The sequence below is a fragment of the Mesorhizobium sp. M0771 genome, assembly GCF_040320155.1.
GTDB lineage: Bacteria > Pseudomonadota > Alphaproteobacteria > Rhizobiales > Rhizobiaceae > Mesorhizobium.
In genome coordinates this window covers 1-225,373 of sequence record NZ_JAMYPC010000001.1, presented here as the reverse complement: position 1 = coordinate 225,373, position 225,373 = coordinate 1, and the positions used below count along the sequence as shown (strand labels likewise).

General features: G+C 62.3%; 211 protein-coding genes, 1 tRNA gene and 4 pseudogenes (1 of these 216 cut by a window edge). 111 read left to right on the top strand and 105 right to left on the bottom strand.

Annotated elements, in window-relative coordinates:
• A protein-coding gene (locus NKI05_RS01085) for an MFS transporter (protein WP_023670046.1) crosses the window boundary here: on the bottom strand, positions 1–812 show its 5' portion. The gene continues 433 nt to the left of window position 1, outside the view; 812 of the gene's 1,245 nt are visible here — the first part of the coding sequence; its start codon is at positions 810–812; its stop codon lies off the left edge, out of view.
• A 203-nt stretch (positions 813–1,015) separates the two neighbouring features.
• Between NKI05_RS01085 and NKI05_RS01080 the strand changes: the two genes are divergently transcribed.
• The gene (locus NKI05_RS01080) at positions 1,016–1,888 is read left to right on the top strand and encodes an AraC family transcriptional regulator (RefSeq protein WP_023711149.1); all 873 of its coding nucleotides are present in this window, start codon (positions 1,016–1,018) and stop codon (positions 1,886–1,888) included.
• 36 nt (positions 1,889–1,924) lie between these two features.
• Here the strand turns inward: NKI05_RS01080 and NKI05_RS01075 are convergent, their stop codons facing one another.
• The 10 genes from NKI05_RS01075 to NKI05_RS01030 form a co-directional block, all read right to left on the bottom strand.
• Complete coding sequence (locus NKI05_RS01075; protein ID WP_023691573.1) at positions 1,925–2,896, bottom strand: Bug family tripartite tricarboxylate transporter substrate binding protein; 972 nt, start codon at positions 2,894–2,896, stop codon at positions 1,925–1,927.
• A 146-nt stretch (positions 2,897–3,042) separates the two neighbouring features.
• A complete protein-coding gene (locus NKI05_RS01070) occupies positions 3,043–3,558 on the bottom strand; it encodes a hypothetical protein (protein ID WP_023686120.1) in 516 nt (171 codons plus the stop codon).
• 92 nt (positions 3,559–3,650) lie between these two features.
• Positions 3,651–4,586, bottom strand: coding sequence for a ribose-phosphate pyrophosphokinase (locus tag NKI05_RS01065; RefSeq protein WP_023686119.1), 936 nt, complete (start codon positions 4,584–4,586; stop codon positions 3,651–3,653).
• A 141-nt stretch (positions 4,587–4,727) separates the two neighbouring features.
• On the bottom strand, positions 4,728–5,324 hold the full coding sequence (locus NKI05_RS01060; RefSeq protein WP_023686118.1) for a hypothetical protein: 597 nt from the start codon (positions 5,322–5,324) through the stop codon (positions 4,728–4,730).
• 55 nt (positions 5,325–5,379) lie between these two features.
• Entirely contained in the window at positions 5,380–6,531 is a 1,152-nt protein-coding gene (locus NKI05_RS01055) for a M24 family metallopeptidase (protein ID WP_352792143.1), read from the bottom strand.
• Positions 6,531–7,325 (bottom strand): peptidoglycan editing factor PgeF, encoded by a 795-nt coding sequence (pgeF, locus tag NKI05_RS01050; RefSeq protein WP_023695793.1) that lies wholly within the window; start codon positions 7,323–7,325, stop codon positions 6,531–6,533. The genes NKI05_RS01055 and pgeF overlap by 1 nt, the downstream gene beginning before the upstream one ends.
• Before the next feature lie 151 nt (positions 7,326–7,476).
• Positions 7,477–8,541, bottom strand: coding sequence for a class I SAM-dependent methyltransferase (locus NKI05_RS01045; RefSeq protein ID WP_031192989.1), 1,065 nt, complete (start codon positions 8,539–8,541; stop codon positions 7,477–7,479).
• Positions 8,538–9,422: a prolipoprotein diacylglyceryl transferase gene (lgt, locus tag NKI05_RS01040; protein ID WP_023672032.1), complete on the bottom strand. Its 885-nt coding sequence runs from the start codon at positions 9,420–9,422 to the stop codon at positions 8,538–8,540. Before lgt ends, NKI05_RS01045 begins: the two co-directional genes overlap by 4 nt.
• 103 nt (positions 9,423–9,525) lie before the next feature.
• Positions 9,526–9,765 (bottom strand): BrnA antitoxin family protein, encoded by a 240-nt coding sequence (locus tag NKI05_RS01035; protein ID WP_023683720.1) that lies wholly within the window; start codon positions 9,763–9,765, stop codon positions 9,526–9,528.
• Positions 9,766–9,914: 149 nt separating this feature from the next.
• Positions 9,915–10,085: a hypothetical protein gene (locus NKI05_RS01030; protein WP_023683721.1), complete on the bottom strand. Its 171-nt coding sequence runs from the start codon at positions 10,083–10,085 to the stop codon at positions 9,915–9,917.
• 77 nt (positions 10,086–10,162) lie between these two features.
• On the opposite strand from NKI05_RS01030, the gene NKI05_RS01025 reads away from it, so the two are divergent.
• The 3 genes from NKI05_RS01025 to NKI05_RS01015 all read left to right on the top strand — a co-directional run bounded on the left by NKI05_RS01025 (position 10,163) and on the right by NKI05_RS01015 (position 11,648).
• Positions 10,163–10,465, top strand: a complete 303-nt coding sequence (locus NKI05_RS01025) for an accessory factor UbiK family protein (RefSeq protein ID WP_023672029.1) — start codon at positions 10,163–10,165, stop codon at positions 10,463–10,465.
• Positions 10,466–10,781: 316 nt separating this feature from the next.
• Positions 10,782–11,282 (top strand): type III secretion system chaperone family protein, encoded by a 501-nt coding sequence (locus NKI05_RS01020; protein ID WP_023814996.1) that lies wholly within the window; start codon positions 10,782–10,784, stop codon positions 11,280–11,282.
• A 6-nt stretch (positions 11,283–11,288) separates the two neighbouring features.
• The gene (locus NKI05_RS01015; protein WP_023672028.1) at positions 11,289–11,648 is read left to right on the top strand and encodes a tRNA-binding protein; all 360 of its coding nucleotides are present in this window, start codon (positions 11,289–11,291) and stop codon (positions 11,646–11,648) included.
• Positions 11,649–11,658: 10 nt separating this feature from the next.
• On the opposite strand, the gene NKI05_RS01010 is transcribed toward NKI05_RS01015, so the two are convergent.
• From NKI05_RS01010 to NKI05_RS00995, 4 genes are all read right to left on the bottom strand, one after another.
• Entirely contained in the window at positions 11,659–12,681 is a 1,023-nt protein-coding gene (locus tag NKI05_RS01010; RefSeq protein WP_023683722.1) for a glycosyltransferase family 4 protein, read from the bottom strand.
• 222 nt (positions 12,682–12,903) lie between these two features.
• A complete protein-coding gene (locus NKI05_RS01005) occupies positions 12,904–14,319 on the bottom strand; it encodes an ATP-binding protein (protein WP_023672026.1) in 1,416 nt (471 codons plus the stop codon).
• Between the two features lie 75 nt (positions 14,320–14,394).
• Positions 14,395–15,114: a response regulator gene (locus NKI05_RS01000; protein ID WP_023672025.1), complete on the bottom strand. Its 720-nt coding sequence runs from the start codon at positions 15,112–15,114 to the stop codon at positions 14,395–14,397.
• On the bottom strand, positions 15,101–15,634 hold the full coding sequence (locus NKI05_RS00995; protein WP_023683723.1) for a MarR family winged helix-turn-helix transcriptional regulator: 534 nt from the start codon (positions 15,632–15,634) through the stop codon (positions 15,101–15,103). The genes NKI05_RS01000 and NKI05_RS00995 overlap by 14 nt, the downstream gene beginning before the upstream one ends.
• A gap of 244 nt (positions 15,635–15,878) precedes the next feature.
• Here NKI05_RS00995 and NKI05_RS00990 point away from each other — a divergent pair, with 244 nt between their 5' ends.
• The 3 genes from NKI05_RS00990 to NKI05_RS00980 all read left to right on the top strand — a co-directional run bounded on the left by NKI05_RS00990 (position 15,879) and on the right by NKI05_RS00980 (position 18,101).
• Entirely contained in the window at positions 15,879–16,772 is an 894-nt protein-coding gene (locus tag NKI05_RS00990; RefSeq protein ID WP_023672023.1) for a branched-chain amino acid aminotransferase, read from the top strand.
• 145 nt (positions 16,773–16,917) lie between these two features.
• Positions 16,918–17,232 carry a hypothetical protein gene (locus tag NKI05_RS00985; RefSeq protein ID WP_023672022.1) on the top strand — a complete coding sequence of 105 codons (315 nt, stop codon included), beginning with the start codon at positions 16,918–16,920 and terminating at the stop codon, positions 17,230–17,232.
• 230 nt (positions 17,233–17,462) lie between these two features.
• Complete coding sequence (locus tag NKI05_RS00980; protein ID WP_023683724.1) at positions 17,463–18,101, top strand: MBL fold metallo-hydrolase; 639 nt, start codon at positions 17,463–17,465, stop codon at positions 18,099–18,101.
• 66 nt (positions 18,102–18,167) lie between these two features.
• Here the strand turns inward: NKI05_RS00980 and NKI05_RS00975 are convergent, their stop codons facing one another.
• The 3 genes from NKI05_RS00975 to NKI05_RS00965 all read right to left on the bottom strand — a co-directional run bounded on the left by NKI05_RS00975 (position 18,168) and on the right by NKI05_RS00965 (position 19,563).
• Positions 18,168–18,593, bottom strand: a complete 426-nt coding sequence (locus tag NKI05_RS00975) for a BA14K family protein (RefSeq protein WP_023672020.1) — start codon at positions 18,591–18,593, stop codon at positions 18,168–18,170.
• A gap of 192 nt (positions 18,594–18,785) precedes the next feature.
• Entirely contained in the window at positions 18,786–18,998 is a 213-nt protein-coding gene (locus tag NKI05_RS00970; protein ID WP_023672019.1) for a cold-shock protein, read from the bottom strand.
• A 352-nt stretch (positions 18,999–19,350) separates the two neighbouring features.
• Positions 19,351–19,563, bottom strand: a complete 213-nt coding sequence (locus NKI05_RS00965; protein WP_006202520.1) for a cold-shock protein — start codon at positions 19,561–19,563, stop codon at positions 19,351–19,353.
• Between the two features lie 484 nt (positions 19,564–20,047).
• Here NKI05_RS00965 and NKI05_RS00960 point away from each other — a divergent pair, with 484 nt between their 5' ends.
• Complete coding sequence (locus NKI05_RS00960) at positions 20,048–20,461, top strand: Kazal-type serine protease inhibitor domain-containing protein (protein ID WP_023672018.1); 414 nt, start codon at positions 20,048–20,050, stop codon at positions 20,459–20,461.
• Positions 20,462–21,016: 555 nt separating this feature from the next.
• Here NKI05_RS00960 and NKI05_RS00955 read toward each other — a convergent pair.
• Genes NKI05_RS00955 through NKI05_RS00945 form a run of 3 tightly spaced genes read right to left on the bottom strand, consistent with a single transcriptional unit; the run spans position 21,017 to position 21,724 of the window.
• Entirely contained in the window at positions 21,017–21,154 is a 138-nt protein-coding gene (locus NKI05_RS00955) for a hypothetical protein (protein WP_023683725.1), read from the bottom strand.
• 37 nt (positions 21,155–21,191) lie between these two features.
• Entirely contained in the window at positions 21,192–21,458 is a 267-nt protein-coding gene (locus NKI05_RS00950) for a hypothetical protein (protein WP_023814998.1), read from the bottom strand.
• Positions 21,455–21,724 (bottom strand): hypothetical protein, encoded by a 270-nt coding sequence (locus NKI05_RS00945; protein ID WP_023701590.1) that lies wholly within the window; start codon positions 21,722–21,724, stop codon positions 21,455–21,457. The genes NKI05_RS00950 and NKI05_RS00945 overlap by 4 nt, the downstream gene beginning before the upstream one ends.
• Positions 21,725–22,047: 323 nt before the next feature.
• On the opposite strand from NKI05_RS00945, the gene NKI05_RS00940 reads away from it, so the two are divergent.
• Both NKI05_RS00940 and NKI05_RS00935 read left to right on the top strand, forming a co-directional pair.
• Entirely contained in the window at positions 22,048–22,230 is a 183-nt protein-coding gene (locus NKI05_RS00940) for a hypothetical protein (RefSeq protein WP_023728228.1), read from the top strand.
• Between the two features lie 203 nt (positions 22,231–22,433).
• On the top strand, positions 22,434–24,068 hold the full coding sequence (locus tag NKI05_RS00935) for a tetratricopeptide repeat-containing sulfotransferase family protein (RefSeq protein WP_023724948.1): 1,635 nt from the start codon (positions 22,434–22,436) through the stop codon (positions 24,066–24,068).
• Positions 24,069–24,075: 7 nt separating this feature from the next.
• Here the strand turns inward: NKI05_RS00935 and NKI05_RS00930 are convergent, their stop codons facing one another.
• On the bottom strand, positions 24,076–24,429 hold the full coding sequence (locus tag NKI05_RS00930; protein ID WP_023683729.1) for a DUF1428 domain-containing protein: 354 nt from the start codon (positions 24,427–24,429) through the stop codon (positions 24,076–24,078).
• 71 nt (positions 24,430–24,500) lie between these two features.
• Positions 24,501–24,929, bottom strand: coding sequence for a VOC family protein (locus NKI05_RS00925; RefSeq protein ID WP_023724947.1), 429 nt, complete (start codon positions 24,927–24,929; stop codon positions 24,501–24,503).
• Positions 24,930–25,128: 199 nt separating this feature from the next.
• Here NKI05_RS00925 and NKI05_RS00920 point away from each other — a divergent pair, with 199 nt between their 5' ends.
• Positions 25,129–25,743 (top strand): glutathione S-transferase family protein, encoded by a 615-nt coding sequence (locus NKI05_RS00920; RefSeq protein ID WP_023672010.1) that lies wholly within the window; start codon positions 25,129–25,131, stop codon positions 25,741–25,743.
• Between the two features lie 49 nt (positions 25,744–25,792).
• Here NKI05_RS00920 and NKI05_RS00915 read toward each other — a convergent pair whose 3' ends face one another.
• From NKI05_RS00915 to NKI05_RS00900, 4 genes are all read right to left on the bottom strand, one after another.
• Positions 25,793–25,966 (bottom strand): hypothetical protein, encoded by a 174-nt coding sequence (locus NKI05_RS00915; RefSeq protein WP_023672009.1) that lies wholly within the window; start codon positions 25,964–25,966, stop codon positions 25,793–25,795.
• A 147-nt stretch (positions 25,967–26,113) separates the two neighbouring features.
• Positions 26,114–27,640, bottom strand: a complete 1,527-nt coding sequence (locus tag NKI05_RS00910) for an ABC-F family ATP-binding cassette domain-containing protein (protein ID WP_023672008.1) — start codon at positions 27,638–27,640, stop codon at positions 26,114–26,116.
• 341 nt (positions 27,641–27,981) lie between these two features.
• On the bottom strand, positions 27,982–31,140 hold the full coding sequence (gene uvrB / locus NKI05_RS00905; protein ID WP_023814999.1) for an excinuclease ABC subunit UvrB: 3,159 nt from the start codon (positions 31,138–31,140) through the stop codon (positions 27,982–27,984).
• 122 nt (positions 31,141–31,262) lie between these two features.
• Positions 31,263–32,528: a hypothetical protein gene (locus NKI05_RS00900; protein ID WP_352792142.1), complete on the bottom strand. Its 1,266-nt coding sequence runs from the start codon at positions 32,526–32,528 to the stop codon at positions 31,263–31,265.
• A 147-nt stretch (positions 32,529–32,675) separates the two neighbouring features.
• On the opposite strand from NKI05_RS00900, the gene NKI05_RS00895 reads away from it, so the two are divergent.
• Complete coding sequence (locus NKI05_RS00895) at positions 32,676–33,722, top strand: CapA family protein (RefSeq protein WP_023815000.1); 1,047 nt, start codon at positions 32,676–32,678, stop codon at positions 33,720–33,722.
• 46 nt (positions 33,723–33,768) lie between these two features.
• Positions 33,769–34,737: a DUF3137 domain-containing protein gene (locus tag NKI05_RS00890; protein WP_023815001.1), complete on the top strand. Its 969-nt coding sequence runs from the start codon at positions 33,769–33,771 to the stop codon at positions 34,735–34,737.
• 116 nt (positions 34,738–34,853) lie between these two features.
• Here NKI05_RS00890 and NKI05_RS00885 read toward each other — a convergent pair whose 3' ends face one another.
• Both NKI05_RS00885 and NKI05_RS00880 read right to left on the bottom strand, forming a co-directional pair.
• Complete coding sequence (locus NKI05_RS00885; RefSeq protein ID WP_023815002.1) at positions 34,854–35,348, bottom strand: YegJ family protein; 495 nt, start codon at positions 35,346–35,348, stop codon at positions 34,854–34,856.
• A gap of 101 nt (positions 35,349–35,449) precedes the next feature.
• Entirely contained in the window at positions 35,450–35,965 is a 516-nt protein-coding gene (locus NKI05_RS00880; protein WP_023672002.1) for a hypothetical protein, read from the bottom strand.
• Positions 35,966–36,249: 284 nt separating this feature from the next.
• On the opposite strand from NKI05_RS00880, the gene NKI05_RS00875 reads away from it, so the two are divergent.
• Positions 36,250–36,882, top strand: coding sequence for a hypothetical protein (locus NKI05_RS00875; RefSeq protein WP_155929570.1), 633 nt, complete (start codon positions 36,250–36,252; stop codon positions 36,880–36,882).
• A 37-nt stretch (positions 36,883–36,919) separates the two neighbouring features.
• Here NKI05_RS00875 and NKI05_RS00870 read toward each other — a convergent pair whose 3' ends face one another.
• Positions 36,920–37,120, bottom strand: coding sequence for a hypothetical protein (locus tag NKI05_RS00870; RefSeq protein WP_023672000.1), 201 nt, complete (start codon positions 37,118–37,120; stop codon positions 36,920–36,922).
• A 774-nt stretch (positions 37,121–37,894) separates the two neighbouring features.
• On the opposite strand from NKI05_RS00870, the gene NKI05_RS00865 reads away from it, so the two are divergent.
• The gene (locus NKI05_RS00865) at positions 37,895–38,833 is read left to right on the top strand and encodes a diacylglycerol/lipid kinase family protein (RefSeq protein ID WP_023683740.1); all 939 of its coding nucleotides are present in this window, start codon (positions 37,895–37,897) and stop codon (positions 38,831–38,833) included.
• A 92-nt stretch (positions 38,834–38,925) separates the two neighbouring features.
• Here the strand turns inward: NKI05_RS00865 and NKI05_RS00860 are convergent.
• From NKI05_RS00860 to NKI05_RS00850, 3 genes and pseudogenes are all read right to left on the bottom strand, one after another.
• Positions 38,926–39,842: pseudogene (locus NKI05_RS00860) on the bottom strand (NAD(P)-dependent oxidoreductase).
• Positions 39,839–41,053, bottom strand: coding sequence for a mandelate racemase/muconate lactonizing enzyme family protein (locus NKI05_RS00855; RefSeq protein WP_023671997.1), 1,215 nt, complete (start codon positions 41,051–41,053; stop codon positions 39,839–39,841). The pseudogene NKI05_RS00860 and the gene NKI05_RS00855 overlap by 4 nt, the downstream one beginning before the upstream one ends.
• On the bottom strand, positions 41,050–42,666 hold the full coding sequence (locus NKI05_RS00850; RefSeq protein ID WP_023701603.1) for a GMC family oxidoreductase: 1,617 nt from the start codon (positions 42,664–42,666) through the stop codon (positions 41,050–41,052). Before NKI05_RS00850 ends, NKI05_RS00855 begins: the two co-directional genes overlap by 4 nt.
• Before the next feature lie 223 nt (positions 42,667–42,889).
• Here NKI05_RS00850 and NKI05_RS00845 point away from each other — a divergent pair, with 223 nt between their 5' ends.
• Positions 42,890–43,285, top strand: a complete 396-nt coding sequence (locus tag NKI05_RS00845) for an acyl-CoA thioesterase (RefSeq protein WP_023671995.1) — start codon at positions 42,890–42,892, stop codon at positions 43,283–43,285.
• 500 nt (positions 43,286–43,785) lie between these two features.
• Here NKI05_RS00845 and NKI05_RS00840 read toward each other — a convergent pair whose 3' ends face one another.
• Positions 43,786–44,154 carry a winged helix-turn-helix transcriptional regulator gene (locus tag NKI05_RS00840; protein WP_023683744.1) on the bottom strand — a complete coding sequence of 123 codons (369 nt, stop codon included), beginning with the start codon at positions 44,152–44,154 and terminating at the stop codon, positions 43,786–43,788.
• Between the two features lie 89 nt (positions 44,155–44,243).
• On the opposite strand from NKI05_RS00840, the gene NKI05_RS00835 reads away from it, so the two are divergent.
• Entirely contained in the window at positions 44,244–44,849 is a 606-nt protein-coding gene (locus NKI05_RS00835) for an NADPH-dependent FMN reductase (protein ID WP_023671992.1), read from the top strand.
• A gap of 165 nt (positions 44,850–45,014) precedes the next feature.
• Here NKI05_RS00835 and NKI05_RS00830 read toward each other — a convergent pair whose 3' ends face one another.
• Positions 45,015–46,310, bottom strand: a complete 1,296-nt coding sequence (locus tag NKI05_RS00830) for a glucoamylase family protein (protein WP_023733329.1) — start codon at positions 46,308–46,310, stop codon at positions 45,015–45,017.
• Between the two features lie 258 nt (positions 46,311–46,568).
• Here NKI05_RS00830 and NKI05_RS00825 point away from each other — a divergent pair, with 258 nt between their 5' ends.
• Positions 46,569–47,447, top strand: a complete 879-nt coding sequence (locus tag NKI05_RS00825; RefSeq protein WP_050588054.1) for a DMT family transporter — start codon at positions 46,569–46,571, stop codon at positions 47,445–47,447.
• Between the two features lie 28 nt (positions 47,448–47,475).
• On the opposite strand, the gene NKI05_RS00820 is transcribed toward NKI05_RS00825, so the two are convergent.
• Positions 47,476–48,786 carry a hemolysin family protein gene (locus tag NKI05_RS00820; RefSeq protein WP_023683747.1) on the bottom strand — a complete coding sequence of 437 codons (1,311 nt, stop codon included), beginning with the start codon at positions 48,784–48,786 and terminating at the stop codon, positions 47,476–47,478.
• 70 nt (positions 48,787–48,856) lie between these two features.
• The gene (locus tag NKI05_RS00815; RefSeq protein ID WP_023711169.1) at positions 48,857–49,564 is read right to left on the bottom strand and encodes an LssY C-terminal domain-containing protein; all 708 of its coding nucleotides are present in this window, start codon (positions 49,562–49,564) and stop codon (positions 48,857–48,859) included.
• Positions 49,565–49,676: 112 nt separating this feature from the next.
• On the opposite strand from NKI05_RS00815, the gene NKI05_RS00810 reads away from it, so the two are divergent.
• Complete coding sequence (locus tag NKI05_RS00810) at positions 49,677–50,396, top strand: gamma-glutamylcyclotransferase (protein ID WP_023705875.1); 720 nt, start codon at positions 49,677–49,679, stop codon at positions 50,394–50,396.
• A 20-nt stretch (positions 50,397–50,416) separates the two neighbouring features.
• Here NKI05_RS00810 and NKI05_RS00805 read toward each other — a convergent pair whose 3' ends face one another.
• From NKI05_RS00805 to NKI05_RS00795, 3 genes are all read right to left on the bottom strand, one after another.
• The gene (locus NKI05_RS00805) at positions 50,417–51,208 is read right to left on the bottom strand and encodes an extensin-like domain-containing protein (protein ID WP_023701608.1); all 792 of its coding nucleotides are present in this window, start codon (positions 51,206–51,208) and stop codon (positions 50,417–50,419) included.
• A gap of 132 nt (positions 51,209–51,340) precedes the next feature.
• Positions 51,341–52,402 (bottom strand): extensin-like domain-containing protein, encoded by a 1,062-nt coding sequence (locus NKI05_RS00800; RefSeq protein WP_023711170.1) that lies wholly within the window; start codon positions 52,400–52,402, stop codon positions 51,341–51,343.
• Positions 52,403–52,600: 198 nt separating this feature from the next.
• Entirely contained in the window at positions 52,601–53,026 is a 426-nt protein-coding gene (locus tag NKI05_RS00795; protein ID WP_023683751.1) for a DUF3775 domain-containing protein, read from the bottom strand.
• Between the two features lie 229 nt (positions 53,027–53,255).
• On the opposite strand from NKI05_RS00795, the gene NKI05_RS00790 reads away from it, so the two are divergent.
• Both NKI05_RS00790 and greA read left to right on the top strand, forming a co-directional pair.
• Positions 53,256–53,792 (top strand): tetratricopeptide repeat protein, encoded by a 537-nt coding sequence (locus tag NKI05_RS00790; protein WP_023695764.1) that lies wholly within the window; start codon positions 53,256–53,258, stop codon positions 53,790–53,792.
• Between the two features lie 288 nt (positions 53,793–54,080).
• Entirely contained in the window at positions 54,081–54,554 is a 474-nt protein-coding gene (gene greA / locus NKI05_RS00785) for a transcription elongation factor GreA (RefSeq protein WP_023683753.1), read from the top strand.
• A 23-nt stretch (positions 54,555–54,577) separates the two neighbouring features.
• Here greA and waaC read toward each other — a convergent pair whose 3' ends face one another.
• The 3 genes from waaC to rfaD are packed head-to-tail and all read right to left on the bottom strand — an operon-like array spanning position 54,578 to position 57,479.
• Positions 54,578–55,552: a lipopolysaccharide heptosyltransferase I gene (gene waaC, locus NKI05_RS00780; protein WP_023683754.1), complete on the bottom strand. Its 975-nt coding sequence runs from the start codon at positions 55,550–55,552 to the stop codon at positions 54,578–54,580.
• On the bottom strand, positions 55,549–56,556 hold the full coding sequence (gene waaF / locus NKI05_RS00775) for a lipopolysaccharide heptosyltransferase II (RefSeq protein ID WP_023695762.1): 1,008 nt from the start codon (positions 56,554–56,556) through the stop codon (positions 55,549–55,551). Before waaF ends, waaC begins: the two co-directional genes overlap by 4 nt.
• Positions 56,529–57,479 (bottom strand): ADP-glyceromanno-heptose 6-epimerase, encoded by a 951-nt coding sequence (rfaD, locus tag NKI05_RS00770; protein WP_023683756.1) that lies wholly within the window; start codon positions 57,477–57,479, stop codon positions 56,529–56,531. Before rfaD ends, waaF begins: the two co-directional genes overlap by 28 nt.
• A gap of 134 nt (positions 57,480–57,613) precedes the next feature.
• Between rfaD and NKI05_RS00765 the strand changes: the two genes are divergently transcribed.
• From NKI05_RS00765 to NKI05_RS00740, 6 genes are all read left to right on the top strand, one after another.
• Entirely contained in the window at positions 57,614–58,246 is a 633-nt protein-coding gene (locus tag NKI05_RS00765; protein WP_023671977.1) for a LysE family translocator, read from the top strand.
• A 124-nt stretch (positions 58,247–58,370) separates the two neighbouring features.
• Positions 58,371–59,864, top strand: a complete 1,494-nt coding sequence (gene rfaE1, locus NKI05_RS00760; RefSeq protein ID WP_023671976.1) for a D-glycero-beta-D-manno-heptose-7-phosphate kinase — start codon at positions 58,371–58,373, stop codon at positions 59,862–59,864.
• An 8-nt stretch (positions 59,865–59,872) separates the two neighbouring features.
• The gene (locus tag NKI05_RS00755; RefSeq protein WP_023671975.1) at positions 59,873–60,445 is read left to right on the top strand and encodes a D-sedoheptulose-7-phosphate isomerase; all 573 of its coding nucleotides are present in this window, start codon (positions 59,873–59,875) and stop codon (positions 60,443–60,445) included.
• Positions 60,438–61,091 (top strand): D-glycero-alpha-D-manno-heptose-1,7-bisphosphate 7-phosphatase, encoded by a 654-nt coding sequence (locus NKI05_RS00750; RefSeq protein ID WP_023671974.1) that lies wholly within the window; start codon positions 60,438–60,440, stop codon positions 61,089–61,091. The genes NKI05_RS00755 and NKI05_RS00750 overlap by 8 nt, the downstream gene beginning before the upstream one ends.
• Before the next feature lie 206 nt (positions 61,092–61,297).
• Entirely contained in the window at positions 61,298–62,278 is a 981-nt protein-coding gene (locus tag NKI05_RS00745) for a phosphodiester glycosidase family protein (protein ID WP_245260033.1), read from the top strand.
• A gap of 83 nt (positions 62,279–62,361) precedes the next feature.
• Positions 62,362–62,712 carry a hypothetical protein gene (locus NKI05_RS00740; RefSeq protein ID WP_352792141.1) on the top strand — a complete coding sequence of 117 codons (351 nt, stop codon included), beginning with the start codon at positions 62,362–62,364 and terminating at the stop codon, positions 62,710–62,712.
• On the opposite strand, the gene NKI05_RS00735 is transcribed toward NKI05_RS00740, so the two are convergent.
• The gene (locus tag NKI05_RS00735; protein WP_023671972.1) at positions 62,702–63,178 is read right to left on the bottom strand and encodes an Lrp/AsnC family transcriptional regulator; all 477 of its coding nucleotides are present in this window, start codon (positions 63,176–63,178) and stop codon (positions 62,702–62,704) included. The two genes, NKI05_RS00740 and NKI05_RS00735, sit on opposite strands and share 11 nt — an antisense overlap.
• A 255-nt stretch (positions 63,179–63,433) precedes the next feature.
• Between NKI05_RS00735 and trxB the strand changes: the two genes are divergently transcribed.
• Together trxB and NKI05_RS00725 are read left to right on the top strand one after the other, a co-directional pair.
• Positions 63,434–64,408, top strand: coding sequence for a thioredoxin-disulfide reductase (gene trxB, locus NKI05_RS00730; protein WP_023815005.1), 975 nt, complete (start codon positions 63,434–63,436; stop codon positions 64,406–64,408).
• Between the two features lie 80 nt (positions 64,409–64,488).
• Positions 64,489–65,385: a LysR family transcriptional regulator gene (locus tag NKI05_RS00725; protein WP_023671970.1), complete on the top strand. Its 897-nt coding sequence runs from the start codon at positions 64,489–64,491 to the stop codon at positions 65,383–65,385.
• Positions 65,386–65,407: 22 nt separating this feature from the next.
• On the opposite strand, the gene NKI05_RS00720 is transcribed toward NKI05_RS00725, so the two are convergent.
• From NKI05_RS00720 to NKI05_RS00710, 3 genes are all read right to left on the bottom strand, one after another.
• The gene (locus NKI05_RS00720) at positions 65,408–65,905 is read right to left on the bottom strand and encodes a methyltransferase family protein (RefSeq protein ID WP_023711177.1); all 498 of its coding nucleotides are present in this window, start codon (positions 65,903–65,905) and stop codon (positions 65,408–65,410) included.
• A 725-nt stretch (positions 65,906–66,630) separates the two neighbouring features.
• Positions 66,631–68,682 (bottom strand): elongation factor G, encoded by a 2,052-nt coding sequence (locus NKI05_RS00715; protein WP_023683761.1) that lies wholly within the window; start codon positions 68,680–68,682, stop codon positions 66,631–66,633.
• 246 nt (positions 68,683–68,928) lie between these two features.
• Complete coding sequence (locus NKI05_RS00710) at positions 68,929–69,789, bottom strand: alpha/beta fold hydrolase (RefSeq protein WP_023815006.1); 861 nt, start codon at positions 69,787–69,789, stop codon at positions 68,929–68,931.
• A 148-nt stretch (positions 69,790–69,937) separates the two neighbouring features.
• Between NKI05_RS00710 and NKI05_RS00705 the strand changes: the two genes are divergently transcribed.
• Entirely contained in the window at positions 69,938–70,489 is a 552-nt protein-coding gene (locus NKI05_RS00705; protein WP_023724921.1) for a methyltransferase family protein, read from the top strand.
• Positions 70,490–70,537: 48 nt separating this feature from the next.
• Positions 70,538–70,933 carry a (R)-mandelonitrile lyase gene (locus NKI05_RS00700; protein WP_023683764.1) on the top strand — a complete coding sequence of 132 codons (396 nt, stop codon included), beginning with the start codon at positions 70,538–70,540 and terminating at the stop codon, positions 70,931–70,933.
• 59 nt (positions 70,934–70,992) lie between these two features.
• Here the strand turns inward: NKI05_RS00700 and NKI05_RS00695 are convergent, their stop codons facing one another.
• Positions 70,993–72,195 (bottom strand): pyridoxal phosphate-dependent aminotransferase, encoded by a 1,203-nt coding sequence (locus tag NKI05_RS00695; RefSeq protein ID WP_023815007.1) that lies wholly within the window; start codon positions 72,193–72,195, stop codon positions 70,993–70,995.
• Positions 72,196–72,470: 275 nt separating this feature from the next.
• Here NKI05_RS00695 and NKI05_RS00690 point away from each other — a divergent pair, with 275 nt between their 5' ends.
• Positions 72,471–73,370 carry an EAL domain-containing protein gene (locus NKI05_RS00690; RefSeq protein ID WP_023728195.1) on the top strand — a complete coding sequence of 300 codons (900 nt, stop codon included), beginning with the start codon at positions 72,471–72,473 and terminating at the stop codon, positions 73,368–73,370.
• Entirely contained in the window at positions 73,367–74,227 is an 861-nt protein-coding gene (locus NKI05_RS00685; protein ID WP_023815008.1) for an EAL domain-containing protein, read from the top strand. Before NKI05_RS00690 ends, NKI05_RS00685 begins: the two co-directional genes overlap by 4 nt.
• A gap of 530 nt (positions 74,228–74,757) precedes the next feature.
• Here the strand turns inward: NKI05_RS00685 and NKI05_RS00680 are convergent.
• Positions 74,758–74,970, bottom strand: a complete 213-nt coding sequence (locus NKI05_RS00680; RefSeq protein WP_015316174.1) for a cold-shock protein — start codon at positions 74,968–74,970, stop codon at positions 74,758–74,760.
• Positions 74,971–75,268: 298 nt separating this feature from the next.
• Here NKI05_RS00680 and NKI05_RS00675 point away from each other — a divergent pair, with 298 nt between their 5' ends.
• A complete protein-coding gene (locus NKI05_RS00675) occupies positions 75,269–75,595 on the top strand; it encodes a hypothetical protein (RefSeq protein WP_023689728.1) in 327 nt (108 codons plus the stop codon).
• A 161-nt stretch (positions 75,596–75,756) separates the two neighbouring features.
• On the opposite strand, the gene NKI05_RS00670 is transcribed toward NKI05_RS00675, so the two are convergent.
• Positions 75,757–76,338 (bottom strand): methylated-DNA--[protein]-cysteine S-methyltransferase, encoded by a 582-nt coding sequence (locus tag NKI05_RS00670; RefSeq protein WP_023815009.1) that lies wholly within the window; start codon positions 76,336–76,338, stop codon positions 75,757–75,759.
• 177 nt (positions 76,339–76,515) lie between these two features.
• Between NKI05_RS00670 and NKI05_RS00665 the strand changes: the two genes are divergently transcribed.
• A complete protein-coding gene (locus tag NKI05_RS00665) occupies positions 76,516–77,445 on the top strand; it encodes a lytic transglycosylase domain-containing protein (protein WP_023815010.1) in 930 nt (309 codons plus the stop codon).
• Positions 77,446–77,450: 5 nt separating this feature from the next.
• Entirely contained in the window at positions 77,451–77,939 is a 489-nt protein-coding gene (locus NKI05_RS00660; RefSeq protein WP_023724918.1) for a GNAT family N-acetyltransferase, read from the top strand.
• A gap of 287 nt (positions 77,940–78,226) precedes the next feature.
• On the opposite strand, the gene NKI05_RS00655 is transcribed toward NKI05_RS00660, so the two are convergent.
• Positions 78,227–78,565, bottom strand: coding sequence for a hypothetical protein (locus NKI05_RS00655; RefSeq protein WP_023815011.1), 339 nt, complete (start codon positions 78,563–78,565; stop codon positions 78,227–78,229).
• 329 nt (positions 78,566–78,894) lie between these two features.
• On the opposite strand from NKI05_RS00655, the gene NKI05_RS00650 reads away from it, so the two are divergent.
• The 3 genes from NKI05_RS00650 to NKI05_RS00640 all read left to right on the top strand — a co-directional run bounded on the left by NKI05_RS00650 (position 78,895) and on the right by NKI05_RS00640 (position 80,644).
• Positions 78,895–79,446, top strand: a complete 552-nt coding sequence (locus NKI05_RS00650) for a DUF4142 domain-containing protein (RefSeq protein ID WP_023672417.1) — start codon at positions 78,895–78,897, stop codon at positions 79,444–79,446.
• Positions 79,447–79,736: 290 nt separating this feature from the next.
• A complete protein-coding gene (locus NKI05_RS00645) occupies positions 79,737–80,177 on the top strand; it encodes a cupin domain-containing protein (RefSeq protein WP_352792140.1) in 441 nt (146 codons plus the stop codon).
• 74 nt (positions 80,178–80,251) lie between these two features.
• Positions 80,252–80,644 (top strand): RidA family protein, encoded by a 393-nt coding sequence (locus NKI05_RS00640; RefSeq protein WP_023711190.1) that lies wholly within the window; start codon positions 80,252–80,254, stop codon positions 80,642–80,644.
• A gap of 60 nt (positions 80,645–80,704) precedes the next feature.
• On the opposite strand, the gene NKI05_RS00635 is transcribed toward NKI05_RS00640, so the two are convergent.
• The 6 genes from NKI05_RS00635 to NKI05_RS00610 form a co-directional block, all read right to left on the bottom strand.
• A complete protein-coding gene (locus NKI05_RS00635; protein ID WP_023815013.1) occupies positions 80,705–81,244 on the bottom strand; it encodes a hypothetical protein in 540 nt (179 codons plus the stop codon).
• Entirely contained in the window at positions 81,237–81,851 is a 615-nt protein-coding gene (locus tag NKI05_RS00630; RefSeq protein ID WP_196814887.1) for a hypothetical protein, read from the bottom strand. The genes NKI05_RS00635 and NKI05_RS00630 overlap by 8 nt, the downstream gene beginning before the upstream one ends.
• Positions 81,830–82,468 (bottom strand): hypothetical protein, encoded by a 639-nt coding sequence (locus NKI05_RS00625; protein ID WP_023815014.1) that lies wholly within the window; start codon positions 82,466–82,468, stop codon positions 81,830–81,832. Before NKI05_RS00625 ends, NKI05_RS00630 begins: the two co-directional genes overlap by 22 nt.
• Before the next feature lie 290 nt (positions 82,469–82,758).
• The gene (gene carB, locus NKI05_RS00620; protein WP_023815015.1) at positions 82,759–86,262 is read right to left on the bottom strand and encodes a carbamoyl-phosphate synthase large subunit; all 3,504 of its coding nucleotides are present in this window, start codon (positions 86,260–86,262) and stop codon (positions 82,759–82,761) included.
• Positions 86,263–86,496: 234 nt separating this feature from the next.
• Positions 86,497–87,555, bottom strand: coding sequence for an SH3 domain-containing protein (locus NKI05_RS00615; protein WP_245261783.1), 1,059 nt, complete (start codon positions 87,553–87,555; stop codon positions 86,497–86,499).
• A 242-nt stretch (positions 87,556–87,797) separates the two neighbouring features.
• Positions 87,798–88,574 (bottom strand): metallophosphoesterase family protein, encoded by a 777-nt coding sequence (locus NKI05_RS00610; protein ID WP_023701156.1) that lies wholly within the window; start codon positions 88,572–88,574, stop codon positions 87,798–87,800.
• 182 nt (positions 88,575–88,756) lie between these two features.
• Between NKI05_RS00610 and NKI05_RS00605 the strand changes: the two genes are divergently transcribed.
• Positions 88,757–89,227 carry a nucleoside deaminase gene (locus tag NKI05_RS00605; RefSeq protein ID WP_023815016.1) on the top strand — a complete coding sequence of 157 codons (471 nt, stop codon included), beginning with the start codon at positions 88,757–88,759 and terminating at the stop codon, positions 89,225–89,227.
• A 20-nt stretch (positions 89,228–89,247) separates the two neighbouring features.
• Here NKI05_RS00605 and NKI05_RS00600 read toward each other — a convergent pair whose 3' ends face one another.
• Positions 89,248–89,604 carry an ArsR/SmtB family transcription factor gene (locus NKI05_RS00600; protein ID WP_023683780.1) on the bottom strand — a complete coding sequence of 119 codons (357 nt, stop codon included), beginning with the start codon at positions 89,602–89,604 and terminating at the stop codon, positions 89,248–89,250.
• A gap of 199 nt (positions 89,605–89,803) precedes the next feature.
• Here NKI05_RS00600 and NKI05_RS00595 point away from each other — a divergent pair, with 199 nt between their 5' ends.
• Positions 89,804–90,982, top strand: a complete 1,179-nt coding sequence (locus NKI05_RS00595) for an MFS transporter (protein ID WP_023683782.1) — start codon at positions 89,804–89,806, stop codon at positions 90,980–90,982.
• Positions 90,983–91,011: 29 nt separating this feature from the next.
• On the opposite strand, the gene NKI05_RS00590 is transcribed toward NKI05_RS00595, so the two are convergent.
• Entirely contained in the window at positions 91,012–91,476 is a 465-nt protein-coding gene (locus NKI05_RS00590) for a MarR family winged helix-turn-helix transcriptional regulator (protein WP_023815017.1), read from the bottom strand.
• A 179-nt stretch (positions 91,477–91,655) separates the two neighbouring features.
• Here NKI05_RS00590 and NKI05_RS00585 point away from each other — a divergent pair, with 179 nt between their 5' ends.
• The gene (locus tag NKI05_RS00585) at positions 91,656–92,450 is read left to right on the top strand and encodes an SDR family NAD(P)-dependent oxidoreductase (RefSeq protein ID WP_023815018.1); all 795 of its coding nucleotides are present in this window, start codon (positions 91,656–91,658) and stop codon (positions 92,448–92,450) included.
• 160 nt (positions 92,451–92,610) lie between these two features.
• Here NKI05_RS00585 and NKI05_RS00580 read toward each other — a convergent pair whose 3' ends face one another.
• A complete protein-coding gene (locus NKI05_RS00580; RefSeq protein WP_023689744.1) occupies positions 92,611–93,210 on the bottom strand; it encodes a LysE family translocator in 600 nt (199 codons plus the stop codon).
• Positions 93,211–93,297: 87 nt separating this feature from the next.
• On the opposite strand from NKI05_RS00580, the gene NKI05_RS00575 reads away from it, so the two are divergent.
• On the top strand, positions 93,298–94,176 hold the full coding sequence (locus NKI05_RS00575) for a LysR family transcriptional regulator (protein WP_488377103.1): 879 nt from the start codon (positions 93,298–93,300) through the stop codon (positions 94,174–94,176).
• 190 nt (positions 94,177–94,366) lie between these two features.
• Here the strand turns inward: NKI05_RS00575 and NKI05_RS00570 are convergent, their stop codons facing one another.
• From NKI05_RS00570 to NKI05_RS00560, 3 genes are all read right to left on the bottom strand, one after another.
• On the bottom strand, positions 94,367–95,017 hold the full coding sequence (locus NKI05_RS00570; RefSeq protein WP_023731609.1) for a dihydrofolate reductase family protein: 651 nt from the start codon (positions 95,015–95,017) through the stop codon (positions 94,367–94,369).
• Between the two features lie 117 nt (positions 95,018–95,134).
• Positions 95,135–95,992 carry a protein-L-isoaspartate O-methyltransferase family protein gene (locus tag NKI05_RS00565; protein ID WP_023815021.1) on the bottom strand — a complete coding sequence of 286 codons (858 nt, stop codon included), beginning with the start codon at positions 95,990–95,992 and terminating at the stop codon, positions 95,135–95,137.
• 53 nt (positions 95,993–96,045) lie between these two features.
• Positions 96,046–97,404, bottom strand: coding sequence for an Nramp family divalent metal transporter (locus NKI05_RS00560; RefSeq protein ID WP_023672432.1), 1,359 nt, complete (start codon positions 97,402–97,404; stop codon positions 96,046–96,048).
• A gap of 257 nt (positions 97,405–97,661) precedes the next feature.
• Here NKI05_RS00560 and mntR point away from each other — a divergent pair, with 257 nt between their 5' ends.
• On the top strand, positions 97,662–98,117 hold the full coding sequence (mntR, locus tag NKI05_RS00555) for a manganese-binding transcriptional regulator MntR (RefSeq protein ID WP_023672433.1): 456 nt from the start codon (positions 97,662–97,664) through the stop codon (positions 98,115–98,117).
• A gap of 91 nt (positions 98,118–98,208) precedes the next feature.
• Positions 98,209–98,397: a hypothetical protein gene (locus tag NKI05_RS00550; RefSeq protein WP_023672434.1), complete on the top strand. Its 189-nt coding sequence runs from the start codon at positions 98,209–98,211 to the stop codon at positions 98,395–98,397.
• Between the two features lie 28 nt (positions 98,398–98,425).
• Here NKI05_RS00550 and NKI05_RS00545 read toward each other — a convergent pair whose 3' ends face one another.
• Positions 98,426–100,492 carry a hypothetical protein gene (locus NKI05_RS00545; protein WP_031205243.1) on the bottom strand — a complete coding sequence of 689 codons (2,067 nt, stop codon included), beginning with the start codon at positions 100,490–100,492 and terminating at the stop codon, positions 98,426–98,428.
• A 188-nt stretch (positions 100,493–100,680) separates the two neighbouring features.
• On the opposite strand from NKI05_RS00545, the gene ypfJ reads away from it, so the two are divergent.
• The 3 genes from ypfJ (at position 100,681) to NKI05_RS00530 (ending at position 103,975) form a co-directional block, all read left to right on the top strand.
• Positions 100,681–101,616: a KPN_02809 family neutral zinc metallopeptidase gene (ypfJ, locus tag NKI05_RS00540; RefSeq protein WP_023705842.1), complete on the top strand. Its 936-nt coding sequence runs from the start codon at positions 100,681–100,683 to the stop codon at positions 101,614–101,616.
• 176 nt (positions 101,617–101,792) lie between these two features.
• The gene (locus NKI05_RS00535) at positions 101,793–103,058 is read left to right on the top strand and encodes a TCR/Tet family MFS transporter (RefSeq protein ID WP_023733296.1); all 1,266 of its coding nucleotides are present in this window, start codon (positions 101,793–101,795) and stop codon (positions 103,056–103,058) included.
• Positions 103,055–103,975 carry an aldo/keto reductase gene (locus tag NKI05_RS00530; RefSeq protein WP_023815023.1) on the top strand — a complete coding sequence of 307 codons (921 nt, stop codon included), beginning with the start codon at positions 103,055–103,057 and terminating at the stop codon, positions 103,973–103,975. Before NKI05_RS00535 ends, NKI05_RS00530 begins: the two co-directional genes overlap by 4 nt.
• 9 nt (positions 103,976–103,984) lie before the next feature.
• On the opposite strand, the gene NKI05_RS00525 is transcribed toward NKI05_RS00530, so the two are convergent.
• Together NKI05_RS00525 and carA are read right to left on the bottom strand one after the other, a co-directional pair.
• Complete coding sequence (locus NKI05_RS00525) at positions 103,985–104,368, bottom strand: helix-turn-helix transcriptional regulator (RefSeq protein WP_023815024.1); 384 nt, start codon at positions 104,366–104,368, stop codon at positions 103,985–103,987.
• 325 nt (positions 104,369–104,693) lie between these two features.
• Positions 104,694–105,911: a glutamine-hydrolyzing carbamoyl-phosphate synthase small subunit gene (gene carA / locus NKI05_RS00520; protein ID WP_081727309.1), complete on the bottom strand. Its 1,218-nt coding sequence runs from the start codon at positions 105,909–105,911 to the stop codon at positions 104,694–104,696.
• Between the two features lie 260 nt (positions 105,912–106,171).
• Between carA and NKI05_RS00515 the strand changes: the two genes are divergently transcribed.
• Positions 106,172–106,621, top strand: a complete 450-nt coding sequence (locus NKI05_RS00515; RefSeq protein WP_032894020.1) for a GatB/YqeY domain-containing protein — start codon at positions 106,172–106,174, stop codon at positions 106,619–106,621.
• Between the two features lie 116 nt (positions 106,622–106,737).
• Positions 106,738–107,295: pseudogene (locus NKI05_RS00510) on the top strand (GNAT family N-acetyltransferase).
• 7 nt (positions 107,296–107,302) lie between these two features.
• Here the strand turns inward: NKI05_RS00510 and NKI05_RS00505 are convergent.
• Positions 107,303–108,484, bottom strand: a complete 1,182-nt coding sequence (locus tag NKI05_RS00505) for an MFS transporter (RefSeq protein ID WP_023815026.1) — start codon at positions 108,482–108,484, stop codon at positions 107,303–107,305.
• Positions 108,485–108,577: 93 nt separating this feature from the next.
• The gene (locus NKI05_RS00500; RefSeq protein WP_023672443.1) at positions 108,578–110,242 is read right to left on the bottom strand and encodes a Na/Pi cotransporter family protein; all 1,665 of its coding nucleotides are present in this window, start codon (positions 110,240–110,242) and stop codon (positions 108,578–108,580) included.
• A gap of 388 nt (positions 110,243–110,630) precedes the next feature.
• Here NKI05_RS00500 and NKI05_RS00495 point away from each other — a divergent pair, with 388 nt between their 5' ends.
• From NKI05_RS00495 to NKI05_RS00475, 5 genes are all read left to right on the top strand, one after another.
• Positions 110,631–110,999, top strand: coding sequence for an RcnB family protein (locus NKI05_RS00495; protein WP_023815027.1), 369 nt, complete (start codon positions 110,631–110,633; stop codon positions 110,997–110,999).
• Positions 111,000–111,170: 171 nt separating this feature from the next.
• Positions 111,171–113,111: a DNA primase gene (gene dnaG, locus NKI05_RS00490; RefSeq protein ID WP_023815028.1), complete on the top strand. Its 1,941-nt coding sequence runs from the start codon at positions 111,171–111,173 to the stop codon at positions 113,109–113,111.
• 412 nt (positions 113,112–113,523) lie between these two features.
• On the top strand, positions 113,524–115,548 hold the full coding sequence (gene rpoD / locus NKI05_RS00485; protein ID WP_023672446.1) for an RNA polymerase sigma factor RpoD: 2,025 nt from the start codon (positions 113,524–113,526) through the stop codon (positions 115,546–115,548).
• A 190-nt stretch (positions 115,549–115,738) separates the two neighbouring features.
• The gene (locus NKI05_RS00480) at positions 115,739–116,032 is read left to right on the top strand and encodes a GYD domain-containing protein (RefSeq protein WP_023672447.1); all 294 of its coding nucleotides are present in this window, start codon (positions 115,739–115,741) and stop codon (positions 116,030–116,032) included.
• Positions 116,033–116,101: 69 nt separating this feature from the next.
• Positions 116,102–116,482 (top strand): thiol-disulfide oxidoreductase DCC family protein, encoded by a 381-nt coding sequence (locus NKI05_RS00475; RefSeq protein WP_023683796.1) that lies wholly within the window; start codon positions 116,102–116,104, stop codon positions 116,480–116,482.
• Between the two features lie 45 nt (positions 116,483–116,527).
• Here the strand turns inward: NKI05_RS00475 and NKI05_RS00470 are convergent, their stop codons facing one another.
• Entirely contained in the window at positions 116,528–116,785 is a 258-nt protein-coding gene (locus NKI05_RS00470) for a DUF2798 domain-containing protein (RefSeq protein WP_023815029.1), read from the bottom strand.
• A gap of 272 nt (positions 116,786–117,057) precedes the next feature.
• On the opposite strand from NKI05_RS00470, the gene NKI05_RS00465 reads away from it, so the two are divergent.
• On the top strand, positions 117,058–117,735 hold the full coding sequence (locus tag NKI05_RS00465; RefSeq protein ID WP_023815030.1) for a PadR family transcriptional regulator: 678 nt from the start codon (positions 117,058–117,060) through the stop codon (positions 117,733–117,735).
• 101 nt (positions 117,736–117,836) lie between these two features.
• Positions 117,837–118,130 carry an HlyU family transcriptional regulator gene (locus tag NKI05_RS00460; RefSeq protein ID WP_023701148.1) on the top strand — a complete coding sequence of 98 codons (294 nt, stop codon included), beginning with the start codon at positions 117,837–117,839 and terminating at the stop codon, positions 118,128–118,130.
• A 1-nt stretch (position 118,131) separates the two neighbouring features.
• On the opposite strand, the gene NKI05_RS00455 is transcribed toward NKI05_RS00460, so the two are convergent.
• The 3 genes from NKI05_RS00455 to NKI05_RS00445 all read right to left on the bottom strand — a co-directional run bounded on the left by NKI05_RS00455 (position 118,132) and on the right by NKI05_RS00445 (position 122,884).
• Positions 118,132–120,708, bottom strand: a complete 2,577-nt coding sequence (locus NKI05_RS00455) for a polynucleotide kinase-phosphatase (RefSeq protein ID WP_023733291.1) — start codon at positions 120,706–120,708, stop codon at positions 118,132–118,134.
• Complete coding sequence (locus NKI05_RS00450; RefSeq protein ID WP_245260775.1) at positions 120,705–122,138, bottom strand: 3' terminal RNA ribose 2'-O-methyltransferase Hen1; 1,434 nt, start codon at positions 122,136–122,138, stop codon at positions 120,705–120,707. The genes NKI05_RS00455 and NKI05_RS00450 overlap by 4 nt, the downstream gene beginning before the upstream one ends.
• A gap of 110 nt (positions 122,139–122,248) precedes the next feature.
• Positions 122,249–122,884 (bottom strand): FMN-dependent NADH-azoreductase, encoded by a 636-nt coding sequence (locus NKI05_RS00445; RefSeq protein ID WP_023672454.1) that lies wholly within the window; start codon positions 122,882–122,884, stop codon positions 122,249–122,251.
• Positions 122,885–122,993: 109 nt separating this feature from the next.
• On the opposite strand from NKI05_RS00445, the gene NKI05_RS00440 reads away from it, so the two are divergent.
• On the top strand, positions 122,994–123,950 hold the full coding sequence (locus NKI05_RS00440) for a LysR family transcriptional regulator (protein WP_023683802.1): 957 nt from the start codon (positions 122,994–122,996) through the stop codon (positions 123,948–123,950).
• Here NKI05_RS00440 and NKI05_RS00435 read toward each other — a convergent pair.
• Positions 123,883–124,509, bottom strand: coding sequence for a TetR/AcrR family transcriptional regulator (locus NKI05_RS00435; RefSeq protein WP_023672456.1), 627 nt, complete (start codon positions 124,507–124,509; stop codon positions 123,883–123,885). The genes NKI05_RS00440 and NKI05_RS00435 overlap by 68 nt on opposite strands.
• 66 nt (positions 124,510–124,575) lie before the next feature.
• Between NKI05_RS00435 and NKI05_RS00430 the strand changes: the two genes are divergently transcribed.
• The gene (locus tag NKI05_RS00430; RefSeq protein WP_023672457.1) at positions 124,576–125,001 is read left to right on the top strand and encodes a VOC family protein; all 426 of its coding nucleotides are present in this window, start codon (positions 124,576–124,578) and stop codon (positions 124,999–125,001) included.
• Positions 125,002–125,095: 94 nt separating this feature from the next.
• Complete coding sequence (locus tag NKI05_RS00425; protein ID WP_023697088.1) at positions 125,096–125,998, top strand: arginase family protein; 903 nt, start codon at positions 125,096–125,098, stop codon at positions 125,996–125,998.
• Positions 125,999–126,011: 13 nt separating this feature from the next.
• Here the strand turns inward: NKI05_RS00425 and NKI05_RS00420 are convergent, their stop codons facing one another.
• Positions 126,012–126,962, bottom strand: a complete 951-nt coding sequence (locus tag NKI05_RS00420; protein ID WP_023689759.1) for a S1C family serine protease — start codon at positions 126,960–126,962, stop codon at positions 126,012–126,014.
• Positions 126,963–127,131: 169 nt separating this feature from the next.
• Here NKI05_RS00420 and NKI05_RS00415 point away from each other — a divergent pair, with 169 nt between their 5' ends.
• The 3 genes from NKI05_RS00415 to NKI05_RS00405 all read left to right on the top strand — a co-directional run bounded on the left by NKI05_RS00415 (position 127,132) and on the right by NKI05_RS00405 (position 129,706).
• The gene (locus NKI05_RS00415) at positions 127,132–128,004 is read left to right on the top strand and encodes a S1C family serine protease (protein ID WP_023815032.1); all 873 of its coding nucleotides are present in this window, start codon (positions 127,132–127,134) and stop codon (positions 128,002–128,004) included.
• Between the two features lie 8 nt (positions 128,005–128,012).
• Positions 128,013–128,720 carry a helix-turn-helix transcriptional regulator gene (locus tag NKI05_RS00410; RefSeq protein WP_155929572.1) on the top strand — a complete coding sequence of 236 codons (708 nt, stop codon included), beginning with the start codon at positions 128,013–128,015 and terminating at the stop codon, positions 128,718–128,720.
• 119 nt (positions 128,721–128,839) lie between these two features.
• The gene (locus NKI05_RS00405; RefSeq protein WP_023697090.1) at positions 128,840–129,706 is read left to right on the top strand and encodes an SDR family oxidoreductase; all 867 of its coding nucleotides are present in this window, start codon (positions 128,840–128,842) and stop codon (positions 129,704–129,706) included.
• A 130-nt stretch (positions 129,707–129,836) separates the two neighbouring features.
• On the opposite strand, the gene NKI05_RS00400 is transcribed toward NKI05_RS00405, so the two are convergent.
• On the bottom strand, positions 129,837–130,352 hold the full coding sequence (locus NKI05_RS00400) for a TIGR00645 family protein (RefSeq protein ID WP_023672463.1): 516 nt from the start codon (positions 130,350–130,352) through the stop codon (positions 129,837–129,839).
• A 326-nt stretch (positions 130,353–130,678) separates the two neighbouring features.
• Positions 130,679–132,889, bottom strand: coding sequence for an OmpA family protein (locus tag NKI05_RS00395; protein WP_023697091.1), 2,211 nt, complete (start codon positions 132,887–132,889; stop codon positions 130,679–130,681).
• Between the two features lie 202 nt (positions 132,890–133,091).
• On the opposite strand from NKI05_RS00395, the gene NKI05_RS00390 reads away from it, so the two are divergent.
• A complete protein-coding gene (locus tag NKI05_RS00390; RefSeq protein WP_023672465.1) occupies positions 133,092–133,538 on the top strand; it encodes a YcgN family cysteine cluster protein in 447 nt (148 codons plus the stop codon).
• A gap of 220 nt (positions 133,539–133,758) precedes the next feature.
• Positions 133,759–134,103, top strand: a complete 345-nt coding sequence (locus NKI05_RS00385; protein WP_023672466.1) for a hypothetical protein — start codon at positions 133,759–133,761, stop codon at positions 134,101–134,103.
• A gap of 268 nt (positions 134,104–134,371) precedes the next feature.
• Here the strand turns inward: NKI05_RS00385 and NKI05_RS00380 are convergent, their stop codons facing one another.
• Positions 134,372–135,082 (bottom strand): SIMPL domain-containing protein, encoded by a 711-nt coding sequence (locus tag NKI05_RS00380; RefSeq protein ID WP_023672467.1) that lies wholly within the window; start codon positions 135,080–135,082, stop codon positions 134,372–134,374.
• A gap of 134 nt (positions 135,083–135,216) precedes the next feature.
• Here NKI05_RS00380 and NKI05_RS00375 point away from each other — a divergent pair.
• Positions 135,217–135,292, top strand: a tRNA-Ile gene (locus NKI05_RS00375).
• Between the two features lie 210 nt (positions 135,293–135,502).
• On the opposite strand, the gene NKI05_RS00370 is transcribed toward NKI05_RS00375, so the two are convergent.
• Positions 135,503–135,802: a hypothetical protein gene (locus NKI05_RS00370; RefSeq protein ID WP_023670849.1), complete on the bottom strand. Its 300-nt coding sequence runs from the start codon at positions 135,800–135,802 to the stop codon at positions 135,503–135,505.
• 324 nt (positions 135,803–136,126) lie between these two features.
• Between NKI05_RS00370 and NKI05_RS00365 the strand changes: the two genes are divergently transcribed.
• From NKI05_RS00365 to NKI05_RS00330, 8 genes and pseudogenes are all read left to right on the top strand, one after another.
• On the top strand, positions 136,127–137,548 hold the full coding sequence (locus tag NKI05_RS00365; protein WP_023815034.1) for an NAD(P)-binding domain-containing protein: 1,422 nt from the start codon (positions 136,127–136,129) through the stop codon (positions 137,546–137,548).
• 21 nt (positions 137,549–137,569) lie between these two features.
• Positions 137,570–138,745 carry an acyl-CoA dehydrogenase family protein gene (locus NKI05_RS00360; RefSeq protein ID WP_023815035.1) on the top strand — a complete coding sequence of 392 codons (1,176 nt, stop codon included), beginning with the start codon at positions 137,570–137,572 and terminating at the stop codon, positions 138,743–138,745.
• Between the two features lie 13 nt (positions 138,746–138,758).
• A complete protein-coding gene (locus tag NKI05_RS00355) occupies positions 138,759–140,114 on the top strand; it encodes an LLM class flavin-dependent oxidoreductase (protein WP_352792130.1) in 1,356 nt (451 codons plus the stop codon).
• A gap of 10 nt (positions 140,115–140,124) precedes the next feature.
• The gene (locus NKI05_RS00350) at positions 140,125–140,466 is read left to right on the top strand and encodes a DUF3088 domain-containing protein (protein WP_023670853.1); all 342 of its coding nucleotides are present in this window, start codon (positions 140,125–140,127) and stop codon (positions 140,464–140,466) included.
• Between the two features lie 4 nt (positions 140,467–140,470).
• Positions 140,471–141,652: an acyl-CoA dehydrogenase family protein gene (locus NKI05_RS00345; RefSeq protein WP_023701138.1), complete on the top strand. Its 1,182-nt coding sequence runs from the start codon at positions 140,471–140,473 to the stop codon at positions 141,650–141,652.
• A pseudogene (locus NKI05_RS00340) lies at positions 141,649–142,957 on the top strand (LLM class flavin-dependent oxidoreductase); the annotation flags it as partial. The gene NKI05_RS00345 and the pseudogene NKI05_RS00340, both read left to right, overlap by 4 nt.
• Before the next feature lie 118 nt (positions 142,958–143,075).
• On the top strand, positions 143,076–144,170 hold the full coding sequence (locus NKI05_RS00335) for an LLM class flavin-dependent oxidoreductase (protein ID WP_023670857.1): 1,095 nt from the start codon (positions 143,076–143,078) through the stop codon (positions 144,168–144,170).
• Between the two features lie 51 nt (positions 144,171–144,221).
• Positions 144,222–145,082, top strand: coding sequence for an NADPH-dependent oxidoreductase (locus tag NKI05_RS00330; RefSeq protein WP_023727406.1), 861 nt, complete (start codon positions 144,222–144,224; stop codon positions 145,080–145,082).
• A gap of 6 nt (positions 145,083–145,088) precedes the next feature.
• On the opposite strand, the gene gcvA is transcribed toward NKI05_RS00330, so the two are convergent.
• Positions 145,089–146,099 carry a transcriptional regulator GcvA gene (gene gcvA, locus NKI05_RS00325; protein WP_352792126.1) on the bottom strand — a complete coding sequence of 337 codons (1,011 nt, stop codon included), beginning with the start codon at positions 146,097–146,099 and terminating at the stop codon, positions 145,089–145,091.
• A 336-nt stretch (positions 146,100–146,435) separates the two neighbouring features.
• Between gcvA and NKI05_RS00320 the strand changes: the two genes are divergently transcribed.
• Both NKI05_RS00320 and NKI05_RS00315 read left to right on the top strand, forming a co-directional pair.
• Complete coding sequence (locus NKI05_RS00320; protein ID WP_023815037.1) at positions 146,436–148,031, top strand: ABC transporter substrate-binding protein; 1,596 nt, start codon at positions 146,436–146,438, stop codon at positions 148,029–148,031.
• Positions 148,032–148,125: 94 nt separating this feature from the next.
• Positions 148,126–149,721, top strand: a complete 1,596-nt coding sequence (locus NKI05_RS00315; protein ID WP_023815038.1) for an ABC transporter substrate-binding protein — start codon at positions 148,126–148,128, stop codon at positions 149,719–149,721.
• An 80-nt stretch (positions 149,722–149,801) separates the two neighbouring features.
• Here the strand turns inward: NKI05_RS00315 and NKI05_RS00310 are convergent, their stop codons facing one another.
• Complete coding sequence (locus NKI05_RS00310; protein ID WP_050594068.1) at positions 149,802–151,241, bottom strand: FAD/NAD(P)-binding protein; 1,440 nt, start codon at positions 151,239–151,241, stop codon at positions 149,802–149,804.
• Between the two features lie 183 nt (positions 151,242–151,424).
• Here NKI05_RS00310 and NKI05_RS00305 point away from each other — a divergent pair, with 183 nt between their 5' ends.
• Positions 151,425–152,786, top strand: coding sequence for an LLM class flavin-dependent oxidoreductase (locus NKI05_RS00305; protein ID WP_502898750.1), 1,362 nt, complete (start codon positions 151,425–151,427; stop codon positions 152,784–152,786).
• Positions 152,783–153,874 (top strand): rhodanese-like domain-containing protein, encoded by a 1,092-nt coding sequence (locus NKI05_RS00300; protein WP_023815041.1) that lies wholly within the window; start codon positions 152,783–152,785, stop codon positions 153,872–153,874. Before NKI05_RS00305 ends, NKI05_RS00300 begins: the two co-directional genes overlap by 4 nt.
• 23 nt (positions 153,875–153,897) lie before the next feature.
• Here NKI05_RS00300 and NKI05_RS00295 read toward each other — a convergent pair whose 3' ends face one another.
• The 5 genes from NKI05_RS00295 to NKI05_RS00275 form a co-directional block, all read right to left on the bottom strand.
• Positions 153,898–155,160, bottom strand: a complete 1,263-nt coding sequence (locus NKI05_RS00295; RefSeq protein ID WP_023815042.1) for an FAD-dependent oxidoreductase — start codon at positions 155,158–155,160, stop codon at positions 153,898–153,900.
• Positions 155,161–155,168: 8 nt separating this feature from the next.
• Complete coding sequence (locus NKI05_RS00290; protein ID WP_023815043.1) at positions 155,169–156,386, bottom strand: acyl-CoA dehydrogenase family protein; 1,218 nt, start codon at positions 156,384–156,386, stop codon at positions 155,169–155,171.
• Between the two features lie 15 nt (positions 156,387–156,401).
• Positions 156,402–157,439: an ABC transporter substrate-binding protein gene (locus NKI05_RS00285; protein WP_023815044.1), complete on the bottom strand. Its 1,038-nt coding sequence runs from the start codon at positions 157,437–157,439 to the stop codon at positions 156,402–156,404.
• Between the two features lie 9 nt (positions 157,440–157,448).
• Positions 157,449–158,633 carry an LLM class flavin-dependent oxidoreductase gene (locus tag NKI05_RS00280; RefSeq protein WP_023670870.1) on the bottom strand — a complete coding sequence of 395 codons (1,185 nt, stop codon included), beginning with the start codon at positions 158,631–158,633 and terminating at the stop codon, positions 157,449–157,451.
• Positions 158,634–158,696: 63 nt separating this feature from the next.
• Positions 158,697–160,307, bottom strand: a complete 1,611-nt coding sequence (locus NKI05_RS00275; protein ID WP_023815045.1) for an ABC transporter substrate-binding protein — start codon at positions 160,305–160,307, stop codon at positions 158,697–158,699.
• A 312-nt stretch (positions 160,308–160,619) separates the two neighbouring features.
• Here NKI05_RS00275 and NKI05_RS00270 point away from each other — a divergent pair, with 312 nt between their 5' ends.
• The 8 genes from NKI05_RS00270 to NKI05_RS00235 all read left to right on the top strand — a co-directional run bounded on the left by NKI05_RS00270 (position 160,620) and on the right by NKI05_RS00235 (position 167,730).
• Positions 160,620–161,606 (top strand): ABC transporter permease, encoded by a 987-nt coding sequence (locus NKI05_RS00270; protein WP_023815046.1) that lies wholly within the window; start codon positions 160,620–160,622, stop codon positions 161,604–161,606.
• Positions 161,607–162,605, top strand: coding sequence for an ABC transporter permease (locus NKI05_RS00265; protein ID WP_023815047.1), 999 nt, complete (start codon positions 161,607–161,609; stop codon positions 162,603–162,605).
• A gap of 2 nt (positions 162,606–162,607) precedes the next feature.
• A complete protein-coding gene (locus NKI05_RS00260) occupies positions 162,608–163,606 on the top strand; it encodes an ABC transporter ATP-binding protein (protein WP_023670874.1) in 999 nt (332 codons plus the stop codon).
• Entirely contained in the window at positions 163,584–164,531 is a 948-nt protein-coding gene (locus NKI05_RS00255) for an ABC transporter ATP-binding protein (RefSeq protein WP_023670875.1), read from the top strand. Before NKI05_RS00260 ends, NKI05_RS00255 begins: the two co-directional genes overlap by 23 nt.
• Before the next feature lie 20 nt (positions 164,532–164,551).
• Positions 164,552–165,607: an aldo/keto reductase gene (locus NKI05_RS00250; protein ID WP_023670876.1), complete on the top strand. Its 1,056-nt coding sequence runs from the start codon at positions 164,552–164,554 to the stop codon at positions 165,605–165,607.
• Positions 165,608–165,668: 61 nt separating this feature from the next.
• A complete protein-coding gene (locus NKI05_RS00245; RefSeq protein ID WP_023670877.1) occupies positions 165,669–166,307 on the top strand; it encodes an NAD(P)H-dependent oxidoreductase in 639 nt (212 codons plus the stop codon).
• A 299-nt stretch (positions 166,308–166,606) separates the two neighbouring features.
• Positions 166,607–166,906: a hypothetical protein gene (locus NKI05_RS00240; RefSeq protein ID WP_023729588.1), complete on the top strand. Its 300-nt coding sequence runs from the start codon at positions 166,607–166,609 to the stop codon at positions 166,904–166,906.
• A 638-nt stretch (positions 166,907–167,544) separates the two neighbouring features.
• Positions 167,545–167,730 carry a hypothetical protein gene (locus tag NKI05_RS00235; protein ID WP_023681021.1) on the top strand — a complete coding sequence of 62 codons (186 nt, stop codon included), beginning with the start codon at positions 167,545–167,547 and terminating at the stop codon, positions 167,728–167,730.
• Positions 167,731–168,478: 748 nt separating this feature from the next.
• Here NKI05_RS00235 and NKI05_RS00230 read toward each other — a convergent pair.
• A complete protein-coding gene (locus tag NKI05_RS00230) occupies positions 168,479–168,850 on the bottom strand; it encodes a response regulator (RefSeq protein WP_023670881.1) in 372 nt (123 codons plus the stop codon).
• A gap of 486 nt (positions 168,851–169,336) precedes the next feature.
• Between NKI05_RS00230 and NKI05_RS00225 the strand changes: the two genes are divergently transcribed.
• Positions 169,337–170,029 (top strand): N5-glutamine methyltransferase family protein, encoded by a 693-nt coding sequence (locus tag NKI05_RS00225; protein ID WP_023689767.1) that lies wholly within the window; start codon positions 169,337–169,339, stop codon positions 170,027–170,029.
• A 54-nt stretch (positions 170,030–170,083) separates the two neighbouring features.
• On the opposite strand, the gene NKI05_RS00220 is transcribed toward NKI05_RS00225, so the two are convergent.
• The 5 genes from NKI05_RS00220 to NKI05_RS00200 are packed head-to-tail and all read right to left on the bottom strand — an operon-like array spanning position 170,084 to position 177,713.
• Complete coding sequence (locus tag NKI05_RS00220; RefSeq protein WP_023670883.1) at positions 170,084–170,350, bottom strand: acyl carrier protein; 267 nt, start codon at positions 170,348–170,350, stop codon at positions 170,084–170,086.
• Between the two features lie 55 nt (positions 170,351–170,405).
• Positions 170,406–171,962, bottom strand: a complete 1,557-nt coding sequence (locus NKI05_RS00215; protein WP_023830100.1) for a class I adenylate-forming enzyme family protein — start codon at positions 171,960–171,962, stop codon at positions 170,406–170,408.
• A complete protein-coding gene (asnB, locus tag NKI05_RS00210; RefSeq protein ID WP_023815049.1) occupies positions 171,952–173,979 on the bottom strand; it encodes an asparagine synthase (glutamine-hydrolyzing) in 2,028 nt (675 codons plus the stop codon). The genes NKI05_RS00215 and asnB (NKI05_RS00210) overlap by 11 nt, the downstream gene beginning before the upstream one ends.
• Before the next feature lie 6 nt (positions 173,980–173,985).
• Complete coding sequence (nadE, locus tag NKI05_RS00205; protein WP_280940080.1) at positions 173,986–174,966, bottom strand: NAD(+) synthase; 981 nt, start codon at positions 174,964–174,966, stop codon at positions 173,986–173,988.
• Positions 174,963–177,713, bottom strand: coding sequence for a non-ribosomal peptide synthetase (locus tag NKI05_RS00200; protein ID WP_023815051.1), 2,751 nt, complete (start codon positions 177,711–177,713; stop codon positions 174,963–174,965). The genes nadE and NKI05_RS00200 overlap by 4 nt, the downstream gene beginning before the upstream one ends.
• A 341-nt stretch (positions 177,714–178,054) precedes the next feature.
• Between NKI05_RS00200 and NKI05_RS00195 the strand changes: the two genes are divergently transcribed.
• The gene (locus tag NKI05_RS00195; protein ID WP_023670888.1) at positions 178,055–178,780 is read left to right on the top strand and encodes an AAA family ATPase; all 726 of its coding nucleotides are present in this window, start codon (positions 178,055–178,057) and stop codon (positions 178,778–178,780) included.
• Positions 178,781–178,859: 79 nt separating this feature from the next.
• Here NKI05_RS00195 and NKI05_RS00190 read toward each other — a convergent pair whose 3' ends face one another.
• Together NKI05_RS00190 and NKI05_RS00185 are read right to left on the bottom strand one after the other, a co-directional pair.
• On the bottom strand, positions 178,860–179,072 hold the full coding sequence (locus tag NKI05_RS00190; RefSeq protein ID WP_023670889.1) for a DUF768 domain-containing protein: 213 nt from the start codon (positions 179,070–179,072) through the stop codon (positions 178,860–178,862).
• An 87-nt stretch (positions 179,073–179,159) separates the two neighbouring features.
• Entirely contained in the window at positions 179,160–180,638 is a 1,479-nt protein-coding gene (locus NKI05_RS00185) for a M10 family metallopeptidase C-terminal domain-containing protein (RefSeq protein WP_023681029.1), read from the bottom strand.
• A gap of 992 nt (positions 180,639–181,630) precedes the next feature.
• On the opposite strand from NKI05_RS00185, the gene NKI05_RS00180 reads away from it, so the two are divergent.
• The 6 genes from NKI05_RS00180 (at position 181,631) to NKI05_RS00155 (ending at position 191,974) form a co-directional block, all read left to right on the top strand.
• A complete protein-coding gene (locus NKI05_RS00180; RefSeq protein WP_023681030.1) occupies positions 181,631–182,857 on the top strand; it encodes a glycosyltransferase family 4 protein in 1,227 nt (408 codons plus the stop codon).
• Positions 182,854–184,113: an O-antigen ligase family protein gene (locus NKI05_RS00175; protein ID WP_352521939.1), complete on the top strand. Its 1,260-nt coding sequence runs from the start codon at positions 182,854–182,856 to the stop codon at positions 184,111–184,113. The genes NKI05_RS00180 and NKI05_RS00175 overlap by 4 nt, the downstream gene beginning before the upstream one ends.
• Before the next feature lies 1 nt (position 184,114).
• Complete coding sequence (gene asnB, locus NKI05_RS00170; RefSeq protein ID WP_023733256.1) at positions 184,115–186,112, top strand: asparagine synthase (glutamine-hydrolyzing); 1,998 nt, start codon at positions 184,115–184,117, stop codon at positions 186,110–186,112.
• Position 186,113: 1 nt separating this feature from the next.
• Positions 186,114–188,315 (top strand): GumC family protein, encoded by a 2,202-nt coding sequence (locus tag NKI05_RS00165; protein WP_023733255.1) that lies wholly within the window; start codon positions 186,114–186,116, stop codon positions 188,313–188,315.
• Positions 188,316–188,384: 69 nt separating this feature from the next.
• Positions 188,385–190,553: a polysaccharide biosynthesis C-terminal domain-containing protein gene (locus NKI05_RS00160; RefSeq protein ID WP_031205248.1), complete on the top strand. Its 2,169-nt coding sequence runs from the start codon at positions 188,385–188,387 to the stop codon at positions 190,551–190,553.
• Between the two features lie 215 nt (positions 190,554–190,768).
• A complete protein-coding gene (locus tag NKI05_RS00155) occupies positions 190,769–191,974 on the top strand; it encodes an acyltransferase family protein (protein ID WP_081727310.1) in 1,206 nt (401 codons plus the stop codon).
• Between the two features lie 49 nt (positions 191,975–192,023).
• On the opposite strand, the gene NKI05_RS00150 is transcribed toward NKI05_RS00155, so the two are convergent.
• Both NKI05_RS00150 and NKI05_RS00145 read right to left on the bottom strand, forming a co-directional pair.
• Complete coding sequence (locus NKI05_RS00150) at positions 192,024–193,160, bottom strand: NAD-dependent epimerase/dehydratase family protein (protein ID WP_023670899.1); 1,137 nt, start codon at positions 193,158–193,160, stop codon at positions 192,024–192,026.
• A gap of 159 nt (positions 193,161–193,319) precedes the next feature.
• The gene (locus NKI05_RS00145; RefSeq protein ID WP_023689781.1) at positions 193,320–193,997 is read right to left on the bottom strand and encodes a helix-turn-helix transcriptional regulator; all 678 of its coding nucleotides are present in this window, start codon (positions 193,995–193,997) and stop codon (positions 193,320–193,322) included.
• Between the two features lie 254 nt (positions 193,998–194,251).
• On the opposite strand from NKI05_RS00145, the gene NKI05_RS00140 reads away from it, so the two are divergent.
• Positions 194,252–195,970, top strand: a complete 1,719-nt coding sequence (locus tag NKI05_RS00140; RefSeq protein WP_023689782.1) for a sensor histidine kinase — start codon at positions 194,252–194,254, stop codon at positions 195,968–195,970.
• A gap of 96 nt (positions 195,971–196,066) precedes the next feature.
• Here the strand turns inward: NKI05_RS00140 and NKI05_RS00135 are convergent, their stop codons facing one another.
• The gene (locus NKI05_RS00135) at positions 196,067–196,744 is read right to left on the bottom strand and encodes a LuxR C-terminal-related transcriptional regulator (protein WP_023681040.1); all 678 of its coding nucleotides are present in this window, start codon (positions 196,742–196,744) and stop codon (positions 196,067–196,069) included.
• Between the two features lie 633 nt (positions 196,745–197,377).
• Here NKI05_RS00135 and NKI05_RS00130 point away from each other — a divergent pair.
• The 9 genes from NKI05_RS00130 (at position 197,378) to NKI05_RS00090 (ending at position 207,947) form a co-directional block, all read left to right on the top strand.
• A complete protein-coding gene (locus tag NKI05_RS00130) occupies positions 197,378–198,106 on the top strand; it encodes a nucleotidyltransferase family protein (RefSeq protein ID WP_023681041.1) in 729 nt (242 codons plus the stop codon).
• A gap of 49 nt (positions 198,107–198,155) precedes the next feature.
• Positions 198,156–199,307: a DegT/DnrJ/EryC1/StrS family aminotransferase gene (locus NKI05_RS00125; RefSeq protein WP_023681042.1), complete on the top strand. Its 1,152-nt coding sequence runs from the start codon at positions 198,156–198,158 to the stop codon at positions 199,305–199,307.
• Positions 199,304–199,978 (top strand): sugar transferase, encoded by a 675-nt coding sequence (locus NKI05_RS00120; RefSeq protein WP_023681043.1) that lies wholly within the window; start codon positions 199,304–199,306, stop codon positions 199,976–199,978. The genes NKI05_RS00125 and NKI05_RS00120 overlap by 4 nt, the downstream gene beginning before the upstream one ends.
• Positions 199,979–200,022: 44 nt before the next feature.
• Positions 200,023–201,027, top strand: coding sequence for an SDR family NAD(P)-dependent oxidoreductase (locus NKI05_RS00115; protein WP_023681044.1), 1,005 nt, complete (start codon positions 200,023–200,025; stop codon positions 201,025–201,027).
• Positions 201,024–202,301: a hypothetical protein gene (locus NKI05_RS00110; protein WP_023815057.1), complete on the top strand. Its 1,278-nt coding sequence runs from the start codon at positions 201,024–201,026 to the stop codon at positions 202,299–202,301. Before NKI05_RS00115 ends, NKI05_RS00110 begins: the two co-directional genes overlap by 4 nt.
• Complete coding sequence (locus NKI05_RS00105) at positions 202,288–203,547, top strand: polysaccharide biosynthesis/export family protein (RefSeq protein WP_023815058.1); 1,260 nt, start codon at positions 202,288–202,290, stop codon at positions 203,545–203,547. The genes NKI05_RS00110 and NKI05_RS00105 overlap by 14 nt, the downstream gene beginning before the upstream one ends.
• A 71-nt stretch (positions 203,548–203,618) precedes the next feature.
• Positions 203,619–204,533 carry a class I SAM-dependent methyltransferase gene (locus NKI05_RS00100; protein WP_245261791.1) on the top strand — a complete coding sequence of 305 codons (915 nt, stop codon included), beginning with the start codon at positions 203,619–203,621 and terminating at the stop codon, positions 204,531–204,533.
• A gap of 334 nt (positions 204,534–204,867) precedes the next feature.
• The gene (locus tag NKI05_RS00095) at positions 204,868–206,580 is read left to right on the top strand and encodes a type I secretion system permease/ATPase (protein WP_023815059.1); all 1,713 of its coding nucleotides are present in this window, start codon (positions 204,868–204,870) and stop codon (positions 206,578–206,580) included.
• Positions 206,581–206,651: 71 nt separating this feature from the next.
• Positions 206,652–207,947 (top strand): HlyD family type I secretion periplasmic adaptor subunit, encoded by a 1,296-nt coding sequence (locus NKI05_RS00090; protein WP_348626200.1) that lies wholly within the window; start codon positions 206,652–206,654, stop codon positions 207,945–207,947.
• Between the two features lie 289 nt (positions 207,948–208,236).
• On the opposite strand, the gene NKI05_RS00085 is transcribed toward NKI05_RS00090, so the two are convergent.
• Positions 208,237–209,667, bottom strand: coding sequence for a coiled-coil domain-containing protein (locus NKI05_RS00085; protein WP_023815061.1), 1,431 nt, complete (start codon positions 209,665–209,667; stop codon positions 208,237–208,239).
• 481 nt (positions 209,668–210,148) lie between these two features.
• Here NKI05_RS00085 and NKI05_RS00080 point away from each other — a divergent pair, with 481 nt between their 5' ends.
• Positions 210,149–210,619, top strand: coding sequence for a pyridoxal phosphate-dependent aminotransferase (locus tag NKI05_RS00080; protein WP_081726094.1), 471 nt, complete (start codon positions 210,149–210,151; stop codon positions 210,617–210,619).
• A gap of 1,129 nt (positions 210,620–211,748) precedes the next feature.
• Here the strand turns inward: NKI05_RS00080 and NKI05_RS00075 are convergent.
• Positions 211,749–212,312: a response regulator gene (locus tag NKI05_RS00075; protein WP_352558934.1), complete on the bottom strand. Its 564-nt coding sequence runs from the start codon at positions 212,310–212,312 to the stop codon at positions 211,749–211,751.
• A 128-nt stretch (positions 212,313–212,440) separates the two neighbouring features.
• Between NKI05_RS00075 and NKI05_RS00070 the strand changes: the two genes are divergently transcribed.
• The 4 genes from NKI05_RS00070 (at position 212,441) to NKI05_RS00055 (ending at position 214,615) form a co-directional block, all read left to right on the top strand.
• Positions 212,441–212,737, top strand: a complete 297-nt coding sequence (locus tag NKI05_RS00070; protein WP_023701099.1) for an ATP-dependent DNA ligase — start codon at positions 212,441–212,443, stop codon at positions 212,735–212,737.
• Between the two features lie 107 nt (positions 212,738–212,844).
• A complete protein-coding gene (locus NKI05_RS00065; protein WP_023815062.1) occupies positions 212,845–212,994 on the top strand; it encodes a hypothetical protein in 150 nt (49 codons plus the stop codon).
• Positions 212,995–213,031: 37 nt separating this feature from the next.
• The gene (locus NKI05_RS00060; RefSeq protein WP_023714697.1) at positions 213,032–213,277 is read left to right on the top strand and encodes a hypothetical protein; all 246 of its coding nucleotides are present in this window, start codon (positions 213,032–213,034) and stop codon (positions 213,275–213,277) included.
• Between the two features lie 1,161 nt (positions 213,278–214,438).
• Positions 214,439–214,615 carry a hypothetical protein gene (locus NKI05_RS00055; protein ID WP_155929682.1) on the top strand — a complete coding sequence of 59 codons (177 nt, stop codon included), beginning with the start codon at positions 214,439–214,441 and terminating at the stop codon, positions 214,613–214,615.
• Positions 214,616–215,409: 794 nt separating this feature from the next.
• Here the strand turns inward: NKI05_RS00055 and NKI05_RS00045 are convergent.
• Positions 215,410–215,685 carry an SOS response-associated peptidase family protein gene (locus NKI05_RS00045; protein WP_245265753.1) on the bottom strand — a complete coding sequence of 92 codons (276 nt, stop codon included), beginning with the start codon at positions 215,683–215,685 and terminating at the stop codon, positions 215,410–215,412.
• Positions 215,686–215,758: 73 nt separating this feature from the next.
• Here NKI05_RS00045 and NKI05_RS00040 point away from each other — a divergent pair, with 73 nt between their 5' ends.
• On the top strand, positions 215,759–215,980 hold the full coding sequence (locus NKI05_RS00040) for a hypothetical protein (protein WP_023744445.1): 222 nt from the start codon (positions 215,759–215,761) through the stop codon (positions 215,978–215,980).
• 932 nt (positions 215,981–216,912) lie between these two features.
• Positions 216,913–217,661: pseudogene (locus tag NKI05_RS00035) on the top strand (hypothetical protein).
• A gap of 240 nt (positions 217,662–217,901) precedes the next feature.
• Here NKI05_RS00035 and NKI05_RS00030 read toward each other — a convergent pair.
• The 6 genes from NKI05_RS00030 to NKI05_RS00005 all read right to left on the bottom strand — a co-directional run.
• A complete protein-coding gene (locus tag NKI05_RS00030) occupies positions 217,902–218,654 on the bottom strand; it encodes a GGDEF domain-containing protein (protein WP_023687765.1) in 753 nt (250 codons plus the stop codon).
• A 165-nt stretch (positions 218,655–218,819) separates the two neighbouring features.
• Positions 218,820–219,533 (bottom strand): thermonuclease family protein, encoded by a 714-nt coding sequence (locus tag NKI05_RS00025; RefSeq protein ID WP_245261923.1) that lies wholly within the window; start codon positions 219,531–219,533, stop codon positions 218,820–218,822.
• Positions 219,534–219,546: 13 nt separating this feature from the next.
• Positions 219,547–220,746, bottom strand: coding sequence for an ABC transporter substrate-binding protein (locus NKI05_RS00020; protein WP_023736104.1), 1,200 nt, complete (start codon positions 220,744–220,746; stop codon positions 219,547–219,549).
• A 98-nt stretch (positions 220,747–220,844) separates the two neighbouring features.
• Positions 220,845–221,594 (bottom strand): lytic transglycosylase domain-containing protein, encoded by a 750-nt coding sequence (locus NKI05_RS00015; protein WP_023699960.1) that lies wholly within the window; start codon positions 221,592–221,594, stop codon positions 220,845–220,847.
• Between the two features lie 34 nt (positions 221,595–221,628).
• Entirely contained in the window at positions 221,629–222,000 is a 372-nt protein-coding gene (locus tag NKI05_RS00010) for a hypothetical protein (protein WP_023736102.1), read from the bottom strand.
• 67 nt (positions 222,001–222,067) lie between these two features.
• Positions 222,068–225,373, bottom strand: a 3,306-nt coding sequence (locus NKI05_RS00005; RefSeq protein WP_352792104.1) for a beta strand repeat-containing protein, incomplete at its 5' end; no start/stop codon positions are given.

Below are 225,373 nucleotides of genomic sequence, written 5' to 3'. Positions count from 1 at the left end.
AACAGCATGACCTGGCTCATCTGCACCGACACGCCGAACTTATGGATGGAATAAAAGGTGTAGTAGCTGGAGAGCGAGGCGATGTAGGCGTTCTTGGTCAGCACCAGCAGCGTCAGCACCGCCAGCGCTCCCATCACCTTCTTGCGCGGGAAGGGGGAGACGAAGCTTGCCGCCTTGCGATTGCCCTGCGCGGCGCGCATCCGGCTGTACCAGCCGCCGACCCGCGACAAAACGATGATGCCGATCAGAGACCCGACGGCGAACCATGAAATGCTGGTCTGGCCGAAGGGCACAACGATGAAGGCAGCGAGCAGCGGCCCCATCGACTGGCCGAAATTGCCGCCGACCTGGAACAAAGATTGCGCCAGGCCAAAGCGGCCGCCGGAGGCAAAGCGGGCAATGCGCGAGGATTCCGGATGGAAGATCGCCGAGCCGATTCCGATCAGCGAGGCGCCGACCAGAAGCAGCGCATAGTGGCCGGCATAGGCCAGAACGATCAGGCCAATCAGCGAGGACGCCATGCCGTAGGGCAGCGAATAGGGCATTGGCCGCTTGTCGGTGATCATGCCGATGACCGGCTGCAGCAGCGACGCCGTGACCTGGAAGGTGAAGGTCAGAAGACCGATCTGCCAGAAATCGAGACCGTAATTCTCTTTCAGCAGCGGATAGATCGCCGGCAGCAGCGATTGCATGATGTCGTTGATGCCGTGGCAAAAGCTCACCGCCAGAATGACGGTGAAGGCGGTCGCCTGGGCTGAAGGGAGGCTGGCGCTTGGCTGCGGTGCAATGCTGGTGGCTGTCGTATCGGTCAAGGCAGGCTCCGAGGTCTTTTTGGCGGGTGTTTGCCCGCGGGCAGGCTTGGCGGCCGCTCCCGCGGACCGCCTTAAGGACGCTCGTCTGAAGCGCTTGGGCGACGCCCCTGCGGAGCGCCTTGGGGATGGCTGCCTTATAAGCCGCTTGCGAGGCGACTTCTTTCGTGGTTTGGTCCAATAGTTTCGCAAGTGGGCCATAGCCGATGCCACATGGCAGGGACATCTTCCGCGCCGGCAATGCCGATCTCGGCCGATTGCACGAAAGCCGCTGGCAGTGGCTGGAGGAGGTTTCCGGGCCGGCGGTGGCTTTGCCGACCGAATATCCGGACGGTTACCTCGTGCCGCAACACCGCCACAGCCGCAGCCAACTGCTGCATGCGCTGGTCGGTGTCGTGCTGGTGACGACCAGGTACGGGCGCTGGATGGTGCCGCCCGACCACGCAATGTGGATACCGGCCGGCACCGAGCATTCTGTCGAAATGCTGGGCGACGTCTCGATGCGCTCGGTCTATGTCATGCCGGGCGCTATCCCCGGCCTGCCGGAAGGCTTGCGTGTCGTCGGCGTCACCGAGCTGATGCACAGCCTGATCGTAGAATCGGAAAAGCTGCCGCAAGGTGGCGAACTGGAAGGCCGCGGCGGGTTGATCATGAACCTCTTGCTGCACGAGATCCCGACCTTGCCGGAACGGCCGCTCGGCCTGCCGTTCCCGTCTGATCCCAGGCTGGCGGCGCTCTGCCGACGCTTCGTGGCGGCACCGTCGCCGCATGCCACGATCGACGAGTGGGCCGATGCCGCGGGGATGAGCCGGCGCTCCTTCACCCGCGCCTTCCAGCGCCAGACCGGACTGTCCTTGTCGACTTGGCGCCAGCAGGCCTGCCTGTTTGCGGCACTTCCCAGGCTCGCCGATGGCGAGCCGATCACCAGGGTGGCGCTCGACCTCGGTTATGACAGCGTGCCGGCATTCATAACCATGTTCAAGCGCATGCTCGGGGCCTCGCCGCGCGGCTATATGCGCGGCGCCCGCGACGAAGGCATGCGGCGGGCTCAGCCTCGACTTGAGGCCCCGGCGCCGTAGCGCCAGGAAAAAGCCCGCAGCACTTTGTCGTAGGCCCTAGTCCAGCTGAACGCCGCTGGCCTTGACGATCGGTTCCCATTTGGCGAGTTCGGCCTTCACATGCGCTCCAAGCTCTTCCGGGGTGGAGGCCACTATCGAGGCGCTGAACTGGGCCATGCGGGCGATCACATCAGGGTCTTTCAGGGCTTCAACTGCCGCCTTCTGAAGAACGGCGACGACCTCCGGCGGCGTGCCTGCGGGCGCGAACAGAGCGTTCCAGCTGTAGGTTTCATAGCCGGGAATGGTTTCGGCAATGGCCGGTATGTCGGGGAAGGAGGGAACGCGCTCCTTGGTGGTGACGCCAAGCGCTCTCAGCGTCCCGCTCTTGATATGGCCCGATGAAGAGGGGAGGTTGTCGAACATCATCGGCACCTGATTGCCGATAACGTCGTTCAAGGCCGGTCCGGCGCCCTTGTAGGGAATGTGCTGCATACTGACGCCGGCCATCGTCTTGAAAAGCTCGCCGGAGAGATGCAGCGGGGTGCCATTGCCTGATGAGGCGTAGGCATATTTGTCCGGGTCCTTCTTCAGCATCTCGATCAGTTCCTTGACGTCCTTGGCGGGGAATTCAGGGTTTACGACCAGGACGTTTGGCACCAGCACGAGCAACGATATCGGCGCAAAATCCTTCTCCGCATCGTAGGGCTTTGTCTTCAGGATCAGCGGGTTGAGCGCGTGGGTTGCGACCGTGCCCATCAGGATCGTGTAGCCGTCCGGTTCGGCTCGGGCGACCTGGGCAGCGCCGATGCTGCCCCCGGCGCCGCCGACATTTTCGACGACAATCTGCTGGCCCAGCTTTTCGGACATCTTGTTGGCGACCAGGCGCGCGACCAGATCCGTCGAGCCACCGGCGGAAAAGGGGACAACCATGGTGATGGTCCGGTCCGGAAAATCGGCGGCCCAGGCCGCCGGTGCTGAAAGGGTGGCTGCGATGGAAACCGCGAGCCCGAGCAAAGTCCTACGCCGCATCTGCTACTCCTCCGTTGATTGGAGGGGCAGTATGGCCATGGTGAACTCCTCGCACAATGCAACCATGGACTGACTGCCCGCCTCAGGAGATCGGGCTTGACACCGATGCTTCGGTTGGCGTGCGCGAGAACGCCTCACCCCTCAGTTCAATCAGCCTTGGTCCAGCTGAAAACAAGCCATTTGTATCGTGACGTCTCTTCAGGCTCGGCCGTGTAGGTCATCTGCATGTCGCCGCCCTCGGCGTAGATGTCGAGCCTGGGCGCCGTGTCCAGTTCGAGCCACAGGGAATCGTTCTTGAACGACCATGTCCCGCACCAGACGCAAGGCCCCGATGCCGGGTCACCCGGTTGGTGAAAATTGTAGCGGCCGTCCGCCGTGATCTCCAGATAGTCGAAGGCGCCATAAAAGGCGGTCACAGTCTGCTGAAATTCGGTCGCAGACGCTTCCTGGTCGGGCTTCGCCGGCTCTTTCAGATCACGCGGTGGCCGGATTGCGGACCCTGCGATGCTCCATTTGCCGATGAAATCCTTTTCGGTGGGAAGATATTCCGTTTGCGCCTGCGCGGTCGAAACCGGAGCGATTGTCGGCGCATAGGCCGCGCTGGCGATGCCGATTGCGAGAAGCATTCCTGCGATGCCTGCAGCCTTGATTCGATTGCGCATCAGCTGGCTCCTTTCACGACGGTTTGGGGCAGATTCCAAAAAGGAGATTACCCCCGAGCCAGGCCCGTGGGCACGCTTTTGGGCAACATGGATTAATCGAACAGGCTCGACACGGACTCTTCGGTCGCTGTGCGCGAAATCGCCTCGCCCATCAGGTCGGCGATGGAGATGACGCGGATATTCGGGGCGTCGAGCACGCCTTGCGTCGGCTGGATGGAATCGGTGATCACCAGTTCCTGCAGCTTCGAGCCGCTGATCCGGGCGACCGCACCGCCCGACAGCACGCCGTGGGTGATATAGGCGGTGACGCTGGTAGCGCCGTTGGCGAGCAGCGCATCGGCGGCGTTGCACAGCGTGCCGCCGGAATCGACGATGTCGTCGATCAGCAGGCAATCCTTGCCGGCGACCGCGCCGATGATGTTCATCACTTCGGATTCACCGGGACGTTCGCGGCGCTTGTCGACGATGGCCAGTTGTGCGTCGAAGCGTTTGGCGAGCGCGCGGGCGCGCACCACGCCGCCAATATCGGGCGAGACGACGACGACATTGGCAAGCTGTTTGTATTTTGCCTTCACGTCGCGGGCCATCACCGGCACCGAGAACAGATTGTCGGTCGGAATGTCGAAAAAACCCTGGATCTGGCCGGCATGGAGGTCGAGCGTCAAAACGCGGTCGACGCCAGCGCGGGTGATCATGTTGGCGACCAGCTTGGCCGAGATCGGTGTGCGGCCCGAGGCCCGGCGATCCTGCCTGGCGTAACCGAAATAGGGGATGACCGCGGTGATGCGCTTGGCCGAGGAGCGCATGAAGGCATCGATCATGATGAGCAGTTCCATCAGATGATCGTTGGTCGGGAACGAGGTCGACTGCAGGATGAAGACATCCTCGCCGCGCACGTTTTCCTGGATTTCGACGAAGATTTCCTGATCGGCGAAGCGTCTGACGCTGGCCTTGCCCAGCGGGACATTGAGATAGCGGGCGACCGCTTCGGCCAGCACCCGGTTGGAATTGCCCGCGAAAAGCTTCATGCACCGTTCCTGGCGAAGGATGGGGAGGTCCTCTTAATCGGGCTTGTAGCGAGCCGTGCCGGTATTGCAAGCCTCGTTGACGGGAATCCGCCGGCTAATCTCAAAAACGTCAACAGTGAACGGAAGCCGGTAACAGGCGGATCAGCCGGCGCTGCCGCCGAGCCAGGCCGCGAACTGGTCGATCGTCTGGTCGGCGATCGCCTGCATGGTAGCGGGTGCAACCGCGGGCCAGCCTTCGGCGGCATTGACCGAGGGCGCCTTCTGCTGGCCATTGATGCGGTGTAGCCGGTTGCCAGCGGGGTCATAGACGTCCCAGACATAGATAACGGTGGTATCCTTGCCTTCCGTCATGGTCGAGAAGTAGCCCTTCAGCACATGGGTGGCGGCCTGGTCGGCGCTGCCGGCAAGGGTGATGCCGCGCTGCTTGGCGCGTGTCTGCAGTTCGGCCGTCAGCGGCGTTGCCGCTTCCACGGAGGCGCCGACGATCGGCGCGATCTGCAGCCGGGTCTTCGACAAAGCGGCGGCGCTCTGCGCGGGGTTGGCGGGTGTCGTGGCGCCGACGGCCGGCGCTGGTGTGGCGGCGGGCGCGATGCCCGGGGCAGCCAAGGGCTGAGCCGGTTGGGCCGAGGCTGCCGGCGGCGTGATGGCGGACGGCTCAAGGACGTCCTTGGCATTGGTGCAAGCGGCCAGCACAAGCGCTGCGAGCAATGACACGGTCGTCACATGCGATCGTCTCATCTGCCCGAAAACTCCTTAGTCGCGAACGCCCCCGCGTGGACCAACCATTATGGATTCACTGTACGATCAAGTCGAGATCATGGCGCGAAAGCGGCTTCGGCTGGGATTCGGTGGTCAGGTAGGTGCGGCCAAGCGTCATCGCCGTCTCGGTTTCGGAGTCCATGATGATCATGTGCGCGAACAATGTCATGTTGGGCGCGATCGGCTCGGGATTGCCCTGGTAGAACATCGGCATATCCATCCAGGACGGGGTGAAGCGGGCGCCGACGGAATAGCCGCAGGCGTTCAACCGATGCTTGGTCAGGCTGTGCGCCTCCAGCGTGCGGGCATGCGCGTCGAAGACGTCGCCGAAGGTGTTGCCGGGCGTCATCGCCTTCTCGACCGCCAGAAGAGCCGCGCGGGCGGCGTCGAACAGCTCCTGATGGCGCTTCGACGCCTTGCCGGTCAGCACGGTGCGCATCATCGGCGCGTGATAGTGATGGAACACGCCGGCCCATTCGAGCGTCAGCTGATCGTTCTTGGTCAGCTTGCGGCGCCCGGCCTTGTAGCGGCAGAGCAGCGCGTCGATGCCCGAGCCGATGATGAATTCATTGGCCGGATAGTCGCCGCCGCCGGCAAACACCGCGCCCTGCATGGCGGCAAGGACCAGCGCTTCGTCGCCGCCCTGCTTGATCAGCGGCAGGGCTGCGTCGAGCGCGTCGTCGGAAAGGTTGGCGGCCTTTTCGGCCTTGGCGATTTCAGCCGGGCTCTTGAACAGGCGCAGACGGCCGACAATACCGGAGGCGTCGGCGATCTGGCCGAAGGTCTGCAGCTGCTCGTCGACGCGGCGGCCATTGAAGGCGGTCAGGCCATGGGTGTCGTATTCGACGCCGATGCGGGCGCCGAGGAGATTGAGGTCGTTGAGCAGGTTGCGCAGGTCGACCGCCGGGTTGGCGCCGTCGCGGTCGGTCCACAGCACGATGTTGTCGATGATCGATGTGTGGCGCGCCTGGCGCAAATCGGCCGAGCGGGTGAGCAGCACCATCGAGCCGTCAGCCTTCACAACCAGGCACTGGAAGAAACAGAAGCCGAACGTGTCGTAGCCGGTTAGCCAGTACATGCTCTCCTGGGCGAAAAGCAGTACGGCATCGAGCTTCTTTTCCGTCATCTCGATCATCAACCGGTCACGCCGGGCGTCAAATTCCGACCGTTCGAAATGCAGCGCCATTATCCGTTCTCCAAAACAATTGCCGAAACCTGCCGACCGTAGTCCGGTTCCTTGCGATGCGTCGCGCGCCGGTAGGAAAAGAAGAGATCCTCCTCGGCATAGGTGCAGCGGCCAAGCCCCTGCGCGGTCACGCCAGCCTTCTTCAGCCGGTCGACCGTATAGAGGTTGAGATCGAACATTGCATGCGCCGGATTGGCCGAAGGCGCGAAATAGCCGATGTTTTCGGCATCGGCTTCGACGAAACGGGCGACGAATTCCGGCCCGACCTCGTAATTGTCGGGGCCGATCGAAGGACCGAGAACCGCAATGATGCGCTCACGGCGGGCGCCGAGGCTTTCCATCGCGGCAATGGTGTTTTCAAGCACACCGGTGAAAGCGCCCTTCCAGCCGGCGTGTGCAGCGCCAATGATGCGCGCTTGCGCATCGGCGAACAGCACCGGGCCGCAATCGGCCGTCGAGGCCCCGATGGCGATGCCCGGCCGGTCGGTGACGATGGCGTCGGCCTTGGGCCGCGGGCCGGGAAAGGGTTCCCTGGCAATAACGACATCGGGCGAGTGGACCTGATGCGCGGTCAGGAGATGGCTGGCCGGCACACCCATCCAGGCAGCGACGCGGCGGCGGTTCTCGGCGACCAGCATCTGATCGTCATCCGACCCGGTGCCGATGTTAAGTCCCTGATAGATGCCGCCGGAGACGCCGCCGATACGGGTGAAATAGCCATGGCGGATACCTCGCGGCTTGGCCGCTTCCAGCAGCGGCGAGCGAACAGGATCCGGTTTGGTCTGATTCAGCATGGATGGGTTTGTTGTCCGCGCCGGCGTTTTCGTCAAGGCGAAGTTCGGCCGAGTGATTGCGACAGTGCTGCCGCGTCGACTTTGCATTGGCCAAAAGCAGGCATGCGACCATAGGCGGCGTCGCGGGACGGCTTGTAACGATCTCTGAGGGTCAGACTGGCTGATGCGGCAGGATTCTCAGGATTTTGAACAGCGTGCCCATGCCGTCGGGTCCGGCCAGGCGCTCGACGGCATCGGCAATGGTTTGTCGTGCCTCTTGGCTTGCCTGGCTGCCCAACTGGCCAGCTCGCTCAAGCAATCCCATGCCAAGCAGAAAGTCGCCCTGCGTCGCCAATTCCACATCGAGGCCATGCGCCCGCACGACGGCGGCCAGTGCAGCGAAGTCGACATGGGCGGTGAGATCGGCTTCGCCGGGATTGGCCAGCACATCTTCGGGGGCGTGCCTGCGCACGGCCTGCAATGTGTCGCCGAAACCGGGCTGGAGATGGCCGTAATCGGGGAACAGCCCGGCGCCGCCGTGGTCGGCTATGCGTTCGGCAATGGTCGCCATCAGTGCCGCGCGGGCCGGTGCTATTTCGAAAATAGAGCCTTGTGGCGCCTCGGCGGCGTCTTCCGGCAGCAGCGTCGCCTCGACCGAGCCGGCGCCGGCGAAGAAGCTCAACTCGTCTGAGACATCGAGGCCGATCACCCGTTCGCGCCAGCCGGCGCCGGCGCGGATGAACTGGCGGATCGGCACGGCATCGAACAATTCGTTGCCGACGATCAGCAATGGCGCCTGCGGTAGCGTGGCGATGGTTTCGTGCCAGCCGAGCTCAACCGAACTTTCGGCAAGCGTCTGCTTCTGGATTTCGGTTAGCCGCGGGCTGGTCTCGACCAGAGCGAAGGACGCTCCGGCGGCGATAGCCGGATCGAGCCGCGTCAGGGTGCGAAGCATGTCCTTCATCAGCGTGCCGCGGCCAGGCCCGATCTCCGCGATGGTGACCGGCAGCGGTCGGCCGATCGCCAGCCAGGCCTGATAGAGCCAGACGGCGACGAGTTCGCCGAACATCTGGCTGATCTCGGGTGCGGTGACGAAGTCGCCGGCGGCGCCGAACGGCTCGCGCGTGGTGTAGTAGCCGTCGCTGGGATCGAAAAGGCAGAGCGCCATGTACTCGTTGACGGGGAGGGGCCCGAGCGCGCCGATCAGGTCGACGATGCGGGTCTTCAGCCGTGTCATGCCGGCTGTGGTTGCGGCGCCGGTTTGGCTGTGGCCATCGCCCAGATGCCGGCCAGCACCATCGGCAGCGACAGCACCATGCCCATGGTGAGCCAGCCGCCGAGGAGGTAGCCGAGCTGCTGGTCGGGCTCGCGGAAGAACTCGACGAAAATGCGTGACAGGCCGTAGCCGCAAATGAAGGCGCCGCCGACAAAGCGCGGCGTCTTCAGCTTCAGCCGCGAATGGGTGAGGAAGCGCAGGACCAGGAACAGCACCGCGCCCTCGAGCAGCGCTTCGTAGAGCTGGCTCGGATGGCGAGGCTCCAGGCCCGCGACACAACCCGCCACGGTCTGCTGGAGACGCTCGTTGCAGAAGACGACGCCCCACGACACGTCGGTCACGCGACCCCAGAGTTCGGCATTGACGAAGTTCGCGATGCGGACGAGGCCGAGCCCGACCGGCACGCCGGCTGCCACCACGTCGAACAGCGTCCAGGTGCGGATGCCGCGCTTGAGGGAAAACAGCGTCATGGCGAGGATGACGCCAAGCAGGCCGCCATGGAACGACATGCCGCCCTGCCAGACGGCGAAGATGTCGAGCGGGTGGTCGATATAGCGCTTTAAATCGTAGAAAAGCACATAGCCGGTGCGTCCGCCGAGCACGACGCCGACGGCGGCCCAGACGATGAAATCGTCGAGGTCGATCGGCTTCATCGGCAAGACGCCATCAGGCCACAGCCTTGTGTTGGTGACGAGCCGCTTGGCGTACCACCAGGCGAACAGGATGCCGACGATATAGCCGATGCCGTACCAGTGCACAGCCAGCGGGCCGATCTGAACCAGGATCGGGTCGATGTTGGGGAAGGACAGCGACGCCATCGGCAGCGGGAAATAGTCGTTCAACAGGATCTCCTGGGAGGGCTCGCGTTAGGGCGCGGACCATGCGGCAGGGTTTTGGCGGGGTCAAGGCAAGGTGACGACAGCCTGATCGTCAGAGATAATGGGCTCAACCCTGCGGCTTGCCGGCGACCAATTGCCTGAGCGCATCGTTGATCCTGTCTTGCCAGCCGGGGCCATCTTCCTGGAAATGGTCGAGCACGGCGCGATCGATCCTGATCGAGACAAGCTCGCGAACGTTTGGTGCGGCGGAGGGTTCGCGAATGGGAGGCGCGGGTTTCTTGACCGGCTTGAAGGCCGCTTCAGCGGCTTCCATCGGATTGGTCGGTCGGCGCGGGGGCGTTGCCATTGGTTGATCCTGAATGAGAGTGACTCTTGCCTGGAGCAAGTCGTGAGGAAAACTAGGCCGCTGGTCTGTGAAGACCAGTAACTTCACTTGGTTCTCTCTGCCATTGCCCTGTATTTGGCTTCAAGCCTGTCCAGCACCTCGTCGCCAGGCTAGACCCGGCCCGCACTGGCATCCGAAATGCCCTTTGCGAGTGCTGCATCGAGTGCTGCAAAGCGCTTCTCCAAGTCCGCACTGTCCGTCACGGCAACCGTCGTTCCAAGAATCCATTTGCGATAATAGCAATCTGTCGGCCGGACCGTGAGCCAAATCGCGTCCGACATGAAGCCGCACCAGCTTCAACGTTCTTGCATTCCGCAGGCAGTGCCACTACGTCAATTCCAGCAAGCGAGGATTTGCCATGTCGACCGGACCGAACCGCATTCTCGATGAATTCGCCAAGCTGATGACCGATGCCGCGGGTGCCGCACAAGGCGTGCGCCGCGAGGTGGAGACTGCCTTCAAGGGGCAGGCCGAGCGCATCCTCAACACCATGGATGTGGTGCAGCGCGAGGAGTTCGAGGCTGCCCGCGACATGGCTGCCAAGGCCCGCGAAGAAAACACCAGGCTGGCCGCCCGCATCGATGCGCTCGAGGCCAGGCTGGCCGAATTGACCGGACAGGCCGCACCTGTGGCTGCGGCAAAGCCCAAAGCAAAAAAATAAAATTTGAACTTTTCCACAAAGCACAATCCGAAAAAATGCTTTGCCGTGAATCGTTTACCGGCGATGCATGAATCTTTGTGACAGCGCCTTTCCACATGCTGATGACGCAGTGCGAAAAATTAGGCTGTTCACGCGACTCCCGATCAATAGACTGAATTTGTTGCATGATTCGGAGCAGGGTCATGCGGCCGGGCGGTGGGGTCCGGTCCGGGGTCTTTGTGTCGTGAAGTCCTGGCCGTCCGAGTTCAAGACAAGATTGTTCGTCGTGTGTGCCCCGCGGAGCGTGTGGCGCTCCCCTGAACACAGGAAGCATTCCATGGAACTTCTCGAACTCGAATTCTCCCGCGAAATCCATCCGGTGGATGTCATCGAGCAGGTCGCCTATAACAATGACTGGTCCTTCGAACGGGCCGGCGATGACGAAATCTCGATCTCGGTTGCCGGCAGCTGGACCGACTATCACGTCTCCTTCTCATGGATGGAGGATTTCGAGGCGCTGCATCTGGCCTGTGCTTTCGACATCAAGGTGCCGGAAGCCCGCGCGCTGGAAGTGATGCGGCTTTTGTCGCTGATCAACGAGCAGATGCTGTTTGGCCATTTCGATCTCTGGGAGCAGGAGGGCGCGATCATGTTTCGCCAGTCGCTGCTGCTCGCCGGCGGGGTCGAACCGTCGAGCCAGCAGGTCGAGGTGCTTTTGTCGTCGGCGCTTGAAGCCTGCGAGTGCTATTTCCAGGCCTTCCAGTTCGTTGTCTGGTCGGGAACCTCGGCCAAGGATGCGCTGGCCGGCGTCCTGTTCGAGACCTATGGCAACGCTTGAGCTTCCATGAGTTCGAGCAGCGCGCGCAAGCCCGAGATCAGCTTTGCCGATTTTGATCGTGTCGACATCCGTGCCGGCACGATCGTCGAGGCCGAGCCTTTCCCCGAGGCGCGCAAACCCGCCTTCAAGCTGAAGATCGATTTCGGCCCTGAGATCGGCGTGAAGAAATCCTCGGCACAGATCACGAAATACTATGCGCCGGAAACGCTGGTGGGACGGCAGGTGTTTGCGGTGGTGAATTTCCCGCCGCGCCAGATCGGTCCGTTCATGTCGGAAGTGCTCACGCTCGGCTTCCCTGATGAGGAAGGCGCCGTGGTCCTTGGCGCCATCGAGCGCAAGGTGCCGGACGGCGGCAGGTTGTTTTAGGAAGATTGCGTCAGGCGGCCAGCTTGCGCCTTGTGCTCAGCGCCTCTTCGACCGTGTCCATGAACATTTCGGCGCAGGCTTTCCAGCTGTAGCGCATGGCGCGTTCGCGCGCCTCGGCGCGGTCGACATTGAGCGCGGCGAGCGAGGCCTCGCGCAGATCGGTCGACACCGCGCCGCCGATGCCGTCGCCGACAATGTCGATCGGTCCGGTGACCGGATAGGCGGCCACCGGCGTGCCGCTGGCCAGCGCCTCGATGATGACGTTGCCGAACGTGTCGGTGCGGCTGGGGAAAACGAAAACATCAGCCGAGGCGTAGATCTCGGCCAGCTCATCGTTCGGGCGATGGCCGAGGAAGTGCGCCTGCGGGTACTTCGCCCTGAGCCTAGCCAGTTCCGGTCCTTCGCCGACGATCACCTTGCTGCCGGGCAGGTCGAGATCGAGGAAGGCGCTCAGGTTCTTCTCGATGGCGACGCGGCCGACGCACAGGAATACCGGGCCGGGAAAGCCGAGGTCCTTCTTCTTGTCCGGGCGGAAGTGATCGGTGTCGACGCCCCGCGTCCACGGCCTGAGCTTGGTGAAGCCTCGCGACGCAAGGTCCTCCGCCAGCGACTGGGTGGCGACCAGCGTGCCTTGTCCCGAATTGTGGAAATCACGCAGCCAGCGATAGGCCCAGCTCTCCGGCACCGGCAGGCGGGCGCTGAGATATTCGGGAAAGCGGGTGTGATAGCTGGTGGTAAAGGGACGGCCAGCATTGCGGCAATAGCGCCGCGCCATGATGCCGAGCGGGCCTTCGGTGACGATATGGATATGGTCGGCCTTGCGAGCCTCGATCAGCCGCGCGACATGACCGGGCGTGGTCAGCGCCAGCCTGATGTCGGGGTAGGTCGGCAACGGCAAGGTGCGAAAGATATTCGGGGTCAGGAAGTCGACCGCAACGTCGAAGGTTTTCAGCGTTTCGGTGAGCCGCTCCAGCGTGTGGACGACGCCGTTGACTTGCGGCCGCCAGGCGTCGGTGACCATCAGGATGCGCATGGCGGTCCTTTGCTCGGGTCGACGGTTGCCTTGATGCGATAGCGGTACGGGCCGGCTGCCCTCGCTTCGCTCCACCGCACCCGGGCATGCACGAGGTCGAAGTAAGGCGGCTGAGCCGAATCAACTGAGGTCGCGCGCTTCATGCGCGCTCTTGACCATGGTTTCATGACGGGCGGATGAAGGTGGTTTTTGGCCGAGCCCGCCTTCCAGATCATGCTTTGGTCAGGCGGGCACCTTGATCACCGCCCGCAGGCCGCCGAGCGGGCTGTCTTCCAGCATGATGTCGCCGCCATGGCTGCGGGCAATATCGCGGGCGATAGAGAGACCAAGGCCGGTGCCGCTGGCGTCGAGGTTGCGCGCCTCGTCGAGCCGCACGAACGGTTTGAACACGTCCTCGCGCTTTTCCGGCGGGATGCCCGGACCGTCATCGTCGATGGTGACGACGAGTGAGCCGCGGCCGTGATCGGCGCTGATCTCCACCGTCTTGGCATAGCGCAAGGCATTGCCGGCGACATTGGACAACAGCCGGGCGAAAGCGTGCGGGCGCACATGCACGTCCGGATCACCGGCAAGCACGGTCGATAGCTTGCGCTTGTGCAGCGACGCCTCCTCGCCGAGCTTTTGGAAATAGGCCTCGAGATCGAAATGGCCGGCATCTTCCGACGCTTCGCCGCGGGCAAAGGCGATATAGCCTTCCAGCATCGACTGCATGTCGTCGATGTCCTGGTTGAGCGCGGCCTTGGTCTCGGGCTTGCCGCCAGCCAGCGCCAGCTGCAGCTTGAAGCGGGTGAGGATGGTTCTGAGATCGTGGCTGACGCCGGTCAGCATGGCGGTGCGCTGTTCCAGCTGGCGTTCGATGCGCTCGCGCATCTGGATGAAGGCAAAGCCGGCCCGTCGAACCTCCTCGGCGCCGCGTGGGCGGAAATCGCGCGGCATCGGCCGGCCCTTGCCGAAGCTTTCGGCGGCCTCGGCCAGAGACAGGATCGGCCGGATCTGGTTGCGAAGGAAGGGGATGGCAATCGTCAGCAGCACCAGTGACGTCCCGACCATCCAGATCAGGAAGATGTGGGTGTTGGAGGCATAGGCCTGGCTGCGGCGCACGAAGACGCGCAGCACCTTGCCCTCGAGCTGGATGCGGACCTCGACGATGTTGGAATTGCCGACCGTGTCGATCCAGAACGGGCGGTTGATCTGGCGGGTGATCTCGGTGGAAAGGACGTCGTCAAGGATCGAGAAGAAGGGCTTGGGTCCAGGCGCCGGCAACGGGTCGGGCGGCAAGAGGTCGACCTTCAACTGCATGCGGTCTTGGGCGATGCGGATGATGTTGGCGTAGTCGCCATCATGCGGATAGGTCTCGATCATGTCGATGATCGCGGCGATGTCGCGCACGGTGGCCTGCGACAGGCGCTGCGTCACGGTTGCCCAGTGGCGTTCCATGAAGTCGAAGGCGACGACCGACTGCAGAAGGATCATCGGCGCGATGACGATGATCAGCGAGCGGGCATAAAGCCGCTTGGGCATATAGAACGCAACCAGCCGCCAGAACCGCTTCCAGGCACGCGGCATTGCTTTCAGCGCGCGTGATACGCGCGCGCCAAAGCCGCCTTGTTCCGGCCGTTCCAGTTGCGTGGTCGCCATTTATCCTTCCGCTGGGTCAATGGCCGCTGGTCGATGGCCACACATCTATGGCCAAGGGCGGCCGTCAGCGGCATTCTATTCCACGCTGAGCCGATACCCAATACCGCGCACCGTCTGCAGCCAGACCGGATTGGACGGATCGCGCTCGATCTTGCGGCGCAGGCGGTTGATCTGGACGTCGATGGTGCGCTCGCCGACTTCCGAATCGTCGCCGACAAGCTCGTGACGCGGGATCGTTTCGCCGGCCCGCGCGGCAAAGATCGCCAAGATCTCCTGCTCGCGGTCGGTCAGCTTCAGCGCCTCGCCGCCCCGCTTCAGCTCGCGCCTGGCGATCTGGAAGGTGTAGGGGCCGAAGACCAGCTGCTCGACCTTGGGCGTCGTCGCCGGGCCGCCGCGGCGCAGAATGTTATTGATGCGCAGGATCAGTTCGCGCGGGTCGAAGGGCTTGGGCAGATAGTCGTCGGCGCCGGCCTCGAGCCCAGTGATGCGGCTGTCGGTTTCCGATAGCGCGGTGAGCATCAGGATCGGTACGTTCTTCTCCGCCCGCAGCGCCTTGGTGAGGTCGACGCCGGTCTCTCCGGGCATCATGACGTCGAGGACAAGGAGGTCGAAGTCGAGTCCTGCAAGCTTTCGCCTGGCCTCGCCGGCATTTCCGGCGACTGTGACGCGAAAACCATTTTCGGTCAGATACTGCTTGAGCAAATTGCGAATGCGGGTGTCGTCGTCGACCACAAGCAGATGCGGCGCGTCATCGTCCGGCGCCGTCGGCTGGTCCACCCTCTCAATGGTCTCCATGGCTTTTCCCTGACATGTTTGCAGGCACAATGTCGATCTGCGCCCTTAGTTCCGGATTGACCATGGCTTCCAGGAATCGTTCGATCAAGGGACGCTCGCTGGCTCCGGAATCTTCCAATGCAGCACGGATGCGGCGTGACTGTGGCCGCGCCAGGGCCAGCGCCAGGGCGCGCCCCTTGGCTGTCGGATAGAGCTCCCGCTGGCGGCGGTCGCGCGGACCCTGCAATTGCACGATATGGTCGGTGTCGATCAGCTGCTTGAGCACCCGCGCCAGGCTCTGCTTGGTGATCTTGAGCACGTCGAGCAGTTCAGCGACCGTCAGTCCCGGCCGGCGGTTGACGAAATGCAGCACCCGGTGATGGGCGCGGCCAAAGCCGTAATCGGCCAGGATCTGGTCGGGATCGGAAGTGAAATCGCGATAGGCAAAGAAGAACAGTTCGATGATGGCAAAGTCGATGCCGTCTTCGTCGGTGATCGGCGTCTTGATCGGTTTTCCGGCAGCTGGGCTTCGATCCGTCATCATTTCTCCGTCCATAGAGGGAAATTATGTCAGTACTATTGACGTAATTTCCCCGCAATGGTAATTTTTGACAAGCTTTTCGGCTGAATGCGAACGAAAAGGCAAGGGAGTGCGGTTTTTCCGGAACTTCCTGAGTTTGCCAGAGTTCGATTCTCCGCTTACGCTTCAAGGGCCGCCCGACGCGGCTGTCGCGCAACAAGAACAACACCAATGATATGCGGGTCGCCGCCCGCGGGAGGTTTCCATGGCATCCGTTCCCTTCGACCAACTGGACGGCTTCATCTGGATCAACGGCGAGTTCGTCAAATGGGCCGACGCCAAGATCCACGTGCTGACCCACGGCCTGCACTATGCCAGCGCCGTCTTCGAGGGCGAGCGCGCCTATGGCGGCGCCATCTTCAAGCTCAACGAGCACACCGAGCGCCTGCATGAATCGGCGCGCCTGCTCGGCTTCAATATTCCCTATTCCGTGGCCGAGCTCAATGACGCCTCGACCACCCTTCTGAAGAAGCAGGGGTTCCAGGACGCCTATGTCAGGCCGATCGCCTGGCGCGGCAGCGAACAGATGGGCGTGTCGGCGCAGAACAGCCGCATCAACTGCGCCATCGCCATCTGGCAATGGCCGAGCTATTTCGACCCGGCGCAGAAGCTCAAGGGCATCCGTCTCGATCTGGCGGAATGGCGCCGGCCCGATCCGCGCACCGCGCCGTCGAAGTCGAAGGCCGCCGGCCTCTACATGATCTGCACCATGTCCAAGCATGCCGCCGAGGCCAAGGGCTATGCCGATGCCATGATGCTCGACTGGCGCGGCCAGGTCGCCGAAGCAACGGGCGCCAACATCTTCTTCGTCAAGGATGGCAAGATCCACACGCCGAAGCCCGATTGCTTCCTCGACGGCATCACCCGCCGCACCGTCATCGGCCTCGCCAAGGACCGCGGCCTTGAAGTCGTCGAGCGCGCCATCATGCCTGAGGAACTCGAAGGCTTCGAACAGTGCTTCCTCACCGGAACGGCAGCGGAAGTGACGCCGGTCTCCGAGATCGGTCCGTACCGATTCGAGGTCGGCGAGATCGCCAAGACTTTGATGAACGACTATTCTGCTGCGGTGCAACCTAAGCATGCGATAGCCGCAGAATAACGAAAGTCACAGCTTTTTTCGCAAGCAGGGGCGGTTTTGAGGCCGGCCCCTTTATTTCAGCATCTGTGCATTTGACTTTCGTACAATTCAGCGTCTCATGATGGTGTCGGCCCGGGAGGCTGGCAGCTATGGAGGGACTAGGTACATGGATACGAATACGCTCATTGCGCTCGTTGTACAGGTAATTGCAGGTGTTGTCGGTGGTCAGGCGGTCGGCGTTGCGCTGAAGAATGCGGCGATGGGCCAGTTGACCAAAATCCTCGGCGGCGCGGTTGGCGGCGTCGGCGGGGCGGCGATCCTCGGCAGCCTGCTCGGCGGCACGGCCGACCCGGCAGCGGCTGCAACGGCAGCGGGCGGATTGGGCGATACGCTGAACCTCAAAAACCTGCTCGGCGGCGCCGGCGGCGGCGCCATCCTGACCGGCATCATCGGTGCGGTCATGGGCGCGATGAAGAAGTAAGCCTCTAGATCATTCACCGTTTCACGGCGAATGATCTAGTTTGTTGTTTTACCCAATTCCGGACGGAAAACCGCTTTACACTTTTCCTGGAATTGCTCGAGACTCAGGCTTCGTCAAATGGGCGGCCGTTGGGCCGCCCATTTCTGTTTTGGGACGGACTGTTTGCCTTTCAGCAGTGGACGGCCTTCGCCCGCGCCTCTACATCACGCTGGAACAGCGAAAGGACAATCATGGGTCAGCTCAATGCCGGCATCGTGCCGGTCACGCCTTTCCAGCAGAACTGCACCATCCTGTTCGACATGGATGACAAGCATGGCGTCGTCGTCGATCCGGGCGGCGACATCGACAAGGTGCTGGCGGTGCTGAAGGACAATGCGATCACCGCCGCTGCGATCTGGATCACCCATGGCCACATCGATCACGCCGGCGGCGCCATGGAGCTGAAGGAAGCACTCGGCATCGAGATCATCGGCCCGCACGAAGCCGACAAGCTATTGCTCGACAATCTCGAGAACCAGGGCCAGCGCTACGGCATTGCCGGGGCGCGCAACTGCGTGCCCGACCGGTTTCTCGCAGAGGGCGAGACGGTTTCGTTCGGCTCACATATGTTCGAGGTGCTGCACTGCCCCGGCCATGCGCCCGGCCATGTCGTATACTACAATCGCGCGGCGAAGTTCGCTCATGTCGGCGACGTGCTGTTTCGCGGCTCGGTCGGGCGCACCGACCTGCCGGGCGGCGACCATGCGGCGCTGATCGCCTCGATCAAGGACAAGCTTTTGCCGCTCGGTGACGAGATCGGCTTCATCTGCGGCCACGGCCCGGGTGGCCGCTTTGGCGAGGAGAGGCGGACCAATCCCTTCCTGACTTAGCGATGTCTTTCTGCCAAAAAAAAAGCGCTGGCCTTGCGGTCAGCGCTTTTTGTGGGACAGGGAAGCTCAATTCGCGACGCAGAAATGCTGCTCACCGTCATTGCCGGTGAACGTGCCGCTGCGGGCATTGAAGCTCCGGTAGCGGTCCGAGCAGTATTCGTACCAGTCGCGGGTCCACGGCTCGGCATAGCGGTCGGCATAGACGACCCGCGGTTCGGCATAGTAACGGCGCACCGGCGCCGGCCGCACTTCGCGGTAGTCGTAATCGTCATCATAGCTGCTGTAGCGCGGCTGCGGGTTGCTCAGCGCACCGGCGATCAGAGCGCCGGCCGCAAGGCCGACGACACCGGCCGCAAGCGCGTCGCCATTATGATGACGACCATGGCCATGATGCCAGCGGTTCCAGTCCTTGGCATTGGCGGCAGGCAAGGTGGCGAGGGTGGTCGCGGCGAGAGCGGCGCCCAGGATGGCGGTCTTGAAAATGCGATTCATTTTGGTCTCCTTCGTGCCGGCCCGGATAGTTTTCGGGGATGCGGTCCAGCCTAGGGGACGATTAATAGAAGACCGTGGCTGAACGGGGGCTGAACGGAATTGGCTGATACGATCCAGTTCTTGCGGCAAAACCAAGCGCGTACGCAAGGCGCTCCGCCTCGTCAATCTCCGTCCGGACTGTCTTGAGCCAGCTTAGCCGACCGACAGGTTGACGGCCTTCGGACCCTTGCCGCGCTTGTCCGGCTCGGTGTCGAATGTCACTTTCTGTCCATCCTCCAGACCGGAAAGACCCGAAGCCTGCACGGCCGAAATATGAACGAAGACATCCTTCTGCCCGTCGTCGGGCGTAATGAAGCCGAAGCCTTTGGCATGATTGAAGAATTTGACGGTGCCGGTCTGCGGCATGGGAAGCTCCCTTTGATCCCATAAAGTCCAGTTTCGGGCCGGCAAATGCCCGAAGGGAAATTTGTCCTTTATTTTAGCGCTATCGGCAAGAGAAAGTTTTGGCGACGGCGGCAACGCTGAAGGCTGGTCAAATAGATCGTGGCACCGAAGGCAATTCGCGCCAGACGATTGCTCCGGCGATCAGCCACGGCATTGACCGATAAAGCGTCCTTTGCCTCCGGCGACGGCGGTCATGAAAAAGGCGCAACGGGAAACGTCGCGCCTTCGAAACTCTGGACGGCTGACAAAGCCGGTTCAAACACGCTTTAGGTGCTTTTTCGAGCGCCCTGACGGGCGCGCGGGCACCGCCGGTTCAGGCCGCGCGGAGGTTGACCGCCTTCGGACCCTTGCCCATGCGGTCGGGTTCAACGTCGAAGGTGACCTTCTGGCCGTCGACGAGGGTACGCAGGCCCGAGGCCTCGATCGCGGAAATGTGGACGAACACATCCTTGGCGCCGCCGTCGGGCGTGATGAAGCCGAAGCCTTTGGTCGCGTTGAAGAATTTAACGGTGCCGGTCTGGGCCATTGGGGAAACTCCTTCACCCGTGTCAGTCTTATGGTTTGCCCGCCGCCTGGCATCGTGGGCAAGTCCCGGTGGTTGCTTCGGCAGTCCTGCATTTGCGCATGGTAAAACCCCCCGCCGAAAATGGGGCCGTCAGAGATTCACAGTATCGGGGAAAGGTCGTCCAAAACGTTCCGCTCTCCGGGTCGCAAATGCCCGAACACAAAATTTATCGCACGGAAACGTGATCGTTGCAAGATAGCGCCGCGGGCCGCGTCCATCGACGCATCCCAACGAAGGCGCTTCGATAAACCTGGGTTCTTAAGAGTTCATCAGCCAGAGCCCGGCCACGCATGGTCCAGCGGTTTGGTCCAGGGCCAAAGCAATGCGCGGGCCGGGCATCGCATGGCTCCCGCGCCGCAAACGGGGGTTGCATTTGGCAAGGGAATGGCGAGGATCGACAGGCGCGTTTTGCGCCGGGGACGGGGGTCTCGAGGGAGGCATATTCATGAGATTTCTTGCGACGATCTTCTCGCGCCAGGGTTTTACTATTCTCTTCCTGTCGGGTCTTCTTGCGGCCTGCACCGTCGTCGTCGATGACGGGCCGGGACCACGTCCGCGCCCGCCACGGCCGGAACCGGAATTCTGCACCAGGCAATACGAGCCGGTCTGCGCGCGGCGCGGCGGTGACCGCCAGACCTTCGCCAATGCCTGCCTTGCCGAACGGGAAGGCTACCGCATCGTTCGCGACGGCCCTTGCCGCGACGGCGGCGGTGGTGGCGGTGGTGGCGAAGAGCCGACATTCTGCACGCGCGAATACGCCCCGGTCTGCGCCCGCCGCCATGGCGAGCTGCGCACCTTTCCCAACGCCTGCGAGGCCCGTGCCGCCGACTACCGCGTCGTCGAGGACGGCCCCTGCTGATTTTTCCTTCTCCCCTGTCGGGTGAGTCCGCCGGAGGCGAATTCACCGTCCCACTGGCACGATAAAAAAGGCGGCGAATGCCGGGACCCTGCGAAGCAGCGGGGACCGGGCGGGTGGACCGGACCACCCTTGGTCCTTCGCAGGCTCAGGGCGTTCGAAACTCGAAAAGCCAACAATTGGCTTTTCGTCTGCTGCGCGGACCGCTTCTCACCCCCAAGGGAGAAGGCAAGGTCGCGGATCGGAGTGGTTGCCTACGCCGAATACGCCCCGTCGGCCGGGCCGGCATAAAGCTCTGCGCCGTCCTCGTCGCAAATGCGCAGACGGTCGGGGATCTGCGGCATGGCGAGGCTGTGGAACAGCGCGGTGGCGCCCTGCAGGGCGGCGCGCAGGTTCGGCGCGTCCAGCGATACCTTGTCGAGCGTGGCTTCGTCGACGTCGCGCGAGCGGCTCGACGAAGAACGTCAAGCAAGCCTCCGTTGCAGAGTTTTGCGCGAGATCGTCAGTCCGAGATCGTCAGTCCATTGCCGGCAGGTGCGCCAGGCGCGCCCTGCCTGGTCAGCCCTTCGACTTCGGCTTCAGGCTGCTCTCGGCTTGCTTGACCGAGGAACCGAACGGGGAGGCGGCCTTGGCCACCACCTTGTCTTTCTTGGGCTTGCGCGTTTCGCGATTGCTGCGCTGCTGACCCTTGGCCATCCGTCTGCTCCTTCGTACGTGCTGGGTGGGTGCGGTGTCAGACGGCCGGGCTGTCGGGGACAGCCGGGGCGTCCGCCACTTCGAGGTTGTCTTCCGTGGTGACCCGCTCATAGGTCTCCTCCTCGCTGCGGATGCGATATTGCGGCGAGCCATCCTTGACCGGCAATCTGCTCTTGATCTGAAACAGCTCGGCGGTCTGCTGGGCGAGCCCGCTGCGGCTCTTCATGCGCACGGTCTGGCCGATGGCGAAGAGGTGCGAGGGCGTATCGGTGCGCGGACGCGCATTCTGCTGGAAGCGGATCATGCTGCGTTCTCCTGGTCGCGCCTCAGCGCTGTTTCGAGTTCGAGGTAGTCGATGGCGACAAGCTGGCTGGTGGCCGGGTTCTTCACCGCCCTTGCCGGCAAATGGATGAAGGTGGCGACGCGACGCCAGGCAAGCCGCGACATGCCCTCGATCAGCTCTTCGTCGTGATCGATGTCATAGTCGCCGGCCGGCAGTTGCCCTTCCAGCCCGCTAAGCACGAAGGGTGCCGCGAAATGGGCGATGGAACGGGTGGTGCGATCCGGCATTGGCTTGGCTCTGGTTCGTCGATGCTTTCCGGCATCAACCGGGAACTCAACCATCGGCGATTGGAATGAGTTTGGCGGGTCGAGTATCTCCGACGCCGCTATATGCCAAGCTTGACCCAAAAAACGATCTCAGATCAATAATCCGAAATTGTTGGTTATTCAAGCTGATTTCCGCCGCGGCTCGACCGGTATAAAAAATTTCTCGTATAAACCCCTAATAAATCTGCTATTGTGGAACAATATCAGCCAATTTCTTATTTTGAGAGCATCGGAATAATTATTCCGGTGCCCCTAAGATTATTTTTTACGAAAGGCAAAAATATATGAGATTCATGAAAACGCCGGATCGTCCGACCGCAACAATCGAGCCAATCGTCCTCTTCCCCAAGGCAATATCAGTGCGCCTGACGATAAGAAGCGACGAAGCGGCACGGCGCAAGATTGCCGACACCGACGGCACGCTACGGCGGGAGCGCCGGCTCGCCGAGAGCCACCGGCTGATTTGAACGCTACATTTTCCTGGAATTCCTCTAGAGTTTCGAAGAGGTCCGCGCCCTTGGCGAGCCCACTCTTCCCTTGAACCTGCAGCGCCGATGGCCTAGATCGCGGCAAGCGGACAAAACACGGCAGGTTTCCCATCAACAGAGATCAGAGAAGAGCGGCGGGTGCTGGAGCTGGCGGACAGGCGCCGCTGGGCCTCGACCAATATGTGCAGCAGGCGCTGCAGCTGCATCAGGCCGGGCGCCGGCAGGAGGCCGAGACGCTGTACCGGCAGGTGCTGGCGCGCAAGGCCAATCACCCGGCAGCGGCGCATTTCCTGGGCCTGTTGCTGCACCAGACCGGGCGCAGCCCCGAAGGGCTGGAGCTGATCGAGCAGTCTGTGCGTCTGCAGCCGAAGAATCCCGATTTCCTCAACAATCTCGGCACGGTGATGCGCGATCTCGGCCGCGTTGCCGCGTCCGCCGATTTCTTCCGCGGCGCGGTCGATCTCAAGCCCGACCAGCTCGCGGCACGCGACAATCTGGGTTCGGCGTTGAAACAGCTCGGCCAGTTCGAGGCTGCGGAGGACATCTATCGCGGCACAATCGGGCGCAATCCCTTCCATGTCCGCGCCCGCATCGGGCTTGCCGAAACGTTGCAGGAAGCCGGTCGTCTGGATGAGGCGCTGGCGACCTTTCGCGAGGCGCTGACGATCCGGCCCAAGGATGCCGACCTGTTGCATGGGCTCGGCGTCGGGCTGATGGAAAAAGGCAAGCTCGATGAAGCGGCAGACCTGTTTCGGCAGGCGTTGGCGATCACGCCAGGCATGGCAAAGGCCTGGCTGATGCTGACGCAGGTCAAGCGCCAGAAGGAGCGCGACGCCGAACTCGCCGGCATGGAGGCCCAGCATGCCAAGGCGCCGGCCGACAGCCTGGCACGCATGCAGCTGTCCTTCGGTCTCGGCAAGGCCAATGACGATTTGAAGGACTATAACAGGGCCTTCGACTATTTCGCTGAAGGCAATGCGATCCGCCGCAAGGGCATCGATTATGATCCGGTCAGGACGCGGGCCGAATTCGAGGCGATGAAGACGGTGTTCAACGCCGGCTTTTTCGAAAAGCACAAGCCAAGTGCAATCTCCGACGACACGCCGATTTTCGTCGTCGGCATGCCGCGCTCCGGCACCACGCTGGTCGAACAGATCATCGCCAGCCATCCACAAGTCTATGGCGCGGGCGAGCTCAGCATGTTGAAAACCGCGGTCGGCAAGCAATTTCCGCTGACTATGCCGGGAGGTTTCCCCTGGGGACTGGTCGATGTATCCGACGCGGAGTTTGCGGAGGCGGGCCAAGCCTATCTCGACATGCTGCATGAGCGCTATCCCAACTTCAGGCATGTCACCGACAAGATGCCCGGCAACTTCCTGCTCATCGGCTTCATCCATATGATGCTGCCGAAAGCCAAGATCATCCATTGCGCGCGCGATGCGGCGGCGACCTGCCTTTCGATCTACAAGGTGCATTTCCGCGGCGACAACCACCGCTACGGCTATGATCTGGGCGAGCTCGCCGATTTCCACAACATCTACACCGACATCATGGCGCATTGGCACGATGTTCTGCCGGGCGTCGTCCATGACGTGCGTTACGAGGATTTCGTGGCCGACCAGGAGGGACAGACGCGGGCGCTGATCGGGCATCTCGGCCTGTCCTGGGACGACAAGGCGCTGTCGTTCCACGAGACCGACCGCCCGGTGCGCACGGCCTCGGCCGCGCAGGTGCGCCAGCCGATGTATCAGGGCTCGGTCGATCTCTGGAAGCGCTATGGCGACAGGTTGAAGCCGCTGCTGGACAAGCTGGACTGAGCAGCGGCTAAAGCTCGATGAAGGGCTGGAAGCCGCCGAAGATCATGCGCTTCATATCGAAGGGCATGGGCCCCAAATCGGGTGTCAAACGGGGATCGGCCATCACCTTGGCCATTACCGCGTCGCGGCTTTGCCTGGACGAATAGACGGCCCAAGCAAAGACGACGATCTCGTCGTCTTTTGCCTGAACGGCACGCGGAAACGAGGTCAACTCACCATAGGGCACGTCGTCGGCGATACATTCGACATAGGCGAGCGCTCCGTGTTCCTTCCATATCGGGCCTGCGAGGTTGGCCAGCTTCTTGTAGTCATCGATATTTGCCTTCGGCACGGCGAGCACGAAACCATCGACATAGGACATCAGGTTCTCCTTGGAGTATCTCACAAAGCTCCTTACCGGCGTCAGCCGGTGAGGAGCTTTGTCAGCAGTGGTCAGTCTTTCTTCGCCGGCGCGTTCATCGCCCATTCGACCCCGAAGGGATCGCGCATGTTGCCCCACTGGTCGCCCCAGAACATCAGCTGCAGCGGCACTGCGACTTCGCAGCCGGCATCGACCGCGCGCTTCCACCAGTCATCGATCTCGTCGGCGCCGAGATGGAGCTGCATGGTATAGCCCTGCGGCTTGACGGCAGGCATGCCGTTTTCGGGGTAGAAATCGGAAATCATCAGCGTCGAGCCGTTGATGTGGAGATGGATGTGCATGGTGCGGCCCTGGTCATCGGGCGGATAGAAGAACACCTGCTCGGCGCCGAAGGCCTTCTTGTAGAACTCGGCGGCCTTGAAGGCGCCGTCCAGTTGCAGATAGGGGGTCAATCCACCGAGAACTTTCGCGGCCGGCTGAATGGGGGTCTGGTCGGTCATGTCTTGTTCCTCTTTGGGTTTGGTCTGGGCATTTGGTTTGGCCTTGCGAACCCTAGGACGAACGAGCCGGCCGCGATCCTACATGTCTGATGCGATTTTCTGGCGAAACGAACTTGCGTCGGCGGCGCCCAATCAGAGCGCAATGCTCGCTGTCAGCAGGCTAGAAAGGGGACTGCTCCTTTACCCCGCTGAGACGACAATGATCCTCTATTACCAGACCCATTCGCCCTTTGCGCGCAAAGCGCTCGTCTTCGCCCATGAGGTCGGGCTTGCCGACCGGCTCGAGGTCATTCATCACGAGACCAGCCCGACCTTGCGCAATGCCAGTGTCTACGCCGAAAACCCGCTCGGCAAGGTGCCGGTGCTGCTGCGGCCGGATGCGCCGCCGCTCTTCGATTCCGATGTCATCTGCGCCTATCTCGATACGCTGCATGACGGCCGCAAATTGCTGCCGCAGGACGGCGAAGCGCGCTGGCAGGCGTTGCGGTTGCAGGCGGTCGCCCAAGGCCTGGCGCAGACGGGCATAGGCCTGCGCTGGGAGACGGAAAGGCGGCCCGAACAGTTGCGCTATGCAGCGCTTGCCGAAGGCTACCGGGAAAAAATCGAGGCCAGCTATGACTGGATCGAAAGCGCGCTGGACGACGAGACACCGCTCCATGTCGGCCATATAGCGCTTGCCACCACGCTGTCCTGGATGGCGTTCCGCCAGCTGCCGTCCTTTCGCGCGCGGGCGCGGCTGACGCGCTGGTTCGAGGCGTTCGAAAAGCGTCGATCGATGCAGGCGACGCCGCTGTCGGGCGATACGCATGACTGAGCAACGGTCGCCCCGCGGCGGCCTGCATCGATCTTTCCCGACCGCATGGTCAGGGCGCCCTGCAGATCCGCGGGCCGTTTTGCGCGTCGATGAGGATTTCCGGCCAGCCGATATCCTTGCGCAGTTCGATCGGCAGGGCCAGAAGCTCGCGCTCGCTGCGATAGCGGGCGCGGTTCTGTGCGTAACGGGCGGCGACGCGGCCTATGGATGACAGGATGGACATGATGCGTTCTCCTCAGATGAAGCCGGCATCATCGTGTCGGCATCCCAAGGACGCAGCAGGTTCAGGCGATCCGACAGAGCGCTGAAAATATTCTGGGAGATGTGAAACCATGGGCCGCAACACAGTGCGGCCCATGGTGGTAGTTCCTCAGCCCGCCGTTTCAGCCACTGAGCGGAAGAAATCCTCGGGGTCTTCGACTTCGGTCAGCTTCCGCTTGTCGATCAGCCAGAAGCGGTTGCCGATGGCGCGGATGAAGGAACGGTCGTGCGAGGCGAGCACACAGCTCGCCTGGTGCTTGAGCAGTTCCTCCTCCAGCGCTTCCTGGCCGTCGATGTCGAGATGGTTGGTCGGCTCGTCGAGCAGGTAGAAGTTGGGGTTGGCGAGTCTCAGCGCCAGCATCATCAGCCGCGCCTTCTGGCCGCCGGACAGCACGCCGATCTTCTTCTCCTGCATCTCAATGACAACGCCGGCGCCGGCAAGCAGCGAACGGGCGCGCTGCTCGCCGACATCGTAGCGGCGCGAGACCATGGCCAGCGGCGTGTCGTCGCCACTGATGCCGGCCAGCGCCTGGTCGCTGTAACCGAGCGCCGTCGACGGCGTCACTTTGACGTTCGGCACCGTGTCAGGCTCGGAGATGGCATTGCGGATCAGGTTGACGAAACGCGACTTGCCGACGCCGTTGCGGCCGAGCAGCACGATGCGATCGCCCTGGCAGATGTGGCGCTTGCCGGTCTTGAACAGCAGCATGCCGTCCGGCGTTTCCACCGTGGCGTCGTCCAGCGTAATCAGCACCTTGGCATGGGTGCCGCGGTTGGCCAGCCGGATCGCGCCGGCTGATTTCTCGCGATGCGCCGATACCGCGGCGTCTTCCAGCTTCTCCGCCCGTTCCCTGAGTTGCTTGGTCTTCACCGTCAAAAGGTCGCTGCCGGAATTGATGCCGATGTTGTTGAGCTTGGCGGCCTGCTTGCGCAGTTGCTGCGCCACCTTCATGTCGCGCTCGAACCGGCGCGCCGTCGAAGCGTCCAGGTCGTCGAGCGCTTGCCTCGCCCTAGAATAGGGCAGTGCAAACACCGGCGAGTCCTCCGGGCGCAAGAACAGCGTGCGGTTGGTGACGGCGTCGAGAAAGGCGCGGTCGTGACTGGCGATGACCACCGGCACCTCGCGAGGCAGGGCGTTCAGCCAGCTTTCCAGCTGGCTGATCTTGGCGAGGTCGAGATGGTTGGTGGGCTCGTCGAGCAAAAGCACATCGGGGTCGGTGACCCAGACGCGGGCAATCAGCGCCAGCCGCTGCCATCCGCCGCTCAGCGCCTGCATCGGCCGTTCGCGCATCGGTTCGGGCACGTCGAGCGAATCCAGCGCCACGTCGACCCGCCACATCTCGCTGTCGGCCTGCCCCGCCGGCAAGGCGTCGGCCACCACCTGGTGGAAGCTGCGGCCGAGAAGGGCAGGAGGAACGGATTGTTCGACATGGCCGACGCGCAGGCCGCGCGTGCGGGAAATGTCGCCGGAGGTCGGCTCCATTGCGCCGGTCAGGCACTTCAGCAAGGTCGACTTGCCACGGCCATTGGCGGCAACGATGCCGAGCCGGTCGCCGGTGCCGATGGTGAGGTCGAGGTTGGAAAACAGCGGCGCACTCATGGTGACGCCGAGGGATTTGAGGCTGATCAGGGCCATTGTGATTTCTCTGGTCTTGCCGGAGACAACTCCGGATGCACTTTGACGGTGTGCTTGCCGGCCGTCAGGCTCAGCTTTGCGCACCACGAAGGGCAGACCAAAAAAATCGAAGCGGGAAAAAACCCGTGATGTCCCTGGTCAGCCCTGCAAGCGAACTCGCAGGGCAGAAATCGGGCCACGCTGACGATGGTGATCGATAGACACGCAGCCCTCCTTTCAAGACAAAACTTTGAGTGTGTGGAGCGATTACACCAAAGGCGGGGGTGGAGGCAAGTGGGCGACGGATGCGGCGGTGGTGGAGCGCTCTTCCCTTCTCCCACAAGGGGAGAAGGGAAGAGGTGCTATTTCCCCGGCCGTCCCGTCTTGCCCGGCCGGCGCTTTTCGCGGCGGGCGTCGCCTGGGTCTTCGTAGGAGCCGATGCCGGCGCGCTGGCGAATCATTGGCTTGGCGTCGCGATCCTTCGCGCCTGTCCCGCCGGACATCTCCCCCAGCTGGGGGGAGATTGGCTGGGGCTTGGCCGGCATTTTTCCTTCGACCGGCTTTTCGGTCCGCCGAACCGTCATCTCGTCCAGTGAGTTCTTCTTGAACAGGGGCCTAGTCGCGTCGCCCGGAATGCCGAAGTCGGAGCCGTGCGCTTCCTGCGCCGACTGTTTCTTGAACAACGAGCGCGACACCGCGCCTGACGGTGTCGGCATGTCGGTACCAGGCCCCATATCGTCGATCGACGGCTTGGCAAACAGCGGTTTCTTCACCGGCACGGCGCCGTCGGCACCCATTTCGTCGAGCGCCGGCTTGCGGAAGAGGTTGGACCGGGCAGCCCTGGCCGCCTCTTCAGCCGCGCGTGCGTCGTCGAACTTGCGAAAACGCTCCTGTTCCTCAGCCGTACGGTGCTTGGCCACGCCCTTGTTGTGCTTGCCCTTCTCGCGGCCGGAGACCGGGCTTTCCATGTCGGCGTATTTGGCCAGAGGGTCTTCCGAGATGGACAGTTCCATCTCGCGCAGCCGCTTGATCTCGTCGCGGATGCGGGCGGCCTTTTCGAAGTCGAGATTGGCGGCGGCGTCGCGCATCTGCTTTTCCATGGCGTCGAGATGAGCCTTGAGATTGTTGCCCATCATCGCACCGGCGCCGTCGGTGAACTGCGAGATATCGGCGCGGACATGGTCCTTCTCGTAGACCGAATCCAGAATGTCGGAGATGCGCGACTTCACCGATTCCGGGGTGATGCCGTTGGCCGCGTTCCATTCCATCTGCTTTTCGCGGCGGCGGTTGGTCTCGGCCATCGCCCGCTCCATCGAGCCGGTGACCTGGTCGGCATAGAGGATGACCTTGCCGTCGACGTTGCGGGCGGCGCGACCGATGGTCTGGATCAGCGACGTCTCGGAGCGCAGGAAACCCTCCTTGTCGGCGTCGAGGATGGCGACGAAACCGCATTCAGGAATGTCGAGGCCTTCGCGCAGCAGGTTGATGCCGACCAGCACGTCGAAAGCGCCGAGGCGGAGATCGCGCAGAATCTCGATGCGCTCCAGCGTGTCGATGTCGGAGTGCATGTAGCGAACGCGCACGCCTTGCTCATGCAAATATTCGGTCAGGTCTTCGGCCATGCGCTTGGTCAAAACGGTGACCAGCGTGCGGTAGCCGGCGGCCGTGGTGTCGCGGATTTCGCCGACGACATCGTCGACCTGGCTTTTCGCCGGGCGGACTTCGACCGGCGGATCGATCAGGCCGGTCGGGCGGATGACCTGCTCGGCGAACACGCCGCCGGCCTGTTCCATCTCCCAGGCGCCGGGTGTCGCAGAAACCGCGACGGAGAGCGGACGCATGGCGTCCCATTCCTCGAAGCGCAACGGGCGATTATCCATGCAGGAGGGCAGGCGAAAACCATACTCCGCCAGTGTCGCCTTGCGCCGAAAGTCGCCACGATACATGCCGCCGATCTGCGGCACGGTGACGTGGCTTTCGTCGATGAAGACCAGCGCATTGTCGGGGATATATTCGAACAAAGTCGGCGGCGGATCGCCCGGCTGGCGTCCCGTGAGATAGCGCGAATAGTTCTCGATGCCGGCGCAGGAGCCGGTGGCTTCCAGCATCTCAAGATCGAAGCGGCAGCGCTGTTCGAGCCGCTGTGCCTCCAGCAGGCGGCCGGCGCGCTCGAGCTCGACCAGCCGGTGCTTGAGCTCCTCCTTGATCGACTTGATCGCCTGGTTGAGCGTTGGACGCGGCGTCACATAGTGCGAGTTGGCGTAGATCTTGACGCTCTTCAGCTCGCCGGTCTTCTGGCCTGTGAGCGGATCGAATTCGGTGATCGCCTCGATCTCGTCGCCGAACATCGAGATGCGCCAGGCGCGGTCTTCAAGGTGAGCCGGGAAGATTTCGATCGTGTCGCCGCGCACGCGGAACGAGCCGCGCACGAAATTGATGTCCTGGCGCTTGTACTGCTGGGCGACGAGATCCGCGAGCAGAGCCCGCTGGTCGAGCCGGTCGCCGATCTGCATCTGGAAGGTCATCGCCGTGTAGGTCTCGACCGAGCCGATACCGTAAATGCAGGACACCGAGGCGACGATGATGACGTCGTCGCGCTCGAGCAGCGAACGCGTGGCCGAATGGCGCATCCGGTCGATCTGCTCGTTGATCGAGGATTCCTTCTCGATGAAGGTGTCGGTGCGCGGAACGTAGGCTTCCGGCTGGTAGTAGTCGTAGTAGGAGACGAAATACTCGACCGCATTGTCGGGGAAGAATTTCTTGAACTCGGAATAGAGCTGCGCGGCCAGCGTTTTGTTGGGCGCCAGGATCAAAGCAGGGCGCTGCGTCTGCTCGATCACCTTGGCCATGGTGAAGGTTTTGCCGGAGCCGGTGACGCCGAGCAGCACCTGAGTGCGATCATTGTTGTCGACGCCCTCGACAAGATCCTTGATGGCGGTCGGCTGGTCGCCGGCCGGCTCGAAATCCGACACCATCTTAATGGCGATGCCGCCTTCGGATTTTTCCGGGCGGGCAGGGCGGTGCGGCGTCCACAGCACGCCGTCCTTGTGCAGCGGGTTGCCGGATTCGATCAGCGCCGACAGCGCCGCGACCGTCGCGGTGACGCTGCCCGAGGCCATCGTCTCGGCGTCTTCCAGCGAGATGTCGAGACCGGCGACCGGGTTGAGGCCGGCGGCGGTGCGCTCGCGGGCCGTGGCCGCGCCGCCCATCGAGGTGCCGCGCGAACTGCGGCCGGGGGAGGTTGAGCGTTCCGGAATCTTCTTCGCCACCTTCGGCGGCTTGGCGCCGCCGGAACTACGCCCTTCCTTCTCGGCCTCCTGCTCTATCTGCTCTGCCCAGTCGGCAATCGAGCCGCTCAGCGGCGTGCCGGTGAAGTCGGCCTGCGGCGCCTCGGCGAAGCCACCCTTGTGCAAGGGCTCCGAAGCATCGAGGAAATCGGTCAACGGGCTGCGCCGCTTGGGCGGCGAAGCGCTGTTGTCACCCGCCGGAGACGGTGTCTTTTTCTCGGGAAGTTTGGCCATGCCCCAAATATGGGCAGAGTCCGCCAAAATGGAAAGAGTGCAGTGGCAACGGACGCTAAGCGGGTCGAAGCTCCTGACACAAGGGTGTCAGGAGCTGTGTCACGCAAAGCCGGGCCACCTGCTCAATTGAACCACAGCGCGAAGGTCAAAAACCCACCGCCACCGAACTGACGCTGGATCTGGTCGAACTCGCCGCTGGTCACGATCTCACCGCTCTCGAGGTAGGGCGCGATGGCCGGGCCGGTAATCGACAGCACCAGGTCGAAAGGCTTCGGTTCTTCGAAGAAACGCTTCATGTTGATGCCTTGGCCGGTGCTGGCCGTGATGCGGAAATGCGGCAGCAGCTTGCGGCCTTCCAAAAGGTCTTCGGCCATGGTCAGAGTGGCGAGCCAGGCCTCGACCTGCTCCTCGCCGACCTCGAGTCCCGTGAGCGGGTTCTCGCCCTTCTGCTGCGGTCCCGGCAGCCATTCGCGGTCATTGTCGGTCTCGGCGCGGATCGCCTTCCAGTCCTGGCGCGACAGCCGGATCATTTCGAGCAGATGGCGGCGCGCCGCTTGGCGTCGCTCGGGCTCGACCACCGGCCAGTTGACGAGGTGAACCATGGAGATGAAATCCGCGATGCGCCATTCCGATGAGAAGATGCTGCTCCCCATGTCCCCGGCGGGAGGCACCAGAACGTCCTGCAGCGGCAGTTTGGCGCGCGGGAACAGCATGTGGAACGAGCCGTCGAACATGGTCCTGAAATCATGCGCCAGCCAGAAATCGGCCTGCGCCATCAGGAATTCGGCATAGCCCTGCAGCCAGAAACCGTCGGCCCGGTCGAAGCGGAATGTGAGCGAGGGAGCGGCGCCGTCCGACGAGATACCGCCGCGCGACAGCGAGGCCATGATCGCGGCCATGCTTTCATCCGGCGCGATGGCACCGTCTTCGTTGAGATCGATGCCGGCATGGGTGAGGTCGACGACCATGCCGATATCGGCATCGGCGGGTACCGAGCCCAGAGTGGCCGCGGATGTCTCCAGCCGGTCGCGGAAGGCGACCAGAATGGCGCGGAACTGCTCATAGGTCAGCGGTTCGGGATTGGGATTGTCCGGAATCGGCAGCCGCATCAGCGGCAGCATGAAGGATTGCGGGCTTTCGAACCCGTGGCGGTGCAGACCGCCGGCGAGGATTTCCAGCGCGGTGAAGAATTCGCCGGCGCTGGCGGCATAGGCTGACGCCGGATCGCCTTTCGCTGCAGACTCAAGCGTTGTGAGCGCACGGTTGCGCTCAGCCACCGTTTTGGCCTCGAACAGCGCGGTCGCTGCTTCGGGCGCGGCGGCGCGGGCCGAAGATAAAGGCAGCAACAGGAGGAAGGCGGACGCCAGCAGGCCTGCAAAACGTGTCATCTCATTCCTCCACTATGCCATTGCGCAGACATTACACGCATTTGGCGCCGTGTCTGCCGGCGGCAGTGTTTCAAGGACTGACGGTCGACACTCCCCGGGCAGACCGTCTACACAAGCTAACCGATTGGGCAAACGATTGGGCGTCGCGTGTCGAACTATCCGCTTTCCTACAAACTGTCATGGCTGCCGCGCTTCCTGAAGCCGTCGCTTGGCGGCGATGTCAGGGATTTTGCGCCGATCGCGGCAACGACACTCATTGATCCACCGCCAGGGCGGAAGGTGCGGCTGGCCTTTGTCGGCGATATTTCGGCGGTGGCCAACCGTAGTGCGCCGGAGTGCGATCCGGAAATCGCAAAACTCTTGGGCTCAGCCGATCTGGTGATCGGCAATTGCGAAAGTCCGGTCGTCGAGCGGCCGAGCGTGGCGCTCGGCACGCGGCTTGGCACGCACCATGCGATGAGCGAGCGGTTTCTTGCCGCGGCGCTTGCCGCCGTAGGCATCGCGCGTGAAAAGCTCGTGCTGTCGCTGGCCAACAACCATGTGCTCGACCAGGGCGTCGCCGGTTTCGACGAGACGGTTGCGGCGCTGAAGCGGCTTGGCATCCGCACCATCGGCACCGCGAAAAAAGGGCCGGTCGAGCAGGTCAAGGCCGGGCCGCTGACGATCGGCTTTGCCGCTTTCACACTGTGGCGCAATGCCGACGCCGCAGTTTTCAATGAGCGTGTGTCGATGCAAAGCGATCCGGCGGCATGGCCGAGAGGCGCGGCCGACAAGAACATCGATCTCACCTGTGCGGTGCCGCACTGGGACTGGGAGTTCCGGCATTTTCCGCAGCCGCAAACGCAAACGCTGGCGAGGTTGCTGGCCGGTCACGGCGTGGGGCTGATTGCCGGGCACCACGCCCATGTCGTGCAGCCGGTGCAATGGGTCGGCAAGACGCTCGTGGCTTACGGGCTTGGCGACTTCCTCGGCACGGCGCTGGCGCGGCAGCCCTGGCCCGGCCGCATCGCCGGCATTTTCGTCGTCGATGTCAGCGCAGATCTCGGCAAGCGCGGCGCGATCGCCGGGTACCGGATGCATGCCTTCATGCGGTTGCGCGCAGGCGGGCATGAGCGGCTGGTTCCGGTCGAGGCGCTGACTGGCCGGATGAAGGGCAAGGTCGAAGCCAGGCTGAAGGCGATCTTTGGCGACTGACGACTTTCCCGCTATTATAGGCATAAACGGACTTTGCGAGGGGGCGATGGAAGCAGCTGAGTTCATGCCTGATGAAGCGGTGGTCGCCGGCATCAGGAAGAATATCGAGATCTATGAGGCTGGACGGGCTTCGGCCTACCGCCAGGTGCGCTGGCGGGTACCGGTGTTTCTGGGGCTGCTGCTGGTTTTTGTCGTGCTGGTGGCCTGGCTGTTCAACAAGGTCGCCGACTTGAACGAGCAATGGTTCTCGACGCCGCATGTGTTCCTCTATGTCGGCGGTTTCTTCGCGGCGCTGCTGCTGTACTTCCTGGCGATCAGGCCGGCGACGCGGCTGCAGCAATCGTTCCGTGACACGCTGCTGCCGATCATCTTCGGCTTCATCAGGGATGTGCGCTATCAGCACAGCGTGACGCCGAATTCCTTCGACCGGCTGCCGCGCGCCGTGGTCGGCGCCTTCAACCGGCAGAGCTTCGACGACATCGTGTCAGGCCGCTACGAGGATTTTCCGTTCGAGCTCTACGAGGCGGAGTTGCGCCAAGGTTCGGGCAAAGGCTCGTCGACGGTCTTCAAGGGCGTCATCGTTGCGTTCGAGACGATCGCGCCGTTCCCCGGCATATTGGTCGCGACGCGCCGCAGCAACGCGGTGGTCGGTTTCTTCCGCGGCATCTTCGCCGGCAAGATGCAGGAACTGTCCAGCGGCGATCCGCTGCTCGACGGCGACTACGAATTTCGCACCGACAATGTCGCCGCCGCGCAGCCGCTGGTGAGCGGCCGGTTGGCGCAGGCGCTGAAATGGCTGCACGAGACATGGCGCGATGATCCGGCGCGGGTGGCACTTAATGGCAGCGATGGCTTCCTGCTCTTGCCGCAGCCGAAGAATTTCTTCGAACTGCCCGCCATTTCCGTGCCACTCGATTACACCAAGCACATCGCGCCGATGATCGCCGATATGGGCGCGATCTTGGCGACGGCGGCGCTGGTGCGCAAGACCGGCGCGACGGATGGCGAGGCCTAAAGCGCCGCGCGTCGAAACGAATTCATGCGACGCGCTTCAGGTCTTGTTTTCATGCATATCGTTGCCCCAAAACGGCGGTCCTGTTTGGGCGCATGCATTAGCCAGGCTGCCGCGCGTCAGCAGGCGAAGCCGTAGTTCTGGCGATAATATTCGACGTCTTCTTGCGCCATCGTCTTGAACATCACGCAGACGGTGAAGCTGCCTACCTGGCGACCGTTTCTGGTGTAGCCCCAGTCGGAAATATCGTCCCGGTTGAATTCGAGGTCCTGGCCGGCCACGACATTGTGCACCGCTTGCGGCTCATTGGCCAATGTTCCTGCAAAGCCGGTCGCGGTCTTGTGGAAGGGGATGATCCAGAAATGCTCCGAGGCGTCTCCGTCCCTGACCTCGACTTTCAATTTGTAGCTGGTTGTCCCGGCTGGCGGCGCATCCGACAAGGACAGGAATTCATCGAGGCTGGCGCGCGCCTGCGCAATGGCCGCCGCCATGTCCGGATCGTCCCTGGCGACGCCTACAACCTTGTCGCCGCCCTGGCCGGAATCCTGCGCACCGGCCGGAATCGGCGCCAAGGCCAGCACCAGGGACAGCACGGTTCGAACTGCATGCTTCATGAAATGGCGCTCCTGCGTGTCGATGCCTGACACCATCATGCATCTATCTGGAGTTTTCAACGGCAGTGCGACAGCGTGGTATGGTCCGAACGGCAGGCCGCTCACAACCCGCTCGGCACCAGCCCTGCCAGCCAGTTCGCGGACCGCTTGGCAATGCCGACCGTTGCCGACGCGACGCGGCCGAGATCTGTCTTGACCACGGCGTAGCCGTTCCTGGTGCGGTAGAGCACGCCTGTTCCGCCATCGACCACTTGCTCGTAGGCGACGGGCCGTACCGCTGCTGCCTCCATGGCCGTCGTCGGGGAGCCGACGGGAACGCTCGGCCGATGGCTCAGTTCCGGCGGCAACGGGGTTTGGACATTCCGGCTGGCCGGCTTCAGTTCCGGGCGGGACGCGGCCGCCGCCAGTTGCGAAGAAGACGCCGACCCCTTGCTGCGGCAGATGCCAGAGACCAGCGGATAGTCGAAGTTCTTCTGGTGCAGCATCTGGCTTTTCATCGCCGCTTCGCAGTCGGCGATAGTCGCCCACTTCGCCGGCGTCTCGCCGATATATTCGCAAAGCTTGGCGTCGCAGTCGCAGCCGACAATGGTCATGGCGACAAGGGCGGTCTTGATCACGGTCTTGTCCTTCGGATTGCCCCCCGGCAGCCAGTCCTTCCATCGCGCGCGAACAAGGCGGGATTTTGGCCGCGATCACGCGATGAGCCGGGGGATGCGTTTTTCGGGTACGGCTCACTTAGGTGGATTTCGAGACACCCGGTAGCAGATGGGGCGGGGGCGTGATGCATTTGCAGGAAGAAGCCCGAATAAATCTTGTCGGCTATGGCCGCGACAACTGTATCTTGGCCCAGTTTTCTACTACGATACTCACGGGCGATACAACAATATAGGAGGGGTTAGTCATGGGAAGAATTGTCCGGTCCGCCGAGCCTGTGCCAAAAAGGGATTCAACGCTCGAGGGCATTCCAGGCGATGCTCCGCTCGGCGTCGACGATGACAACCAAGAAGATCAAGGATCGAAAGGCGGCGACGGCTATCTCGACCGGGTTGCGAAGTACGTGCCTGCCGAAGTCGTGGCATTTTTCATCTTCGTCAATTCCATCCTGGTCAATGCCACTGAGCAGCCGGTTGCCAAGGCGTTGACCGATGCGGTGGCGGAAGAGACCAAAGGCGATCCGGGGGACATTCCGGGTAAGGTGCAGGCAGCCATCTATAAGATTGAAATGGCCGGTATCAGCGTCTGGACCATTTCATGGATCATGTTGATCGTCGCGCTGGCGATGACGCCGGTGTATCTGAAATCGGTCAGCGATTCAGCCGACAATGCGGAGGCTCCGGGAGCCAACATCGTCATGTCGATGCTCGCCTTCCCATTCTGGGCCTATGCCGTCAACGCGCTGGCCCTCAGGCCATGGCATGACGGTGCGCTGGCCAGCATCATGCTCGCCACCTTCACGCTCATCAGCGGCGCCATACGGCCGGAATATATAAACGCTGGCCTCAATTTGATCCCGGGCATCGGCCCGAAGAAGTAGCTCGGCCCGCCGGGCAGGCCGCGTGCAGGGCGCGTCTTCAGTCGGAGAGGTGTTCCAGCCTGGCGCCTGCTTCGAACAGCGCCGGCAGCACGATGTGCAGCTTGCGCACGGCGACGATCAGCCGGTGCGACGGGTGGCCGGATCGATCGGAACCGGTTGGCTGAACGGCGTGCGGGAGCCTTTGGGCGGAGCGAAGTCCGCCGCCGAAACACGGTGAGGATGATCGCGTCGTTGCCACCGATCTCGACGAAGGACACGCCTCTGTCGATCAGGCGCGGGATCATGTCGGTGAATTGCTGACCGCGCCTGGTGATGAAGTGGTGCCGTCAGCGCCGAAATCGCGTTCCAGCAAAGTATCGGCTTCTTACGCGTCGCTTCGCCGACCGGACCCTTGGCCCAAAAGACAGTCGGCGCCGGGATTTCTCCCAGCGCCTCCCTGTCAGATCAGGACACGGTCGCGGCAGCAACTTCCGTAAAGTCGTCGCGCCATGCCGGCCTTGATTTTGACGGTCCTGCCAGTCACCGCCCGAGGGCAGTGCCCGTTCCAGACCACGCCGTTCTCCACCCTTGCGAGCTTCGTTCGGCGCGCCATCGAAGGTTTTCGCCGTCCTTCATGGCAGCATCGGTCCGCCGTTGGCGTTCGCACGCTTTCCGCGGCCCCGTAGGTCTCGGCATCCGTCCCTCGAACAAGCAAGCCTGCTCTCGCTTCGGGCCGTACGGGCCTCAGGAAATCCGCCTTTTCGCTTTGCCTTTCGGCGTGGCGATCGGTAGCCGCCTGAGATGAGTTAAACTTACGCCGGGTAAGGGTTTTGGGGAATGGGCGTGAGCCTGTGGATAACGGGATTATCGGGGACGGTTTGCCACAAAGCTCGGAATTTCGACTCCAGCTGCATTAGACAGCCCGCCCGCTTTTTGGCGCCTGATCGGCTGTGCCCCTTGCTCCGCCGGCTGGCGCGGGCTTCAATGCAGGCAAAGCATCGAGCCTATCGGCTCGGTGCGGGGAGGGTGCGCATTGAAAGTCGGGGTGGTGCTCAATCCGATTGCCGGCGGCGGCCGGCTGAAACGGCATTGGCCGGAGGTGGCTGCTTCGCTGAAAAAGCATTTCGGCGAATTCGAGCTGCGCGAGACGCAGGCCGAGGGCGACGCCGAAAGGCTGGCGCTCGACCTCGCGGCAAGCGGCTTCGAGCTGGTGATCGCGGCCGGCGGCGACGGCACCGCCAGCGAAGTGGCCGACGGATTGCTGCAGGCTTTCGATGAGAGCGGCCGGACAACCGAACTTGCCTTGCTGCCTTGCGGCACCGGCATCGATTTCGCGCGCGGGCTCGGGCTGCCGAAAGAGGTGGATGCGGTGCTGAAGCGGATCGCCGAAGCCAAGGCGCGCAAGGTCGATGCAGGGCGCATCTGCTACATCGACGACCATGGCGCGCTGGCCAGCCGGCACTTCATCAATATCGCCAGCCTCGGCCTATCCGGCGCCACGGACCGTGCGGTCAATGCCGACAAGCGCAAGGGCAGGATGTCGGCCAAGGCGCTGTTTTTCTGGCGCACCGTGGTCGAGTTCATCCGCTACCGCTTCCAGGACGTCAGGATCACCGTCGACGATGGCACCCCGGTCGAGGCGCGCATGGCGCTGGTGGCGGTCGCCAACGGAAAGTTCTTCGGCGGCGGCATGATGATCGCCCCGGACGCCGAACTCGCCGACGGCCAGTTCGACATCGTCATCCTGCGCGCGGCCGGCAAGCTGAAGCTGATCTGGGATATTCGGCTGCTCTATGGCGGCCGGCACCGCAACCATCCGGCCATCACCATATTGCGTGGCCGGAAAGTGGTGGTCGAACCTATCGGCGATGTCGAGAAGAACGGCGCGCTGGTCGACATAGATGGCGAGTCGCCGGGGCGTATACCCGCGACGTTTGAGATCCTGCCCGGAGCGCTGACGCTGAGATATTGAATCAAGGCGTTGAGGGATTGATTCAGGTGGTTTGAGCGGCGATTCCGGCGAACCGGCCAAAGGCCTGAAATCGCAGGACATATTTACCCGGCTTAGCTTTCCAGCTTGGCTGGGAAACCGGGCGCGCGCAGATCCATGTCGACGGCATCCTCGAGCAGTTTGACGATCTGGGTCGACCAGGCGCCGCCGCCATATTCCTGTTTGCCCATCAGGAAAATCTCACTCACAAGCGGCGCCAGTTGGAGTGGCAGTCTGAACTCTCTGCCCATCGCAAGCGCAAAGCCGAGGTCCTTCAGTGCCAGGTCCATGGTGAAGCCAATGTCGTAGGAGCCGTTGAGGATGAGCTGGCTTTCGGTCTCATGGACGAAGCTGTTGCCGGAGGAGGCGACGATGGCGTGGTAGGATTGCGCGAGGTCGAGGCCGCCTTGCTTGGCCAACATCAGCGCCTCGCCGGCGGCGACGAGATGGATGAAGGCCAGCATGTTGGTGATCACCTTGATCACCGCCGCGGAGCCGACCGGACCCATCAGGAACGACTTTGCGCACATCGCTTCGATGGCCGGACGATGGCGCTCGTAAAGCGCAGCATCGCCGCCGACAAGCGCGGTGATCTTTCCGACCGCGGCCAGATGCACGCCGCCGGTGACCGGGCACTCCAGCGTCTCGATGCCTTTGGCCGCGGCGAGGGCGGCGAGGCGCAGGATCTCGTCGCGGCCGTTGGTCGACATCTCGATCCAGGAGCCGCCCCTGGGCAGACCCTCGAGCAGGCCGCCGGCATTAGCCAGCACCGCTTCGCTGACCTTGGGCGAGGGCAGGCAAGTATGGCATTGCCGGCCTGTGCCGCCGCTTCGGCCGGGCTGGTCGCGGCCGTGGCGCCGAGCGCCACGAGGCGCTCGACGGCGGCGGGGTCGCGGTCGAAGACGATGACGACAAAACCGTTGCGCAACAGGCTGGCGGCAAGGTTGCCGCCGAGATGGCCAAGGCCGATGAAGGCGTAGCGTTCGCTCACGGCATCAGCGGCGTTTGCATCATCTGCAAATGCAGGTCCTTGCCGGTGTAGGGATGCGCGTCGCAGACCGCTTCGTCCAGCTCGACGCCGAGGCCCGGCTCCTTCGATGGAATGACATTGCCGTCCTGCCATTCGATCTTCTTCTTGAGCAGTGTCGCGTGGAAGCCGTCCCACTGCTTCAGCGATTCCAGGATGAGGAAATTGGGCAGCGTCACCGCCAGCTGGATGTTGGCGGCCCCAACGATCGGCCCACAATAGCAGTGCGGTGCGATCTGGATGTGGTATGCCTCGGCCATGGCGGCGATCTTCTTGGTTTCGAGAATGCCGCCGGAACGGCCAAGGTCCGGTTGCAGGATGGTGGCGGCGCGGTTCTCGATGATTCGGGCGAATTCGAACTTGGTCGTCAACCGCTCGCCGGTGGCGATCGGGATCGACGTGCCTCGCGCCACCTGAGCCATCACTTCGGGCATGTCGGGCGGCACCGGCTCTTCGAACCACAAGGGATCGTAGGGCTCGATGGCGCGTGCCATGCGCAGCGCACCCGATGCGGTGAACTGGCCATGCGTGCCGAACAGAATATCGGCGCGGGTGCCGACGGCTTCGCGGATCGCCTTGACCATGCGGGTGGAGACATCGATGTCGATCAGGCGCGGCTGGTGGCCGTCGAAGGCGGTGTAGGGGCCTGCCGGGTCGAGCTTGACGGCGTTGAACCCCTGCTCGACATATTCGAGCGCGCAGGCGGCCGCCAATTCGGGGTCATTGTAGACGTTCCGGCCGTCCGGCGCGTCCTCCGAATGGACGCTGCCGGTGTGCGGATAGAGATAGGTGTAGGAGCGCAGCGTCTCGTGCACCTGGCCGCCGAGCAGTTTGTAGACCGGCTTGTCGGCTTCCTTGCCCACAATGTCCCAGCAGGCCATTTCCAGCGCCGAGAAACAGCCCATGCCGGTAACGTCGGGGCGCTGGGTAAATCCTGAGGAATAGGCGCGGCGGAAGAAGGTCTCGATGTCATGCGGATCGTGGCCGATCAGGTAACGCTCGGCCATGTCCTCGACCAGCTTCGCTGTTATGTGAGCCGAGAAGGTGGCGTTGTAGGCCTCGCCGTAACCGACGACGCCGCCATCGGTGGTCAGCTTGACGAAGATGAAATACTTGCCGCCGATGCCGGGCGGCGGGTTGCCGACTACCCAGGTCTTGACGTCGGTGATCTTCATTTTTGGTCCTCCAGAACCAGTTCGGCGCCCTTCCATCCGGTCATGACCGAGGCGGCGTTGGTGTTGCCGGTGATGTTGGCGGGAAAGATCGAGGCGTCGATGACACGCAGACCTGCGAGCCCGTGCACTTTCAGGCGCGGGTCGACGACGGCGGCCCCGGCGCCCGGCCCCATGCGGCACGTCGAGACCGGGTGATAGACGGTGCCTGAGCGCTTCCTGAAATCCTGGATCAGATCGGCATCCGATTGGATCGATGGGCCCGGCAAAACCTCCTCAGTGATGATCTCGGCCATGGCGGGCATCGAGGCTATCTTGCGCACGAATTTCACCGCCGCCAGCATCTCGTCGACATCGGCGTTGGTGGAATAGGCGTTGGCGACGATCCTGGGATAGTCCAGCGGATTGCTGGAGCGGATCATGATCTCGCCGCGGCTGGACGGGCGGCAGTTGGAGAGGCCGATGGAAAAGCCCGGCCACGGATCCGGCGTCAGGATCGGCCGCTCGCCGCTCTTCGGAATGACGGTCGAGAAAGCCTGGAAATAAAGCTGCATGTTGGGGCGCGAAAACGCCAGGTCGGTTCGGAAGAAGCCGCCGCCATGGTTCATCGACAGCGACAGCGGGCCGGAGCGGGTGAGGATGTACCGCATGCCGACCAGCAGCTTGCCCCACCAGGGCCGCAGGATTTGGTTGAGCGTCGGCACGTTTCCCTTGAAGGTATAGTTGATGCCGACATGGTCCTGCAGATGCGCGCCGACATTTTCGTTGCCGTGGACGACCGGGATGCCAAGCCCCTTGAGCAGTGACGAGGGGCCGACGCCGGACAGTTGCAGCAGCTGCGGCGAGTTGATCGAACCGGCGGACAGGATCACCTCGCGGCCGGCCCGCGCCGTCTTGGTCTCGCCGTTCTGCAGATATTCGATGCCGACGGCTCGCTTGCCCTCGAACAGGATTCTGGTCGCCAGCGCATTGGCTTCGACGCGCACATTCGCGCGCTTCATCGCCGGGCGCAGGAAGGCGCGCGCGGCCGACATGCGGCGGCCATTCCTGGTCGAGATCTGGTAGACGCCGACGCCTTCCTGGGCGGCGCCGTTGAAGTCAGGGTTGAGCGGCAGCCCAGCCTGCTGGCCGGCTGCGAGGTAGCGCCTGGTCAGCGGATGGACGGCGTTCGTCGTGTCGGTGATATGCAGCGGCCCGCCGGTGCCGCGCCATCTGTCGGCGCCGGCCTCATTGTCCTCAAGCGCCTTGAAGCCCGGCAACAGATCGTCATAGCCCCAACCGGGATTTCCGGCATCGCGCCAGTCGTCAAAGTCCTCGCGCGCGCCACGGATCCAGACCATGGCGTTGATCGAGCTGGAGCCGCCAAGCAGCTTGCCGCGCGGCCAATGGTCGACATTGCCGGCAAGGCCGGGGTCCGGCTCGGGCTTGTAGTTCCAGTTGACCGCCGGATCGAAGAAGGTCTTGCCGTAGCCGAGCGGCATCTGGACATAAAAGCGGCGGTCGCTGCCGCCGGCCTCCAGCACCAGCACGGAGAAGCGGCCCGAAATCGACAGCCTGTCGGCCAGAACCGAGCCGGCCGAGCCGGAGCCGACGATGATGAAGTCATAAGTCTGCATGATTGGTGTTGGCGGCTCCGCAAAACTGAGCGCAGCCTATCCGCGACGGCTTGGCCGCGCCCCTGCGGCTTCCGGCATGGCTTGTGAAAAAAGCGACCGTGAGACGCCTGGTCGGAAAAGCCACCATGGAACCGACATTGCGCCGGGAGCCTCGCCCGTCGCGTTGACCTCTTGGGCCCGTGACGCTACGGGATCAAGGGCTATCGCTTTAGGGGAATCTCGGATGGTGCATTACGCGGACGGACGGCCGATCGGCGATCTGACCTTGCGTACGCTCGCCATGCCGGCCGATGCAAATGCGGCCGGCGACATCTTTGGCGGCTGGGTGATGGCGCAGATGGATCTTGCCTGCGGCATCCGTGCGGCCGAGCGGGCCAAGGGCCGCGTGGTGACGGCGGCGGTCAAGGAAATGTCCTTCGCCAAGGCGATGAAGATCGGCGACACGCTGTGCATCTACACCCATGTCGAGCGCGTCGGCCGCACCTCCATGACGCTCAAGGTCGAGGCCTGGGCGCAACGCTACCTCTCCGACCTGATGGAGAAGGTCACCCACGCCGATTTCGTCATGGTGGCGCTGGATAGCGACGGCAAGCCGAAGCCGATTCCAACCGAAAGTTGACATCGTCGATTCTGCCAAGCTTGCGCTTATGTAACATCCCCCGCGCGGGCGATGCGCTGCGCGACATCCAATGGTTGCCTTCACATCCGATTCTGCGGGCGGCGGAGGGAAGACAATGCGTCAACACATGCTGAACGGCTGGCTCGTGGCGGCCCTCGTCGCGGTGATCTGGCTGCTTGGCACGACCGCTTATACCGAGATCAGGAAAGAGCTTCCAAGCGTTGCCTGCACGCACGACCGGACCGTTGGCAACGAGCGGACTGCCCAGCGGTCTGCAAGGGTAGAGACGTGCGGCGCAGTGTGTTGCAGCAACCCTGCGTCAAAGGCCTGAGGGCCCGTCAGCGGAAGACCTCGTCAGCCTCAAAATGATCATGCGCCGGCGAACGAAACGCTGCAGCTATGTCGCGATGGCGCGACCAACGATGCCAGGGCGGATCCAGTTAAACCCGGGTACGCGTCGTCGACGGCAAAATCCGTAAACTATTGCTGGGCAACGGTTTTCAGGCGTGCACGCCATCGAATCTTTCACGCGCCGCCTGGACCCGCGAGGTGTTCTTCCGCGCCCATTCGCCGAGCGCGCCGACCGGCACCAGCAGCTCATGGCCGAGCTCCGTCAGCTCATAGTCGACGCGTGGCGGGATGGTCGGGAACACGGTTCGGGTGACGAAGCCGTCGCGCTCAAGACCGCGCAAGGTGGTGGTCAGCATCTTCTGCGAAATGCCGCCGACAGCGGCGCGCAACTCATTGAAACGCAGCGGTCCGCCGCCCAGCTTGCCGACGACCAGAACGGTCCATTTGTCGCCGACGCGCTGCAGGATTTCCGAGACGGCGCGGCAGTCTTCGGTGTTGTGCGGGTGCCTCAGTAACATAACGGTGCCTCCTTGCGCTGCCATTTGTCAGTATCTCATATAGCGCCGGTATCCAAACGATACCAGCTTTTGCATATATGGAGAGCCCCATGTCCAAGCCCAAAATCGCCATCGTCGTCGGTTCGACACGCGCCGCGCGTTTCGCCGATGTGCCCGCCCAGTGGATCGCCAAGATCGCGAAATCCCATGCCGACATCGACGTCGAGACCGTCGACCTGCGCGACTGGCCGCTGCCCTTCTTCGACGAGGTCGCCTCGTCCGCCTGGGCGCCGTCGCAGAACGAAGTTGCCCAGCGCTGGCAAAAGAAGGTCGCCGAATTCGACGGCTTCATCTTCACCGCCGCCGAATACAACCATGGCCCGACGGCCGTGCTGAAGAACGCCATCGATTACGCCGCCAATGAATGGAACAAGAAGCCGGCCGGTTTCGTCGGCTATGGCAGCGTCGGCGGCTCGCGCGCTGTCGAACATTTGCGTCTTGCCGCGGTCGAATTGCAGATGGCGCCGGTCAAATCCGCCGTTCACATTGCCTGGAGCGATTTCCTGGCGGTGCGCCAGGGCGAGAAGAAGCTCGAGGAGATCGAGCATCTGAACCAGGCTGCCACGGCGCTGGTCAACGACGTTGCCTGGTGGGCCCGCGTGCTCAAGGCAGCGCGTCAGGCCGACGCGATTGCCGGCGAAGCCCAGGCGGCCTGAGCCTTATCCTCCCAAGGACCGATGATTTTTCCAAAGGGCGGCGTTTGCGCCGCCCTTTTTCATTCACGTGAAGAGGCGCTCTCGGCTCCCTTGGCCGGATGGTGGAGTCGGACCGGCAAGGTCGCGCTGATGCCTTGACGATCCCGCGCGAAGGATCGCCGCCTGTCACAGCCAACCGCCGGAAAACCCGGCCCGGCGCAGTCCTGTGGTGATGGCCGGCACGCGGCGCATCAATCGCCACAGGAAGTCGGACCGGTAGTTCTCGATCATCAGGGCGATCGGCCCCTGGTTGATGCCGACATGGTCCGGCGATACCCAACCGCAGGCGCGGCCGTCGTCGGCAGCGATCGTCGGGTTGAAGCTCGCGGTGAAGCCGTAAGGGTTGCCGTCGCGCAGGTCCATCTCGTGGAAATGGCGCAGCGCCGGCAGCACGATTTCCGGCGCAAAAGGCAAGGAGGCGATTGCCGCCCATGGCGACAGCGTGCCGTCATCGGGGCCAAACGGTGCGCCGCGGGCGAGATAACCGAAGAAGCGGCGTCCATCGGCTCGCCGCGCGATCGGACCTGGGCCGTCGCTGGCGGTGACGCCCCAGCAATTCTCGCCATAGCCCGCGAACCCCCTCGGATTGCGGATTGCGTAATCGCGCTGCAGATACGTCGCCTGGCGGCTGTTTTCGAAATAGTCCCGGTCGTGATCGCGCATGAAGGCATCGCGGATGTCGCGAAAATCGATCCAGATATGCGAGAACTGGTGGATGAAAAGCGGGCCGGCATAGACCACCTCGCGGCCGTAGATGGTCTTCCATTTGTAAGTGGACAGCCAGGCCGCGTAGCTCTCGGGAGTTAGCGAGTGGGTCGGCGAACCGAGACCCAGGACGTACAGGATCAGCGCCTCGTCAAATCCTTCCCAGCGGTAGCGGAGAAAGCCTTTTCCAGGCCGCCAGCCATGGGTGACGGTGGCGCCGCCGTTCTGCGCCCAGCGCCAGTCGGCACGGCGGTAGAGCGCATCGGCAAGCTGGCGGATTTCCAGTTCGAGCTCATCGTCCTCGTCGAAATAAGCGCCGGCGGCCAGAACACCGGCAAGCAAAAGGGCGGTATCGATCGTGGACAGTTCGCAATTCCAGACGCGGCGGCCGGTCTTCATGTCGAGGAAATGATAGTAGAAACCTTTGTAGCCGGTGGCATCGGGCTCCGGCCCGTGCGGGGCGTTCCAGAAGAAGCGAAGCGTGGCGAGCGTCCGCTCGATTGCGGCATCGCGCGTCATGAAACCGCGCTCGACACCGACGGGATAGGACGACAAAGCGAGCCCGACGGCGGCTATGCTGGCAGGCGACGCCTGCGTGTTGCGGTCGGCGACTAGGCCGTTGGCAGGGTTGGCCTCGTTGAGAAAATACTCGAAGGACAGGCGCTGGATATCTTGGAGAAGCTCGTCGTTTAGCGCGTGTTCGTTCGATGCATCCATGACAATCGATATAGAGGCTTTGGCTGCTTTTGCCATTCGTCCAGCGGATCAATCATGGGTGAGGGCAGGCTGGGGCCGATAGCGAAAGGCGCTGCCGACGCACCGAATTCAAATCGAGGGGCTGCGAAGATCGGTTGGACCGCCATATGCACGGCCCTGCCATCTGGCCTGGCCGTCCTCCCCTGATATATCCGGCTGCGATCCATCACATGAGCATGCCCCGTGAAGTTACCCAGCCCGTCAGGCGTCGTTTCCCCCATGACCCCGGTGCTGGTCTGTGCACTTGCGATCTTCCTTCTGTCCGCCATGGATGCGGCGATGAAAATCCTGGTGATCGCCGTCGGTGTCTACAACACGGTGCTGTGGCGAAGCATGCTTGCGAGCGTGGTCGCGGGCACGGCCTGGGCGGCGGGGCCGCGTTCCCTTCCCACGCCTTCCGTGCTGCGGCTACACGCGCTGCGCGCCGTGGTCGTGGGCATCGTTCTGCTGTCGTTCTTCTGGGGCCTTGCCAGATTGCCGCTGGCGGATGGGATCGGGCTTAGTTTCGTCGCGCCGCTGTTCGCTCTCCTGCTGGCGGCGCTGCTTTTGGGCGAACGCATACAGCGCCAGGCGATCTGGGCGTCGCTGGCGGGCATCGCCGGCGTCGTCATCATCATGGCCGGACAGTTCGGGCAAGGGAATTATACCGGGGATGCCCTGCTTGGCACGGTGGCGGTGCTCGCATCGACGGTGTTCTACGCCTACAATCTGATCCTCTCGCGGCGGCAGGCGCTGGTGGCCAAGCCAGTCGAGATCATGCTGTTCCAGAACCTGTGCGTTGCCGCCGTCCTTCTCCCCGCCGCTCCCTGGCTCGCGGTTGCCCTGCCGGGCAATCTCTGGCTTCCGCTGGCCGGGGTGACGGCGCTGTCGCTCTCCGGCCAGTTCCTGATGAGCTGGTCCTACGCGCGGGCCGAAGCGCAATATCTGATCCCGACGGAGTATTCTGCCTTCATCTGGGCGATCGTGTTTGGCTGGCTGTTCTTCGACGAGGCGGCGACCTGGACCACGCTGGCTGGAGCGGCCCTGATCGTGGCCAGTTGCCTGATCGCCTCGCGCTCCAATCCGAAGCTTGCCGAACCGATCGAAGCCGCGGTCTGAGCGCGCTATTCGCTTTGACGGCAGAGCGTCAACGCACCACTTCGCGATGGCCGCTGGGCAGCCGGGTGGCGATCAGCTTGTCGATGCGGCGGCCGTCGAGGTCGACGACCTCGAAACGCCAGCCTTGCGCGTCGACGCATTCGCCGGTCGCCGGCAGATGGTGCATGTGCGACAGCACATAACCGGCGACGGTCTCGTAATCCCGATTTTCCGGCAGGTCGATACCGAGAACGTCAGCCATCTCGTCGGCTTGCATGTATCCCGCGAGCAGCCATGAGCCGTCCTCGCGCTTGACGGCGTTTTCCTCGTCGCCGGCGTCGGTATCGGCCCGGAAGACGCCGGTGATGGCCTCGAGAATGTCGGCAGGTGTGACGATCCCTTCGAAATGGCCGTATTCGTCATGCACCAGCGCCATCGGCACGTCGGATTCCTTCAGCTTCTGCAGCACATCCAGCGCGTCGGCCTGGTCGTAGACGATGGGGGCGGCGCGCACATGCTTGCGCGGATCGAGTGCGCGGCCGGCGAGCAGGGCGGCCAGCACGTCGCGCGTCTGAACAACGCCAACCATGACGTCGACCCCGCCATCGCCGGCCGGGAGGCGCGAATGCTGGGTCTCCATCAAGAGCTTGCGGATGGCGCCCTCATCGGACTGCAAATTGATCCAGTCGACCTCGGTGCGCGGCGTCATCACGGCGCGCACGGCGCGATCGCCGAGCCGCATGACGCCGGCGATCATGCGCCGCTCGTCGGATTCGATGGTGCCGTGATGCTCGGCCTCGGCGACCAGCATCTTGATCTCTTCGTCGGTGACCTTCTCCTCGCTCTCGCCGCGCTGGCCAAGCAGCCACAATATGGCGCGGCCGGAAATGTCGAGCAGGAACACCAGCGGCGCGGAGACGGTGGCTAGGATGGTCATTGCAGGCGCCGCGCGGGCGGCAACGCGCTCGGGATCGCGCAGCGCGATCTGCTTGGGCACCAGCTCGCCGACGATCAGCGAGAAATAGGTGATGATGGCGACGACGATCCCGACGCCGAGCGGGTCGGCGATGTTTTCGCGCATGCCGGTCGAGGCCAGGTACACCGAAAGCCTGTCGCCCAGCGTGGCGCCGGAGAAGGCGCCCGACAGCACGCCGACCAGAGTGATGCCGATCTGCACCGACGACAGGAATTTGCCGGGATTGGAGCCGAGCGTCAGCGCACGCCCGGCGCCATTGACGCCGCGGTCGATCATCGCCTTGAGCCGCGCCGGGCGCGACGACACGATGGCGAGCTCGGACATCGACAGAAGGCCGTTCACACAGATGAGGACGACCACGGTGGCGATTTCGACGTATAGCATCAGGGCTCAATAGCATTGCGGCGGGCCGCAGGAAAATAGTCCGCGATGATTTTTGGAAAATGACAGTGGTTCAGGGGAATTGCCTGAGCACCCCGACAACAGCCTTGCCGTCGGTGAAATAGGGATCGCCGCCGCCGTTGCGTCCGGTCCTGGTGGCGCCGATGCCCGGGATGTCGCTCGCCGAGGTCACCATGCCGGCCGCCGACAGGTCGTGGATCACGAGATCGCGCTCGGCGTCGATGTCAGGGGCGATATGGTGGGTGATGGCGCCGGTATCGCGGCTGAGACCAACGCCGCGGTCGAAGCTGGCCGAGCCCATCCAGAGCGTTCGGCCGTCGTCGCCGGTCGCATCGCTGCGCCAGAAGCGGACATGATGGCGCCGGTCGGCGCTCCCGCCGACCGGCTTTTCGAAGGCGAGATCCTGGGCGCGGCCTTCGAACAGCAGCCGGCTGACCGGGGCGTCAGGATAGGGATGGTCGAACAGCACGCTCTCACCGATTTCGATCGCGGTCTTTAGCGTCACGCCATCGGCCGTATCCCATCCGGTCATGGCGAAGGCATGGACCATCTCTTTTTCGGTACCGACAAGGCCGATATTGATCGGGTCGCCCGGAATGCCTTGCGGCGTGTGTGTCACCATCTCGAAAGTCTGCGTGCGAAAGCCGCGGTCGCGAACCGTCCAGAATTCCGGCGCAGCGACATAGGCGAGGGCCAGCCAGACCGCCAGAAGAGCGGCGAGCCAGGTCAATGCGCGTCGTTGCAGGCTTCGTCGGCTCATGAAAGCGGCTCGATCCGTGCGGTATCTGTGCCTGACGGACCCTGGAAATCAATGGCCAGCGGCGAGCAGCCGTTCTATCGTCGGCCATCGTTTTTGCGGGGGGTGAGCAGGAATGGATAAGAAGCCGGTGGGTCGCAGCTCGATGGCATTGACCGCGGACCTTGTCGCAAGGGTCGAGCGTGTCGAACCGGATCCGGGTCCCGAGCCCGGAACAACCGAGCATACAGACGCGGAGTTCGATAGTCTTGTCGAGCAACTTCTGTCGGAGCATCGGCCTGAAGCGCTATGGGTCTTTGCCTACGGGTCGCTGATCTGGAACCCCGAATTTGCCCATGTCGAGCAGCGCCCGGCCACGGCGCCAGGATGGCACCGCTCGTTCTGCCTGACGCTGACCCGTTGGCGCGGAACCCGTGATTTGCCGGCGCTGATGCTGGCGCTCGATCGAGGCGGCAGCTGCAACGGCATCGTCTATCGGCTGCCCGCGGAAGACCATGTCGGGCAACTTGGACAGTTGATGCGCCGCGAGATCGATGCCAATCCGCCGACTAACGTGCCATGCTGGATCAAGGTCAAGACCAAGGATGGGCCGTTGCGGGCCTTGGCTTTCGTCGCCGCGCCAGACGGCAGGGCCTATGCCGGCCGGCTGCCATTGGAGCAGGTTGCCGACACGCTGGCGCGGGCTGCCGGGCATTGGGGCTCGTCGGCTCAATACCTGTTCCGAACCGTCAGCAAGTTGGAAGAGAGCGGTATCCGCGACAGGAACCTTTGGCGCATCCAGGATCTGGTGGCCCAGCAAATCATCGCTTCCACCAGGAACGCCAATCCCGACTGATTTCTGAACGGTGAAACGCCTTAGCGGCAGGCGCGGTAGCCGCTTTTGCGGTTCTTGATGTCGAAATGGAAATGGTTGCGGTGATCGTAATTGTAGCCGGGACCGAGCACGGTGGTGAAATACTGGCAGCCGTCGGCACGCACATTGTTGAGGAAGCCGCGGGTGCGGAAGGCAAACAGGCCGGGCTTGCGCACGTCGATGTCGTCGCCGTTGTTGAGCTCGATGCTCATGACGTCGAGGGCGTTGCCCTTGCCGTGCTCGGACAGGACACCTTCGCCGGCGATGTTGCGGCAGGAATAGCTTGAGCCCTGGTGGATGGTCTTGACGCCCGAGAAATAGCGCCAGCGGGCGGAGGGAACCAGTTCGTTGCTGGTCCAGGCGGCGAAACTTGCGGCCATGTCGCAGGTCAATGTCGCGGCGGGCTTCATCTGGATGCCGCCGATGGCGGAGACCTTGACCGGCCAGTCTATGCCGCACTGTCCCTCATGGATCGGCTGCACATCGGTGTAGACGACGCGAAGGCGCTTCAGTTCGCCACGGCAATCGGTTTCGCTGGCCGGCATCTGCTGCGGCTCCGACTCCGACATCGGCTCGTCCATGTGCGGATAGGCGGCAGTCATATAGGGATTGGACGGGACGAGCTTCTGCATGCCTTCATATTGCGGCACGGCCGCGGTCTGCGAGCCGACATCGACGGCCGGCTGCAGCGACAGCACGCTGCCAGTGTTGCAAGCCGAAACGGCGGCCAGCGCAAGACCGGTGGCCAGTATCGCTGCGCTTTTTGCCTTCGCGGCGCGAAATATTGCGGCCATGGGCGGGATCCTGTCCTTGATCGGTGGGATTTTAACGATCAAGGGTAAAGGAAAACTCAGCGTTCCCGTTCATGCCTGCGGCCGAAATGCGGCAGCCATACCATCACCGGCATGACGATCACTGGAGGGCCATTACTGGCAGAAAGTGCCACCATTCCGGCGCGGTTCGAGATCGAGATGGAAATGCAGGGAATGGTCCGGGTCCGCGCCCGGTCCAAGCACGGTCTTGAACGGTCCGCAGGCGGCCTTGCGCACCGCATTGAGGAATTTGCCGTCCTTCTCGGGCGGCGTTGGACCGACTTCGATCTTTCTGCCATCCGACAACGTGAAGCTGGCAATATCGAGCGCGTTGCCGAAGGCATGTTCCGACAGATGGCGCGTGCCGTTGCGCGGCCGGCAAACAAAGGCCGATGCCTGGTTGATCGATTTCAGGTCGGCTCCGAACTCGGCTTTCGCCGCCGGCTGTATGATTTCGGCGGCAAAGCGGGCTGCCGCCTCGGCCATCGGGCAGTTGAGTTCGGTCGTGGGTCCGATGGCGATGGATTTTCCGAGCGACTTCAGCACCAGGGGATAGGGGATCGAGCAGCCGATGTCGGGATTGCTTTCCGCCTTATGCTCCTCGAATTCGACACCAAGGGCCGTCAGCCGCTCGCGACAGGCGACTTCCGCCGCCGGCATTTTTGCATCGGGCAAATCGGCCGAGCGCGCATCGGGCAGCATCTTCTTGTCGCCGGCATCGGGTTTTTCAGGTGGTTGCGGGGCAACGGCCGGCGGCTGAGCTTCAGGTTCCGAAGTGTCTGGCTTTTGTGTCGGAATCGGCACCGCGGCCGGCGGCTCGGGCTCGCTTTGCCTATCGGTCGACGGCTTCGGGGCTGACGGTCCGGGCCGCGCCTGCTTTTTAAAACGGGACTTTTCTTCGTTGAATCGATCGGACGCGCCAAGGGTGTTCGGACCTTCGGCCTTTTGCTTTTCGATCGGTGCCGCGCCGGTCTTCGGCGCCTCTGAAGGACGCGCCTCGGGCAGCGGGACAACGCGCGAGGGCTGCACCGGAACATCGGCGGGCGAGGGCTTTTTATCCGGGGTCTTTTGTTCCACCTGCTTTGGCGTGATGTGCCGCTTTGGACTGGGCTTCTGGCGGTGCTTGCTGCGCGGCTTAGGATGCGAGTCGACCCGCGGTGAAAACAGCTGCTCCAACCGCTGTGACAGCGGCGTGTAATGCTTCTTGCGCTGTTTGGCGTCGGCTTGCGTCAGCAGGGGCGTCAGCAGCAGAGCCGTGACGACCATGACCAGTGCAACCCTGCATGTTCGGGAAAGTACAGGCGACCCCATCGTCCTCAACGGCGCGAGCGCCCGGAGGTTGCCTGCGGCCCATCACGAACGGTAACCACGCCGTTACGCGCCAATCGCTTCCAGCCCTTCTTCCAGCCAGTCGGCCAAAAGCGGCATGCCGAGCAGGTATTTCGCCGTGCGCTTGTTGGCGCGGTCGCGCGCGGCGGCAACCGCATCGGACCATTCCGCAGCGTCATAGTCGCCGCGGCCGACCCAGGCCAGCGCGATCAACTCGGCCGCTTCGTCAACGTTGAGGTCGTTGATCAGCTCGCGCAGCTCTTCCTCGGTGAGGTCTTCCGCGCTTTCCTCCGCCAGACCGTCATGGTGGTGATTGGCATGTGATTCACCATCGAGCTCGACCTCATGCTCGGCACCGTCGGCATAGTCTTCGTTGACGGCAGCACTCAGTCCCTTTGCCTTGAGAATGAACAGGCGCACGGTGTCCGGGCCGATCGATAGCTCCCATTCCCGCTCACGGCGCTGTTGCACTCTCGGGCACCCCCGCTGATCATTTCCCGAATGATAGCGGATTTGCAGCGCGCGTCACGTCATGTTCTGATCCCTGGCTCCCGCCTTTGACCGAATTCAGGTTAGGCACGGCCGCACAAATAGTTTCGGCGGCTGCGGGTTTCCGGGATGAAAAGTCTGCATCCCGGCGTTAGCTTTTCATTATCGTCATTTTCCCTCAAGATCGTCATTATCCCTCAAGGAGGCTTCGATGCATAAAAGAGTGTTGATCCAGGCGGCTGCGGCGCTTGTGGCGCTGCAGTTCTTTGCGGTTCCGGTGTTTGCGGCCGGCGGCGGTGGCGGTGGTACCGAGACCACCACCCAGTGCAAGAAGGGGCAGGTCTGGGACAAGAAAAAGCAGAAATGCGTCGCGCCGAAGTACGGCATGCTGGACGACGACAACATCTACGATGCTGGTCACGACCTGGCCATGGCCGGGCGTTATGATGAGGCGATTGCCGTGCTCAGCCTTGCCGCCAACAAGCAGGATCCGCGCATCCTCAACTATCTCGGCTATTCGCATCGCCATTCCGGCCGTGTCACCGTCGGCCTCGGCTATTACGAGGAAGCGCTGCGCATCAACCCGGATTACACGCTGGTGCGCGAATATCTCGGCGAGGCCCATCTGCAGATCGGCGACCTGGCCGGCGCCCAGGAGCAGCTGGCCGAGATCGAGAAGCGGACCGGCAAAGGTTCCCGCGAATACGGCATGCTGGCCGAACAGATCTACCATTTCATGAGAAGCTGACCCCACCCCAACGGCTTCTCTGGGCCGGCTGCGAGCAATCGCAGTCGGTTTTTTGTTGTCGCCACTGCAACACGCTGCACGTGCCGTAACGACAATTGGACAATCGGCTCATGATTTTTCAAAAAGCCTGCTTTTTCAGCGTGAAAAACGCGCGAGGATCGCTATATTGGGGAAAATTGCGGTGAAACGGTTCCGTTAGCCCGAGGCTGCCGGACCCGTTTTCTTTTTATACCCATCGACAAGGCTTTCCCCGAAATGCGGGGGTGGCGGCAGGAAAGGTCAGGCATCATGAACAAGGTCCCGATGACAGGCGAGGGGTTCGCGTCATTGAAGGAAGAACTGCGCTGGCGCCAGCAGCAAGAGCGGCCGCGTATCATCGAGGCGATCTCCGAAGCGCGCTCGCATGGCGACCTGTCCGAAAATGCCGAATATCATGCCGCAAAAGAGGCGCAGAGCCTCAATGAGGGCCGTGTCAACGAACTGGAAGACTATATTGCTCGGGCCGAGGTGATCGACGTCACCAAGCTTAGCGGCGACAAGGTCAAGTTCGGCGCCACGGTGGTGCTGGTCGACGAGGACACCGAGGAAAAGAAGACCTACCAGATTGTCGGCGACCAGGAAGCGGATGTGAAATCGGGCCGTATTTCGATCTCCTCGCCGATCGCGCGCGCGCTGATCGGCAAGGAAGTCGGCGACGCCATCGAGGTCAACGCCCCCGGCGGCGCCAGGGGTTATGAGATCGTCCAGGTGCAATTTATCTAGCACCTCAGAATTGCTGGAAGGTCCTATGCCGAAGCTTGGAGCTTAAGGGCTAATAGCTTTTCTGCTTCCGGCACCACCTGTGCCGGCATGAGGCGCTCCCCCGCTGCGGCCAGCAACGTTGAGGCATATTGCCCGCGCGGGCCGGTCAAACCCGGCTCGGTCGCCAGGAACACCGCGACCGTCGGCAGGCCGAAGGCGCTGGCGAGGTGGGTCAGACCGGTGTCGGCGCCGATAACCAGCGTCGAGCGGCCAAGGATCGCGGCAATGTCTGCCAGCGGCGATCTCGGCACCACGATCGTTGACGGCACGGCTTTCGAGATCGCCTTGGCCACCGCCTTCTCACGCTCGTTCGACCAGGTGGTGACCGGCGTCATTCCGCTACCAACCAGCAGGCGAGCCGTTTCGATCCAGTCTTCGGCGGGCCATTTCTTGTCCTCGCGACTGGTGCCGTGCAGCAGGAAGGCCGTCTTGCCGTCAATGCCGGCCAGGCCGCCGGGAGGCGGCACAATCCCGGATGCGAGCGCCGAAAGATCGGGCTCGTAGCCGAGCGCCAGCCCGAACAGCCGGCGCGTGCGTTCGATGGCGTGCAGGTTGCGCGGCACGGCGTATTTGCGCTGGTAAAACAACGTTGCCGAGGGCTCCCGCGCGCTTGCGCGGTCGAAACCTGCGATTGGTGCCGCTGCCTGTTTCGCAACCAGGGCCGATTTCAGCAGCCCCTGCGCATCGATGACGAGGTCGTACTCGCCTGCTTGCAGAGCGCGGCGCAAGCTTGTCGCCTCCCGCCATGTGCCGGCGTTGAACAGATGCTTGCGCCAGCGCCGGATGGCGACGGTATGGATCTTTGCTATCGCCGGATGCAGCGCGACGATGCCGGCAAAGGCCTCTTCGACGCACCAGTCGAAGGCGATATCGGGGCGCTTGCGGCGTGCATCTTCGACGGCGGGGAAGGTGTGGATGACGTCGCCCATCGAGGAGGTCTTGACGATCAACACCTTCATGCGGCGGCCGGGAGTTCCAGCAACCTGTCCGCCGCCGCTGCCACTCGGGCAACGTCCAGCGTCTTCAGGCAGTTGAGGTGGCCGAGCGGACAGACCTTCCGGTGGCAGGGCGAACAGGACAGATGCAACCAGATCAGTTCGCGCTGTTCAGCCAACGGCGGCGTGTTTTCCGGCGAGGTCGAACCGTAGACGGCAACGACCGGCGTGCCGACGGCGGCCGCGACATGCATCAGCCCGCTGTCGTTGGACACCGCCAGCCTGGCCGCGGCGATCAGGTCGATGGCGTCCTCCAGCCGTGTCTTTCCTGCCAGATCGACGACACCGGGCGCGAGTGCTGCGATCTCGGCGGTGACGTCGCGATCGTTCTTCGAGCCGAACAACGCGACCTTGAATCCTTTCGCCATCATCTCTCCGGCGAGGCCGGCATAGCTTTCGCTAGGCCAGCGTTTGGCCGGACCGAATTCGGCGCCGGGCATCATGGCGACGAATTTTCCCGGCTGCACTGCGAAGCGAGCGAGCAGATCTTTCTGATTGCCGGCGTCGACGGTGAGCCGCGGCGGCCGGAAATGTCCGCCTTGGGCGAGGCCAAAATAGGCCTGCGCGGTGCGCCGTTTGACGGCATCGGGCAGCGGCACGATGTCGGTCAGCAGGCCGTAGCGCATTTCCCGGAGATTGCCGAAGCGGCGGGGGATGCGGGCAAAGAACGGGATCAGCGCCGATTTCCAGCTGCCCGGCAGGACGTAGGCCATGTCGTAGCGGCCGCGCAGCAGGCGGCCGAAGCGGCGGCGAATGGTGAATTCGAGCGCGCCCGGTTGCAGCGGGAAATCGATCTGCTGGCGAATCTCGGGCATGCGCTTGACCAGCGGGGCCGCCCAGGCCGGGGCCAGCACGTCGATGGCGGCGTTGGGATGGACGTCCTTCAGCGCTGAAAACAGGCACTGCGCCATGACCATATCGCCCACCCAGCGTGGGCCGATCACGAGGATCGTTGGGCTTTCAGCCATTCGACATAGTCTCTGACGCCGGTTTCCACGCTGCGGAATTGCCCATTATAGCCGGCTGCGCGCAAGCGGGACATATCAGCTTGGGTAAAACTCTGGTAGCTGCCCTTGAGGTGATCGGGGAATTCGATGAACTCGATCTCGCCCTGGCCCAGCGTATCGATCACGGTCTCGGCAATGGCGCGGAACGGCTGGGCGCGGCCGGTGCCGCAGTTGAAGATGCCGCTCGAGCCGCGCTTCCACAGCCACAGATTGACGTCGGCGACATCGCCGACGTGAATGAAGTCGCGGCTTTGTTCGCCGGGGCCGAAGCCGTCATGGGCGCCGAACAGCTTTGGGTTTTCGCCGCGCCCGACCTGATTGAACAGATGGAAGGCGACCGAGGCCATGGCGCCCTTGTGCGCCTCGCGCGGGCCATAGACGTTGAAGTAGCGCAGGCCCGCGACCTGCGAATGATCGGTGTCGAACACGGTGCGCCTGACATAGTCGTCGAATAGTTTCTTCGAATAGGCGTAGACGTTGAGCGGCCGCTCAAGTGCGGGATCCTCGCGAAACTCCGAACCGCCGCCGTAGACGGAAGCCGAGGAGGCATAGAGGAACGGTATGCGCAGCGAAAGACAGCCATGCAGCAAGCGCTTTGAGAAGGCGTAGTTCACGTCCATCATGAACTTGCCGTTCCATTCCGTGGTGGTCGAGCAGGCGCCCTGGTGGAAGACGGCCTCGACGCGGCCTAGGTCGCCGGCTTCCAAGGTGGCCAAGAATTCGTCCTTGTCGAGATAGTCGGCTATCTGCAAATCGGCCAGGTTGGCGATCTTGTGGCCGTCGGTGAGGTCGTCGACGACGAGGATGTCATCATGGCCTTCGGCATTGAGTGCGGCGACGATGTTGGAGCCGATCATGCCGGCCCCGCCCGTGACGATGATCATGAAGGCCTCTGGTTGCTTGCGATTCCGGTCCTTATAAGGGAGGCCAAGCGTACTGTCGATGAAGCACCACGACGCCACAGTGAGACCGCGAAGCGGCCCGCTTTATTCGAGGCCCGCAAGCTAGGGGACAAAAAATGCCGTCGACCGAACTGCTCATTGCGTTTTTCGCCACCACGGCGATCTTTGCCTATATTCCAGGACCGGCGATGCTCTATGCCGCCGCGCAGACCATGGCGCGCGGGCGCTGGTCGGGGCTGACGGCGGCACTTGGCATCCATCTTGGCGGTTATTTCCATGTCTTTGCGGCTGCCGCCGGGCTGTCGGTGCTCTTCCATGCGGTGCCGCCGCTCTACATGGCGGTCAAGCTCATCGGCGCGCTCTATCTGATCTGGCTTGGCGTGTCCTTGTTCCGCAAGCGCGGGGACGGTGACACGGCGCTGCCGGCGATCGAGCGCAAATCGGCGCGCCGGGCATTTTTCGAGAGCATCACCGTCGAAGTGCTCAATCCGAAGACGGCGATCTTCTTCATGGCGTTCCTGCCACAGTTCATCGATGCCTCGGCGGGTTTCCCGGTGTGGCTGCAATTCGTCGTGCTGGGCACCATCGTCAATTTAATGTTCTCTTCGGCAGATATTGTCTGCGTGTTGCTGGCAGGCATGGTGATCGCCCGGCTGAAGCGCTCCAGCCGTGCGCAGCGCATCATGCAGAGGGCGGGCGGGGCGGTGCTGGTCGGACTGGGCGTCCACGTCGCGTTGCAGAAGAGCTGACGGCCGCCCTGACGTTGCGCTGCGCGGATTTGCGGTATATCGGCTTCGCCATGAACGATCCGGCCCGTAAATTGACAATTTTCAGCGTGATTGAGGTCGGCCTTTCCCTCGCATTGCCAGTGACATGATCAAGCACAATCCGCCTTCGCCCGAACCTTTGCACCGCGCCATTGCCCGCTTTGGCGACGTTGCCGTGCTGGTGGTCGGCGACTTCATCCTCGACCGTTTCGTCAACGGCGTCATCGAGCGCATCTCGCCGGAAGCGCCGATCCCGGTGCTGCACGGGCGCGGCGAGACCTCGACGATGGGCGGCGCAGGCAACGTTGTCGCCAACATCGTCTCGCTGGGTGCCAGCGCTATTCCCATATCGGTGATCGGCACCGATGTGGCCGGCGACAATCTGGTGCGCATGCTGCGCGAACTCGGCGCCGATACGGCTGATATGGCGCAGGAGCGCGGTCGCATGACGTCGTCGAAGAGCCGCTTCAGCGCGCTCAATCAGCAGGTGCTGCGCTTCGATGAGGAAGAGATCAAGCCGCTCGACGACAAGGAACGGGCGGACCTGGTCCGGCATTTTCGCGCCGCACTCACGCGCGCCGACATCGTCATTCTGTCCGACTATGGCAAGGGCATCTTGCTCGACGGCGTCGCCGCCGACCTGATCGCCATCTGCCGCGAGGCGGGAAAACCGGTGCTGGTCGATCCCAAGGGCCGCGACTATGCGCGCTATGCCGGCGCGACCGCCATCACGCCCAACCGCAAGGAGCTTGGCGAAGCTGTCGGTCGCCCGGTTTTCGCCGACGACGAGATCGTCGCGGCGGCACGCCAGCTGATTTCGGCACATGGCTTCGACTTCGTCGTCGCCACCCGCAGCGAAAAGGGCATGAGCGTCGTCGGCGCGGATGAGGCGCGCCACATCGCCACCCAGGCGCGCGAAGTGTTCGACGTTTCGGGCGCCGGCGATACGGTAATCGCGAGCTTCGCGCTGGCTCTGGCCGCGGGCGCCGATCGCGTCATGGCCGCCTCCATCGCCAATGCCGCCGGCGGTGTGGTGGTGGGCAAACGCGGCACCGCGCGGCTGACCGTGGAGGAACTCACCGGCGCGCTGTTCCGCTCGCACGGCCCCACCGCCCATAAGGACGCCATCCTCGATGCCGCATCGGCCGCGCGCATGGTGGCGGCGTGGAAGGACGAGGGCCTGAGCGTCGGCTTCACCAATGGCTGCTTCGATATATTGCATGCCGGCCATGTCAGTCTTCTCCACGCGGCGCGCAGCCAGTGCGACCGGCTGGTGCTCGGCCTCAACAGCGATGCCTCGGTGCGTCGGCTGAAAGGCGCAGGGCGCCCGGTCAACGATCAGCATGATCGTGCCTGCGTGCTCGCCGCCCTGGCCTCGGTCGATGCGGTCGTGGTGTTCGAAGAGGATACGCCGCTGGCGCTGATCGAGGCGCTTCTGCCCGACATTCTGGTCAAGGGCGCCGACTACACGGTCGAAACCGTTGTCGGCGCCGATGTGGTGCAGAAGGCGGGCGGGCGCGTCGTCCTGGTCGACCTTGTCGCCGGCAAGAGCACCACCGGCACGATCGGCAAATTGCGCGCCGGCGGCGGTACTAACTGAGGGATTTCATGTCCGGACTGAATGACTATCTGGTCCGCTCGGCGGCCGCGATCACCGCGACAGTCGAGCGTGACCTGACCGCCGAGATGGAACGTGCTGTGAGTGCGGTCGTCGCCGCGCTTTCCTCGGGCAAGGCGCTGCTGGTCTGCGGCAATGGCGGCTCGGCCAGCGACGCCATCCACATTGCCACCGAACTGGTCGGCCGCTTCCTTAAGGAGCGCAAGGCCTACAATGTGATTGCGCTGCCGGCCAACGCGGGCATGCTGACCGCCTGGGGCAATGACTATGGCTTCGACACCGTGTTTTCGCGCCAGGTCGAGGCGCATGGCGCGCCCGGCGGCGTGCTGCTTGCCATCTCGACCAGCGGCAATTCGCCGAGCATTCTGGCTGCCGCCGAACAGGCTCGGATGATGGGCATGACGGTGGTCAGCCTCACCGGCGACAGCGGTGGCAAACTCAAGCCGCTCACCGACATACTGCTCAACGTGCCCTCGACCTCGACGCCGATCATCCAGCAGGGACATCTCTGCCTCTACCACTATCTCTGCGAGGTGGTGGAAGACCGTCTGTCGAATGGCTGACACCGGGGCCTACGGTCCATACCCGCTGGCTGAGCCCGGCCTGTGGGTCGAGCGGGTGGGTTCGCGGGTGTTTCCAGCCAACGCGCCGGCGCTGTTCCTCGACCGCGACGGCACCATCAATGTCGACACCGGCTATCCCGACGATCCAGCCAAAATGGCGCTGCGCGACGGCATCGTGCCGGTCATCGCGGCGGCCAACCGGGGCAACATCCCGGTGGTCATCGTCACCAACCAGTCCGGCATCGCGCGCGGCTATTTCGGCTGGAAGGAATTTGCCGCGGTCAACGGCCGGGTTCTCAAGCTGCTTGCCGCCGGCGATGCCTTCGTCGACATGGTTCTGGCCTGCGCCTACCACGAGGCGGGCAGCGGGCCACTGGCGGTCGCCGACCATCCAATGCGCAAGCCCAATCCGGGCATGCTGCTACAGGCCCGGCAGCGTCTCGGCCTCGATCTCAAGCGCTCGCTGATAGTCGGCGACAAGGCCGCGGATATGCAGGCCGGACAACGTGCCGGCCTGCCGCGCGGCTGGCTGGTGGATGGCGAGGGAAGTAATGAGCCGGGCTTCGAGGTTCTGCCGCTGCGCAACCCCGATGATCTGGAACGGCTTTTGAGAGCTGTCGAGTCGCTCGGATCGAGACTGATTTAGCTTTCCGGATCTGTTGCGACGCAATCTCAATGGGTTAGCTTGAGCGTTTCACCGTTTCGCAGAAACGGCGAGCCGATCCATTTCTTTGCTTTGACGCTATTCCCCAGGAAAGCACCACGCTCTTTTGCGGAAAAACTGCAGAGATCAGACATCATTCAAGCAAGAAATTTGCAGATGTCATTCCATCGAAGAACGAGGGGAATTCATTGAAGAAAGCAATCTCTGTTGCCGTTGTCTTGTTGATATTGGCTGTGCTTTCAGCCGTGGGGTATGTCTGGCAAAAACACGGCGTGTATGGGCTCAATGCACTTCTTCGCCGCGGCGGAAGCTACTGGATCGCCGTTGCACCCGACGATGCGCGTCTCTCGCCTGCCATGCAGCTTGCGTTGAAATCGGAAATTCCTGATGTGACCGCTGGAGCCAGCTCATGGAATGAAACCGAGCCTGGATTCCAGGTCAGAGAAATCCCCGTCATGGCGGGCGACCGTGAAATTGACCGGCTCTATCTCAACCGTTTCGATCCAGCCAAATTCCGTTTCGTTGCCCGTAACGAGCCCAGTGGTGCCAAGGACATCGACCAGTGGGAAGCGGCACTCAATCCACAAGGCACAGGCGGCACCGTTCTGATCGTCAATGGCAGTTATTTCGGACTGAAGGGCGAAGCCGACACGCCCTTTGTCAGCATGGGTGCGAGGCTCGGGCCGGATGAATACGATGCGAAGGCCGGCGCCTGGTTCGTGAATGCCTCCGGCACGCATGTGGTCGATCTCAATTCACGTGACTGGCGCGCAGTCACGGAGAATGCCGAAAACGCTATGGTTTCCTATCCATTGCTTGTCGGTGAGGACGGCCGCAACAATGTACGCGCCAAGAGCAACTGGTTGGCCAACCGCACCTTTATCGCGGAAGATCGTCAGGGCTGGATCATCGTCGGTTCGACCAAGGACGCTTTCTTCTCGCTGGACCGGCTAGCAAACTTTCTGTTGCAGACCGACCTCGATCTCAAGACGGCGCTAAACCTCGATGGCGGGCCTGTTGCCTGCCTCAGCGTCCGCTCCGGGAACTACCGGTTGAAACACTATGCCAAGTGGGAAGCCCAGGTCGCGGATGGCGACGTCTCACTGCTTCAAGCACCGCTAGATGTGCCCTGGGGATTGCCTGTTGTTCTCACGGTGGAGCGCAGGTAGCAGAGCCTGCCCTTGGCAGGGTGGGTCAAAGTACTCCCGATTCCGTAGCTGAAACCGGATGGCATATTCAACCTTGGCCGCTCATGTTCACGCAATCTGACCCGGAATACCCTACGATTTCGGCGCCAGAATTCGCTTTCTGGCTCATATTCGTCGTCAACATGATTGTGATCGGCGCGGCGTTTCTCGCGTCAAAAAACATTTTCCGTCTCAAATGGTTGCCGCATGTCATCACATTCGTCTGGCTTGCTTGCTCACCTATTTTGCTAGCCTTTTTAGCTTTGCCGGAGATGTCCCCTGGTGAGAGCCCCGGCCCTGGAGACGGCTTCATTCTTTTGCCAGTTGTCGGAGAGGTAGCAGTGTGTCTGTTGGGGTATGTCTTGGTCGGCGTCGCACATGCTTTTTCGAAGTTAATCTCGCTTATCAGGCGCTGAACGCCACCAGCCCTTCGTCCTTGACGCGGCGGATGGTCAGCGCGGTGCGCACCGTGTCGACATTCGGCGCCGAAGCCAGTTCTTCGATGACGAAGGTCTGGAAGGTGCCGAGATCACTCGCCACGCAATGCAGCAGGAAGTCGGATTCGCCCGAGACCATCCAGGCGTCGCGCACGATCGGCCAGCCGCGAGTGCGCTCGGCGAAGGTTTTGAGTTCCGCGTCGGCCTGGTGATGCAGGCCGATCAGGCAGAAGGCGACGACATCCATGCCGAGCGCCGGCGCGTTGAGCAAAGCGCGATAGCCTTTGATGATGCCGGTTTCCTCCAGCCGCCGGACACGGCGCAGGCAGGGCGGCGCGGAAATGCCGACGCGGCTCGACAGTTCGACATTGGTCATGCGCCCGTCGGCCTGAAGCTCGCGCAGAATCTTCCAGTCGATGGCGTCGAGGTCGGCTTTCAGGGGCATGGCGGTCTCTGCTTAGCGCAAGAATCTTTCGCGATCTCGTCATTAAACGACTTTTGTGGCGATGCCAGCCCTTGGTCGGGCGATTTTGCGACCGTAACGAAAGCGGCCATTGCGCGAATAAGCCTGTGGGCCGAAGCTTTCCGGGGACGACGGCCTGATCGTCTTGCTGGTGTGGTTGGCAACCCTTACATTACCAGCACCGTTTCACGTCTTTTTCCAAGGCACACTCGATTGTCCGCCCCGCAGAGGCTTTAGATGACCACCAAGCACGCGCCTGTCCTTATCATCGGTTCCGGCCCGGCCGGCTATACGGCGGCGGTCTACGCCGCGCGCGCCATGCTGAAGCCGATGCTCGTCGCAGGCCTGCAGCAGGGCGGCCAGCTGATGATCACCACCGATGTCGAAAACTATCCGGGCTTCGCCGATCCGATCCAGGGCCCGTGGCTGATGGAGCAGATGCTGAAGCAGGCCGAGCATGTCGGCACTGACATCGTCAACGACATCATCACCGAGGTCGACCTCAATGTGCGGCCGTTCCGCGCCACGGGCGATTCCGGCACCACCTACACGGCCGATGCGCTGATCATCGCCACCGGTGCGCAGGCGAAGTGGCTGGGCATCCCCACCGAACAAACCTTCATGGGCTTCGGCGTGTCGGCCTGCGCCACCTGCGATGGTTTTTTCTATCGCGGCAAGGATGTCGCTGTCATCGGCGGCGGCAATTCGGCGGTGGAGGAGGCGCTCTATCTCTCCAATCTGGCGAAGAGCGTGACCGTCATCCACCGGCGCAACGATTTCCGCGCCGAGCGCATCCTGCGTGAGCGGCTGTTGAAAAAGGACAATGTCCGAGTCATCTGGGACACGATCGTCGACGAGATCACCGGCCGGCCCGGCAAGACGCCGCTGCCGCCTTCGGTCGAAGGGCTGAAGCTCAGAAATGCGGTGACCGGCGAGGTCAGCCATCTCCAGGTGGACGGCGTGTTCGTGGCGATCGGCCATGCGCCGGCGGTGGAATTGTTTGTCGGCAAGCTGAAGCAGAAGCCGAACGGCTATCTGTGGACGGCGCCGAATTCGACCCGCACGGACGTTCCCGGCGTGTTCGCCGCCGGTGACGTGACCGACGATATCTACCGTCAGGCGGTGACCGCCGCCGGGCTCGGCTGCATGGCCGCGCTCGAGGCGGAAAAATACCTGGCCGGCATCGAGGTGCACCGCGAAGCGGCGGAATAAAATCTATCAAGACGGCGTCGCAAGCCGTTCAAAAGCCTGATTTTTCATTCAGACGCCAAAAACAGAACGAGGGGAACTCAATGGCGTTGGACTGGGACAAGCTTCGCGTGTTTCACGCAGCGGCGGAGGCTGGGTCGTTTACCCATGCCGCCGAGACTTTGCACCTGTCGCAATCGGCGATTTCACGCCAGGTCAGCGCGCTTGAACATGATGTCGGGGTGCCGCTGTTCAATCGCCATGCCCGCGGCCTGGTGCTGACCGAGCAGGGCGAAATGCTGTTCCGCACGGCGCATGACGTGCTGATGAAGCTGGAGACCATCAAGTCGAAGCTGACCGAGGCCAAGGACCGTCCCTCAGGCGTGCTGAGGGTAACGACCACGGTCGGGCTCGGCGCCGGCTGGCTGACCGAGCGGGTGCAGGAATTCATCGAGCTCTATCCGGAAATCAGCCTGCAGCTGATCCTGGCCAATGAGGAACTCGACCTCACCATGCGCCAGGCCGACTGCGCGATACGGCTGCGCCAGCCGCAGCAGCCCGACCTTATCCAGCGCCGCCTGTTCACCGTGCATTTCCACCTCTATGCCTCGCCGTCCTATGTCGGCAAGCACGGCAAGCCGACCTCGGTCGCCGATCTGAAGAACCATCGCATCGTCACTTTCGGTGTGCCGGTGCCGTCGCATCTGTCGGAGCTGAACTGGCTGGAAACGATCGGCGATTTCGACGGTGGGCAAAGGGTGCCGACGCTGCAGATCAACGACATCTTGTCGATCAAGCGCGCCGTGCAGGGCGGCGCCGGCATCGCCATGCTGCCCGACTACGTGATCTCCAAGGAATCGGATCTGGTGCAGCTTTTGCCGGAGACCGAGGTGCCGTCCTTCGACACCTATTTCGCCTATCCCGATGCAATGAAGAACCAGGCCAAGCTGCACGTCTTCCGCGACTTCATCATCGCCAAAGCGCGCAGCTGGTCATTTTAAACATGCCCTTGGGAGGTGCTGGTCACCCCCGCCAAGGCGTCAGCCGTGGCAGCCAGCCGGGAACATTGCGGCGGTAGGTCTCGTATTCGCCACCGTAGCGGCGGGCGAGAGTCGGCTCCTCATAGAACCTGACGAAAGAGCCCATGACGATCGCGCCGATGGCGGCATAGGCAGCGACGCTCCAGCTTGAAAACAGCAACGCCTGGCCGAGGATGATCGACAGCACGGCGACGTACATCGGGTTGCGGACATGGCGGTAGACGCCGCCGATCACCAGTCTCTCGGTGGGCGCGACAGGCGCCGGCGTGCCGAGGCCTTCGAGCGCGAAGCGGGCAAAGGACTGGACGAGCAGGGCGATGGCCGCGACGATTAGGATGGAGCCGGCCGGCACGAAGCCGGGCACCGTCGACAGCGGCAGACGGTAGCGGTCCGTGAGCAGCCAGGGCACCAGCCCGGCGACGACACAAGGTGCGGCGATGAAGAAGACCGCGCTGCCGGCGATCGCCTGGGGTGTCCGCATGTCAGGTCTCCCTTCTTCCGGCCGACCCTTCCCATCCCGCTGCCGCAAAAATAAACGCCTGGTGCCCGATTCAACGTCATTCGGCTTTTTGCCCGCGAGCGCGAGAATCAGCCCGACTTGCGGTTCTGCGAAGGCAACAGCATGGTCGCGCCATTCATTTGGCAACTTTTCGTGGTCCTATGGCCCCTAGACATGGGTTAGACCACAGCCTGTACCTTTTTGCATGCGTGTGTTGCAAAATAGATGCTTGTTTCTTGGGCATGAACAGCACATATATAGATCATCTCCTGGGTGCGTTCTCCTCCCATTAGCGCCCTCGAGTGTTCCCCTCTGGAGGTTAGCCTTAACAGGCACTTCCAATCAAACTCAGCCGGATCTTCATTGATCCGGCTTTTTTGTTTCCGGGCCTGCCGTAGCCAGCGAAAAATCGAGCAAAATCGCCGCGTAACAGTGACATGTAACCTCAGGTAACATGCCGCAGGCGTGATTCATCGTTTAAGCAGATCATAGGACGCGGTGTGGTTCGACCGGGAGATGGGGGCATCACTCGGAAGATCCGGGCTCAGGCGGCTACCGCGTCCGAACCTATTCGTCTGTCAGTGCCGTATGGCGCGGCGGATACGTGCGGCGGACCTGCCGTTTTCCTCCCAAGAAGACGGTCCGCAATAAGAGCGGCGTCCGGATCATCCGGGCGCCGTTTTTTGTGCGGATCATCCTTCGGCCTGTCAGGCAGCCTTGCCGTTGGCGTTCATCGCCTCGTCGGCCAACCGTCCGGTCAGCTCGGCCATGTGATCGAAGGCGCAACGATAGCTGGCGACGCCGGAGGTCGCCGAGCGCAGTTCGATGATCAGGTCGCCGATCTCGGCCTGCGGCATGGTCGCCTCCACGACATCCCATCCCGGCCAGTCAGGCCGCGCGTCGTAGCCAAGGATCTGACCGCGCCGCTGCGGGATCAGCGCGATGATCTTCGAAGTGGCTTCGGACGGCGTGACGATCTCGACCTTCATGACCGGCTCGAGCAGCACCGGCGAGCAGGCCGCCATGCCTTCCTTCATGGCCAGCTTGGCCGCCATCTGGAAAGCCATGTCGGAGGAATCGACGGCGTGGTAGGAGCCGTCGGAGAGGTTGACGGCGACATCGACCACAGGGAAGCCGAGCGGGCCGGATTTCAGATAATCGCGCACGCCGGTTTCGACCGACTGGATGTAGGTCTTGGGCACGACGCCGCCGGTGATGGTGTCCGAGAACTGAAAGCCGGAGCCGCGCGGCAGCGGCTTGATCTCGATCACCACATCGCCGAACTGGCCATGGCCGCCGGACTGCTTCTTGTGGCGGCCGCGCTGCTGCACCGTCTTTCGGATCGTCTCGCGATAGGGGACGGCAGGCGCATGGCCTTCGACCGGAATCTGATTCTTGCCTTCCAGCCGCTCGCGCACGACCCGCAGATGCATCTCGCCATGGCCGGACAGCACGGTCTCGGCCGAGTCCTGATTGTGGCGCAAGGTGAGCGAGGGATCTTCCTCGGCCAGGCGCTGGATGGCCGCCGACATTTTGACCTCGTCCTTGCGCTCCTTCGGCCGCAGGGCAAAGGCAAAGACCGGCTGCGGCGGCGTCAGCGTGACCAGCGGCTTGATACCGCCCTTCGTGGAGCTCAACGTCTGGCCGGTCTTGACCTCGTCCAGCTTGCCCAACGCCACCGTGTCGCCGGCCTTGGCAGCGGTGAGCTTGGACTGGTCCTTTCCGAGCATCTTGTAGATGCCGGAGACCTTCGCCGTCTCGCCATTCGACAAATAGAGTTCGGCTGCATCGGCGATCTGGCCGGAGAGTACGCGCGACACGGACAGCTTGCCGCCATGCGCGGTGTGGATGGTCTTCATCACCTGGACCACGGTGTGATTGCCGTCGGGGACGCCGAGCCGTTTGCGCGTCGCCTCGACATCCGGTGCGTCATGGCGGATCGCCTTCAAAAGGCGCAGCACGCCGTTGCCTTTTTCGGCGGTGCCGATCAGCACCGGCGTTATGGCGCCGGCGCGCAGGTCGGCGGACAGATCGTCGAAGACCGCGTCTTTCGGCGGCTCGATCTCCTCCAGCAACTGCTCCATCAACTGGTCGTCATGGTCGGCAAGCGTCTCCAGCATGGAGAAGCGAGCCTCCAGTTCGCGCGCCTTGTCGTCAGTTGGAATTTCGGCAACCTGGCTTTCGGCATATTCGCGGTAGATGTAGGCGCGCTCCAGCGCCAGGTCGATCGAACCGATCACCACATTGTCCTTGCGCAGCGGAATCTGGCGCAGCAACAGCGGCGCCGCGCTCGTCGGCTGCAGCATCTTCAGCGTATCGCGTACGCCGGCGATTGCCTTGTCGACCTTGTTGAGGAACAGGATGCGCGGCACGCCGAGATCGTCGAGCTTGCGCATGATGAGCTGCAAGGCTGGGATCTTCTTCTCGTCGGCCTCGGCGACGACCACCGCGAGATCGCAGGCTGCCAGCACCGGCTCGGCCTCGAAGGAGAATTCGATCGATCCGGGACAGTCGACGAAGGTGATCTGCTCGCCCATGAATTCGGTGGTGGCAAAGGTCGCCTCGACGCTCATGGCGTGCGCCCGCGCCTCGGGCGAATGATCGGAAACGGTGCTTCCCGATGAAACGGGATTTTGGCGGGGGATGGCGCCCGTACGGGCGAGGATGGCTTCGAGAAGTGTCGTCTTACCGCTTGCAAAGGGACCGACTATGGCAATGCATTTCGGTCCCGTGCGTCGTCCTCCGGCGCGAGTACCCATGGCTGACCTCCACTCAGGCGTTGCCCTTGGAGTGCGATCAGCAAAAGTGGAAACGGTTTTGCGCCGATCGCACCCTGTCGTGAGCGGCGGCCGGCCTGTTCGACCGTCGCGGGCGGGGTTGTTTTCATTTAGCCACCTGCCCAACCCATCGTCCCACGGGTTAGCCGGGAGGGCAAGGAAAATAGAAATCGCGCCGCCGTCAGGCGGCCGAGGCAAGACCCCGGGGATCAGAACCGTCGGGCGATTTCAGCTTGCCTGAGTGCGGCGCGTGGGCGTGGCGGCTGCACTCTGCTTCACCACCATCTCGGCGTAGCGCGACAGCAACGGGTTGAACAGGTCCGGACGTTCCCAGAAGGGCGCATGGCCGGCGCCTGGTATGACATGGCACTGTTCCCACAGCGAGCTGTAGGCGACGGTCTCGAAATAGCTTAGCCGCACCAGCGGATCATGCTCGCCATTGATCACCGCGACGGGGAACGGAGCGTGCTCGACCACCTGTTTCTGGTCGGCGCCCTTGCCCGCAAACATGGAGCGCGCCACGCCGGCGCGAAGCCGACCGTCGGTGCGCCTGATGGCTTCGCGGGAAGACGGACTGGCGGTGTCGCCGTAGCACAGAGCCTCAAAACGCTCGATGTCGCGTTCGGAGTAGACCTTCTTGGAGGCGAGCAGCATGTCCCAGTTGGCGTGAAAGCCGCGCAGCATGCCGAACGGCCCCCTCGACACCGGCGGCGCTCCGGTCAGCACCAGGCCGTTCACCGCATGGTGGAAGCTGGCAAGTTCGACCGCCACATGGCCACCGAGCGACCAGCCGAAGATGATGGCGTGGCCGATGCCCAAAGCGTCGAGAAGCCGGGCTGTGGTCTGGGCAAGGCCGGTAATCGTATAGGCGGTCGCCGGGTCGCGGGCATCGGAGGACTCGCCATGGCCGGGAAGGTCGAAAGCGATCAGCCGATGGGCATCGGCAAGCGGGCTGTCGAACTGACGGGCAAACACGGCGCGCGAACTGCCCGAGCCATGGATCATGACGATGGGCATGCCGGACCCAGACGACTGGCTGAGGCGCAAGTCGGCCTGCGGCGTGCGGATGCTGCGGTGAGTGATGCTCATGCTGGATTAGACCTTGAGATTTGCCTGACCGCCAACATCGCATCGCTGGCTCTATATGTTCTTTAAACATGTGGTTAAGAAACGATTTCTAAAGAGATAGCCGGCACGAACCTCCGGCTCCATGGCAACCACCCGCGGAATCCCGACAATGGAACCAGTCCTCGATCTTCTTGTCTCGATCTGCAGCATCGCGACGCTTGGCCAGTATGTCTGGTCGATGCGGGCGCATTTCCAATCGCAGGCGATGTCTCCAGGCGCCATGGTGATTTCGGCGGCGGTCATCGCCACGGCGCTGTTCTTTCTCGCCATCCTTTGGATCCAATCGCAGCCGGGTTCGGCAAAGCTCACCGGACTTGCCGTCGAACTGGCGAGCTCTGCCCTGTTCTGGTGGGCGATTGTCACGTCGCGCAAGGCGCGATTGCGCTTCGCCTTCGCACCCGACGATCCGCACAGCCTGCTGACCGACGGCCCCTACGGCCATGTCCGCCACCCCTTCTATACGTCCTACATCGTCTTCTGGATCGGGTGGGGGATCGCGACCTGGTCGATCTGGGCGGTGGTGCCGGTCGCCGGAATCGCTATCCTCTATGTGTTTGCGGCGCTGGACGAAGAGAAGAAATTTTCGCGCACGCCGCTGGCCGGAGCCTACGCGGACTATCGCGTACGTGCCGGCCTGTTCTGGCCTCGGCTGGGGTGGTAGCGAGCACCGGGGCAGGGTAGGTTCTACTGAACTCAGGGGTCACCAGAGATGAAGATCATTGCCTGCGGCAGCGTGCCGACCATCATCGCACCGGAGAAGTATTTCACCGGCCGCGTGCTGCAGACGCCCATCATCGAGAAGGAAGCGCCGGCGCGGCTGCGGGCCACGCTGGTCAGCTTCGAGCCTGGCGCGCGTACCCACTGGCACACGCATCCGCTCGGCCAAACGCTCTATGTCACGTCGGGCGCCGGCCTTGCGCAGACATGGGGCGGGCCGATCCAGGAGATCAAGGCGGGCGACGTGATCTCGTTCGAGCCGGGCGAGAAGCACTGGCACGGCGCGGGTCCAAAGACGACAATGACCCACGTCGCCATGCAGGAAGCGCTGGACGGCGTCCACGCAGATTGGATGGAAGCGGTCACCAGCGAGCAGTATGGCGGCTGAGGTCTGCTCCTGACAAAAACCCGGCTCGAAGCCGGGTTTCATGTCTCGGTGCCGCCAGTTCAGGTCAGCGATGCCGTGAACCGCTGGATGCGCGTGCAGGCTTCCTCCAGCAGCGTCTCCGACGTGGCGTAGGAGATGCGGAAGTTGGGGCCGAGGCCGAAGGCAGAGCCGAACACCACCGCGACACCCTCGCCTTCGAGCAATTCGGAGCAGAAAGTCTCGTCGGTGTCGATGACCTTGCCGGCTTTGGTCTTCTTGCCAATCAGCTGGGCGCAGGACGGGTAGACATAGAAGGCGCCTTCCGGCGACGGGCAGGTTATGCCGCGCGCCTGGTTGAGCATCGACACGACGAGGTCGCGACGGCCCTGAAAGATCGCCTTGTTCCTGGCGACGAAATCCTGCGGGCCGTTGAGCGCCTCGACCGAGGCCCATTGCGCGATGGTGCAGGCGCCCGAGGTCTGCTGGCCCTGGATCATGTCCATCGCCTTGATCAGCTGGACGGGACCCGCGGCATAGCCGATGCGCCAGCCGGTCATGGCATAGGCTTTCGAGACGCCGTTCATGGTCAGCGTGCGCTCGTAGAGTTTCGGCTCGACCTCGGCGATCGTCCTGAAGACGAAGTCGCCATAGGTCAGGTGCTCGTACATGTCGTCGGTCAGTGTCCAGACATGCGGATGCTTCAAGAGCACGTCGGCCAACGCGCGCAGCTCGGCTTCCGTGTATGCGGCGCCGGACGGGTTCGACGGCGAGTTCATCAACAGCCATTTGGTCTTCGGCGTGATCGCCTTTTCCAGCACGGCGGGAGTGAGCTTGAAACCATTGTCGATCGAAGTATCGGCGAACACCGAGGTGCCGCCGCAGATCGCCACCATTTCGGGATAGCTGACCCAATAGGGGCGGGGGATGATGACCTCGTCGCCTGGGTTCAGCGTCGCCATGAAGGCGTTGAACAGGATCTGCTTGCCACCGGTGCCGACAATGGTCTGCTCGGGCTTGTAGTCGAGATTGTTCTCGCGCTTGAATTTTTTCGCGATCGCCTCGCGCAGCGGCGCGATGCCCGAAACCGGCGGGTATTTGGTCTCGCCGCGGCGGATCGCCTCGATCGCCGCATTCTTGATGTTGTCGGGCGTGTCGAAATCCGGTTCGCCGGCGCCGAGGCCGATAATGTCGCGGCCGGCATTTTTCAGCTCGCGGGCTTTCTGCGTCACCGCGATGGTGGCGGAAGGCTTTACGCGGGCAAGGGCGTCGGCAAGAAAGGCCATGACCAGATATCTCCAGAGGGGTCGGCGCAACCGCAAACAGCTGCGGCGCTTCTCATGTCGCATCGACCCGGCAAGTGCAAGCATTGTCGGATGAGCCAGGGTCAAGGACCCGTGGAGATCGGCTTTTCGGAGCGCGTGCATGAGGGTTTCACTCTGCGTTGCGGGCTCTGCAATCGACGGCTTATCCCCGGCAAGACTAAATTCATCAACGGCCGCTAAAACCTTTGACGGCAGGATCGCCAGCCATTTCGCCTGTCTCGCGGAGCGAGGGACCCTTGTCGCGCAGCACCGGGCTTGCCCACATCATCCGTCACGATGACGGCACCGCTTCAGGTGTCTGGGGTCCCTACACGCTGCAGAGCGCCTTTCAGCCGATCTTCGCCTTCAAGGACGGCAAGCTCTCGATCGCAGCGTTCGAGGGGCTGATCCGGCCGTTTCGTGACGGCGAGCCGCAATCGCCGATGAACTTCTTCCGCACCTGTCCGGCCGGCGACCGCCTGCATATCGAGGCGCTGACGCGCACGCTGCATTTGCTCAATGCCGGCGCCTGCCTGCCGCAAGAGGCTTCGATCTTCGTCAATTTCGATCCGTCGGTGTTTACCGAGCGCTCCATCGCCGATAACGCGCTGCGCGACATGCGGCTGGTGCTGCACGAAGCCGGGATCGATCCGCGCCGCATCGTGTGCGAGGTGACCGAGCAGAAGTCGGCGTCGCAGGAAACGCTCTACAGCTTTGTCGAGGCGCTGCGGGCCAATGGCTTTCGCATTGCCGTCGACGATTACGGCGCCGATGAATCCGACATCAACCGCATCAAGGAGCTCAAGCCCGACATCGTCAAATTCGATGCGCACTGGATCACGCAGCTCATGGAATCCGGCGCCGGCTTTGCCCTGCTGACTGCCATGGTGACGAACTTCGAACTACAGGGCATCCGCACGGTGTTCGAAGGCATCGAGGAAGGCTGGCAGCTTGAATTGGCCGAGAAATCCGGCGCATCGATGGTGCAGGGCTTCGTGCTGGCGAAGCCGGAACTGGCGCCGACCAGCTTTCGCGCTTTCGGCAAGGATGGGCAGCCATCTGTCGCGGCGGCCGAGCCTGGCAAGACGCCTGCCGGCCCGACTGCAGCGCCTCCGGCGCGGCCGGGCAGGGTGTTCGGGCGCAGGACCGGGCCATGACCGGGCAACGCGATAGGCGTCGCGATATCGGCGAAGCGATCTTTGCCGACGAGGTCGGCATCGAATACGGCGTCTACGGCGCGTTCCGGCTGAAGAGCGCCTACCAGCCGATCTTTGCGCCACGCGGTGGCGCGTTGGCCGCGGTTGCCGTCGAGGCGCTGATCGAACCGCAGCGCGCCTCCATGCCGGTTGCACCGGCCATGTTCTTCGACAGTGTTGCGCCGGGCGACCGCCTGTTTGTCGAGACGATGTGCCGGATGCTGCATCTGAAAAACTTCCGCAACATCGGCGTCGACGGGCTCGGCCTGTTCTTCAATTACAACCCGATGATCAACGATCATCTGGGGCGGGCGCTGGCCGAGATCCGGCTGATGACGCGGCATCTCGGCGATCTCGAACTGCATGCCGCCATGCTGGTCTGCGAGATCACCGAACAGGCGGCCGACGACAATGTGCTGGCCCCGCTGGTGCGCGAGATGCGGCGCCACGGCATCCGCATCGCCATCGACGATTTCGGCACCGGCCACTCGACCGCGGAGCGGATGAACCTGCTCCAGCCGGAGATTGTGAAGATCGACGGCGGCTGGTTCGCCGAATTCTGCCGCCACGCTGCCGCCGAGCGCTTCTTCCGGCCGCTCGTCTCGTCGCTGCACGATCGCGGCGCCAAGGTGCTGGTCGAAGGCATCGAGCAATCCGTGCATCTGCGCGTCGCGCTGGATGGCGGCGTCGACCTGCTACAGGGGTTCCATCTCGGCCGCCCGGCGCTGGCCGGCACGATCTTCAACCGGGAGCCGCTGTCGATCGAGGCGCTGCTTGGCGCCGACAACAAGGTGGTGCCGCTGCATCTGCGGCGCTGATTTGTATTCGCGCTTGCCGCCGCTTCGCGGCTCGTTCCGGACGGGACGCCAACGGGCGCGATGCCCGGTTGGGCTTGCGGCCTTCGGCCGTAGCGCGCATTCAAAGAGGGCGAACTCGGCCCGCGTGAAGTTCAGCCAAAGCCTGCTCGGCAAACTTATCCAGCCGGCCAGCCTTGGCGTCCGCCTCGATCTGCATATCCCACACCTCTGCCCGATACGCTGCGAACCATTTGGTAAGGCCTTTAGTTCTTTGGTGTTCAGGGCTGCGATGGATCTTTCAATCTGTTCGAGCTTGGTCATGGGGCGAAACTAGCATGGCCATCGTCCAATTCCAGACAAACAAAAAGGCGGGATAAATCCCGCCTTCCCATTTTCGGTAGCCTGATCGGAGCTTTAAGTCCGGGCCGGCAGCTATCTGCTGATCCAGCTTGTCGGGTCTTTCCGCTCCAGCGCGCTTCTCGCGCGACCGTCAGTACATCCGTGACTTGCCGCGCGCCCCGAACTCTCGTCCGGCGCGCGCTATCGCAAAATCAGGCTGCCTTGCTCAGAGAACCAGCGGACGACTTGCCTGTGCGGCGGTCCTGCTCGATCTCGAAGTTGATTTTCTGGCCTTCGACCAGGGTCGACAGTCCAGCGCGCTCGACAGCGGAGATGTGAACGAAAACGTCCGCACCGCCCGAATCAGGCTGAATGAAGCCGAAGCCCTTGGTGGCATTGAACCACTTGACCGTACCAGTTGCCATATGAATAGTCCTCGCATTTGCTTTGGTTTGACCGAACCGAGGTTCAGCCGGTTTGTATCGAGATTTTGGAGATAGACGTCAGCAAACGCGAAGATCGCGAGGCCCGGATCGATCGGCCGAAATATCAATGGAGCTGATATAGGCGGGTTTCGCACCAAAAACAAGATGGCTCGAAAAATGGCGTTGCGGTGGCGCCGCCCAAAGGCCGCCCCAATCGCATGAAAGCGTCGAGCAATCGGGAAGACCGGGACGCCCGACGGCGTTAGTCCGGTTTTGGGAGACTGTCATGAAAACGGTTGTGAAAACCATTCTGCTTGCCGCCTGCCTGACGCTGGCGGCCGCCGAGGCGCAGGCGATCTCGCGCTACGACCCCACTCGTATGAGCTGCGACAGGGTGCAAGGCACGATCGCCCGCCAGGGCGCAGTCATCCTGCGCTATCAGTCCAGGCGCGTGCCGGGGCTGCCGCTCTTCGACCGCTATGTGCAGAGCCAGCAATTCTGCAATGTCGGCGAGGTCAGAAAGCGCGCCTATGTGCCGAGCGCCGATACCGAATCCTGCCCGGTCTATCTCTGCAAGCGGATCGAGAACGACCATTTTCACCGCCGCTTCCTGCGCCGTCATTAGGCATTTGATATTCAAGTGAGGCCGGCCTGCGAACGATGGTCTTCTGCGCTTCCGGCGCCCACGTACATTAAGTACGCTCCGCTCCGGTTCTCGAAGACCATAGTTCTCGGTGCGGCCTGACCTGAATCTCAACACACCCAGCCGGCATACCATTCAAGCTCTTAGAACCCGAACGAGACCTGCGCCGCCGGCGGCGGGCCGACGCGCACGCCTTCCATGGCCAGCATCTTTTCCTTGGTGGCCGAGCCGCCGGGCGCCGAGAAGCCGCCGATCTTGCCGCCCGCGGCTAGTATCCGATGGCAGGGGATGACCAGCGGCACCGGGTTGGCGCCCAGCGCTGCCCCGGTTTCGCGCGGCAGGCCGGCTTGGCCGGCGCGCTTGGCCAGTTCGCCATAGGTGGTGGTTTCGCCGTAATGCAGTTTCCGCGCCGCGTCGTAGATGGCGAGACGGAAGTCGTCGACGCCGTCGAGATCGACCGGCACGCCGGAGAAATCGACGTCCTCGCCTGTGGCATACGCCTTGATCGAGGCGATCAGCTCGACCACCCATTGCGGCTGCCCAGTGTTCGCAGCCGTATTGGCGGCAGCACCGGCATGCCGCATCAGCCGGCGTTCCACCGCTTCGCGGCTCCGTTCGGGCAGGCAGAGCCGGATCAGGCCCTTTTCGCTCCAGGCGATGCCGATGAAGCCGATCACTGTTTCTAACACTGCGTGGCCGGCTGTGATCGAAGATGCCGTTTCCATGATGCGCTCCTTTCCGCAAAGCGGCGAAAACCGGGATACCGACCGGTACATATGCAGAACAATATGGCATCTGAGTCCGGCTCTCGCCACCCGAAAACCACCAGATGGTCCCGATTGCCCACCAGGAATCGCTGGTGTAAGGACTTCTTAACAACCGACAAATCGGACCCGCACGGCTTGCCAGCAAAATTCAACCTTATCGCGATCTCTGTGATCGTCGGCGCAGCTGCCCTCAGCGGCTGCCAATCGACCTCGCAGATGAAGGCCACGCCTGCGCTGACCGAAACCGCGACCGCCGCCGGCAGCGATGCCGGCTTCACCGTTCCGCTGCCCGATACGGTTTCGGTGCTGCCGCAATCCTCGGGCATAACACCCGTTCAGTCGGCCGAAGCGTCGCCGGCCACGCCAGCGCTCGATGCCGCTGCGCAGCCGGTTGCCGCGACCGCGGCCTTTGCCGGCGCGACGCCCACGGCCCCGGCCGTGCCTGCGGTGATGGCAGCCAATGCCTGGCAGGCGCCTGCGCCCGCCAACGCCGGACAGCCGGTCGCGGCGCAATATACGACCGCCAGCCTTGTCATGCCGGCGACCGCCAAGGGCGGCCAGAACGCCATGCCCGGCGTGCAGCAGGTAGCCTATGTCGTGCCGCAGAACCCTGCTTCCCTGGGCCAGTTCCCCGCCGCGCCCCTCGGTCTCCCGGAAGAAGAGCATGCGACCGGCATGCGCGGCGACGTCGACCGGCTGATCCAGAAATACGCTGCTCTCTACGAGGTGCCGGTCGATCTGGTGCGCCACGTCGTCAACCGCGAAAGCACCTACAATCCCAAGGCTTACAATAACGGCCATTGGGGGCTGATGCAGATCAAGCACGCGACGGCGCGCGGCATGGGCTATGACGGGCCGGCCAAGGGCTTGTTCGACGCCGAAACCAATCTGAAATACGCGGTCAAATATCTGCGTGGCGCCTGGCTGGTGGCGGGTGGCAACGCCAAGAAGGCCGATTGGCTCTACCAGACCGGCTATTATTTCGACGCCAAGCGCAAAGGCCTGCTCGAGGCCACCGGCCTCGGTGTCGACCGCAAGCGCCGCCGGCTGCAGCCCGACGCCTGAGCGCGATGCCTGAACCGCGCCCGCCGGCTCCAAACGACATCCGGCTGCGCAAAATCCTCGACGAGACGCTCGTTGCACCGCACTGGCCGGCCGGCTTTACCATGCGCTGCTTCGAACATGGTGACGCGCAGCCCTTGCATGCGCTTTTGACCGAGGTGTTCGACGACGGCACCGACGGCCCGTTCGACGAATGGTGGCCGCGCATATCCAGCGATGCCGAATTCGACCCGGCGCTGTGTTTCCTGGTCATCGACGCCAAGGGACGGCTGGCGGCGGCAGCGCTGTGCTGGACCAGGGCCTTCGTCAAGGACCTCGCGGTCCATCCCGAAGCGCGCGGCAAAGGCATTGGCGAAGCGCTGATGTGGCAGGCTTTCAACGCCTTTCGCGATCGAGGCGCGGCCCATGTCGACCTCAAGACCAACACGGTCGAGAACGCCGCCGCGCTCAGGCTCTACGAGCGGCTGGGAATGGTGCCTGTCGCCTGGGAAGGGTAAGGGCTTTTTTCTTGCCGCAATTCCCTGGGGAAAACGCTACGCGCTTTTCCCAGGAAAACCGGTTCCCACTTTTCCTGGAATTGCTCGAGCGCTGTTGAAATCCTTCGGATTGTGAACTGCTTCACATAGGCCGCCGCAACCGGATGCTACCTCACCATCCATGCCTTTCGACCGATGGCGGATCGACGACTGGCAGATGTGGAGGGGCTGCACCGGCATGTGTTCAGCCACTCCTTGGCGGGTCCCAGGCGGGGGTTTGGGGCCCGCCAGTCGTTTTACGGCAGCCCTCAGATATCGGGCGCATTGCCGATCTTCTTTTTGAGCTCAAGCGCCCAGGCGCGGCCCTCGTCGCCGCCCCACAGCAGCCAGGCGATATGGCCGGCCGATGGATTGTCTTCATTGCCGTAATTCTTGCCGCGCTTGTCGACCTCGTGGCGGGCGAAGTAGCTGACCATGCGGCGGATAGTGGATGGCGCCAGCTTTTGGCGGTTCTTGAGTTCCGTCGCCCGCGCCACGCCGATCTCGGTGCCGCCCCGGCCGAACTGCTTGCGCAGCCTCAACCCCTTGGCGGCATTGTCGGCCACCACTTGCGGGCAGCGCAGATCGATCTCTTCATCCTCTTGCATGTGTCTCCCCAGCTCCGGAAGCCTAGCCTGCGGACCCAATGCGGGAAAAGCAACCGGTTCCCAATGCCGCGCCGTCCATCAGGACCAGGATCCGCGCGCCATCGGCGCGTGCGAGATCCTGTGGAACCTTATGGATGTCACGCCTGAGGTCGGCCGAACTGGACCGAACAGCTGCAATATGGCGAGGCGTGCTGTCCTGAGGTTTGTCCGCCAGGGGCTCGGGACGGCTCTTCGGCAGATGGTCGCTGACGAATAGTTCTCCGGACGCAACCCTGCCGCCAATGCCGCGTTTGATTAGCCGAGGGAAATTTTCAAATCGGAGAACTCAGATGAAAACGCTTCTCACCATTGCCGCCGTCGCCTTGTTCGCCGGTGCCCCTGCCGCCTTTGCGGCCAACTCGACTGCGGTCGCGCCTGCCATGGCCGCCAGCAAGGTCGATACCCCAACCTTCGTCAAGACGGTGCCTAGCTCCAACGAATTCGAAATCCAGTCGAGCAAGCTCGCCGAGGAAAAATCCAAGGCGGCTGACGTCAGGAAATTCGCCAAGCAGATGGTCAAGGACCACACCAAAGCCGGCAAGGAGTTCAAGGCGGCGCTGAGCCAGGGCCAGACCACCGGTTCGACCAAAGCCGCGGGCCCGGCCCTGCAGCCGAAGGAGCAGGCAATGCTCGACGAGTTGAAGAGCGCAAGCGGCAAGGATTTTGACGCCAAGTACATCCAGATGCAGACGGACGCGCACAAGGAGGCCGTAGCCCTGTTCAGCAGCTATGCCAACTCGGGCGACGACCCGGCGATGAAGGAATTCGCCAAGAAGACGCTGCCGACGCTGCAGATGCACGAGAAGCACGTGAAGGAACTCGCGGCCGCGCATCAGGGTTGAGGACGGGTGACTGGCCAGCAATAGCATTCTACGGCGCCCCCCTCTGTCCTGCCGGACATCTCCCCCACGAGTGGGGAGATCAGCAGCGTCGGCGCCGTGCTTTTCTTGCGACGGTGAAAATTGGCGAAGGCTGAGGCGACAGCCAATCTCCCTTCTTGTGGGGGAGATGTCCGGCAGGACAGAGGGGGGCGCCGTAGAGTGCGACGGCCGATGCCTGCCGTTGGCAAGGCATTGCGGCAAAGTGGCTCTGTGGCTGGGCCGGCAGTGACATACACTGCCGCCACCCCACCGTGCCTGTCCGCAAGGGCTCCGGCTACCCCGCGCCCTTCGACGCCCCTTGCGCCGAGCGCACACGCCACCGCCTCGGCGATGCCGGCGGCCTCACCGATTTCGGCGTCAACCTGATGACATTGCCATCAGGCGGCTGGTCCAGCCAGCGCCACTGGCACAGCCATGAGGACGAGCTCGTCTATGTGCTGGAAGGCGAACTGGTGCTGGTCGAGGATGGCGGCGAGACGCTGCTCAAGGCCGGCGACTGCGCGACCTTTGCCAAGAACAGCGGCAACGGCCACCACATGATCAACCGCTCGTCCACAACGGCGCGCTATCTCGAAGTCGGCTCGCGCAATCCGGATGATCTCATCACTTGCTCCGACATCGACATGATGAGCCCGAGTTCGGATGGCAGGTTCCTGCACAAGGACGGCATGCCCTATCCGGCCCAGGGGTGAGGGCTGGACTATGGTTCGGCGCTGGCATCCGGCAACCGGCAGGATAAGCTCCCGGCAAACCCAGGGAGGACCCAGTGAAAAAAGAAGTCATCGAAGTGCCCGTGATGTCGGCCAAGGTGCGGGCGCTCGGGCTGCCCTGCTCGACGGCGGTGAGGGCCAACGGCTTCGTGTTCATCTCGGCGACGCCGCCGGTGGACATGGTGACCGGCGAGATGGTGCGCGGCGACATCGAAACGCAGACCGAGGCGTCGCTGAAGGCGCTGAAACACTGCCTGGAAGCGGCGGGAACCTCGCTCGACAATGTGGTGATGGTGCGCATCTACGCCGTCAATTCCGGCTTCTACAACGCCATCAACCGGGTCTACGCCAAGTACTTCAGCGTCAATCCGCCGGCGCGCAGCTTCGTGCCTGTGGCGTCGTGGCCGATGGAGTTTGATATCGAGATCGAGTGCGTGGCGGTGGGGTGAGGGGTGATAAGCGGTCCGCGCTGCGGACGAAAAGCCAAGCGCTTGGCTTTCGAGTATTATCTAAAATGAAAGTTTCGAATGCAGTGCTCGACTGGCTGCAGGAAATGGTTTTTTGTAAATAGTCTGGTAGAGCGAGTCAATCGCGTCGACAATTGAACTAATCGCGCTTTTTACACTGGCTGTCGTAATCTGCGGGATGCCCTTTGGATGTGTTAGCTTATTTCGGAGCTTGATCGAGGTTCCCAACGCACTCCACCAGTTTGCCTGCTTGTCGAGAGGCTGGCCAGAGAAGTGTCTATGTAAAAACGTTATCCGATCTTCAAGCCGAGTCATCTTCAAGCCGTTAAGCTTGAATTGGCCGTTTTCAAGTCGAGCCTCTTGCTCAAGCAGAAACGCGCGTTCATGTACCGAAAATTCGGGTCGGATTGCGAGTTCCTCGCATATAGCGTTCACATGCGCCTCAAGAGAGGAAAACCCGAGCATTAAGGCTGCGTGTAAGCAGGCGTCTCGTCGGACTGCGTCATCGGTCGAGTTCGCGTTCTCGAGAAACCTCTTTGCCTCTTCTAAAAGAAGAGTAGCGAATATATCGATCTCAGCCATTGGCCGCTTTGGCTTTCAGTTTTTCGACTTCTAATGTGGCTACCTTTGCGTGATACTTTGCTATTGCGACGTCAATATTTGATTTTGAAATTCCTTCTCCGTTTTCGGACTGAAGGAAAAATAATTCAGCAAATCGACCTCGTTCTTTTGGGTCAGTTCGATACCCGAGTCCGCGATATTGCTCTGTATCCGTTTTGTGTCTTCCTTTTACCAAAGCGGCGACATTCAGCGGATCATGTCCACTAGAACCCGCCAGGTCGTAGTGCCGCTTCAGTCGCACCTCGTTGTTACGAAGCATGCCAGCGATAAAGGCCCAGGCCGCAACGACCGCTGGGTTGATCGCCTTTTCCGGATAGTCAGGTGGAAATTTCTTCGAGCCTTTAACGAACGCTGCTCGCTGTGCTTTAGTTAGCGCAGCGAACTCTTTGCCGGCGAATATCAACCCTGGATCGCTCCAAAGATTATCTTTCTTCGAATCTCTGAGAGCTTCCCACTCCGGATCAGCCACTCCTGTAGCGCAGAGTTCTGGAGTGGTTTCAGTAAGATCGAATTTTTTGGCGTCAACTCCCGCGCCTTGAAAATAGTTTAAGATAAATGTTCTTGCCAACTGAACTGATATGGGGCCGCCGCTGCGAAATCCTGACCAGAATTGAGCATTCCAACCGATTGGAACCAGTCGCGCAACTGCGGTCCCATCGCTGTCTCATGCATTCGATCAAAGAGATCTCCGGATATGGCTATGTTAGTGTTAGATATTAGCTGAACATCTAATCTTTGATCCATCTTTAGGTCGAAATATACTTTAACGCCGTGATATTCATCTATTCCATGTGCCAAAGCTGCCCGTATCGCTTCGAATCGATGCTGCCCGCCGATAATTTTGAGCGGATGAGGTTTATCGAATTCAAGCGTAAACTCGCCAACTATGTTGCTAAAGCTACGACGTTGCTTTGCATCTTCCATCATTCTGGCGTAAGCAGGAGCGTTTTCAACAATTTCGCGGTTCGCACGATACTCCGCCTGTTCTTCTGGATCGAGAGGAACATCGGTCGTACTTAGCGCAATGATCTTGTTGGCTTTGACATGACACTCGCAATAATGAGCCCCAGTCCTATGGTCAGTGATCAGCAGGATGTGAGGTGCTTCGAGTGGAGAAAATTGCTCTAAGAATTTGGAAAAATTTTCGCTCTGCATTGAAGCGTTTTGATCAATCTGCGACGACATAATTCTTCCCCCGAGCACTGCGTCTCAGACTCCAGGGAGCTAAGATTGCAGGCCGCCATTTTAGGGCATTGTTACTGGCGGATCTTGGGCGTGTCGAGCACAATAGGAATACTTCAAGTAGCTGCAAGCCGAGCCGAGGCTCCGGTACTCTGCACTGACGTTGGTCAGCGCGGCACACTCCCCTAGTACATCTGCTGATAAGGGTGGGTTTGTGTTTGGCGTCGGCGGGACAGCGCCCCCCTCTGGCCTGCCGGCCATCTCCCCCACAAGGAGGGAGATTGGCTAATCGCCTAGGCAAAATACTCCTGCAGCGGCCTGACCTCCAGGCTCCCCGCCTTCAGCGCCGCAATCGCTTCCGCCACAGCCGCAGCGCCCGACAGCGTCGTGTAATACGGCACCTTCTGCATCAGCGTTGCCCTGCGCAGCGATTTCGAATCCGACACCGCCTTCTGACCGTCCGTCGTATTGAACACGATCTGGACCTGGCGGTTGCGGATGGCGTCTTCGATGTGGGGGCGGCCCTCCAGCACCTTGTTGATCTTCTGGGCGTCGACGCCGTTTTCGGCGAGGAAGCGGGCCGTGCCGGATGTCGCCAGCACCTTGAAGCCCTGGCCGGCGAGGCGCTTGACCGCCGGCAGGATGCCGGCCTTGTCCTCGTCGCGCACCGAGACGAACAGCGTGCCGGAGCGGGGGAGATCAACGCCGGCGCCGAGCTGGCTCTTGGCGAAGGCGAGCGCAAAATCGCGGTCGAGGCCCATGACCTCGCCGGTCGAGCGCATTTCCGGACCGAGCAATATGTCGACGCCGGGGAAGCGGGCGAAGGGGAAGACGGCTTCCTTGACCGCGATGTGGCCGGGATTGCGCGGATCGGGCATGGCGCCGTAATGGGCGAAGGCGTCTTCCAGTTTCTCGCCGGCCATGATGCGGGCGGCGATTTTCGCGATCGGACGCCCGATGGTCTTGGCTACGAAGGGCACGGTGCGCGATGCCCGCGGGTTGACCTCCAGCACATAGACCGTGCCGTCCTTGATCGCATACTGCACGTTCATCAGGCCGCCGACATTGAGCGCGCGGGCAAGCGCCGCCGTCTGGCGCTCCAGCTCGTCGACCAGCTCGGAAGGCAGCGAGTGAACGGGGAGCGAGCAGGCGCTGTCGCCGGAGTGGATGCCGGCCTCTTCGATGTGTTCCAGAATGCCCGACACAAAGGTCGACGTGCCGTCGCAGAGGCAGTCGACATCGACCTCGATGGCGCCCGAGAGATAGGTGTCGAACAGAAGCGGGTTCTTGCCCAGCAGCGTGTTGATCTGGCCGGTCTTGTCGTTGGGGTATTTCTGCTTGATGTCCTCCGGCACCAGGCCGGGCACGGTGTCGAGCAGGTAGCTCTGCAGCATGCCTTCGTCATGGATGATCTGCATGGCGCGGCCGCCGAGCACATAAGAGGGGCGCACCACCAGCGGGAAGCCGAGCTCGCCGGCGACTAGGCGCGCCTGCTCGACCGAATAGGCGATGCCGTTCTTCGGCTGGCTGAGGTTGAGCTTGTGAAGCAGCTTCTGGAAGCGGTCGCGGTCTTCGGCGAGATCGATCATGTCGGGTGACGTGCCGAGGATCGGAATGCCGGCCTTCTCCAGCGCATCGGCCAGCTTCAGCGGCGTCTGGCCGCCGAACTGGACGATGACGCCGACCAGTTCGCCCGAGGCCTGTTCGGCGCGCAGGATCTCCAGCACGTCCTCCGCCGTCAGCGGTTCGAAGTACAGCCGGTCGGAGGTGTCGTAGTCGGTCGAAACCGTCTCCGGGTTGCAGTTGATCATGATCGCTTCATAGCCGGCGTCGCGCAGCGCAAAGGCGGCATGGCAGCAGCAATAGTCGAACTCGATGCCCTGGCCGATGCGGTTCGGACCGCCGCCGAGGATGACGACTTTTTTCCGCGCTGACACTTGCGCTTCATTGGCCAGCGCGCCGGCGAAGGGCACTTCATAGGTCGAGTACATGTAGGCGGTGGGCGAGGCGAACTCGGCCGCGCAGGTGTCGATGCGCTTATAAACCGGATGAACGTCGAGCTTTTCACGAATCTTCGCAATCACTTCGGCGTCGGTCTTCGTCAGCGAGGCGAGGCGGGCATCGGAGAAGCCCATAGCCTTCAGCATGCGCAGATTGACGGCGTCTTGCGGAATGCCATGCTCGCGGATACGGGCTTCCATGGAAACGATGCCGGCGATCTGTTCGAGGAACCACGGGTCGATCTTGCACATTGCGTGCACGTCTTCCAGCGAGGTGCCCATGCGGATCGCCTGCGCCACCATGCGCAGCCGGTCGGGCGTCGGCGTGCCGAGCGCGGCGCGGATGGCGTTGCGGTCGTCGGCGTGGTTGGCAGCTACGGCACCGTGGCCGAGGCCGGGGATTTCGATCTCGTCGAGGCCGGTCAGGCCGGTTTCCAGTCCACGCAGCGCCTTTTGCAAGGACTCCTGGAACGTGCGGCCGATGGCCATGACTTCACCGACCGACTTCATGGCGGTGGTCAGCACCGGCTCCGCGCCGGGGAATTTCTCGAAGGCAAAGCGCGGGATTTTTGTGACGACGTAATCGATGCTTGGCTCGAAGGAGGCGGGCGTGGCGCCGCCGGTGATGTCGTTCTCCAGCTCGTCCAGCGTGTAGCCGACGGCGAGCTTGGCCGCGATCTTGGCGATCGGGAAGCCGGTCGCCTTCGAAGCCAAAGCGGAACTGCGCGAGACGCGCGGGTTCATCTCGATGACGACCAGCCGACCATCGGCCGGGTTGACGGCGAACTGCACGTTGGAGCCGCCGGTCTCGACGCCGATCTCGCGCAGCACCGCGATCGAGGCGTTGCGCATCATCTGGTATTCCTTGTCGGTCAAGGTCAGCGCGGGGGCAACGGTGATCGAGTCACCGGTGTGTACGCCCATCGGGTCGATGTTCTCGATCGAGCAGACGATGATGCAATTGTCCGCCTTGTCGCGGACGACCTCCATCTCATATTCCTTCCAGCCGAGCACGCTCTCCTCGATCAGCACTTCGGTGGTCGGCGAGGCGTCGAGGCCGGACTGGACAATGTCGTAGAATTCGGCGCGGTTGTAGGCGATGCCGCCGCCGGTGCCGCCCATGGTGAAGGACGGGCGGATGATGGCGGGCAGGCCGACATGGTCGAGCGCCTGGGCGGCGATCGCCATGCCATGGCTGATGTAGCGCTGCTTGCGGTCGCCTTCGCCGAGGTTCCAGCGGGTTTCCAGCGCGTCGAGCGCGGCATCGAGGTCGGCGGGCGCCTCGGCCTTTACGGCGGCGCGCTCGGCCTCGTGCGTCTTGCGGTCGGCATTCTTGACGTCGGTGGCATTGGCCAGCATCGACTTCGGCGTTTCGAGGCCGATCTTCTTCATCGCCTCGCGAAACAGCGCCCGGTCCTCGGCCTTGTCGATTGCCGTGGCGTCGGCGCCGATCATCTCGACATTGTAGCGCTCGAGCACGCCCATGCGGCGCAGCGACAGAGCGGTGTTGAGCGCGGTCTGGCCGCCCATGGTCGGCAGCAGCGCGTCGGGCCGCTCCTTGGCGATGATCTTGGCGACGACTTCAGGCGTGATCGGCTCGATATAGGTGGCGTCGGCCAGTTCCGGGTCGGTCATTATGGTGGCCGGGTTGGAATTGACCAGGATGACGCGAAAGCCCTCTTCCTTCAGCGCCTTGCAGGCCTGTGTGCCGGAATAATCGAACTCACAGGCCTGGCCGATGACGATGGGGCCGGCCCCGATGATCAGGATCGACTTGATGTCGGTGCGTCTTGGCATCGTTGTGAGTTCCGTTCGGCGAGCGGCTTGCACGAAAAACCGGGACGGGAAGACCCGGCCGGTTGTGCTTGCGATTCTGGTATCAGGCTAGGAGGGCCTTATAGGGAAGAGTTTTGGGAGATGTAACCCCGAAAATGAGGCTAGGCAGTAGGGATTAGGCAGTAGGGATCAGGCAGTGGGGATTAGGCAGGAGCGAGGTTAAGGCGCCTATGCCCATTCCCTACTGCCTGACACCTAATCCCCCAGCGCGAGCTGATCCGTAATCTCAAACCGCTCGGATACCCCGACGCGGATCATGTTGAGGCTGCCTTCCCTTGTGAAGCGGAAGTCCTTGCCCAAATCCGAGCCGGCCGGCATGCCGGCAGAGAAGGAAATAACGCGCGTGCCGCCGTCGGGCCAGGTGACGGTTATATCGGCCTTGTCGGTGCCCTTGTGCGCGATGTTGACGGCGCAGCGGGTCATCGGCTGGCCGACATAGCGGGCGCAGGGGATCTCGGCGGTGGCGCCGAGGGCGGGCGGGGGTTCCAGCCGTGCAACGGTTTGCGTAGCGGTCGCAGCTTTGGCCTGGTCTGGCCGTGGCGTCGGGGATAGTACCCCCGGCGCCGACGCTGTATCCGGCGCTGCTCCCGCAGACGCGGCGGCGGCGAGTTCCGGCGTCCCTGTGGCCTCCGTTGCCGGAGCCTCTGTGGCAGGGATTTCATCCGTCGGCGGACTTTCATTCGCTGCGAAGGCAAGGCCGTAAGCATCCTGCATGGCGGTCCTGCCGATCTCGGCGGCGGACTTCGGCGCGCCCGGATCCGTGCCGCCAAGGCGCTCCGTCAGGTCGAGTGGGGCCGGCGCGGGTGCAGCCGGGGTGGGTGGAGCCTGAGTGGGTGCAGCCGGAGCGGCAGAGGCGGCAGGTGCAGTCGTCCGGGGCGCTGCGGCCACGTCGGCCGGCTGCGTCGACATGTCGGGCGCGAGCGTCGGGCCGCCGGCTTCAGCGCTGGCGGTCACCTGGGGCGGCGCGGCGTCTACTTCGACCACGGTCGGATTGTCGGGGATAAGATAGCGCGCGGGCGCCCAGCCTTTGACCAGTGGATTGTCAATCTCCTCGACCTTGCACCAGCGGTGGCCATCCACTTCGTTGCAGCCGAAATTCCTGACGCTCGAGCCGATCGGCAGACGCGCCTGGGTTCTGCCGACCGGCGACGGCGTGGCGCGGATGTTGAGGAGATCGCCTGGGCCGAGCTCGGTCACTATGGAAACGATGTCGGCAGGCGCGTCCTCGGCATTGGCCGGCAAGCTCACCAACAACGGGCCCACCACCAACGGACCCGCCAACAACCGGGCTGCCCGCAGGAGCGGAGCGCCAGTCAGTCGATGCAAAATGGTTCGGATTGTGCGCCTCATCATTTGGCCGTGCGCCGATTACCCTTGCGGCAGCAGTCCTGCCGTATGCCAAGGCGGTTTTATAAGGGACGATACGCGGCCATGTAAGTCTGAAAATGCGTCCGATGTTTGGTGCCGCGAGGCGGAAGCAGGGCGCAGCCGTGCGGTCAAGCGGAGCCTTGCCAAGAGGGTTTGGGCATGAAGCCGGTCCTCAGCGCATGCGCCCATTCCGGTCGGCCCGCCTGTGCGGCCTGTCTCGCCGCCGCTTCGTGGTCGTAGTCGACGGCGATGGTCTCGAAACGGTCTGGACCATCGCCATCCAAGGTGAGGATGCCGTAGCGCGCATGCGGGCTGCCTTGCTCCGAAACGTGCGCCGGGGGCGTGTCGTCGTCATAGGCGGGGGCGCCGACGCTGCCGGGATTGAAGAGCAAGGGGCCGCCGGGGATACGGACCAGTTCCGCGCGGTGGCTGTGGCCGCACAGCACGACGCGGCAGGCCGGGTCCAGCGCCTGCAACCGCCGCTGAATAGCGGCAAGCGGCGCGCGCACCAGTTGGCCATCGACGATCGCGTCGAGCAGGTATTTCTCGTCATGGTCGGGCCGCGCATGGAAAGCGACCACGCCGGGAACAATCTCCAGCGTGAAGGGCAGGGCGAGCAGGGCTTCGCGCTGCGTCTCCGTCAGCCGCTCCTGGGCGTACCGGTCAGAAGCCCACATCGTATCATCGGCCGGATCGACGGCGACGCGGCGGTCATGGTTGCCGCGCACCGTCGGCAGGTCGAGCGCTTCGAGCCGCTCGAACGTCTCGCGCGGCCACAGTGGGCCGGAGACGCAATCGCCCAGGTTGACGGTGAGATCGGCGCCGCCGCGTCTCTCGAGATCGGCGAGGACGGCATCTAGCGCCAGCACATTGCCATGGATATCGGCGAGAACGGCAATGCGCATGCGAGGGCTCCCTTGGTGCAGCCCGTTGAGGCTTGCGGCCCGGCTTCCTATCAAGCCGCTGCCTTCATTATCAAGCCCTTCTGCCCGTTGGAGACAGACGGGAGCCGACCTTGGCTATCGCGGAAGCACTCCATCTGCTAGCGTCCACGCCGTTCCGAAGTTCATCCGGGGGAAGACAGGCGATGACTCGCGACCAGATGGTTGCTCACCTTCGCGCCGCCAATGATGTCGCGCGCGAAACTGCCGCGCACGGGCACCATCCTTTCGGCTGCGTGCTCGTCGGCCCCGACGATCGCATCCTGATGCGGCAAGGCAACATCAACACCGTGCGCCACGCCGAAACCGAGCTCTCCCGGCGTGCCGCGGACGCCTATCCGCCGGATTTCCTCTGGTCCTGCACGCTGGTCACAACCGGCGAGCCCTGTGCGATGTGCACGGGAACGCTGTACTGGGCCAATATCGGCCGGCTGGTCTACGGCTTCGAGGAGACCAAGCTTCTCGCGCTGACTGGCGACCACGCCGAGAACCCGACGATGAACCTCTCGTCGCGCACGGTGCTCGGCTCCGGGCAGAAGCCGGTCGATGTCCACGGCCCTTTCCCCGAGATGGACGAGGAGCTCCTCGCCCCGCATATCGGTTTTTGGGAGCGCTAGGACCTTGACTTCTAAACCGGTTAGGCCGGCATTTCGATGTCGTGGCCACCGACGATGGGCAGTGCCGGATCATCTCCGGCCGCCGCAATCACGCTATCGAGCAGGCCGGGGAAGCGGGCGTCGAGGTCGGCGCGGCGCAGCGTGATCATCCGGTTGGTGCCAGCCACTTCGGCGCGGGTGACGCCGGCCTCGCGCAGTTTGGCCAGGTGATAGCTGAGATTGGTCTTGGAGCCGAGGTCGAGGAACCGGCTGCAGTTCAGCGGCACGCCTTCCTTGCTGGCGAGATAGCGCACGATGGCGAGCCGGGTCGGGTCGCCAAGCACGCCGAGCACAACCGGCAGGCTGATCTGGTCTGTATTGGGGTGCGGCAAAGTCATGGCCCGAAACTAAGCACAGTCGGTGGCGATTTCAACGCGTCCATGTTTCGCGGGCATGCACAGTCCGCTTCGCGATTGGCCCAATGGCTGTCCTGACACAGGGCTGTCAGCAGGCTTCAGCTATTTTCACCTGGCTTCATTGACATCACGCTCTGTTATGTCCAATTGTTCAATAAGTTTTGAACTAAGGACACGCCCTATGGACAAGCGCCTCTTCTGGCTTGCGCTCGGATCGTTCACGATCTCGACCGAAGGCTTCGTCATCTCCAGCCTGCTGCCTGACATCGCCACCGACGCCCGCATTTCCATTCCGCTCGCCGGCACGCTGATCACCGCCTTCGCGCTGGCTTACGCCATCGGCACGCCGATCCTGGCAACGCTGACCGGCGAATGGGACCGGCGCCGCGTCATCTTGTGGACGCTGGCGTTCTTCGTCATCGGCAATGTGGTGGCGGCGCTGAGCTCGTCCTTCGAGCTGCTGCTCATTGCCCGCATCATCATGGCGCTGTCGTCAGGCCTGTTTGCCGCGACCGCTCAAGGCACGGCGGTGGCGCTGGTCGATGACCACCACCGGGCGCGGGCCATTGCAGTCGTCGTCGGCGGAACCACGGTGGCGGTTGCGCTGGGTGCACCGCTCGGCGCGCTGGTTGCCACGATAGCCGGCTGGCGCGGGACCTTCTTTGCCATTGCCGGGCTCGGCGCGCTGGTCGGCGCCATCCTGTGGTACCGGCTGCCGCGCGGAATTGTCGGCACCAAGCTGCCGCTCAGGCGGCGGCTGGCTGCGGCGCTGCGCCCCGGCGTCATGCCGATCCTGCTGACCACCGCTCTTGCCCTGATCGGCGCCTTCTCGGTGTTTTCCTATATCGCGCCGCTGGCCATCCAGAGCGGCGGCCTCAGCCCGATTGCGCTGCCCGGCATGCTGCTCGCCTTCGGTGTCGGCGCCGTCATCGGCAACATAGCCGGCGGCCAGGCGGCCGACCGTTTTGGTGCGACGCGCACCGTCGGCTGGTCTCTGGCGCTGAGCGCCGTCATGCTGGTGATGCTCTCGGTCATCCCGACCTTCCTGCCGCAGCATCTCGCCGGGCCGGCATTGATGGCCATGATGGTGCCGTGGGGCATGGTCGGCTGGGCATTTCCGCCGGCGCAGGCCAGCCGCATCATCAAGCTGGCGCCCGACGCCGCCCCGATCGTGCTGTCGCTCAACGCTTCGGCCCTCTATCTCGGCGTGGCGCTGGGTGCTGTGGTCGGCGGCGCCGTGCTGCGCTACGGCGTGCCGGCCGATCTCGGCCTGGTCGCCGCCATCTTCCCGCTGATCGGGCTTGGCGTGGTGCTGGCCGGCCGCTGGGCGGCCCGGCCGGTCGCCATGCCGGCCGAATAGATCTTTGCAAAGGACCGGCGGCCGCTCTTTCAGCTTGAAGGGGCGGCCGCCGGCACGTCGTACTCCAGCGCCGCGACTTCATCCAGCATAGCGCGCAGATCTGCCGCTCGCTGCTGGCCGACCAGCGCCTCGAAGCGCTGCTGGGCAATGGTCCACAATTTCGTCGTCTCCTCGAGCTTGGCCTGGCCTTGCGGCGTCAGCCGCACCCGCTTGACGCGGCGGTCGTCCTTGTCGGCGAAGGTGTCGACATAGCCGTCGCGGATCAGCGGCTTCAGCGTATGGCCGAGCGCCGAGAGATCCATGACCATCGCTTCGGCTATCGTGCCCATCGCCGGCTCGTTGCTGACATGGATCTGATAGAGCAGACCGTACTGCGTGCCCTTCAGACCCGAAGGCGAGATTACATCGTCATAGAAGCGGCCGAGCTTGCGCGCGGCGCGCCGCAGCGTGGCGTTGTTGCAAAGGCTGAATCCCGGCAGCACGGTCTTGCTCATCACGACTCCTTGCCGGCAAAACCGCTGCCGGCCTGTCGCAGAAATAGTTTCTGCCGCCTCCGTTGACAAGATGGTGGTATATGCCTACTTCCTGAAAGTGGTAATGCCACTAATTGGAGACCAGGGCGGGACGAGGGTTCATCGACCTGTCTCGCCGGGCAGAAAAAAGGAACAGGACAATGAGTGGACAGGACAACAAGGGTACCGCAGTCGTCACCGGCGCATCGGCCGGCATAGGTGCTGTCTATGCCGACCGGCTGGCCGGGCAGGGCTACGATCTGGTGCTGGTGGCGCGGCGCGCCGACCGGCTGCAGGAACTGGCTGAAAAGCTGCGATATGCTTACAAGCGCAAGGTCAGCGTGATATCAGCCGATCTTGCCGACGACAATGATGTGCGCCGCGTCGAGCAGGCGATCGCAGCCGACGATAGCACCACGTTCCTGGTCAACAATGCCGGCATTGGCGGCCAGGCCGTGGTAGCAACGGCCGACGCCGACGAGGCCGAGCGCATGATCAAGGTCAACGTCATCGCCTTGACCCGCCTGACCCGCGCCGTTCTGCCGGGGCTTCTTGCGCGCAACCGCGGCGCCATCGTCAACATCGCCTCTGTGCTCGCCTATGATACCTCGTTCGGCGGCATCTACAGCGGCACCAAGGCCTATGTCGTCAACTTCACCGAGGCGCTGCACCGCGAAGTCGCCGGCACCAATGTGAAGGTGCAGGCGGTGCTGCCGGGCGCGACCCGCACCGATTTCTGGGAGCTTGCCGGCGGCGACATCGACAATCTGCCGAAGGAGATCATCATGTCCGCCGACGATATGGTCGATGCCGCGCTTGTGGGCCTATCCAGGGGCGAAGCCGTCACCGTGCCGGCACTTGCCGATGCGACCAAGCTCGACACCTTCCTCGGCGCAAGGCAAGTCTTCTACGGCAGCCTGCACGCCGACAAGCCTGCTGCCCGCTATGCTGCTTGAGAGTAGCTGGTTCGCTGCGCGAACCAGGACCCCCACCTCGCTCACTTCGTTCGCGGCCCTCCCCACAAGGGGGAGGGTAAAGTGCGCGCTCCCCTACCTCCCCTTTGTGGGGAGGTCGGACCGCAGGTCCGGGTGGGGGTACTGGCGCCGACCTCTGCGTTTACGCTCCCCGCCACATCGGTATGATCGATGCAGCCAGCACCAGCGCCAGCACGATGTTGAGCGCGCGCCATTGCCATTCGGTCTCGAGCAGCCGTGCCAGCACCATGCCCGCCACGCACCAGATCGACAGCGAGACGGCTGCAGTGAGGCCGAAGGTCGAGCCGAGCAGCAGCGCGAGTTGTCCCGGCCCGTCGGCAAGGGCTGCGAACGAGGCCGCCGCCCCCAGTCCCATCGCCCAGCCCTTCGGGTTCATCCATTGAATGCCGGCGCCGCCGAAGAAGCTGTTGGGTTTTGCCATCGCCACATCGAGATTGGGCGGCCCGGCGCGGCCGATCTTGATTGCCAGCCAGATGAGATAGAGCGAGCCGATGATTTTCATCGCCAGTTGCAGCGAAGGCATGGCCAGCAGCAGACCGGCGAGCCCGGCGGCGGCAGCAGCGGTCACGGTGGCGAGACCGGCGGCGCTGCCGACCAATAGGGGAACGGAACGGCGAAAACCGAACTGTGCACCTGAGGCAGTCGACAGGGTGGTGGCGATGCCGGGCGTGACGGTGGCCACGAAGGCAAACAGGATGAGCGGAAAGATGGGCTGCAACATGAGGCGTCCTTCATCAAAAGTCCAATGGTAGACTTCCGCGTACTTCAGTAAATGCAATGTTTGCGATGGTTGGCATTAGCAGATATAATGCCAACCATGATCCGCAACCTCGACACAGCGCTGATCCGCACCTTCGTCACTGTCGCCGACAAGGCCAGCATGACGGCGGCGGCGAACGCGCTGCATCTGACGCAAGGCGCCGTAAGCCAGCAGATCAAGCGGCTGGAAGAAGCGCTCGGCTGCAGCCTGTTCGAGCGCGACCGGCGTGGCTTGCGGCTGACGCGGCCCGGCGAGCGGCTGTTCGGCAAGGGCAAACGGTTGCTTGGCCTCAATGACGAGATCTGGGCCGAGATGGCGGGCACCGAGGTCGCCGGCCAGGTGCGGCTCGGTGTGCCCTATGACCTTGTCGGCACTTTGCTGGCGCCGGTGCTGAAGGCCTATGCCGAGACCTATCCGCAGGTCGAGATTTCACTGCTCTGTGCGGCTTCGCCGGACCTTGCCGCGGCCCTCGCGGCCGGCACCATCGACCTTGCCGTCATCGAGGAACGGGTCGGCCCGTCGGCCGGTGAGTGCCTGGCCATTGACCGGCTGGTCTGGGTGGGGGCCAAGGGCGGCGTCGCCCGCGCCAAGCGGCCGCTGCCGGTGTCGATCGTCGCCGACACCTGCGCCTTCCGCCCGGTGGTGCTGTCGGCGCTGAACGAGCACGGGCTGGAATGGCGCACCGTGTTCGAGAACGGCAACATCGACGCCACGACCGCGACGGTGCGCTCCGACCTTGCCGTCACCGCCTGGCTGGCCTCCACCGTGCCCGCCGACCTCGACATCCTGCCTTTCGATGCCGGGCTGCCGCCGCTGCCGAATTTTTCCATCAATCTGCATTTGCCGAGGTTTGGCGCGGCGCCTGCCGCGCAGGAGTTCGCGCGGTATATCCGGGATGGGCTGGAACGGCGGGCTGTGGCGGCTTGACAGAACTTGGATTTGCTCTCCCCCGTCGATCGGGGGAGAGGTGTCGAGCGAAGCTCGACGGAGTGGGGGTCGCCCTTTACTCGGTGCGGGAAGATTCTTGCGCCTTGGTGGTTCCCCCACTCCGTCGCTGCTTCGCAGCGCCACCTCTCCCCCCTCCGGAGGGAGAGGAAAGGTGCCAAGCCTGTCCCTGTCACTTCCAGTTCTTACGCCGCTCGAGCTCGGCCTCTGACGGCTTCTGCGTAGCGAACGACCCGACCTTGACCTCACCCCCGCGTTCGTAGGTCGCCATGATGACGCCTGTGGTAGTGGCCTGCGACTTGACCAGCTTGAAAGCGGCGGGCATCGCACCACCATCGAACAGCCGCTTGCCCTTGCCCAGCAGCAGCGGGAAGATCATCAACCGGATCTCGTCGATCAGCCCGTTGGCGAGCAAAGTCTGGATCAGCTCGCTCGAACCCTGGATGAGCAGGTCAGGCCCATCTTCCTTCTTGAGGCGGCGCAACGCCGCGACGATATCTTCTCCAAGCCATTGCGTATTTTCCCAGGTGAGCGAATCCGGCCGATGCGTCGCCACATATTTAGTCGCAGGGTTGAAGGCATCTCCGATGGCATCTTTCTGGTACGGCCAGTAAGCGGCGAAGATGTCGTAGGTTCTGCGGCCGAGCAGCAGGGCGAAGGGCTTAGAGAACAATTCCTCCATGGCCACGCCCGCCACCTCGTCGAAGTAGTGGAACGTCCAGCCGCCGAACTCGAAGCCGCCAACCGGGTCTTCTTCCGGGCCGCCCGGCGCCTGCATGACGCCGTCGAGGCTGACGAAGGTAGCGGCGATGATCTTTCGCATTGGATTTTCCTTTTCCAGGATCCGCGCCGTCAGGGCCGGATTTCGATCTAAGGACGGACAGGCCGGCGGCCGCCCGACAGGCGTTGGCAAAAAAACGCTGCCGGCCGACAAGGGTACCTACCGCCGTCGCCCGCCGCCAAGCGCCTGCGACGAAAACCAGACGTCGCCGATGATGGCGGTGGCGGTCCGGTCCGGCGCCCTGTCTGACGTCAGCCAGATCGAACGGCTGCGCGCCGCCTTCTGGAGGTCGGGGATTTTGGCCGCCGAACCGGCCGCCGAGGCGCCGACGCAGGGGATGAACCACGAGCGCATGAAGGGGTCGCAGGCAAAGCCCTTGTCGTTGCGGGTTACCATCACGGCCAGGCCGACGCCCTGGGACGGACGCCAGGGAAAGATCATGCGGCCGCCCGCTTTCAGCGCCCGAAGCCAAGGAGCCGGCGGTGCGACGACACCGGCATTGACATAGATGATGTCGGACGGCGCCAGATCGCCGGTGACGGCATCGCCGTGGACGACGCTTACATTGCCGTAGGTCTCGAGATTCTTTGTCGCTCTGGCAGCAAGATCGGCCTCCATTTCGAAGGCGGTCACCGGGCCGGGCGCAACCAGCCGGGCCAGCAAGGCGGTGTAGTAGCCGGTGCCGGCGCCGATATGGGTGACGGCCTCGTCCGGCCTGGGAGCGATCCTGCCTATCCACATGGCGTGCAGGGAGGGTTCGCCATTGTTGATGCCCTTGTCGGCATCGAGCGCCACCAGCACGTCCTGATAGATGTGAACAGGATCGGCGCTCGGCGTCATGATCTTGCCGTTGCCGGTGGTGAGCGCCCTGCCGGCGACGACCGCCCAGGGTCCGGGACCGAGAAAGGCCTCGCGCGGCACGGTGGCAAACGCCTCTTCGAGGCGCGGGTCGGCCGAGCCGGCATTGGCCGCCATCAGTTGCGCGTAAAATTTCCTGGCGTCTTCGACACTTGTCATGATGGCGATCAAGATAGCGCAAGCGGCCGGTTTGTCGCGGTCGGGAATGAAACTCAGCCGACGCCGAAGACGGTGTCGTAGAGCAGCTTGAAGTTGAGCACCAGGATGACCGCCGCGACGACCCAGGCGAGGACCGCCACGCCGCGGGGAATGGCAAGGTTGCCCATCTTCTTCTTGTCGGAGACGAACTGCACCAGCGGGATGACTGCGAAGGGCAGCTGCATCGACAGTACCACCTGGCTGAAGACCAGCAACTGGCCGGTGCCCTTTTCGCCATAGAGCGCGGTGACGACCACCACCGGGACGATGGCGATGCCGCGCGTCAGCAGCCGGCGCGCCCATTGCGGAATGCGCAGGCGCAAAAAGCCTTCCATGACGATCTGGCCGGCAAGCGTTGCCGTAACCGTCGAGTTGAGGCCGGAGGCCAGCAGCGCCACCGCAAACAGGATGGAGGCGATGCCGAGGCCGAGCAGTGGCGACAAGAGCTCGAAGGCTTGGCCGATCTCGGCGACATCCTGATGGCCGGTGCCATGGAAGGCCACCGCCGAGACGATCAGGATCGAGGCGTTGACGAACAGCGCCAGGACGAGCGCGATGGTCGAGTCCGTCGTCGCCCATTTAATGGCGTCGCGCTTGCCTTTTTCGGTCCGTTCATAGGCGCGTGTCTGTACGATCGAGGAGTGCAGGTAGAGATTGTGCGGCATCACCGTGGCGCCGATGATGCCGATGGCGATGTAGAGCATCGCCGGATTGGTGACGATCTCCGTCGACGGCACGAACATCGAATGCAGGATCGAGCCGACCGGAGGGGCAGCGGCAAAGATCTGGATGGCGAAACAGCCGAAGATGATGATCAAAAGCGCGATGACGAAGGCTTCGAGATAGCGGAAACCCTTGTTCATCAAGAGCAGCACGATGAAGGCGTCGAGCGCCGTCAGCAACGCGCCGCCGATCAGCGGAATGCCGAACAGAAGCTGCAGCGCGATCGCCGTGCCGATCACCTCGGCGAGGTCGCAGGCGATGATGGCGAGTTCGCAGGCGATCCACAGCACGAAACTGACGGGACGCGGATAATAGGCGCGGCAGGCCTGGGCGAGGTCGCGGCCGGTGGCGATGCCAAGCCGGGCGGCAAGCGCCTGCAGCAGGATCGCCATCAGGTTGGACAGCATGATGATGAACAATAGCGTGTAGCCGAACTGGGCGCCGCCGGCGAGGTCGGTGGCCCAGTTGCCCGGATCCATATAGCCGACCGAGACCATGTAGCCCGGTCCCATGAAGGCGAACAGGCGACGGAACCAGACGCCGGACTGCGGCACCGCGATCGTGGAGTTCACCTCGCGCAGGCTGGGAGGATTGTCCTCCGGCCTGTCAAATCGCCAGGATGATCCCAAGGTAGCGTCAGCTTCGGACATGGAGGGCTTTCCACTGGGTGGATCGGTTGACGTCATCCTATCTATGCCAGGGCTCAACATTATGCAATAGGCTATATTTCATTGTATGTGCTTCCTGTTGCGCCGACCGGCAGGCCGGCCGGGGATCGCAAACGCCGGTTGCGCCCACCATGGAATGGAAATAAACGGCTGGAACAGTTAAGCCCGTGCTATGAATGGCAAAGGGCGATTGCTTTGCCCAAAGCCGATTCTTGTCAAAAGATAGGAAGGAGCGCGTGTTGGCGCTGAAGCACAGACCGGTTGGACGCGAGGAGCCGCTGCCTGACGCCGAGATTCATTCGAAAGGGTTCCGGCAGCAGCGCGAAGCGCGCCGCGGCGCGCTGGTCGAGGATTATGTCGAGCTGATCGCCGACCTGATCGAGGACGGCAATGAGGCGCGTCAGGTCGATATTGCTGCGCGGCTCGGTGTCGCCCAGCCGACGGTGGCCAAGATGCTGACCAGGCTGTGCGCCGACGGGCTCGTTTCCAGAAAACCCTATCGCGGTGTGTTCCTGACCGACGCCGGGCGCAAGGTGGCGGAAGAGAGCCGCATCCGCCACCAGACGGTAGAAGCGTTTTTGCGTTCGCTCGGTGTCAGCGCCGAGACGGCGCGCATCGATGCCGAGGGCATCGAGCATCATGTCAGCGCCGAGACGCTGGAAGCCTTTCGCAAGGCGATGATCGCGCCGCGCTGAGGGGTGCCGGGGCCGCACCACTGGAACCTCCGCACGTCAGGCTCGTTGCTCCTGACGTTGCGCGTGATTGTCGCGCGCCAAGGAGGAAAACATGGGCGTCGAACAGGCACCGACCGCGAAGGGCAAGCAGGCGGCCGAGGGTTTGAGGCAGGCAGCGGCAAAGGACGAACGCAAGACCGAGGTCGAAACCGGCCATGCGCTGAAAAAGGGCGCCGCGCGTTTCGAGGAACGCTCCAAAAGCTCGGACGGCAAAAGCGCCGGCACCAAGCAGAAGATCTGAGTTCTGTTCGCAAGCGGCAACCTGCCGCTCATTCCTCGGTGTCCTGCACCCAACTGCGCGGATGGCCGTCGACGCGGAACTGGAATATGAAATAGGGCGGAATGCAGGAGCCCTTGCCAGGCTTGGCTGCGGCCAGATCGTCGTAGCCGGCGGTGCAGATATAGTCCTCGCGGCAGGGATGCGCCTTGTCGCAGGCGCGCAGGCCGGCGGTCTTGGTGAATTCCTTGGTGCAGAATTTGTGGTCCTTGCCCGACGCGATGCAGTCGTTGAAACCGGTCTTGGCGAGGCGGCCGCAAGTCGCCTCGTCGGGAAGCTTGTCGCAGCTTGCCTTGCGCAGCATGCCCCCGGGAAAGCCACCGGTCTTCTGCTCGGGGTTGTCGTAGCGTTGGCGCGCCGCGCCATAGCCGGCGAGCTTGATTACCGGTTTCTTGTCGCGCGCCGGATCGATAGCGCAGGCTTTTGCGGTGGCCGGCGACAGGCGGCAATATTTGTCGCTGCCCCAGCTCGACATCTTAATCTCGCCGAACTCGACGGGGTCGCCGACTGCGGTGGCCGCCTCGCTGACGCAGGTGCCGAAGCCCGGATGGATGTCGCTTTCATGGACGCCGGCGCAGCGCAGGCTTTCGCCGCAGCTCCAGTCCTTGAAGCTGGCATCCTTGCCGCTGTAGCAGATCGAGCCCCAGCCATTGTAGAGATCGGTGCCTTTCAGCGCTTCGGCGAGTTTGGCGTCCGGACGGGCGGCGAAGCCGCGTGAGAAATCCGGATGGCCGCCGGCGGCGAAGTCCTCGACGATGGCGCGGCGGCGAGGCAGGTCGGCGAAGAACACCGCCGAGCCGGGGACGAAGACGGCGTTGCGGCGCGGCTCGCTGGCCGGATCGGCGCCGGTGTAATGGAAGCCGGCAATGCCGTGCGTCTGGTGGCAGCCGGTGCAGGTCATTTCGTTGAGACGCAGATTGAAGCCGGCCACCGATTTCACGCTGCGCAGCTCGTTGCCCTTGGCGACATAGTCCTGCAGTGCCTTGTCGATGTCGGCATCGTCGAGCAGCCCATAGGCGATGTTGTTTTGCGATCTGGCAATGCCGCCGGGTGCGACCGAGACGGCGCTGGTCGCCAGGAATTTGTCGTCGATGACCAGCCGGCCGCGGTCGAGATCGTAGATGTTGCGGTCGGTGAGCAGCCATTTGGCGAAGGCCGGCCGGTCGGCCAGAACCACTTTCCGGTCGATCTGGTTCTCCATCTTCGATTCCTGGAAGGTGGACGTCGTTGGGTCCCATTTGAAAATCTTGAGGAGATATTCGGCGTGGCCACCGAAGTCGCGGCGGCTCGAGGCCGACAGCCGGAGAACCTGCATGTTCAGCTCAAGCCGCATGATCTGCGACGAATTCAGCATGGCGTTGGAGAGCGGCCCTTCGTCGGAGCGCAGCCAGGCTGCCAGTTGCTCGGGCGCAAGGTTCTTCTGGCCGGCGGCGAGCCAGCGCTTGGCGATTTCGGCACAGGAAACGGCGGTGGCGCTTGGACGGTCTCTCGAAGCGCGGGGGCGAGCCTCGCCGGGCCTGGCGTTGAAGACCAGACTCATGGTCAGCGGCAGCCGCGACGAGATGCGTTGCGCTGTCTTTCCCTTCGTGGGCTTCTCCGCCACCGAATAGTGGAAGCGGTAGATCAGCCTGATCTCGCCGCATTCGGTGTGGCCGAGATAGCCGCGGTCCATGCGGTTGACGACGCCGGTCAGGTCGAGCGTCGAGCCGTCATCGTCGATGTATTTCGGGTTGAATTTCTGGCTGGTGTCCTTCGACTTGACCATGGCCGCGACGTAAGGATCGGGGCTATTGGCAGGCTCGTCGGCGATCTCCTGCTTGACGGCGTTGCGCACAGGGGTCAGCGCGCGCACCGAAAACAGGCCCCGATTGTCGACCTCGCGCGTGAGACCCAGCGCCGGGCCGAGCAGGCGGCTGATCGAGAGGCCGCCACGCTCAAGCGCCTGCAATGTCTCGGGATCGGTCACGGCGACGCTGGAATCGAGCGTCACGGCGCGCGCCGGCAACGGGCCGAGGCATAGCACCACGGCCAGCAGCAGAAATCGACCGATCGTCCGCAAGTCCCCGACACCCCCGTTCGAACCGGATGCTACAGCGCGCATGCCGCCTCGACCAGAGTGCGAACGCGATGCCGCCGCCACGAAAAATACTGTGACTTGGCGCAACCATTGCGATAATTGTCTGTTGGGTCGGACTGGGCCACGACAATCGGCCAGGCCAGCCGAAAATTTGCATACGGGGAGTTGCCATGCTCTGGAAGGGCCGCCGTCAGAGTGACAATGTCGAGGACGAGCGCAGCGACAGCGGCGGCGGTGGTGGTTTTGGCGGCGGCAGCCCTGGCCAGTTCCGCATCCCGATCGGCGGCCGCACCGGCGGCGGCGGCAGCATCCTGCTGGTTGTCCTCGTGGTGCTGGCCGGATGGTATTTCGGCTTCGACCCGTCGCAGATCCTGGGCACCGGCGAGGGCGGCGGCGTGCTGCCGGGTGGTGGTGGCCAGATTACCGACAACAGCGGCGGCCAGGACGACGGCGCCGGCACGCCTGCTTCCGACGAGATGAAGCAGTTCGTGGCGACCGTGCTGGCCGAGACCGAAGAGACCTGGACCGGCATCTTCCAGTCGCAGGGCCTGAAATACGAGGACCCGAAGCTTGTGCTGTTCAGCGGCCAGATCCGCTCGGCCTGCGGCTCCGCCTCGACGGCAGCGGGACCGTTCTATTGTCCCGGCGACCACAAGGTCTACCTCGACACCACCTTCTTCCAGCAGCTCGACCAGCAGTTCGGCGCCTCGGGGGATTTCGCCCAAGCCTATGTGATCGCTCATGAAGTCGGTCACCATGTGCAGAACCTCACCGGCATCCTGCCCAAGTTCAACCAGATGCGGCAGTCGATGGGTGAGGCGGAAGCCAACCAGATGTCGGTGCGCATCGAGTTGCAGGCCGACTGCTTCGCCGGCGTTTGGGCGCATTTCACCGCGCAGAAGGGCATTCTGGAACAGGGCGACATCGAAGAGGCGCTCAACGCCGCCAAGCAGATCGGCGACGATACGCTGCAGAAGAAGATGCAGGGCTATGTCGTTCCGGAAAGCTTCAACCACGGGACGTCGCAGCAAAGGCAGACCTGGCTGGCGCGCGGCTACAAGAGCGGCAAGCTGTCGGATTGCAACACGCTGACCGGTCCGGTTTGAGGCGCTCGCAAGTTCCAGCCGACCGCGGTTCAAAGCGCATCCGTCGGCGGGCCGATTCACCACCGGCAACAGATGTCAGGAGGAGAACGCCTGAGGCGTTCTCCTATTGTTCCAAAGTGGCGCCTCGCCTATAACGGGCGCCCGCCCAAGGGCGGTCTCAGGGAGCAGACGCCATCATGATCGACCCCAAAACCGCCAGGCGGGGCCTTGCGCTCGTCTTCACCACGCTGCTGCTCGACATTATCGGCTTCGGCATGATCATGCCGGTGTTGCCGGCCTTTCTCAGGGAGCTTTCCGGCGTCGGCATCAGCGAAGCGGCGATCGAAGGCGGCTGGCTGTTCTTCGTCTATGCGGCGATGCAGTTCTTCTTCGCGCCAATCATGGGTGGATTGAGCGACCGCTTCGGGCGGCGGCCGATCCTGCTTGCCTCGGTGCTTACATTCTCGATCGACAATCTGATCTGCGCCATCGCCTGGTCCTATCCGATGCTGTTCATCGGCCGCGTGCTGGCCGGCGTTTCGGGCGCCAGCTATTCGACGACGTCGGCCTTCATTGCCGACATCTCGAACGACGACAACCGGGCGAAGAATTTCGGTCTGCTCGGCATCGCCTTCGGCGTCGGCTTCGTCATTGGGCCGGTGCTGGGCGGGCTGCTCGGCACGTTCGGGCCGCGAGTGCCGTTTTACTTTGCCGCCGGGCTTGCCTTCGTGAACTTCCTCATCGCCATGTTCTTCCTGCCTGAAACGCTCGATGAAAAGCACCGCCGCCGCTTCGAGTGGAAACGCGCCAACCCGGTCGGCACGCTGCTGCAGATGCGCCAATATCAGGGCATCGGCTGGATCGGGCTCGCCTTCTTCCTGATGACGCTCGGCCACATGATGTATCCTGCGGTGTGGTCGTTCGTGTCCAATTATCGTTATGGCTGGAGCGAGCAGCAGATCGGCTTCTCGCTCGGCGCCTTCGGCCTGTGTGGGGCGATCGTCATGGCGACGGTGCTGCCGCGCGTGATCCCCAAACTTGGCGAATGGAGGACGGCGGTGATCGGCCTGACATTTACTGCGGCCAGCGCCTTCGGCTACGCCTTCGCCTCGCAAGGCTGGATGATCTATGCGGTGATCGTCGTCGGCTGCCTCGAAGCACTGGCCGATCCGCCGCTGAGAAGCCTTGCCGCCGCCAAGGTGCCGCCATCGGCGCAAGGCGAATTGCAGGGTGCGATGACGTCGATCTTCTCGATCACCTCGATCATCACGCCGCTGCTCTACACCGCGATCTTTTCCTGGTTCACCGGACCGAATGCGCCCGTAGTGTTCGGCGGCGCCCCCTATCTGGTTGGCGCGTGCTTCCTGACGCTTGCGGTCATTGTCTTTGTGACGAAAGTTGCGAGGCCGACGGCGGTGAGAAGCGTTGCCACCGGCGCTGCGGAAGATGGAGCCCAGATATGAGCCATGACAGCCGCATAGAGCTGACCAAGGACGGTTTGTCGCTGTCGCGGCTGGTGTTCGGCGCCTGGCGCTTGCTCGACAGCGCCGCGCGCCCGGACGCCGACCAGATCGCGCGGCTGATCGGCACTGCGGTCGATCTCGGCCTTACCAGCTTCGACCATGCCGATATTTACGGGCATTACCAGGTGGAAGCTGCCTTTGGCGCCGGCTTGTCGCGCTGGAAGGGCAAGCGCGACAGCATCGAGCTGATCTCGAAATGCGACATCATTCTGGCATCGGCCAACCGGCCTCTGAACCGGCTGAAGCATTACGACACCAGTGCGGCCCACATTGCCGCCTCGGTCGACCGTTCGCTCGCCAATCTCGGCACCGACTATCTCGACCTGTTGCTGCTGCACCGGCCGGATCCGCTGATGGATGCCGACGAGACGGCGGCGGCCCTTGCCGGGCTGGTCAACTCGGGCAAGGTGAGAGCGGTCGGGGTCTCCAATTTCACGCCGTCGCAGTTCGACCTTCTGGCTTCGCGGCTGCCGTTTGCCTTGGCCACCAACCAGATCGAAATGTCGGTGCTGAAGACCAATGCGCTGATGGATGGCAGCCTCGATCACGCGCAACGCCTCGGCTATGCGCCGATGATCTGGTCGCCGCTCGGCGGCGGCTTGCTGTTCACCGGCAAGGAAGGGCGCGAGGCGCGGGTCAGGGCGGCAATCGCGGCGGTGGCTGCCGAGATCGGCGCCGGCGATCTCGCCGCCGTCGCCATCGCCTGGCTGCTGCGTCATCCGGCGCGGCTGGCGCCGGTGCTGGGCACGATGAAGCCCGAGCGGCTGGCCGCCATGGTCAAGGCGCTGGAGATCGACCTCGACCGCCAGCAATGGTTCGCCATACTGGAGGCCAGCGAAGGCCGGCCGGTGGCGTAAGGTCAGATACTAGGCTTCGATCCATTCGCTGGGCACGTCCAATGCCTTCGACAGCACGGTGGTGGTTTGCACCGATGGCTTGCGGCGATTGGATTCAAGGTCCGACAGGAAGCCCTGGCTGACACCGATGGCATCAGCCAACTCGGCCTGCGTCAGCTTGCGCCAGTTGCGCAGCGCCTTGAGCCGGCTGGAACCTCGCAAAACATCCATGGTCACCTCGGCGGGCAGAGGCTTTTCCGTTTTGAACTCGGCCTTCCGCTCATCGTAGATCGCCACATCCGCAGCGTCTTCTCTGGCTTCTTCGGCGGCATGCAGCAATGCCTCGTAGTCAGCCTTCGGGATGACGACCAGTTCTTCCCCGGTTGAAGTCCTTATGATTTGCGGAGCGTTCATGATGTGCTGTCCTATGGCCGGCTGTAGGTCGTCGTTTGGCGCTTGCCGATGTAGATCGCGAGGATTGTCTTGCGATCTTCATCAATATAACGCGGTAGCGACCGATCCGAAGTCTGTAACCGTCTCGGCCGGCAAGACGTTTTACATCCCCGCGCCCGCTGATGGCATAAGTGTTCAAACCCTCAGAGACCTGCTCGCGGACATCGGCCGGCAGGTTGTCGAGATCGCGAGCTGCCGACACCGAGAGGATGATCGTCTTCACTCGCGCAATATCGCAGATTTATCGCTCGAGGCTAAGCGATATTATCGCTGCTACATAGAGGGCTCAGGCCCGTTCGGCCAGCAGTTCCTCGCCGCGCTTTTCGCGGATCAGGTTGACGAAGCGGCGGAACAGATAGTGCGAGTCCTGCGGGCCGGGCGAGGCCTCGGGGTGGTGCTGGACCGAGAACACCGGACGTCCGGTCAGCGCGATGCCGCAGTTGGAGCCGTCGAACAGCGAGACATGGGTTTCCTCGACGCCCTCGGGCAAGGAGTCGGCATCGACGGCAAAGCCGTGGTTCATCGAGACGATCTCGACCTTGCCGGTGGTATGATCCTTGACCGGGTGGTTGGCGCCGTGATGACCCTGGTGCATCTTGGCGGTCTTGCCGCCGAGCGCCAGGGCCAGCATCTGGTGGCCGAGGCAGATGCCGAACACCGGAATATCGGTCTTGAGCAGGTCCTGGATGACCGGCACCGCGTAGTCGCCGGTGGCTTCCGGGTCGCCGGGGCCGTTGGAGAGGAAGATGCCGTCGGGCTGCATGGCCAGGATCTCTTCCGAGCCGGTGCCGGCCGGAACCACGGTGACCTTGGCGCCGAGGCCGGAAAGCAGGCGAAGGATGTTACGCTTGACGCCGTAGTCGATGGCGACGACGTGCATCGACGGCTCGGCCTGTTCGCCAAAGCCTTCGTTCCACACCCAGGGCGTTTCACGCCAGACCGAGGACTGGCCGGAGGTGACTTCCTTGGCGAGGTCAAGCCCGATCAGGCCCGACCAGGCGGCGGCCCGCCGCTTCAAATCGTCGAGGTCGAAGATGCCGTCGGGCGCGTGCGCAATGACGGCATTGGGCATGCCCTTTTCGCGGATCAGCGCGGTCAGCGCCCGGGTGTCGATGCCCGACAGCGCGACGATGCCGCGCTTCTTCAGCCACTGGTCCAGCCCGGTGCCGGCGCGGTAGTTGGACGGGTTGGTGACATCGGCCTTGAACACCGCGCCAACGGCGCCGGCACGGGCGACCGGGTTCAAGTCCTCGATGTCCTCGTCATTGGTGCCGATGTTGCCGATATGCGGGAAGGTGAAGGTGACGATCTGGCCGGCATAGGATGGGTCGGTGAGAATTTCCTGGTAGCCGGTGAGCGCGGTGTTGAAGCAGACTTCGGCAACGGCGGAACCGGTGGCGCCGAGGCCGCGACCCTCGATGACGGTGCCGTCGGCCAGCACCAGGACGGCGGTCGGCTTTTCGGTTGCCCAAGGCGGGGTCAGTTCGGGGGTCATCTCGGCCATGGCGACGCTCCTGTCACGCTGCGCGCTTCGATGGCGGGCCATCTGCGCAGCAAACGGCGCGGCCGATCTCTCGAGCCTGCGCGCATCAATTCTTTGTCTTGTGCAAGGCCGAGTACATAGGGGAAGGCGCCAGAGCGGTCAATGATGCCCGTGCCAAAAACGGCGAGCATTTGTTTCGCCGAACGATATCAGGGCTTTGGCGCGTTTGCTTTGCGGATGGGCCGCGGTTATTGTCCGCGCCGTTCGAAGGAGAAAGCATCATGCGCGCAAAAATCGCCGAATCCCTGAAAAGCGCGATGAAGGCGCAGGACAAGCACCGGCTGCCGACGCTCAGGCTGATCCAGGCCGCCATCCACGACCGCGACATAGCCAATCGCGGCTCGACCAAGGACCCCGCCAGCGACGAGGAGATCCTGCAGATCCTGGCCAAGATGGTGAAGCAGCGCGAGGAATCGGCCAAGGCGTTCGAGGACGGCAAGCGCCCGGATCTGGCCGCACAGGAGCGTGGCGAGATGGAGATCATCCGCGGCTTCCTGCCGACGCAGCTGGATGACGCCGCCGTAACAGCTGCGGCGCGCGAGGCGATCGCTGCGACCGGTGCCGCCAGCCAAAAGGACATGGGCAAGGTGATCGCCGCGCTGAAGCAGAAATATGCCGGCCAGATGGATTTCGGCAAGGCCAGCGGCATCGTCAAAGGCCTGCTGCAGTAAGAGCCGACACCGCTTCAGTGGCGAAGGAGAGCAGGGGGCGGGACATCACCTCTGGGCAAGAAACGGTCCGCACCGGCTTAAGCGAGCCAAGCCTTGACCTGCCGGAGAGACCCACCATGATCGAGATCGTCAAACCCACGCTCGAACATCTGCCCTCCTACAAGGCGGCGCTCGAGCGTGGCTGGTCGCCGGACAATGTCCGGCTGATGGAAGCGACGCGCGAGCAACTTGCGGCGATCGACGAGGATCCTGCGGCGTTCCTTGCCAGCCTCGACGATCCCGAGGCCAAAGGAGGCCCGATTACCTTGCCTAATGGCACGACAGTGCCGCGGCTGCCCGGCTTCCGGCGCTGGATCTGGGACGGCGAGGCCGCCGGCTCGATCGGCTTTCGCTGGCAGCCCGGTACGGCCGCACTGCCGTCGCATGTGCTCGGCCATATCGGCTATGCCGTGGCGCCGTGGAAGCGCGGACGAGGCTAAGCGACCGAGGCGCTGCGGCTGATGCTGGACGAGGCGAGGGCTGTTGGTTTGCCATATGTCGAGCTCACCACTGACCTCGACAATCCGGCCTCGCAGAAGGTGGTGCTGGCCAATGGCGGCCGTGTGGTCGGTCCGTTCATCAAGGACGCCGCGTATGGCGGCGCCGAGAGTTTGTTGTTCCGGATCGATTTGTAGTCCGACGCTATTCGGCCGGTGCCGGCAGCGGCGGCGCTGCCCGGCTGCGCCCCTCCCAGATGTAGGAGGCAAGTGCCACCACCACCGCCACCAGCATGGCGGCAGCGCCCACAACCGGCAGGCTGCGAAAGCCGTAGCCGGCATTGAGCATGGCAGCGCCCAGCGACGCGGCGAGCGCGATGCCGACATTGAAGCCGGAGGGGATGAGCGAGGAGGCGAGGTTGGAGGCGTCCGCCGTCCAGGCCAGGATGCGGGTCTGGATCGGCGTGCCTATGGCGAAGTTGAGGCCACCCCAGATAACGATGGCGATGACCATCGGCACGGGGTAGGGGCTGACGGCATAGATCACGCCCAACATCACCGCCTGCAGCGCAAGCACGGTGATCAGCGACGGCATCAGCTTCCAATCGGAAAGCTTGCCGCCGAGAAAGACGCCGACCGTGGCGCCGACGCCGTTGAGCAGCAGCACCCAGGGGATCAGGCTCTCGTCGAGATGGGTCACCTCAAGCAGTGTCGGGGTGATGTAGGTGAACAGGCCGAACTGGCCGATCATCAACATCAGCATCAGGATCAGCGAGGTCCAGACTTGCTGGCGCGCCAGCACGCGAACCTCGCTGCCAAGGCTGGTGGATGGGCTCGATGCGCCCGTTTTGCGCGGCAACAGAGCGGCCATGGCGGCGAACGCCACCACGCCCAGCGCGCACATCACCCAGAAGGTGGCGCGCCAGCCCCAGAGATTGCCGATTGCGGTGCCGGCCGGCACGCCGATGACATTGGATACGGTGAGGCCGGAGAGGATCACAGCCACGGCCATGCCGCGCTTGTCCTCGGGCACGAGGCCGACAGCCACTACCATGGCGACGCCGAAATAGGCGCCGTGTGCGACGGCGACCGCAATGCGCAAGAGCAGCATCGAGGTAAAATCGGGCGCCAGCGCGCAAGCGGCCTGGCCGATGGTGAAGGCGACGGTCAGGCAAAGCAGCAGCGTCTTGCGGGAAATGCCCTTGGTGGCGAGCGCCAGCAATGGCCCACCAACGGCGATGCCGCAGGCATAGCCGGAGACGAGATAGCCGGAAGTCGGGATCGAAACGCCAAGGCCGTCGGCCACTTGCGGCAGCACGCCGGCAATGACGAATTCGGTGGTGCCGAAAGCAAAGGCAGCAATGAACAGGGCAATGAGCGGGAGCATGGCGGAAGCGATCCTCGGATAAGGTCGCCTCAAACCATGGATGGGGTTCGTGGGCAATGCAGAAATTATCGACGCCGCTTTAGGTTTTCTTGATCAGCTTGCCTTCAACCGCGACCCACCCAGCAACCCGCGCTCTTCCAGCACCGGGTAGGCCATCGACGCCAGCAGCGAGTTGATCTGCTTCAGGTCGCGGATGGTGTCGAGGTGGATGGAGCTGGTCTCGACGCTCTTGGCGGTGCCGTCCCGCAGGCGCACGAAATGGCTGGCGCTGGTTTCCTTTTCGCGGTCGCGCAGCCGGTCCTTTTCCAGCACCAGCTGGCGGGCAGTCTCAGGGTCGCGCGACACCAGCACGTTGAAGGCAAGCCTGGCATTGGCCAGCACCGAGGTGTGGAAGGCGAGCAACTCGCTCCAGCCCTCGGGCGTGAACTCCAGCCCGCGCTCGAACTTCTTCTTCACATGCACCAGCATGTTGCGCACGATGATGTCGCCGACCTGCTCGAGCTTGACGCAGGCGCCTATCAACTCCTGGCAGCGCAGCGCCTCGTCCTCTGTGAGCGAGTTCCTGGTCAATTTGGCCAGATAGAGCTTGATCGCCGCGTGCTTCCTGTCGACGCGGTCGTCAAGGGCGGCCAGCGCCTTGATCTTGTCGCCGTCGGCGCTTTCATACAGCTCGATGATGCGCTTGAGCATGATCTCGACGGTTTCGCAGACGCGCACCACCTCGCGGGTGGCGTTGGCCAGCGCCTGGCTCGGAACGTCGAGCGCGCCGTCGTTGAGGGCGGAGAGTTCGACCACATCGAGCTCTGTAGCCGGCGCCGGCTTGGTGCCCATTGCGACGATCTTCTCAGAAGCACGATAGATCAGGCTGGCAAGCGGCAGGCCGGCGAGCAGGATCAGCACATTGAACAGTATGTGGGCGTTGACGATCTGGTCGGGCACGGTGGCGCCGAGGAAGGCGACCGGCGGCTTCAGCGTCATGAACAGGATCAGCATCACCAGCGAGCCCATGCCGCGCATCAACAGATTGCCGATCGGCACGACGCGCACGCCAGGTTCAGCACTTCGGGTGAGCAGCGGCGCAATGATCGACGAGCCGAGATTGACGCCGAGCACAAGCACGATGCCGAGTTCGGGCGGGATGAAGCCGCGGCCGGCCAGCGTCACCATCAAAAGCACGGCGGCGATCGAGGAGTGGAAGAGCCAGGTAACGAGCGCGGCGAGCAGATAGGCGGTGACGTAGTCGCTGGAGAAATATTCGATGATGAGCGGCATCAGCGTGCTCTGCCGCAGCGGCTCCGAGGCCTGGCCGATCATCTCCAGCGACAGTACCAGAAGGCCGATGCCGACCAGGATGCGGCCGAACTGGCGCCAGTCGCGCCGCTCAGTGGCCATGAACATGACCGTGCCGGCGACGAGGCAGATCGGCACCAGCAGCGTCAGATCGAAGGTCAAGAGCTTGACCACCAGCGCCGAGCCGATCTCGGCGCCGCGCACCGCCAATTGGCCCGACATGCCCGAGACGATGCCGGCGCCGGCGAAGGAGCCGACGAGAAGCGTGACGGCGGTTGAGCTCTGCAGTGCGATCGACAGGCCGCAGCCAGCCAGCACCGCCATGATCGGATTGCGCATGGTGGAGCGCAACCGGTGACGCAGCACGTCGCCATAGGCGCGCTCGACGCCTGTCTTGACCATGCGGGTGGCAAACAGCATCAGCGCCACCGCGCCCGCCAGATGCAGCAGGACGACGGAGCCGCTCATTTCGAAACCCGCACGCAGACAAGGACCGCGACGCGGAGGGCGCGCAGTGCAGGGAGGAAAACGGGGCAGCGAATCATGATCATGACAGTCTTGAACAATATCCGGAATATTTTAGCCGGGTAATAAAATCTTGTCGATTTCAAGAGCCGTCGCGGCGCGACAGGGCGTGTCGAAAAATGGACGGATGCGCAAATGGTTGCATGCCGGATCCCTGGTGATGGCAGCGGATCGTCCCGGTTTGCCGGACTCCCGGCAATCGCCTTTGCGATGATGTTCAAATATCCAGAATAAGCACAGGATTTCATTACGTAAATGTAATGCTAGTGTTCAGTTTCGGTTCATCCTTCGGGCGCTATTCCCTAGGCATCGACAACCAAGGAGCCCCGCTATGAAACGTGTTGTTCTTTCCGCCCTCGCTTTCTCGATGCTGGCCGCCACTTCGCTTACCAGCCAGGCCGCACCGGTGAACGCACCGGTCGCACCGCAGTCGAATTACACGCAGGTCGACTGGCAGAGGCCCGGCAAGCATGTCGATGTCAGGAAGCGCGTCGTGAAGAAGACGGTGGTCGTCAAGCGCAGCCATTGGCGCAATGGCCAGAAATATTCCAGCTGGAAGCGGCACCAGCCGATCCGCGATTATGGCCGCTATGGCCTGCATCGCCCCGGCCGCGGCCAGGAATGGATCCGCGTCGGCAACGACTATGTGCTGGTCAGTGTCCTGTCCGGCATCATCTTCGGCGCCATTGCCGCGCATTAAGCCCGGCCTCGCCGGCGCAATGCCGAGACTTGAAAGGAGGCGGCCCTAAACGGCCGCCTTTCTTTTGGCTGTAGAAACCGGGCTTTTTGGCTGTGGAAACCGGGTATGGTCCGCAATAGGGGTCGTCGGATTCCGCGCGCATGATTATATGAGGGACAAACGAGTTCCCCAATGCGCTTTCCGCCCGCCTTTCTCGATGAGATACGCGACCGTGTGCCGATTTCATCGGTCATCGGCCAGCGCGTCGCATGGGACAGGAAGAAGACCAACGCCTCGCGCGGCGACTATTGGGCCTGTTGTCCGTTCCATGGCGAAAAGAGCCCCTCCTTCCACTGCGAGGACAAGAAGGGCCGCTATCACTGTTTCGGCTGTTCGGTGTCGGGCGATCATTTCAAGTTCCTGACCGAACTCGACGGATTAAGCTTTCCCGAAGCGGTCGAGAAGATCGCCGACATGGCCGGCGTGCCGATGCCGGTGCGCGACGAGCGGGAGGAACAGCGTGAGAAGGAACGCGCCAGCCTGACCGACGTCATGGAGATGGCGACTGCCTTCTTTCAGGAGCGGCTGCAAGGACCGGAGGGTGCAAAAGCCCGCGCCTATCTCAGGGATCGCGGGCTGACGCCGGCGACGCAGCAATCGTTCCGGCTGGGCTTTGCGCCCGACAGCCGCAATGCGCTGAAGGAACATCTTGCCGCCAAGGGTGTGCCCAAGGCCGACATCGAGGCCTGCGGGCTGGTGCGTCATGGCGACGACATCCCGGTCTCCTATGACTGGTTCCGCGATCGCATCATGTTCCCGATCCCGGATTCGCGCGGCAAGATCATCGCCTTCGGCGGCCGCGCACTGGCGCCCGATGCGCTGGCCAAATACATGAATTCGCCCGACACAGAGCTCTTCCACAAGGGCAACGTGCTCTACAATTTCGCCCGCGCCCGCAAAGCGCTGGCGAAAGGCGGCACGGTGATTGCCGTCGAAGGCTATATGGACGTGATTGCGCTGGCGCAGGCCGGCTTCGAGAATGCCGTGGCGCCGCTCGGCACCGCGCTCACCGAAAACCAGCTCGAACTTCTGTGGCGCATGGCGCCTGAGCCGATGCTGTGCTTCGACGGCGACCAGGCCGGGCTGAAGGCGGCGTGGCGCGCCGCGGATCTCGCGCTGCCGTCGGTGCAGGCCGGGCGGTCGGTGCGCTTTGCGCTGTTGCCGGAGGGCAAGGATCCCGACGATCTGGTCAAGGCAGAAGGGCCGGACGCGTTTCGTGCCGTGCTGGCGGAAGCGCGGCCTCTCGCTGATTTGTTGTGGATGCGTGAGACATCCGGTGGCGTCTTCGACACGCCGGAGCGGCGAGCGGGGCTGACAAAGACGCTGCGCGAACTGACCAGCCGCATCCGCGATGAGAGCCAGCGCTACCACTACCAGCAGTGGATGCGCGAGCGGGAGCTGACCTTCTTCAGCGCCCAGCGCGAAGTGCGGCAAGGTCGCCAGGACTGGAAACCGGGGCAGGGCAAAACGCCCGCACCCGGCGGACAGTTCGCCAAAGGCAGCGGGGCAGGCGCGCGCGCCGCGATCACCGAAAGCCTCGGCCGCTCCGCCATGGTCAAACGCGGTGGCGAGATGATGTCGGTGCGCGAGGCGACGATCATCGTAGCCCTCGTCAACCATCCGGCGCTGATCGACGAGAACTTCGCCCATGTCGAGTTCCTCGATCTCGCCAACACCGATCTGCAGCGGCTGCACGCCGCCATCCTCGATGCGATGGCGCACGACATGGCCAATGACCGTAGAGCGGTGATCGCCACCATCGAACGTGCCGGCTGCAGCGATATCTGGGGGCGCGCCGTGGCGCTCATCCAACGGGCCAGGCAATGGCCCGCGCTGGAAACCGCAGCGCTTGACGATGCCCGCGACGCCTTCAACCAGGCGCTGCACTTGCAGCGCAGCGCGCGCACCTTACATAAGGAGCTGAAACAGGCGGAAGCCGCGCTCGCCAGCGATCCCACTGACGAAAACTACCGGCACCTCATCGAGATTCAGGCGCAATTCCGTGATGTACAAGCAACGGAAGCGCTGATCGAAGGGTTCGGTGTGTCCTCGGGCAGGGGTGGGCGCGTGTAGGTCGAAACCTGCGCAAGAATGGATGATGTACGTGCTGCGCGTCGAATCGGCACCTCTAAGTCGGGTAATTGATTCGCTTTTTTGATGCGAATCATGCGAGAGGCGCTTGACCTTCTGGCAGAATGACGGAATCAGGACGATTCGAAACCTTAACCCGTGCCGGCGTCGATGGAAATGCACTGACGCGAGGTGCTGATCACTGGACAGGCTGTCAGCCTGCCACAGATATCAGGGTTAATCTGGACTTAATGCATATCGCCCAAAAGTGAAAACCGGTTTTGGGGGCACGATATGAACAAACAAAAGAGTTGATTCGGTTACCGGCCCGGTTAAGCGCCACCAGCGCATGTAGTTTGACCGGTGCGGCAGCTACGCGGCTTCGATGCTCGGCCGCTAGGAGAAGATAAAGACTATGGCGACAAAGGAAAAGGAAGAGGTCGAGACCGAACGTGAAGGCGCCACCGATGGGCCTCTGCTCGACCTTTCCGATGATGCTGTCAAGAAGATGATCAAGGCCGCAAAGAAGCGCGGCTATGTGACTCTCGACGAGCTGAACGCGGTGCTGCCGTCGGAAGAGACCGATCCGGACCGCATCGAAGACATCAATGCGATGCTGTCCGACATGGGCATCAACGTGGTCGAGGACGACGATCAGAGCGAGGAGCCCGAGGCCGCCGACAGCAATGCCGACGCCGAGGAAGACGCCAACGAACTGGCCGAGCAGACCGGCACCGCCGTCGCGGCCACGACCACCAAGAAAGAGCCGACCGACCGCACCGATGACCCGGTGCGCATGTATCTGCGCGAGATGGGCTCGGTCGAGCTCCTGTCGCGCGAGGGCGAAATCGCGATCGCCAAGCGCATCGAGGCCGGCCGCGAGACGATGATCGCGGGCCTCTGCGAAAGCCCGCTGACCTTCCAGGCCATCATCATCTGGCGTGACGAGCTCAACGAATCCAAGATCCTGCTGCGCGAGATCATCGACCTCGAAGCCACCTATGCGGGCCCCGAAGCCAAGCAGGCGCCGGTGGTCGAGCGCATCGAGGAGGCGCCCAAGGCCGAGGACAAGCCGAGGCGTGGACGCGACGAGGAAGACGACATCACCAATGTCGGCGCCGACACGCGCGGCCTGGTCGACGACGACGAGGAAGACGAGGACGAGGCGAGCCTGTCGCTGGCCGCGATGGAAGCGGAACTGCGCCCGCAGGTGATGGAGACGCTCGACGTCATCGCCGACACCTACAAGAAGCTGCGCAAGCTGCAGGACCAGCAGGTCGAGAACCGTCTGGCCGCGACCGGCACGCTGTCGCCCAGCCAGGACCGCCGCCTGAAGGAGCTGAAGGACCAGCTGATCAAGGCGGTGAAGTCGCTGTCGCTCAACACGGCGCGCATCGAGGCGCTGGTCGAGCAGCTTTACGACATCAACAAGCGCCTGGTGCAGAACGAAGGCAAGCTGCTGCGCCTAGCCGAAAGCTATGGCGTGCGCCGCGAGGAGTTCCTCAAGGAATATCAGGGCTCCGAGCTCGACCCGAACTGGACGCGCTCGATCGGCAACCTGACCTCGCGCGGCTGGAAGGAATTCACCAAGAACGAGAAGGACGCGATCAAGGATCTGCGTTCGGAAATCCAGAACCTCGCCACCGAGACGGCGATCTCGATCCTGGAATTCCGCAAGATCGTCAACCAGGTGCAGAAGGGCGAGCGCGAAGCCGCTATCGCCAAGAAGGAAATGGTCGAGGCCAACCTGCGCCTCGTCATTTCCATCGCCAAGAAATACACCAATCGCGGCCTGCAGTTCCTTGACCTGATCCAGGAAGGCAATATCGGCTTGATGAAGGCGGTCGACAAATTCGAATACCGCCGCGGCTACAAGTTCTCGACCTATGCGACATGGTGGATCCGGCAGGCGATCACGCGTTCGATTGCCGACCAGGCGCGCACCATCCGCATCCCGGTGCACATGATCGAAACGATCAACAAGATCGTGCGCACGTCGCGCCAGATGCTGCATGAAATCGGCCGCGAGCCGACGCCGGAGGAACTGGCAGAAAAGCTCGCAATGCCGCTCGAAAAAGTGCGCAAGGTCTTGAAGATCGCCAAGGAGCCGATCTCGCTCGAAACCCCTGTGGGTGACGAAGAGGATTCGCATCTGGGCGATTTCATCGAGGACAAGATGGCGATCCTGCCGATCGATGCGGCGATCCAAGCCAATCTGCGCGAGACCACCACGCGGGTGCTCGCCTCGCTGACGCCGCGCGAGGAGCGGGTGCTGCGCATGCGCTTCGGCATCGGCATGAACACCGACCACACGCTGGAAGAAGTCGGCCAGCAGTTCTCGGTGACGCGCGAGCGTATCCGCCAGATCGAAGCCAAGGCGCTGCGCAAGCTCAAGCACCCGAGCCGGAGCCGCAAGCTGAGGAGCTTCCTCGACAGCTGATACCGGCAACAGACCAGCATTCGAAAAGGGCGCCGATGGCGCCCTTTTTGTTGCCGGGTGAAGGCTCTTGTCGCCCATCTCCGTCGGGAGGATACTTGCCTGGTCGGATGCATGTTCTGGGCGAAAAACCGGATGTCCGCCCCGGCTGATGTCCTCAGCCGTGCTCCGTGGCGCCGGAGGGAGGTGTGTGATGACAACCTACATCCTGCTGATGAACTGGACGGAACAGGGCGCCAGAAATATCCGAGAGTCGCCGAAGCGGCTCGATGCCGCCAAGAAGCAACTGGCCGACATGGGCGGCTCGTTCAAGGCGTTTTACCTGACTATGGGCGAATATGACATGGTGGCGATTATCGAGGCGCCCGACGATGCTGTGCTTGCTCGTTTCGCCCTGATGCTGGCAACGGGTGGCAGCGTCAAGACGCGAACGCTCAAGGCTTTCCCGGAATTTGCCTATCGCGAGATCGTCACTTCGCTTGGATAGCGCTGGGCGCGGGTCCGTGCGGCTCGGCGTCATATTGCGGGGCCGTGCCGTCAAGGCGATAGTCGCGTTATGTCCAAGCCTGCGCTGACCGTCTGGTACAACACACGCTGCCCGGTTTGCGATGGCGGGATCACCCGGCAGAAACGGCGGCTGATCGAGGCGATCAAGGCCGGGCGGATCGAATTCCGCGACATCAACCTCGAACCGGCGGCGCTCTCTGGCTACAGCGCCTCGCTGGAGGACATACGCCGCCGGCTGCATGCCACCGATGCCGAAGGCAGGCTGCTGGTCGGCGCCGATGTCGCGGTTGCCGTCTGGCGGGCGACGCCGGGCGAGGGCTGGCTGGCGACGCTCTTCGGCAATCCGGTCGCGCTGCCGCTGACGCGGTTCGCGTACAATCGCTTCGCCGATCTTCTCTATGCCTGGAACCGGCGCAAGGGCCGCTGGTAGCGAGGCAAGGCCCGAAGATATCTGCGGGCCTTACCGTCATGGGCGTTACCGGGACGCCGGCTCGCAAAGCCAGCCGACAATGCGGCGCACCGCCGGCAGCACCATGAGCAACGTTGGGAACGCTACCAGCCAGGACAGGCCCCAGGCAGTGAGCCAGACAGCCGGCAAATCAGGTTGCAGTCCAAGGCTTTTCAGCGTCGATATGAACGAGACGATCAAGGTCATCAGCAGCGACAGCACCAGCGGGCTGACGATCGCGGCATAGCGCGCCGGCAGCTTGCCGCGCTTACGGTTCGTGGTCATTTTTGGATTTTCCTGAAACATCCGGTCCGTCGCATTTGGCATCCATTGCGCCGGGTTTCCGGCGGAACTGCCCGGAAAGACCGGGGTGGATGCGTTGCTTGACGTCAGACGCTTACGGAGAGGTTTTGGCCCTCACGCGCTTTCTAGCTGCCGGCGGCGGCGAAATCAACCTTCTGGCGCCGCCTTTAGATACATCGTAAGATATATCTTGACTCGTCGGCGGGGCAAGCCTAATTAAGATGTATCGTAAGATATAACTCAAGGAGCAATTCATGCACAGACATCATCCCTTTGGCGAGCGCGCCGAGCGCGCATTCCTGCACATGGCAGGCAAATTTGGTGGCAGACGGGGCAGCGGCTTTGGTCCGTTCGGCCACGGCGGACGTGGCGGTGGACGCGGCGGCCCGGGCGACATGTTTCGCGCCGGGCGCATGCTGGCCGACGGCGATCTCAAGCTGATCACGCTGTCGCTGCTGGCCGAGGCGCCTCGCCACGGCTACGACATCATCAAGGCGCTGGAAGAGCGCACCAGCGGCATCTACAGCCCGAGCCCGGGCGTCGTCTATCCGACGCTGACCTTCCTGGAAGAGGCCGGCTATGCGGCTTCAGCCGCCGACGGCAACAAGAAGGTGTTTTCGATCACCGAGGCGGGCCAGGCGCATCTCGCCGAGAACCGCGAGATGATCGACGGCGTGCTGGAGCATCTCGAGCGCTTCGGCCGCAAGATGGCGAAAGCGCGGGACTGGTTCGGCTGGAACGACGACGGCGAGGAAGGCGGACGGCGTGGTGGACGGGGTCGCTCGGAAGCCCGCGAGGAGTTCCGCGCCGTGCGTCACCGGCTGCGTGCCGCGCTCGGCGATCTCGTCGACGCGTCGGCTGAAAAGCAGGCCGAGGCGATTGCAGTCCTGGAAGCCGCCGCTGAAGCCCTGGAAGCGCTATCGCGCGGTTGACCCCTGGCGAGAACGCTTGCCCGTTCGACTGAGGAACGGTACTGAAAATCATCCTGCACCGCGAGACGTGGTGCAGGATGATTGCCGTTGGAGGAAGCCCCATGTCTTTTCTGAAGCGTCTTTTCGGTGGTGGCGGTGAGGGGGGCGAGCCCAAGAGCGCAGCACCGGCAAAGCAGGTTGAGCACAAGGGATTTTTGATCAGTGCCACGCCCTACAAGGCGGAGGGGGGCCAATACCAGACCTGCGGCGTGGTTTCGAAGGAAGTCGACGGCGTGATGAAGGAACACAAATTCATCCGCGCCGATCGCTTTGCCGGACTGGGCGACGCCGTCGACATCTCGATCAAGAAGGGCATGCAACTGGTCGACGAGCAAGGCGAGAGGATGTTCGGGTAGCCTACAGCCTCGGATCGATTGGCTCGCTCTCCAGCGCCAGGACGCCGAAAACACACTCGTGAACACGTCGCAGCGGTTCCTTGGCGACAAACCGCTTCAGTGCCTCGTGACCGAGCGCGAACTCTCTGAGCGCCAGGCTGCGCTTGCCACCCAAGCCTCGTTCGCGCAGGCGCACGAGATTGTCCGGCGCATCGTATTCGGGGCCATAGATAATGCGAAGATACTCCTGGCCGCGCACTTTCAGCGCCGGTTGCATGAGCCCCTTCTTGTTTCGGCTGACGAAGTCGTGCGGCTTCACTACCATCCCTTCGCCGCCTGAGTCGGTCAGCGTCTCCCACCAGGCGACGGCCTCCGCACAAGAACCGGCATCGGCCAGGTCAACCATCCGCCATTGCGTTCGCGTTACCACGCCGCCCCCGGCAGCCAGACGGTCCGCAAGCGTCATGTGCCAAACGTGGTTCTGGTCGTACCAGACGCATCCCTCACTTGCCAGCAGGTGGAACGGCGCGACCTTCAGGTCGTCGACGCCCGAGACCGGCCACACGTAAGGCGCCCAGGCAGTGGCGTATCTGGCGGCACGCGCGGCGCGGTCCTCAATGCGAGCCTTGAGCGCGGCCGTATCCACGCCGCGTGCCATCGCACGGGCCAGCGCTTCGCGGCTGGCCTGGAGCCCAGCGGCCGCAGACGTTGCCACTGGGGCGTACTGGCTTTCAATCAGGCTGCTTGCCTTGGCCGACCATGGCATGATCTCGGTGTCCAGCAGCAACCAGTCGCTGTTCAATTCCTGCCATAGATCCGCAGCGTCGACGCTGGCGCGCAGGCGATTGAGCAGGCGCTCCGTCATGCCGCTGTCGCTGAAAAAGGAGCGTCCGGTCCGGGTCCAGATCGCGCCTGTCTCGTCGCCAGATACCCCGAACCGGTCGCGCGCCGTCTGCGCGTTTCGGCACAGAGCGATGACTGCCCGCGAACCCATGTGCTTCTCTTCGCACAGGATTTGGGTGACGCCACGCTCGCGGAAATGACTGAGAGCTTCCTCGGGGCGTTCCAGCCAGCCGGCTTGGCTGCTGGTCTCGGATGGCGACATTGTCGGCGGCAGATATACCAGCCACTGCGGCGACAGCGCGAAGCGGCTCATCACCTCAAGTGCCGCCGACGCGTTCTCCTCGGCCACGACAACCCTGCCTTTCAGTTCGGTCTCGATCCAGCGTCGCCCAGAGACATCCTGATAGTCGAGCACGCCGTCGGCATCGGCCTGTGCCGATTTGCCAAGGCCCGGTCCGCCGAGGGGACGCACGGGTTCGGACCAGGTCTCGACTGCCGGCACGTCGACCAGTTCGCGTTCCGGCCAGCGCAAGGCAGTCAGCTTGCCGCCGAACACGCAGCCGGTGTCGATGCAAAGCGTGTTGTTGACCCACTCCGCCAACAGCACCGGCGTGTGCCCGTATACTACGCTGGTTTTGCCCCGATAGGCGGCTGCCCAGTCGGCACGGACGGGCAGGCCAAATTCGTCGATTTCGCCCGTGGTTTCGCCATAGAGGGCGAACTCGCGCACCGCGCCGGAACCGCGCCCGATCATCTCTTCCTTGAGTCCGGCATGTGCCACGGCGAGGCGTCCGCCGTCCAGCCAGACGTGGCTGCGCAGGCTGTCGAGGAAGGCCGGCAAAGCCTCTCGCAGGCCGCGATCCTGAGCGTCCAACTGGTCGATGGTTTGCTGCAGGCCGTGGGCGATCGTGACCTTGCGGCCTTCCAGCCAGCGGCTGAGTTTGCGTTCGTGATTGCCCTGGACACAGTAGGCGGTTCCCGCCGCGACCATGCTCATGGCGATGCGCAAGACGTCGGGCACGTTGGGACCACGATCGACGAGGTCGCCGACAAAGACGATCTTGCGGCCTTCTGGCGGCGTTACAGTGACGGTCCGATCACCATGGCCGTCGGACCAGGCGATGCTGTAACCGAGCTGACAGAACAAGGTCTGAAGTTCGTCGGCGCAACCATGGACATCACCTATGACGTCGAAAGGACCGCAATCGTCGCGCTTGTCGGTCCATAATGGCTGACGCGAGACCTTGGCCGCGTCGATACTGGCCTCGCCGGTGAGCTTCCAGACCTGACGGAAACCTTCGCGTTGCAGGCCGCCGAGGCCCTTGCGAATTTCGTTCGTCATGCGCTGGGCAACGCCGGCGCCGAAGGGACGATCGGCTCGTAGCGCGTTGCGGGCGACGCAAACATCAACACCCGGATCGATGACCACGGCGACCGGCAAAGCGTGCCATTTGCGCGCCAGCTCGACCCACGCCTTGCGATCAGCGGGTCGCACATTGGTCGCGTCGATGACGGCCAGCTTTCGATGCTTGAGCCGTTTGCCGGCGATTTCGCGCACCAAATCAAAAGCGTCGGCCGAGACATCCTGATCAGTCTCGTTGTCGCTGACGAACGCGCGGCAGCGATCCGACGAGATGATTTCGGTCGGCAGGAAGTGCCTGGCGGCGAAGGTCGACTTGCCCGATCCCGTCGACCCGATCAGCACGACGAGGGCGAAGTCAGGGATGGTGAGGTCGGTCTTGTCTGGCTCTCTCATCGGGTGAACACCGCCATCTGCGTCGGCGCGCCGAGCACGGGGTCCACGGCTCCGATGCCACTTAAGGCGGCGCTATAGCCATAGATCTCGCCGATCCTGGCCGCCCAGGCTTCAAACCGAACCCGGCCCCATTCGAAACGGTGATCCGGATGGCGAAAAGCGCCGGCGGCCAGACTGGGGAACAAGGGGTTGTAGTCAGCGTTCGGCGTAGTCACGATCACGAATTTTGGCGCTGTCTCGCCGAAGATAATACGCTCGATCATTGGCAGCCGGTCTTCGTCGAGATGTTCGATGACCTCGACCAGCACCGCGACGTCGGCTTCCGCCCATCGGCTGTCGCGATATGTCAGCGATCCGTGCAGCAGCGTGACCCGGTCTTCAGGCGGTCCCCCGAACTCGTTCAGTTTGAGACGCTTGGCGGCCCATTCCAGTTCACGAATAGCGGGGTCGAGCCCGAACAGCTTGTGGACCCATTTTTCGCGCACGAGCCGATAGAGCAGCTTGCCTTCGCCACACCCCAAATCTGCAACACTGGTCCCTCCGGTCGCCCGAATGGCTTGCACCACGGCGTCCATGCGCAGGTCGTTCAGCCGGATGGGCGCCTCCAGCGCTTGCTCAGGTGCAGCCCAGGCCTCGGGGGGTAGGACCTCATTGGCCGTCTCCGGAGCCAGCCGCTCCAGGGCGATGCGGGCCAACGCACCTCGGTTGCGCAGATAACGGCGCACGATCAGGTCTTTGGCTGGGTGGTTTTCCAGCCAGCCCTCGCCCTTGGACAGCAGCTTGTCAATCTCGGCCTCGCCCACCCAGTAGTGCTTGGTGTCGTCCATCACCGGGATCAGGACATAAAGGTGGTTGAGCAGGCTGCTTAGGCGGCCGGTGCCAGTCAGCCTCAGATGACCGTATCGTGGTCCACCCGCGCCAGATCCGACAGTTTCGACCGGCGCCAGGTTGACGGTCCATCCCAGCGGTTCGAATAGATCTCGAACCAGGGCCTCGCCGCCACGCATCGGCAGCGGGGTCACCACAGCTTCGAGCGGGAGGTCGCTATCGGCCAGTTGCTGGCGCTCCTTCGAGATGCCGGTCATCGCTGTCCGCAGTACCTTGTTCAAAGCCACAGACAGAAATGACGATGCCGTATAAGGTCGGTCGTTTACATATTGATCCAGCAAGCCCTCTGCCTGGCCTTTGCCCCGAACGAGCCCTATCGGATCGACATCGAGCAGAAGCACAGCCTCACAACGCTCATCGGTCGCCTCCGGATAGAACAGCCAGGCCTTGCCGAAGGATAGGTCAGTCTCGTGCAGACGTTCGGGATGCTTGTGCAGCAAGAAGCCGAGATCTGTGGCTGGATGATGGGTTGTCGCGACGGAAAGGAACATCAGCGACCGATAACGCAGACAGGCCGAATAACCAATGGCGTTGCGCGGCAATCTAGTAACGCGATAGATCCGTTTTCGACACGCAACCTATCGCGCCGCCTGACAAGGAAAAAGGCAGGCGCCGAAGCGCCTGCCTTTTCAATGCGAATGACGGGGTGTGCTTACGCGGCGATTTGCGCGCTCGCGGTCTTGGCCACCACGGCATCGACCTTGGCCGTCGCATTGGCGAGCGCGGCGGTGACGGCATCAGGGCCCATGCCGACGCCTTCGATGCGGATGACGTCGACATCGGTCATGCCGAGAAAGCCGAGCACGCCGCGCAGATAGGGGATGGCGTGATCGAACTGCACGGCCGCACCTTCGGAATAGATGCCGCCCGAGGCGAGTACGATATAGACCTTCTTGCCGGTGACGAGGCCCTTGGGACCACCCTCGCCATAAGAGAAGCTCTTGCCGGAGCGGGAGATGTGATCGACCCAGGACTTCAGGGTCGAGGAGATGTTGAAGTTGATGAAGCCGGTGGCCAGGATCACGGTGTCGGCTGCGAACAGTTCGTCAAGCACGATGTCGGAGACGCCGACGACTTCGGCCTGGCGCGGCGTGCGGGCTTCAACGGGGGTGTAGATGCCGGTCGCATAATCGGTGTCGATATGCGGCAGCGGGTTGGCCACGAGGTCGCGTACGACGAGCGTATTCGACGGGTCGGCGGCGACGAGCTTTTCAGCGAATTCGGTAGCGATACGGGTCGAGTGCGAGGCAGCGCCGCGCGGGCTCGAGGTTACAAGCAGGATAGACATAGCGGTTCTCTCCAGTGGGAATTGATTTCTCCCGCCTGATATGGGCCTACCGACCCATTCAAAAAACTGGTATATTTTCTATACGATCCATCCATAAAGTAGGTATGCCGTGCAGCCCAATCCGACGCTCGACCAATTGCAGATCCTGGTTGCGGTCGCCGACACCGGCAGCTTCTCAGCCGCCGGCCGCAAGCTTAACCGCGCGCAGTCCGTCATCAGCTACGGCATCGCCAATCTTGAAGCGCAGCTTGGCCTGAAACTGTTCGAGCGCGAGGGCACGCGCGAGCCGCAGCTGACCGAAATCGGCCGGGCGATGCTGGAGGACGCCCGGCGCATGGTCGGCGTGCTGCAGCGCATCCGTTCGCGTGCCGACGGTCACCATCAGGGGCTGGAGGCTGAAGTTGCGCTATCGGTTGACGCGGCGCTGCCCTCGCCGGTGCTGGTGCGGGTGCTGAAGGCGTTCGAGGCGCAGTTCCCGACCGTGATGATGCGACTGCATATCGGCACGCTCGGTCTGATCCCCGACCATGTCGTCAGCGGACAGTCGGATCTTGGCATCGGTGGCTTGCTGGGCGAGGTCGACGTGCATCTCGTGCGCATCGGCTTCATGTCGATCGTGCTGGCTGCCGCCCCCACCCACCCTCTGGCACTGCTGCCGAAACCGGTGGCGCTCGAGGATGCGCGAGAGCACACCCAGCTGGTTGTCAGCGACCAGTCGGAACGCACCAAGGGACGCGACTTCGGCGTCTTTGCCTATCGTACATGGCGGCTGACAGATGTGCGTATCAAGCATACGTTGATGCGCGAGGGGCTGGGCTGGGGCGGGTTGCCGCGCTGGCTGATCGCGGACGATTTGGCCAGCGGCAGGCTGGTCGAACTCGACCTTGAACCCTTTAGCGAGGTGCGCTCATCGCTCTATGCCATGCACCGCGCCGACCGCAGCCCGAAACCGGCGGCGGCCTGGCTGATCGACCAGTTCAAACGCCAGCTCGGCTGCTTCAACGAGTTCGACCCGGACGACCTGCCTGAGGATGAGCCGGAGACAGCCCATCGATCAGAGCCATGAGCACGGCGCGATAGTCTTCGGCCGAGGCGCCGGCCTCGACGGCAAGTGCTGCGCGGTCGAAGGCAGCGGCGAGCAAAGCGGTCAGCGCATCGGCCGGCAGTCTGGTCATCGACTGTTCGCGCATTGCCGCAACCAGGCCTTCGCGCAGCGACCGGTTGCCGTGGCGATTGTCGATCGCATCCATGGCGGCGCGGCCAAGCACGGCCGGCCCGTCGAGCAGCAAAAGCCGCGTGCGGCCGGGCGCGCGCATGGCGGCGAGATAGGCGTCCGAGCCGGCAATCAGCGCATTGCGGGCAAACAAAGAAGGCGGCGAGGCGCGCTCGATCTCTTGCGCCACCGCCGCCGCCTCCTGCTCGACCACGGCGGCAAACAGCGCCTGCTTGTCGGCAAAGTGGTGATAGAGCGCGCCGCGGGTGACGCCGGCGGCCGCAACGATCTCCGGCGTGCCGGTCTCGGCATAGGACTTTTCGATGAACAGTTTGCGCGCCGCAGCGATCAGGTCGGCGCGCGTCGCTTCGGTGCGGTCGCGGTTGGAGCGGCGCGGGGTTTCTCGTTGCATACATGCAGCCTGTATGTTATTTCGAATTACATGCAAACTGTATGTTGGCTAACGGGAGAAAGAAAGATGAAGACGACGAGCTATTATCCGGTGCTGATGACGGGCGACGTAGCCGGCACAAAAGCCTTCTATATCAATCACTTCCGCTTCAAGCCGCTGTTTGCGAGCAACTGGTATGTGCATCTGCAGTCTGCCGAGGATCGCCGGGTCAATCTCGGTATCGTCCAGGGCGACCACGAGACGATCCCCGAGGGGGGGCGCGGCCGCACATCGGGGCTGCTGATCAATTTCGAGGTGAGGGATCCTGATGCTGTCTATGAACGGATCGTTGCGGCCGGCCTACCGATCCTGTGCCCGCTGCGCGACGAGCCCTTCGGCCAGCGCCATTTCATCACCAGGGATCCCAATGGCGTGCTGATCGACGTCATCAAGCCGATCCCGCTCAGCCCGGAATTTCAGGCGCAATTCGCGGCGGGCGCGGCGGGCGCCTGAACAATGGCAGCAAATGTCGGCAGCGGCTCCGGCCGCTGTGGCCGGACCCGCACCATGCGGTCTATGTTGGTGATGTTGAAGCTGGGCCTGCCGCATGCGTGACATCTGCCTTGTTCGTGCGCCATCCAATCTCGGCCTTCGGCCCTTGGAGCCGGGCCATGTGCCCGGCACCTGGCGTGCGCCGCAGGCGCTGAGCGAAGCTGGTTTGATCGAGTCGCTGGCGCCGGGGCGGGTGGTCGATCTCGACAGACCCGCCTACAGTACCGAACCGCAACCGGGCACTAGGCTGCGTAATGGTCCGGCGATCCGCTGCTTCAACCTCGATCTTGCCGAGATCGTCACCGGTGCGCTTGGGCAAGGCGAGTTCCCGCTGATCATCGGCGGCGACTGCTCGATCCTGCTTGGCGCACTGGTCGCCGCGCGGCGCTCGGGCGCGGTCGCCCTGGTCCATGTCGATGGCCACAGCGATTTCCGCCATCCCGGCAACTACGATGTCAATGCCTCACTCGGCTCGGTTGCCGGCATGGATCTGGCACTTGCCACCGGACGCGGCGAGGCTTTGCTGGCGCAATGGCCAGGTGTTGTCGGTCCGCTCGTCGCCGACGAGGCGGTGGTTCAGATCGGCGAACGCGAGAGCCGCGATGCCGATTTTGCCTGGCCCGACATCAATGCGACCGCCGTGACGCGCATCGACGTCTTTGCCGCGCAGGAACTCGGCGCGGCTGGAGTGTTGCAAAAGACAAGAGCGACGCTGGCGCGCGCCGGCTGTCCCTACTGGCTGCATCTCGACGTCGATGTGCTCGACCAGACGGTGATGCCGGCGGTGGATTCGCCCGGCAGCCCCGGCATCGACCCCGATGAACTCGTTGCCATTCTGTCGGCGCTGGCAGCGGACCAGCGCTGCACCGGCTTGGACATGACGATCTACGATCCCGACCTCGACCCGACTGGTGACCTTGCGCGACTGCTGGTGTCGCTGCTCGGGCGGGTGCTCTAGCCTCGATAAAGGCTCAGCTCGCCCTTGCTACCGGCGTCACCGTCACCTGGCTGACGCCGGTGCGGCGCACCACTGTGCACAGCGTCTCGCGGCCGATGCGTTCGGCGTCGAGCATGCGCACGAGGTCGTCGACGCCGGTGACCGGGCGACCGTCTATCGCCGCGATGATGTCGCCTTCCCTGAGGCCGGCCTTCGCCGCGGGTCCGTCTTTCTCGACGCTGCGCAGCCGCACCGCAGTACTGGTGGTCACCTGCGACAGGAGCGCTGCGCGGCGCGGCAAACTGGTGGTGTCGGCCGAGATGCCGATGAAGGCGCGCCGCACGCGGCCGAAGCGGATGATCTCCGAAATGACGAAGTTGGCGGTGTTGGAAGCGACCGCGAAGGCGATGCCTTGCGCGCCGTGGATCATGGCGGTGTTGACGCCGATGACTTCGCCTGCCGACGACACCAGCGGTCCGCCGGAATTGCCGGGATTGAGCGCGGCATCGGTCTGGACGACATCGTCGATCAGCCGCCCGGTCGAGGCGCGCATCGAACGGCCAAGTGCGGAGACCACGCCTGACGTTACGGTCCATTCGAAGCCGAGCGGATTGCCGATGGCAATGGCGATCTGGCCGCGCCGCAGCCGCTTGGAATCGCCGAGCGGCGCGACTTCGGTGAAGCTGCCATCGGCGCGCACCAGCGCGATGTCGGTGTCAGGGTCGCGGCCTAGCACGCGGCCTTCGCTGGAGGCGCCGTCGGGCATAGAGACGCGCACCGTTTTGGCATCGCCAACGACATGGAAATTGGTAACGACCAGCCCGTCCGGCGCGATGACGAAGCCGGAGCCATGGCCACCTTGGCCACCGACGCGCTCGATGCGGCAGACGGCTGGGCCGATGCGGTCGACGGCGTCGGCGACTGTCGTCGAATAGGCGTCGAGCAGTGTGTCGTCGGTTTCGAATTTGTGGGCGGCGAGGGCCATTGGCGGGGCTCCGTGTTTTCAGGCGCGATGATGACTATATGTGCGGAGCGGCTCGAACTGCCGCGACCTGACCAGATGGCCAGTCACACCAGTAACTAGCCGTCAGACGAGTACCTCCGGGCGCACTGCCGAGCGATATCTGGGGCATGAGAAAACCCAGGAGATCATCATGAGTGACTTCAACCTTAATGCATTTTCCGACGCCATCGCCGATCTCGCCGCCAAGGCTGCGCCGGCAACGGCAAGTTTCACCACCCATCACCATCGCACCGCCAGCGCCTTCCACTGGCGTGACGGCTATTTCGTCACCGCCGAGGAAGCTGTCGAGGCCGGTGAGGAGATCGAATTGACATTGGCTTCGGGCGACGCGGTGAAGGCCGAACTGGTCGGTCGCGATCCGTCGACCGGCGTAGCGCTTCTGAAGCCGGCCGGCGCTGCCGCAGCGCCTGCGCTGGCCAAGGCTGACGCGGTACGGCCCGGCAATCTTGCCATCGCCATCGGCAGTAGTCAGGGTTCGGCGCTGGCCGTATCGGGTTCGGTCGGCGAGGTCGGCCCCGCCTGGCGCTCGATGCGCGGCGGCAGCATCGATCGGCGCATCAATCTCGCCGTCAATGCCGGCGGCCGTTTCGAGGGCGGGCCGGTGCTTGACGCCAAGGGCGCGCTGATCGGCATGCTGCTGTTTGGGCCACGTGGTCGTGCGCTGGTCATGCCTTATGAGACGATCGAGCGGGCCGTGGCGACGCTGCGTGAAAAGGGCCATGTCGCGCGCGGCTATCTCGGCGCCGGCCTGCACCCGATCCGTGACGGCGCGGCGCGCGGCGCCATCGTCATGAGCCTCGACGACAATGGTCCGGCCAAGGCCGCCGGCCTTGCGCTGGGCGACATCATCGTGGCGTGGAATGGCGAGGCCGTGCACGGCCCGCGCGAACTGATCCGAAAGCTTGGGCCGGATAGCGCGGGCGCCGCGGTGACGCTCGGCGTGGTGCGCGGCGGCGAGCAGCGCGACGTCGCGCTGACCGTCGGTGAAAAACCGCTGAGCTGAGAGGGGCGATGGAAAGCGACACGCTGACAAGGCCGGAGGCGGGTGGGCCGGAGGTGGGTGGGCCGGAGGTGGCGGGCGGCGGACGCCAGCTCGTGGTGCTGATCGCGCTGCACGATGCCGCGCGTGCCGAGCGCCTGTCGGCTTCGCTTGCCATGGCGGACGATCTGCTTCCGGTCGTGGCCGGCAGCGGGATTGCCGACGTCGCTGTCGTCGATGACGCTGTTGCGAACAGTCCGGCCTGGCTCGATCGGGCCGATGGTGGCAACAGCGCAATCCCACGGGTGCTGCTATCCGCGAGCGCTGGCCGGCCGGAAAACCGGGTGCTTGCCGTGCTGCCTTTGGCGTCGGATGCGAATCTGATCGCGGCTGCCGTCAGACTGGCGGCGGCCGGCTACCGGGTGTCCAGGGATGGGCGTTCGACGCCCGCTCGCCACGACGATTTCGATGCCGCCGCCAACGGCGGAAGCCATAGCGGGCTGTTCGGCGAGGAGCCGTTGGACGATGGCGCTACCGCCCGTCCGGCGCTGTCGCCGCGCGAGGCCGAAGTGCTGGCGCTGCTGGCCGAAGGCGCACCCAACAAGGTGATCGCGCGGCGGCTGAACATCTCCGTGCACACGGCAAAGTTCCACGTCGCCGCGATCCTGATCAAGCTGGGTGCTGCGAACCGCACGGATGCCATCGCGATCGCGATGCGGCAGGGCCTGGTGCTGGTCTAACCCCCTTTTCCGTTTGAGCCTACGTTGCGTAACCCGTTGCAGGCTGCCGAGGCCTTGCGCAGTGCATTGCCGCCGCGCAATGGTTCGCGTCAGTGATGTAGCAAGGGAGGTGCCAAGACATGTCGCTCAAGGGAAAGACGCTGTTCATCTCCGGCGGGTCGCGCGGCATCGGTCTTTCGATCGCGCTGCGAGCTGCGCGCGACGGCGCCAATGTGACGGTCGCGGCCAAGACCGCCGAGCCGCATCCGAAGCTGCCGGGCACGATCTACTCGGCAGCTGAGGAGATCGAGCAGGCCGGCGGCAAGGCGCTGCCTGTTTTGTGCGACATCCGCGAGGAGGCGCAGGTGGCTGAGGCGGTTGCCAAGACCGTCGAAAAGTTCGGCGGCATCGATATCTGCGTCAACAATGCCAGCGCCATCCAGCTCACCGGCACGCTGGAGACGGACATGAAGCGCTACGATCTGATGCACCAGATCAACACGCGCGGCACCTTCCTGGTGTCGAAAATGTGCATTCCGCACCTGAAGTTGGCAAGCAATCCTCACATCTTGAATCTGGCGCCGCCGCTCGACATGAAGGCCAAATGGTTCAAGAACCATGTCGCCTACACCATGGCCAAGTTCGGCATGTCGATGTGCACGCTGGGGATGAGCGCCGAGTTTGCCAAGGACGGCATCGCGGTCAATTCGCTGTGGCCGATCTCGACCATCGACACGGCTGCGGTGCGCAATCTGCTCGGCGGCGCGACGGTGGCGGCGATGAGCCGCTTACCCGACATCATGGCCGATGCCGCACACGCCATCTTCCTGCGGCCATCGCGCGAGACATCAGGCAATTTCTACATCGATGAAGAGGTGCTGCGGGCCGAGGGCGTGACCGATTTCGCGGTCTATGCGCCGGGCGCGACCGGGCCGCTGGCCGGCGACTTTTTCGTGCCGGACGCGGTATTTGCCAATTCGCCGACGAACGTCAAAAGCATCTACTGACGGAAATCACGGGCCGACGGCGCTGCTTCCTCATCCACCTGCCGGCGTTTTTCGAAAAACCAAGCAATTGGCTTTTCGCCCGCTGTGCGGACCAGCCTCACCTCCCCATGAACGGGGAGAAAGGGGCTCATCACTCCTCGCCCTTCTTGCCTTTGCTCAGTCCCATCAGCCGGTCGATATAGGCCAGCATCAGCGCCGAGACGACGAAAGCGAGGTGGATGATGGTCAGCCACATCAGCTGGTCGATCGTATAGGAAGACGAATTCAGGAACACCTGCAACAGGTGGATCGAGGAAATAGCGACGATGGTCGAGGCGACCTTGACCTTCAGCGAACCGACATCGATCGTACCCAGCCAGTGCACACCGCCATCCTGGTCGTCGAAGCGGCTGACGAAATTCTCGTAGCCGGAGATGATCACCATCACCACCAGCGAGGCGACAAGTGCGGCGTCGATGAGGCCGAGCATCTTCAGGATGGTGTCGGTGTCGTCGAGTGTGAAGGCGACCATGACGAACTCGTAGAGTTTTTTGCCGAAGGACAGCGCATAGACGGCGAGCGCTAGGGCCAGCCCGATGTAGAAAACCACCAGCAGCCAGCGTGAGGCGAGGATGATCGATTCGATGGCGAGTTCGAGACGTTTCATGCAGCGGTTCCGGTCAGCTTTCTGAGGTCGACTGGGGTATTTCGATCAGCTTGCCGCAGTTTGCAAGGCAAATTGCGACGCAAAAAAACCCCGCCGGGAGGGCCGGCGGGGTTCAATGCATCCCGCTGGAGTCGGGACGGGGCAGGGAACGCCCAGGCTTGAATCTGGGGAGGGCGGCCGCTCTATTCAATGAGCCGGTTCTAATACCAGTACAATTCTTGCTGAACCGGGATTGCTGTCCGCAGCTCGACCCATCCCGATCTGCCGGGATGGGTCCTTGTTGTCGATCTGATTCCAGAAAGCTGCTCAAGCCATTGGAAAGCAGATCAATTGTTACTCGCCACCGGTGCCACCAGCGAGGTGATGCGACGGATGCCGACACGGCGGTTCTCGCGGTTGGGCGCCGTGGTGTTGACCTTCAGGTATTCCTCGCCATAGCCCTGAGTGGTCAGGTTTTCCGGCGGGATCCCGAAGGCATTGGTCAGCGCTTCGGCGACAGACTCAGCGCGCCGGTCGGACAGAGCAAGGTTTGCTTCCGGCGTGCCAACCGCATCGGTGTGGCCTTCGATCAGGAAGGTTTCGGCCGGGTTCTTCTTCAACAGTTTCTCCATGGCCGTGGCGACGCCTTCCAGTTTCTGCACTTCGGTGTCGGATATCGAGGCCGAGCCGAACTCGAAGTTCAATGTATCGAGGTCGACGCGACGGGCAATGTCGCGCACGCGCGCCGAACGCTTCACTTCGTCGATGGAATAGAGGCGCTGGACCTTCTCCACCGGCGGTTGTTCGAGGAACTCGTAATAATCGTCCGGGCTTTCGACATCTTCCGAATCGAGGATGTACTCGCGGCGCGGGATGGTGAGCCGCATCGGCGGCAGGTCGTCACCGGGATCGCGCCAGTCATTGTCGTCGTCATAGCTGCGCTCGTCGACATAGCTCAGCACATATTCGTGCCCATCCGGCGTGATGCGCGATCGCCTGATGACGTCGCCATTGCGGTTGCGGATGGTGACGATCTGGATGCCATTGTCGCGCTCGACGATTTCCCGAGAGCGATCGCCCGACAGTTCCTCATAGTAAACATTCCTGGCGCCGCGGTGCATGCGCGGAGCGTCATTGCTTTCCACGATCGTCTGGTTGTTGAACTGCAGGATGACGCGGTCGCCGAGTTCCTTGACGACGTCGACGCCTTTCGGACGCCGGCGGTCGCGGACGTTCTCATCGGGTGCACGCTCGACGCGTTTGCCTTTTTCCTCCGTCACCGGGGCGATCTTTTCTGGCTGAATTGCCTGCTGAGCTGACTTGTCGTCGGTGGGCGGCGGTCCCTGGTCGACCGGAGCCGGCTTCGGGGCTTGCGCCTCGGTGCCGCCCTGCGCGGGCTGCTCGCCCGTCTGGCCGCCAGCATTCTGGCCGTTCCCATTTTGGCCGTTCCCATTTTGGCCGTCGCCATTCTGGCTGTTGCCGCCCTGGTCCTTGCGGTGCTTGCGCCTGGCATCCTTCTGGCTGTCCAGGATGGGTGCTTCGTCGGGGTTGGCCGTGGCTTCGCCTTGCGCCGGCGTCTCACGTTGCGCGGGCTGCTCGGCATTGGCCGGTTGCTCCGCAGGCTGTGGTTCACCGGTCGCAGGCTGCTGTTCGCCCGTCACCGGCTGTTCGCCGACAGTTTTTTTGCCGTGCTTTTTCGCCTGATCCTTCGGCTGTTCACCTTCGGCGGGAGCCGCTTGCTGATCGGCCGGGGGCTGAATCGGCTCGGCCTGCGGCGCGGGCTCTTCGGCAGGCGCAACTTTGACGTCTGGCGCTTTGTCGGCAGGCGCGGCCTCGATCTGCTGATCCTGCTTGCGCTTTTTCTTGCCCGACTTGTTGTCGTTTGCCGGCGCCACCTGTTCGGTGGGCGCTGCCTGCTCGGCAGGCTGCTGGGCCGGCTGTTCAGCGGGCGCCGCTTCGATCTGCTGTTGGTCGCGCTTCTTCTTGCGTGGCTTTAGCGGCTGTTCTTCATTTGCCGGAGCTACCTGTTCGGCCGGTTGTTCAGCCGGTGCTGCCTCGATCTGCTGCTGGTCACGCTTCTTCTTGCGTGGCTTGAGCGGCTGCTCATCGGTCGCCGGCGCTGCCTGGGCGCCGCCCTCATCCGCAGGCGCCGCCTCGATCTGCTGCTGTTGATTGCGCTTCTTTTTGCGCGGCTGCTGTTCCTCGGCGGCAGGTGCGGCCTGTTCGGCCGGGGCCTGCTCGGTCTGCTGCTGATCCCGCTTCTTCCTGCGCGGCTGTTGTTCCTCGGCGGCAGGGGCGGGTTGCTCTGCAGCCGGTGCAGGCTGCTCGGCGGCCGGCGCTGCCTGTTCGGCCTGCTGGCGTTTCTTTTTGCGCGGCAGTTCCTGGTCGGTCTGCTGACCATCTGCAGCAGGGTCGTCCTGGACCAGGATCAGTGGCGCGGCCGTGTGCTGCAAGGGGCCGAAAACGGCGTTGCCCTGCAACGGGGATGCGCCCAACGGCGCGGATGCCATAAGCAGGCCAAGTGCCGTACCTGCCAGTACCCGTGGTTGGCGTTTCATCTTAAATTCTCCTTGTGGGGTCCCATCCCTGCCCAAACTGTCCTTGACCGGATTGGTTCCGGTTTGCAGGCATTACCCGCACCCAAGGACGATTGACCGGCGTTTTGAAGGCAACTTCATGTTTTTCCTATGGTGCGGCCGGAACTTGAAGTCACACAACAGCTTGACCTTGCCGCATGCGGAGGCCACATCTCGACCCATAATGGAAACGCCGTTCTGGAAGACCAAGACGCTGGAAGCGATGACGCCCACCGAGTGGGAATCGCTGTGCGACGGCTGCGGAAAATGCTGCCTGTCTAAACTCGAGGACGAGGATACCGGCGAGATCTACTGGACATCAGTCGGCTGCCGGCTGTTCGATGGGCAAAGCTGCCGCTGTTCGGACTATGCCAACCGGCTGGCGCGCGTGCCGGACTGTGTCGGGCTGACGCCGCAGAATGTGCGCACCATCACGTGGCTGCCGAAAACCTGTGCCTACCGGCTGGTTGCCGAGGGGCACGACCTCTATTGGTGGCACAGGCTGGTGTCGGGAAGTGCCGAGACCGTTCATGATGCCGGCATCTCCATGCGCGGCCGCGTCCGCGCCAGTGAGACCGATCTGGCCGAGCCGGACGACTATTTCGACTATATGCTCGATGACGAGCCCTGAGCATTCTGGAACGGACGCTGCCATAGGGCGTTCTGCGCCATTGGACGTTTTTGACGGTCAGGGTCGTTTGCAGCGGTGGAAGGGGCGGTTGCTTTCAACCTGTCGGGCAGATTAACCGAAAATGAACGGCCGGTTCGCGAAGAGTTCAGATTGCAAGGAGCATTCTCCCCCCATCGGTTCGACCAAGACGGGCGCAAGCCCTCAACAAGGAGAGAAGACAATGTTCAACTCATTCAAGACGGCAGCCCTTTCGGGTCTCGTAGCTCTCGGCACGCTTGCCGCAGTGCCCGCCCAGGCGGACTCGATCTATCTCGGCTTCGGCAACAACCATGACCGCCGCGTCGGCGTCTACACCGGCGACGATGAGGACGGCTTTCGCCGTGACCGCAATTGGCGCCGCTGCTCGCCGGATCGCGCCCTCGACAAGGCCGAGCGCATGGGCCTGCACCGCGTCCGCATCGTCGATGTCAATCGCCGCGTGGTGAAGGTCGCCGGCCGCCAGTATGGCGATCGCGTAGTGGTCGTGTTCGCCAATGAGCGCGGCTGCCCGGTTATCTATCGCTAAGAGAACCAGACTGATCTTCTGCGAAGATCAGTCTGGGATACGACCTTCTGCGAAGGTCGATCCGGAGGCATGTTCCTCTGCCAGGATCAGCCTGGAGTACCTGGAGTAGCGGCATGACCCTTCTAGGGTCAGCCAGGAGCCCCTTTCCCTCCGCGGAAAGGTGCGGCTCGAAAAAACCCCGGAGGCCAGTCCTCCGGGGTTTTTCATGTCGGAAATCTGCGGTTCCGGCCGACGGGTTCAGCAGAACCGCGCCCAGCCCGGCGGCCTGCTACTTAAGCTCGAATGTCACTGTTACCTGCACGGCGTAGGCATTCTCGCCGGCCTGCACGGGAACCGCGGCGCCTGCCGCATCGAAGGCCTTTGCATTGATCGGCATCGGCGCCGGCGCAACGTTCTGGTCGGTGATTTCCAGCACCCGGCCTATGCTGACGCCGGCGGCTTCGGCCAGCGTCTTGGCCTTGGCCATGGCATCGGCGACCGCCTTCTTGCGGGCTTCGGTGACGGCAGCTTTCGGATCCTCGTTGGAGAACGAAATGCCTCCGCCCTGATTGACGCCGAGCGACACAGCCTTGTCGAGAATCTCACCTGTTTTGTCGATGTCGCGGATGCGCACCGAGAGTGTGTTGGTCACCTGGTAGGCGACAAGCTCGGCTTCCTGGCTGCCGTCCGGTTTGTTGGTGTAGTTGTAACGCGGGTTGATCTGGATGCCGGCGGTCTGCAGGTCGCGGTCCTTGATCCCTGCCGACTTCATTGCCGCGATCACGGCGGCCATGGCGTCGTTGTTGGCGTCGAGTGCCGCGCGTGCGGTCTTGGCCTCGCGCATGACGCTGAGCGTCAGCAGCGCCAGGTCAGGCGCCACGGTCGACTGGCCTTCACCCGACACGATGATGCGGGGCGGGGGCAGCGAATCGGCAGCGCTTGCCATCGCCGGAAAAGCGATCGCGGCGGCAAGTGCGAGCGGCAAAATATGTCTGGTCATGAAAATCTCCTCGGTGTGCGATCCAGTCGCGCCTGTCGACTAGGGCGCGAATATGGGCTGATTTGGGCGATCTCGGCCAGCTCGTCCGGAAAGCCTTGTGCCGCGCAAGGAAAAACACTAATCCAGCGCGCGTGGGGCCTGTAGCTCAATGGTTAGAGCCGGCGGCTCATAACCGCTTGGTTGGGGGTTCGAGTCCCTCCGGGCCCACCAGTTTATTATATATCAATACCTTACGCCTAATTATTTGAGTTTGAGTTGAGCGTTATCGGGTAAATCTATGGCTTCTGGGCAAAATGGTTTTGGGGCCCGTTCGTCAATTTTCTCCGTCTCGTTGATGGCACTGTCACACCTAGCTCAAGCCCCCTGGGTTCGAAATACCCTGCAAGGATGCCTGCGGCAATCGGCGGCAACGACGTGCAATTAGGCGGGTTCTGAACTCGGCCGCAGTCTCAAAATGCGCTTGCCAGTTCGGTTGATCTGTGCGGATCTGGCAGCCAATTCCGACAGAATTCTCTTACCCAGCCCGGACAGGTAAAGGCTGAGGAAATCATGAGAATGGTAATCGGTAATGTCCCCAACCGCATCGTTTTCCATCGGTCGTGCTTTGAAATAGATCTCAATCGCGACCGCGACGGCGCCGTGTACTTGACGCCGGTGCAGCTCAAGGCGTGGTGAGAGCCGCCACCAATCGAAGTCCTCGAGGTCTCCTTTCGGGTGCATGACGCGTTTTTACACACGTGGGCTCGACCCCTACTTGGGTGAAGTGTCGGAAACGCAGCGTACTCCTTTTAACGGGCAAGAATTGCAGCGGAATCGACGCGGGCAACCGAGCGTTCAGATTATGTCAGCCCTGCGCGCCAATTGTTCGCTTGTCATCACGGATTGCAGGTGGTGCCGAATATCCGGCAGCAGCCCGGTGACGCTCCGATTGTGCCGTTGGATGCAAGTGAAAAAAACTACCGGGCAATCAAAGCAGACATTTCTGGACTGTTTGCCGACCGGGGCGGAGTTTGGTGTAACGCTTGAACTTCAGCCAGGACCGAAATGGCCTTACCGTCCGATCCAGATCACGACGCCCGCGAAACACTTCGACTGATCGGTCCCGATCCGCAAAATTGGGTGCCGGATCGGGAGGGCATCGACCACAATGTCTTTGTCGTTGGCGGCGGGCAGACGGGCGCGACCTTCGCCTTCGCGTTGAGGCGGGCCGGCATCGGCAAGGTCACGGTCATCGATGCGGCGCCGGATGAGGGCAAGGCCGGCATCTGGCTCACGCATGCGCGGATGAACCGGCTGCGAACACCAAAGGGCCTGCCGGGACCGGAACTCGGCCTGCCGGGCCTGAGCTTTCAATCCTGGTACGAAGCGCGCCATGGTGCCGAAGCCTATGCAGGCTTCGACCGCATCGCGCGGACGGATTGGGCGAATTACCTGAAATGGTATCGCGACTTTCTCGGCATTGGCATTCGCTACGGCACGCGTCTCCTTCGCATCGAGCCGGCTGACGGGTATCTTCGCCTCCACCTCGATGCCGGCGGCACGCCATTGATCGAAACGGCGCGGAAGATCATTCTGGCCAATGGCTTTGGCGGCAGCGGCGGTCCAATGATACCGGCGGTGCTCGCTGCTCTGCCCCAGGGCTTTGTCGCACACAGTTCTGCAGCAATCGATTTTGCCTCGCTCAAGGGCAAAGCGGTCGCTGTCGTCGGGTCGGCGGCTTCGGCATTCGATGCGGCGGGGACAGCCCTTGAGGCCGGCGCGCAATCGGTGCGCCTGTTCGCGCGGCGCACCAGTATCGCCAGCGTGCCGATCAACCGCGTGCGGGGTTATCCCGGCGCCTTGCCCGATCCGGTGCGCTGGCGCCAGGCACTGCGCTTCCGCGAGGCCGGTTCGACGCCACCGCCCCATGCCGTGGAGCGGGTGGTGCGGCACAAGAATTTCCACCTGCATCTCGGTGCCCCCTGGACGAATGCGGATATCGACGGCGGCAAGGTCGTCACCGACATCGGCGCCGAGACGTTCGCTTTCGACTTCGTCATCGCCGGCACCGGCTATTTCGCCGACCCGACGCGCAAGCCGGAATTTAGCGATTTCGCCGCCTCGATCCGGCTGTGGCGTGACCAATACGCGCCGGCGGAAGGCGAACTGGATGAATTTTTCGGCGCCCATCCCTATCTCGGCCTCGGCCATGAATTCCTCGAGAAAGCGCTGGGGGAGGCGCCGTTCCTGAGGAACATCCACGTCTTCAATCCAGGCGGCTTCGTCAGTTTCGGCCTGCCGATAGGCGATGTTCCGTCGATCAGGCGCGACGTGCCGGCTGTCGTCGCCCGCATCAGCCGCGATCTCTTCCTTGCCGATCTCGACAGCCATGAGAGCCGCATCACCGGCAGCCATCCGGCCGAGTTCGGGGAGGAGGCCTACGCCTCTGCCGTCTGGCGGCCGGCACAGACCATTGCGGCGGAATAGACGCATTCCATGGACAAACGCATGACCTTCAGCCCTGACCTTTCCGACCCGTTCGTCGCCACGGCGGTCGAGCTGCGCACCATCTTCGATCGCGATGCGGTGGCGCGCGACAAGGCCGGTGGACGACCGGTCGAGCAGATCCGCCTGCTCAAGGAAAGTGGACTGCCGTCGGCGCAGATTCCCAAAAACTATGGCGGCAAGGGCGCGCCCTGGCTGTCGGTGCTGCGCGTCGTGCGCGAATTTGCCCGCACCGATGGTTCGCTAGCCCATCTCTACGGCTACCATCATCTGCCGCTCAACGGCGTGTTGTTTCGCGGTACGGACGCGCAGAGGGACCAACTGCTGACACGCTCGGCCCGCGAGAACTGGGTCTGGGGCAATTCCGGCAACGCCATGTCGAAGACCTCTACGGCCAGGCGCAACGGCTCGGGCTGGATCCTGAACGGCTTCCGGCCGTTCTCTTCCGGCTCGCACATCGCCGACTATATCCAGGTGGCATGGGAAGACGGCCAGGACCGCCTGGCAGCTGCGATCCCGGCCGATCGTGAAGGTATCGTCATCGAGGATGACTGGGATGGCGTCGGCCAGCGGCAGACGGGTTCCGGTAAAGTCACGTTCAAGGATGTGCATATCGGTGATGACGAACTGATCGGCTCGCCCGCCGTGCCGCTGACGCCGTTCCAGACGCTGATTTCACTCTTCCAGCAGGCGGTCCTGCTCAACCTCTTCGTCGGCAGCGCGCAAGGAGCGCTGAGCGAAGGCCGCGACTATACGGTCTCGCAATCGCGACCCTGGGTCTATTCCGGCTATGAGAACCACACCGACGATCCGTTCGTTCAGCGCAAATATGGCGATCTCTATATCCGCACGCTGGCTGCCGCCGAACTCGCCGATGTGGCGGCGCGCAGCCTCGATGCCGCCTATGGCAAGGGCGAGGCCTTGACCCTGGAGCAGCGCGGACAGACGGCGATCGACCTTGCCACCGCCAATGTCTATGCCGGGCAAATCGGTCTCGACGCATCGAGCGAGGTTTTCGAGGTGATGGGCGCCCGCTCGGCCACCAAGGCCAATGGCTACGACAGGTTCTGGCGCAATGTGCGCACGCACACGCTGCACAACCCGGCCGAATACAAGAAGCGCACCATCGGCACCTGGTTGCTGACCGGGGAATTCCCGGTCGGCGGGTTGTATCGCTGAGGAGGCGCGGAAAATGGCCAGGCGCAAGGACAAGCTCAAGCTTGGAGCGTTTCTTCTCTTCACCGGCCACCATGTGGCGGCATGGCGCCATCCACAGGCGGCCGAGGGGACCAGCCTCGGCGACTATGTCGAACTGGCCAGGCTCGCGGAAGCGGCCAAATTCGATGCGATCTTCTTTGCCGATGGCGTCGCGGCGCGGCTGAGCAATCTCGAGGCTGCCAGCCGCAAGGCGCATAGCGGCGTCTATCCGTTCGAGCCCATTACGCTGCTGTCGGCGCTGTCGGCGGTGACCACCAACATCGGCCTGATCGCCACGGCTTCGACCAGCTATTCCGATTCCTACAATCTGGCCCGCCAGTTCGCGTCGCTCGACCATCTGAGCGGCGGGCGCGCCGGCTGGAACCTCGTCACCTCGTCCGATCCGGATGCGGCATTCAATTTCGGCCACGATACGCATATCCAGCACGGCGACCGCTACGATCGCGCCGAGGAATTCGCCGATGTCGTGCTTGGGCTGTGGGACAGCTGGGAGGATGATGCCTTCCCGCGCGACAAAGTGAGCGGGCGCTATTTCGACAAGGAGAAGCTGCATGTGCTGAACCACAAGGGCCAGCACTTCGAGGTGCGCGGTCCGCTGAACACGCCGCGCACGCCGCAAGGCCATCCGGTCGTCGTCCAGGCGGGCGCGTCCGGCCCCGGCAAGGAGCTGGCGGCGCGCACCGCGGAAGCGATTTTCGCCGCGCAGATCACGCTCGATGAAGCCACCGCCTTCTATGCCGACGTCAAGGGCAGGCTCGGTAAGTACGGCCGTTCAGAGGATGATCTGAAAATCCTGCCAGGCATCTTTCCGGTCGTCGGCCGCAGCGAAGCCGAGGCGCAGGAAAAGTTCGAACAGCTGCAGGATCTCATCCAGCCGGAAGTGGGCCTCGGTCTGGTCTCGGCGCTGGCCGGCGGCTTCGATCTGACCGCCTATCCGCTCGACGGGCCGGTGCCGGAACTGCCGGAGACCAATGCCGGCAAGAGCCGGCAGGCGCTGGTCATCGATCTGGCGCGGCGCGAGAAGCTGACGATCCGGCAGCTCTATTTGCGCATCGCCGGCGCTCGCGGCCACTGGCAGGTGGTCGGCACGCCACAACAGATCGCCGACACGATGGAAGAGCGCTTTGAGAATTACGGCGCCGACGGCTTCAACATCATGGCACCGATCATGCCCGGCGGCTTGAAGGATTTCATCGAGTTGGTGGTGCCGGAACTGCGCCACCGTGGCCTGTTCCGTCGGGAGTATGAGGGCAGCACCTTGCGCGACAATCTCGGCCTGAAGCGGCCGGCAAACCGTTTTTCGCGGCATGCCGCGGCGGCGGCGGAATAGGAATGAGCCGATGGCGCGCGACACGCTCTTTCTCATCCAGCCGGGTTTCGCCGACCCAAAGCATCCGGGCCAGACCTTCGTCTGCCCCTATTCCAACAAGGTCGAAGGGCTGCTCGCAGCCTTTCCCGATCTTGCTGCCAGGCTGGACGTCGAGCGCGTGCCGTTCGCAAGGCCGAGGGGTAAGGTGATCGATGCGCTCGGCGAACGCCACCAGTCGCTGCCGGTGCTGGTCGTCGGCAGTGATCCGCCAGCCGACCTACCGACCGCCAAGGGCAAGGTCTTTGCCGACGACACAAGGCGCATTCTTGCGCTGCTTGCCGAGCGCCACGGCTTCCCGCATCTGCATGAGTGACCTGATGAGCTTCGATCCCGATACCTCCAATCCATGGATCGCCAAGGCGGTCGAGCTGCGCGACATCTTTGCCCGCGACGCGGTCGAGCGCGACCAGCTTGGCGGCAGGCCCGTCGAACAGATCCGCCTGCTCAAGGAGAGCGGCCTGCTCAGTATCGTCATTCCCAAGGAATTCGGCGGCGCCGGCGAACCCTATTCGACGGCGCTGAAGATCGGCCGCGAGTTCGCCAAGGTCGACGGCTCGATCGGCCACATCTACGGCTACCATTTCAGCGCGCTGATCGCCGCAAGGCTCAATTCGGACGAACCGCGCTCAGCCGATCTGCTGCGGCGTTCGGCTGCGGGCGACTGGTTCTGGGGCAACACCGGCAACAGCTTTTCCAAGACGCTGTTCGGCCGCAAGGATGGCGAGTGGACGATCGTCAGCGGCTTCAAGCCCTTCGCCTCCGGCTCGCATGTCGCCGACTATCTTTCGACCTCCTGGGAAGACGAGGTCAGCGGCGAGCGGAAGTTCGCGGCCATCCCGGCGGATCGTGAGGGCATCACCATTCTCGACGACTGGGACGGCATCGGCCAGACGCAAACCGGCAGTGGCAAGGTCGCCTACAAGGATGTTAGGATCCATGACAACGAACTGGTGCGCGGCTGGGTCGACGCGTCGCTGCCGATCCGCACCATCGGCCCGCTGCAGCAGCAAAGCGTGCTGCTCAATGTCTTCATCGGCACCGCCCAGGGCGCACTGCTAGCGGCACGCGACTACACGCTCAACAGCTCGCGACCGTGGATGTATTCCGGCGTCGAGCGCCACATCGACGATCCATGGATCAAGCGGCAATATGGCGAGCTCTGGGTCAAGACGCGGGCGGCAACGGTGCTGGCTGATCGCGCTGCGGCGGCGATCGATCATGCGATCGCGCGCGGCAAGGCGTTGACCGAGCAAGAGCGCGGGGAAGCGGCGGTTGCAGTTGCCGCGGCCAACGTGCTGGCCGGCAATGTCGCGCTCGAAGTCACCACCGAGATCTTCGAGGTGATGGGCGCGCGCTCGGCGGTGCGCAAATACGGCTTCGACCGTTTCTGGCGCAATGCGCGCATCCACACCTTGCACAACCCCGCCGAATACAAGGCCCGCACCGTCGGCACCTGGTATCTGACTGGCGCCTATCCCGAGCCCGGCGTCTTTCGATGAGCGGCCGACAGCTCCACCTCAATGTCAACATCCTGCACGCCGGCTTCTCGCCGGCGGCATGGCGGATGGACGGGGTCGACCCCTATGCCGCCTTCACCGTCGACCACTATGTGCAGGTGGCGAAGATCGCCGAGCGCGCCAAGCTCGACGCTATATTCCTTGCCGATCAGGCGGCAATTTCGGATCGCATCGACTATCGGCCGATTACATCGCTGGAACCGACCATCGTGCTGGCGACGATAGCCGCCGCGACCGAGCGCATCGGCCTGATTGCGACGGCATCGACCAGCTTCAACGAGCCCTACAACATCGCCCGTCGTTTCGCGACGCTCGACCATGTCAGCGGCGGGCGCATCGGCTGGAACATCGTGACCACGGCCGATCCCGCCTCGGCCCGCAATTTCGGCCTGACCGGCGCGATAGATCATGGCCGGCGCTACGAGCGGGCCGCCGAATTCACCGAAATAGTCAAGGCGCTGTGGGACAGCTGGGAGGACGATGCCTTCATCGGCGACGTCGCCAGTGGGCGCTTCGTCGATGCCGCCAAGGTTCACGCCATCGAGCACGAGGGCGCGCATTTTTCGGTGCATGGGCCGCACAATGTGCCGCGCTCGCCGCAAGGGCATCCGGTGGTCATCCAGGCCGGCGGTTCCGATGACGGCAAGGAGCTCGCCGCGCGCCACGCCGAAGCGGTGTTTTCCGCGTCGCAATCGTTCGAGGAGGCGCTCGCCTACGCAAAGGAGCTGAAGGCCCGGGCTGTCGCCTATGGCAGAAGCGGCGGCGTGCCGCTCAACCTCGCCGGTCTGGCCACCATCATCGGCAGCACCGAGGCGGAAGCGGAGCGGCGGCAGGAAGAACTGTGGGACCGCATCCCGCTCGACTACAGCCTGACGCGGCTGTCGGGCGTGCTCGGCATCGACCGCGAGCGGCTGAGGCTCGACGAGAAGCTGCCTGACGTCATCCCGCTGCCGCCCAACGGCGGCCACACCTTCTTCAAGGCCACGCTGGCACTTGCCCGCAACAACGATTTCACCGTTCGCCAACTGATCCGGGCTCAACGGCAGTACCGGCCACCGCACCGTTGTCGGCACGCCGGAGCAGATCGCCGACGATATCGAAAGATGGTTTGTCGCCGGCGCCGCCGATGGCTTCAACCTGATGCCTGACGTGCTGCCGACCGGGCTGGAAGTCTTTGTCGATACGGTCGTGCCGATCCTGCGCCGGCGCGGCCTGTTTCGCAGCGACTATGAAGGGCGCACGCTGCGCGACCATCTCGGCCTTATCAGGCCTGAAAGCCGTTTCGCGCCGCAGCCGCACAAGGCGTCAGGGTTGCTCGGGCCACCCATTGAACGATCATCAAACGATAACGGCGCGGAAGGTACCGCCATTGACCTCCACGCCCGACAAAAATACAGGCCCGACAATGAGCGCTGATCCCGAATTTCTCTGGTACATCCCGAACCAGGTCGATCCCGGTCACCGCGGCGAGCCGGCCGTCGAGGACCACAACAGCCTTGAGACGCTGACCAGCCACGCAAAGGCGCTTGAGGAACACGGCTGGAAGGGCGCGCTGATCGGTACCGGCTGGGGCCGGCCCGACACGTTTACCGTCGCCGCCGCGCTCGCCGCGCGGACCACCTCCTTCGAGCCGCTCATCGCGATCCGCCCGGGTTACTGGCGGCCAGCGCACTTCGCATCCGCGGTCTCCACGCTCGACCAGCTGACCCGCGGTCGCGTGCGTATCAACATAGTGTCGGGCAAGGACAACCTCGCTGCCTATGGCGACAGCGAAGGCGAGCAGAACCATCGCTATGCCCGCACCAGAGAGTTCATGCGGCTGGTTCGCAGACTTTGGACCGAAGAGAACGTCACCTTTGCCGGCGAGCACTTCAAGGTCACCGGGTCTACCGTCATGCCCCGCATCCCTGTCCGTGGAAACCGTCGCCATCCCAGGCTCTATTTCGGCGGCGCGTCGGAGGCAGCCGAGCGCGTCTCGGCCAGCGAGGCCGATGTCCAGCTGTTCTGGGGCGAGCCGCTCGACGGCGTCCGGGAGCGGATCGAGCGGCTCAAGGCCTTGAGCCGGGAACTTGACCGGGACCTCCCACCTCTACAATTCGGGTTGCGGGTCACCACGCTGGTCCGCGACACCACCGGGCAGGCCTGGGCGGACGCCGAGGCGAAGGTCGCCGAAATGGCAAAGGGCCAGGGCGCCGGCTGGAATGATCATGGTCGGGCGGCAGCGGTAGGCCAGCAGCGTCTGCTCGATCTGCACACGCGCGGCGAGGTGCTGGACGACAATCTCTACACTGCGCCGGGCAAATATGGCGGCGGCGGCGCCGGCACCACCTGGCTGGTCGGCTCGGCCGCCGACGTGGCCAGTTCGCTCGGCAAGTACCGGGATCTGGGCATCACGCATTTCGTGCTCTCGGACACGCCGTATCTTTCCGAGATCAAGCGGCAAGGCGACCAGTTGCTCCCGCTATTGCGCAATAGGGTCCAAGCCGCGTTTGTTGAATGACGTGGGGTTGTCAGAACACCGAACGAGCCAGATCGCCAAATAGGGACGACAATGCCACAGCCAGCCGCTTTCAGCATCCGCCCTTCCGACGCCGACCTGCGCGGTGAAGCAGCACTAAGGCGGCGTTACCGGGCGCCGCAAGAGGCGAACACTGCAAACTGGAACGAAGCCCTCGAGGCGATCCTTTCACATCGCTCGGTCCGCAACTATCTCGCCAGGCCTCTGCCCGAAGGGACGCTCGAACTGATCATCGCTGCCGCCCAGTCGGCGCCGACCTCGTCCAATCTGCAGGCGTGGAGCGTCATCGCCGTCGAGGATCCGGCGCGCAAGGCGCGGCTTGCCGGACTGGCGGCGGTCAATCGCCATATCGAGCAGGCGCCGTTGCTGCTGGTTTGGCTGGCCGACCTGTCACGGCTGCGCGCCATTGCCGAGGCAAACAGCCGGGCGGGCGAGGGGCTCGATTATCATGAGAGTTTTCTGCTGGCCGTGATCGACGCAGCACTTGCCGCGCAGAATGCCGTGGTGGCAATCGATGCGCTCGGGCTCGGCTCCTGCTACATCGGCGCCATGCGCAATCATCCTGAGGCCGTGGCGCAAGAGCTCGGCCTGCCGCCGGAAACCGTGGCGGTGTTCGGCCTGACCGTTGGCTGTCCCGATCTCCTGGCTGCGACCGACATCAAGCCCAGACTGCCGCAGCGTGTTGTGCTGCATCGCGAGCGCTATCAGTCAGGCTTCGATCAGGACGATCTCGCAGCGTACAACCTGACGCTTCGCACCTTTCAGCAAGAGCAGTCGATGCCCGTTGTCGACTGGACCGAACTGATGTCGAACCGCATCGGCAGCACTGCGGCGCTGAAAGGCCGTGATCGCCTGGGTGATGCGCTCAAGGCGCTGGGCTTCAAGCTTAAATAGCCAAGGCTATTCGGCGGCAACGATGGCGATGCGCGCCGGCAGTGCTGCCGGCGGTGTGAAGTCGAGTGCGCCAACCCTTCGCGCCTCAGCCTTCAGCCAGCCATGGAAGCGCTCGACGGTCGCGAGCTTCGCCTTGTGTGGCGTCGTCGCGAAGTAATAGGAAAACTCGACCGGCTGCGGCGAGCCGAAAGGGCTGACCAGCCGCCCTGCCGCAAGGTCAGGCTCGGCCAGTCGGAATTTGCCGAGACCGATGCCCTTGCCGGCAACCGCGGCGTCGAGTACCAGCGAGGACTGGCTAAGCCGTATGCCGCCGTCGACAAGGCGGCCGGACAGGCCGTTGGATCGCAGCCAGCCCTTCCAGTCGGGGCAACTTGGATCGCGCTCCGGCCCGTCCTCATGCAGGATCGGCGCGTTACGCAGCCCTTCCGGTCCACGGAAGAGGCCGTGCGTGCGGGCAAATTCGGGGCTGCAGACAGGCAGCACCGCTTCCGAGAACAGCCGTTCCGTGATGAGGCCGCTATAGGCGCCCGAGCCGTAGCGGATGACACAGTCGATATCTTCGCTGGCAAAGTCGGCAAGCCTTGTCGATGCATCGACCAGTACTTCGAGTCCGGGCACCGCCTCACGCAGCGCGTCGAGGCGCGGGATCAGCCATTTGCTGGCGAAGGAGGGCGCGACCGACACCTTGATCGGCGCATCCTCCTCGTCGCCGGAAATACGCGCGACCGATTCGACAACGACGTCGAAAGCCTCGGTGAGCCCGGGCATCAGCGCCTGACCGACCGAGGTCAGCAAAAGCTCGCCCCGGTTGCGCTGGAACAGCGGTTGCCCCAGGTGATCCTCCAGCTGGCGGATCTGCTGGCCGATGGCGGCGGGCGTGACATGGAGTTCTTCCGCCGCTCGCGTAAAGCTCAGATGGCGGGCGGTTGCGACAAAGGCGCGAAGCGAGGTCAGCGGCGGAAGTCTCGCCAGCGTCGGTCGTAGCTTCCTCGGTTTGGCGCGAATGACATCAACCATGAGGCGCATTCAACACGTTCGGACCCGGCGCGACGAGGGCGGGCTTTGCGCCAAAGCGCGCGGCGGAAAATTTCGTTTGCCGCAGCGTCGCGCCAGCGGGAACGGAAATCTAAAAAATCGCAATGTCTACTATTCTTGTAGAAATAAGACGGGCAGCACCGATTTGGGTGTCGGTCGGCTTCGCAGGCCTGGAATGAACCAGTCGTGCAAAGCGGCGCTTTCGGCCGACGATAGAAAATCATTCTTCCGGTTTTGCGCGACGGCAGGGATCATTGCGTCGAGGCGCCGGAGTGCGTTCGGCCGCCGGATGCAATCCGTTTTCCGGAGCCCAAGACCATGTCTGTCAATCGTCGTCATTTCAACCAGCTCTTGCTGCTTGGGGGTGCGAGTTTCGCATTGCCCGGCCTTTCCTTTGCAGCCGAAGGCACGCCCGTTCAGGGCGGCACGCTCAACTGGGCCTACTATCCCGATCCGACGTCGCTGATCGCCATCAACACCTCGTCGGGCACCGGCCAGGCGATCGGCCCCAAGGTGAATGAAGGCCTGCTTGATTTCGCCTACGACCTCACCCCGAAACCGCTGCTGGCCACGGAGTGGTCGATCAGCGATGACGGCCTGCGCTACACCTTCAAGCTGCGCCAGGGTGTCAAGTGGCATGACAGCAAGGACTTCACCTCGGAAGATGTTGCCTTCACCATCTTCCGGCTGAAGGAGGCGCATCCGCGCGGCCGCATCACCTACCAGAACGTGACAGCGGTCGAGACGCCCGATCCGCACACCGCCATTGTCGTGCTTTCGAAGCCGGCGCCCTATCTGATCACGGCGCTGAGCAGTTCGGAATCACCGATCGTGCCGAAGCATGTCTACGAAACGTTCAAGCCGGCAGAACAGCCCAAGCTGGAACAGACGATCGGCACCGGCCCCTTCGTTCTCAAGGAATGGGTGCCCGGCAGCCATCTGATCTTCGATCGCAATCCGAACTATTGGGATGCGCCAAGGCCTTACCTCGACCGCGTCGTGCTGCATGTCATTCTCGACCCGGCGGCACGCTCGGCGGCTCTTGAAACCGGCGAGATCGATATCGGCGCCAATCCCGTGCCGCTGGCCGATATCGAGCGGCTGAAGGCCAACCCCGCTTTGGTCGTCGACACCAACACCTATGCCTATTCCGGCCCGCAGCAGCAATTGTTCTTCAACTACGAGAACGAAATCCTGACCAAGCGCGACGTGCGTCTGGCCATCGCCCACGCGATCGACCTGCAGAAGCTGGTCGACATTGCGCTCTATGGCTATGCGCAGGTATCGCCAAGTCCCATCAGCACGGGACTGCCCAAATGGTATGACCCCAGCATCAAGGCGCGCGAACCCGACCCCAAACTGGCGGAGAAACTGCTCGACGATGCCGGCCATCCGCGCGGCGCCGACGGCACGCGCTTTAAGCTCCGGCTCGCCTACAACGCGTTCCTGCCGGCGTCCTATGCCGATTTCATCAGGCAGTCGCTGGCAGTGGTCGGCATCGACGCCGAGATCCTGAAGCTCGATCTGTCGACGTTCCTGAAGACCGTCTACACCGACCGCGCCTGGGACCTGGTGGTTGAGTCGCTGTCGAACACCTTTGATCCGACGCTCGGCGTCCAGCGCGCCTACTGGTCGAAGAATTTCAAGATCGGCCTCGTCTTCTCCAACGCCAGCCACTATGCGAACCCCGAGGTCGACCAGATCCTCGAAGCCGCCGCAATCGAGCCCGACGAAACGAAACGGCGCGAGCTCTGGTACAAGTTCCAGCACATCATCCATGACGACGTGGTGTCGGTCGACCTCGTTGCGGCCGGTGCCCAGATTGTTGCCAACAAGAAGGTCAGGGATTTCGCACCCGGAGCGCAAGGCATCAACAACAGCTTCGCGCAGATCTGGCTCGCGCCAAACGCATAGGCGCTCGGATTGCCTTGCCTTGGATCGGTGCGTGAAACCACCGATCCCGACTTTTCCCCATAAAGACAAATCGCGCAAACGCGGAGTACCGACCATGACCATCAACCGACGCTTGTTCAATCAGTTCCTGCTGCTGGCCGGCGCGAGTACCGCCCTACCTGCCGGGGCCTTTGCCGAAGACGCCAAGCCGGTGGCGGGCGGCACGCTCAATTTCGTCTACTATCCCGAGCCCAACCAGATCGTTTCCATCAACACCAGCGCCGGTGGACCGGCCACCATCGGGCCGAAGATTTTCGACGGCCTGCTCGCCTACGACTACGACCTCAATCCAAGGCCGCAACTGGCCACCGAATGGTCGATCAGCGATGACGGGCTCGAATATGTCTTCAAGCTGCGGCCGGGGGTGAAATTCAGCGACGGCCATGATTTGACATCGCAAGACGTGGCCTTTTCGATCTCGCGGCTGCGTGAAGCGCATCCGCGTGGACGCATCACCTTCCAGAATGTCACCGACGTCGACACGTCGGATCCGCATGTGGTGAAAATCAAACTGTCTAAACCGTCCGCCGCGCTGATCTCGGGGCTGGCCGCGACGGAATCGCCCGTCGTGCCCAAGCACATCTACGAGAAGCTGAAGCCGGCGGACGATCCGTCCTTCGAGCAGATCATCGGCAGTGGACCGTTCGTGCTCAAGGAATGGGTCAAGGGCAGCCACATCATCGTCGAGAAGAACCCGACCTATTGGGATGCGCCAAAACCCTATCTCGACCGGATCATCTTCCGCTTCATCACCGATTCCGGCGCGCGCGCCGCGGCACTCGAGACGGGTGAAGTCGACATCGGCCCGAACCCGGTGGCGTTTGCCGATCTGGAGCGGTTCAAGGCGTTGCCGCAGTTCGTCGTCGATAGCACCGTCTTTGCCTATAGCGGCCCGCTGCACCAGCTGATCATCAACCTGGAAAACCCGATCCTGAAGGAGAAGAAGGTCCGTCAGGCAATCGCGCATGCCATCGATCTCGATGCGATCAATGCCATCGTGTTCTACGGCTATGGCCAAGTGTCGCCGACACCGATCAGCGTCGTCAACAAGAAGTATTTCGATCCCGATGTGAAGGCGGCGACCGTCGATACGGCGCTGTCGGAAAAACTGCTCGACGAGGCTGGCTTCAAGCGCGGAGCGGACGGCATCCGCTTCAAGCTCAGGCTCACCAACAATCCCTACAATCCGTGGGGCTATGCCGACTTCCTCAAACAGGCACTGGCCAAGATCGGCATCGACGCCGAGATCCAGAAATTCGACTTCGGCACCTATGTCAAAACCATCTACACGGATCGCACCTGGGACCTGTCGACGGAATCCTGCGGCAACATCTTCGACCCGAGCGCCGGTGCGCAACGGCTCTACTGGTCGCAGAACATCAAGATCGGACTGCCATTCTCCAACGGCGCGCACTACAAGAACCCTGAGGTCGACCGGCTGCTGGAGGCCGCATCGGTGGAGCTTGACGAGGCCAAGCGCAAGCAGCTGTTCTTCAGGTTCCAGGAGATCATCGCCGACGAGTTGCCGATCATCAATCTGATCGCACCGCCGACCATCATCATTGCCCGCAAGACCGTCAAGAATTACGCGCCGGGTGCTGAAGGCCTGTCGGCCAGTTTCGCAGACGCATATATCGATCCGAACGCCTGAACCCGGCGGACATCAGCAAGAAAAGGGGCCGCGTCTCGACGCGGCCCTTTTCGTTTCTATTGTCTTGAGGTGCAGAACGGTCAGGCCAGAGCACGCAGCCTTGGGCTGGCGCCGACAAGAAGGCCGGCAAGGGCCATGGCTTGCGCCAGCTGTTCGCCGATGGAACTCGATTCCCAGGCGACGCCGCGCAGCGGATGGCCGATGGCAAACAGATTGCCGTGGGTCCTGCCGTTGCCGGAAATCACCTGGCCGTCATGCGTGGCGTCGATGCCGAAGCCGGTCGCATGCGGCCTGACGATGCCGTTCTCCAGCAGGCTCTGGACAAACGGATCGGCGATCCGCCGCCAGTCATGCTCCTGATGGCCCCGGCAGTTGACGACACCGTCGAAACGCAGCCGTTCGACCGCGCCGCTATCGCGCCAGCGGATCTCGGCGACAATGCCGCCGGCTCGCGGATGCAGTGCCAGCACCCGTCCGGCGCCGCCCGCCCAACGGCCTTGGCTTTGCGCCAGTGCGACGCGCTCAAAGCTCGGCGGCGCCGCTCGATGCGCGGTGACGTCCCAGAAAGCGCGCAGATGGCGTGCGAACTTCAGGCGCTCCTTGTCGGTGGCGCCTTGCCACAGAGCCAGGATCCACGGCCGGATCGTCAAAGGCAGCCCTTGCCAGTCCAGCCCGGCGGCCTCGATGGCCCGGCGTTCGGCCTTTACCAAGGCAAGAAGCGCCCTCGTGGTTTTCGGCAGCGGCCGCCCGGCAAGAAAATCGCGCCACGCTTCGGTATTGCGCCGAGGCTCGACGATCTGTCCGCGCCGCGACACGACGCGATAGCTGCCCTTGAAGCCGCGCGCCTCCATGCTGGCGACGACGTCGACCATGCTGAGACTCGAGCCGATCAGCAGCAATTGCCTTCTGCCAGCGAGCCGGTCCAGTGCTGCCGAATCCCAGGGATTTGCGACATAGCGGTGATCGTTGATGATTGGTGCTTCGGTGGCCGACGGCTCGCTCTGAAAAACACCTGTCGCCAGCACGGCCTCATCGGCCAGCAATTGCTGGCCGTCGCTGGTGCCGACGCAGACTCCGGACGGACCGGTCAGCATGTCGACGGCGGATGCCTTGATGTGGCGCAGCAAGGAACGCGGATCTGCTTCTCTGACGGCTCTGGTCAACTCCGACTGGACATAGCTGCCGAACAGCCAGCGCGGCGGGCTGGAGTCAGGCACATCCGCGGGCGGTGTCCAGCCATGCTTGGGCCCATTCGCCAGGAGCCAGCGGACGAGGTGATCTGGGTCGTCCGGGTGCAGCGAGAAGATGCGCGCCGCGCCGTTGACGAGGTGTTGTGGATCGACGGTGCTGTAGGCGACGCCGCGGCCGAGCTCTGCCCGTCGCTCGATGACGGTGATTGCCAGCGGTTCGGTCGAACGGTCGAGCAGCTTGATCGCGGCAACCGCGCCGGCAAAGCCGCCGCCAATGATGATGATTGAACGAGGGGTCGAACGCGGTGGGGAGGAAGGGGTATGAAACATCAAGGACCTTTGCGACACCGACGGTGCGTGGCTCTAGCCCATCGCTCCCGCGCCGGCCATCGTGCTTTCCCTTGACCCGATGTCAAAAAACAATAATTGCCAGCTGGCGAAAGGCATTCTTTCGCTCAGTGGGTTTGGCAGGCGCTAGATAGGAACGCCCTTTTGCGATCAACCTGAAAGCCGCTGATGACTGAAGATCGAAAGATAAGGCTTGGCGCTTTCGTCCGCGGACCGGGCCATCATGTAGCTGCCTGGCGCCATCCCGATGTGCCGGCCAATCCGGGCCTGAGTTTTCAGCACTACGCGGACGCCGCGCGCACCGCAGAGCGCGGCCTCTTCGACATGGTGTTTCTTGCCGACAGCCTCAGCGCGCGCAATGGCGAGCAGCCGATCGAGACTTTTGAACGCACCGGCCATGTCGTGCATTTCGAGCCGCTGACGTTGTTGTCGGCGCTCTCGACGGTGACGCAGAGGATCGGGCTCGTCGCGACCGCTTCGACCACCTATTGGGAGCCTTTTCATCTGGCGCGCCTGTTTGCCTCGGTCGACCATCTGAGCGGCGGCCGGACAGGCTGGAATGTCGTCACCTCGGCCGACGCGCCGGCGGCGTCGAATTTCAGCCGTGACCAGCATCCCGTCCATGCCGACCGCTACGACCGCGCGGAAGAGTTCGTTGCCGTGGCGCAGAAGCTCTGGGACAGCTGGGACGACGATGCCTTCGTCGCCGACAAGGCTTCGGGCGTCGCCATCGACCGGCATGGCATCCATGCCCCTGACCATGTTGGCCGGCATTTCCGCGTCAAGGGACCGCTCAACGTTGCCCGCCCGCCGCAGGGCCATCCCGTTATCGTCCAGGCCGGATCTTCGGATGCCGGCCAGCAGCTGGCAGCCAGGACGGCGGAGGTGGTTTTCACCGCCCATCCGGCCGTCGACTCGGCGCGGGGTTTCTACAGCGAGCTGAAGGGCCGGCTGGGCTCGTTTGGCCGCTACGCCAACAGCTTGAAGATCATGCCCGGTGTCTTTCCGGTCGTCGCGCCGACACGTGCTGAAGCCGAGGACAAGTTCGACGCCATCCAGCGCCTGGTCGATCCGGTGGTCGGCGTGGCGCTGGTTTCCGGACTGCTCGGCGGCGTGGATCTCTCCGGTTATCCGCTCGACGGACCATTGCCGGAACTCGGCAGTTCCGATGCGGTGAAAAGCCGGCTGAAAGTCGTTTCCGAATTGGCCGCGAGCCGGAACCTGACGATCCGGCAATTGTACCTCGCCATTGCCGGTGCACGTGGCCATTTCCAGATCGTCGGCACGCCAAAGGATGTCGCCGACATGATGGAAGAGTGGTTCACTGGCGGCGCGGCCGACGGCTTCAACGTCATGCCGCCGATCCTGCCGACGGGCCTCACCGATTTCGTCGATCTCGTCATCCCGGAGCTGCAGCGGCGCGGCCTGTTCCGCACCGCTTACGAAGGCAGCACGCTGCGCGAGAATCTCGGCCTTGCGCGTCCGGTCCGTGGCGTTGCCGAACATCAGCAGAGGAAGGCCTCGTGAGCGCGAGCACGATCGATTCGAAAATTTTTCGCCAATGGCTGGCCGATGGCGAGGAACTGGCGGTGCTGGATATCCGGGACAGAGCGGCAGTCGGATACGCGTCGCCGCTGTTTGCCACCAATCTGCCGGCGGATCACGTCGAAGCGGAGATCGACCGCTTCATCCCGCGCAAATCGGTGCGCACCGTGCTGGCCGATGACGGCAGCTGCGTTGCCGAGCAACTTGTCGAACGGTTGTCCGGGCATGGTCGCAGCCAGCTTTTCGCACTGGCCGGTGGAATTCCTGAATGGACGAAAGGCGGCGTGGACGGCTTGCCGACCTTCGACACGCCGGGCGTCGATTTTTCGCTGGCGATCCGCGACGAGAAGGGAACGCCGGTCATCACCGTAGACGAACTTGAAGCGCTCAAAGGCCAGGGCGCCGACGTGGTGATCCTCGATAGTCGAACGGTGGCGGAGTTCGACAAGGACCATGTGCCGGGCGCCATCAGCGTGCCGGGCGCCGAACTGGTGCTGCGCTTCGCCGACCTGGTGCCGTCGCCGGAGACGCAGGTGGTCGTCTCCTGCGCCGGCCTGCCGCGCGCCATCATCGGCGCGCAGACGCTGATCGACGCCGGCGTGCCCAACAAGGTCGCCTATCTGCACGACGGCACCAAGGCGTGGCGCGAGGCCGGCCTCGAGCTGGAAACCGGCAGGACCGCTGCCTATGGTCCGGCCAGCGAGGACGCCAAGCGTTTCGCCGGGGAGCACATCGCAAAGCTTGCCGAGGGCGACGGTTTTCCGCGCATCGATGCGGCGACGGCCGCAGCCTGGGCGAGGGACGACAAGCGGACAACCTACCTGCTTGACGTGCGTACGCCGGAAGAGTTCGCCGAAGCGCATATTCCGGGGTCGATCACGTCGGAGGGCGGGCAGTTGCTCGGGGTCGCCTATCGCACCATCGCCGTGCGCGGCGCTCGTGTCGTGCTCATCGACGACCTGCTCGGCGTCCGCGCGGCGACGACGGCGCACTGGCTGCAGCGGCGCGGCTTCGAGATCGCCATCCTGTTGCATGACTTCCAGTCGGCCAGCCTGGTGAAAGCCGCGTAACTGTCGGCAGATTTTGGGGGCTGCTATTCGGCGGCTTCCGATTGACGTCTACGGCCTGCGAGCACGTTCTTTTGCATCGCCGTCAGCGAAGACCGCACCGCATTGGCGCCGTGTTCCAGCATCCTCGCCTCATAGTCCGACAAGGCTTCGAGAAGCGGCTTGTCGCCGCGTTTGGCGGCCACCAGTTCCGGCACCAGCAGCCCGGCATCATAGATCGCGGTGTTGCCGCCGAGCGCACGGAAATAGGTCATGGCATGGATGGCGTCGCCGAGCAGCGTCACGCGTTTCGTCGGCCACGGATCGACAGGCTCCGAGCTGTGGACATGCAACAGCGCCACCGTCGACGGGTCGGTGTAGCGAATGAGGTTGAGGAGGTCCTTGTGCCAGTGGCCGATCTTCGAGATCAGCAAGTCGAGCAGTTCGGCGCCGGAGAGCCTTGCCAGCGCATCGTCCGTGGCGAGCTCATCCTTTTCATACGCGGTGTTCCACCAGACATAGCTGGTGGTGTTGTTGAAATGGAAACCGGCAACGTCCTTGTGGGTGTCGTCGTCCAGCCCGATCAGCCCATATCTACGATAGGCCTCGACATTGACGCGATGGCTGGTGACCATCAGCCCGTGACCTTCCGACGGCCGGATGCCGGCATTGTAGTCGAGCAGCAGCGGCGAGATCTGGTGAAGGGCTGCGGCATGCAGCGTCATCTTGCCGGCCAAGCGCCTGACGCCGGTGTCGAAGCTTCGCGCATGCGGCACCAACTGCTGGCGCACGCGCGAGCGGGCGCCGTCGGCTCCAACCAGCACATCGGCGTGAATTGCCGAGCCATCCTCGAAATGCGCCGTTACCGAGCCGTCCGGCTGCTCTTCGTAGCGTGAAAAGACCTTGCCGTAGCGCACGATGCCGTCGAGGCCAGACAGCAGCACCTGGCGCAGCGTGATGCGGCTCACCGATTTTTCGATGTGGGTATCGTCGATCTCGCCCTGCGCATTGCCGCCACCCGAGGCATCCTCGCCCAAGGTTTCGAAATTCTCGTCGAGCAGGATGTTGCGGTCCGGCGCCTGGCCGAGCGTGGCAACAAAGGCTTCGTAGAGTTCCGGCGGCAGATTGGCGATCAGCGAATCGATGCCGCGCTGGCGGATGCGCAGGCGGAAACCCTGGACATAGTCGGTGCGGGCGCGATCCTTCTCGAAGACGGCGGCGCCGATGCCGTTCTTCTTCAGGCCCTGCGCCAGTGTCAGGCCGCCAGGGCCTCCACCGACGATGGCGACTTCGACATGTTCGGATGCCATGACGCCGCTCACCCGACCGCCTTGAGCCTGGGTTTGACAGCAACAGCCGGCGGCTCGGCTACCTGAGGGGCAGCGTGGCGGCTGAGCGCCGCTTTGGCGGCGATCGTGCGGATCATGTGGTTCTGTGGTGCATGCGAGCGCGCGGTCAGCGTATCGCGATGGTGGCGCTCGAGCTGGAAGTCTCTGTTGAGGCCGGGATTGCCGGCAAGCTCCAGCGCCAGCGAGGTGACGGCAACGGCATTGTCGATGACGACATGCCTGACCGTCATGCCGTCGGTGCCGACCGGTCGGCCGGCATCGACATCTTCGGCGAGCGAACGCAGCAGCCGCGTGCTGGTCGCAAGCCGAACCTCGATGTCGCCCAGCCCCGCCTGGATGTGCGGCACCGTCGATAGCGGCGCGCCGAGGCTCGCCGGCGCGTGCGTGGTGACGAAGGAGGCCAGCCGGTCACGGGCCGCGCGGGCCGCACCATGGTAGACAGCGCCGATCAGCGAAAAGAAGAACGCTGTCGGCCCTTCTTCACGCCTCAGCGGTTCAGACGCCGGCTGTGCCTCGGTAATGTCTTCGGCAGGCACCACGACATTGTCGAGGATGACATCGTCGCTGGCGGTGGCCCGCATGCCGGCGGCATTCCATGTCTTTTCGACGCGCAATCCCGGCGCATTGGTCGGCACCAGGAACGAGGCGAGGCGCGGTTGCGGCTCGTCGGTCAGCGCCAGCAAGTTCACCCATTTCAGAATGGGAATGCCGGTGACGTAATTCTTGTGGCCGGATATCCGCCAGACATTGCCGTCGCGCCGGGCAATGGTTTCGGGCGGCTTGCCATGAGCGGGCGAGCCGATCCCCGGCTCGGCCTGCGCGGCGTTGATCAAAGCAGGGCCGAGGCGGCTGGCCTCGACAATCCGCTGCACCAGATGGCGCGGCCATTTGCCGGATTTCCGCAGCGCGTACTGGCTGTTGTAATGCATGGCCAGCACCAGCGCCGTCGACGGCTCGCCACGGCCGATCTCGGCGATCAATGCCTGGGCTTCCATCAGCCCGCCACCGAGGCCCCCATGCTCGCGCGCCGTCACCAGGCCAAGCAGCCCGGCCTGGTGAAGCCGGTCGAAATTGGCGAACGGAAAATCCCCGGTCGCGTCGTGATGCGCGGCGGTCAGCGCGAAGTCGTTGGCAAGGCCGGCTGCCGTGTCGAGGAGTTGTGGAAACTCGGGAATGGTCGAGGTCATGAAGCTGGCTTCCTCTCAGGCGGCGGCGCGAATGGTCACCAGATCGAGCGGCCGGCGATCGACCCATTTCTCGACGTCGAAATCGCTGGCGAGAAAACCCCAGTCGCACAGGAAATCCTTGTAGTGGGAAACCGCCGCGATGAGCTCGGGCTGCAGCCCGAGGCCGAGATGTTTGTGGACATCCGGACCGTTGGCCGCCAGCACCTGCTCTTCGGTGGCGCCGGATTCGCGGGCAACGAAGCGCCGCGTCTCGTCGGGATGCGCCTCGGCCCAGGCGCTGGCGCGCAGGATCGTCTCGATCAGCCGAGCGACCAGATCGGGGCGTTCTTCGGCCAGCAAATCGTCGACGGTCAGCACGCGCGGCGAACCGGAATTGATGCGGATATTGGGCTCCGGGTGGAAGCCGAATTCGGCGACCTGGATGGCGCCGATCAGATTGGCGACATTGATGCCGGCCGTGCCCTTGACATAGATGGCGTCGACCTCGCCACGGATCAGGGCTGCTGCCTCCTCGCCATAGGCCTGCTTGCGCTTGAGGCCGAACAACGATGGCCCTTCCTGGCTGTCGAGCACACTGTCGGTCAGCGCGATGTCGACGATCTCGACGTCGGCATGGCTGAGGCCCTCGAGCGACAGCGCCGATACCAGGCCCTTCAGCGCCGTCGCCCGCATGAAGTCGACGATGCCTTCGGGACGCCGGGCGATGCCGAAGCGGCGGCCTTTCAGGTCTCTGGTCGTTTTGATGCCGTAGCCGGGCAAGGCGATGATGGCCTGGAACTCGTCGGTCCAGGTGATGCCGACGAGACGCGTCTTGCGCCCTTCGGAACGGGCACGGATCGGCGGCACGTTGCCGCCGTGGCGGAACGACCAGTCGAGCGTGTGGTTGAAATGGCTTTGGCGGATATCGCGGTTGGGCGAGTCGATGATCGACTTCAATTCGATCCCTTCCTTGCGGAAGGTTTCGTCGAGAAGCCCGAGTTGTGCCGCAAGTCCGACAGGCGTCGGCACCGGGCAGCGTGTGTACCAGATTTCGGAGATCGCAGTCGTGGTCATGATTGCTCCTCAGACGTTGCGCAGGCCGGCCTGCTTCATCAGCGGCAGGATGTTCTCGCCGAAGAATTCGAGATCCGGCTTGAAGTCGAAGAAGGACAGTTGCAGTCCGTCGATGCCGGCGTCCTTGAGCTTGACGAACTGGTCGACGATCTGCTCGGGCGTGCCGATGAGATAGATGTTGCCGCCGACCTTGGCGTAGGGATCGTCACGGCCTTCTCGACCTTTCCAGGCCTGGGCGTCGCTGTTGAAGGTCTGGAAGCCTTTCGGCGTGCGGCTGTCGGCATGGGCGACGATCTGGTCGGCGACCGCCCAGGCTTCCTTCTCGGTCGGACGGCTGATGACCAGCGGGTTGAGCAGCGTGCGCACGGTGCGGCCGACACCGAGGGCCGCGTCCTTTACCTTCTTGGTATGCGCCGGCAGCGCCTCCAGCGCGCTGGCTATGTCTGAGCCGGCCGGGCTGGTGACGAAGACGATGTCGGAGTAACGGCCGGCAAAGGAAATGCCGGCGTCGGAGCCGGTGGCGTTGACCAGGATCGGCCGGCCGTAATTCGGCTTCGGCGTGACAAAGCCGCCGTTGAGCTTCCAGCTCGATTCTCCGGAGAAGGAGAAATTCTCGTCGTCCTGCCACAGCCGCTGCAGCACTTCGACAAACTCGGCGGCGAGTTCGTAGCGGCGGTCATGCTCGATGCGGTTCCAGCCGAACATCTCGTGTTCGACGGCGCGATGGCCGGTGACCACATTGATGCCCCAGCGGCCGCCGGAGATGTGGTCGAGAGTAGCGCCGAATTTCGCCAGATGCAGCGGATGCCACGGGCCGTAGAGAACATGCATGGTCGAGATCAGCATGATCCTCTTTGTGATCGCGGCCATGGCTGCGATGGAAACGAAACTGTCAAGCGCCTGGCCGTTGAAGACACCGCCATAACCACCCTTGGGCAGCCATTGGCTGAGGGCAAAGACAAGGTCGAAGCCAAGCTCTTCCGCCCTGAGCGTCAGGTCGCGATTGTAGTCGAAGCGCCAGTCGGTCGAACGCTCCAGGGTCGAGTTGGTCCAACCACCGGCCTGGATCGGCAGGAACAGCCCGAGCAGCACCGGCTGCTGAAGCGCTTTCGACAGTGGGCTGTCGGGATAATCGGTGGGCGCCCTGAAGAAGGGCGTGCCGACGATGGAACCAGGCTTATGGGCGAGCGTCATGGCGAACTTTCTCGGATGGAGGCAGGGAACCTGTGCGCGAAGACCGCGCACGGGTTCGGCGGATCAGGCGACGATGTGGGCTGTTGCGAGGGAGCCGGCATTGCCCTCGGCGCCCACCGTGTGGTCGGCGATGCGCTTGTTGTAGAGGGTGATTTCCGGCTGGCTGACAATGCCGATGTCGGGCAGGTCCTCGACCAGGATCTGCTGGATCGCGGCCCATTGCTCGAAGCGCTTTTCGTGGTCGACCTCGACAGCGGCCGCTTCAAGAAGTTCATCGACCTTGGGGTTGCTGTATTTCGAGCCATTCGAGAACGGCACGCCCGGCTTGAAATTCTTCGACCAGTAGAGGCGCTGCACGCCGACCGTCGGGTCGAACAGATTGCTCATGCCGTTAAAGGTGAAGTCGAAATTGCGGTCGGTGTAGATGCGCTTGGTGTAGGTGGCGAAATCCTGGCTGCGCACGGTGACCGCGATCCCGACCCCGGACAGCGCCTGCTTGATGTATTCAGCGCCACGCTTGTAGGTCTCACCGCTCGGAACATAATCGTGGACAAGCTTGAGCCGGATGCCGTCGGCGTCGCGCGGCAAGCCTGCCTGGTCGAGCAGTTTCTCAGCGGCAGCAATGTCGACCGGATAGGTCTTCAGGTCGGCGACGAACCACTTCTTCAGATTGGGATTGATCGGGCCCGGAATGGTCGCGCCATAGCCGTAGTTGATGGTGTCGCGGATGATGTCGCGGTCGATGACATGGGCGAAGGCGCGGCGGACGCGAACATCCTGGAAATAGGGTTTCTCCAGGTTGAACTCGACCCGGCTGATGCCGTTGGAATACTGGTAACCCTGCTTCTCGAAGCCGATATGCGGCAGCGTTTCGAATCGCTGCAAATCGCTGTACGGGATCGGCGTTGCCGGCGCCAGGTCGATCTCGCCGGTCTCGAGCGCCAGTGCGCGTCCCGAGGCGTCCGGAATGAAACGCACGATCAGCCGGTCGAGATAGGGGCGCGGTGCATCCCAATAGCCGGGGTTGCGTTCGTAGACGATGTGGCTGCCGCGGACCCATTCCTTGAAGACGAATGGGCCGGTGCCGATCGGAGCAGTGTTGACCGGATTCTCGGCGGCCTTGCTGCCGTCATAAAGATGCTTCGGCACGATCGGCGTTTCGGCCGCGGCCAGCGCCGTGATCAGGTAAGGTGCCGGCTTCGACAGAACCAGCGTCACGGTCAGCGGATCCGGCGTCTGGATATCGACAAGGTTGAGGAAGGTGTTGCGGCCGCGCGGATGAACCTCCTTGATCGTGGCGATCGAATAGGCGACGTCGGCAGCGGTGAATGGCTGGCCGTCATGCCACTTCACGCCTTCGCGCAGCTTGAATGTGTATTGCAGGCCATCGTCGCTGACCGACCACTGCCTGGCCAGCGATGGCCGCGGCGTGAGATCGAAATCATAGGTCAGCAGGCCCTCGGTGGTCTTTGCCGAGACGTAGACCGAATTGAATGCGGTGTGGGCGATCGTCGTCAGCACCGGCGGCTCGGCCGAGAGCAGCAGCGTCGCCGTCCCACCCTGTTTCGGCTCGGCTGCGTAGGCACTGCGCGATGCGGGCAACAGGGTGGCTCCGAGCACTGTCGCCGAAAGGCCGAGGAACCTGCGGCGGTTCGGAGTGAGGAAATGAGACATGGTGCCCTGGTCCTTTTTTGCTGCCGGCATCAATCGGCCGGTCGTCGGCAGCCGGGTGAAAAATCCATCGTTCCAAGAGCCGGCCCGTTTGTGAAAAGATTTGGCCGCCGCGCTCCCGCACTTAAGATTTCATACTTCAAATGGCTTTTTTTGTAGCATGAAACAAAATTCTATTCTGCAGTTTCGCCATTTGCAGAACAAAATTTCTTAGATCAGATTTGACAATGTCTATAAATCTTGTCAACTAAAAAGCACGGAACTTCCGGGAACAGCAAACCCGCATCGTCAGCCACAGCCGGGATAGCGAAAACGATGTCGACCCTGACGCGCATTGGCAGAACGTTTCGACGCACCGCGATCCAGGCGGTGCCGACCGTTCTGGGCATCGTCATCCTGAACTTCTTCCTGCTGCAGCTTGCGCCGGGCGATGCTGCCGACGTCATGGCCGGCGAGGCCGGTTCGGCCACGGTGGAAACCATGGCTGCGCTGCGCGAGCGCTTCGGGCTCGACAATCCGCTGCTCGTCCAGCTGTTCAACTATCTCTACAACCTGGCGCATTTCAGCCTCGGCTTTTCGCCGCGCTACGGCATGCCGGTCGCCGACCTGATCAGCCAGCGGCTGCCGGGCACACTGTTGCTGATGGCGGTGGCGCTGAGCATCGCCATCGCACTCGGTCTCGTCCTCGGATCGTTGATGGCGGTGTTTTCGGGACACCTGCCGGATCGTCTGCTTTCGGTGGTTTCGCTGCTGTTCTATTCGATCCCGGGCTTCTGGATCGGCTTGATGCTGATCGTGCTGTTCTCGGTCAAGCTCGGCTGGCTGCCGAGCGGCGGTTCGGGAACCATAGGCAGCAACCTGACCGGCCTTGCCGGCGTGTGGGACAAGGTGCGCTACATGATCCTGCCGGCGCTGTCGCTGGCGCTGTTCTACGTGGCGATCTATGCGCGGCTGACGCGGGCGGCGATGCTGGAAGTCCAGTCGCAGGACTATGTGCGAACCGCCGCCGCCAAGGGCCTGTCGCCGACCATCATCACCATCCGCCATGTCCTGCGCAACGCGCTGATCCCCATCACCACCATGGCCGGCATGCATGTCGGCGGCATGCTCGGCGGCGCCGTGGTTGTCGAGACCGTCTATTCCTGGCCCGGCCTCGGGCGCCTCGCCTTCGAGGCGGTCATGGGCCGCGATTTCACGGTGCTGCTCGGCATCCTGCTGCTGTCGTCGCTGCTGGTCATCGTCGCCAATGCGACGGTCGATCTGCTGCACGCCTGGCTCGATCCCCGCATCGGAGTGCGCTGAATGGCTTCAACCGATTTCGTCGCGGGCGACGCCCGCTCCCGCCGCGCCTATGCCGAGGCTCGCGAGCCTGCGGCACCGGCTGAACCCGAGGCGAAGAGCTGGAGCAATCTTCACGCGCCCGACGCGCGCTCCGCCTCTGCGGCGTCGGTACCGATTGCAGCCGGCGGCCGGGCGCTGAGGATTTTCCTCCGCAATCCCAACGCCATGTTCGGCGTGGTGTTCCTGTCGCTGGTCGTGCTCGCAGCATTGCTGGCGCCCGTCCTCTATCCGGCCGATCCGCTGTCGATGGTGGCGCGGCCCTTCCTGTGGCCAGGCCAGAATCCTGCCTTCCCGCTGGGCACCGATTCCATGGGCCGCGACGTGCTTTCCGGCATTCTGCATGGCGCGCGGATTTCGCTGTTCGTCGGCCTGGTGGCGACAGCACTTGGCCTGAGCTTCGGCATCCTTGTCGGCGCCACCGCCGGCTATTTCGGCGGCTGGATCGATGACGTGCTGGTGCGCCTGATCGAGATCTTTCAGACCATACCGAGCTTCGTGCTTCTGGTCGTCATGGTGGCGATCGCGCAACCGACGGCGCTTGTCGTGACGGTGGCGATCGCCGTCATCACCTGGCCGACGGTGGCGCGGCTGACCCGCGCCGAATTCCGCGCCATTCGCGAAAAGGATTTCGTCATGGCCGCGCGCAGCCTCGGCTATGGCCATGCCCGCATCATTTTTCGGGAGATATTGCCAAACGCGCTGCCGCCTTTGATCGTGACCTCGTCGGTGATGGTGGCAACCGCAATCCTGATGGAATCGGCGCTGTCCTTCATGGGCCTCGGCGATCCCAATGTCGTCAGTTGGGGTTCGATGATAGGAGCGGGCAGGGAGTTGATCCGCACCGCCTGGTATCTGACAGCACTGCCGGGGCTTGCGATCGTCTTCACCGTGCTGGCGCTGAACTTGATCGGCGACGGCCTCAACGACGCGCTCAACCCGCGCTTCTTGCAGGAGCGCTAGAGATGGCCGCTGCTTTGCTCAAGGTCGACAATCTGACGGTTCGCTTCCCGAGCACCGAGCCGGTCAGCCGGCTGAGTTTCGAGGTCGGCGAAGGCGAGACGCTGGCGATCGTCGGCGAATCGGGCTCCGGCAAATCGCTGACAGCACTTGCCCTGATGCAGCTTCTGCCGCGCTCGGCGAAGATCCCCAATGGAAGGATCGAGTTCGCCGGCAGGGATCTGCTCGGTCTCGACCAGAAGGCGATGCGGAACCTGCGCGGGCGCGAGATCGCCATGATCTTCCAGGAGCCGATGACGTCGCTCAACCCGGTGCTGACCATCGGCCGGCAGATCACCGAGGTACTGACGCTGCACGAAGGCATACGCGGCAAGGCAGCGCGGAACCGTGCCATCGAGCTTCTCAATCTGGTGCGTATTCCCGATCCGCAGCGGCGCATCGACGACTATCCCCACCAGCTTTCCGGTGGCATGCGCCAGCGAGTCATGATTGCCATTGCCGTTGCCTGCCGTCCGCGCCTGCTGATTGCCGACGAACCTACGACGGCGCTGGATGTGACCATCCAGGCGCAGGTGCTCGACCTGCTCGATACGCTGCGCCGCGAACTGTCGATGGCTGTCGTGCTCATCACCCACGATCTCGGCGTCGTCGCGCAGTGGGCCGACAAGGTCGTCGTCATGTATGCAGGACGCAAGGTTGAACAGGCGCTGCCCGGCGCGCTGTTCAGAACCCCGCTCCATCCCTATACGCGCGGCCTGCTGGCCGCTTCGCCAAGGCTGAAGACCAATCTGCACTACCGCGACGCCAGGCTGACGGAGATACCCGGCAGCATCGTCTCGGCCGCTGGCGAGAAAGGCTGCCCGTTCCGGCCGCGCTGCGCGGTGGCGCGCGATAGCTGCGCCCATTTCGTGCCCGACCTCGTCGAGGTGAGCGAGGATCGCCTCGTCGCCTGCCCCTACAGCTTCATTCCGGAGGTTGCGCATGGCGCTGCTCTCGGTCTCTGACCTCTCCACGCATTTCCATGCTCAGGGTGGTGCGTTGCGCGCCGTCGACGGCGTCTCGCTCGAGGTCGGACGCGGCGAAACGGTTGGCCTCGTCGGCGAAAGCGGCTGCGGAAAATCGAGCCTCGGCAAGACGATCATGCGGCTGGTCGATCCGACCAGCGGCAAGATCGAGTTCAACGGCACCGACATCACCGTTCTCGACGCCCGCCGGCTGAAGGCGGCGCGCCGCAACATCCAGATGATTTTCCAGGATCCGTTCGCGTCGCTCAACCCGCGCCACACGATTGGCGACATCCTGACCGCGCCGCTGAAAGTCCATAGCATCGGCAACAAGGCCGAGCGGCGCAAGATTGTAGAGGATATAATCGAGCGCGTCGGTCTGCCCAAGGATTCGCTTGGCCGCTACCCGCATGAATTTTCCGGTGGTCAGCGCCAGCGCATCGGCATCGCCCGGGCACTGATCCTCAATCCGGAACTGGTCGTCTGCGACGAGCCGGTGTCGGCACTCGACCTTTCGATCCAGGCCCAGATCCTCAACCTGCTGGTCGACATGAAACGGCAGCTCGGCCTGTCCTACCTGTTCATCTCGCATGATCTGTCGGTGGTCCGCTATTTCGCTGACCGGGTGCTGGTCATGTATCTCGGACGCATCGTCGAAAGCGCCGACAATGCGACGCTGTGGACCTCGCCAAAACATCCCTACACGCGCGCACTGATGGACGCCGTGCCGGACCCGGTGCGCCGGCGTCAGGCAGCGCCGATCCATGGCGATCTGCCAAGCCCGCAGAACATCCCCAGCGGTTGCCGTTTCCACACGCGCTGCCCGCTGGCGACGGATCTCTGCCGTTCGCAGGAGCCTGCATTCCGGGCGATCGCGGCGGGGCATCACGTCGCTTGCCACTACGCCGAACCAACCCTCAACTGAAAGTTCAACGGAGCAAAACAATGTCCGATTACCGCTATCTCGGCCGCAGCGCCCTGAAGGTTTCCCCGCTCAGCCTTGGCACCATGATGTTCGGCGGGCCGACCGAGGAGACGGTCGCGCACCGCATCATCGACAAGGCGCGCGAGCAAGGCGTCAATTTCATTGACACCGCCGACGTCTACCACAATGGCAAGTCCGAGGAAGTTGTTGGCCGCGGCATCAAGGCGACGCGCGATCATTGGGTGGTGGCGACCAAATTCGTCAACTCGCATGACAAGGGTCCCAATCTCGGCGGCCATTCACGCAAATGGGTGATCCAGACCGTCGAGAACAGTCTGAGGCGCCTGGGAACAGACTACATCGACCTGTTCTATTTCCACCGCGCCGTCTTCGATGCGCCGCTGGAGGAGCCGGTGCGGGCCATCGCCGACCTGATCCGCCAGGGCAAGCTGCGCTATTTCGGCGTGTCGAACTTCCGTGGCTGGCGCATCGCCGAAGTCGCGCATCTCGCCGATGAACTCGGCATCGACCGGCCGGTGGCCAGCCAGCCGCTCTACAACATCGTCAACCGCACCGCCGAGGCCGAGCAACTGCCGGCGGCAGCCTATTTTGGTCTTGGTGTCGTCTCCTACAGCCCGCTGGCGCGCGGCGTGCTGACCGGCAAATACGAGCCCAACCAGGCGCCAGCCGCCGACACTAGGGCCGGGCGTGGCGACAAGCGTATCGCCGAGACCGAGTGGCGCCCGGAATCGATCGAGATCGCCAGGCAGATCGCGGCGCACGCAAAGTCGCGCGGTGTCTCGGCCGCCGATTTCGCGCTGGCCTGGGTGCTCAACAACCGGCTGATCACGGCGGCGATCGCCGGTCCGCGCACTGAGGAACAGTGGGACAGCTACGCCAAGGCGCTGGACTTCAGGCTGACCGCCGAGGACGAGGCCTTTGTCGACCGCCTCGTCACCGCCGGCCATGCCTCGACGCATGGGTTCAACGATCCGAGCCATCCGGTCGAAGGCCGTGTGCCGCGTTCCGAGCCGGCCGCACCGATCCCGCTGACGCGGCCTCTGCGCGCCGCCTGACGGTCAGCTGTGGACTGGCGGGGCCGGCGGCCCCGTCAGAGTCTCCAATCATTTCGCACAGATGAGAGAGACCACGAATTTCCATGTCGAACGGCTGCGCCAGAACATCGTCGTGTTGTCAGGCAACACCCATAGGCCGTCGAAATCACGGAGGCTGGCGCATCATCTGGGTGAGGCACTGCGCGAAAAACTGTCGGTCACAGTGAATTTCCTCGATCTCGTCGATGCCGGCCGCGGTCTGGGTGCTGCGTTCACGCGAAAGGAATCGACGCCGGAGGCGCTGGATGTGGTGGCCGCGGTCGAACAAGCCGACGCGCTGATCGTGACGACGCCGGTCTATAATGGTTCCTATGCTGGCCTGTTCGACCTCATCGATCCGCTGGCACTCGTCGATCGCCCAGTCCTGATCGGCGCGACGGGAGGCGGCCAGCGCCACGCGCTGGTGGTCGAACACCAGCTTCGCCCGCCGTTCGGCTTCTATTCGGCGCTGAGGGTGCCGAGCGTCGTCTATGGCAGCGACAGCGATTTTGCCGACGGCAAGCTTTTGGATCCAACGGGCCTGGGCTGGCCGCACAGGCCGTGGACCAGTTCGCGACGTTGCTTTCAGCGCGGCAGCCGAAGAGCCAACCGGTCAGGCTGGCTTCAGGCTGACGGGTATCGGGCTCGGCCAGGTGCCGGCTGCCTCGGCAAACGGAACTAAGGGGTTCGGGAAGGTCGTGAACATCTTTTAGTGTAGTAGGGTGATGGCTGCCTGGAAGTTTCGCTATTCGTGCTCCATCTGAAGGCCAAACACCGAGCGTTCGGTGCTTTGGCCGTCCTCGGAACCATACGGAACGATGCGGGAAGATTTCTGATTTTTGCCCGCGAAAAACCCAACAAAATCGACGATTTTCGTTCGCCCTCCGGGCCTACCAGTCGCCTTGATGAACAAGGCTTTGCGTCGAGGGTAGACAACCTGGTTAGACAGTCGGTCAGACAAACCGCTTCAGAAGCTTCGCCATGCCCTCCACGGCGAGCCGCTCCTGCTCCGTATCGACTTTTTTATTGAAATCCCGAATTCGGTGGCCTTACAAGACCGATGTTGCCATTGCTCGTAGGTCGGCTGTGATGGATAACGTGGTTCCATTCCGCAAGGCCGTGCCTTGCGTCGAAGTGACAGAAACCTGCGGCGAATGGTTCGTCCGCGTGGTTGAGAAAGATCAGGAAATTGCCAGGTCATTCAATCAGGAATCGTTCGCGTTGTCCTTTGCAGAAGGCCAGCGGATACGCCTAGGGCTAGCGAAGGTCGTGCGCCTGTAGGGCGCTGTGGGGCGGCATTGTAGGCATTCAAGCATGAGCGGAACCTAATTTGCAGCCGCAAATTAATGTCCAATGAATGAACTCCCAAACCGGAAAAAACTCGTGCCTGACCCTCAACCTCGGCGCGGCTCCAACAAAGGTGTGTTGCTAGCGGCTGCAGCGCTGCTGTTTGCCTTTCTCGCTCTTATTCTGTTTGGGTTTTTTCAGTAAGTGCGCGCGGCGCCGGCTTCCTAGAGAGGGCAGAGCACCTGCCGACGTGATCTTCGATCGCTCGCGTCCTTGCGGCGGGGCGACTATCCAAGCCGGCTCGGTTCGTCGCTCCTGACGGGTTCGGCGGTCCCACCACAGCAGGATGATCATTCGGCAATTTTTGGCAGCGCCGGTATTCAACTCACGCCCAAAGCGATTGAACTGAAGCTGGCCGTCGATGTCGTGACTGACGCAGCATGAGCCGAACAGGCGAGGCAAGCGCAAGCCTTGGGGCCCAACCTCAGACAGACGAAGCACGCTCGTGCAGTCTGGAGACAGCGCAACGAGTTATTCATTCGGGCGCCTTCGCATCACCAGCGGAACGAAAGAGTTAACTGGCGGTTTACTAGGGAAGGATTGCAGGACGAAAAACATTGAGGATTTCTGCCATGACAATGTTGTTCGAACCACTCGACTCTGAAGGTTACAAGCGCAGCGTGGTCTACCATGCGGCACGCTTGTCCATGCTCCACAATCGAATGCTGAAGCGTTTCGACAAGGTCGATAAAGCGGCTGAAAAGGTTGAAGCCGAGGTGGAGTTGTTTGATGAAGCTGTTCGCACTCTCTACGAATGAGCGGCATGTTGACCGCCGACGTTCCTGCTAGCGCGTATACGGGCGCGGGGTTCACCGTTGCGTCACCAGGCGATGTCGCGCCGCGTATTTGGGCTTGATAAGCACGATCTAATGTATACGATTCACCCAGCCGGCCTGGCTCCCCCGCCATCGGGCCGGTCAGGCCCGACGGTTCAACGCACCACCCCAAACGACTGTCGGGCCGCTAGGACTCTCACTGCGCAGCCGGGTTCATGCTTTGCCTTTTTTTCTCGAAAAGCGCGAGCTTGGTCATATAACCAATTCTGATTTTTGCATGGCATTGGGTGCAGTTGAAGTTGGATATCACCTTCAACCACGATCCCTTTTTTATGATGACATGAGAACAGTTTGGACATTCCAGTTCCAGGTACTCGTCCCCCATATCGTTTGAAATCGGCACTACGACACTCCCCAACAGTTGCCCGTGAAACTTGCGCTTCGAGATCGGCCGGCACCTCCGTGCTCAAACCCCGAACGTGGGTCCTTGGCAGATGTTCCGCAATCCGACCTCTGGCGACCGGGATCGGACCTAAGTCCAAATCGCCGCCAACAGGCCGAGAAGTGGAACCCCGGCGGATGCTTTTTGAACGCTGAATTTCCGTCCTCGCCGGTCGTAGTCCGCCGTCCTCATGGCCAAAGCGCCAATGTTGCCCTTTGTGAGACTGACCTCGTCCGGCCTACCAGGTCGCCAGGGCGCAACTCCGGTAATAATGCGGCGGAGCGAATGTCAGCGCGAAGCTGTGCGCAGGGACGCCAACTCGCTGACAGCAGCAAGGATGACAGCATCGGTTGCCGGCTTCGGCAGGAATCTGCAGTCGCGGAAAGCCGCGGGAACGTCGGCGGGGCCAAATCCCGACAAGAAGGCAAAGGGGATGCCTCGCGCCTGCAATATCCTCGCCACCGGCAGACCCGTTTCACCGTTCAGCTGGATGTCTAGCAACGCCACGTCAATCTTGTCCGATTCGACAAGACGCAGAGCGGCGGATACCGACGGCACAGGTCCGACCACCTGATAACCGGCGCGACGCAGCCGCGCGGCAGTGTCCTGCGCGACTAGCCATTGATCCTCAACAATCAGAACACTCACGCTTTCGCTCACGGCCCCTCTCTGCGATTGACCGGAAATGAGATGTCGATCCGAGACCTTCGGACAGTTGTTTCGACATGTCCGCAAACCTATAGGTAACCTCTCCATGCAGCAAGGTGAGGCTGATGCTGGAGCGGAGGCGCTTCCACCGACCACTTGCTGAATTACCGGAGCCGAAGATTAGCGCGTCAATGGAGCTGCGGTCCGCGCCTCCGCTCCATCAGAGTTGGATAGGCGTTTACCCCTCTCCACGATCCACAAAATCTAAAAGCCGCCGTACCGCGCCATTGGCTCTTCAAAGCATGAGCAGCACCTCTCTCTCCATCTTTGGCGACCTGAGATTGCAATCGGTCAATGAGCGTCAGAAGTGCGATGCACCGAGTTTGTGCCTGCAGTTTTTCGAAGGAAAGGCTTGAGAATTCATGATTTCGGAGCAGGTTTGGCTGGCGCATGAGCGCCGCAGATCTATACTGGGGAGATCAAGCGATGGGGTCGGCCATGAGCAAAGAGTTCAGTGTAGCTGATGCCTATGGCGCCGGCCGCGCCATGTTCATGGGACTTGAACTGCTGGTTTCGCCCGGTGCGCTCGTCCCCAGACCTGAGACCGAGTTGCTCGGCAAGACCGCGCTTGGTGTGTTGCATCAGATGAACCTGCCGGCTCCGCGCATAGTTGATATGTGCTGCGGCACTGGGAATCTGGCGTGCGCGATCGCCTACCATGTGCCCAGCGCCCTTGTCTGGGCAAGCGATCTCACCGATGAATGCGTCGAAACGGCACGCCGCAACACCTCACATCACGGCATGGCTGAGCGTCTTTCGGTGCTTCAGGGCGACTTGTTCGACTCTCTCATCGGCCTTGGGTTAGACGGAACTATCGACGTAATCGTCTGCAATCCGCCTTACATTTCTGAAAAGCGGCTCGAGGGCGACCGCGCCCATCTGATCGAGCTTGAGCCGCGCGAGGCGTTTGCAGCCGGCCCTTACGGCCTGAGCATTCATATGCGCGTACTGAAAGACGCACCGCGATACCTGCGGCGTGGCGGCATCCTGCTCTTCGAGGTCGGGCTTGGCCAAGACCGACAGGTAGCGGGTCTGCTGGAACGCAGCAAGGCATTCGAGAACATCCGTTCGGTCTCGAACGAAGCGGGCGAGGGCCGGGTGGTTCTGGGGCAAGTCAAGACGCAGGCATGAATCCTGCGACAATCAGACCAAATACGGGGCTGCTCTGGGCGTTACGCTTACCCATCAGTTCATTTTGCGGATGATGTATTGCTCGATCCCCTGGATGGAATCGAGGTTTTCAGGCAGAAGTTCGCTATCCTCGACGGTAATGCCAAAGGTCTCCTCGATGAAGCCGATAATCTCAAGCACACCCGTCGAGTCGACAATGCCTTGATCGAGCAAGGATGCGTCATCCAGCAATGCCTTGACGTCGCTGACGTAGAAATTCGAAACCAAGAAACTACGAATCTGCTCGCTGTAGATTCCGGTGCGTTCCTTGATGGTCAACATGAATTCGTCCTCCGTGGCGTCACCATTAAATCAGCGACTTGGTTCTGGCCCCGTATCATGACAGCGCCGTTTTCTTGAGTTTTCCCGTGTCCGTCATCGGCAGGTTCGCCACAACGACGATGGATTTCGGGACCATGAAGTTTTCCAGACGCTTCTGGCACTCCTTCTGCAGTTCCCTTTCGCCAATGGCTCTTCCATGCTCCATCACCACAAAAGCTTTCACCGCTTGCCCGAGGAGCTCGTCGGGAACACCTATGACAGCCGCTTCTCGGACTCCTGGAATGTCCATCAGTACATTTTCCACTTCCCTTGGCGCCACCTTCTCGCCTCGCGACTTTATGATCTCATCCCCACGGCCAACGAAGTAGAGGTAACCCTCCGTATCCATCCGGCAGTAGTCGCCGGTGTATAGGACCTGCTCGCCGGGCAGCGGGCCGGGTTTGAGTTTCCTGGCCGTTGCCTCGGGCTTGCCCCAATACCCGTTCATCACCGTTGCGCCGCGAATGACGAGTTGGCCGACAACGCCTGGGCCTATCCGCCTGTCATGCTCGTCAACGATCCACATCTCCGTATTCGGGATTGCGATCCCTACGCTCAATGGCTTTCGCTCGAGGTCCTCTGGCGGCAAATAGGTGCAACGTTTGCATTCGGTGAGACCGTACATCGAATAGATGCGTGCACCCGAAAACAGCTCGCGAAGCATGAAAATATGCTTGAGGGGTAGGGCTGCCGCAGTGTTTGTGACGTAGCGGATGCTCGAGAAATCCTGGTCTTTGAGGGACCTGAGTTCGGAGAGTGCGGCAAAGATTGTGGGCACGCCGGGAAAGCCCGTAACTCCCTCCTGCCTGATCAACCCGAGGATCTGTGCCGGGAAAGCGAACGAGCGTTCGAGCACCAGCCGGGCGCCGGTACGAAAAGCCATGATCATCTGGTACAGTCCATAATCGAAGGCGAGGGGTAGGACATTGAGGATCACCTCGTCCTCGGCAATCGCCAGGTAGGAAGCGACAGACGCGCACGCGGCCATCATGTTTCTGTGCGTCAGCATCACGCCCTTGGGTTCGCCCGTCGACCCGGACGTGTAGATGATGGCTGCCAGATCAACATCGATGCACTGCCGTGCCGGCGGCGTATCCGCGCCATTGGCGAGGGCGGCGTCCCAGCGCACGGCAAACGGCAGCTGGGCGAGTTCGACGTCGTCGATCGGTCCCGATACGATCACCCGCAGAAGTGACGGGCAGCCGCGCGCCGGCTCGCGGAAGATCGCTTGCAGATGGCCGTCCGTGATGAGCGCCGTCGGCCGGCAGTCGTTGAGCAGATAATCGAGCTTGTCGCTCTTGGTGAGCGGGTTGACGATGCACACCACCGCATTCGCCTTTAGCACCGCCCAGAAGCTAACCACCGTCTCGACGGTGTTGTCGGCGAAGATCATCACGCGATCACCGCGAACGACTCCGGATGCGGACAGGTCCCAGGCGATCGCGTTGGCTCGCGTTTCGAGTTCGAGGTAGGTGACACGCTGCCTGTTGCACACCAGCGCCACCTTACTTCCGTGTCGGACGGCGGAATGGGCGAGGTAGTCATGCAGCAATGGTACGGCATCATGCAACATACAGGCGCTCTTCCCGATGTTCGCAGTCGACGTCGACGCTGAGCGTGCATTCGAGCGTTGCACTGGGACAACCCGCGACGAACTGCTGATGAAGAAGTTGGGTCGACAACACGCCGACCAGCGCCATGTTGTCGGCATTGGACAGGTCGCCATCGCCAGTTCTGGCCTGGCATTTGGCAAGCAGGTGCGTGACCCCCTTTGGATCGAAGACATTCGCCTCGCGCAGGGCCTTCTGCGAAACCGCCTCGCGAGCGTAATCCGGAGCGTCTGCGCCGACGAAGCAAAGCGCGTTGGGCGCGCGGAAGGGCTGCTTCTTGCGGGCTACGATCTCGGAGGGCAGGATGGGTGCCGCCATGCGCTTCAGCACGTGCTTTTCGTCGAGGCCGCGGAGTTTGAAGGAGGGCGGCAGCGAATTCGCGAGCCTCACAAGTTCATCGTCCAGGAACGGGAAGCGCCCCTCGACGGAGTGAGCCATCAGCATCCTGTCGCCTTGCGAGGAGAGCAGATAGCCCGACATCAGTGTTTGCACCTCGAGATACTGGTCCTGCGCAAGGGGACTCCAACGGGCAAACTGCGCGGGCAGACGGGCGAGCAACTCGGACACGGCGTCGCGGCCCTGCGTTCGAGCCCGCATATCGGCCGTAAACAAGCGCTTGATGGCCCTGGTGGTTTGCCAGCGGGTTTCATGAGCAAAGCCCGGCGCGTCGTAAGCCTGAATATTTCGCCCGAAGAACTGACGCGCCATCGCCTGCTGTTGCACCGGCGAGCGGGTGAGATAGGGGTAAAGGCGTTCCAGGAGCCGAGAGCGTCGTGTCGAAGTCGGGTGGCGCCCCCAGAAGCGGCGGACCTTGCCTTCGCGGAACAGGTCGTAGCCGGCGAACATTTCGTCAGCGCCTTCGCCGGTCAGCACGACCTTGATTCCACGCTCGCGCACTAGGCGCGAGAGCAGGAAGAGTGGCGCCGGGGCAGTCCTCAGTATCGGGCGTTCGGTGTGTCGGATTACCTCCGGAAAGATTCCGGCTATATCTCTGCGCGAAACGACCACTTCATGGTGCTCACTGCCGGTCGCCTCGGCAACCATTCGCTGGAAGCGGGTCTCGTCATATTCGGCGTCGGCAAAACGCAAGGAGAAGGTTTGGAAGCGATCGCCCGCGAAGCGCCTCGCGAGCGAGGCCACAAGCGAACTGTCCAGCCCTCCGGAGAGGTAGCACCCGACAGGCACGTCGGCGCGCACCATTCTGAGCGCCGTCGCGGCCTCAAGAGCGCTAGACACGCGGTCCACCGCGTCGTTGGAGGACCCGGGGAACTCGCCCTGCCGCGATCCGAAATTGTCGGGATAGGAAGGCTGCCAAAAAATCCGCTCACGAACGGTGCCATCCTGATAGATGCGGACACGACCCGGCTCGAGTTCGTTGATTCCGTGGAAAACTCCTTGCGGCGGAACGACCGTCCAGAGCGTGAACGTCTGATCGATGCCGGCTGGATCAAGGGCGCGAGGTATGGTTCGATCGGCCGCGAAAATGGCTTTCACTTCGCTGGCGAAATAAAGCCGGTGCGCATGCTCGCTGAAATACAGCGGGCAAATGCCGAAGCGGTCGCGCGACAATATAAGACGATTGGCCACTGAATCCCAGATCGCAATTGCCCATTGGCCGTTCATCCGCTCGAAGGCCGTTTCTCCCCACTCACGATAGGCGTGTAGCGCGACCTCCGTGTCGCTGCGGGTTCGGAAGCGGTGGCCGAGCGCCGTGAGTTTTTCACGCAATTCGACGTAGTTGAATATCTCGCCGTTGAACACGATCCACGTCGTATCGCCTGTGTCCGCCATCGGTTGCTGGCCACTGGAAAGATCGACGATGGACAGGCGCACATGCGCCAGCCCCGCGCGTCTGTCCCGGTAGAGACCGCGCCCGTCGGGGCCGCGATGCGCCAGCGCGCCCATCATCTGCATCAGCGCCTGCCGCGAAGGAGAAGCCGCTGTGGCATTCAGCGCCACGATTCCAGCGATGCCGCACATGCTCGGTCAATCTCCGCCTTCCGCGGACAGCAAAGGCCGCGCGTGAAGATAGTGGGCCGCCCTTCGTTTCGCTTCGATGTCCTTGAACACTTTCTGAAGCTGGGGCTCGGTGAGGCCAGCAACCGCCGCGAGCTCATTGCTGGCGACCCCGTGGTTCAGGCCGTAGAGGCATAGATCCATCAGGTGATAGGGCAGCGCGAAATAGAATTCTTCCTGGCTTTGGGTCATGGAAAAGGTGTCGGTGGTCGGTGGCCGCTGCCGGATTTCATCATCCACCTCGAGATATTCCGCGAGTTGATAAACCTGGGTTTTGTAAAGGTGAACGATCGGCATCACGTCGGCGGCTCCGTCGCCCTGCTTGACGAAAAAGCCCTGGTCGTACTCGAGGCGATTTGGAGTGCCGACAACCGCGTATTTGAGGCGGTCGGCGTGATAGTATTCCGTCATCTTGCGCAGGCGCTGCTTGTAGTTTGTCGCAGCAACGATCTGCAGATAGGCAGCTGGCGGCAGACGCACGGTATCTACTTTACCCTGCGGATCCTGGACCGTGAGGCGGGTTATATTGAGCCCGCTGCTCTCCAGAACCGACGCGATCACCAGCTTGCATTTCCACCCTTCCCCATAGTCGGGAACGACGGTCTGGATCGCATCGATCTGCCGGCGGTAGGCCCCAATGGCCTCCAGTGCCGGTGCTATGTCCTCAAGGACGCTTTCAATGCCAAGCTGTGCCGCGACGCGGCGGCCAAGTCTCAGGGAGCCGCCGGAAGAATCCCGCTCCGGCATGAACAGTCCCAGGACCTTGTCTTTCCCGAACGCGCGCATGCACAAGGTCGCGACGACGGAGCTGTCGATACCGCCGGAAAGACCGACAACCACGCCGCGACGATGCAGGGTGCCGAGAACCTGAGTGCGCAAGGTGTCAACGATGCGATCGACCTCCGCGCGGGCATCGAGCGTCAGCATGTCCTTGCTGAATTCCGGAATTATGTCGATGACAAGTCCTCCCTTTTGCGAGATTCGGCGGGGGAATAGGTCTGCACGATGGCCGTCTCGATAAGCGGACGGTTGGTGGCAAGGTTTGGTTCGACGACAAGGTCGATGTGGCTGCCCGTGATCGAAATGACGTCCAGGTGTGCCAAGACGCTGTCCCAGCCCAAGGCCCGCGGCATTCCCTCCCTGCGACATCGGAACAAGGTACCGGAGAGGGGCAGAGCCGGTTTCGGTGCCTCAAGCCATTGGAAGAATGACTTCGCCCTTAAAACCTCCTGCAGTTCCAGTTTGGTCCTGAAGATCGTCGGGTTGAACTCTCCATTGGCAAATCTGTCCAGAATCCTGGCCAGACGCGCTTCGCCGCCCACGGCGACGGTGATCTTCGCAAGGGCTCTGCAAGCCATCCGATGCGCGGATATGCGGTTGGTGCGAATACGATAGAACGTACGGGTAAGTGTCTCCCAATGGTTGCTCGGCTCGTCCAGAAGGCTCGTGTCGAGGATGCCCAGGAACCGCACCGTTCGCCCGGCCTTCATGAGCCGTGCGGCAACCTCGAATGCAACCGCGCCACCCAGAGAATGGCCGAGAAGTCGCACGGGGCCCGCAGGTTGGATGCGGCTTATCTGCTCGAGTGCGGCGCCAGCCATGGCGCTGAGGGTGTTGTGTCCGTCCAGTATCGCCGCAAGGCTCGGATATCGGATCGGGTTTACACGGGCGACTTTCCCTATGGCGGCTGCGAACGCAGCCAGGCTCGGACCATAGCCAACGGACCCTGGAAACAGGAAAAGAACCGGGGGGTGGTGCTTCTTTTCGCGCCCTTCGCCCGACCGTGCAGAGACGACCGCCTCAACCATCTCGTCCAAGCTCATGCCGACGGTGAATGCTTCGAGGCCCAGCTCTTGCCCGATGGCGTTTTCGATCGCCATCACGCAGTGCAGCAGCTGCAGCGAATCTCCTCCAGCATCATCCCAGTTTCCCGTGGCAGTGCCTGTGTTGAGAACCTGCGTCCACGCGTGCTGCACTATTTGACGTGTGTCCTTTGCTCCTCCGGCGGGCGGAGCATCGAGAGTGGACGACCGGGCGACTCGCGCCCTCCTTCCGTGCGAACGATCTATCTCGGCCAGTGTTGCCAAATCGACCTTACCTCCCGACAGGCGTGGGATTGCGTCAACGGGGTGCAATCGCAAGGGACGCAATGGTGCCGGCAAGGTCATTCTGAGGAGCTGGCGAAGGTCGTCTGCAAAAGCGCCGCCTGCGAAGCGCTGGGGAACCGCGAAGGCGATGAGTTCCTGCGCGGCCGTTACCATCACCACGGCATCCGCCACCGAAGGCGCGCAACGCAAGACCCGTTCGAGTTCGGCGGGCTCGATGCGTCGACCATTGATCTTGATCTGGCGCCCTTTGCGGCCGACGATCCTCAAGATGCCATCATCGTCGAGCCGAACGAGGTCCCCGGTCGAAAAAAGCCGAGCCTCGGGATCGTCGGGGTCCGGCTGCGCGGGAACGACCACACCGTTCTCCCAATGACCAAGCAGGACATAGCGGCTTTTGATCAGAAGCTCTCCACTTTCGCCTGGCCCTACATTGCGCTCCGCTTCGTCGACGATAGCGAATGTCATACCAGGGAGCAGCCTGCCGACGGGAACCGACGCGTCTTGCTCGGGCCAGTCAGGCGGCAAGAACCATTGCGAACCGATGGTTTCAGTCGATGAGTAGCCGATCTGGATCAGACACTGGTCCGAAACGGCTTTGCGCAGCAAAGCGATGTCCATCCATGACACTTTCTCCCCACCGATCCGGGCCACTCTGAGCGGCCAGGAAGCGTCGGCGGGCGCCTCAGCCAGGAGGGCTCGAAGCAGTGCCGGCACAAGATAGGCGATCGTCACACCTTCGGACTGCAATCGAGCGCGCGTAGCGCGCAGGCCGACAGCCTCCACTTCGAGAAGATGCAACGTGGCGCCCGTCAGCAGCGCCGCAAAGATCTCCCGGCAACCGGCGATCGTGGCTGGCCCGGTCAGCGGCAGGAAAACGTCATCCGCGCTGATATGGCACGCATCGACATATTGCCGGACCCGCCATAGCAGGCTGCGTTGGCTGTTGACGATTCCCTTGGGGCGCCCGGTGCTGCCCGAAGTGTAAAGCACCAATGCGGGCGCATCGACCGAAACCATAGGGGGCTTATGCTGCTGTTCTGGGTGTTGATCGTTGGACGCCACGGCGGCCGCAATTTCGATCCAGACGATCTCTTGGGCCAATTCGACCGGGCGAACATTTTCGGCGCCTATAATCGCGCCGAGCCCCGCGGCACTGACTATATCGAAAATGCGAGAGGCGGGATCTCTTGTGTTGAGCGGGACCGAAGGCCGTCCCGCCGCCATGGTCGCCAACATCGCCACAGGATACCAAGCGGAGTTTGCTTGCAGGATGCCGATGGCCTGCCCTTCGGGGACGACGGCAGCGATATGAGTTGCCAGCGTCTCGACCGCCCGGAAAAGCTCAGAAAAAGTCAGGCGGTTCGCGCCGTCGCTGATTGCGAGCTTGTCAGGATACCGCCTGGCGACATCTCCAAGGTGGTCGAAGATTGGAGTGTCCGCAAATTTGGCACCCATCTGTCGGTAACGGCGCCAGACTGGCCCCCCTTGGTCAAGATCATATTCGGGAACGACTGACCACTTTCGGGTGGGTCGCAGATCCACCTGTAGGTTTTGATTTGCCACTTCCGAATGCAAACACACTGAGGACATTCAGGGCCCCGCCAAGCTGACGGTCGAACATCGCTCGCCGCGGAGATCTTTTCATCAATCATTCGGATGATGCCTCGATCTTGCCTAGCCAGCGCTTCCCGAGCGTCCTTCAGAAGTTTTGCCATCTGTGTCCAGCACCGGTCGTTTTTCCTTGCAAGCTCCGTCGAGCGCAAGACGGCTTGCCCAGGCGAACGGAGCGATCGGCATCTCCGCTAGAATCCGGGCTCGGTGCCCAGATTCACTGACTGGAACAATCATTCAAATGAACGTTGGTGTGATCTGAAATCCGGCTAAGCTTGATCCGTAGGGGAATGACTGCTCGTTCGGAGACGCTTGAGCATATGATCATCGAGTTGTTTGGGCCGCCTGGCGCGGGTAAAACCACGCTGCTTCGCGGCCTCTGCCAAGGGCTGGCGAGACACGGCATCAATGTGAAGACAGTAAATGGGTATCGCCTGATTGAACCTGGATCGGCTCAGGATGACGCTCCGGAAATCCGCCATGGCATAGGAAGAATTGGCAAAAAGATTGCCACATCCGGTCCTATCTTGCTGTCGACCTTGCCAAAGGACAGTGTCGCGGCCCGGCTTCTGGCATCGATCCCTCTTCGAAGCCGCGTGTGGTCATGGCGAATGAAGGTCGACATCGCCCAACTGTGCCAGTCCTGGCGCCAAGCGCGGGAGTCGCCCGGTTGCTTCATCTTCGAAGAGGGCATGATTCAGGCTTTGTGTGCGCTGGGTGTGCTGGCTAGAACTCCAAGCCTCGACGCGGTCCGCGAGTGCCTGGCGTTCCTGCCGCGGCCGGATCTCGTTGTGCAACTCGACGCGCCCCAGGAAACGTTACGCCGCCGTCTTGTGGATAGGCATGCGCAGCAACCGCTCCTCGAGGTTATGCTGTTCGAACTTGGCGTGGACAAAGGATTAAGGCAGGCCGAAATCTCAAGAGAGGTCGGCGAGTGCCTGCGCCAGGACCGATGGCCGTTGATACAAGTCAATGGTGCTGAACCTCACGACGTGGACGGGGTCGTCGCGCGCGTTCTGGGAGAGCATGTTGGTCATGCTGCCTAGGCTGGCCCATGACCTATGATCCATGACACATTTATGCATTTGGCGCCAAGCCGGGCAGCATCTGCCGCCAAGCGCGCAATCATGTCGAATCGTGCTGATCGAGCACTTCGAGCATGGTCGTCAACATGCTTCCGACTTCCTCAGAGATTTCCTCGGGGCGGATTCCCGCTCTGATGGCATCCGCCGTTGCTTGGTCCGCAAGTTTCGCCGCAAGAGCCGGATCGGCCTTGGTGTAGAGTGGGATCTTATCCTCTACCCATTTCTGCAGGAATTCGATGCCGCGCGCGCTCATACCAAGTACAAGCTCGGCGGGGCTTCTTGGTTCCGTCAGCCATATTCAAGAACGTCAGACCATCTTGCTCAGGCTGACGTCCCACGGTCACGTCACGATGAACGAGGACGCCGTCAGAGCCAGATGTGGCGATAGAGTGGCAAATTGGATCTGATGTGCGCCGCCCGAGCCGTCGCTGTCAAAGGAAAGCGCGCCGGTCGTGCTGTTATAGACGATGTGATCGCCGCTGTCGTGCGCGGCCCTGCCGGCGTAAAACGCCGAAGAGGGAAGGGCGCCTGTATGCAGGCCGGCAAACACGGTGTGGTCGAGTTGGATCTTGTCGTGGCCCACTTTGAAATCGGTGACCTTGTCGATATTGCCGACCTTGAGAGCCGAATCGAAGACAAAGACGTCGTTGCCGCCATGTCCGGTCAGAACGTCTCTCCCGCCACCGCCGTTGATAGTGTTGCTCCCGGAATTGCCATCGATGGTTTGGGCGAATTCGTTTCCCGTGAGCTTGATGGCGGCAGTTCCCAATTTGCTGGTGGTCGCAAGATGCTCGACCTGCGAGCCGGCCGACAGCGCGTAGCTCACCGATGCCAGCACGCTGTCGTTGCCGCTGTGCCGCAGTTCCACCACCTTGTCGCCGGCGTTGTTGACATAGTAGGTGTCGTTGTAGCCGCGGCCCATCATCGTGTCCGCGCCAGCGGTGCCGCGAAGCACATCCGCGCTACCCGTGCCGTAGAAAATGTGATCGCCGGTGCTGGTCGGAGGGACACTTGTGGGCGGAGGCGCTGTGCTGGTAGGCGGCGGCGTCGGTTCGCTGGCCGAAGGACCGCTTGCGGTGCTCTGGTTGTGTTGAAGGAACAGAGCCTGCAGCGTCGGCGAGCTCTCAAGCGCCGTGTCGCCCTGTTGAGAACCCCAAGCATAGGCATAGTCGAAGGCCGGCGAAGGCGCTACCTTGGCCCAGTGGTCCAACATGGTCTTTTCCTGAGCAACGCTGGGCAGGACATAGCGACCGCCCGTGTCGGTCGTCCAGTCGCCGCCGCCGAAGGTCTGATACACGGGAACGACCTGACTGAGCGGGATGCCCGAGGCGACGGCCGCCGCCACAGTCCTGTCGATCATGTTGTAATCAATCGTGCTTGTTCCGGTCCGTACCGGGTAGGGATCCAAGCCGTAATAGTCGATATGCGTGTTGGCAGGATTGAAGGTGTTTGAAAAGTCGGGGTTAGCGGAAGACCCCATGTTCATCATTGTTATGAAGGTCTTGGCGCCGGGCAGGTGGCTGTGGATCCAGTCTGACTCCGCCTTCAGATCAGCGGCGGTGGCATAAGTTCCCCATTTGCCGGTCGGGTCCGGCTCATCGACGAGGAAGAAGCCAAACACTTTCGGATTGCCGATGAAGGGCGTGACCTTCTGGATAAAGGAGGAGGTTGCACCATCTGCTTCATTGAGCCACACCAGGCCTTTCTGGCCGGCCGGCAAGGCGTTGAGCTGGTCCAAGGAAGATACATCAACAAGATTGAATCCGGCTTTCGCGACCTCGGAGGCCGACCCGCCCGAGGCGTAATGGAGTGTTGTCATTGACATACCCTTCGTCCGATTCGGTAGGCGCCCCACACCTGCCTAGGGAAAGGATCCATTAGCGACAAATCAAATACCGGCGTCCCTTGATAGAATCTTTGATCATCGTCCGGAAAACACAACAGCCTCGATGCTACGCTTGCGTCAGAGGTTTGTAGATGATCCAAGTATGTCGGGCGCTCAAGCCTGCAACGAAAGCGTTGCAGCGAAGTCTGCCGGAGCGCCTGCGCATTTGCAGTGGCGGCAATCGGCCAATGCGCGCTTCGGTTGCGCGAGCCACCGCCCAAATGCGCGCTTCCGCAGGATTTATTCGAGCTCAGACCGCAAAAGAATCGCGTCCTGGCGAAGCCCTCCCATTGCAGCCGCTCAATGCTCCTCGTGAGCAAAGCCTCGGCGCCAAATGTCCGCAAGGTCATGCGAGGCGCTCGCCGCTGGCAATTGCGGAGAGGCACTGAACTGGATCCCGCCGGGTTCAACCGAAAGGCGGGCGTGCGGGTCCGAATGACGGGGAGCATGGCAACGCGGTCGCCCATCCGCAGGAAGAGGCGGCTGGTGGTCCGACCGTATCCAAAGACCGGGTGAAAGCCTGTTCCAGACGAAGCGGTCGGGAGAACTGCCGGTGCGAGTCATCACACCATCTGGGTGCGATGTTGATCCGGCGTGAGAAGGCGGGCAGAGAACGCGAGCGCGCGGACCCCGTCGAACACAGCCCTCTTTTTCTAAATATCCGGCCCGCCGTGTCGTACGCGAACGTGTCGTCGTTGCACCGTCAGACCGGATGATCCAACGCACTGACCGAGGCGACAGCGATTGTGGCTGCATTGCCGCATCGTTGATCAGCTTGCTTCATGCAAACAGACGAGGACAGCACGAAAGCCTGCTCCTAGCGTGGGACTGGCTGTTGTGTGTTCAGGGGCGATGAAACCGGCCATGGAAACCGCGGATAGGGTCAGCTGTTTTACGAGATTGGGATCGCATCCAGGAGCGACAGGATGAGTCCGCATCTGGTTTGCGTTGGCGGCGAGGATCATAGACTAAGAATCCCGTTTCTTTTGGCGCTTCGCGAAAGGGGTTTTCAAGTCACTGCCGTTTCGAGTGATCTCGGAGCCGCCTTTTCACCCCATGGCATTGCCCATCGCCGATTCGGGTTCGACCGCTTTGGCAGCGGCGGTGCAGAATGGGGTGCTGTCGGCGCGATCCGTGAACTGATGTCCGAACTGCGTCCGGACATCATTCAAAGTTTCGACACCAAGCCCAATCTCCTAACTCCACTGGCGGTGCGCGGGCACGTTCCCGTCGTTCGCACCATCAACGGGCTTGGTTGGACATTCTCGTCGCGGGAGCCGCGGGCCCTGGCATTGCGTCCTTTCTTTTGCGGCCTTCAGGGGGTGGCGTCTCGTTGGACAGCCATGACCGTCTTCCAGAATAGTGATGATCAGGCCTTCTTCGAGCGCTATCGGCTGGTGGCTCGCGGCAAAGGGCGACTGATCCGGAGTTCTGGCATCGACCCCGATGCATTCTCGATGGCAAGGTATCGTGGTCCTTCGGCTGCCACGATGCGCGAGGAACTTGGCCTACAATCGGCCCAGGTCATAATATTTGTCGGTCGGCTCACGCGGCAGAAGGGGATTCCAACCCTCATCGAGGCGGTTCCTCGCGTTATCCGCGAGAGGCCCAACGCGCGTTTCGTACTTGTCGGCCCGCAAGACTCCGAAGGTCCGTTTGCCGTCAGCAGAGCCGATATCGAGCGCCATGTTCCCCACGTTGTCGCATTGGGGCCAAGGCGCGACATTCCAGCCCTCCTTGGCATGGCGGATATCTTTGCGTTTCCGACGCAATATCGCGAGGGAATTCCGCGTGTCCTGCTGGAGGCGGGATTGTCCGGATTGCCGATCGTCGCCTCGAATATGCCGGGCTGCAACGATGTGGTTGAGGATGGCTGGAACGGCTATCTCGTGGCGCCGCGCGATGCGGATGGCTTGGCCTCCCGGATAGTCGATCTTCTTTCCGACCCCGCCCGTGGCAAGACGATGGGCAGCCGTTCCGTCGGATTCGTGCGGGAGCGGTTCTCGCTGTCGTGGGTGATCGACCAGTATTGCGACCTGTATAAGACAATACTGGGTGGCAGATATCGCAGCAGGCTTGTTCAAGCTGCGCAGGCGAATCCGAGGGAAGAGGCGGTGCCAAGCCCCCATCGACTGGGTGAGGCGCGGCAATGATGCGTGATGCGCTTCTGGCCTTCGGCGTCGCGATGTCCTACGCGGCGCAACTCAGCATCCCAGGGCTGCCCTTCGGCTACAGCGAACTGTGCCTCACGCTCTGGATAATGCTGTCGATGACGCGAATCCTTGCTGGCGGCCAACTGGAGGTTACGCCGGCCCTGGCCAAGCTTGGGCTTTTCTGGCTGATCCTGGCGCTTGCCATGGGCGTGGGTTACATCATCGGTTTTCTGACAACCACGTTGTTCCTGGATCCGTTGTTGCACGACACGCTGGCCTATGTGCTGTTGGCGTGCGTCACCTGTCTGGCCGCTGCGGAGCCCAACGCGTCTTTCCGTTTGCGTCGTATCGCCTGGTGGATGGTTGCTATCGCGAATGCGGGCTTCATCATTCAGGTAGGGCTTGGCTTCGGCTGGCTCCATCAGGCTGGGGTCGAGCCCTGGTACTGGGACCGCTTCTGCGGATGGTCCGACAATCCGAACCAGCTTGCGCTCTACTGCGCCCTGCTCGGTCCACTGGCCTTGCATCTTGCCACAACCACCAGCAATAAATGGGGAAGATGCCTTGCCCTATGCAGCCTCATATTCACCGTTTACGTCGGAAGGCTGACAAAAAGCGATACCTACCTTTATACCACGGTCCTGGCTTGTCTGATCCTTCTCGGGCTGCGGGTCCGGGCCTGGCTGACGAGCGACGGCAATAAGGCGAGCCTTTCAAGGCAGCTTGCCGTCCTGATGGCCGTTGGCTTCCTGCCGCTGGCCCTGTCTATAGCGCCCTATGCCCTCAGCGAGGCCTCCAGCGCCGAAGACTTCGCCAAGAGCCTGACCAAAGACAAGGGCGGGGAAGCGACTGCCCAAACCGCGGCGCTTCGCCTCTACCTCTGGAATGCAGCCTTGGAGAAGGGGGCACGATCGGGATCGCTTGGACTGGGTCCGGGCCCGCACCTAGATAGTCCCCCCGTGGTCAATCAACAGTTTTTGCCGCGGCCCTTCGAGGCGCACAGCACCATCCTGGATCTCTACACTCAGGGCGGCCTGATTTCGGTTCTAGCCCTGATGTGGATCTTCGGCTCGGCTGCGTTGTCCGCCTGGCGGGCGAAGCTGGATGCTCTGGTGGCGCTCGTGGCATCGATCGCCGTCTTCAGTGCTCCGCATTTGGTCATCCGCCATCCGATCGTGTGGTTCTGTCTGACCCTCTGCCTTGTCGCTGGGACGCCGGAAGCGATCCCCGCGATTGTTCGCGAGAGGAGATGCTAGAATGTGTGGGATCGCCGGAATTTTGTTGGCGCCCGATGCACCCAACGCAAGTGCGCTTAGGGCCATCGGACCGATGGCGACGGCGCTTCGTCATCGCGGACCTGACGGTGAGGCCTTCTGGGTGAGCCGTGAAGGGGGGGTAGCCTTCGGCCACCGGCGACTGGCCATCGTCGATCTGTCCGGAGCGGGTCGCCAGCCAATGCTCTCCGCGAGCGGTCGGTATGTCATCACCTTCAATGGCGAGATATACAACTTTCGCGATCTGCGCCGTGAACTGGAAGGGGCGGGCCATCATTTCCGCGGCGCCAGTGACACGGAGGTCATGCTGTGCGCGATCGAAAGCTGGGGCCTTGATGCAGCCCTCGCGCGCTTCGCTGGCATGTTTGCTTTCGGGCTGTGGGACCTGGAGAACCGAACGCTTCAGCTTGCCCGCGACCGAATGGGCAAGAAGCCACTCTATGTCGCCTTGACACGTGACGCGCTTGTCTTCGCCTCGGAGCTGAAGGCGATCACTTGCTTCCCAGGCTTCACTCCGGAACTCGATGTCGATGCGGCGACGACGATGGTTTCCAACGGCTGGGTGCCGGATGACCGTTGCATTTGGCAAGGCGTGTTCAAGCTGCCGCCTGGTTCAATCCTGTCGGTCACTGCGGCGCAATTCGCCGACGCCCGCGGCACCGGTTCGCTTGCGCATCGCATTCACCCTTGGTGGTCGCTGGCCGATGTCGCCAGCAAGGGACAGCGCGATCCGATAGCCGCCAGCGACGAGGACCTCGCGACCGAGCTCGACAGCCTGCTCCGCCTGGCCGTCAAGCAACGAATGATTGCAGATGTGCCGCTGGGCGCCTTTCTGTCGGGCGGAATCGACAGCTCGACTGTCGTCGCGCTGATGCAGGCACAGTCCCGAAACCCCGTTCGTACGTTCACCATAGCGTTCGGCGAAGGTGGGTTTGATGAAGCTCCCCATGCGGCCGCGGTGGCTCGGCATCTGGGCACCGATCATACGGAACTTCATCTCTCGCCGGCCGCCGCGCTTGAGGTCATTCCGGAGCTGCCCCGGATTTGGGACGAGCCGTTTGCCGATGAATCGCAGATACCGACGCTGCTGGTGTCGCGGCTCGCGCGGCAACATGTAACCGTGGCGCTTTCAGGCGATGGTGGCGACGAGTGCTTCGCAGGCTATTCTCGACACTTCCTGGCAACCCGCCTCACAAAGCAGCATGAGCTGCCATTGTCATTTCGCCGGCTGTTGGCATCGGGGGCTGGGTTGCTGGCCCAAGCCTCTCAGAAAGATATCTTCGGCAATCTGCCGCTTTCATCGAATATGCGGCATGGCTTGCGCGGTGACCGCCTGGCTCGCCTTGCCCGCCTGCTCGCGGCGCGAGATGAGGACGAACTCCTTCTGCAACTGACCAAATCTTCAGCCAACGACCTTGTTCATCGCAAGCCGTCGACAGCACCTACCGACACGACAAAGCTCGACGGCCTGCTCTCGCGTCTCCTATTCGCCGACATGACAGGCTACCTACCGGGCGACATTTTGGTGAAGCTCGATCGAGCCACCATGGCCAGCAGCCTCGAGGGGCGATGCCCGATCCTGGACCATCGCGTCGTTGAATTCGCCTGGCGCTTGCCAGCCCGTGCCAAAGTCCGAAACGGGAAGGGCAAATGGTTGCTTCGCCGACTGCTTGATCGTTATGTACCACGCCGACTGGTCGACCGGCCCAAGCAAGGTTTCGACGTTCCGGTCGGGACTTGGTTGAAAGGGCCCTTGCGCGGCTGGGCAACCGATATAATTGCCACGATCGGCCGCTCCGGGGACGGGGTCATCGACCGTGAGAAGGTCGACGCATGCTGGCGCAATCATCTGCATGGAAGCCAAGATAATTTCCGCGACCTGTGGCCGGTGCTCATGTTTCAGGCGTGGCGCAACGAAGCCATGCGGCCATCGACGGTCGCCACGCACCCTTCTTACCATATCGAACTGACAGGGGATTGAGATGGAAGGTTCCATAGCCAACCGCGCCCGGCGTCCGCGCGCCAAGCAGATGGAAGCTGGGACACTTGAAACCAATCTGCGCTTGATGCGGCCGCCACGCGAGCCAACGCAATCGTCACCCTTCCACCAGCTCGTCATCATCCTGACGACGCGAAAATGGTTCTTGCTTGCCATGGCCCTTCTGGGCGGCATCCTGGCCGGACTGGCAGGCTTCACCCGCCCGGTGCTGTTCGAGGCAACGACGCAGGTCATTATCGACGCCCCGAGCAGCAGTGCTTCGGGTGGCGTGGCATCCGCCCAGGACTCGCTGGAATCGAACATCGATGATCATCTGACGATGCTCTCCTCGCAAGGCCACCTGCGTCGGGTCCTGGCAGCACTGCGCAAAGCCCAACCAGTCGACGGTAACGGAAAGAGCGTCGTCAATGCCGTCCCGCCCGCGGCTGGCTCGTTCCTCATCGACCTCCTGAACAGGGCCTGGAGACAGGATAAGACAGTGGCGGAAAATCCGGACGCAGCGGACGCGCCCGAGCTGAAGGCGCTACGCAAGGGAATGAGGGTCGGACAAGAGCTGCGATCGCGCGTCATCACCATCGGGTTCACCGATCCAAGTCCGGCGCGTGCGGCACTTGTCGCGAACACGTTCGCCCAGGTCTACATTCAAGATCTGGTACAAAAAAGCCGAGCATCGGATCAGGTTCATCTGGATTCGATAGTCGCCAGCCTTCCGCAAGTACAAAGGGATCTTGTCGAAGCGACAGATCGGCTGGAGACATACCGGCTCACGCATGGCGCCGTCGATCAGACTGCGGCCAACAACGCAGCCAGTGAGACAGCGGAACTCGGCCGGCAGATATTCCTATCGAAAGCCAGTCTTTCCGCGTCGGAAGCGCGCCTTCGCCGTATTGAGGACCTGCGCAAGGCGGGCGCCCCGGTCACGGCCATCGCTGAAGAAATCGGGTCGCCCGTGTTGACGGACCTAGTGACACGCCAGTCGGGTGCCGCCGCCGACGGCGATCTGCGCAACGCGATCGCCCGCGAAATGGAGCAAAGCGTTGCCCGAATCGCTGCCGAGGCAAATGTCTACCGGTCCCAGGCTACGGCTCTTGAAAGTCGCAAAGCGATGCTCGACGCGGCCGTGGCCGACACGGCGAGCCAACTTTCGGGGCTGCGTTCCCTTGAGCCTCGGGTAGCCATCGTGACGCAGCATTACAACGAACTCCTGAGCCGGCAGCAGGACTTGACACGTCGCATCGCCGCTCCTTCCCCAGGCGTAGCGGTCCTTTCGACCGCCTGGCCGCCGTCGACCCCCATGACATTGTCGCCAATTTTCCTGATTCCCCCCGGCATGGTCGTCTTTGGTCTCATGGGGGCGGTCATTGTCCTGGTCCGCAACGGTTTCAACCAAACCTTGCGCAGTGAAGCCGAAGCCGAGGCCGAGCTTGGGGTCCCGTGCGTAGGACTGCTTCCCAGGGTTGCGGGACTTAACGCCAGAAAGCTGCGGCATCTGGTTCTGAGCCAGCAGAACTTGCCGTTCAGCCGCGCCGTGACTTCGCTGCTCGTCACTGCGGCGCCAACTCAGGGGAAGGGGCAGCCGCCGCATATCATTCTCGTGACGTCCAGCATCCAGGACGATGCCAAGACCGAGTTGGCATGGAGCCTGGCGCTGGCGGCAACGCGGCTGGGAGGAAGAGTGCTTTTCCTCGATCTCGATCGCAAGGATGTACGGCTCACGAACGGGTTTCGTGGTGAATTCAGCACCGACAAGGCCCGGAACTCCTTCGGCGACTATGTGAATGAACGTTGCGTGCTGAAGGATGCAATTACGAGGATGCCGGAAATCGGTATCGACCTCATGGCCGCTCCAGCACCTTCCGATGATCTCCTGACGCTTCTGTCCACCGTCGACAAATGCCAGTTCACCGAGGAGCTGCGTTCGGCCTACGACGTGGTCATCATGAACGGTCCCCTGGGCCTCGGGGGGCCTGAAACCAGGCTGCTTAAGCGCTGGGCCGATTCGGTGCTTTTTGCCGTTCGCTGGGCAAGGACGAGGCGCAGCATTGCCCGTGGTGCTCTGGATGCAATAGGGGCCGGCGGATCCGCCACCGTTCCAGTAGGGAGTGTGCTCACCCGGGTGAACCTGAAGAGGCTAGCCGGCTCCAGGCTCGGAGACAACGCCGATCTTCTGTTGGAGAGGGTTTGAAGATGCGTGTGCGATCTTCAACAGAAGCTCCAGGGAGCGATCGCGCCCCTAAATCGAGCCAGCTACACGATGATCATTGAATTTTTCGGACCTCCAGGATCCGGCAAAACAACCTTCGCACATGCGCTTGCGCAGCAGCTGCGCGGGAAAGGCTATCACGCCAAGGTCGCTCTCAGCTACAAGCCAAGCACCAGGGCCGCCAAATATGACCTCGGAATCTTGCTATTCATATCAAGGATCGTATCGGCGATATTTTCAACCTCCAGAATACTGCTTTTTTCGGCAGGGCGAGCCGATGATATTTCCAATTCCTTTGCAATGGTGAGGATGATACCGCCAAGAAACCGAATTTGGCGCGCGCGAATCTGGCGATACATCCTGCACCTTTCGCGTTGCTGGAAGTCTGCTGAGCAATCGCCCGAAATTATAATTTTCGATCAAGGATATGTTCAAGCGATTGGTTCGCTTGCGATGTTTAATGGGAGCACCAACCCCAGAGCGCTGGAAAAGGCGCTCAGCCTCGCACCGGCGGCCGATCTCACCGTCAGGCTCTTGGTGCCAGCTGCGGTCGTGGAAAGTCGCCTTCGTCGGCGGATGGAGCTTGAGCCGCCGGCGGAACGGATTTTCGAGGCCGACTTGAACGTGAACATGCGCTCGTTCGCCGTTTTTGAAGCGATGCATGACCTCCTGACAACATCTGGCCGGGAAATCATCTCCGTCGAAAACACCGATGGTCCATCGACCTTTAAAAGTATTTGTCGGATTGAGAGACAAATACTTTCTGCATTGTCGCGCTTCGATAGGGCGGTCAGCGAAAAGCAAATTGAGTTGCCGGCTCATCGCGCAGATGTAACTGGTTCAGCAACCGCACCGCCGCGCAACAAGGACATGGGCTCGCGGCTCGCTTGGGCAAGCATATTCGCCCTGCTGATCTATATTGGTGGCGCTGGTTTGACCAGTCTTGCCCAGTTGGCAATTGCACGCCTTATTGGACCTCACAACTACGGCATCTATTCCTACGTTCAGGCTTGGACGTCAGTGCTCGCCTATCTGGCAACGCTTGGTTTTAATGTATCATTGTTGCGTTTCCTCCCGGCCTATAGGGCCAGTGGCAGGCTTGATCTGGCCCGCGGCGTGATAAGATTTGCGCTGCAGAGATCGCTGATAGCGGCAACCTTGTTCGGGATGATCGGCGCTGCGTCCGTCCTGTTCCTTTCAGATCCAACGGAAAGAGGGCTTGAGACAAGCATCGTGCTCGGCATGATGGCTGTGCCCTTGGTTACGGCCTATGCTCTCGGAGCCACGCTTGTGCGTGCTTTCGGCGGCGTTGTCTCGGCGTTGTTGCCGGAGCGCATCATGCGAGACGGACTCCTGCTCGTGTTGGTAGCGCTCCTGGCATTGTCGGGATTTCGAACAGTGGATGCGCCCTCGGTGACGATGGCGGTGCTTGTGAGTTCCGCTTTCACAGCGGCGCTGGTGTTCATCATCGCGAGGAGGTTTGAACCACCCGGCCTGGGACACGCCAAGCCAAGTTATGCCTCGAGGGAATGGTGGCTTGCCGTCCCCCCGCTCATGCTCATCACTGGGCTCGATGTTTTCGTCAGTCGGGCAGGAGTCCTGGTTTTGGGCTGGACAAGCCATATTGCTGAAGCGGGTATTTTCGCGCTGGCCTTGAATGTCGCGATGCTCGTGGGCCTGTCCCGTATCGCCGTGGCAACCATGTTTTCGCCAACAGCAGCCGATCTCTACGTCAGAGGCGATCGCAGAGGCCTACAACAACTGTTCGCGCGCGCAACCCTGCTTTCTGCTGGCGGTGCCATCCTGGTGGCCGTCCCAATGATGGTGATAGTCGAGCCGTTCTTGAGCTATTTCGGTGAGGGTTATAGCGCGGGAGCGCCGATCGCACGGGTTCTGATTTTGGGATATGTCTTTGTCGCGCTGTGCGGGCCCCAACAGAATCTCCTGACCATGACTGGAAATGAATGGGCTGCGGCAACGACGATGGTAGCGGGTGCTGTGGCCAATATAATTGCCTGTGCAGCCGGAGTTGCGGTGTACGGCCTGCTTGGCGCTGCGGTGGGTGTGGCACTTGCACTGAGCATCTGGAGCATTGCCATGGCCGTCTATATCCGCAAGCGACTGAAAATCATGCCAGGCTTGGTTTTTGCCTTGCTGTCGATGAGGCCGAGCGCGGTCGATGCCCGTCAATGGCATTGGTTCTTGAGGGCGAGCAAATGAGAGCACTGTTTTGGCTACGGTGATCGCCGTCGTTCGGGCAGGAAGTCACGAAGCCCGGATCGCACAAAGGCCATAGGGCTGCACAGACGCTTCGGCGTATCTCTGTTCCGGACACCCGCGCGGGCAGCCGATACTTCGCGGGCTGTGTCCGTCATTTGAAGGATGCATCAGTTTCGGAGGCGCCCCAGGGTGTGCTCACAATCTGCGGAGCATCCATGGAACAAGCCCGAATGGCGAGCGCCTCGGCGCCTGCAGTGCGCCGTCGCTCGGAGAGATCGACGCCTGTCGAGCGCAGCCAACGCGAAACCCTCACCCAGGTCCAGGTCCTGCGCGCCCTCGCGGCTAGTTCGGTCGCGCTGCGACACGCCCAGCATGATGCGGCCACCCTGGAATTACAGGCCGGCCGCACCTTTCAGAGCTGGAATCCGATACCATGGAGCGCTGGAGTCGATATTTTCTTCGTGATTTCCGGCCTTATCATGGTGCATACGTCGCGACAGCTGTTCGCAAAGCCCGGGGGCGCGCGTCTCTTCATTTCCCGCCGGATCGCGCGAATTGTCCCGCTATATTGGGCGCTCACCTCGCTCTACATTGCGGTAGCGGTGGCCGCCCCAAATCTTCTCAACCAGAGCTACGTCGATTTCAGGTTTGTAGTCGAATCCTACTTATTCGTTCCGGCCAGTCGCCCTGACGGCGTCGTTCAGCCGGTCTACGAGTTGGGTTGGACGCTCAATTATGAGATGCTGTTTTACGTGCTGCTCACGGCGACGATCGTGCTGCCCATGCGGTGGGCAGTTACGGTCCTGCTCACGATCCTGGTTGGGATGGTGCTCTTGGGCGCTCTTGCGGCTCCTTTGCCAGAGCCTTGGGGTTTCTGGACCAATCCGATCATCCTCGAATTCGCTTTCGGCGCGATGATCGGGGTCATGTGCGCCTCGGGCCTGCGGCCTTCCGGCCCAATCAGGGCCTGTGTCGCCGCAACGGGACTGGGTGCCCTGATGCTTGCGGCGGCGTTTCCCGATATCTCGGCCGGCTTTGGTCGCTCTGTCGTGTATGGCATTCCGGCGTCTCTAATTGTTTGGAGTGCTGCCTTGGCACCGCCGGGTAAACTGAGGCATGACAGCGTGGCGGCGAGGTGGGCCGCTGGCGTTGGCGATGCGTCATACGCTCTTTACCTCATGCATCCATTCGTGATCCGCGCCATGCGCATATTGTTCTGGCGTACAGGGTTGATCTTTGTGCTCGGTCCGTGGGCCTTCATCGGTTCGGCCTTGGCGATAACCCTCGGCGTGGCATTTATCACCCATCGTCTGTTCGAGAAGCCGCTCACCCGCTATGCGCGGCGCCTTTTGGGGGTCGGGCACAGTACAGGACGGCAGCTTGGGCCCCTTCCAGTGCCGGCGTATCCCAAGACAGATTGAAGGCGAGCCGCCACCCTGTCACACCAAGGAAATGGCGGCGTTGTGCTCACTATGCCGTTGCCGGAAGGCCAGCTGGTCGCACCTGCCCCACAGGGCGTGCATGGAATTCCCGATACCATTCCACGAAACGTTGCACGCCGTCCTCCAGTGTTGTCGCCGGTGCGAAGCCAACGGCGCGGCGGAGGTCCCTGACATCGGCGCGGGTTTCCAGGACGTCACCTGGCGGTAAAGGTACGTTGACGCGAACGGCGCGGCGACCAAGGGCCGTCTCGATGAGCGCGATCAGATGGTTGATTTCTTCCGGCCGATCATTGCCGATATTGTAGAGCCTATATGGCGCCGAACTGGTGGCAGGATCGGCAGCGCGACCGTCCCAACCGGGATCCTGACACGGTGGTTTGGCGAGCACGCGAACAACCCCCTCTACGATGTCGTCGATATAGGTAAAATCCCGCCATACGCGCCCGGCATTGGCGATTTCGATCGTTCGGCCCTCGGCGATGGCATGGGTGAAAGTATAGACTGCCATGTCGGGCCTGCCCCAGGGGCCATAGACGGTGAAGAAGCGCAGTCCGGTTACGGGGAAGCCGAACAGATGGCTGTAGGAATGCGCCATGCATTCGTTGGCGGCCTTGGTGGCGGCGTAGAAGCTCACCGGATGATTGGCACCATGATGCTCGGAAAAGGGTATGCGTCGATTGGCGCCATATACGGAGCTCGACGAGGCATAAACGAGATGGCTGACGCCCGCGTGTCGGCAGCCCTCCAGAACGTTGAGAAATGCGACTATGTTTGACTCCACATAGGCATGCGGGTCGACGAGCGAATGACGCACCCCGGCCTGGGCGGCCAGATGCACGAAGTGCGATGGCTGGAATTCGCAGAACAGCGCTTTCACCAGCGACCGGTCCGCCAGGTCGAAGCGCTTCGGCGTGAACCTCGGCTCGGCGCAGAGCCGTGTAAATCGCGCCTCCTTCAGCTTCAGGTCGTAGTAAGGCGTGAAGTTGTCGACGCCGATGACCTCGGCGCCGAGCCGCAAAAGGCGTGACGCAACATGAAATCCGATGAACCCAGCGGCGCCCGTGACGATGATCGGCCCCGTGTGCGTAACGTTCGACGCAGCACCATCCTGCAGCGCGTGAACGATATCCGCCAGCTTGTTGACCTTCGAATCTGCTTCGGCCATGGCAAGTCACTCCCGTTTCCAGGTTCCGCGTTCCGCGCTATCTCGGCAGCGCTTGAACGATCGGAAATGGCGCCGCCGGCCTTGTGATCTACGCGACAGCGCGCTCAATGCGGGCCGCCGCTGTCTGAATCAAAGCGGATGCAGACAGCAGTCGATTTCTCATGGCAAAACCGAAATGCGCCCCAAAAGAGCCACTAGTTCCGCCTGACGCCTCGTGTCGGTCTTGGCGAACAGCGAGGCGAGCTGAGAGCGAATAGTCGTGCGACTGAGATGCCAGCTACGGGCGATCTCCAGGGGCGCGTCGCCATGGGCGAGGCGTAGCGCCAACTGCGTTTCCGCGCTGGTCAAACCGAACATCCTTTGCAACGTGCGAGGGTTGGCCGCCGATTTGTTATCCCGGTCCAGCAATGCGACGACGGTTGTCCCGTCCGGTGTAACGACGCCCGTCTCGTTCATGGTCACCGGCCTGTCGCCTCTGCTGTGGATCACTACCCATGAGAGTGAGCCCGGCTGGAGGTGGACCGGAACATTCGCGACCAGCCGCCTCAACCCGGCAGCAAGCTCGACGGCTGTATCAGTTGCTTCGCCCTGGCGTGCGAGGGTGTCCCGAGCGGCAGCGTTCCATTCTATTACTTTCTTGTCTCGGTCCAGGACGAGATAGCCGCAACCCATACGATCAAGCATGCCGGTGATGGATTCCAGGCTGCGTCGTCGAGATCCGCCGACCCTTGCGTCCGGTCGGTCCACAAGGCTTATCGGCCTTTCGTGGCGGGTATCGTTCAATACAATGTATTGCCTGCCTGCAAGCGCATCGTTTCGCGTTTCAATCAGTGTCATCGCTTCCACCCAACCCATTGCTACTGACGCAAATCAAATCTGATGAAGTTGCTGCTTCAACTTGAATTTCCACATACTGCGAGAAATCTGCGAATGGTTTTTCCGCAGCGTCTCTTGGATATATCTTTCTGAAGAGCGCTCCTGACACCATGATTTTATTCGCCGGCAAAGTCATGGCAATCGGGCATTGGGATTAGGTGCCACCCCTTCGGCCTAGTCTCGACGGACTAGACCGAAAGTTGTAGTCTTTGCGCATGGGTTCGGACCTGCGCTGGCTCAAATCGAATGTGTCGAGCACTACGTGGGCTCATCTAGCTTCGCTTTTGGTGTTTGCAGCATCGATAGCATTCGAGGCGATAAGTACGGTATATGGCGGCCAGCCGTTGCCGCTTGTTGCGTTTATCCCCATAACCGTTGTCATCGTGTATCTTGAGGGCCGTTTTGTTGCCATCGCAGCAACGCTTCTGATGGCGGTCGCCGGCTTGTGGATGCGACACCTGTTGGACGGTCACCTCACTGGTCGAGACTGGACCGGGGCCGTCTTCCTTCTGGGTTCGGGTAGCCTGATCGCAACCGTGTTCCACCGCCTGCGACAAGATCTGCACGGCGCGCTCAGGGTGGCAGAAGCGAGGCTCGCTGCCATCGATGCTGCCGCCTTGGGCTTTGCTAATACCAATCGCCATGGCGAACTGCTGCAGTCGAACAGACGGCTTTTGGAGATGACCGGCTACGCGCACAAGGAACTTGCCCAACTGGAGCTGGAGGAACTCATTTTCCCCGACGATCGAGGTACTGTGCGGAAGCTTTTGCAAGATTTGGGCAATGGGACCGCGTCGGCGACGGATATCCGCGTTTTGCGCAAGGATGGCACGGCATTTTGGGCTCACCTGGCCCTGTCTTCGTCGCGGCCGGACGAGGCGCCAAATGAGAGCGTATTCGTGGTGGTTGACGATATTTCCGAGCGACAAGCGGCACGCGAGGCCCTTCGGGCTCAGAAGGAATGGCTCGATCTCGCCGTATCTGCCGGGCGCCTGGGCACATGGCAAATAGACATTGAGGATGGGACAGTCGCCGGCTCCGGCAAGTTCTGGGACATCCTTGGTCTGCCTCCGGCCCCAGTCCGCCGCTTGGAAGAACTCTCGGCCGTAATCCATCCCGTCGACTGGCCGAAGTTGTCCGCCTCGGCAAAGCCTTCATCGGCATTGAACTTTGACGTCGAGATTCGCGTCCGGCAAGTGGATGGTCACACACGCTGGATTGCATTGCGTGGACGGCAGGAAGAGCACGGCGACCGCAAAATGCGCATCGGGGTGGCGGCGGATCTGACCGAACGTCGACAAACAACTTTGCTTCGCGCCGCCGTAAAGAGACGCGAGCGCATAATGCGCGAAGAGCGCCATCGGTTCAGCAATGTGTTTCCAGTGATTAGAGCTCTGGTCAACATGATCGATACTCCCGACAATGATGTTGCCAAATACAAGGAGATGTTGATCGATTGGATTCGAACACTGGAGGCGACCCATCGCATCCTTTCTCGTCATGCCAACCTGTCAGGGATGCTCCATGAACTCGTGGACCGGGAATTGCAGCCCTTCAAGGAGACACGCGACATTACGATCAGTGGACCTTCCCTCACTGTGCCAAGCGGCGCCGCCGAGGGCTTGGCGATGATCCTTCACGAGTTGACGACAAACTCGGTGAAACATGGTGCGCTGGGTGACCCGAATGGCAAGGTCGAAGTTAAGTGGCGATTTGCATCCGAGGACGAAGGCGACGACCTCGTGTTCGATTGGGTGGAATCGGGCCGACGGAAGAGTTCAAAAGTCGTACGCCGCGGGTTCGGGTCACTGATAATCGGTGTGGACAGCACGCCGCTTGTCGGGCATTCCCCGAATATGGAAATAACCGAAGATGGCCTTCGATATTCGCTGCGTGTATCGCGCAAAGAAATTGAGGAATTTGGACTGCAATAGAGCCCCTCCAAGTCGAAGCCGACCAATTAACCGATGGTGTGGGCCCTTTGCTGCGATTTCCTGCAAGCAAACTCGGGCCGGTTCGAGGGGCATGCGTCAACTCGCCTGTCTCGTAAGCCAGCTTTGGAGCAACACAGCTGCTTCGGTACGGTTTCTAACCCCAAGCTCACGCAGCACGGCTGCGGCATGGATTTTCGTTGTCGCCTCGGCAATGTCCAGATTGCGGGCAATCTCCTTATTCGAGTACCCCTCTGCCATCAGCTTGAGGACGTCCTTCTGTCTAGACGTCAGCCTAGCGACGTCGCCCGAGCCCTCGTGCCGGCGGCTGGCATTTTGAACCGGAGGTGGGGGGGCATGCGATCTCTGGTCGGCAGACGTTCGAGATAGGAGAGATGGCACATAGATCCGGCCAGCGAGGATTTCGTTTACAGCCAGCACGACTTCTTCGTCGCTCTGCGATTTGACGATATACCCGTGAAGTCCGATCGAAAGCGCGGTCAGTATCTCCGAGCGGGAATCATCCCCGGAAACGATCGCAAAGCGAGTGTCAGGATAGGCAGCCATAAAGTCGCTGAGCACTTCCTGATGGAACAGCCCAGGCATGTTCAGATCGAGGATCGCAAGATCGATGGACGCCTGCTCCTCTAAAAGATTGACCGCGGCATCGAAACACGAAGCTTCGAATATTTCGGCGCTTGGAATTCCAGCCATGAGTGCCAGCCGGAGACCACGCCGATATAAGCCGTGATCGTCGGCAATGACGATCCGAGCCATGCAACTACCCCAACGCGTTACTCGGTTCCCGACGAGAAAACCCGCTGGAACCTCCCATTCGCCTATGATCGACAATCCGTGGTGGTCCTAAAATGGCGGCCATCCACTGGTCAACGCATCACAGTGATGTCCGCAGCGTCCCATCCACGCACATCCAGAACGTCTAATATAATACTAAATTGCGAAGCTCATCCATAGATTTTTAACCCTGGCGTGCGGTGCCTGTCCGCAAAACGATGCCGGTTTCCCATCTCTGGGTCCAAGCCAGCTGTTCAGGACCATCGTAATCATGTGGCATCTGTTATGTCGCCACCCGCTGTCGCCGGACCTGTAGGCCGGTCCGGCCCTGGCGGATCGCAGCTTTCTTGAAAGCAACTGCTTTCGTTTTATCGGCGTCATGATCAGTGCCCAATCGCGCTTCTGTAGGCTGTTGATCTCGTGGCCATCTAATACCTTGAACGTTTTGAATCCCTACCATTCGAATGCACGACGACAGCCGCCCCGGCTGTCACATACCTTTTCGCATATGATGTTCGGATTGCCGCCGAGGTTTGGCCGGATTTGAGGGGGTGCCCTGGCCGGACAATGGAACACCGATCCCGAACAAAGCCAACTGCAGATCAGGAGGATCGAATGAAAGCGGTGATTCAATGTGGTGGGATGGGTACGCGCCTTCGACCGTTTACATCGGTCCTGCCGAAACCATTAATGCCGATAGGGGCCCGGCCTGTTCTTGAGTTGCTTTTGAAGTGGCTGCGGCGCAACGGCATTGAAGAGGTATATATTACGACAGGGTATCTAGGACATTTGATCCGTAGCGTCTGCGGCGACGGATCGCAATGGAACTTGAAGATCAAATATACCCAGGAAATGGAGCCACTCGGCACCGTCGGACCTCTCTCTCTGATTAGGGATGAACTGAACGAAACATTTGTCGTTCTGAACGGCGATGTCCTCACAGATCTAAGCCTGAGCCGGTTTGTAGCCGCGCACCGCTTGCATAGGGATCCCGTTACGATTGCCACGGCGTGCCGTCATATCAAGATGGACTTCGGGGTCATCGACGAGATCGACAATACCGTCCAGCTCTTCCGGGAAAAGCCGACGCTTTCCCATCTCGTCAGCATGGGGATTTACTGCATGAACCCAGATGTCCTGCGGTTCATTCCGTCCGGGATCCCATTTGGGTTCGATGACCTGATGCTGCAGATGATGCAGGGCGGCACGACCGTGCATGTTTACAAGCATGACGGTCTTTGGCTCGACATCGGTCGTGTCGATGACTTCCAGAATGCACAGGCAATTGCCTGGGAAGATCAGTCGTCCTCAATCGAGGTCGCGGCTGCCGCTGCAGCCGCATGAAAGTCTGATGCAGAGGTCTAGCCACTAACAAGGCTTTCAGGAGGTCAAAATGCTCTTGGTGAGCGCCCCGATCCTAGGCGTGCCAGAGAAGGCAGCCCTGTCGCAGGTGATTGATAGCGGCTGGCTTACGATGGGGGACAGGGTACGAGAGTTCGAACAGGCCTTTGCCGGCATGCATGGCGCGCGAGATTGCGTTGCGGTTGGTTCCTGCACCGCAGCGCTCCATCTTCTCCTCCATGCTTTGGGCATCGGCCCTGGCGACGAAGTACTGGTTCCTTCGCTGACGTTCGTGGCGACGGCGAATGCGGTGCTGTATGTAGGGGCGACGCCGGTCTTCGTCGATATCGAGTCCGTCGACGTGCCGTTGATCTCGGTTGCGGAAGCCGAAGCGCGGTGCACGACGCGCACGAAAGCGGTCATTCTCGTTCACTTCGCCGGGTATCTCCCCGATCGGGAACAATGGCAGCGGTTCGCCCGGCTTCGCGGGCTGCATATCATCGAGGACGCTGCGCACGCGCCCGGGCTTAGGGAAGTCGGGACATTCGGCGCCGCGGCCGCGTTCAGCTTCTATGGCAACAAGAACATGACAACGGCCGAAGGGGGCGCCGTGATCGCACGTGACCCCGATCTGCTCGACAGGGTTCGCCTGGCCCGCGGGCACGGAATGACCACGGGGACGCATCAGCGGCTGAACAGTCGTACGCCGCAATATGATGTCACGATGCTCGGGTTCAACTACCGAATGGACGAGATGCGAGCGGCAATAGGGCTGGTTCAGTTGCAGAACCTGCAAGAGTGGAACGAAATCAGGCGTATCATAGCTGTCTTGTACCGACGCCTGATCGCGGACCGTTGCCCAGCCATTGTCATTCCATTTAGCGAACCCCGGACGTCGGCTTACCACATCATGCCGATCGTCCTGCCGCGCTACGCGAGCCGGCAGGATGTCATCGACGAGCTGCGGACACAGGGCATACAGACCACCATCCACTACCCGCCGGTGCACCAAATGACGTTCTACCGCGAGCGCTTTCCCGGCGTGAGTTTGCCCCGAACAGAGGATTTCGCTGAGCGAGAGCTCACAATTCCGCTGCACCCCCAGATCACTTCCGCCGCCGCCGAATCAGTCGTGGCTGCCCTGGCAGCCGCGCTCAAAACAGGCGCGCTCAAAGCAGGCGCCCAAAGAGGAACTGCTGCATGAATGCGTTAGACCCTGCCTTTCACCGGATGTTCGTTCCAAATCCTGATCACGGCTTTGCGAGACGCGCAATCGATCTTGCGGTGGCGGGCATCGCTACCGTCGCATTGGCGCCATTGATGCTGCTGATCGCCGGAGCGCTTCTGCTCGAGGGCGGTGGCTCGATCTTGTTCGCTCAGACCCGCATCGGGGCCGGCGGCCGAACCTTCCGCATGTACAAATTTCGCAAATTCGGTGTGAACTGCGGCTCTCAAGGCCTTGCGCTGACGGTCGTGGGCGATACACGCATGACCACCGTTGGCCGCTTTCTCGCAGCGACGAAGCTGGACGAACTACCGCAGCTGTGGAATGTCCTCAAAGGCGAAATGGCGATCGTCGGTCCACGACCCGAGAGCCTGGCTTTCGCCGATTGTTTCCGGGGCGAGCTTAGGGCCGTGCTGCAATACAAGCCAGGCCTGCTGGGTCCAGCCCAGGTCGTTTTTCGGCACGAAGCACATTACTTCCCCCAATCCGTGGATCCGATCGTGTTCTACCGGGAGGTCATGTTCCCCGCCAAGGCAACACTGGACCTCTCGTATTATCCGCGACGCACCATCGTCTCCGACCTCGCGTGGATGGTGCGGGGAGTGCTGGCAGTGGTCGGTTGGGTTCCGGTACCGCCGATCGACGTTTGAATATCCAAGGGAAGCGTTCCAAACAGCCAAGGGAATGCGCAGTGATGAGCTACAATGGAAAGAAAGTCCTGGTGACCGGCGCGGACGGATTCATCGGTTCGCATGTCACGGAGGCGCTTGTTCGCAACGGGGCAGATGTCACAGCCCTTGCCCTTTACAATTCCTTTGACAGCCATGGATGGCTAGACGATCTGCCGGACACCATCCGCAGCCAGTTGAGGCTCGTCCGTGGTGACGTCCGCGACAGTGCGTTCCTTAACCGGATCATGCGCGGCCAAGCCGCGGTTTTTCATCTGGCGGCGCTTATTGCGATTCCATACTCCTACGCCGCTGCCCAGTCCTATGTGGAAACCAACATCCTGGGCACGGTGAATGTCCTCGAAGCGGCGCGCCTATGGGAGACGGAGCGGGTGATCCATACCTCGACGAGCGAGGTCTATGGAACTGCCCAAACCATGCCGATCGGCGAAACACACCCCCTGCAGGGACAGTCACCATATTCGGCATCCAAAATCGGCGCCGACATGATGGCGGAGTCCTACGCCAGGTCGTTCGATGTCCCTGTGGTCATCATGCGACCCTTCAACACGTATGGCCCGCGCCAGAGTGAGCGCGCCATCGTGCCGACCATTATCCGGCAAGTCCTCGACCCGAAATGTCCTGCGATCATGGTCGGGGATACCAGCCCGATCCGCGACCTGACCTATGTCGAAGACACCGCGACAGCGTTCCTGACCGCAGGTCTCGCCCAGCTCGAGTTCGGCCACGCCTACAACGCTGGCAGCCAACGCGCTGCGACCGTCTCGGACGTATTGGCCATTGTTCTTGAGTTGACCGATTGCAAAAAGCCGGTCCGTCGTGATGAAAGCCGCCTGAGGCCGCAAAATTCCGAAGTTCGCGCCTTGCTCGCCGATTCCTCGCGCTTTGAACGTGAGACTGGATGGCGGACACAGACCAGCCTGCGCGATGGGCTGGAGCGAACAATCACGTGGTGGCGCGAGCGCCTTAGTGAAGGCCGGGTACGGCGCGAAGTGGGTTACATGACATGACCCTGGGCGGCCGTCATGCGTTGGCGCTGTTGCTGGCTGCCGGTGCCATATCTCCCAACATCAACGTTGCCGGCGGCCGTCAAAGCAAGGCAGCGGAGGTGGCGGCCACAGCGGTCGTGAACAACCTGCCGGGCTATGTGCGCCAAACAAGGGATCCTTGGTCTGGCATGGTTTTCGCACGGATCACCAGACCGGGCGTTCTCGGCCGGGCGGGTGTATGCGGGAAGAAGTACTGCACCCACCGTTACTCAAGCGCACAGGCTTGGAATGCCGACCAGAGCCTGCTCCTGATCGCCAATGGCTGCGGTGGCCTGTGCTTTCTCGACGGACAAACCTACTTGCCTTTGTTCCACCGCAACCGCGCGACCGAATGCGAATGGCATCCCACCGATCCCGAGTTGATGATCTGCGTCGGGGGCCGGCAGATTGCGACATGGGCCCCACGTACCGATCATGAGGACGTCGTGTTCGCCTCCGGAGCGTACTCCAACCTCAAATTTGGACCCAACAAAGGCAATCCGAGCCGCGACGGCAGCCGGATTGCGGTGCGTGCAACGAACAATGACGGCCGAGCGGTGGTCTTTGCCTACGATCTCAAGCTACGGCAGAAATTCCCGGATATCGATCTTGCCGAATTCCCGGGAACAACCGGCTCCTGCTCAATCTCACCACTCGGAATCAACATATTGTGTTCCCAGCAATTACCGGACGGAATCGAAGCGAGTTTCGTCTTCTCCATAGACGGCATATTGCGCCAGAAGTGGATGGAGCACCATCGACCAGGCCATGGCGACATGACGGTCGATTCCGACGGAAGCGAAATCTATGTCGGGATCAGCAAATCGGATCCTGACAAATATCAGGTGATCAAGCGCCGCTTGGCTGATGGCAAGGCTACCTCGCTGATGAAATATGGCGAGGCCATGCATGCGTCACTCAGGTCGCTCGGCAGGCCCGGCTGGGTGTTTCTGAGTTATGGCGGCACGCCAGCCGAACTATCGCAGCACCCCGATTGGGCGCCTTACGCTCAGCAAGTCATTGCGCTGCGTCTAGACGGCAGTGGAGAGGTCCGCCGTGTCGCAGACACGCACAACGCGCCCTTCGACTACTGGAGCGAGACGCATGCCTCTCCGTCTCCAGACGGCACCCAGGTGGTCTGGTCCAGCAACTGGGGCGTGCCCGGTGGCCCGGTATACGATTTCGTTACTCGTGTTGAATGGCCTTTGAAGCCGGTGTTCGACCGGAAGGAGATTGTCGCAAATGACCTTCAGTAGACGATACGTTCTTGGCGCAGTCGTGATGATGTCGCTAACCTCGATGGCTTGCGCAGGCGAGGTCGAGCCCTATCAACTCTCACCTGGCGATACGGTCGAGATAGGAATAGCGCCGATCCCTGATCGGACGCAGCGCGCCGTAGTCCAGATGGATGGCAATATTGCCCTTCCGGAGGCGGGGATGATCATGGTCGCAGGCCTGACGGCGTCTCAATTGCAAAGGCGCATGCAAGAGCTCTTGCCAAGCAAGATTTTTCACGTGCGTCTGACTGACGGGCGGGAGCAGACAGTTACTGTCGAGCCCGACGATGTCACAGCAATCATAGCGGACTATCGCCCGATCTATGTAACGGGCGATGTGCTCACCCCAGGACAACAGGCCTACCGTCCGCTCATGACTGTACGGCAGGCGCTGGCCGTTTCCGGCGGCTTCAGTTTTTTGCGATCACGGGCGGGCCAGGCCGGGCCTGATCCGGTCGATCTCAAGCGCGATTACGAAATGCTCTGGGGAGATTACACGAAAGAATACCTTCACGCTGCCCGCATTCGCGCCGAGCTTCAGGGCCAGGCGGATTTCGACAAGAAGACACCACAGGGATCACCTCTTTCGCCGAGCGTTGTAGCCGCGATGGCTCAGGCTGAAGCAGAGGCGCTAAAGGTTGCGCTGAGTGATTTCCGGCAAGAGCAGGATTTTCTGGAGAAGGGCCGGACGGACGCTGCCGAGCAAATTGGCGTTTTGCAGAAACGCGAACGAGTCGAGGGCGAGAGCGTGAAGGCGGATGAGCAAGATTTGGCGCGAGTGACGAAGGCATTCGATGCAGGCAATCTGACCAACACCCGGCTCGCGGATGTCAGGCGCGCGTTGCTTTTATCTTCAAGCGGCGCGCTTCAAACCTCGGTCGAACTGATGAGGGCGCGGCGCCAGCAGGAGGACTTTGTCAGACAGCACGAACGCAACGACAATCAAAGGAGGATTGGCCTGCTGACGGATCTGAAGGACACCAACGCCCGGCTGGCGGATGTCACCGCCAGGCTCCATGCCGCCAGCGAGAAGCTGCAGCCGACCGGAGCATCCACACAGCCATTGCCGATTGCCGGCGAAACGGTACGGGCCCAGGTGACCATCGTACGCAAGATCGGCAATGAATGGCGCAAGCTGTTGGTTGACGAAGATGCGATTGTGCTGCCGGGGGATACTGTCGAAGCCAGATTCAGCAGTGAACTGCAAAGTGTGGCAGTCCAATAGGGCGTCAGCCGCAGTCCGTGCGGAGCTTACTGTTCTATCGGGGGGCGAACCCAACTGAACGGAGATCCAAGGTGAGGCGCATTTTCAACCAGGGAGCGACCCTGACACCCTCAACGAACGCGGATCAGGTGACGCAGTCGTCAAGTTATGCTTTCCATATGCCGTCAGCGCGAATTGTGCGGTCCAGGTCGCGCGCCGGTGAGTCCGGAAATTGGCAGGAATTTACGTCTAGCAAGGAGAGCAATGCGCAGGGCGGCTTCGTGTCGGACGGCTACAGGACCAGCCATTGCGCGCCCGGCTACGGCCAACATTACAACAAAACACACAGGTCCGGCTATTATGGCGCGCTTTGGGAGAACATCGAAAAGCCGCTGATCCTCGACGTTCTTCGCCCCTTGAGCGGAGCTAGCCGAAACTGCCTCGATTTCGCATGCGGAACAGGCCGCATCGCCGAGGTAGCCGCCGGCCTCTTCAGCGAGGTGGTTGGCGCCGACGTTTCCAGAACGATGCTCGACAGCGCGCAAGTACCGCCCAATGTGAGTTTGCGTCACGTCGACCTGACAAGGGAGCAGCTCGGTATGACGTTCGATGTGGTAACGGCATTTCGTTTTTTCCTGAACGCAGAGGATGAACTGAAATGGCATGCACTGAAGGCGATCAATGAGCACCTGAAAGATGGCGGGCGGCTTGTGTGCAACGTTCACATGAATGCGACGTCGCCCGTCGGCCTGGCGTGCCGGCTGCTCAATCGAGCGTCTGGACGCACAATTCGCAACACGCTGAGCGCAGCGAGGTTCAAGGCCCTCCTGGCTGCCTCGGGATTCACCGTCGAGCAGACGATACCGTACGGTTACCTGCCTCGGCCGGGAAATCTGTTGCCAGGGTTCTGTGAAATGATGATGCAGCCTGTCGAGAAGGCCTGCAGAACGCTTTGCGTTCCTGGCCAGATGGCGCAACACTTCGTAGTTGTTGCGAGGAAGCGCTAAAGCGCGAAAGTGCCCCGAAAAAAGCAGGGGGCGGTTTTCTTGGGCCGCTCCGCCCGGCATGAAGCCCCGCCCAAATACCATGGAACGGCAGTTTTCCCCCGATTTAACATGTGGGTTCCGGGTTTCTGAGGGCAGCGCCACGATTTTGCTACATTTTGACTAAAGTCCAAGCATGTTAGTGGGGCGTAATATTAGAAAGCCAAGGGGATACGCTCCTGAACAGCAAGAGATTGTCGGTGCCCAGTGGGGCCAGTGAGCTTGCGCAACGATCTCTCACGGGAGGTCGAAACCTATGAACCCTGGTGGAAGGAGTTCGTCGGATCTGCGAGGCGCAATGCTTGGGACCGTGCCTGGCCTGGTGGGCGTCGGCGTCTTCTCGGCAGTCATAAACCTTCTCGCCCTGACCGGCTCGGTCTATATGCTGCAAATTTACGATCGCGTTTTACCTTCGCAGAGCGTTCCGACGCTTGTCGGGTTCACGATCGGAATGCTGGGTCTTTACGCGGTCTACGGGCTGCTGGATTTCGTGCGCCTGCGCCTGCTGGTTCGAGTGGGCAATCGTGTCCATAGGAATTTGAAGCAGAGGGTGTTCGGCCTCTCGCTGTCCTTGCCGCTCATTGGCGGGCAGGATGCGAACCGGATACAGCCCCTCCGTGATCTCGATCAGTTACGCGGCTTCCTTTCCGGAATGGGGCCGACTGTTATATTCGACGCTCCGTGGATTCCATTTTACCTGCTGATCATCTATTTCCTGCATCCTGCGCTCGGTCTGTTGTCCACAAGCGGTGCGATCATTGTCGTGCTGCTCACGGTCATGGCGGAAGTTCTTGGCCGCACATCGGTGACACGCGCGTCCGAGACGCTGGTGTCGCAACGCAATCTCGCCGAATCCGGACGCCGCAACGCGGAAGTCGTACGCGCGATGGGCCTTTCCGCACGGCTTGCCCACCGCTGGGGCGAGATCAATAACGCATATCTGCGGCACCAAGAGAGGCTTTCCGACGTCGTCGGCGCCACCGGGGCACTCTCTAGGGCACTGCGTTTGGCCTTGCAGTCCTGCGTTCTTGGACTGGGTGCCTACCTGGTGATAGGAGGCGAAGCCTCGCCAGGTGTGATCATCGCATCCTCCATCTTGCTGGGCCGCTCATTGGCTCCTGTTGACGCCGCTATCGCGAACTGGCGAGGCTTCGCCGCGTTCCGGCAAAGCTATTCGCAACTGGCAACGGCCCTGGCCGCTTTTCCTGACCGGGACGAACATATGGAACTTCCGCGCCCCCAAGCGGAGCTTGCGGTCGAGGACCTGACTATAGCGCCACCGGGCCAGCAAAAACCGACGGTAGCCAATGTCAGCTTCCGCCTGGCTGCAGGGACGGGAATGGCCGTTGTCGGCCCGAGCGGTTCTGGCAAAAGCACGCTTGTGCGCGCGCTGGTGGGCGTCTGGCAGCCACTTCGCGGCACGGTGAGGCTGGACGACGCCTCGCTTGACCAATGGGACCAAGAACGTCTTGGCGCACATATTGGCTACCTGCCCCAGGACGTCGAACTGTTTGATGGAACGGTTGCCGATAACATTTCGCGATTTGGCGGGAAGGGCGACGCCAAGGGCGTGCTTGCAGCTGCCAAGGCAGCGGGCGTCGACAAAATGATCCTGCGATTGCCGAACGGTTTTCAAACTCGCATGGGCGAGGGAGGAACAGCGTTGTCGGCTGGACAGCGGCAACTCGTAGGGCTTGCCAGGGCACTTTACGGCGATCCGTTTCTCGTCGTTCTGGACGAGCCGAATTCAAATCTGGACGTCGATGGCGATACCGCCTTGGCCGGCGCGATCCTGGCAGTGCGCAGACGTGGAGGCATCGTCATCGTAGTTGCGCACCGTCCTTCTGCCCTTACCAACATCGACAGGGTACTCGTAATGTCCAATGGGATGCTTCACGCCTTCGGCTCACGCGAGGAGGTCCTGGCCAACGTCATCCGCCCCTTTGCTGCGCCTGTTGAACGCCCGGCAGCGGCCGTCGCGATGCACAAAGGGGTGAGCGGTCATGCATGAGGGATATTTTTTTGTCTGAGGCGACGATGGCTCCATCGGCCCCGATCGGCAATGGGAGCCGGCGCAACGCGATGATTTCGGGCACGCGCGATGGAATCAGGGCCAACCTGATCCTGGGGGCGGCGGTCACGGTTACGTTAATTGCCGGCGGCGGGCTCTGGCTCGGTCTGACCAAGATTGCTGGCGCGGTAATTGCGCCTGCGACCGTGGTGGTCGAGAGCAACATAAAGAAGGTCCAGCATCTGACGGGCGGCACGATAGGGGGCATCTTCGCGCAAGATGGGGACCATGTACGGGCCGGCGATGTGATGGCACGGTTGGACGACACACTGACACGGGCCAATCTGCAGATAATTAGCAAGGATCTTGATCGGGCAACGGTTCGGCTTGTGCGGCTGGAGGCAGAGCGGCAAGGCCTGTCGGAGATGCAGCTTCCGTTCAGCCTTCAAGCGCGAATGGGCGAGCCGGAGCTGGCTGCGCTCGTGAACGGCGAGCGCACGCTGTTCGACAGCCGCGCTACGGCCCTCAACGGGCAGAAGGCACAGTTGCAAAGCCGCTCAAAGCAACTCGAACGCCAAGTTGAGGGCCTCAAGGCGCAACAGACCGCGGAAGAACAATCCGTGGTCCTGCTGGATGGCGATCTTGTCGATGTACAGGCGCTTTTTACAAAGAAGCTGGTGTCCAAAGAGCGACTTAGCAACATCAGACTGGATGCCACCCGGGCGCACGGAGAATCAGGGCGCCTCGCGGCGGCGGTTGCCGAGGCGCAGGCCAGGATCAGCGAGACCGAACTGCAGATACTTCAGCTCGATGAACAAAGGCGTAGTGACGTAACGAGCGAACTTCGTGAAACGGAAGCCAAGCAGACCGAACTCAGCGAGCGCAAGGTTGTGGCGCAGGACGAACTGGCCAAAACCACCATCCGCGCTCCGCAATCGGGAACGGTACAGGAATCTTCCATTCACACGATCGGCGGCGTGATTGCCGCGGGCGAAGTTCTGATGATGATCGTCCCTGACACCGGCAACCTTGTGGTCGACGCGCTGATTGCGCCGTCGCGCATAGATGACGTTCGTCCAGGTCAGCGGGTCTCGATCCGGTTTCCGGCTTTCGACGCCGGTACCACGCCTGCCTGCCAAGGGTCTGTCAAGCGCATCTCGGCGGACCTGATAAAAGATCAACAGCGCCAGCTTTCTTATTTCTCGGCGCGCATCAATGTCGAAGACAAGTCCACCTGTCTGACCGATGCCAAAGTGCTCAAACCCGGTATGCCAGCGGAGGTTCACATAAGTACGGACGAACACAGCGTCTGGTCTTATCTGCTGAAGCCGCTTACCGACCAGATGTCGAGGGCTTTCCGGGAATGACATGGCGGCTGTGAGCGGTCGACCGCGGGAACACGGCAGGCGTGCTTGCTGACATATTAGGGTAGGCGACGTGATGCCACAGGGGTGACGCCTGCGGCCGACGCGCGAGGCTCGTCTGGGACATTGTCCCGGCTACAAGGATGCCCCAACAGGATTTTCCTGGCCGCCTCACCAAGTCCTGCCCCGACAACAGCGTTAGTGTCCTGTCATCTTTTGCGCAACAAACAGCGCATACCGTTCCACGATCATCGACATGGGCAATTGCCTCACGAGGAGAGGTTCTTTGCTCCTACGACGCGGCGAGGGCCCTGCGGCGGACACGGCGTGCGGCATGCACCGTTCGGTCTGCAGTCACCGCTACATTTGCCACGTCAGATGTATGCGGCAAGGCGTTCGCGCTTCCATGCGACCTCTTGTAGGGCAGCAATTCCCTGACCCGAGCATTGACCGAGGCAATCTCGACCCGCAAGTCCTCGCATTCCTGCCGTCTCACATCGAGTTCAATCTGATCGGACGCCTGCTGCATGGACAGCTGTGCAAAATCTGCGGCGATCTTGGAAAGGTTCACCTTGTTGGTTTCGGCCTCCTCGGTGAGTGCGGCCAACCTTTCGTCGGTCACCTGTTTTTCGGCCAGGGCGTCGCTCCATTGTAGCTGGAGCCTGGCGATCTCGGCCGCGGCCTCGTTGTTTGCGTTTGAGGCGAGTTCGAAGCGCGATTGGAGACTTTGAATTTCTGAGCGCAATCCTCGGTTCTCAGCCTGGCAGCGTTTAAGCTCGCCATCCATGTCCGCCTGCATAATCCTGGCTGCTTCGGTCACCTCCCATAGCTTCGCCTGCGCAACCTCGAGTGAGGTGTGCAATTTGATTGCCTCTTTTTCGCTCTTGCCGAGCGCACTCAGCATTTCGGCATTTCGCGCAGCTTCGTTGGCATGGATCGTGGAGAAGGCATCCAGCCTATGCCGTGCCTCTTCCTCCCGCTTCATGGCCTTTTCCAGGTCAATAGACAGGCTCACATTCTTTTCACGCAGCTGTTTGTTCTCTCGGGAGCGCCTGTCGGCCTCGACATTTGCGGCGGCAAGCATGTTCGTGAGGTCGCCAAATTCCGCTTCGTTCTTTGTGGTGGTGTTCGCCGCTTCGACCAGCTCCAGCCTTGCCGCGGCCAACGCGCCACGGAGCACTTCACACTCCTGAACAAGGCTTGCCTGGCGCTGCTGCAATGTCTCGACGGTGCCTTGACGCTCACAGTACCGTCTGTTCAGGTCATTGAGTGTTTCCGACAAGTTCCTTTGATCTGCGATCAGATTTTGATTCGCCAGCTCCAGTTCGTTCGCACGGAGAATGTCCGCGTGAAGGATGTGAAAAAACTCGAACGTCAGTTGACATGTGCCTGTAATTTCGGAGATTTTTGCGTTGATGTCCTCGAAATGGAGCTTGGCATCGTGGAACAAGCCGTTAAACGAGCTCACGGCAGCAATTCGGCTCTGCGTATGTGAGGTCATCCGATGCGCTGGTATCGGCGAGCTATCATCGTCGTCGCCGGCACCGTCCTCGCTTGGTACGCTGTCATCCTGTTCGTTGTTTTCGCCTGCCATGTTTGGCACGTCGGCGACATCCTCCAAATCGAGGCACTGGTCGACAGCGTTAGCCAAGTCAGCTTCGAGATCGTCGAACGACCTCTCCACATTGTCCTCGGCGCGTCTGATCAAATCCCTGAACTTCATGACTTCATCCCCTGCAGCCGCATGCCCGGACCATTGAGGCACGAGGACTGAGATGCTTTTGTATCGAGAGCTCAACTCAGCGTCTTCGTTCAATCAAACGATGCCAGGGCGCCGGCGCCGCGAGGAGCCGAGAGCTGCGATCGGAAGGCCCTACATCGGTCTAGGTGCCTGCTGACTTATTCTTGAGGACTGCGCGGCTCCCCTTCTTGCCATCGTCTTGGCGTCAATGGTGTGTTGCCTGGGCACATTAACAACTCAGGTGCAGAAGCCCCGACGAACGGCCCGGCACAGCCTCTTGTGGGGCGCATCAGGCGGCCGGGCCTAACCGGCGGTTGAGTGTTTTGGTTTGCCGGCTGACTCACCATGCGACATTGGCGAGGCAAGCGCATCATTCGAACGAATTGGGGACCGGCCGCCTGGCCGCTCAATCGCACTAAGCTTCCGTTGCCGGAGCTGGCGACGAGGTGCTTTGCCTTGAGCCTTGGTATCTACATACGAAGCGGCAATACGCGCCGATGGAGCAGTGGTCCGACCCGTCAAACTATCGCTGCAAAATGCGCGGCGGAAGGCATCCGAGGATATTCTCCGTTCAGCGGTAGGAGATCGAACGCGGGCGATCTTGCTGAACTCCCCAAACAATCCCGGCGGATATGTGTTCGGCAAGGAGGATCTGGAAACCATTGCCACATTTGCCGAGCGGCACAATCTATGGATCATCAGCGATGAGGTTTACCGCAGCACAGTGTTCGACGGCGAGTTCCTCTCAATAGCATTCAGTCCCGGAATGAGAGAGCGGACGATAATTGTGAACAGCCTGTCGAAGTCTCATGCAATGACCGGCTGGAGGCTAGGGTGGACGCTTGGGCCGGTCTCGGCATCAGTTCATCTGGAAAATCTTGCGCAATGCATGCTCTTCGGATCGCCGACCGTATTCAGGATGCCGCAGCGGTGACTCTCGATGAGGCGGTGACGCAGAGATGCGTTTCTTTTCGGACGCCCTTCTGCCGTTGATGTTGACCAATGCTGTGCGGATGTTCGCCGGGGATATGCGTGAACCTTATCGTCCGCTGCGGCGCTCAATTTGCTTGGGGTTCTTGGAACCGTTCCGAACTTTCTCCTTGCGCCTCCGATCGAGTTGCGCGTGCTCATGCGGGGCGCTGAGGTGTCTCGATCCGCAGTGGCGCGGCCATTATGCGACGATCAGCTTAGTTGAAATTTGTCCCCAGCGGACGGGAACGACGCTTGGCCATGTTAGTTGATGTGAATGGAGCAGCTAAGAAAAGATCTGGCATTGCTTACGCGACCCGGCTTCTGGATAGCTTTCGGCATTTTGTTGCTGCTTTACGGGATTCAGGTCTTTTTTCTAATTCGGGCATGCCAATGCCTTTAGCCTGGAACATCGATACCCCTAGCTGGAACGCGGTCTGTCCATCTCCCGGCGGCTGCGCCGATAGCGTTGATCAACGATATATTCATTTATAAGCCTGCTATTCCCGGGGATGCCGAGGTTGGCAGCGCCTGCATCGTTGACTACGCACGTGGCGCTCCCCTCAAGGTAGGTGGTTACCATTCTCGCGCAGCCGGTGAGCATTGGAGCCCGCACTGTGTTGGACGTGCGCTCATGCGTCGGGAAATTTCTTATAGACAGGGGAGGGTCTGTCAGGCTGGAAAATCACAAGCTGCCCCGCGAATGAGGAAGCAAAAAAGGTGCAAGACCAGATCGATTTCTTCCAGGCAACTCGGTCCTCGCATCATCGCCGATCAGCGGCCGTACCGTCGAGAACCAAAATGCGCACGATCTCAGCCGGTCGGCTTCGACCAAAACATGCGGACTACCGGACGGGGACAGTCGGTGCCGCGTCCCATCCTGTGGCCGGCGCTATGCTGACGCTCCTACGGTATCCCGTTCACCGCCCGCGCAGGAGGACGAATTTCCTCCGTCCTGCGCGCGACAACCGTCCACTGTTGCGGCCGCACGCAGGACTGCGGCTTATACGCCGTTCTTCCTTTGAGCGGCGTCCAGTTCGCAGGGCTAAATCACCATTGGTATGCAGACGAGCCTCTCGGCGTCTGGACAGAGATCAATTGCGCTTTGCACCAGGGTTCCTGGATCGTAAGCTCCAAACACGCTGCAGTCGCCTGATATGGTCCACTACGTTGGCCGGCTCATACGGCTTCGCAAGGTGCGGGCCTTCCTGACAAAGGTCGCCCGCCGCGATCGCAGTTCGTTCTACTGCGGCGGAAAGCACTATTTTGACCTCGGGCTTGTTCTCGCGAACCCACTTCGACAGTTGGAACCCGTTCATGTTGCCCGGCAGGTCAACGTCACACAAGACGGTGTCGACACCGAACTCCGCATAGTTCAACGCTTGTTGCGCCTCACGTGCGAAATGGGCCTCAATCACCCTGTAGCCACAGTGGCGGAGATAGTCCGCGATGACGCATCGGGCGATGACGTCGCCGTCAACCACGAGGATCGTTTGGCTCTGTTGGTTCGGGGCTTCCATTGACGGAGAACGGTCAGCAACCGGCAGGGTTCCACGCATCATGACCTGCGCGGGATGCCGACCGAAGATCGCGGCGAGATCCTGCACGAAATGATCCCTGCCGGCGGGCGCATTCAATTCAGCGGAGCGATGCCGCACTGGTGACGCCGTCTACCACCTGGTCGACGAGACGGGCTAGAAGACATGGTCTCGAAGCTCAAGGGCAGCCCATATCGCAGCGGCAAACGAGCGCTTGGCGCAAGATCAAGTGCTTTGAGGAAAAGGAAATGCAAATCATCGGTGCACAGCGCGAGCGCGGCAAAGCTACCCAGGTGATCATCGCTGAAAAGGGCCTCTATAAAGGCGGCGCACTCGTCAACTTCAGTGCCGATGAGCGGCAAGCGCTTTGGGATCGCGTCCAGGGCAAGGTTGGCGGCCCGGTCCCGAAGGGGCATAAAAAGGACAAGGCCGAGTGGCTGAAGCCCGGACTGGTTGGCTGGGTCAAGACCCTCAAAGGCGAAGAGAAGCTGGGGCACGCAAGGCTGCTGGATTTCCGGGAGGATGATGCAAATGGCCATGCCTAAGAAAGATCAGGAACGCGCCACCTACGCTTGGATGTACGGCGCCCAAGCGCGCAAGGATGGCAAGGAGCGTGAGGTGCCAGCTGGCTGCAGGGCTTGACGGTGTGGCGATGGACGGTTTTGGCAAGACCAAAACCGTCAACGACGAGATGGAGGCCGAGGTCGACGAAGCCGCCGTCGAGCGCCCCGACGAATACCATTTGGTGTATGAATCTGTACGGTCGTTTTTGATTGAAGAAAGGGTTTCGGCGGGCCTATAAAGATTGCGTTTACCATTGCCTTTTTTGGGAGGATGCGATGGTTGCAACGCCCATAGATATCGCTCAAGCGGCCACTGCGACTACGGCTACCTTGCTGAAGTGGCAGAAGTCCATGGAGGAACGCGCCACGTTTCGCCAGAACATGGATCAATCGCGCAGGGCGATCCAAGCCTCACGCGAACTGCTGAAGCGCCTTCGCCAACGTCATCGCGACGAGATGTCGGAAAGTTCGGAAAATGCCGACCCGTCTACTGCGCCGATATCGCAACGCGCCGGCAGCTAGCGGGAGGCGACCAGAGCCGATGTGATGGGGAAAGTTTCACTGGCCGTTCCTTGGGTGGGCAGGCAAGTTAAACTTTGTCAACGAGCGGCCTTTTTCGCGCTCGCGGAAGCGCCACGTTGCTTTCGACCAGGCGCACGTGCTCGGCGTCGACAGTCACCAATGGCCGGAGGCTGACGGTTACCTTGTCCCCGTCGATGCGTGTGACAGGGCCGATCAATTCCATATGCTGGCCAATCACAGCCTTCCAAGTCGAATCGACAACAGAATGCGGGAAGTCGTAGGAGGGGATCGTCACGCTTATGCGATCGGGCGTCACCCGGCCGCGCACAATCGCCGTGACTGCGACCTCGTCGCCAACTTTGATACTTCCCCGAGCCATGCCCAAGACTTTGGAGCAGCCGGCGCCGGCGTCAAGATGAGGGGGAGCTAATAAAACCCCTCCGCGCCGCGATTGTGACGCAGGGCGATCCGATCGCCGCCAGCGACTTAGCAGACCAATTGACGACAGCGGCCGAGAAGCCTGGCATCCCTGCCGACCAAATCAACGGCGAAATCGAAAGCGTCTTCGAACTGCTCTTAGAGGTGATGCGGCGCGAGAGTTGCGCGAGGAGAACCAGCCCGGAGGCTTCTCCGGGGCTGTGCCGGTCCTGTCCCGTTCCAGCGGATGAACTGCGCCTTCTGACCGGTGACCGTCTCAATCGACTTCAACAGGGGTCCATGGGCCTCAGGTAGAGCTTGGCAGTGCTCCCTGTGGTACGCCAGGAGCGGCCCGGCGATGCTCTTGTGCAGCGCTTCGGCTGCCGCCAGGAAGCGCTCGATTTCAGCCCGGGAAAGCTGTTCGGAAGGTTTGTTCTGGCCATTGGCGCTCTCCATTGAGGGCGTCGCCGCAACGAGGACCATAATTCTACATGCCAGGCCGTCTGACAAGCGCCTCGCCGGCCTTACCCGAAGGAAGACGCAGGGCCACGGCGCCAAGCGGAGCCATCAGGAGCAACCCGCAAAGATGAGCAACGGCAGGCCCGGCGACCTCCTTTGGCACACGGGACAAACAAGAAGGGCGCCGAGCCTTACCGGCGCTGCTTTGTGAGGGAGACGACGCCGGATGATGAGAGTATGCGATCGTGCTAATCTCTGCGAACCATGCGAATGAAGGAAAGCCGCGTGGCAGTGCCAATCAACGACGTTGAGACCAAGGTCGGCGGGTGCGATCAGGTTCGGACCATGATGACGGGCTGGTGGGCCTGCACATGGTGGTGGCTACCGCGCTACCGCCTTGCTTTGCGCCAGCCGGCGGCCCATGCCTCTGCCTCGCTGCACAGCCAGCGCTCGCTGTACTGAAACTGATCGTCGTCTTCCAGTAATGCTCCTGCCCTGGAACGTGATAAATCGCTCATCGGTACTGGTGGAAATGTTGCCCTTGATATCGCAGGCTCCCCGCGCCGGCCGTGCGGGTGCCACTCAGCCAGCCAGCTGGGATGAGCCGGTCAGGGAACCATCACCAGCGCCGGCAGATATTGCCGTCGCCACATCCACCGCCGCTTTGCGTTCTTGCGCCAGCGGTCGGCCTGATCCGCACCTTGATGACGCTGGACTTTGCCCACGCCCTCTCCCCCGAGTGCAGAATGCTTCCAAAGCGGTAGCGAGTCCCGACCGGAACATTAGCGCCGACTAACGGTTATTTCGGCAGTGTTCCGAACCGTGATTGGTAGAGCGTTGGTGGCGTTTCATCTTGTCTATTTTTCCGGCCTGACGGCAGACCAGCTGCTAGGCAGCGCCGTTTCTATGATAGTGTGTTTGCTGCTTTATCACGCTCTAGCTACGGACCCCTAACTGATGGTCCACTTCCCGGCTACCCGGCAATCGAAGCTCGCGCGACGTTCCCGACTTTTTCAGCATGATGAGAAGCGCCTCTAGGATTTGTTGTGCGCCCGTAGCCAGTGCCCATGCATTCGCGACGATCTCTTGCTCACGCTCTGTCATCCCGCCCTCCTAAAATATGTGGTCGGAGCGTGCTTTAGAAAGCTTCGCCCCAGCAGGGGCGTGCTTGACGATTTCGGCGAACAGAAAAAGTCGCCGGCTCCGCCCGACCAGGCCGGGATGGTCGTTGGGAAATTTGTTGACGGCGCTCGTGTTCACCTCACGTCCAACGCGGTTGAACTGCAGCTGACCGTCGATGTCGTGGCTGAGAATGTCCTTGAGGCTGGTCCTTTGGTCCCCGGGTCCAGCCAGACGTCATAGTATGCCTGGTAGAGAATGAGAGGCTGTTGATCATGCAACTGCTTCATCGGTTCTGCGGCAGGCTCTGTGATGATGGTGCAGCTGGTTATGTCGAGATTGGAATTGTAAGCCCAAAGCCCGGCGAACGAGAAAGGCGCGTGGCCTGGCTGGGGCAGCGAAGGGAGAGGCAATGAGCGCGTTCGCTATTGTTCTCCCTGAGCAGCACGTTCACGCGGCGGGTGCTCGGCCGGCAATCTGGGGAGCATGGCAGTTGCCGGCGCGGTTGATGTCGTCGACAATATCGTGCCATTCTACACCGATGCCTCGATGAAGACACTGAAGTCCATGCCCGAGTTCAAGGCGGTCTTCATGGCCAAGCCTAAGGCCATGCGCGAAATGATCATGCGCGAATGCAATGACGCGGCAATGAGCAAGCCCTACGCCGAGTTCTGCGCCGACGTGAATTCCCTCCGCGGAATGCAGTAGGTCATTCACGGCCGCGCAGTTTGACCACGAGGTGGGCGAATTGCCCTTATCACAATGACTGTCAGCTTCCGCCGGCAACAGCGTAATGCCAGCGGTGACCGACGCCGGCCCAGAGACTCCCCGGGCCGCTCCTCCCCAGCCTCCAGGCGAGCAGGCCGGCATCGGTCAGTAAGGTCCCGTCGGTGTGCAATATATCGTTGACGCCACGAATTGCGGACGTTCGAAACCGGCGATTGGCATTTCGTGTGACCAAATTCCGCGACTGTTTACTTGCGATCACAAGGCCCCGCAACCTGGAGGTTCCGAAGCGCCATACTGGAGTACCATTGGCGTGGTCACGCGATTTGAACCCGACAACGGTACTTGAACCAGACCAGGTTAAACGTCCGTTATGGTTTTGCGCCAGAAGCGGCCAGTCAGCTTCCGGCCAAATGCGGCAGCGCTCATACTACCATGCTCAAATACAGCTCGCATGGAACTAGTTGTCTTCTTGGGCCTTTGGTTCGCCAGACCATACGAGAGAATACGAGAGAAACGGCTTGGCGAACCATCCACTAACGTACTGATTTCCTGTAGAAAACGCTGACCCTCCGGGCCCACAAACTTACTACATCAATGGATTACGCTTAATTCTCAAAGTTTGAATTGAGCGTTATTGGCTAAGTCTTTCCGCTAGAGTGAAATGGCTTTGGGCCTGTTCGTCAATTTGTCGGTCTTTCGTTGGCGCCTGTCACAGTAGCTAAGCCTCCCGGTCTCGAAAGAACCTGCAACGATGCGTGCGGTAATCGGCGGCAACCACGTGCAATTAGGCGGGTTCTGAACTCCGTATGGCGAGGACACGTATGAAGACGACTACCTGGGCGCATCCAGATCGTCATCCATAAGAATACGCTCGGCCTCGGATCGCCAAGATCTATGGCCTTCCGCATGCGATGACCGATGCCGGCATTTCCTATGGGTTTCACGGGCTTACCTATAGCCATATCGCTTCGCAGCTTCGGACCCGCTACGGACCCGCAGCTGGCGGCAAGGTGATCGTCGCCCATCTCGGCAGCGGTGCCAGTCTGTGCGCCATGAATGCTGGAATAAGTGTTGGGTTTTCGACATTGGACGGCCTCGTCATGAGCACGCGTTGCGGCGCGCTCAATCCTGGCGTCACCCTCCATTTGCTGAATGACCGGAAGCTGCAGACGGACGATTGGTCACCCTTCTCTACGAGCAATCCGGCCTGCTCGGAGTGTCGGGGATATCCGGTGATATGCGGACGCTAATCGACTCCGATGATCCTCTTGCCGCCGAAGCAGTCGATCTCTTCGTCTATCGTATCGCACGCGAGATCGGGTCGCTGGCCGCTGCGATAGGCGGACTGGACACGCTGGTGTTCAAGGCAGGCATACGCCAAAACGCGCCATATATTCGAGAGAGGGCCGGGGCTGTGGCCGGCTGGCTTGCGGTTAATATCGACCACAAGCTGAATGGGCGAGGCGACGAGGTCATCAGCCTTGCTGGTTCCGACGTCGACGCGCTTGTGATCCCCACCGATGAAGAGAGAGCCGTGGGGATCCAGCATCTGTGTGCCTCAAGCTTTGTCGCTCGTACCCTGAGCGCCGAACCTGATGCTACTCGCGCGGCGGGTGTCTCGACCTGTCAGGAGTTCGGCGGCAGCAGCATGGTCCGATAGCCGGCCATCAAGGCGATCAAGGTTGCTGCAACCAGCGGCAACCAGAACTTGGTCGGTCCGGCAAATACTGCCAGCGATGCGCGGCGATGCCGTCAGCACCGTCAGGAACCAGACCTCCCACGGGTTGAAACCGCCCATGGGTCAATCGTCCGGTTTGGCAACAAGGGCCAAGATGATCGCTGCCGCAGCCGTGCGGCAAGACATTTGCGGCGGTGTTCCTCCGGCAACGACTTGTTTCAGCTAGTTGTGGAGGTGCGACAATTGAAATCCGGGCTGGCGTTCGACGCCGGATAACAGCGATTCCGCCGATCGGAACATGTCCTCGAATTCCAACTCGTTTTCAAACACCACGCCGCCGACGCTGATGGTCAGCGTGTCCGCGGTTCCTTTTGGCGCGAAATAGGCTTGGGCCACGCGCGCCCGGATACGGTCGCCGATCTCCCTGGCGTCGTCTTCTGTCGCACCGGGCAGAAAGACCCCGAACATGGAGGTTCCGATCCGGCCCACCAGATCTTCCTTGCGTACCGATGACTGGATGGTCGAGGCTATGAGCCGCAAGGCTTCGTCACCCCAGCCAAGGCCGAAGCGCAGATTGATGGACCTGATGTGTTCGGGATGAATGACCAGGAAGGCGCCAGATCTTGGACCAGACGATTCCGGCCTGGTTGCTCTCCTTTCGACCATCGACGTGAAGACTGTCCGGTTGAGGCAGCCTGTCAGGCTGTCAAAGGTCGCCGACTTGTTGAGTTCTCTTCGATAACGGACGAGCTCGGTCCGCTGCAGTCCAATGAACAGGAAAAGTGGGCCACCGACGATGACCGGCAACAGGATCGCTGTGACCATGCTGCGGCCGAAGGGCGTCAAGGCTTCCGAGAACAGAAGCAGATAATTTAGGCCAACCGAGAGGAGCAGAATTCCCGCCGATCCCAGGGCAGTCAGCCATGCGATATCTTTCCATTGCCGGGGCGAGCTATTCGCCATTGGTGTCATCATTAGCCAATCTCCCGCCTGATCGGCTGTCATAAGGCCAAGGTGCTGCACTTTCAGTTTCGAGGAAACATACAATTTTAGTAATGGCGCAATCACCTACCATCGGCCCGAAATCAGCCCTTCAAAAGCAAGGCTACGGCGGCAAAAGCAACGACACCGAATTATCGGCTATTGCGGCGGACCGAATATCCCCATCTGCGCGTCTCTGGCCACTGCCTCCGCCTTGCCGTAGATGCCACTCGCCAGGGCCGTCGCCCAGCCATTGGAAACAAGCCAGGCGCCGACATCCTGCTTGCCCAAGCTGCACGGTGCCGCAATGGCAAAACGATCGATTTCCGGCGGCACGACGCATTTCAGCGCCCGGCCGCGCAGCCAGGAATTGAACGTCGCGCGCGCACGCTGGCCGCAAGGCCAGGCGATGCCACGAAAGGAACAGGTCTCATCCAGGTCAATGCCTTGGATCCCGCTGATGGCTACCTTGCGCCCTACGGATTCGAAGGTTGCCGACGAGGTGGCGGCTGGTTGGTACAGCAGGACCTCTTTCCAATCCTTTGGCATTCGCATCCCTGCAGGCGCGGCCAGACCAAGGTCGCTGAGCGGCGGGCGCGGCTCGACCCGTTCGATTTGCGCCGAATCAAGCTGTGGCGGCGCGATAAGGTCCTGAGCAATCTTGCGTGCCCGTCCTCGCCATGGCGTATTGGCGACGGTCGCAACTGGTCGCATTGGCTGGCTATCGTCGATGGATTGACGCGGCGCTGGTATCGGCCGATCGATGGGAAGCAGATCGGCGGCCCGGATGATCAACAAGACCCCGGCCAGGAGGAGCAGGCTTCCGAGCAATATCAAGCGATTGTGCCTCAGCCAGCCCATCAACTCAAGCAAGGTTCCTTGCCCCTCAATACCCCGATGTCGATTTGGCGACCAGCTTGAGTGCGCCTTTTCGAACCTGGTAGAAGGGCATGGATCGCTCACTGGAGCCATCCGCCCGAAACCGGAACAGGCCGGTCGATCCGCGAAATCCGCTCCGATTTTCGAGCACCTGCTTGCTGAAGCCGTCAGGCCCGGCCGAACTTGCAATTCCTGCTGTCAGGGCGACCATATCATAGGCGTAGGCGACATTGGCGTCGGCTGGATAATTGTAGGTCGTCTTGAAGCGGTCGGCGATCGGGCCGGTTTCGGTTGGGTCGAGCGTGGCGATGTAGGAGCTCTCAAACAGCGGCTCCATCGGATGTTCCAGCCAGCGGTTGGTTCCAATGACGGCGACTGCTTTTCCAGGAATGCCTTTCGTTTTGAGCGCCGCAAGGATCTGCGCCGGATTGTCGTCGCCGCTGGCGATGATGATGGCATCGGGAGCCTCGACCAGCGAGCCCATATCATTGACCACTTTGGTGCCGCCATCGCCGGCCGGATACGGAATGGTGACGGCGAGCGTCGCGCCATAGATGCTGAGGCTGTTGGCGACCCGCGTTTCAACCGCGCCGGCATTCGCTCCTGCCGCGACGAGCAACACGAACTTCTTGCTGCCTTTGGCCGCCAGGCCGGCTGCGCCCGCGGCCGCGCTGTCGGCCTCGTTGAGGCGCACCGCATAGACGCCCGGGCCGCCGGCGAAATTGTCGGCCAGCGCCAGCACCGGCGGTCGCTTCGATCCCGAGAGCTTGGCTATGTGCTGCGCGGCCGCGAGTTCGACCGGGCCGATGACGATCTTGGTTCCAGTGGTGATCGCCTTCACAGCCAATTCGCTGGCGTGCGCGCTGTCGCCCTTGGTGTCCTCGACCGTGACCGTGAGCAGGACATTTCCAAGGTCGGCCATCGCCAGCTTGGTCGCATCGAGCATCTTCCGGCCGTTTTCGCCGGCGACTCCCGGGGCCGACAAAGGCAGCAGCATCGTGACCTTCGTCGACCCGGTGCCGAGCGATCGCGTGGCTTGGGCCGGGCTGGCAGCGGTGCCGGCGGCCGGCGCTCCGGGTGCGGCGATCGCCGCCTGGTCGAGCGCGTCCGAGACGCTGCCTTTCGACTGGCAGCCCGACACTATGCCCGCTAACGCAAAGACGATCGCCCACGTCCACGAACCGTGTCGCTGCCGGCCAGAATCCATGATGCCTCCCTCATATCCCGCCGGGTATTTGTCCCGGTCTCATCCGTTCATCTTACGGCAGACTTGCCTCGCCGTCTTTGCAATTGCTGGATTATGGCTCAGCCGTCGAAAAGTTTTGCCCGGAGCGCCTTGATCATTCTGGCTTGCCCGGCGCTTCGATAGTCCGTGCATTTCATGTATCGCGGGCCCGGCACGAACAGTCGGCGCACACAAATCCGCCTCGCCGGGGCAGGGGCACCATCGTCTCCTGCTGTCGGGAATGCGGAGAATCCGAACGTCGCCACCGGTAGCGGGCCGGCCACCGCAAAACCTTCTCTCGCCAGGATTGCGCGCGCATGCCGGCAGTAGCGGACCGAAAGTTCGGAGAACCGGGTTTCACCGTGCCCGGCGCGATATTTCATGACGGTCGTGCAAAGATCGCCTTCGGCAAGGCTGTTTGCCTGCGCCAGATATCTGACGCCGAGCGCGATGTTGGTCGCAGGGACCGCGAGTTCGTCGAGCGAACCGCGAAAGCCAAGCATTCGCGCCGTCGCCGGCATCACTTGCATCAACCCGACTTCACCATCGGCGCCGTGCACATCGGGATCGAATCCGCTTTCGATCTCCATCACCGCGTGCGCCAGCACCGGCTCCAGGCCGTAGAGCGATGCCTGGCACGTCGCGAACGCCTTGAATGTCTCGCGCGTCCATTCCGGAGCGAAATCGCAGCGAACCGGCCGCGTCAAGCCGGACGGAGCTTGCTGCTCGAGGGCAGGTCGTTCCAGCCAGTTGGCACGGGCTTCAGGGGCAAAAACGGCCAGTGCGATCGCTCCGGCAATCGCTCTCGACAATCTTCCACGGGCGATCATCGTCAGCCTGTCGGCGCGACTTGATCCCTTTCGGTCAGTTCATGTACTCGACCATGCGGTCGTGGAAGCACTCGCACTTGTTGAGCGTGTCCTCGTCCTTGTAGTTCGTCTTGAGGTAGCCATAGGCCATGCCGCAGGCGACCTTGGCTTCCGACGCCCAGACGAAGGCGGGGCGGGACGAATTGATCCATTCCGAGCTGTTGGCGACGGCCACCGACTCGTCCATCAGCTTGACCACCTGGACCTTGAGATCGACGATGTTGTCGTTCAACACCAGGTTCGATGTGCCGACGGTCCGGCAATGGTCGGCCACCGGCCCGTCGATGATGTCGGCGGCATAGCCCGTCGATCCGACTGCCAGAAACAGCGTCGCAGCGGAAACCAACAGTCTTACGGAACGTTTCATGATGAGATCCCCTCTGTATTCCTAATCTCTAATACATAGCATAGTCGCGTGGCCCCGCACCATGCTCCTAGACCACGTTTGCCGTTGTCGTATGCTGCGTCACTCCGTCATCGTAGAGCAGGGTGATCGTGTTGGCGACGGGTGCGTTCGTCAAGGTGGCCACGTCCACGAAATTGGCGCCGTTGGCCAAACCGTCGGCGTCGACGCTGAGAGTGTTCGTTCCCGCATTGTAGTTCACGAAGTCGCCGACATTGGCCCCTCCGGCGGCTGTATCGAACAGTGAGGTAAGGTCGATGATGTCGCCATGGCCGCCGACACCGCTGTAGTCAGCGATAAGATCTTTGATGTCGAGGTGCTCGAGCTTGAACGTATCGACGCCTATACCACCGGTGAGCGTGTCCTGACCGGAACCGCCGATCAGCAGGTCGTTGCCGTCGCCGCCGAACAATATGTCCGCTCCCGAGCCGCCGTAAAGCGTGTCGTTACCGGAGTTGCCCGACAAGGTATCATCGCCGCGTCCGCCGGAGAGGATATCAGCCTGGAGATTGAGTCCATTGAGGGTGTCGTTACCGTCCTCGCCGAGCAGCGTGGTTTCTGTCGCGGTCGTGGTGTGAGTGTCCACGCCCGAAGTTCCTTGCCAGGTGCTGAGATCGGGCGAAAGGTGTGCCGTCACTGACCCGGCAATTGGGTCGCCGTCACCGTCGGTCGCCGTGACCGGGATCGAGATGTCGAACGGTGTGACGGCGTTGGCGGTCGTGTAGGTGACCGGGCCCAGCTTGAAGTCATTCGAGCCTACATTGGCCGAAATTTCGATTGCGCTGAACGGGTCCGAATTTGCAACCACGGTAAAGGTGTCGCCTTGCGCGAGACCGGTGATCGTCCACGTTCCGTCCCCATTGTTCGTTGCGGTCGGAGTAGCTCCGCCGGAGCCGTTGACGACAGTGACCAAGGCGCCGAGGGCCGTGCTTTCGCCGGTAACATCACCTATGTAGGTGTTATCATAGTCGGCGTTGACCGGGCGGATCGTTATCGAAACCAGGCCCGGTCCCGAGACATTGCCAATCCCCTGTGTATAGCTAGCCACCTCGTAGTGATCCGTATAGTGGGTTCCCGCCCCGATGCCCGCGGGGGTTCCGGCGATGGTGCCGTCGGTGGTTGCATTGCTGACGAAATCGAAGCGGATCTTCTCACCAGGGCTGATGCTGTTTCCGCCATCGACGCCCCAACTGCCTGTGCTGGTGTTCACGAAATTGGGGCTGTTGGCGGTTGCAAGCAGGTCGCTGGTTGAGCCGATGGAGTCCAGGACAATCGCTTGGTTGTTGCCGCCGCTTGGCGAGAAGTTCGCCGTATTGAACTGGTTGCCGGCAAACATCGTCGCGGCCTGGGTGTATGTCCAAGTATCTGTCGCCGGGTTCAGGGTCGCCGTGAAAGCGAGGTCGCTGCCGTTCGCGGCCGAGGTCCGTCCCTCCACAGTATGCGTATCGACGACGTGGAAGAAGACCTGCTCGCCATTCAGGAATATGTTTGTGCTGCCTGATGTGACGGCCGCGCCTTCGGTCACGTTGAACACGACATTGCCAACGCCGTCAGCACCGGCGCTCGCGGCAAAATTGATGCTCTCCGTCAGCACCGTATGCGTGGTGTTTTCCACGAAGATGCCATCCGGCTTGAATGGCAGCGGAACGTCGTCCAGGACCGTCAGATTGACCGATCCGGAAACATGATCACCGCTGGTGTCGGTTGCCACCACCTGAAGCCCGTTGATGGTGACGTTGCCCGAGCCGGCAAGATGCTGGAGCTGGTCGGTCAGTGTCGCGGTAACGACGGGTGTCAACGAACTGTTGGCGCCGGCGCTTGTGTTTGACAGCGCCAGATAGACGAATGCGCCGAGGTTCACGCTGCCGGCCGTTTGTATCAGACTGCCGACGAGTTGGTTGCCGACGAGCGCCCAGCTGATTGTGTATCCAGAGGCTAGGCCAGAAACAGTCGGCGCCACCCAGTTTGGATCGCCGGTCGGGTTGGCGAATGCAACATTAATGGCTTCGCCGGTCGTGGTGAAGGTGATGCCGCTGATTGCTTGCGCCGTCTCGCCGCGACTGCTCGGATTGGTGCCGGTCACGGCCCCAGCTTGGAGATCCGCGGGCGCCGAGGCATCGAGCGTAGTGTCGAGCGCGGCTTCGTTCAATGTCAACGACGCTGTCCCGCCACCCGATGGAACGGTGTTGGTCTGCACATTCAGGGTCACCGTGGCCGTCGAAGTGTCGCCGTCACCGTCCTTGATCGTGTATGTGAAAGAGTCCGAGCCGATATAGATGCCCGTCGGCGTGTAGGTGAACGTTCCATCGTTGTTGTAGGTGACGGTGCCGTGAGCACCGTTGGTGGCGGTCACCTGGCCGCTGACCGGATTGTTGTCGGTGTCGACGCCGTCGGCTCCGAACTTGTCATTGGTCAGGAGGCCGGTGAGGACCGTCGCACCGGTGATCGTTGGCCCCCAGGTGTCATTCGTCGCGGTCGGCACGTCGTCGACGATGGTGATGACGAGATTGCCGGCTGGAGCGCTGTCGCCGTCGGCGTCGGTGACGACGACCGCGAAGCTGGTGCTCGACGGATCGGTCAGCGTGTTGTCGATCAGCGTATAGGCGTAGCTGATGGTGCCGATGCCGGTGGTTGCATTGTAGACATAGCTGGCCGTCAGCGATCCTGTGGTGCCGTCGGCAAAAGTCTGGGCCGAGCCGGTCAGCACATGGCCACCCAGCGAGACGGTGGTCAGGCCGTCGGGCGAGGTGAAGCCGATGGTGCCCGAAGTGGTCTCGGTGGTTGCAGGCTCGTTGGAGCCGGCCGGTTCGCCGGCGCGTGCCGGCAGGCTGGCTTCATAGACGGTGGTGGTGGCGCCGCCGGCAGCCGGAATGGCGTCGGTCGGGGTTGAATCGCCGATGGCGATGGTCAGCGTGGTGTGCGAGGTGTCGCCGTCGCCGTCCTTGATGGTGTAGGTGAAGACATCGCTGACGCCGCCCTGCGTGCCGGCATCGCGAACATAGGAGTAGGAGCCGTCGGCGTTGAGCGTCAGCTTGCCGTAGCTGCCCTGGACCTGGGTGCCGAGCGTTGCGGCATTGTCGACATCGAGATTGGTGTTGCCGGCGGCAACGCCGACCACGGCAGCGCCATCGGCGCCCTTGACGTCGATGCCGGTGACCGGCGAGGTGGTGCCAACCGCGCTCAGCACATTGCCGGTCTCGGCGGTGAACTGGTTGGACGCAACACTGTCGGTATCGGCGTGTGCGGTCGGCACGTCGTCGACGATGGTGATGACGAGATTGCCGGCTGGAGCGCTGTCGCCGTCGGCGTCGGTGACGACGACCGCGAAGCTGGTGCT

Excerpts from the sequence above, each read along its gene's own strand:
- NKI05_RS00585 (WP_023815018.1), top strand. The coding sequence starts at position 91,656 with ATGAGTGGACAGGACAACAAGGGTACCGCAGTCGTCACCGGCGCATCG.
- NKI05_RS00130 (WP_023681041.1), top strand. The coding sequence starts at position 197,378 with ATGAAAGCGGTGATTCAATGTGGTGGGATGGGTACGCGCCTTCGACCG.
- NKI05_RS00650 (WP_023672417.1), top strand. The coding sequence starts at position 78,895 with ATGAAAACGCTTCTCACCATTGCCGCCGTCGCCTTGTTCGCCGGTGCC.
- ypfJ (WP_023705842.1), top strand. The coding sequence starts at position 100,681 with ATGCTCTGGAAGGGCCGCCGTCAGAGTGACAATGTCGAGGACGAGCGC.
- NKI05_RS00910 (WP_023672008.1), bottom strand. The coding sequence starts at position 27,640 with ATGGCCCTGATCAGCCTCAAATCCCTCGGCGTCACCATGAGTGCGCCG.
- NKI05_RS00700 (WP_023683764.1), top strand. The coding sequence starts at position 70,538 with ATGAAGATCATTGCCTGCGGCAGCGTGCCGACCATCATCGCACCGGAG.
- NKI05_RS00475 (WP_023683796.1), top strand. The coding sequence starts at position 116,102 with ATGTCCAAGCCTGCGCTGACCGTCTGGTACAACACACGCTGCCCGGTT.
- NKI05_RS00965 (WP_006202520.1), bottom strand. The coding sequence starts at position 19,563 with ATGGCCCAGACCGGCACCGTTAAATTCTTCAACGCGACCAAAGGCTTC.
- NKI05_RS00950 (WP_023814998.1), bottom strand. The coding sequence starts at position 21,458 with ATGATCCGCTTCCAGCAGAATGCGCGTCCGCGCACCGATACGCCCTCG.
- NKI05_RS00765 (WP_023671977.1), top strand. The coding sequence starts at position 57,614 with ATGCCGTCGACCGAACTGCTCATTGCGTTTTTCGCCACCACGGCGATC.
- NKI05_RS00580 (WP_023689744.1), bottom strand. The coding sequence starts at position 93,210 with ATGTTGCAGCCCATCTTTCCGCTCATCCTGTTTGCCTTCGTGGCCACC.
- NKI05_RS00420 (WP_023689759.1), bottom strand. The coding sequence starts at position 126,962 with ATGGCCCTCGCCGCCCACAAATTCGAAACCGACGACACACTGCTCGAC.
- NKI05_RS00980 (WP_023683724.1), top strand. The coding sequence starts at position 17,463 with ATGGGTCAGCTCAATGCCGGCATCGTGCCGGTCACGCCTTTCCAGCAG.
- NKI05_RS00810 (WP_023705875.1), top strand. The coding sequence starts at position 49,677 with ATGGATAAGAAGCCGGTGGGTCGCAGCTCGATGGCATTGACCGCGGAC.
- NKI05_RS00140 (WP_023689782.1), top strand. The coding sequence starts at position 194,252 with ATGGGTTCGGACCTGCGCTGGCTCAAATCGAATGTGTCGAGCACTACG.
- NKI05_RS00190 (WP_023670889.1), bottom strand. The coding sequence starts at position 179,072 with ATGAGCGCGCGCGGCATCGAATTCCTGCAGAAATGGGTAGAGGATAAG.
- NKI05_RS00750 (WP_023671974.1), top strand. The coding sequence starts at position 60,438 with ATGGCTGACACCGGGGCCTACGGTCCATACCCGCTGGCTGAGCCCGGC.
- NKI05_RS00345 (WP_023701138.1), top strand. The coding sequence starts at position 140,471 with ATGAGCTTCGATCCCGATACCTCCAATCCATGGATCGCCAAGGCGGTC.
- NKI05_RS00165 (WP_023733255.1), top strand. The coding sequence starts at position 186,114 with ATGGAAGGTTCCATAGCCAACCGCGCCCGGCGTCCGCGCGCCAAGCAG.
- rfaE1 (WP_023671976.1), top strand. The coding sequence starts at position 58,371 with ATGATCAAGCACAATCCGCCTTCGCCCGAACCTTTGCACCGCGCCATT.
- NKI05_RS00360 (WP_023815035.1), top strand. The coding sequence starts at position 137,570 with ATGACCTTCAGCCCTGACCTTTCCGACCCGTTCGTCGCCACGGCGGTC.
- NKI05_RS00040 (WP_023744445.1), top strand. The coding sequence starts at position 215,759 with ATGGCAGTTGCCGGCGCGGTTGATGTCGTCGACAATATCGTGCCATTC.
- NKI05_RS00470 (WP_023815029.1), bottom strand. The coding sequence starts at position 116,785 with ATGACCACGAACCGTAAGCGCGGCAAGCTGCCGGCGCGCTATGCCGCG.
- NKI05_RS00670 (WP_023815009.1), bottom strand. The coding sequence starts at position 76,338 with ATGGAAACGGCATCTTCGATCACAGCCGGCCACGCAGTGTTAGAAACA.
- NKI05_RS00290 (WP_023815043.1), bottom strand. The coding sequence starts at position 156,386 with ATGACCTCGACCATTCCCGAGTTTCCACAACTCCTCGACACGGCAGCC.
- NKI05_RS00735 (WP_023671972.1), bottom strand. The coding sequence starts at position 63,178 with ATGCCCCTGAAAGCCGACCTCGACGCCATCGACTGGAAGATTCTGCGC.
- NKI05_RS00220 (WP_023670883.1), bottom strand. The coding sequence starts at position 170,350 with ATGTTGACCATCAAGGAACGCACCGGAATCTACAGCGAGCAGATTCGT.
- NKI05_RS00955 (WP_023683725.1), bottom strand. The coding sequence starts at position 21,154 with ATGGCCAAGGGTCAGCAGCGCAGCAATCGCGAAACGCGCAAGCCCAAG.
- NKI05_RS00060 (WP_023714697.1), top strand. The coding sequence starts at position 213,032 with ATGGTTGCAACGCCCATAGATATCGCTCAAGCGGCCACTGCGACTACG.
- NKI05_RS00600 (WP_023683780.1), bottom strand. The coding sequence starts at position 89,604 with ATGACTTTGCCGCACCCCAATACAGACCAGATCAGCCTGCCGGTTGTG.
- NKI05_RS00515 (WP_032894020.1), top strand. The coding sequence starts at position 106,172 with ATGCGCGCAAAAATCGCCGAATCCCTGAAAAGCGCGATGAAGGCGCAG.
- pgeF (WP_023695793.1), bottom strand. The coding sequence starts at position 7,325 with ATGCTGAATCAGACCAAACCGGATCCTGTTCGCTCGCCGCTGCTGGAA.
- NKI05_RS00405 (WP_023697090.1), top strand. The coding sequence starts at position 128,840 with ATGTCGCTCAAGGGAAAGACGCTGTTCATCTCCGGCGGGTCGCGCGGC.
- NKI05_RS00695 (WP_023815007.1), bottom strand. The coding sequence starts at position 72,195 with ATGGCCTTTCTTGCCGACGCCCTTGCCCGCGTAAAGCCTTCCGCCACC.
- NKI05_RS00280 (WP_023670870.1), bottom strand. The coding sequence starts at position 158,633 with ATGACGCTCGCCCATAAGCCTGGTTCCATCGTCGGCACGCCCTTCTTC.
- NKI05_RS00705 (WP_023724921.1), top strand. The coding sequence starts at position 69,938 with ATGGAACCAGTCCTCGATCTTCTTGTCTCGATCTGCAGCATCGCGACG.
- waaF (WP_023695762.1), bottom strand. The coding sequence starts at position 56,556 with ATGGCTGAAAGCCCAACGATCCTCGTGATCGGCCCACGCTGGGTGGGC.
- NKI05_RS01010 (WP_023683722.1), bottom strand. The coding sequence starts at position 12,681 with ATGCGCATCCTGATGGTCACCGACGCCTGGCGGCCGCAAGTCAACGGC.
- NKI05_RS01045 (WP_031192989.1), bottom strand. The coding sequence starts at position 8,541 with ATGACACGGCTGAAGACCCGCATCGTCGACCTGATCGGCGCGCTCGGG.
- NKI05_RS00840 (WP_023683744.1), bottom strand. The coding sequence starts at position 44,154 with ATGTTACTGAGGCACCCGCACAACACCGAAGACTGCCGCGCCGTCTCG.
- NKI05_RS00135 (WP_023681040.1), bottom strand. The coding sequence starts at position 196,744 with ATGGCTCGGATCGTCATTGCCGACGATCACGGCTTATATCGGCGTGGT.
- carB (WP_023815015.1), bottom strand. The coding sequence starts at position 86,262 with ATGCCAAGACGCACCGACATCAAGTCGATCCTGATCATCGGGGCCGGC.
- NKI05_RS00285 (WP_023815044.1), bottom strand. The coding sequence starts at position 157,439 with ATGACCACGACTGCGATCTCCGAAATCTGGTACACACGCTGCCCGGTG.
- NKI05_RS00120 (WP_023681043.1), top strand. The coding sequence starts at position 199,304 with ATGAATGCGTTAGACCCTGCCTTTCACCGGATGTTCGTTCCAAATCCT.
- NKI05_RS00225 (WP_023689767.1), top strand. The coding sequence starts at position 169,337 with ATGAGCAAAGAGTTCAGTGTAGCTGATGCCTATGGCGCCGGCCGCGCC.
- NKI05_RS01025 (WP_023672029.1), top strand. The coding sequence starts at position 10,163 with ATGTCGACCGGACCGAACCGCATTCTCGATGAATTCGCCAAGCTGATG.
- NKI05_RS00605 (WP_023815016.1), top strand. The coding sequence starts at position 88,757 with ATGACTCGCGACCAGATGGTTGCTCACCTTCGCGCCGCCAATGATGTC.
- NKI05_RS00445 (WP_023672454.1), bottom strand. The coding sequence starts at position 122,884 with ATGTCTATCCTGCTTGTAACCTCGAGCCCGCGCGGCGCTGCCTCGCAC.
- NKI05_RS01015 (WP_023672028.1), top strand. The coding sequence starts at position 11,289 with ATGAGTTCGAGCAGCGCGCGCAAGCCCGAGATCAGCTTTGCCGATTTT.
- NKI05_RS00925 (WP_023724947.1), bottom strand. The coding sequence starts at position 24,929 with ATGACCGACCAGACCCCCATTCAGCCGGCCGCGAAAGTTCTCGGTGGA.
- NKI05_RS00275 (WP_023815045.1), bottom strand. The coding sequence starts at position 160,307 with ATGTCTCATTTCCTCACTCCGAACCGCCGCAGGTTCCTCGGCCTTTCG.
- NKI05_RS00330 (WP_023727406.1), top strand. The coding sequence starts at position 144,222 with ATGCCACAGCCAGCCGCTTTCAGCATCCGCCCTTCCGACGCCGACCTG.
- NKI05_RS00365 (WP_023815034.1), top strand. The coding sequence starts at position 136,127 with ATGGCCTTACCGTCCGATCCAGATCACGACGCCCGCGAAACACTTCGA.
- NKI05_RS00680 (WP_015316174.1), bottom strand. The coding sequence starts at position 74,970 with ATGGCAACTGGTACGGTCAAGTGGTTCAATGCCACCAAGGGCTTCGGC.
- gcvA (WP_352792126.1), bottom strand. The coding sequence starts at position 146,099 with ATGGTTGATGTCATTCGCGCCAAACCGAGGAAGCTACGACCGACGCTG.
- NKI05_RS00610 (WP_023701156.1), bottom strand. The coding sequence starts at position 88,574 with ATGCGCATTGCCGTTCTCGCCGATATCCATGGCAATGTGCTGGCGCTA.
- NKI05_RS00850 (WP_023701603.1), bottom strand. The coding sequence starts at position 42,666 with ATGCAGACTTATGACTTCATCATCGTCGGCTCCGGCTCGGCCGGCTCG.
- NKI05_RS01065 (WP_023686119.1), bottom strand. The coding sequence starts at position 4,586 with ATGAAGCTTTTCGCGGGCAATTCCAACCGGGTGCTGGCCGAAGCGGTC.
- NKI05_RS00930 (WP_023683729.1), bottom strand. The coding sequence starts at position 24,429 with ATGTCCTATGTCGATGGTTTCGTGCTCGCCGTGCCGAAGGCAAATATC.
- NKI05_RS00975 (WP_023672020.1), bottom strand. The coding sequence starts at position 18,593 with ATGAATCGCATTTTCAAGACCGCCATCCTGGGCGCCGCTCTCGCCGCG.
- carA (WP_081727309.1), bottom strand. The coding sequence starts at position 105,911 with ATGGCCGAGATGACCCCCGAACTGACCCCGCCTTGGGCAACCGAAAAG.
- NKI05_RS00720 (WP_023711177.1), bottom strand. The coding sequence starts at position 65,905 with ATGCGGACACCCCAGGCGATCGCCGGCAGCGCGGTCTTCTTCATCGCC.
- NKI05_RS01060 (WP_023686118.1), bottom strand. The coding sequence starts at position 5,324 with ATGAGACGATCGCATGTGACGACCGTGTCATTGCTCGCAGCGCTTGTG.
- NKI05_RS00150 (WP_023670899.1), bottom strand. The coding sequence starts at position 193,160 with ATGGCCGAAGCAGATTCGAAGGTCAACAAGCTGGCGGATATCGTTCAC.
- NKI05_RS00425 (WP_023697088.1), top strand. The coding sequence starts at position 125,096 with ATGCGTGACATCTGCCTTGTTCGTGCGCCATCCAATCTCGGCCTTCGG.
- NKI05_RS00355 (WP_352792130.1), top strand. The coding sequence starts at position 138,759 with ATGGCCAGGCGCAAGGACAAGCTCAAGCTTGGAGCGTTTCTTCTCTTC.
- NKI05_RS00105 (WP_023815058.1), top strand. The coding sequence starts at position 202,288 with ATGACCTTCAGTAGACGATACGTTCTTGGCGCAGTCGTGATGATGTCG.
- NKI05_RS00885 (WP_023815002.1), bottom strand. The coding sequence starts at position 35,348 with ATGAAGCATGCAGTTCGAACCGTGCTGTCCCTGGTGCTGGCCTTGGCG.
- NKI05_RS00415 (WP_023815032.1), top strand. The coding sequence starts at position 127,132 with ATGAGTGACTTCAACCTTAATGCATTTTCCGACGCCATCGCCGATCTC.
- NKI05_RS00395 (WP_023697091.1), bottom strand. The coding sequence starts at position 132,889 with ATGAAACGCCAACCACGGGTACTGGCAGGTACGGCACTTGGCCTGCTT.
- rfaD (WP_023683756.1), bottom strand. The coding sequence starts at position 57,479 with ATGATCATCGTCACGGGCGGGGCCGGCATGATCGGCTCCAACATCGTC.
- NKI05_RS00065 (WP_023815062.1), top strand. The coding sequence starts at position 212,845 with ATGGACGGTTTTGGCAAGACCAAAACCGTCAACGACGAGATGGAGGCC.
- NKI05_RS00940 (WP_023728228.1), top strand. The coding sequence starts at position 22,048 with ATGAGATTCATGAAAACGCCGGATCGTCCGACCGCAACAATCGAGCCA.
- NKI05_RS00125 (WP_023681042.1), top strand. The coding sequence starts at position 198,156 with ATGCTCTTGGTGAGCGCCCCGATCCTAGGCGTGCCAGAGAAGGCAGCC.
- NKI05_RS00380 (WP_023672467.1), bottom strand. The coding sequence starts at position 135,082 with ATGACCAGACATATTTTGCCGCTCGCACTTGCCGCCGCGATCGCTTTT.
- NKI05_RS00710 (WP_023815006.1), bottom strand. The coding sequence starts at position 69,789 with ATGAGCATCACTCACCGCAGCATCCGCACGCCGCAGGCCGACTTGCGC.
- NKI05_RS00110 (WP_023815057.1), top strand. The coding sequence starts at position 201,024 with ATGACCCTGGGCGGCCGTCATGCGTTGGCGCTGTTGCTGGCTGCCGGT.
- NKI05_RS00480 (WP_023672447.1), top strand. The coding sequence starts at position 115,739 with ATGACAACCTACATCCTGCTGATGAACTGGACGGAACAGGGCGCCAGA.
- NKI05_RS00755 (WP_023671975.1), top strand. The coding sequence starts at position 59,873 with ATGTCCGGACTGAATGACTATCTGGTCCGCTCGGCGGCCGCGATCACC.
- NKI05_RS00575 (WP_488377103.1), top strand. The coding sequence starts at position 93,298 with ATGCCAACCATGATCCGCAACCTCGACACAGCGCTGATCCGCACCTTC.
- NKI05_RS00295 (WP_023815042.1), bottom strand. The coding sequence starts at position 155,160 with ATGGCATCCGAACATGTCGAAGTCGCCATCGTCGGTGGAGGCCCTGGC.
- NKI05_RS01000 (WP_023672025.1), bottom strand. The coding sequence starts at position 15,114 with ATGGAGACCATTGAGAGGGTGGACCAGCCGACGGCGCCGGACGATGAC.
- NKI05_RS00200 (WP_023815051.1), bottom strand. The coding sequence starts at position 177,713 with ATGTCCTCAGTGTGTTTGCATTCGGAAGTGGCAAATCAAAACCTACAG.
- NKI05_RS01030 (WP_023683721.1), bottom strand. The coding sequence starts at position 10,085 with ATGTCGGACGCGATTTGGCTCACGGTCCGGCCGACAGATTGCTATTAT.
- NKI05_RS00855 (WP_023671997.1), bottom strand. The coding sequence starts at position 41,053 with ATGAAGATCACCGACGTCAAGACCTGGGTAGTCGGCAACCCGCCGCCC.
- NKI05_RS00920 (WP_023672010.1), top strand. The coding sequence starts at position 25,129 with ATGATCCTCTATTACCAGACCCATTCGCCCTTTGCGCGCAAAGCGCTC.
- NKI05_RS00590 (WP_023815017.1), bottom strand. The coding sequence starts at position 91,476 with ATGAGCAAGACCGTGCTGCCGGGATTCAGCCTTTGCAACAACGCCACG.
- NKI05_RS00145 (WP_023689781.1), bottom strand. The coding sequence starts at position 193,997 with ATGACACTGATTGAAACGCGAAACGATGCGCTTGCAGGCAGGCAATAC.
- NKI05_RS00410 (WP_155929572.1), top strand. The coding sequence starts at position 128,013 with ATGGAAAGCGACACGCTGACAAGGCCGGAGGCGGGTGGGCCGGAGGTG.
- NKI05_RS00570 (WP_023731609.1), bottom strand. The coding sequence starts at position 95,017 with ATGCGAAAGATCATCGCCGCTACCTTCGTCAGCCTCGACGGCGTCATG.
- NKI05_RS00960 (WP_023672018.1), top strand. The coding sequence starts at position 20,048 with ATGAGATTTCTTGCGACGATCTTCTCGCGCCAGGGTTTTACTATTCTC.
- NKI05_RS00830 (WP_023733329.1), bottom strand. The coding sequence starts at position 46,310 with ATGGATGCATCGAACGAACACGCGCTAAACGACGAGCTTCTCCAAGAT.
- NKI05_RS00310 (WP_050594068.1), bottom strand. The coding sequence starts at position 151,241 with ATGTTTCATACCCCTTCCTCCCCACCGCGTTCGACCCCTCGTTCAATC.
- NKI05_RS00535 (WP_023733296.1), top strand. The coding sequence starts at position 101,793 with ATGATCGACCCCAAAACCGCCAGGCGGGGCCTTGCGCTCGTCTTCACC.
- NKI05_RS00260 (WP_023670874.1), top strand. The coding sequence starts at position 162,608 with ATGGCCGCTGCTTTGCTCAAGGTCGACAATCTGACGGTTCGCTTCCCG.
- NKI05_RS00385 (WP_023672466.1), top strand. The coding sequence starts at position 133,759 with ATGTTCAACTCATTCAAGACGGCAGCCCTTTCGGGTCTCGTAGCTCTC.
- NKI05_RS00185 (WP_023681029.1), bottom strand. The coding sequence starts at position 180,638 with ATGACAACACTCCATTACGCCTCGGGCGGGTCGGCCTCCGAGGTCGCG.
- NKI05_RS01005 (WP_023672026.1), bottom strand. The coding sequence starts at position 14,319 with ATGGCGACCACGCAACTGGAACGGCCGGAACAAGGCGGCTTTGGCGCG.
- NKI05_RS00400 (WP_023672463.1), bottom strand. The coding sequence starts at position 130,352 with ATGAAACGTCTCGAACTCGCCATCGAATCGATCATCCTCGCCTCACGC.
- NKI05_RS00155 (WP_081727310.1), top strand. The coding sequence starts at position 190,769 with ATGGAACAAGCCCGAATGGCGAGCGCCTCGGCGCCTGCAGTGCGCCGT.
- NKI05_RS00245 (WP_023670877.1), top strand. The coding sequence starts at position 165,669 with ATGAGAGAGACCACGAATTTCCATGTCGAACGGCTGCGCCAGAACATC.
- NKI05_RS00195 (WP_023670888.1), top strand. The coding sequence starts at position 178,055 with ATGATCATCGAGTTGTTTGGGCCGCCTGGCGCGGGTAAAACCACGCTG.
- NKI05_RS00725 (WP_023671970.1), top strand. The coding sequence starts at position 64,489 with ATGGCGTTGGACTGGGACAAGCTTCGCGTGTTTCACGCAGCGGCGGAG.
- NKI05_RS00990 (WP_023672023.1), top strand. The coding sequence starts at position 15,879 with ATGGCATCCGTTCCCTTCGACCAACTGGACGGCTTCATCTGGATCAAC.
- dnaG (WP_023815028.1), top strand. The coding sequence starts at position 111,171 with ATGCGCTTTCCGCCCGCCTTTCTCGATGAGATACGCGACCGTGTGCCG.
- NKI05_RS00030 (WP_023687765.1), bottom strand. The coding sequence starts at position 218,654 with ATGATGACACCAATGGCGAATAGCTCGCCCCGGCAATGGAAAGATATC.
- NKI05_RS00505 (WP_023815026.1), bottom strand. The coding sequence starts at position 108,484 with ATGCTCCCGCTCATTGCCCTGTTCATTGCTGCCTTTGCTTTCGGCACC.
- NKI05_RS00820 (WP_023683747.1), bottom strand. The coding sequence starts at position 48,786 with ATGCTATACGTCGAAATCGCCACCGTGGTCGTCCTCATCTGTGTGAAC.
- NKI05_RS00020 (WP_023736104.1), bottom strand. The coding sequence starts at position 220,746 with ATGGATTCTGGCCGGCAGCGACACGGTTCGTGGACGTGGGCGATCGTC.
- NKI05_RS00625 (WP_023815014.1), bottom strand. The coding sequence starts at position 82,468 with ATGTCGTCGCAGATTGATCAAAACGCTTCAATGCAGAGCGAAAATTTT.
- NKI05_RS00875 (WP_155929570.1), top strand. The coding sequence starts at position 36,250 with ATGGGAAGAATTGTCCGGTCCGCCGAGCCTGTGCCAAAAAGGGATTCA.
- waaC (WP_023683754.1), bottom strand. The coding sequence starts at position 55,552 with ATGAAGGTGTTGATCGTCAAGACCTCCTCGATGGGCGACGTCATCCAC.
- NKI05_RS00985 (WP_023672022.1), top strand. The coding sequence starts at position 16,918 with ATGGATACGAATACGCTCATTGCGCTCGTTGTACAGGTAATTGCAGGT.
- NKI05_RS01035 (WP_023683720.1), bottom strand. The coding sequence starts at position 9,765 with ATGGCAACGCCCCCGCGCCGACCGACCAATCCGATGGAAGCCGCTGAA.
- NKI05_RS00320 (WP_023815037.1), top strand. The coding sequence starts at position 146,436 with ATGTCTGTCAATCGTCGTCATTTCAACCAGCTCTTGCTGCTTGGGGGT.
- greA (WP_023683753.1), top strand. The coding sequence starts at position 54,081 with ATGAACAAGGTCCCGATGACAGGCGAGGGGTTCGCGTCATTGAAGGAA.
- NKI05_RS00460 (WP_023701148.1), top strand. The coding sequence starts at position 117,837 with ATGTCTTTTCTGAAGCGTCTTTTCGGTGGTGGCGGTGAGGGGGGCGAG.
- NKI05_RS00435 (WP_023672456.1), bottom strand. The coding sequence starts at position 124,509 with ATGCAACGAGAAACCCCGCGCCGCTCCAACCGCGACCGCACCGAAGCG.
- NKI05_RS00995 (WP_023683723.1), bottom strand. The coding sequence starts at position 15,634 with ATGACGGATCGAAGCCCAGCTGCCGGAAAACCGATCAAGACGCCGATC.
- NKI05_RS00815 (WP_023711169.1), bottom strand. The coding sequence starts at position 49,564 with ATGAGCCGACGAAGCCTGCAACGACGCGCATTGACCTGGCTCGCCGCT.
- NKI05_RS00740 (WP_352792141.1), top strand. The coding sequence starts at position 62,362 with ATGTTCACGCAATCTGACCCGGAATACCCTACGATTTCGGCGCCAGAA.
- NKI05_RS00900 (WP_352792142.1), bottom strand. The coding sequence starts at position 32,528 with ATGACACGTTTTGCAGGCCTGCTGGCGTCCGCCTTCCTCCTGTTGCTG.
- NKI05_RS00565 (WP_023815021.1), bottom strand. The coding sequence starts at position 95,992 with ATGACAAGTGTCGAAGACGCCAGGAAATTTTACGCGCAACTGATGGCG.
- NKI05_RS00085 (WP_023815061.1), bottom strand. The coding sequence starts at position 209,667 with ATGAAGTTCAGGGATTTGATCAGACGCGCCGAGGACAATGTGGAGAGG.
- NKI05_RS00655 (WP_023815011.1), bottom strand. The coding sequence starts at position 78,565 with ATGCAAGAGGATGAAGAGATCGATCTGCGCTGCCCGCAAGTGGTGGCC.
- NKI05_RS01070 (WP_023686120.1), bottom strand. The coding sequence starts at position 3,558 with ATGCGCAATCGAATCAAGGCTGCAGGCATCGCAGGAATGCTTCTCGCA.
- NKI05_RS00270 (WP_023815046.1), top strand. The coding sequence starts at position 160,620 with ATGTCGACCCTGACGCGCATTGGCAGAACGTTTCGACGCACCGCGATC.
- NKI05_RS00890 (WP_023815001.1), top strand. The coding sequence starts at position 33,769 with ATGGAAGCAGCTGAGTTCATGCCTGATGAAGCGGTGGTCGCCGGCATC.
- NKI05_RS00350 (WP_023670853.1), top strand. The coding sequence starts at position 140,125 with ATGGCGCGCGACACGCTCTTTCTCATCCAGCCGGGTTTCGCCGACCCA.
- asnB (WP_023815049.1), bottom strand. The coding sequence starts at position 173,979 with ATGTGCGGCATCGCTGGAATCGTGGCGCTGAATGCCACAGCGGCTTCT.
- NKI05_RS00945 (WP_023701590.1), bottom strand. The coding sequence starts at position 21,724 with ATGCCGGATCGCACCACCCGTTCCATCGCCCATTTCGCGGCACCCTTC.
- NKI05_RS00015 (WP_023699960.1), bottom strand. The coding sequence starts at position 221,594 with ATGATCGCCCGTGGAAGATTGTCGAGAGCGATTGCCGGAGCGATCGCA.
- NKI05_RS00180 (WP_023681030.1), top strand. The coding sequence starts at position 181,631 with ATGAGTCCGCATCTGGTTTGCGTTGGCGGCGAGGATCATAGACTAAGA.
- NKI05_RS00115 (WP_023681044.1), top strand. The coding sequence starts at position 200,023 with ATGAGCTACAATGGAAAGAAAGTCCTGGTGACCGGCGCGGACGGATTC.
- rpoD (WP_023672446.1), top strand. The coding sequence starts at position 113,524 with ATGGCGACAAAGGAAAAGGAAGAGGTCGAGACCGAACGTGAAGGCGCC.
- NKI05_RS00235 (WP_023681021.1), top strand. The coding sequence starts at position 167,545 with ATGACAATGTTGTTCGAACCACTCGACTCTGAAGGTTACAAGCGCAGC.
- NKI05_RS00090 (WP_348626200.1), top strand. The coding sequence starts at position 206,652 with ATGATTTCGGGCACGCGCGATGGAATCAGGGCCAACCTGATCCTGGGG.
- NKI05_RS00160 (WP_031205248.1), top strand. The coding sequence starts at position 188,385 with ATGATCATTGAATTTTTCGGACCTCCAGGATCCGGCAAAACAACCTTC.
- NKI05_RS00530 (WP_023815023.1), top strand. The coding sequence starts at position 103,055 with ATGAGCCATGACAGCCGCATAGAGCTGACCAAGGACGGTTTGTCGCTG.
- NKI05_RS00825 (WP_050588054.1), top strand. The coding sequence starts at position 46,569 with ATGACCCCGGTGCTGGTCTGTGCACTTGCGATCTTCCTTCTGTCCGCC.
- NKI05_RS00240 (WP_023729588.1), top strand. The coding sequence starts at position 166,607 with ATGCCCTCCACGGCGAGCCGCTCCTGCTCCGTATCGACTTTTTTATTG.
- NKI05_RS00500 (WP_023672443.1), bottom strand. The coding sequence starts at position 110,242 with ATGAGCGGCTCCGTCGTCCTGCTGCATCTGGCGGGCGCGGTGGCGCTG.
- NKI05_RS00315 (WP_023815038.1), top strand. The coding sequence starts at position 148,126 with ATGACCATCAACCGACGCTTGTTCAATCAGTTCCTGCTGCTGGCCGGC.
- NKI05_RS00430 (WP_023672457.1), top strand. The coding sequence starts at position 124,576 with ATGAAGACGACGAGCTATTATCCGGTGCTGATGACGGGCGACGTAGCC.
- NKI05_RS00175 (WP_352521939.1), top strand. The coding sequence starts at position 182,854 with ATGATGCGTGATGCGCTTCTGGCCTTCGGCGTCGCGATGTCCTACGCG.
- NKI05_RS00335 (WP_023670857.1), top strand. The coding sequence starts at position 143,076 with ATGAGCGCTGATCCCGAATTTCTCTGGTACATCCCGAACCAGGTCGAT.
- NKI05_RS00390 (WP_023672465.1), top strand. The coding sequence starts at position 133,092 with ATGGAAACGCCGTTCTGGAAGACCAAGACGCTGGAAGCGATGACGCCC.
- NKI05_RS00250 (WP_023670876.1), top strand. The coding sequence starts at position 164,552 with ATGTCCGATTACCGCTATCTCGGCCGCAGCGCCCTGAAGGTTTCCCCG.
- NKI05_RS00070 (WP_023701099.1), top strand. The coding sequence starts at position 212,441 with ATGCAAATCATCGGTGCACAGCGCGAGCGCGGCAAAGCTACCCAGGTG.
- NKI05_RS00370 (WP_023670849.1), bottom strand. The coding sequence starts at position 135,802 with ATGCACCCGAAAGGAGACCTCGAGGACTTCGATTGGTGGCGGCTCTCA.
- NKI05_RS01055 (WP_352792143.1), bottom strand. The coding sequence starts at position 6,531 with ATGGCGCTGCATTTCGAACGGTCGGAATTTGACGCCCGGCGTGACCGG.
- NKI05_RS00805 (WP_023701608.1), bottom strand. The coding sequence starts at position 51,208 with ATGGCCGCAATATTTCGCGCCGCGAAGGCAAAAAGCGCAGCGATACTG.
- NKI05_RS00635 (WP_023815013.1), bottom strand. The coding sequence starts at position 81,244 with ATGGCTGAGATCGATATATTCGCTACTCTTCTTTTAGAAGAGGCAAAG.
- NKI05_RS01080 (WP_023711149.1), top strand. The coding sequence starts at position 1,016 with ATGCCACATGGCAGGGACATCTTCCGCGCCGGCAATGCCGATCTCGGC.
- NKI05_RS00915 (WP_023672009.1), bottom strand. The coding sequence starts at position 25,966 with ATGTCCATCCTGTCATCCATAGGCCGCGTCGCCGCCCGTTACGCACAG.
- NKI05_RS00595 (WP_023683782.1), top strand. The coding sequence starts at position 89,804 with ATGGACAAGCGCCTCTTCTGGCTTGCGCTCGGATCGTTCACGATCTCG.
- NKI05_RS01020 (WP_023814996.1), top strand. The coding sequence starts at position 10,782 with ATGGAACTTCTCGAACTCGAATTCTCCCGCGAAATCCATCCGGTGGAT.
- NKI05_RS00835 (WP_023671992.1), top strand. The coding sequence starts at position 44,244 with ATGTCCAAGCCCAAAATCGCCATCGTCGTCGGTTCGACACGCGCCGCG.
- NKI05_RS00010 (WP_023736102.1), bottom strand. The coding sequence starts at position 222,000 with ATGAAACGTTCCGTAAGACTGTTGGTTTCCGCTGCGACGCTGTTTCTG.
- uvrB (WP_023814999.1), bottom strand. The coding sequence starts at position 31,140 with ATGGCCAAACTTCCCGAGAAAAAGACACCGTCTCCGGCGGGTGACAAC.
- trxB (WP_023815005.1), top strand. The coding sequence starts at position 63,434 with ATGACCACCAAGCACGCGCCTGTCCTTATCATCGGTTCCGGCCCGGCC.
- NKI05_RS00095 (WP_023815059.1), top strand. The coding sequence starts at position 204,868 with ATGCTTGGGACCGTGCCTGGCCTGGTGGGCGTCGGCGTCTTCTCGGCA.
- NKI05_RS00790 (WP_023695764.1), top strand. The coding sequence starts at position 53,256 with ATGCATAAAAGAGTGTTGATCCAGGCGGCTGCGGCGCTTGTGGCGCTG.
- NKI05_RS00550 (WP_023672434.1), top strand. The coding sequence starts at position 98,209 with ATGGGCGTCGAACAGGCACCGACCGCGAAGGGCAAGCAGGCGGCCGAG.
- NKI05_RS00685 (WP_023815008.1), top strand. The coding sequence starts at position 73,367 with ATGACCGGGCAACGCGATAGGCGTCGCGATATCGGCGAAGCGATCTTT.
- NKI05_RS00660 (WP_023724918.1), top strand. The coding sequence starts at position 77,451 with ATGCCTGAACCGCGCCCGCCGGCTCCAAACGACATCCGGCTGCGCAAA.
- NKI05_RS01075 (WP_023691573.1), bottom strand. The coding sequence starts at position 2,896 with ATGCGGCGTAGGACTTTGCTCGGGCTCGCGGTTTCCATCGCAGCCACC.
- NKI05_RS00495 (WP_023815027.1), top strand. The coding sequence starts at position 110,631 with ATGAAACGTGTTGTTCTTTCCGCCCTCGCTTTCTCGATGCTGGCCGCC.
- NKI05_RS00525 (WP_023815024.1), bottom strand. The coding sequence starts at position 104,368 with ATGAACGCTCCGCAAATCATAAGGACTTCAACCGGGGAAGAACTGGTC.
- NKI05_RS00215 (WP_023830100.1), bottom strand. The coding sequence starts at position 171,962 with ATGTTGCATGATGCCGTACCATTGCTGCATGACTACCTCGCCCATTCC.
- NKI05_RS00560 (WP_023672432.1), bottom strand. The coding sequence starts at position 97,404 with ATGTCCGAAGCTGACGCTACCTTGGGATCATCCTGGCGATTTGACAGG.
- NKI05_RS00265 (WP_023815047.1), top strand. The coding sequence starts at position 161,607 with ATGGCTTCAACCGATTTCGTCGCGGGCGACGCCCGCTCCCGCCGCGCC.
- NKI05_RS00465 (WP_023815030.1), top strand. The coding sequence starts at position 117,058 with ATGCACAGACATCATCCCTTTGGCGAGCGCGCCGAGCGCGCATTCCTG.
- NKI05_RS00455 (WP_023733291.1), bottom strand. The coding sequence starts at position 120,708 with ATGAGAGAGCCAGACAAGACCGACCTCACCATCCCTGACTTCGCCCTC.
- NKI05_RS00255 (WP_023670875.1), top strand. The coding sequence starts at position 163,584 with ATGGCGCTGCTCTCGGTCTCTGACCTCTCCACGCATTTCCATGCTCAG.
- NKI05_RS00970 (WP_023672019.1), bottom strand. The coding sequence starts at position 18,998 with ATGCCGCAGACCGGCACCGTCAAATTCTTCAATCATGCCAAAGGCTTC.
- asnB (WP_023733256.1), top strand. The coding sequence starts at position 184,115 with ATGTGTGGGATCGCCGGAATTTTGTTGGCGCCCGATGCACCCAACGCA.
- NKI05_RS00845 (WP_023671995.1), top strand. The coding sequence starts at position 42,890 with ATGGTGCATTACGCGGACGGACGGCCGATCGGCGATCTGACCTTGCGT.
- NKI05_RS00715 (WP_023683761.1), bottom strand. The coding sequence starts at position 68,682 with ATGGGTACTCGCGCCGGAGGACGACGCACGGGACCGAAATGCATTGCC.